Source organism: Paenibacillus sp. N22P23 (assembly GCF_059383735.1).
In genome coordinates, this window is the sequence record NZ_JBXENT010000001.1 from 1,555,361 (window position 1) to 1,786,046 (window position 230,686).

A 230,686-nucleotide genomic window follows, 5' to 3' on the forward strand; every position below is an offset into this window, starting at 1 on the left:
TCCTTGCCAGACGCCTTTGTAGTTAAAATCCTGTTGACTGAATGAAGCTTGAACGACGAAATACGTCTCGCTGTCAAAAGCCGTAATTTCTTTATGCCGATCGTACAGCAGCGCCAATACAGGTGTCTGTACGCGCCCGACCGACAGCAATGTTTTATGGCGAATGGTAAATGCACGCGAAGCATTCATACCTACCAGCCAATCCGCTTCGCTTCGTGCTTTAGCAGCGCGCGTCAGATCATCATAGTCCTGATCGCTGCGCAACCCATCAAACCCGCGACGAATCGTTTCCGGCGTCAAATCGGAAATCCACAGACGATCCGTCGGCTGCGGCATTTTCAAATATTGCCGGATTAGATGGAAGATAAGCTGACCTTCACGCCCGGCATCGCATGCGTTAACGAGCCGGTCACAGCGCTTCGACAGCTCGCCAATTGTAGCAAGCTGATCCTTCGTCCGCGCATTAGGCCACAGCTTAAAGCGATCCGGAATAATCGGTAAATCCGCTTCATTCCATCTCTTATACTTGGGGTCGTACTGATCCGGTTCTGCGAGACTGACCAAATGACCAATCGCCCACGTAATGATGTAGTTCTCGCCTTCCAGATAAGAGCGTTTGTTCTGCGCCTTCGGTTCTACGACAGCGGCAATTGTCCGGCCCATATCGGGTTTCTCTGCGATAATCAATGTTTTCAAGCAATCGCCTCTTTACCGTTCGTTAACCGACATTATCTGACGTTTCATCGCATCCAAAATCGCTCGAACGCCTTTCGACCAATTGACGTCTTCGGCATATTTCGTATTGATCCAAGTGAGTGCGTCGACATCGTCAGGTCTTCCTTGACTTTTATGTACAATCGTATTGCTTGCAATCTTTGCAGACTCGCTGATTGTTGTATTAAACTCTTTCCAGCTGTGAAACACGTTAAACGGATTGTTCGCGATCTTCTTCGCATCTTTGCCCGACTTCGGGACAAAAGCCTGTTCTTGTCCGGTTATCGCAAACAGCAATAGCGGATGGATATCATGTTCCTTGGCCGCATTTACGATCGTGCTTAGATAAGGTTCCTCTGCAAGCAGAGACGATTTCTTCGCCAAATACAGAACAAGCCGTTCTTTGTTTACTTCTACATATCTCAGCTCACTGGGCAGCTCATTCTTATACTTCTGCACGCTAACAGTCGGGGGCTGAGGGACTGGCGGTCTCACAACCATAGGTTGTCCAGTCTTAGGGAGCTCTACAGGAGCAGTTGGTGGTTGAAGGGTCCACCAGCCATAGAACAACGTAGACGCGCTTAACGCCACACTAAGGAACAGGTAGCTGCTTGACTTGGTTCTACTGCCTCTGCCTCCATAACGGCGGCTGGGAAGCGTGATAATCTCAGCCAATCGATCAGAAGCGCGGTAATAGCCTGCCACCGTGCCGACAACAGCATCCCAAGCCTCAACTTGCAGATGGGGAGAGTTCGCAATATGAACGCCTTCTTCAATAATGCCCTTGAACACTTCTGTTTCGATCGTCACGCCGAGCCGCTGCTCTACCCATTCGTGCAAGGCATGGAAAAGCTGAGGATCACGATAATCGAGCCTCAGGCATGCTTCAAAAATATGTTTCTCATGAACGGGGACCTGCTTCCCGACCGCGATGCTCCGCATCAACTCGGTCGTAATGCCTAATTTATGTTCCTTCGGAAACGCCGGTAATTGTCTCAGGACAATACGCTGCATCGCATCAGCTACGATTTCGGCACGGCGTTCGCTTGGCAAGTCACCGTACTTATGCTGGACATAATGTCTGATTTTATGAATATCAGTCGGCGTAAGTACAGCTGCGGCTGTGGTGCGCAATCGAATCTCCTCCCACCAAGAAACGATACCCTACAGCTCATTTTACCACAACTTACCTTAGCTGATAGAGAGATTTGCAATCTGCGCTTGGATTTCTGCAGATTCAATGAACGCTTGAATTTGTTCCTTCTCATCAGAGGTGAATTGAAATTCGCAATCGCAGCCCTCGTCAAGCGGTACTATCTGAGCAATTGCGCCGCTAAGCGTACAAATTACTAATGCCGTTAAATCAATTAACCCTTCAGGTACAGGCGTTGATTTGTCCACGACCATGCGCAGCTCGATATCGACCCATTGGTCGTCACGTCGTTCGATACGTGGAATAAACGTCATAAATCGCAGCTGTGTAATCTGTTCGGAACCATATTGAATCATCTCTGTGCCACTCCTTCGTTAAACGAAATAAAAGCGCCCGTAGGCGCTTTGCATTCCGAATCGCTTCATTAAGGAAGCATCGTTGTTCCCATCAAATAACGGTCCACTTCACGCGCAGCCTCGCGGCCTTCGTTGATTGCCCAAACAACCAAACTTTGTCCACGGCGCATGTCGCCTGCAGCGAATACTTTGTTGACGCTCGTTTTGTAATTGCCGTATTCGGCTTTTACATTGGAACGACGGTCTTGCGCAAGTCCAAGCTTTTCAATCAATGTGTTCTCCGGACCTTCGAAGCCGACCGCGATCATAACAAGATCAGCTGGCCAAACTTTCTCCGTTCCTGGAATTTCAGTATAGATCCTGCGGCCTGTTTCATCAACAGTACGCTCGATTTGTACCGTGTGCAATTCTTTCAAGTTGCCGTTCTCGTCCCCAACGAATTTCTTCGTCAGTACAGAGAATGCTCGAGGATCTTCACCGTACAGCGCGCGAGCTTCCTCTTGTGCATAGTCAAGTGTATACACGTTAGGGAATTGCGGCCATGGGTTCTTCTCTTGATCACGTACAAGTGGTGCTTTACCAACCGTACCGAACTGCGTCACCGATTTACAACCGTGACGTAGCGCTGTTGCTACACAGTCAGTGCCTGTGTCGCCGCCGCCAATTACGATGACGTTCTTATCTTTAGCCGAAATATAATTACCGTCTTCCAAGTTGGAATCCAGGTAGCTCTTAATCGTGCCGTTCAAATAATCCATTGCCAAATGAACGCCATTCAAATCGCGGCCTTCAATGTCAACTTCACGAGCTTTCGTAGCACCGCCGCAAAGGACGACTGCATCGAATTCGTTCATCAGCTGATCAACGGGTACGTTTGTGCCAACTTCAGCATTCGTAACGAAGTTTACGCCTTCAGCTTCCATCAGATCAACACGACGCTGAACGACTTTCTTGTCGAGTTTCATTGTCGGAATACCGTAAGTGAGCAAGCCGCCGATGCGATCTGCACGCTCATAAACGGTTACAGTGTGGCCCGCTTTGTTAAGCTGTGCCGCACATGCCATACCGGCAGGGCCAGAGCCTACGACTGCAATCTTCTTGCCTGTACGCATAAGCGGTGGCTGTGGAACGACCCAACCTTCTTCGAAGCCTCTGTCAATAATGGATTGTTCAATCGTCTTAATGGTAACCGCATCGCCGATCAGGCCAACCGTACATGAGCCTTCACATGGAGCTGGGCAAACACGGCCGGTGAACTCCGGGAAATTGTTCGTTTTGTGCAAACGATCCAGCGCCTCGCGCCAAAGACCACGATAGATGAGGTTATTCCATTCCGGAATAAGGTTGTTCACCGGGCAGCCCGATGCGCCTCCCGGAAGCTCGATACCTGTATGGCAATAAGGCGTACCGCAATCCATGCAGCGCGCGCCTTGCGTTCTCAGCTGATCTTCACTAAAATGCTTATGAAATTCATCCCAGTCCTTAATCCGTTCCAGCGGATCGCGGTCAGCAGGCAGCTCGCGTTTGTAGTCCATAAATCCAGTAGGTGTAGACATGATCGCTTTTCCTCCATCCATTTTCCCATTACCGAATGTTCGTTATCTCTCTAAAACTATATCGGGAATCGACATTGAATTCAATATCAAACTTTACCATATAAAACCTGATAACTATTTACAATATCTTAGCAACTTGGCCTAACGCAATAAATGGATTTTCCGTACAATCATTTGCACTTTATCACATAATGTTAGGCATTTGCCAAACCAACTCGAGAATGCTCTATCTTGCATTCCTGACATATGTAACGATTGTAAAATCATATGCATTTTTCTCATCCTTCGAGAAATGCTCCCGAACCTGCACAGTCCACTCATTCATAGCGAAAGTCGGAAAATAGGCGTCCCCTGCCACATCGGCCTCGACTTCCGTTAACCACAGCTTGTCTGCATAGGGCATAAACAGTGCATAGATCTCAGCGCCGCCCATAATCACCAGCTCTTCGCCTTCATTATGGCCGAACTTGGTCAACACTTCTTCGACGGAATGAGCGATCTCACAGCCATCCGGCATGTAGTCCATGCTGCGAGTTAAAATGACATTACGGCGATTCTTAAGCGGACCACTCAGAGACTCGAAGGTTTTACGCCCCATCACGACCGTTTTGCCTGCTGTCGAACGGCGGAAATGGGCCATCTCAGCCGGTAGACTCCAAGGCATATCATTATCGATCCCGATAACACGGTTGCGCGCCATTGCGGCAATCATTGCAATTGTCATACCTGGCACCCTCCCTTATATCGCAACTTCAGCTTTAATCGTAGGATGATGCTGGTAATCGACAATCTCGAAATCATCATACACATAATCGAAAATCGATTCCGGCTTCCGCTTTATGATAAGCGTCGGCAGCGGCAGCGGCTCTCGAGTCAATTGAAGCTTTACCTGCTCAATATGATTGCTGTAAATATGAACATCCGCACCGGAGTAAATAAACTCCCCAACCCCAAGATCGCATTGCTGCGCTATCATGTGCGTGAGCAGCGCGTATTGGGCAATATTAAACGGCAGTCCTAAGAATGTATCAGATGAACGCATCGTGAGCATACAAGAGAGTTTCCCGTTTGCCACATAGAATTGAAATACAAAATGGCAAGGCGGAAGTTTCATATTGTCGATTTCCGCTACATTCCATGCACTGACAATATGGCGCCTTGAATCCGGATTATGCTTGATCGATTGTATAACAGCCGCAATTTGATCGATTTGGCGTCCATCAGGTGTCTCCCACGCACGCCACTGCGATCCGTAGACCGGACCCAGATCACCGTTCTCATCCGCCCATTCATTCCAAATCCGAACACCATTCTCCTGCAGATAACGAACGTTCGTATCTCCTTTGAGGAACCAGAGCAGCTCATGAATAATGGATTTCACATGCATCCGTTTCGTCGTTACCAATGGAAAGCCTTGGTTTAAGTCGAAGCGAAGCTGACGACCGAACACGGATCTTGTTCCTGTTCCTGTACGATCTTCTTTAACAACCCCGTTATCCAAGACATCCTGAAGCAAGTCCAAATAAGCCTTCAATGTCCGATTACCCCCTTTCCATCTTTCTACAAATTTCGCTACCTTTTATTTTAACATTTAAAGGCTCTTCTGTCTGTCCTGTTTTCGCTGCATGCGAAGTTCATAACGATCCGGTGCGGACAGATGAAGCGCGTGTTCTTCTTCATTCTGCGGAATTATGCCTGGAACAGGGGTCGGCTTGCCATGCTCGTCAAGCGCAACAAAGGTAAAAAAAGCGGTGACAGCTGTTTTGCGTTCTCCGGTATAGACATGCTCCGTTTGTACCTTCACGTAGATTTCCATCGAGCTCTTACGAGTCCATGTGACAAAAGCTTCTACGTCGATCATGTCGCCGACTTTGATCGGTGCGACAAAATCCAAACTATCGGTCGAAGCGGTTACGACTGGTCCGCGCGCATGACGCATGCTTGTGATTGCCGCAATCTTATCCATGTACTCCATTACTTTTCCGCCGAACATCGTTCCGTGGTAATTCGTATCGGACGGGAAGATCAGCTGCATCATCGTTGATCTCGATTCGTCCGTGGTCTTCTTCGACACTTCGCTCGTCATGCAGGCAGCCTCCTTGGCTAAATGCTAAAGAAGCAAGAGGCCCAGCTGCAGAACAACTGCGGCGTGACCTCTTGCCTTCCTGTAAGCCTTGGTTATATAAAGAAGTTCAACTTATTTGGCAATTGCGTGAATCGGATGTCCAAGTGCCACTTCAACAGCATCCAGAACGATTTCGCCAAGCGTAGGATGTGCATGGATCGTCAGGGCAATATCTTCAAGCGTTGCGCCCATTTCGATTGCAAGTCCAAGCTCTGCGATCATGTTGGAAGCTTCAATACCGGCGATTTGGGCGCCAAGTACGAGGCCGTTATCCGCATCTGCGATCACTTTGACAAAACCTTCGTTTACGCCAAGGGACAACGCGCGTCCGTTGATGTTGAACGGGAATTTGCCGACCTTCACGTTGTGGCCTTTTTCCTTAGCTTCCTTCTCGCTGTAGCCTACGCTAGAGCATTCTGGATCGGAGAATACCACAAGCGGAATGCACTTGTAATCGATTTTGCTTGGCTGTCCGGCAATTGCTTCAGCAGCAACGCGGCCCTCATACATCGCTTTATGCGCAAGCGCAGGTCCTGCGATGATATCGCCAATTGCGAAGATGTGCGGGATGCTTGTACGGCATTGCTCATCGACTTCAATCAGACCGCGATCGGTCATCTTCACATCGATCATATCAAGGCCAAGCTCGCCATCTGTATTTGGACGGCGTCCAACCGTTACAAGCAGGTAATCTGCTGTAACTTGCTTGTCTTCGCCACCAACTGTGTAGGTTACCGTTACATCGTTGTCTGTTTGCGCTGCGCTCTTCGCTTGAGCACCTGTTACGATATCTGCCTTAGCGCCTTTAAGCTTCTTCGCCACGAGCGAAGACATGTCGCTGTCAAAGCCAGGAAGAATCGTGTCAGAACCTTCAATTACCGTAACTTTAGTTCCGAAACGAGCGTACATTTGACCAAGCTCAATACCGATGTAGCCGCCGCCGATTACAACTAGGCTCTTCGGAATTTCCGGCAAGGACAATGCTTCTGTCGAAGAAACGATACGACCGCCGTAAGGGAATGCTTTCAGCTCGATTGGACGGGAGCCTGTAGCGATAATACAGTTCTTGAAACGGTAGCGCGGAGCTTCTTGTTCATTGAATACACGTGCTTCTGTATCACTGATGAACATCACTTCGCCGCTGAAGAATTGAATTTTGTTTGCTTTCAACAGCTGCCCTACGCCGCCAGTCAATTTCTTAACTACGCCGTTCTTGAACTCTTGTACTTTGCTCCACTCCACTTTCACATCGGATGCAGTGATACCGAAGGAAGAAGCGTGAGAAATGGATTCATATTGATGGGACGCCGAGATCAGCGCCTTGGACGGGATACAGCCAACATTCAAGCATACGCCGCCTACATATTGTTTATCTACAACTAGCACACTTTGGCCAAGCTGTGCAGCGCGAATTGCCGCTACATAGCCGCCTGGGCCTGCTCCAATGACGAGCAAATCAATATCGAGTGATGCATCTCCTACTACCATGGTTTTAAACCTCCATTACAAGTAATTGCGGATCAGCCAGCAGCTGTTTGATGTAGTTCATGAAGTTTTGCGCTGTTGCGCCATCAATGAGACGGTGGTCAAAACTTAGGGAAAGCGCCATAACCGATGCTGCAACGATTTCGCCGTTCTTCACAACAGGCTTCTCGGAGATACGGCCTGTACCAAGAATAGCAACCTCAGGGAAGTTTATAACCGGTGTAAAGAACATACCGCCTGCGGAACCAATGTTTGTGATGCTGATTGTGCTGCCTCTGAGCTCGGACGCAGTAAGCTTACCGTCACGGCCGCGAGTAGCCAGATCCTTGATTGCATCAGCAACCATCCACACGTTCTTACGGTCAGCATCCTGAATAACCGGAACGATCAGACCGTTATCTGTATCGGTAGCGATACCGATGTTGTAGTATTTCTTGTACACGATCTCTTGTTTCTCTTCGTCTAGCGTCGCGTTCATAATCGGGAACTGACGGCAAGCCGCAACAAGAGCTTTCACGATGAATGGCAGGTAAGTCAGCTTAACGCCTTTCTTCTCTGCGATCGGCTTCGCTTTCGTGCGAAGCTCAACAAGTGCAGTTACATCCACTTCATCCATCAGGGTAACGTGAGGTGCCGTGTAAACCGATTTAACCATAGCGTTCGCAATTACTTTGCGGATGCCTTTGAATGGAACGCGCTCTTCAGCACGGTCGCCTACGATAACTGCCGCTTGTGCAGCCGGTTTCGAATCTGTCGATGCCGGTGCTGCTGCCGCTTCTTGAGCTGCAGGAGCTGCTGCTGCAGCCGTGCCGCCGCCTGCAGCAATTGCAGTTACGTCTTCACGCGTGATGCGGCCGTTCTTGCCAGTGCCAGCTACGCCGGACAGTTCAACGCCTTGCTCGCGAGCGAATTTACGCACGCTAGGCGTTGCCAGAACCAAACCGCCAGCTGCTTTAACGGGAGCTGGAGCTGCCGCCGGTGCAGCAGGTGCAGCTGCTGGCGCAGGAGCCGCTGCAGTTGTTGGAGCCGGCGCTGCCGCAGGAGCCGCTGCCGCTGGTGCATTGTGACTGTCGCCAGCCGGTGCTGCTTGCTCAGGCACATCGCCTTCTGCATCGATGATTGCGACAAGATCGCCAACATGGCAAACCTGTCCGTCCTTTACGAGCACTTCAAGCACTTTACCATTTACAGGACAAGGAACTTCTACGATTGCCTTGTCATTCTGTACTTCCATGATGATATCTTCATCCGTTACCGCTGCGCCTGGCGTAATATGCATTTTGACGATTTCGCCTTCATGCAAGCCTTCGCCCAGCTCCGGGAAACGATACTCGAATTTTGCCACGTCCCGTGACCTCCTTCTCGGTCTTCACAACCTGCTCTATGGTGGGTTTATATATTAGAAGTTCAGCACTTGGTTTACTGCTTTCACGATACGAGCAGGGCTTGGCAGCCAAGCGTCTTCCACTTGTGCAAACGGGTATACCGTATCTGGACCAGCTACGCGAAGTACCGGTGCTTCCAGATGAAGGATGGCGTTCTCATTGATTTGAGCGATGATTTCCGCAGCTGCACCTGAAGTTTTTTGTGCTTCCTGTACAACGATTGCGCGGTTTGTTTTCTTGATCGAAGCAACGATCGTTTCGATATCAAGCGGTAGCAGTGTACGCAGATCGATAACCTCTGCTTTCACGCCGCTCTTCTCAAGCTCTTCAGCAGCTTTAACAGCTGTGTGAACCATTAGTCCGTAAGCAATGATTGTCACATCGGAACCTTCACGAACGACGTTCGCTTTACCGATTTCGACTGTGTATGCCTCTTCAGGCACGTCTTGACGGAATGCATGGTACAGGTTCAAATGCTCCATGAAGAATACAGGGTCGTTGTCGCGAATTGCCGCAACCAGCAAACCTTTTGCATCGTATGGGTTCGAAGGCACGATTACTTTGATACCAGGCGTTTGGATCGCCAAGCCTTCAAGGGAATCCGTGTGAAGCTCAGCTGCCTTAACGCCGCCGCCGAATGGCGTACGGAATACGATTGGCGAGTTGTAGCGTCCGCCGGAACGGTAACGCATACGTGCTGCTTGGATAAACATTTGATCCATTGCTTCATAGATAAAACCGACAAATTGAATTTCCGCAACCGGACGGAAGCCTTGAAGCCCCATCCCTACTGCCATACCGGCAATTGCAGACTCAGCAAGGGGTGTATCGAATACGCGATCTTCGCCGAATTCGCCTTGCAGTCCTTCTGTCGCACGGAAAACGCCGCCAACTTTACCAACGTCTTCACCGAAAATATATACATTCGGGTCATTCTTAAGTTCCACACGCATTGCGTCGCGGATCGCTTCTTTCATATTCATTTGAGCCATTGTCGCGAGTTCCTCCTTAGCTAACTTCGATAGTCATCCCATTTATTGGAAATCGGCTTTTTGCGCTTCCAGGTGAGCAGGTGTGTGCTCGAACATGGAATCAATCAGTCCGTTCACAGTCATTTTCTCTGTTGCTTCTGCTTTCTTGATGTGCTCGTTTACCGTTGCTTTCGCTTCCTCTTTCACGCGGGCTGTATCTTCGTCTGACCACAGACCCTTCTTCTCAAGGAATTTAGCGAAACGAGTGATTGGATCTTTCAGGCTCCATTCGCCTTCTTCATCCTTCGTACGGTATTTCGTTGTATCATCCGCCATGGAATGCGGACGGAAACGGTATGTCAGCATCTCGATCAACGTAGCGCCTTCGCCGTTACGGCCGCGCTCTGCAGCGTCGGAAACCGCTTTGATAACAGCAAGAACATCCATTCCGTCAACTTGTACGCCGCGGATACCGGCAGCAACTGCTTTGTGTGCAACCGACAACGCTGCTGTTTGCTTCGCGTATGGTGTAGTGATCGCATAACCGTTGTTTTGAACAACGTAAATGACCGGGAGCTTGAACGCGCCGGCAAAGTTCATGCCTTCGTAGAAATCGCCCTCTGAAGAACCGCCGTCACCTGTGTAAGTGATCGCTACGCGCTTCTCGCCTTTTTTCTTAAATGCCATAGCAACGCCTGTAGCATGTAGAATTTGAGCGCCGATAATGATTTGCGGCATAAGAACGTGAACGTCCGCAGGGATTTGACCACCATGCTGATGACCACGGGAATAAAGGAATGCTTGATACAGCGGCAATCCGTGCCATACGATTTGCGGCATGTCGCGGTAGCCAGGGCAGATGAAATCATCTTTGTTTAGTGCATATTCGCTTCCGATCATGGAAGCTTCTTGACCCGATACTGGTGCGTAGAAACCAAGACGACCTTGTCTTCCCAAGTTTACGGCACGCTCATCCCATGTGCGCGTGAAAACCATACGATACATAATTTCTTTCAATTGCTCATCCGACAAATTCGGCATAAGCGCTTCGTTAACAATTTCCCCTTCAGGAGACAAAACGGAAAGTGGAGTTACTGGCTCCGTCTGAACTTCATAAGGCAGCTTGCTCATATTGTTCACCTCAGTTGAATATTTGAAAAAACGAGTATCCCTGTTATAGAATGATTATAAACCTGTTTAACCGAAATGGTCAAAGCATAATGCACAATAAACCGTTGTATTTTGCAACATTTGATCTATTAGCCTGCTAAATTGTATATGTAACAGAACTATCGAACTAGTAGTACAGTATAGTACAACAGGGCATAATCCTAGCAAAAGCTGCAATGTTTCCTCCCTTTTGTTTACCCACATCACGGACAAACCATGCACGGACAAAGGAGTTTTTATTCATGACTGATCCTCGTTATTTGAAAAGAACGATTGTAAAGGATGTCATTACCAGTCGATTGCTGCCGGAAGGCTCTCGCGATCTCAGGGTATATTTACCACCGGGTTACAATGAATTGCTCAGCTACCCGGTCGTCTATTGCCAAGACGGCGAACAATTTTTCAATTTCGGCCGTATTGCAACCATTGCCAACCAGCTCATATTGGACGAAGGGATTGAGCCTTTCATCATTGTTGGTGTAGATGTGGATGTTAAGCTGCGCACTGCCGAATACGCACCGGGCGGCGAACGTCACCATGGATACGTCACCTTCTTCGGTGATGAACTGATTCCATATATCGAGTCCAAATATGCAGCCAGACGAGACTCTGATGCCCGGATCCTTGCCGGCGATTCATTAGGCGGATCCGTCAGCTTTCACATTGCGCTCACCTACCCCGAATTGTTCCATCAAGTTATTTCCTTGTCAGGAGCGTTTTATGCCGCATCACGCGAGATTGCCGAGCAGGCATCCGATCTCAGCCGGCTTGAACTGTTTATGATTGTGGGATTGCAAGAAACGGCGTTCAAATCCGATAGCGGTGTATTTGATTTTGTAGCCATTAATCGTGAGATGAAAGCCATCCTTGAATCAAAAGGCGCTAGGGCACATTACAGCGAGCATGACGGCGATCATGTATGGGGCTTCTGGCAGCAGCACATCCCGGATGCGCTGAGAACGTTCCTTCACCCGGAGGCATAAGCGCCATATATGGAAAAGACCGCATCCCCATTAATTTAAAGTGGGAATACGGTCTTTCTTTATTTTACAATTGATGCTCGTGACGAATTCGCTCTAGCAGATTCTCGCAGCCTTTCGATACAAGCCCATAGACCTCATCGAAATTGCCTGTGTAATACGGGTCTGGGACATCATCGCTCGACTCATCGGGCAGCAAATCCATGAACTTGAACACTTTGGCATGAAGATCAGAACGGCTTCCGAAGAGCGCATGCACATCCCGCTCATTGGCACTGTCCATGCAGATGATATAGTCGAAGGTCTGATAGTCGTTGATAAGCACTTGTCTAGCTCGCATTCCCTCGTACGAAATTCCGTAACGCTCCAGCAGTCCGCGCGTACCTTCATGCGGCGGCTTGCCAAGATGCCAATCTCCCGTTCCGGCGGAATCGACTTTAATCCGGTCCTCCAGCTCACGTGCCTTCAATTGATGTCTCAGCACCGCTTCAGCCATCGGCGACCGGCAAATATTTCCCAGACAAACAAATAATACGCTAATCATGATCCTTCTCCTTTTTCTTGCTCAATCTTGGCAGCTTCAGCGCGCTCTTTATCCGAGTGTACCGACTGCGCGAGCGCGTATTTCAATGATCGCCTCGGCAGCCGCCAATTGTAGTGAACCGATAACATTCTGAAAATAATAACGATGACGAATAAAACAAGCAATTCCACAGGGGATTCGAAAAAACCCAAGCCAATCGCGGCACCTGCGGCAAGCGCCCAAACCGCATAGATCTCATCACGCAGCACCAGCGGCTTACGGCCTGCCAGCACATCGCGAATCATCCCTCCGCCGATACCTGTCAGCATGGCTGCAACCATAGCTGCGCTAAGCGGGTACTTGCCCGTTGCGTACAGTGCCCCTTGAATCGCAAAAGCCGACAGCCCGATCGCATCGAAGAATGCTTCGCTCTTCTTCCATCTATTGATCCACTTGACCGGCATAACAAATGCGATTGTCATTGCGATTACAGCTGTCTTCAGCAGCATTCCCTGCGTCCATATCGTCGTAATCGGAACGTTAATCAATAGGTTTCTGATGACGCCGCCGCCAAATGCAGTAACCAATCCAAGCACATACACGCCTAAAATATCATACTCTTCTTCCATGGCCACAATTGCGCCGCTGACTGCAAATGCAATTGTGCCGATAATGCTGAATACGGTAAAAATGTCCATGTCCATCTGTAGATTCATTGCTTGCTGCCTCCGCGTGTCTCCGCTCAATATGATCCTTACTCATTTTAGCCGCGGCTCGTCGAATCTTCAAGCGTTACATTTTCCACTTCACCGACAATTCGGCTGGTCAACGATTCTTATGGGAAGTATACTGTCCTAAAACGCTTCTGGTTCGCGAACGGACAAGAACGATCGCAAAGGCAGGCCTACATATGATTCCTAATCGAATAGTTATTTTTACAGGCGGACGGCTTGGTCAGTGGGCGCTTGATCTCTTAACCCCTGACGATCTGCTTATCGGAGCAGATGCCGGTGCATTATTCCTCATTGAGCACGGCCTTCGGCCGCATATTGCGCTCGGTGATTTCGATTCCGTCACACCGGCTCAACTCGAATATATCCGCGAGAACAGCGGAGAGACGCATGATTACGATCCGATCGACAAGGATTATACCGATACGGAGCTCGCTTGGCGTCTTGCGTTATCTAAGCGGCCACAGCAAATCGTCATGTTAGGTGCACTCGGAACAAGGTTCGACCACTCGCTGGCGAATGTTCACTTGCTCCGAATGGCGCAGCAGCAAGGGATTCCTGCATCGATAGTAGATGAACACAACTGTATTCAGCTTACCGCAGATCAGACAAAGCTATTAACCAGCAGCTTCACTTTCGTATCTTTACTGCCGTTATCTGAACGTGTAACAGGCATTACCTTAACCGGCTTTCAATATCCGCTGCGTGAGGCAACGCTCGAAATCGGTCAATCACTCGGGATTAGCAACAAGCTTCAAAGTGAGGAGGGTCACATTTCCATCAAACAAGGAATGCTGCTCATCATACAAAGCCGGGACTAAAGGTGACTAATGGAATGCCACCCTTGTCGCGTCTTCTCGCGACAATCAAGCCTTTGGCTCATCCGGCGGCGTGACAATAGTTAACCCCGGGACAAATTTGCGCCCCATAAGCTTTCGCGTTTTACGGTTCTCCTTCGAATCGAACACGATATCCATGTCATAGCCTTCTTCCAGTTCCGGGTACAGCTGTGTACTCGGAATGTAGAGGGACAGGCGCTTGCGGTTGAAAGTCATCTTACTTTTCTGAACCTGAACAACCACATCACCTCGTTCATTCGCTGGTTGAAATACGATTCCAGTCCGTTTAAGAGGATAAATCCAGACACAATCCCCGATTTCGAACGGTTTCTTGCCTCCCGCCGAATGTGCAGCTTCCTCATTACGCTTTACTTGAACCTTTGCCTCTTCTTTATTACTTGCCCGCTTCAGTTCATCATCCCATCGCAAGGCTGATTTGGAATCAAACTCCGCAGCATTCAACTTCTGGCCCTGATGCTCTGAGCTTAAGGTTTTGGCTGCCACAACTCGTTCCTCTGCCCGTTTAATCACGCTCTCAGGCAACCCAAATCTCCGCGCTATCGCAAAAGCATAGCTGTCCCCTGCCTCCCCGATTTCAAGCTTGTAGATCGGCTGCAGCGTATCCGCATCGAAAGCCATGCGGGCGTTCGTACAGCCTTTCATGACAGAGGCGAATCGTTTAATCTCGTTAAAATGCGTCGTTGCGGCCACAAGCGAACCACGTTTAAGAAGCTCCTCCAGCACGGCAATCGACAAGGCAATACCTTCACCGGGATCAGTGCCGGCTGCCAGCTCATCAAGCAAAATAAGCGAGCGAGCATTCGCTCTGCGAAGCATGTCGCTCAGGCATTCCATATGCGCAGAGAACGTGCTTAACGACTGCTCGATACTTTGACCATCGCCGACATCTGCCATAATGGTTTGGAATAACCCCAGTTCCGTCCCCGCCTCCGCAGGGATAAGCAACCCAGATTGCACCATTAGCGCGAATAAACCAATTGTTTTGAGTGCAACCGTTTTGCCGCCTGTATTAGGCCCTGTAATGATAAGCTGACGCCAATCGCCTCCTATTTCAATCGTAAGCGGCACTGCTTTTCCGCCTAACAGCGGATGTTTGGCGCCAATCAGTTTCACATACGGCTTATCGACAATCGCAGCTTTAATGCCGTTAAACGTCCGCGATAGCTTCGCTCTGGCAAATATAAAATCAAAGGATGCCATCGCCTCCACGTTCCATCTCAGTTGGTCACTCTGTTCTTCCGCTAAATCAGAGAGCTGCGAGAGGATCAGTGTACGTTCTCGCTCCTCTTCACTCTTCCAAATTTGCCATTCCGCTTGCAGATCTGCTACGTCCACCGGTTCAACGAACAACGTTTGACCGCTTGCCGACTCATCCCACACTGTACCCGGCACCTGTCTGCGCAGGTCTCTCTTCACAGGGAAAACGTAATGGCCGTTGCGCTTGCTTACCAATTGATCCTGAAGCGCGTTCTTATATTTACCCAACAGTTGGCCCAGCTTACGCTCAATTCGCTCTTCGGCTGCTGCTAGATGCCTGCGGATGTCACCTAGAGCCGGAGACGCTTGATCGGTTAGCGTGCCATGTCGGATACAGCGCTGAAGTTCCTTCACAAGTTCCGGACAATCGTACATCGAATCGGCATAGCTGCTGATCGTCGGAGCAGTCATTCGTTTACTGTCCATATATCTTTTCATTTGTCCGATTGAAGTGAGCCACACTGCCAAATTACCAAGCTCCTGCTCGCTATAGATTTTCCCTTTGCCTAGCAGTGCCATGAAGACCTCCATCCCCTCCATCGCAGAGATCGGAACGCTTGCACCGGTTGCCAGCAGTGCCGCAGCTTCTTCGGTTTCACCAAGCCACGCTTTCACGCGACCTGGCTCTGCACTCGGTTCATGACGCTCGGCGAGGGCTCTTCCTGCATCAGAAACCGTGTATGTGAGCAGCATCGCTTTGATTTTATCGAATTCCAATTTCGTCATAGACGCATTATTCATTTGTGGTTAACCATCCTTTTTGGGTGTTTGTATTTAAATGCAAAAAAACAGGGACAGAACGCATACGCATCCCATCCCTGTACATGGACTTCTCGGTAAATTCCCTTATCGATTCGACGAAGAACCCTGCTTCCGGCAAACAGAATGCGGATTTCCCGTAGAACGAAAAAAGGCGTGCTCGAAAGAGCACGCGAATTTACCGTCCAGTAGGCGGAAATTGTCATGTTCTTAACTCATTGGTCGCACGACATAAGTGAGATATAACAATATAAACCTACTCCAATCGGAGAAAGCCCACTTGAATATCGAAAAATGCCGTGCACCCGGCAGCGCTTCTGGCGCCGGGTATTATCCAATTTAGAAGTTAAGAACCATAACCCGCATTAAAATTTCCCCTTACTGCTTAAAGTTACCTTAATAATAGCGCCAGCACTCGCGACAAGTCAAGCGGCAATCGCCTAGACAGTCACGGCAAGTCCAGCATGCGCAAATGCGACATTTGAAGGCAGCCCATAGTCTCGCCGCAAATCGATATCGTGCGACATATGCGTAAACATCGTCTTAGCCGGCTTTAGCCCTTCGAGCAAGACCAGTGCTTCTGTTACATCATAGACGGAACGCGTCTCGAATGGGTACGGCTCCTGATAGAAGCTCGTCCCCAGTATGAGCAAATCCAGCTCTGCCAGCGGTTCAAGCTCTTCACCCTCAAGCGCAATGGAATCCGAGCAATAAGCAAATGCCTTGCCGCGCTCAGCATGCGTGAACCGAAATGCGTACGCATACCCGTTCTTGCCATGGTTTACTTTCCACGTCTGCACTTCCCAACCGCCGAATTGAAGCGGTCCTGTGATCGGATGAAATTCAATATGCGAAGTCAGCCATGGAAACCGGGTCAGAATATCGCGAATCACATCAGGCATCGCATAGGCTTTTCCTTTGCACTTCAGCCATCTGCATAGATCTGCCCACTCCGGCAGTCCCGCGATATGATCGAAATGAGCATGCGTAATTAATACCGTATCGATACGCTTGAGACCTGCCGCTTCCATCTGACTGCGCCAATCCGGACCGCAATCAATCAGCATCGTCCCAAACTCTTCATCGGCTAGATGAACGAGTGAACGCAATCTGCGGTTCACACCGCCTGATCTCGCCTCCTCACACACATTACACGAACAATAGACGCGAGGTACGCCCATTGCATCACCTGTTCCCCAGAAGGTGATTGTCGTCGCCAAGATTGATTCCCCCATTCCTACCTGCGATGTTGACGCACATCCCCTCTACAGAGGTTTTAGCGCAAGTTTGGATTGACCTTTCAATCCTTCGACCATGGCATACCATTCATCCGGCTTATTAGGCAGAGCTGAATAATATTCCGTCAAGAACGCCACCACGAGCGATGCATCTAGTTCAGTCCGGTTCTCGTCTTGAGGCAAGAAACATAGATCAAGCCCGCCAACTGCAGCTCCATCCTCTTCCCAAGATGGATGAACGTATGGGAAGTCAATCCTCATATAGCCGATATGCGACAGCACTTCACGGCGCACAAACGGATTCATTGGATATACGCCGCCGAATTCATATTCTGCTACCGTCGGGTTGTAAATTTCCGCAAACATCCCGATTGGTTCGGTTCCGCTTTGCTGTGCCAACCGTTCCAAATCGCGAGAGCGGTTGCGCATCAGAAACCGACCTACGCCAAGCCCTGGACGACCGACAATTGTAAAATCCGTCATCGCGACTTGCATACCGGCATAATACCGATACTCCGTCGTGCCCACTACCTCACCTTCGTGAACTGCGACATAGACGTGAATGCTGGGATCTTCAAGCGGTCCAGCCCATTTCTCATAAGCGAGTACCTCTTCCTTCGGGAAAATGGTTTTCATCAAGTCATGCATATTCTTGAATAATGGGTTATCGATCGATTGAATGCGTATGTAGTCCATTGTGAATTACTTCCTCTCTAGTCATTTATGAATGGATTCTTCCACTCCATGAGTGCAGCGTATCCGCAGGATTCTTCATCCTCCAGATAGTGCTGTGCAACGCCGACAGGCAGTCGACCGCAGCGCATTAGAAACGAGATCACGGGATCGTTGTACAGCCCCTTAGTGATACCTGTTAAGTAGTCCGCTGCCGAGACTGTATCTGCATACCGATGATAGCCTGGCATTCTACCACCGCCAAGCAGCCTGTTGAGCCGAAGATGAACGACGACCTCATACATGCTTTGCATGAGCCATTTGCCGATGCCGGCTTTACGCATTTCAGGGATGACGCATAGATCCACGATATAAAGCGTAGTGCCATCCGGGTCGTGATTGCGTATGTAGCCGCTGTCCGTGACAGCCTCCCAGGTATGATCGCCTTCTAATTGCTTCTCGTTTACAAGAAGCCCAGTCATAGAGCCGATTAATCTGCCATCCATTTCCGCACATAACGCGCCTTCCGGAAACCGGGTAATATGCTCACGGAGCTGCGTCTCATTCCACCATAGTTCGGAAGGAAACGGTGGCGGGAAGCTTTCCCGCTGAATGGCGATCATCCCCTCAATATCAGAGAAATTGTAGTTGCGAATCACTATTTCGATCGGCTTGCCCAACAGGTAGACAATTAATTGTTTACGCATCGCTCACCCTCCCCTCCGACTAACGACTTACCTTCAATTAAGACCAATCGCAATATAAATCCGTTCGGCGATCGCGCCAAGTCGTGACCGAACCGGCAGCGCGCACGTCATGAAGCAGCTGTACATTGAGATCGGCGACAACAAGCATGTCATCGTTAATGACGCCTTCAGTCATAATGCCGGCTGGAGGAAAGGGGATATCGTTTGGTGAGATAACAGCAGCTTGTCCGAAATTAGCACGCATAAAATCAACCTTGCGCAGCGATCCAACCGTACCTGTCGTCACGATATAAACTTGGTTCTCGACTGCCCTTGCATGGCAGCAGTAACGAACCCGGTAGAAACCATGCCGATCATCGGTGCAGGAAGGACAAAAAATGATGTCTGCCCCTTTCGCCCGGGCCATCCGTACCACTTCCGGAAACTCGATATCGTAACAAGTCAGCATTGCAATTGTGCCGTACTCTGTATCAAATACGCGCAAGGATTCGCCATGCGACATATTCCAATCCTCGCGTTCAGTCGGCGTCATATGAAGCTTAGCCTGCTGCTCCACACGGCCGTTCGGGTAGAACAAATGCGCCGCATTGTTCAGCTTGCCGCCTCCGGCATCAATGACATGTGTTCCGCCAACAATATGAACTTGATATTCAGCTGCGAGCGACTTAAACAAGTCAATGTAGCGATCCGTAAATTCAGGCAGTCTTTCAATCGACAGCGGACGTCCCTCATCGTCCCCGATAGAGAGCAGCTGCGTCGTGAAAAACTCCGGAAACAGAATAAATTGAACCCCATATTCAGATGCATTACGAACATAATGCCGAACTTGATCGGCAAACTGTTCGAAGCGCTCGATATCTGCCAGTTTGTACTGGACAGCACAGACACGCAAACTCCCCATAGTTCTCCCCGCCTTTATAAGCTTTAAAAATATTATTTGCGCAGTGGCAGCGCAATCGAGATGGTCGTTCCTTGTTCAGGTTTGCTGAATACATCGATTTGACCTTCATGCAAATCGACAATCCGCTTTGCAATGGATAACCCAAGTCCGGCACCACCGGTGGAACGGCTTCTGGCACTGTCTACGCGGTAGAAGCGTTCAAACAAATGAGGAATTTCGTCCTCGGGAATACCCATTCCTTTGTCCGAGACCGAAATCCGAATGACGCCTTTATGCGCGCCAAGCGTAACATCGATCGGTTCCTTACTGTATTTGATCGCATTGTCAATGAGAATGACAAGCAGCTGCCTGATCTTGTCCTTATCACCGATCATGCGAACATCCTGTTTTCCTGTATGTACGCGAATCATTCGTTGGAACGTGATATGGAGCATATCCGCCGTTTCATCCGCCAGCTGAACGAGATTAAAGTTTTCTAAATTCAGCCAATCTTCTTGCTCAGCTTGCGCAAGCTGCAGCATCGATTTGGTCAAATTCTGCAATCGCTGCGATTCCTTGCTGATCGCTTCAATCGCTTCATCACGAATGTTGACATCATCGCGTCCCCATCTCTTCAACATGCCTGCATAGCTGGAAATAACCGTTACCGGCGTCCTCAGCTCATGTGACGCGTCGGCAACGAACTGCTTCTGCCGCTCGAATGTGCGATCCAGTCGGCCGATCATTTGATTAAAGGCACGTGCAAGCTGCAGCAGCTCAGCAGATTGATCGCGCTGAGCGAGCTCGATCTGTCGCAGCTTGCCGCTGCGGTCGATTTCCCTCATCGTCTGTACCATGTGCTGAATCGGAGACGTCAGTCTCGAAGTAAACCAATAGGTGCCGAAGATCGCGAACAAGATCGCGCCGATACTGGTAATGGTCAGTGCAATAACCAGAACTTGCAAGTAGCTGTCCAGCAGGGTCAGTTTGCGGTAAAGCTCCAACGTACCGATCACTTGTCCGTCATGGAAGAGCGGTACCTTCATATACAGCACACGTCGACCTTCAAGAAAGAACATCCCCGTATCATGCTGACTGGAAAATTCCGACTTCAACGCCAGCAGCTCGGAGTCCGAGCCTTGTGAATTCACAATTCTGCCGCCCCGATCGACGATACGAATGAGCTCACTGATGTTATAGAAATCCCGCAGCAGCTCACCATTGGCCAGCTGCGTGGGATCAACGATTCGCGGATCTTCGAGCAGTATATTTACTTTGTTCGTCAGGAGTTGATCCTCGCTGCGAATCGTGATTTTAATCACAAATAAATAAACAAAAATGTTAAACAGGATCAATATAAAAATGAGCCAAAAAATCGTGAAAAACGTAAATCGTCTGCGCAGCGTCATGCATCCGGCTCCTTGAGCATATAGCCGACACCGCGAACCGTGTGGATGAGCTTATGCCGGTACCCTTTATCGATTTTCTGGCGCAGATAACGGATGTACACATCGACCAAATTCGTCTCTCCGATAAAATCGTAACCCCATACTTCAGATAGGATATCTTCACGTGACTTCTCTTCATTCCGATGCTCAGCCAAATAAACAAGCAGTTCGAATTCACGCGGGGTGAGCTCAATTGCCAAATCTTTGCGGAACACTTTGCGCGTACGCAGCTCGATCGAGAGATCGGCTGCTTTCAGCACATCCGGACTCTCCGTTTCCTTCGGTTGCTGCTGAAAGATCCGCAGTAAATTGCGAACGCGGGCCAGCAGCTCTTCCATCGCGAAAGGTTTTGTAATATAGTCATTGGCGCCATGCTCGAAACCGCTTACCTTGTCCGGGATCGTGTCACGCGCCGTTAATAGAATAATCGGGATTTGATTGCCGGATTGCCGCAGTCTGCGCAGCACTTCAATTCCGTTAAGCTCAGGCAGCATCACGTCAAGAAGGAGCATATCCCATTCGCCGTTGTTGACTTGTTCAAGTCCGCTTCTGCCGTCTGCGGCACGACCGACCAAATAACCTTCATGCTCTAGCTCTAGCTGAAGGACCCGTGCAATGCCGTCCTCATCTTCGATGACAAGAATGCGTTCGTTCATTCTCGCTGTACACCCACTTTGTTATAGACTTATACAGGACAAGCCCGTTCCCACTATCATAAAGAAGCAAAAGCGCCATTGCAAGCAGCAAAGCCGCCAATCCTAAGCTTGGCGGCTTTGTTATCTATCGGTTTAGATCATCGCGTGCTGCATCGACCATTGCTCTACATCCCATACCTTCGTTACCCAATCCTCATAGAAATCAGGTTCGTGGGAAACCAGAATAATGGTTCCTTTGTAGGACGCCAGCGCACGTTTGAGTTCTGCTTTCGCATGGATATCCAGATGGTTGGTCGGTTCATCAAACGCGACCCAGTTGCTCTCACGCATGAGCAGCTTACACAGACGAACCTTCGCCTGTTCGCCGCCGCTGAGCTGGTTCAGCGCACGCGTGATATGCTCATTCTTCAAGCCGCAGCGTGCCAAGGCCGCGCGTACTTCATGCTGATTCATGCTGGAAAATTCGTTCCACACATCATCTAGCGGCGTTAAATTCGGTGCTTTCACCTCTTGCTCGAAATAAGCAGGGAATAGATAGTCACCGCGGTAAATCGTGCCGTCAAGCGCATCGATTTTGCCTAGAATCGTCTTCAGCAAGGTCGATTTACCTACGCCGTTACTACCGACAATCGCAATCTTATCTCCCCGCTCCACAAGCATATTCATTGGCGGAATCAGCGGTTTGCCGTATCCGATCGTAAGCCCTGATGCCTCGAAGACGGTCTTGCCGCTTGTGCGCGCTTCTTTGAAAACAAAAGTCGGCCTTGCCGCTTCCTCCGGCTTCTCGATCCGCTCAATCCGGTCCAGCTGCTTCTCGCGGCTCTTAGCCCGGCCGCTTGTCGAAGCACGCGCTTTATTCTTCTGAATAAATTCTTCCTGCTTCTTGATGTATTCCTTCTGCTTCTCGTAGGCATCGATATGCTGCGCTTTATTCATGTCCGCCATCGTTAAGAACTTCTCGTAGTTAGCGGCATAACGCGTGAGCTTCGTGAACTCCAAGTGATAAATAACATTCACGACTTCGTTCATAAAGCCCGTGTCATGCGAAATAAGAATAAAGGCGTATGGATAGTTCTTCAAATAGTGCGTCAGCCATGTAATATGCTCTTCATCCAAATAGTTCGTCGGCTCATCGAGCAGCAGCACCATCGGCTTCTCCAGCAGCAGTTTAGCCAATAGCACCTTTGTACGCTGTCCACCGCTTAGCGATGCGACATCACGATCAAGTCCAATGACACTAAGACCAAGTCCGTTCGCCATCTCATCGACCTTCACATCAAGCAAATAGAAGTCCCCGATTTCGAGCTCCTCCTGAATTTCGCCCATACGAACGAGCAGCACTTCAAGCTGGTCGGAATCGGCATCCCCCATTTGGCCGGCAATATCATTGAGCTCCCGCTCCAGTTCCAGCAGAGGAAGAAACGCGTCTTTCAGCACATCACGTATAGTCTTGCCGGGAACAAGCTTCGTATGCTGATCCAGATATCCGTATCTGACACGGGATGTCCACTCGACCTTCCCGCTGTCCTTTAACAATTTGCCTGTTAGAATATTCATCATCGTCGACTTGCCCGTCCCGTTCGCGCCAACAAGCCCTACACGTTCGCCGGCGAGCAGCCGGAAGGATACATTTTTGAATAAAGTGCGGTCGCCGAAGCTATGGGATAATTCCTCTATCGTCAATAAACTCATGTTCAAGCTCGCTTTCCAATGATAATTAAGCGCCTTAATTGCTACGCTCGCAACTCATTGTATCACAGGATGTGATGGAATGTGCCGGGATGCTGCAACTATTTCTTGCAAAATAGGCTGAAAGGCGCGTTCCAGAAGGCTTAGCCAATTTTTGTGGGACGTCGCCCACTTGCCTGACCAGAGCAATTCAACCAGTTGATCCGCCGGGAGCAACGGAACGGAACATACCGGATTCTCCGGAATTGCGGCCATCCATTCACTCCGATTACGAAATGATAAATCTTTATTAGCAACCCAGTAAGTCTTGCGACCGGCCTGCGTACGTTCGAAGCAAATGCGCGCTGCCGATTGCAATCGCTGCGGCGTCCATTTGAAAGGGGAAGGATCTACAACGAAGATCAACTCATCGCATTGAGTCATTTCAAGCGTTAGTTCGGGGAAGGTTGGCCATCTGCTGGAGAGATCAGTAAGTACCAATGACGAGTCTGCTGATTCCGACATAAGCCGATATTTTAGCGTGGGTTCAACATTCTCAGATGCGCGATCAGGCTCCAAAGCATGCCAATTAATATGTCGGGATGGCGAATGAAAGGTTCGATATTTGCCTCGCCATACTTGCTGTGATGTCGACCGAAGCCGCAGTTGCAATTCCGGTGTGTATAATAAAGCATGCCATTCTGGCTCTAGCTCCGGATGTTCAATCGCTGTACATGAAACTCCTTGCTGCTCGAGTAAATGTGCTAGTGAAATGGTTATGAAGGTTGCTCCTGCGCCGGGTGACAACGATGCCACCAGGATTGTTCGACTACGGTTTTTCAGGTGATGAACAGTTTGATTCATCATGTGGTGCGATGCGGGCTCATTGCCCAAACAAGCTTCAAGGGCGTGCTTAGCCTCCATCATCGAGCTGTATCTGCACATTGGGTTCGGATCGAGCATGCGGTTTAACACTTCGGATATGTTGGTGGGCAAATAGCTCGGTAAAGATTTGGGCCGGGCGGTTCCCTCCTTCGTAAGGTAGCGATTGCCTCCGTTCAGCAAATAGTATAGTAATGCACCTAATCCAAACACATCCGTGCGCGCGTCACTTTGATACGCACCTTCTTGTTCCGGTGCTGAGAATCCCGGCGTTCCAAGCATAACCGTATCCTGTACTTTACCCGGCTTATATTCTCTTGCAATCCCAAAATCAATCAAACGCACAAACCCGCCGCGATCCATCATCACATTCGTCGGCTTCAAGTCTCGATGAATAATCGGCGGGTGTTGGCTGTGCAAATAGTGCAGCGCTTCGCACAGTTGACTTCCAATTGCAACGATGTCCGCGAGTCGAATCTCTCCACCGCTAGAGGTCATATAAGCTTGAAGGGTGATTCCGTCGATGTAATCCATGACTACAACTTCACAACCCAGTTCTTCGACATGCGGGAAATAATCCACAATTAGAGGCAAATGAGGATGGTTCAAGCGCATCAGAAGCGCCGCCTCTTCTGCGCCGTTCCTTTCTTCGTGCTTATGAAGCGAAGCAACCTTAAGCGCGCGGAGCTTCCCATGTAGACGTAGATCTTCTGCGGCATAGACCTCCCCCATACCGCCTCTGCCAATTAATCCGACAATGCGGTATCGACCTCCAATTATTGCGCCATCCTTAAGCAAAACCTGATTCTCATTGACCATGCTCAATCCAGCAGCCTCCCCCAGACGCAAAAAAAGCATCTCGAATGCGCAGACATTGTCTGCTCCATTCGGGATGCTTTCCCGTATCCAGAAATCTTTAAATTAATTGTTGATTCGGAAATCCGGCAAATCCGAATCGATGAATCGATACTCGTACCTTCTACCGTTTCACTAAGTATAACGTAATTTCGTCGCGATTGTGAAACAATTGCTTCGCTTTCTTCAATACAAATGCTGTCTCCAGCTTCGAGATCACGTCGCGAATCGTCTGCAACGGTTTCTTATGCATCAGCTTAATCGTAATGATTGCTGTAGCACCATCTGTCAGCGCATCCGTTTTCTCTAGCACAAGCTTAGCCATCTGCATCGGACTCCAGCTCATGTCGCATACGAGTAAGTCGAACGTATTCGGTGGGAAATTGACATCCGACGCATTCTTCTTCATTTTCGTAAGACGCGGATAAGCGGACAAAGTTGGATGCAGCTCTGCAGGGTCAATCGCCGTCACACGCAGTCCGCGCTCCAGCAGCAGATGTGTCCATCCGCCAGGCGCAGCGCCGATATCGAGCGCTTCGCGGAAAGTTTCGAAATAAACTTTGAACGCCCGTTCCGCTTCAAGCAGCTTGAATTTTGCCCGTGAAATTTGACCTTCCTCACGTTGAAAACGTACGGCACCGCCAGGCCAATCCGACAGCTGCTCGGCAGGAGTACCCCAGCCGACATACAACTCCTCGGAAGCTGCGAAGATGGAGAAGATTTGCTCTGGCGATTGCATCGTCGTTTCGCCGCCGAGTTCCATGATCACAGCATCTAACACCGCCTTTGTATCAGCAGCGGAATAAATGAATGGCGTGCCATCCATTCGTCTGAGATGGATGGCAGTCGTCCCTTCTTCACAGCGAATTCTTGCACTGCGCATCAGCTCCGAGAGCGCCTGCAAATCATCGGCATTGCCATGAATCGGCAATGCACGGTCAATTGGCTGAATATGTCTTAAGAAGATCGGTTCATTTGTCTGAATCAGATCCAGCATTTCTTCTTTGCTTAACGGAACCTCCATCTTGAATACTTCGCCTGCGATAAGCTGCGTAAATTTAATGCCATTAATTTGCCTACGAAGCTCTTCCATAGCAAGCGACGCAAAACCATGATTAGCTGTTCCAATCCAATGACTCACTACTGTCTGCCTCCTGATAATGCTCGAATCCATGGCCGGTCATCGGCCCATTCTACGGCCACCGGCCAGTCGTACGCACGGCTTAGCCACTCGGGACTAAGCACTTCCTTCTTCGGACCCGCAGCTACGATGCGTCCGTCCTGTACTAACGCCACATGAGTAAATAGCGGTATGATTTCTTCCATATGATGCGTAACATACACAACGGTAATGTCACGCTCACTAAGTCTGTTTAGATCGATCAGTAATTTCTCACGCTCGTATAAATCAAGGCCTGCGCAAGGCTCGTCCATAATAAGCAGCTTCGGATTGGACATTAATGCTCGTGCGAGAAGTACTTTTTTCCGTTCGCCTTGAGAGAGACTAGCTAACGTTTGATTTGCCGTATACAGCAAACCAACCTCATCCAAGTGACGCAGTGCCTTCTGACGCACATTTTCATCGATGGTCTGATAGAAACGCAGAAACGCATATTCGCCTGTCGCTACGACTTCCCAAACCGGGTCACGCAGCGTAAGTTTCTCCATAACCGATTGGCTGATATAACCGACAAGCTTACGTACTTCACGCACATCGCATTCCCCAAAGCGATTGCCGAGCACATCAACGGTTCCTGAGGAGGGGAACTGATAGCCGGTCATCATTTCCAGCAACGTTGTTTTTCCGCAGCCGTTACGGCCAAGAATAACCCAGTGCTCCCCTTTGTTTATTTGAAGATTAACGCCATCAAGTATTTGTCTCTCTTCGCGGCGAAACGTGATGTCTTTCAAAGAAATCATGGTTTTCCCTCCCAGAAGTTCACGTCAAGATGATCTGCACTACCTGTTCTCGGCAGGCATTGGACCATTATGAATTTGAATGTCAAGCGGTGCATGCCGGGTTAATAAATGAACCATTTGCATTCTGCCTGCAAGGCTGGACGTGTGAAAATAGCAGGTTCGCGGATAGCGCCCGCTTGTTACGATATATTCTGCAACGGCCAGCCCATTCGGCTGCCCCCAGCCCAGTTCGAAGTCGAGCGAGAGAATACCCACTTCCTCATGCTGCAGCAGAAGGATACATTCAGCAGCCGTCTTTGCAAGAACGAAGCCCTGCGGGCAGGGCCGGTAATCGTCTAAATATACGTTAATCATGCTTCGCTCTCCCCTCCTAACCGCTGGATCAACTCCATCTGTCCCCTGTGCGTACCATCTTCCCCAGATGGGGTCTCCAGTACGAATGGAACTTGCTTCAGCAGCGGGTGACGCAGCAGCCAGGTCAATCCACGTTCCCCAATATAACCTTCTCCGATCCTCGCATGACGATCTCTCTTCTCGCCGCTTGGATATACGGAATCGTTGAGGTGAATCGCGGTCAGCTGCGAAAGCACACCAAGCTCTTGTGCTTTGTCCATCCATTCAGCTTGGGGACTGCCATCCCATACCCCGCTTGCAAACAGATGACAGGTATCCAAGCAAAAGCCGATTTTGTGGGGATCCACGCATAGATTGCGAATCTGTGCCAGCTCTTCCATCGTCGTCCCCATGAAGGTATGATCACCGGCTTGATTCTCTATGAGCAGCTTAGCCCTGCCGTTCCACTGCGAAGTAACCGCGCTTAATGTCCCTACAGCATTACGGTAACCCTCAAGCGGGTCTGGCCCTTTATAGACGCCGAAATGCACCACAACACCCAGCGAACCACAGGCTTCGGCAATTTCGAGATCATTCAACAGCGAATCTACGGTTCGCGCGCGATGGTCCGCATCTTCTGATGCCACATTAGTCGGATACGGAGAATGGGCAATGGAAACGATGCCTCGTTCCTCACAGAATGTTGCACACCGTTTCGCTTCACTGTAGTCAATGACTTTCACAGAAAGACTTCTCGGATTTTTCGGGAAATATTGATAAGCGACAGCACCGTATGCTGCCGCTCGCCTTGCCGCTTCCCTGTAACCGCCTTTGGTGGAAACATGAAATCCGGTCTTCATCGGGTCTACCTATCCTTCTGGCAGGCAGGACAATAGAACATCTTGCGCGAGTTGATCTCTTCCTGCACGATGGTACCACCGCAGTTTAAGCAAGGTTCTCCGCCGCGATCGTAGACGAGGCATTGGTTATTGTAACCGCCGGTAACCGTATCCTCATTCGTGAGCGGCATCTCCATATAACCACCTTGCGCTAATGCCGATTGCAGCACTTTGTGCATAGCATTGTAGATGCGTTCCCACGATTCAGGCTCAATTGCTGCTAGCTTTGCATCCGGGCGAATTCTCGCTTCGAAGGCAATTTCATCAGCATAGCAGTTGCCAATGCCTGCGATAACGCGCTGCTCGACAAGCGCAGTCTTCAGTGATCCACGGCGGCCTTTGAACCGTTCCTTGAACTTCTCCAGCGTCAACCATTTGTCGAATGGCTCAGGCCCTAGATCTGCTAAGCGTGCAATCGTTTCCTTTACGGTCAACAGATGGATGTAACCTAAGCGAAGTCCGATAAAGCACAGTTCCCCTTGAGGAAAACCAATCGCAACTTGAACGGTGCGATCCGTCTTCTGCGCGACATCGAGGTCGCGTGCTTCATAACGAATCATACCGCCCAGCATGAGATGCAGCAGCAGTCGTTTTCCATTATCCAGATGCAGAATCAACATTTTTCCGCGACGCTCTACAAACCAGACGGTTCTCCCGATCAACTCCTGTTCAAAGGTTTCCACCGGAACGTTGATCGATTTCTGACGCGTAACCTGCACTTTCATAATCGGCTGTCCGGAGATCCGCTCCGTCAGCATGTTGCGATAATGTTCCATTTCCGGCCATTCCGGCATCGCACTTCTTCCTTCCTATCGGCTCTGCTGCCCGCTTGCCAGCTGATTGCCTATAAACTGCTCCAGGGTATGTAAGTTATCAATAATGACCGTTGCCTCACAGCCGGCTGCCGCAAGTAATTCCTTATAATTGTCGCCTGTTGCGAGCCCGGTTAAAACAAGGATTGACGGACAATTTACGGATTGCGCTGCTGCTATATCCGTAGCTGGATTATCTCCGATCATCCATGTCTCAGATGCATGCAGCCCCAGCCGTTTCAGAGCAAAATCCATTAAGATCGCCGATGGTTTCCCAATAACAATCGGTTCGACACCGGATGCTGCCCGCAGCATCGCACCAATCGATCCGGCTCCCGGAACCAAGCCATGTTCGGCAGGCACAAGCAAATCCGGATTCGTCAAAATATAGCTTGCACCGCTGCGGATATATGTGACCGCTTTGGCCACTTTATCGTAGGTAAGCTGCTTATCAATTCCCTGCACGACGATATCAGGCTCTTCTTCTACCAGCTGCAAACCGGCATCCTGTAAGGCTGTTCGCAGCCCATGCTCTCCAATGACATGTACTCGCGCTCCTGGTTGCCGCTCAGCAATATAGGCCGCAGCACCTTGTGCCGAAGTACATACCTCAGATGGATTCGTCTGGATTCCCATCGCACTTAGTCGTTCAGCGAAAGCCTCAGGCGTAGCGGAAGAATTGTTCGTTACGAATAAGAACTGAATATTTAGTCGACGCAGCGCCGCAATGAGCGTATCTGCTCCCGGAATCATAATGCCGCCATGGTACATCGTTCCGTCCAAATCAATGAGCAGACCGCGAAGCGAATTGACGCTCATGGATGTCCACTCCTTCTACTTAGCTTCAGCTAATTTATTTAACTTCCTGCGCAAACGGTCTATCCGCTTACGGAGCTCATCTAACTCTGAGCGCCGATTACCTTTAAGCCGCAGACCGGCAAGGCGACGCTGAGCGATGGCGAATGCTGTTTCGGCCAGAACAAGTGCTTCATCCAACTGCTTCGTCTTGTGCTCATAATACATCGCTAGCTCTATATGCCCTTCATAATCCGGCCAAGCAGCATGTGTTGCTTCATCTACAGCCTTCTGCCACAATACCACAGCACGCTGCCAATTTCCACATTTCTTGTCTCGTTCCGCCAGTAAACACAAGCCTCTGATCGTTGGACGAGGATGTTCGGCTGCAGCAGCATAGAGCGGCTCAGCAAGTTCCGGTTTCCCCATTTTCTCCAGCCATAGCCCCGTGCGCAGCAGTTCCTCCGCTTCCTCCGGCATCGGAACCGTTCCCGTTCCTATTCTTCCGCCAAGCAAGTAGCCAAACCGGATTGCCAGTGCAGCCAAGGAAAGCATATCGCACTCATTGTGCAGAAATACACCGAGCAGCGGTTCTGGATTGCTGTCAGCTAAATATTGAAAATAGATAGCCGGTGCTTGTGAACCCGGCACATCATCAAGTCGTGTAATGCCAAGACGTTCTTCTTCCACATGACTTAACCGGCATGATACCAGCGTATTTCGCCATACAGACCGAGACGGGTACAATAAATCGATATGGATCGGCTCCCACTGAAACGTTCGGAAGCCGTTAAGAATAAACCGATTGTATAACACAGGCCAGTCGAATGTCCGACCGTTGTATGTGACTAAGTGTGTAAAGCTGGGAAGAAGATTGCATAAATAGCCGATCATCGCCCGTTCCTCAGCCGGATGACGAATGAGCATTTGCTCGACAATGAACACATCATCCTGCAAATAAGCTAGCCCTACCATGAAAGGGACATTACCCGCTCCGACTCCGAGTCCGGTTGTTTCTAAATCAAGAAATAACAAATTCGTGTACCCAAGGTCAATGGATTCCGGTTTGCGAAATGCATCGAGGCTGATTTGGGCTTCCGAGAGCTCGTTTAACTGATGAATCCCATGCATATGTGTTAATGGATAGCGGCTTTCCCGTACTAGAAATGCGCCTTCCGTCGACTGCACAAGGCGCACGCCGAGCTCATCCCACGCTGGAGAAAGCACGTCATCTAGGGTCGCATCTGCTGAGACTGCAGCGACTGACGCATCAGGAGACTGTTCACCACCATGTATGACAGCTGACTTTTCACACCCGGCAATACCCGCCGTCTCAGCATGGTTAACCATACCAGCAAGTCGTTCTTCCTGAGCGACTTGCGCATTCTTAAGTCGCAGCAGCCGATCCCTTAACCCGCTCATAACCCCTCCATAATGAAAAGCGATTTTTTCTTTGCATTTATCCCTGCTATTTCAGTGCCAATGCAGGATGGGCAGCCAGCTTCACAAGGGCATTTCTGAATGAGATTTTTCGCTGCTGCTTTGATATCATCGAATCTTTTATATACGTCTTCCGCCAATCCGATACCACCGGGGTAATGATCATATATAAATATCGTAGGCAGCTGCGAATGTTCAGCCCTAATCTGTGAAACCACATGAATGTCGCTTCGATCGCACATGACATGTACAGGTACAATATGTCTAATTACATTCGATATTCCCATAAGCAGCTGTTCAAGTGTTTTGGTTTCTATCGTTGGGTCAACCTCGTTTATCTCTACCCAGGTCGCGCTCGTATGCAGCTCTTCTTCCGGCAGCTTTATTGGCCCGTATCCGATATTCTCGAAGCTCGATAAACGGATTTTTTTGTACATGGTCGCCATCACATTTACGGCCGCATCGCCATAATGAATGGAAGTCGTTTGCCTTTTTTTCGATAAATCTATGGATAAGACCTTTAGCTTAACCGCTAGGTTGGCGTCCGTGTAATACTCTACATCGACTTCCCGTACATACGCTTTCTTATGCTCCCAATCCAACTTTTCTACTTGGAACTGTACCCCTTCGTGCAAATAGATAGCTTCATCATGCAATAGGGTCATCGCGCTGAATCTGTCCATCTCGCCAATGATTTTAACATTTCCTCTCTCGGATTGGTCGATAATGACGACATTTTCTTGTGCTGCAGATCGCAGGCTCACTTCGTGGGCAGGGAATGATTGATTCGCCCAGTAGAATGCCCCTCCGGATTGGGTAAGCACCCTTTCTTCCACTAGATATTCCAGGATGTCTGTGATCTCTAACGGTCCGAATTCTTCCCCCAATTTGAGTGGAAGCTCATACGCAGCACATCGCAAATGGTCGATCAGAATCAATAAATTCTCAGGGTTTATGCGTGCCGATTCCGGGGAACGTTCAAAGAAATAGTCAGGATTCTGCACTATATATTGGTCGATCGGTGTATTACTGGCTACCATCACTACCAAAGCTTCGCCATGACGTCTGCCGGCTCGGCCTGCTTGCTGCCAAGTGCTGGCGACGCTGCCGGGATATCCTGACATGATGCAGACTTGCAGCTGCCCAATGTCTACGCCAAGCTCCAGCGCATTCGTACTTACTACGCCTACGATTTCACCGTTCCTTAATCCTCGTTCGATCTCTCGACGCTGATTGGGTAAGTATCCGCCTCGATAGCCCCGAATGGATTTGCTTCCTAGTTCATTTTTCACTAGTTCCTGCAAGTGACTTAGAATAAGCTCTACTCTTACCCGGCTGCGGGCAAAAACGATGGTTTGCACTTTATTGGCTAGAAATTGTTTGGCCAATTGATTGACTTCAACCGTTGCACTTTTTCTTAGATTCAACGCCTTATTGACGATGGGAGGATTATAAAAAACAAAGTGTTTTCTCCCTCTCGGAGCGCCGTTGTCGTCAACCAAACGCATTGGTTTTCCTGTAAGCTGTTCGGCCAGCTCCCTCGGGTTCGCGATCGTTGCTGAGGTACAGATAAAAATCGGATTGCTGCCGTAAAACTTACAGATTCGCTGCAGCCTTCGAATTACATTGGCTACATGACTGCCGAAGACGCCTCTGTATGTATGCAGTTCGTCAATGACGATATATTTAAGATTGCTAAATAAGCTAATCCATTTCGTATGATGAGGAAGAATAGCAGAGTGAAGCATATCCGGGTTAGTAATTACAATATGACCGACATTCTTAACAATTTGCCGAATTTCCGGAGAAGTGTCACCGTCATACGTAAAACTTTTGATGTCGATTCCCATTTCGGCAATAATTTCGTTCAGTTCGCTCTTCTGATCCTGCGCCAGCGCCTTCGTAGGGAACAAATACAGCGCGCGGCTGGCGTCGTCTTCGGCGATAGCCTGTAGAACGGGGAGGTTATAGCAGAGCGTTTTCCCCGATGCAGTTGGGGTTACAGCGACCATGTTCTCACCTTTACGTATGGTTTCGTAGGCAGTGTACTGATGGCTGTATAACTCTTCAATTCCTCGTTTACCTAAAGCTGCTTTAATTCTTGCGTCTACACTTTCGGGCATCGGTCTTGTTCTAGCTTCTATTGGTTCAACTTCGTGCCAGTTGATGACATTTTCATTCACTCTTAATTCTTGTACGAGCTCGGAAAGATTTTTCTTTCGAATCATGATTGATAACCCCCGTGATAGAACGACTGTTCCCCTCATTATAACCGCTCGGGTTAAAATAAAAAAAGCCCTATTTTTTACAAGCGGCAAAAGCCGCCCTGTCGCAGCTTGCGATTGGACGGCTTCTGGGCTTACTCCACTTGTCACCATAGGATGCTATTATGTTGAACGCTTCACTTGGAATTCTGCATAATCGAACGCTGCATCTGTATGAGGGAAAATCGTCCGTGCATCAGCCACCAGTTCCGCTACGGCTTCATCGTCGAAACGGGAGCTGAAATGCGTGACTACCAGCCGTTTGACCCCAGCTGCAGATGCAATCTCAGCGGCTTGGCGAATCGTGGAATGGCCGTAAGCAGCTGCTTTCTCCTCCATTCCACCTGCGAAGGTTGCTTCATGCACGAGCAGATCGGCATCCTTTGCCAGTAGAATGGCATTGTTGCATGGCGTAGTATCACCGAGAATGGTGACCACACGTCCGGGCAACTGCGGACCGACTACATCGGAGGAGGAGATGGTACGGCCATCCTCAAGTGTTATCGATTCGCCACGTTTGAGCTTGCCATACAAGGGACCTGGCCGAACGCCAAGCTCTGCAAGGAGCGACAGATTAAGCTGGCCCTGCTGCGGGCGCTCGGTAATGCGGTAACCGAAGCATGGGAGCCGATGATCAAGCTCTGCGGCCTCCACGATGAATCGATCATCTGCAGCAACCTCACCGGCTGTAACCTCAATAACTTCAAGCTCATAGCCAAGATGAACCCCGCTATGTAGGAAAATGACGTTCAGATATTCTTTCAATCCGGCCGGGCCGTAGATCTGAAGCGGACCTGCCCCCTCAAAATACGTCCGACTGCTCAGCAAACCCGGCAATCCGTAGAGATGATCGCCATGCAAATGTGTAATAAAAATACGTTCCAATTTATTTAACTTCAATCCACCGTGAAGCAGCCTATGCTGTGTGCCTTCGCCGGTGTCGAACAGCCAGAACCCGCAATACGGTTCAGGAAGACACAGGGCAATGGAAGTGACATTGCGTGTTTTCGTTGGCCTTCCTGCGCTTGTACCGAGAAACGTGAGCTGCATGCATGCTCCCTCCAATCTCCATCCTAAAGCTGTCTATAACAATACCCTCCAAAGCTGCGGCTGAACACCGCAAATTCGGAGGGTACCTATTCTATCTGTTACGCTTTCTCTACGTTGAAATACTGCGCTTCCGGATGGGCAAATACCATTGCGGATACGGATGCTTCCGGCTCCATCATGAAACCTTCTGTCAATTGCACGCCGATGTCTTCGGGTTTCATCAGCTCAAACAATGGCTGTTGATCTTCCAGATTCGGACAAGCCGGGTAACCAAACGATACACGAATACCTTGATAACGAGCACCATGGCGCTGTTTCATCGTCATGTCCGGGTGATCCGGGAAGCCCCAAGTATCGCGCATCAAATGATGGACGCGTTCGGCCATTGCTTCCGCAACCTCAAGTGCAACGGATTGCAGCGCATGTGAGCGCAAGTAGTCGCCATTGTCTTTCAGCTCGGTTGCTTTCTCTCTTACGCCTTCGCCTGCTGTTACAACGAGGAATCCAACGTAATCCATTACGCCGCTTTCCACGGATTTCAAGAAGTCCGCTAAGCAGAGGTAAGGTTCAACTTGCTGACGCGGGAACGTAAATCGTTTGATCTCGACACCAGGCTTGCTCGGGTCATAGATAATAATATCGTTACCCGACGATTGCGCCGGGAAGAATCGATACATTCCATTTGCCTTCAATAACCCTTTCGCGGCATCGGCAATCAGTCCGTCAACCGTTTCTTTCAAATTAACGGCTTTCTCATTGCCTTCGGCAAGGAGTGAATCCACATTGCCCTTCAAGCCGAGATGATGGCCAAGCAGCATTTGCATATTAATGTAAGGCGCGACATGCGGAATTGGCACATTACGAAGAACGTGACGGTCCGTGTCCGGCGGGATGTATACAGGCGCATCCTTGGATACATTCGATTTCACTGCACGAGTCAGCTCAGGAAGCGGCTTCTTCTCCGTTTCTTCCAAGTAACCGGAAGCTTTGAGAGCAGCCATCTCCTCCTCGTAGACGAGGCGATGTTGTTTGTCCATCAGCTTGTTGGCGATGTCCAGACCATCCATCGCATCCTTCGCATACAGCACCAAGCCGTCATATTCAGGTCCGATCCGATGTTTCGTAAATTTACGAGTCAGCGCCGCGCCTCCAACCAGAATCGGAGCGTCAATGCCTGCACTGCGCAAATCCTGCGCCGTCAATATCATCTGCTGCGCCGATTTTACGAGAAGACCCGAGAGACCAATGGCATCAACCGGTTCCTTACGGTAGGCTTCAATAATTTGTTCAGGCGGCACTTTAATGCCTAGGTTAATAATTTTGTAGCCATTGTTGGATAAGATGATTTCGACCAGATTTTTACCGATATCATGGACATCGCCTTTAACGGTTGCCAGTATGATTTTACCTTTAACAGCCGTTTCATTCTTCTCCATGAACGGTTCCAGATACGTAACGGAAGCTTTCATCACTTCGGCGCTTTGCAGCACCTCTGCCACGATCAGCTCATTCCCGTTGAATAACCGACCGACTTCCTCCATCCCTCTCATCAGCGCGCCGTTGATGATTTCAAGCGGCGAGTATTTCTTCAGCGCTTCATCAAGATCCGGGTAAAGTCCTTCCTTCGTACCTTCAACCACATAAGAAGCAAGGCGCTCTTCAAGCGTCAACGTTGAGATCTTCTCTTTCTTCACAACCTTCTTCTCACGGAAAGCTGCTACGAACGCTGCCAATGTCTCATCGTTCGTATTATAGATCAATTCCTCAGCAAGGCGGCGCTCTTCTTCCGGAATGGATGCATACCGCTCCAGTTTCTCCGTATTCACGATTGCATAATCAAGACCTGCCTTCGTCGTGTGATACAGATAGACCGAGTTAAGCACTTCGCGACCCGCATCCGGCAAACCGAATGAGATATTACTTAGGCCGAGAATCGTCTTCGCCTTCGGATATTTTGCTTTAATCATCTTAATGCCTTCAATGGTCTCTACTGCAGAACCAATATACTGCGGGTCACCGGAGCCAACCGGGAACATGTTCGGGTCAAAAATAATATCTTCCGGATTCATGCCATATTTCTCGGTAAGCAGCTCATACGAACGTGTTGCCACTTCCATCTTTGCTTCGCGAGATACGGCTTGTCCACGCTCGTCGATAAGAATACAAACAACAGCTGCCCCATAACGATGAATGAGCGGCAATATCTTCTCGAACTTTGATTCTCCATCTTCCAGGTTAATGGAGTTGATGATTGCTTTCCCTTGGGAATACTTCAGGCCCAGCTCAATAATATGATCGTATGTGGAATCGAGCATGAGCGGTACTTTAATCTTCTTCACGACTTCAGGCAAAAATTGATGAACGGCATGTGCCTCATCAATGTCTGTATCCTGCAGGTTAATATCAATAATGTGGGCGCCGCCCTTTACTTGAGCACGGGCAATTTCGGACGCTTCATCATATTTCTCTTCTTTAATGAGTCGTTTGAATTTCCGTGATCCGGAAATGTTCGTACGCTCACCGATCATAATCGGGCGGTTATCTTCTTCAATAAACACCGTTTCAATACCGGAAACAGCCGGCGGATGCTCACCTTGCTTCGTACGCGGCGCGTAATTCGCCAGTGTCTCGGCCATGGCGCGGATATGATCCGGCGTTGTGCCGCAGCAGCCGCCAGCGATATTAATCCAGCCCTGCTCGGCAAAAGCAGCGATTTTCTTCGCAAGCGATTCCGGCGACTCGTGATACTTCCCATTCTCATCCGGCAAACCGGCATTCGGGTAGCAACTGACTGCCGCATGCGAAATCGCAGAGAGGGAACGGATATGGTCACGCATGAACTCCGGACCTGTTGCGCAGTTAAGCCCGATTGAGATGGGGTTCATGTGCTCAAGCGAGATATAGAAGGATTCAATATTCTGTCCGGCTAGTGTCGTGCCCATCGGCTCGATCGTACCGGAAATCATCAGTGGAAGCGTCCTGCCTGCTTCTTCAAAGGCTTTATGAATACCGATCGTGCCGGCTTTCACGTTCAGTGTATCTTGTGAAGTTTCCAGCAGCATGGCATCAACGCCGCCTTCGATAAGCGCGATGGCTTGCTCGTAATAGCTCTCCACCAACTCATCAAACGTTACTCCGCCTGTTACTGACAGTGTCTTCGTAGTAGGTCCAAGTGCTCCGGCTACGTAACGCGGCTTGTCCGGTGTGGAGTATTTATCCGCAGCAGCACGGGCAAGGGATGCCGCAGCAAGATTGATCTCTCTTGTTTTCTCCGGGATGTCATATTCAGCAAGGACGACGCTTGTCGCGCCGAACGTATTGGTTTCGAGAATGTCTGCACCTGCAGCCAAGTAAGCTTCATGGATACCTTGTATAACATCGGGACGTGTCAGAACGAGCATTTCATTACAGCCGTCCAGTTCTTCGCCGCCAAAATCCTCCGGCCCCAGATCCGCCTGTTGAATCATCGTTCCCATTGCCCCATCGAGGATGAGAATTCGTTTCGCGAGCATGTCCTGCATTGTCGGTTTCGTCAAAAGATGCACTTCCCTTCCGATAATCCAACTCACTGCCTAATTGAAGCCTAGGCGTGGTCAATTCAGCAAAAATCATTTCCCTATACTCTACCAGAATTCACCGCGCGTGCAAAGAACCTTTTCAGGTCAATCGTTTTGTTCTATAATTATTCTGATCGGAATTACGATTTTGGTGAAAAGAGGGATTATTCGATGGCAGAAATTCGAATTCGCAGCACGGATGAGCGCATCTCCGGCGAAGAGAACGTCCGTGCTTTTCTAGAGAAGCAAGAAGTACTATATGAGCACTGGGATGCAAGCAAGCTTCCAACTGAACTTCATAACAAATTTGTATTGAATGATGAAGAGAAGCAAACGATCCTTAGCACATACGACGATGAAATCCGTGACCTTGCAGCACGTCGCGGATACAAAATTTGGGATGTTATCTCACTCTCTGACGCGACCCCGAACATCGAAGAATTGCTGAAGAAGTTTGAGCAGATCCACATCCACACCGAAGATGAAATCCGCGGCATCGTGTCCGGACGCGGTATCTTCATTATTAAAGGTGACGAAGAAACCGGTTATTTCGATGTTGAGCTAGAAGCTGGCGACGTCATCTCTGTACCGGAGAACAAAGCGCATTTCTTCACACTGATGGACAACCGCGAAATTATTGCTGTTCGCCTCTTTATTGAGAAAGACGGCTGGGTTGCTCACAATATCGAAGATCCTGCTTTCGCATAATGCCCTGATTCGAAATAAGAAGACCCGTCCTCGGACGGGTCTTCTTATTTGTACTTCTTCTATTAGCGCTGCTCTCATCTCAGATTAGAGAAGCAAAGGCAGCAACTCTTCCAAATGCTTGATTTCATGCGAAGGAATAATTTCGTCTGAACGCGTCATGCCGTGGCGATTAATCCACACGGACGTCATGCCAATCGTATTAGCTCCCAGAATATCCGTAGTCAGCTTGTCCCCCACCATGATGCCATGCTCCGGCTCAACGCCAAGACGCTCTAAAGCATGATGGAAGATGGCCGCAGCCGGCTTGCCTTGGCCAAATTCACCGGAAATAATAATATGATCAAAATAAGGCACGATCGCCGGAACGCCTGCCAGCTTCTCGCGCTGCAGATCAGGTGATCCGTTCGTCAGCAGCAGAAGCTTGTACTTTCCTTTCAGCTGGTCCAAGATTGCAAACGTCTCTTCATATACATAGGGACGACTGCGACGTTCAGCAGGGAATTGCTCTGCTAGCTGAGCTCCCAGCTCTGCATTGTCCACGCCTAATGCCTTTAGGCCCAGTGTCCAAGCTTCGCGGCGATAGGCCGGAGCGAGCTGCTGGAGCTTGCGGAACTCTTCTTGTTCCCCCTCCAGAAAGTTCGCCCATAGCCCCTCAAACGGATTGATTCCGATCATTTTGGTGAATGGGAACGTTTCATAGGATTCATAGAGCGCGCGAGCTTCACGGCGAACGGCTTCTTCCAAGCTTTTCGCATCTACTCCGGTTTGTGCTGCAGCAGTTTGGCAGGTCGCATCAAATGCTTCCTGTACACTTCGGTCATCCCATAATAGTGTATCGTCGAGATCAAATAAGACTGCTTGTTTAGCCATAATTGTGTCTGCACTCCACTTCCGAATTATTTTTCAGTAAATGCAATACCATGCTGCGCGGAAAACGTCCGCAAACGCTCCGACATCTGATCCGTCGGGAAACGGTTGATTACACGCGAGAACACCCAGTTTCCGCCTTTATGCTGCTCAACGACTATGTAGCCCTTCTGCGAGGTAATGGCCTTTATGTTGCTCACATAAATCGAGCGATCACCGGTGAAGCGACGGGAACGAATAAAGTCACCGCCGACCGAAAGATACGGGCGGCGCAGCGTGAAGAGCAAAGCTAAGATGACATAACACGCTACTGTCAGCCAGAACATGTTACCTGTCTGCTTATACGTATCAGCAGTAACCGTTACGATCACATAGAAAAGGATGAACAGCAGCAGAAATGCTGGCATCAAGTAGCTTCTTCCTTTATAGGTGTCGAGCTTCTCTGCACTTGATTTGGCCGCCATAAGCGGCGCCTTTCCATGCTTCTTACGTTGTTTGTTAATTTCTGCTTGGTTCTTCTGTACTTTACGTTCCCACGATCTTGACAAGGGTGTTCCTCCTTCATAATCTTAAACACGCTGTAAATCTGCTTGCTCTAAGTTAGATCGGTCTAGCGAATTTCGCAATAAAACGGTTCGGATATTCGCTAGGCAATGCGCTTACTTCGTCCAGCTTGTTCCATACTGAATCCGGCATCGTCCAACCGATAGCACCCATATTTTCTTCAAACTGTTCCAATGTGCTAGCGCCAAAGATTGGAGACGTTATCCCTTTACGTTGAAGCAGCCATGACAGCGCGACTTGAGCAGGTGTTCGATCCAGTTCTTTCGCTGCGCTTAGGACTGCTTCAAGCACTGCGAAATTATCCTCGCTAGCACGATTTGCCCACGAGCTCTCACCTTGCTTGGAAGTTAATCTTCCACTTACAGGCTCATCTTGTGTGTACCTGCCTGTCAGAAATCCGCCGCCTAGTGGTGCCCAAGGAATAATACCTACATTCTCTTCCAAGCACAAAGACAACATCTCGCGGTCCATCTCACGACTAACCAGGCTGTATTGCGGTTGAATCGAGATAAAACGAACATAACGATTCCAATCGCTCGTAGACAAAGACTTCATGAGCTGCCATGCGAAGAAATTGGAACAGCCGATATAACGAACTTTCCCTGATGTAACCAGATCATCGAGCGCGCGAAGCGTCTCTTCGATCGGTGTAGCGTGATCCCATACATGAACTTGGTAGAGGTCGATATAGTCGGTATCCAGTCTCTTCAAGCTTGCTTCAACAGCATCCATAATATGCTTTCTGGAAACACCAACGCCGTTTGGATGGTTTGCGGTCGCAAATCTCACTTTCGTTGCGAGTACAACTTCGGAGCGTCTATCTTTTATCGCCTTACCTACAATCTCTTCAGAACGCCCGGAAACATATACGTTCGCAGTATCGAGGAAATTGCCGCCTTTCTCGAAGAAACGATTCATCATCTCTATCGAATCCGTCTCGCTCGTCGTGTTACCGAACGTCATTGTACCTAAACAAAGCTCCGATACGGCTAAACCGCTTCGGCCAAGTAAACGATATTGCATGCTACATGTCCTCCTTCGAATAGACTGCTGCTAATGCTTGATCGTATCGTCCCCGTCCTCTTCATCCTCCACATATTTAATGGTATCGAGTTGATTACGGAAGTTTTTCTTGAAATTCTCAAGATATAGACGGCGAAGCTCGTCGCGTTCGACCAGTTCCTCCGGGGATAACCCTACTGTTTTGTTCTTTCTGGATAATTCATTAATACGGGCGATGATCTTCTCCATATCCATTATGCTCCTTTCCTGAATCGGCCAACATGTCATTCTTTACTTTGACATTTTTAATTGCCCATTGTCAAGGCGAAATGGACCTCTCCAGCGCTTGATTCCACTAGTCTTGACCGCGCTCCATCACGTCAAGTTCACCCTATTTATACGTTATACCACGAAAATGAAAAAAGCCTGAGCAACGGGGGCTCAGACTTGTGAATGCAGATGCTTATAGAACGTTCTTGTAAGTATGTATTCCTATTATAGAAGTAGATGCGGTATATCATCTAGTTATTCGGCAGGAATAATTAAGGATTGTCCGGCTTGCAGCGAGCTAGAGGTCAAGTTGTTCCGTTGTTTCAAGTCGAAAACAACATGACGAATATCTTCACCTTCCTTGCGAATACTGCTAGCGATATTCCAAAGTGTGTCACCGGAGCCAACAATGACGATCTGCTCCGAAGCAGTAGGTGCTGTCGGATGCTCACTGTTAGCTTGGCTTGTCATCAGTGACAATCCTGTGAAAAGCAGTACGAAAAACAATGTAGCAACGGCTAGCCTCATTAGTAAACGTTCTGTTCTTCTCTCTTGCCAAGTACGCTTCACAGCGCGTGTATTGCGAGTTTCACCTTTATAAGTAGAAGAGTAAGTGGACATTGTTGTCATCATTCACCAGCACCCCAAACGTTTGTTCTGTTTTTGTTAAATTTAGAATAACACGAACGCTTGTTTGCAGTCAAGCGCAATTGGAACATTTGTTCGTGAAAATATGCGAACTTGTGTTTCTCGAACTTATGTTTGTACGAACTCCGGTTCTGTGCTATAATTTGACACAAATGAAACTTTGGAGTGATTCCGGTGTCGAAACTTTCAAACCGCCAGCAGGCGATACTAGAATTCATTAAGACGGAAGTACGCGAGAAAGGCTATCCGCCTTCCGTTCGTGAGATTGGCGAAGCGGTCGGACTCGCTTCCAGCTCAACTGTTCACGGCCATCTTGATCGCCTGGAGAAGAAAGGCCTTATTCGCCGCGATCCAACCAAACCTCGCGCGATTGAGATTTTGGACGGCGAAGACAACGAGATTCCATTCCCTCTCTCCATTGCAAAGGTCCCTGTAGTAGGTAAGGTAACTGCCGGTGTACCGATTACGGCAACAGAGAATATCGAAGATTACTTCCCCCTTCCAGCTGACAAGGTTGGTGACCACAACGTATTTATCCTTAGCGTTGTTGGAGAGAGTATGATCGAAGCAGGCATTCATAACGGCGATTACGTCATTGTCCGCCAACAGCAAACCGCTTCGAACGGCGATATCGTCGTAGCGATGACTGAAGAAGACGAAGCTACTGTGAAAACCTTCTATAAAGAGAAGGACCATATCCGTCTTCAACCGGAGAACTCGACGATGGAACCTATTCGTCTGCGTAATGTATCCATACTCGGTAAAGTCATTGGACTTTTCCGCGACATCCACTAAATGAACGAAACAAAGGGGCATTTCTTATCGCTGCAGCAGCGATAAGAAATGCCCCTTTTCGGTCCTCCCCTCGTAGATGTACCTCCGCAATGTCAGCTAACCTACAATTTCACGGAATAACAAATGACGATAAGTGAATTTACTGCTCTTGTACTTGAAACTTAAGGCTATGCCGGAGAAATCAATCTGAATCGATTTAAGCGCATATGCCGTTACTTTTTGTCGAATCAAATAGGATAGCCGTGTTCGATTGTTGTTGTTCACAGCCGCAGCTACCGCAGCTGCGTAAGTTGAAGAACATAGAAGTGCTTTATAGAAGGGCAGAACTGCTCTTGCAATCGCTCTATGAATCGGAGTGGAGAACGTGAATTGCGTTGTCCCCGGTGGAATCGTCGTTCCAATGGAATATTGAAGGATAGGCTCCGGAAACTCGAAATCGAAGAAATAGCCAATCGCATTCGTCGAGAAGCCGTTTAACTTTGCAGAAGGCACTACCGACTTAAACAGAGCGGATAAGGTATCCAAATCCGCGCCTCGAATAGCCTTGGACCATTTCAGTGCATAGGTATAATTCAGTGCGATCTTCCTTAAGAATGGCACCATTGTTGCTGCTACATGTGATAATATCGCCCCGGTAAGCCGAAACTGTTTTTCCGCTTTTGTCGCCGCCCTCTCCTTCACACTCGCTGCCTCCTTCATGTATTACTGTTGTGGCATACTATGCGGATTGAGAGGTACAAGTGCGGAAACACTTCCATCCTCAGACACAAAAAAACCCTCAACGCCAGAGGCGTCAAGGGTTTCCGGTTCTAGTAGAGCGTCAGGTACTGATCGCGTTCCCACTCGTGGATTTGCGTACGGTACATGTCCCACTCGATTTCTTTAAGCTCATAGAAGTGTGCAAGCGCATGGTCGCCAAGCGCTTCACAAATCACTTCGCTGCGAAGCAGCTCCGTCAATGCTTCTTTCAGGTCATCCGGCAAGCTCGGGATGCCTTCTTCAATACGCTCTTCATCCGTCATCACGTAGATGTTACGGTCAGTTGGAGCCGGCAGCGGAGTCTTGTTGCGGATACCGTCAAGACCTGCTTTAAGCATAACTGCAAGCGCTAGGTATGGATTAGCCGCAGGGTCTGGGCTGCGCACTTCAATCCGTGTGCTGAGACCGCGTGAAGCCGGAATCCGAATCATCGGACTGCGGTTGCTCGCAGACCATGCTACATAACAAGGCGCCTCATAGCCTGGTACCAGACGCTTGTACGAATTTACAGTTGGGTTCGTAATCGCTGCGAAGGCACGTGCATGGTTCAGCATGCCAGCCATGTAATAACGAGCGATTTGGCTAAGGCCCAGCTTGTCGCTCTCATCGTAGAACGCGTTTACGTTACCGCGGAACAACGATTGGTGACAGTGCATACCGGAACCATTCACACCGAAGAGCGGCTTCGGCATAAACGAAGCATGCAGTCCGTGCTGGCGAGCAATGGTTTTGACTACCAGCTTAAACGTTTGAATTTGATCGGCTGCTTTAATTGCATCCGCATATTTAAAGTCGATTTCGTGCTGACCTGGAGCCACCTCATGGTGAGAAGCTTCGATTTCAAAGCCCATTTCTTCCAGTGTCAATACGATTTCACGGCGGCAGTTCTCACCAAGATCCATCGGCGCAAGGTCGAAATATCCGCCTTGGTCGTTAAGCTCTGTAGTCGGATTGCCTTTCTCATCTGTTTTGAATAGGAAAAATTCCGGTTCAGGTCCAACGTTCATCGCAGTAAAGCCAAGCTCTTCCGCTTCCTTCAGAACGCGCTTCAGAATGCCGCGCGGATCTCCGGCAAATGGTGTACCATCTGGCATATATACATCACAGATCAGACGGGCAATACGATCCTCTGCAACCCATGGGAATACAACCCATGTATCAAGGTCGGGGTAAAGGTACATGTCGGACTCTTCAATCCGAACATACCCTTCGATGGACGAGCCGTCGAACATCATCTTGTTATCGAGTGCCTTTTCAAGCTGACTTACCGGAATTTCGACGTTCTTGATTGTTCCCAGCAAATCGGTGAACTGAAGACGAATAAACCGGACATTCTGTTCTTTGCAAATACGTCTGATGTCATCTTTGTTGTAGCTCACAGAATCATCTCCTTAAAGGCATGTTGGTTTACATTACTTTTTGTTATAGAAACGGGACAGCTGGCCTTGGATCATAGATGCTTTGCCAGGTCTCTTCTCTAGCAACTGCTGTTTAAGCAATCGATGCAATTGTGCATCGGAGAGCTCGCGACGCTTCACTTCCGACAGCTCGCTGACGACTGTCGCGTCTTCGGATTCCTTGGATACAGGGTTCATCACTTGCTTAATGCCCGCAATGTTAACGCCCTTCTCGATTAACGATTTAATCTCTAGCAGCCTCTCCACATCGTTGAACGAGAACAGCCGCTGGTTCCCTGCCGTACGAGCGGGCACTATCAGTTCATGCTGCTCGTAGTAACGGATTTGCCTCGCGGTCAAGTCGGTCAACTTCATGACGATGCCGATCGGAAAAAGCGCCATATTTCTGCGTATTTCGTCACCCATGTCGCATCAACCTTCCAGTTTCTGATATATGCTACCATTGTACCGCTGAGGCAAAAACGTGTCAAGTCGTGTGAGGTTTAATTACAACCAATTCGCGCTCAGCAAGTACCGTTAAAGCATTCAGAACACCGTATTTGACGTGCGCGTAAGTAAGTCCGCCTTGCATATAAGCAATGTAAGGTTCCCGGATCGGAGCATCAGCTGACAGCTCCAAACTGCCCCCCTGTATAAAGGTCCCTGCAGCCATAATAACCGGGTGTTCATACCCAGGCATATCCCATGGTTCCGGCACAACATGGGCATCGACCGCCGAAGCTTTCTGAACGCCCTGCACGAAGGCAATCAGCTGCTCAGCTCTCTCGAAGCGAATCGCTTGGATCAAGTCCGTGCGCGGTGCATCGAAACGCGGATTGCTTTCGAAGCCTAACAATTCAAACATGGCTGCGCCGAAGACACTGCCTTTGAGCGCTTGTCCCACCAAATGAGGTGCCAAGAACAAGCCTTGATACATGGCGCGCAGCGTTCCGAGCGTTGCTCCAACCTCCCCGCCAATTCCCGGTGCAGTAAGTCTGTACGACGTCAGTTCTACCGCCTTCTTCGTGCCAGCCACATATCCGCCAGTCGGAGCAATGCCGCCGCCCGGATTCTTGATTAACGAACCTGCCATCAGATCAACGCCGACTTCAGTCGGTTCAAGTTCTTCGGTAAATTCGCCGTAACAGTTGTCCACGAAGACGTATACATCAGGCTTCAGGGCTTTCACTCGCTTGACCATCTCTCCGATTTCAGCAACCGTGTACGATGCACGCCAATCATATCCGCGCGAGCGTTGAATACCAATGACTTTGGTTCGCTCTGTCATGCGTGATGCTACTGTTTCCCAATCGATAGAACCATCGGCCAAAGGAGCAACCTCACCATAGCTAATGCCAAAATCCTGCAAGGAACCTTTCCCATCTCCAGGTTTACCGATGACTTTATGCAGCGTATCATAAGGTTTCCCCGTTATGTATAACAGCTCGTCCCCTGGGCGAAGGAGCCCAAATAAGGCGCAGCTGATCGTATGAGTACCTGATACGAAATGCGGTCTGACAAGCGCCGCCTCTGCACCCATAACGTCTGCATACACCAGATCCAGCACTTCGCGTCCACGGTCGTTATACCCATACCCGGTCGATCCGTTAAAATGATAATCGCTGACGCGATGCTTCTGGAAAGCATCAATAACCTTCCACTGATTACGCTCACTGATACCATCGATAGAACGAAAAACAGGGGCGGCCTGCATTTCTGCAGCCTCCGCCCACTTTGTCAACTCCAACCAATTTTCACTCTCTTGCTGTTTCACTTTCTTCTGTCTCTCCTCATGTAACTCATCTTAATCGTATCGTTATACTTGCTCCGCATAAGCTGCAAGACGGTGTCCATGCACTTCGAAATCTTGCTTGTTCAGTTCTACAGTCAGCTTAATGATATCCCCATCGACAGCTTGCTCAATGACGTCGCCAGTGCGATAAGCCAGGGCAATCAGATCGCCCCGATCGGCCGGCAGCTTGAACACGCGTGTATCTCCGCTAAGCTTATCTTGAACCGTCTGCAGCAATCGCTCTAGGTCATCTTTATTGAACGCGCTCATGACTAGCGTATCTTGACCGCCTGCATTTGCACGTATGAACTGATGATCGTCACCTGTGCACATATCGATCTTGTTATAGACCATAATCTGCGGTTTGCCATCAGCGCCAAGCTCACGCATGATGCTATTCACGACGTTGATCTGCTCTTCGCGCATTTCTGATGCACTGTCAATGACGTGAAGTACCAGATCCGCTTCGCATACCTCTTCCAGTGTTGCCCGGAATGCTGCAACCAAGTCATGCGGGAGATTCTGAATGAATCCTACCGTATCTGTCAACACCACTTCTTTGCCGCTCGGAAGCTCCAAGTTTCTTGAGGTAGGGTCAAGCGTAGCAAACAATTGGTTCTCTACATACACGTCAGCTTGCGTCAATTCACGCAATAACGTTGATTTGCCCGCATTTGTATAACCGACTAAAGCGACTTGCTGCACGCCGGATTTCCGTCTGCGCTCGCGGTGAAGCGTACGATGTTTCACGACCTCGTCCAGCACGTTCTTCAGATCAGAGATCCGATCGCGAATATGACGACGATCCGTTTCAAGCTTGGATTCACCGGGTCCTCTTGTCCCGATGCCTCCGCCAAGACGCGACAGATTCTTGCCGTGGCCGGAGAGGCGCGGAAGTAAGTAGCTAAGCTGAGCGAGCTCAACTTGAATAATGCCCTCGCGCGTCTTAGCACGTTGTGCGAAGATATCGAGGATGAGCTGCGTCCGATCGATAATTTTCAAATCCAGCGCTTCCTCGAGATTGCGAACCTGTGCGCCGGATAGCTCCTGATCGAAGATAGCTGTAGTTGCACCAAGCTCCTCCGACATCGCCCTCAGTTCCTCGACTTTGCCTTTACCGATAAACCACTTTGTATCGACCTTCTCTTTGTTCTGCGTCATTGATGCGAGCACTTCCACGCCCGCTGTTTCGGCCAAGCTTACAAGCTCCTGCAGAGAAAGCTCGGGATCACTTGAGCCCCGTTTAATATTCGGTGTCACCAAACTGACGAGTATCGCTCGGTCCTGTAAATCCGTATCGGTAACATAGGTTGATTGCCGCATTGGTTAATTGCCACTCCTTCATACTTGCCTGTTACTTTTCCCACTTCAAATCTTCCGGCCGAACAGCCATCAGCTCTTGTTTTCCCGGAGATCCCGTAGGATATTGATTCAATAAACGCACCGCTTGGTGCCGAAATGCCTTCTCGATAACATTGCGCACGTAGCGCGCGTTGCTGAACGCAAACATCGTCATCGTCTTCTCCAGCATCAAATGCTGCCGCAGCTTAAATACAGACTGTGGCATGAGCGTGTAATCCCGATCCTTAGCCATTAGTTCGGCAATCTGAATCAACTGATCAATCGAGTAATCCGGGAAATCAATCTGGATCGGGAACCGAGACGGAAGTCCGGGATTAGTAAGCAGGAAATGCTCGATCTCCAGCGGATAACCGGCTAATATCAAGACGAACTGATTCCGATGATCTTCCATCGCTTTAACCAAAGTATCAATTGCTTCTTTGCCGAAATCCTTCTCCCCGCCGCGAGCCAAGCTGTACGCTTCGTCCACAAATAACACGCCGCCGAGCGCCTTGCGCACCAAATCACGTGTTTTCTGCGCCGTGTGCCCGATATATTCACCGACGAGATCCGCTCGCTCCACTTCGATCATATGCCCCTTGGAGAGCACACCCATCTTGTTGAACAGCTTGGCAACGATTCTTGCAATCGAAGTTTTACCAGTACCCGGATTCCCCGTGAAGATCATATGGTACACATGCGAACCGCCTGTCAGTCCGGCATCCGAACGCATCCGGCTGATTTGCAGCAGCGCATAGATTTCATAAATAAGCAGCTTTACATTATCAAGACCCACCATCGTATCGAGCTCACGCCCGATTTCTAGAAAGGGATCATTGGGAGGCAGCGGTCTGGCAACTGCTATCGGCTCGCTCTCCAGCGCCTGCGCTGAGCTGCTTGTGGATGCAAAAGGCTCACTGCTTCGCAGCACCACATTGATCTGCCGCGAAGGTCTGCCGCTACCGTTCCCTCCTGTTGATACAACTCGTTCGTCCATCTGCTTCATCACCTATCCTTCGCAGAATCATCGGCATCAGCTGCACGTATAATCCATTGTATTCTAGTGATTTCAGCCATATTAACAGTTTTCAAAGGCAGCCGGGCGCAGCTGTTAATTAGAACGAATTCGGCAACTGGACCCCCATTCGGAGCAGCAGCTCATCCATCTTCCACTTCGTAAAAGCCAACACTTCACGAGATTGATTGAACGAAATAGACAAGACTTGCGACTTCAAGCCAATAGCGGCAGTGTCTGCCGGGTAGTCCAAATAGGAAGCAATATCGGCAGCTCGCGGAGCATGAAAATCATTCGTCACAAGCAGCAGACTTTTCCACCCCCGCTTCATTGCCAAAGGCCTGCTAAACAGCAAATTCTCGTAAGTGCTTCGGGAATCTTCCTCCAGCACGAGTCGTTCAGCCGGAACTCCTTTGCTCACCAAGTAATTGCGCATGCCTTCTGCCTCTGAAAGCGTCGACCCATTATGATCATGTCCGCCGGACAAAATAAAATACTTGAAGTTACCCTGCTTGTACAATTGGAGACCCAAATCGAGGCGCTCGCGCAGTCCAGGGCTCGGCTGATCAGACCAGAGTGCTGCACCTAGAATGATTGCTGCATCCGCTTTGGGTACAGGCTTAGGCATATCGTAGCTGTTGATAACCCACAGCAGATAAGCACACCAGAAAGCGCCTAAGGCCATGACCCAAGCGCAGATCCGCAAAAGGAGGATGAATTTGTTCGAACGTTTGCGGGCACTGCGCTTATGGGGCCGTTTAGAGATGACCGTTTGCTTCATGATTCACTTAACTCACCGTTCTGAGCAAGCGCCTTCCGATGCTTCAGGCTTAGTGTGAAATAACGGAATCGTCCGTTACGTATCGTGGATAGGAGTCGCCCTGCCGTCTTTCGTGCGAGCGCGGCATCTTTGTTCGTCACCGTTCCTTGACTCACGGCTTCCTCCAGTTCATCCTCATCCAGAAGGAACACTTCACCGCTTGGCAACACGACAACATCCAAATACAAATCATCGAACCAAGGCACCTGCTGATCCGTCAGTCCTTGTGTCTTGCAAATATCGATATACCATTGAACGACCCGGTTCTTATCATCGAACATCGTCGTTACGACAAAGTGTTCTCCGCGAGGGAAATGCTGCATCCACAAATATCCGCGGTCAGCCAAGCATAATTTCCGCCCATTGTATTCTTTCCAAAGCGGTTCGCGCAATTCGTGAATGCGGTAGAACGTCACAAGTCCTCTAAACTCGTCTGCGTCCATCGCGAGGCACGTATAGCTTCTTCGCAGGATGCGGCGCCAATTGGCTCGGTCAGAAAATTTTCGTTTCATACGGAACGACCTTTCCGTTAGGATCGCGCCCTTAGATTGCGGCGCAGAACGCGTACAACTGCACATCCAGTTCATGTCAAATTGTCATGCAGCAGGGTAGAATTACCTCATTAAAAAAAGCTTACCACATCTTACCGTCTATCTCCAGCGACCCCTGAAAATAAACCAAGCCCTCCTTGTCCGAGAACAAAAAAAGGAGAGCAGCGCCAGGCTGCTCTCCTTGTGGGACTTCCTTATTTCTCCGAAATGCTGACCGATTCGATCGTTACGTCTTCAGTCGGCTTGCTGTCCGTCGCTTCGCCATTACCAGGTCCAACCGGCGTATCCGCAATTGCAGTTACTATGTCCATACCCTTCGTAACTTTTCCGAAGATCGTATAATTCGGCTGCGAGTTTAGGAAATCAGCCCCAGCACCGGTGCAGATGAAGAACTGGCTGCCACCGCTTTCAGGCTGGCCTGTATTAGCCATAGCAAGAATCCCTGACTCGAACTTATGTCCGTTATTAAACTCATCCGGGATCGTATAGCCGGGACCGCCTGTTCCGTTGCCAAGCGGATCTCCGCCTTGAATCATGAAATCCTTAATGATCCGATGAAATTTAACTCCGTCGTAAAACTTCTCTTTCGAGAGAAAAACAAAGCTGTTAACGGTCTGCGGCGCATCTTTCGCAAACAGTTCGACAGTGAACTCACCTTTGTTCGTCTTGAACGTTGCGTTATACGTTTTCTCCTTGTCGATTGCCATCGCAGGCATTTCCGGCCAGGACTTCGGCGATTCTTCCTCGTTAGCAGCACCGCCGGTTGTGTTGTTGTCTACTGCTTCTGTAGGCGTACCTTGGTTCTCTTGAACCGAATTATTAGTTTTAGCTCCACATCCAGCCGTTACGATTAACATGGCTGATAGGATGAATACGAGTGCAGTCCGGTTCATCATGTTCTGAAAATCCTCCAAGCATTGTGTAATGGTAGTCAGCGATTTACTTTGCTGCTTCGTTCAGTTATGGCGTTGCAGGCGGAGGTGAATTGGTCGCCCCGTTTCCATTCGAGTTTCCTGTCCCTGGTTCAGGCTGGCCATCCGCCGGAACGGAACCGTCGTCTCCCGGCGTATTGCCGGAGTCACCTGTGCCGTTCCCAGGGTTATTCCCGTTTCCATTGCCGGGATCGGTTGGCTGTTCGCCGCCGTTACCAGGCGTTTCACCACCGTTATCAGGCGTTTCTCCGCCATTTCCCGGCGTTTCTCCGCCATTGTTCCCATCATCCGGCGGGGTTGTGCCATCGCCTGGCTGCTCCGTTCCGTCGCCGGGAGGCGTTTCATTGCCATCTCCCGGCGGAAGTTCTCCACCAGGCTCTTCCGTTGGCGGCGGCGTGATTTCCGCTTCCGGAATCTCTACGGTCAATTGATCGGAAGGTGCCCCTTCCATATCTTTAACAGCATCATAGGCCGTCACATAATAGGTGTAGCTCATCCCTGGCACAACACTCATGTCATCAACACCTGTTGCATCTAAGGAATCAAGCAGCTTTGTAAAGGCCTTCTCACTTGCTTCCTTCCGATAAACACGGTACTGAACGCCTTCCCCTTCTATCGGCGACCACGACAGCTTCACAATAGCCGCTGCCTCATCATAGATGGCGTTGAAGTTCGTGATGCCAACCGGCGGTTTCTCTTCCTGAACATCGGATGGTTTAGCGAAACTGCCTTTTTTCACACCTTTAATGGCATCTCGCATGACTTTTCCGAACATAGCGGCGGATTGCGCGCTGCTCTTCTTAATCATATGATCCTTATCGGTTATATCATAGCCCATCCAAACAACCGCTGTCCATTCAGCCGTATAACCGGCAAACCAGGCATCACGATTATAACCGGTCCTCAAACCCGGGATACCATGCTGCGTTGTACCGGTTTTGCCTGCTACCGGACGGTCGATTCTAGCTGCCGTTCCGGTACCGCCTTTCTCGGTTACAGCTTGCATCATGTCGGTCATATAGTATGCCGTTTCCGGACTCATCAGCTGTTCAGATTGAGGGGAGTCATATTGGTAAAGAACTTCCTCATTCTTATCGGTAATTTTAAGTAAAGCATGCGGATCTACCGATTTGCCCTCATTGGCGAAGGCGCTGTATGCACGCGCCATTTCAAACGGAGTAACACCATTGGTTAACCCGCCGAGGCCGATCGCAAGGTTACGGTCTTTGGAGCTGTCCAGCTCAAAGCCCATTTTATCCGCGAATTTCAGAGCGGTCTTCACCCCCATTTCGTTCAGCAGCCAAACTGCAGAGGCATTGCGAGACTCTTTGAGGGACTGCCGCATAGAAACAGGACCGATATACTTCACTTTGTTTGAATCCGTTGGACAGTACGAGCCGTAGCAGGTCTTCACATCCTGCAAAATCGACCATGGTTTCCAGTCTCCGCTTTCAACGGCAGGGCCATATACCGCAATTGGCTTAAAGGCTGAGCCTGGCTGGCGGCGTTCAACAACCCGGTTCGTCCCTTTGTTCACATAATCGCGACCGCCGACCATCCCTTGAATCTCACCGTTTCGGTGATCGACAATGATCATAGCACCCTGAACCTGCTTATCGTCGACACTCTTCTCGAAGTTGTCGTCATCCTCAAACTCACGTGCCATGACCGATTGGGCTTGCGTATTCAGCGTCGTATAAATTTTATAGCCGCCGATCCGCAGCTCTTCCTCGGTCAAACCACTCTTCGCCACCGCTTCATCGACCACATAATCAATGAAGGTGAGGTTGGCATCATCCGTAGTTTGAGTATGATTTTCCGGACGCTTATATTCCACTGCCTTCGCTTCTTCCATTTCGGCCTGCGTGATATAGCCCTGGTCAAACATTAATTGCAGGACTACCGCACGCCTCTCTTGCGAATTAATCGGATTATTAATCGGGTTATAATTGCCCGGTGCTTTCGGAATTGCGGCTAATGTCGCCATTTGCCAGAGCTTCAGATCTTTAAGATCCGTTGCAAAATAAAAGTCAGCCGCTTCTTTAATCCCATAAGCACCTTTACCGAAGTAAATCCGGTTCAAGTACATCGTGATGATCTCGTCTTTCGTCTTCTTATGCTCCAGTGCAATAGCTATTGAGGCTTCCGTCGCTTTACGGAAGAACGTTTTGTCCTGATTCAGGAACAAATTCTTCGCCAGCTGCTGTGTAATCGTGCTGCCGCCCTCAACCGCACTGCGTGCTACGATATCCTTAACTACAGCACGACCGATCGAATATAAGTCAATCCCGGAATGCTGTTCGAAGCGGCGATCTTCTGTCGCAACGACAGCTTCGCGCATAAGTAATGGAATATCAGCAAATTCCACCGTTTCACGGTTTCCGCCAGCCTGAGACAGCTTGGTAATTTCTTTTCCCTTCGAATCATAAATCGTCGAAGACTCCGGCAATATGAATTTATCCTGATTCTCTGCAAGAATGCGTTCGCCGTTCAAAATAATCAACAAATAACCGATAATGCCGCATACTATGGCCACCGCTCCGGTAAAAAATAACCAGACAGCCCATTTACGTTTCTTGTTGATCTTCTTGCCTTTCTTCTCTACCTTCTTGTTCTTCGTGCTGCGTGGTCCATCAGCCATAAGCTCCGGTCCCCTCCAGTTCTGTCACTCCTAAATTGTGCACTCTCTCTATTTATACCCTATATGAGTAAACGGCAACAGGAGGATTGAAACATCTTCATTCGGTATACTCCTGCCCATCAAAAAAAGAACAACCCCGCACGTCGCAAGGGTTGCTCTGTCGTGCCGCTATCCAATTAAACGTTACATGTTCTGAAAAGGTTTCAAAACATGCGCTCCGGTAGTTACGCTTCGTTGTCTTGAACCTGCATGAGCGAGACATTGCGCTGCGGGGTAAAGGTCGAGATCGCATGCTTGTACACCATTTGTTGACGGCCTTCGCTGTCAATGACGATCGTGAAGTTGTCGAATGCTTTGATGACACCGCGGATTTGAAAGCCGTTCGTCAAATAAACGGTTACCGGCACGCTGTCTTTGCGGAGTTGATTCAGAAATGTATCCTGAATGTTGATTGATTTGTTCATTGCGCGTTACCCCCATCGTCAAAAGGTTGGTTTAAAGTATATTCAATATCGATCTTAAACTTTCCTGCTATTATACCATAAATTGCTTGCAAATTCTTGTGAAAATTTTCATCCGTGTCAATCCAATGAATATCGCTCATATGACGGAACCAGGACAACTGTCTTTTGGCAAACCGTCTTGTATCGCGTTTCAGCAGTTCCACAGCCTCTTCAAGCGTGAGATGACCTTCTAAATAAAGGACAATTTCCTTGTAGCCCAGACCGTGCATCGAAACTGCATTGGCCGGAACACCGTCTGCCAGCAGTCTCTTCACCTCATCGACCAGTCCTTCATCCATCATCGCATCTACCCGCTCGTTGATCCGTTCGTACAGCTTTGCGCGGTCCATCGTGAGCCCAATAATACAGATTTCGAAAGGCGATGTCTTTTTCTGTCCTTCCAACTGCTGCGACACGGTCTTACCTGTCAAATGATGTACTTCTAAGGCGCGAATGACACGTCGTTGGTCGTTTGGATGCAGCCGTTCAGCCGCCTCCGGGTCTACGGCACGCAGGCGTTCATGGAGCGCTTCCGCTCCATGAGCAAGAGCAAAAAGGCGCTGCTCTTCCCGATAGGCATCATCAGAGCCGACCTCGGCAAAATCATAGCCATATGCGACTGATTCCACATAAAGGCCCGTACCACCCACGATAAAAGGCAGCTTGCCCCTGCTCTCAATCTCGGGAATAAGCACTGCACAGCGCTCTTGAAATTCCGCAACTGAAAAAGAATGCGTCGGCTCACAAATATCGATCAGGTGATGCGGTATACCTTCCCGCTCCTGGAGTTTGATTTTGGCGGTACCGATGTCCATGCCTTTATACACTTGAATGGAGTCGCCGGAAATGATCTCGGCGTTGCAGGCTTTGGCGAGCTCCAGGCTTAGTCTTGTTTTACCGACTGCTGTCGGGCCGATCAGCACAAGCAGCTTCGGCTTATTGCTCTCTGAATGGGTTGTCGCTGAGCTCATGTTGGCAGAATCACTCCGTAAGCTATTTTGTTAATATGCCGTCGCTCGAAACCCAGCCGCTGAAACTCGTCGCTGCCTTGATGCTCCTTGAGGACAACCATTTTGCGGGCTACACGGGTGGCCTGACGAACCGATTCTTCATGAAGCGCATCGTTGTTGGCGAGTCCACGCAAAGGCTGCAGAGCAGAAGAATCATGCATCGGCTTGCGGAACATCGGATCAAAGTATACGATATCTACGCTCTTATCCGGCAATGCGGTCAAATAGTCGATGTGGTTCGTAAATTGCATCTCTATACGGCGCAATGCTGCGTTCACGTCCTCATGCTCGGTCTCGTATGTCTTCAGCCCTTCACGAACTACGGTGTACAGCATCTGTTCACTTTCAAGCGCAGTTACGTGGCCTGCCTCACCAACAGCATAAGAAAACACCAGTGCGTCTGAGCCTAGACCTGCCGTACAATCGACAACATGATCACCGGGTTGACAGCCTGTGAGCGAGATAAGCGGATCGGCTTCGCCTTTGCGCATCCGTTTCACACGAACATAAGCCATGCTGGGATGAAAATACAGCGGCTCCTCCGATTCCTCATAATAGCGTAGTCCTCGGTCGTCTGCAACAAGCAGGCAATTGTCGTTGTACTTCGTTCTGAGCAGGCTGAGCGAGTCTTGTTTGCGTGGGACGTATCGCCCTCGCAGCTCGTCTGCCAGACCGGCGGCATAGGCTGCCTGCTCCGGTGTAGGCTTATGCGGCGTTGTTACGATCATGACATCACCCGCTTAAACATCTTCTCCAACTGATAGGTAGTCATATGGACGACAATCGGTCTGCCATGTGGACAAGTGTAAGGCTGGATGCATGCCGCAAGTCTTCGCAGCAGACCTTCGCCTTCCTCACGCGTCAACCTATCATTAGCTTTGATGGATGCTTTGCAGGAGCACATGATGGCAGATTTCTCTCTCATCTTGCCGATATCGACGGCTCCGCGTTCGCTGATGAGCCATTCGGCCATCTCTTCGATGACATTATGCTCCTCGCCTTCAGGGAGCCACTCCGGATAAGAACGGACTAGGAACGTATGCGATCCGAACGGTTCGAGCTCGACACCGGCCTCCTGCATGTAATGCAGCTTGCCCTTCAAGGCAGCGGCTTCCGCTTGCGTAAATTCCATAGTCAGCGGCACGAGCAGCTGCTGACTAGCCTGCTCCGGCCTGCTGAATTTCTCGAAGAAATACTCATAATTGATGCGTTCATGCGCGGCATGCTGGTCAATTAGGAACAGCCCTTCTTCGTTCTGAGCGATGATGTACGTGCCGTGCAGCTGGCCGATCCAGTACAGCTCAGGGAACGAAGGCGTTGCAGGATCACGTGAAAGCATAGACTCGGCTGCGTAGCTCGATGAAACAGCACGAGCGCTTGAGAAGTCACTTGCTGTACTCGCGGGACTATTCGCAGCGGAGGTAGACTCAAGTTCATTATCGGCGGTATAAGCTGGCGCAGTGTTTTGCTCCGCTTGGCTTCCTGCGCTGTTCGGTGTGAAGTTCAGCCCTGATTCCCTTGCAATTGCCCCCTCCATTCGTGCGCTTGGAGGTGCATACAGTCGCTCGGTCGCATCCTTAGGAATGGCAGCTCGATTGACTCCTGCTTGCCAATCCGGGGTATAGCTGCGACTCTCTTGACTACGAGAGCCAGCGTTATTACCGCTGCCAATCGACTGCCCCTTTTCCGTCACGTTCGAAGTCTGATAAGGCTGCCTTCCTTGTGGCTGCAGCGGCGCTGCAACCGAGGAATCGCTCGGATTGCTGCTCGTAATGGCTTCTTCCGCAATTTGAAGAGCTGCAGCGATTTCTGCTGCGGATACCGACTGCCCACTTGCGGGAGCGGCTTGCTGCGTCATACTCGGAAACGTCTCATCCGGTTGGTGGAAGGAGATACGATCCTGAATAAACAGCGGCTTTGCGCGTTCAGCAGGCGCAGACGGGCCAGGAATATGCCGCTGTTTACCAAGCGCGCGTTTTACGGCTTCCTCAATAAACTCCCTCAATTCGGCTTCTTTGCTGAATCGCACCTCCATTTTGGAAGGATGAACGTTTACATCCAGCAAGCTCGGATGCATGCCAAGCTCCAGCACGACCATCGGGAAGCGATTAATCGGAAGCAGCGTGTGATAAGCCTGCATAATCGCTTGGTTGATCACAAAGCTCTTGATATATCTGCCGTTTACGACAATCGTAATTCCGTTACGGTTCGATCTCGTCTGCTCAGGTTTCGAAATATAACCTTGCAGCTCATAATCCGGATGTTCACCGGAAACCGGCAGCATCGCTTTTGCCGTCGCCGTACCATAGATCGCCGCGAAAGCTTGCAAACGATCACCGCTCCCAAGCGTGCGAAGCAGCAACCCTCCGTTATGCTTTAATGTAAAAGCGATTCCGGGATGTGCGAGGGCAAGGCGATTCACGTAATCCGCAATATGACCGATCTCCGTTTGGATCGTCTTCATATACTTAAGCCTGGCAGGTGTATTATAAAACAGCTCACGCACACTAATATCCGTTCCTTGCGGCGCATTCGCTTCTTCATTGGCCGTAATTGTACCGCCTTCGATAACAAGCCTGCGGCCAAGTCCGGATTTCTCCGGTGATGACACGCATTCTACTCGGGCTACTGCGGCAATACTCGGAAGTGCTTCGCCGCGGAATCCGAGACTTGCGATACGAAACAAATCTTTGCTGGACGAAATTTTACTCGTGGCATGTCTGTAGAACGCCGTTTCAATATCATCGCCCTCAATACCGGTACCGTTGTCTGTCACACGCACAAGGGTTAGACCGCCCTCTTCGATTACGATATCGATCGCGCTGCTGCCTGCGTCAACCGCATTCTCTACGAGTTCCTTCACAACGGACGATGGCCGCTCCACCACTTCGCCTGCTGCGATTTGGTTGGCTAATTGCTCGTCCAAAATACGGATTTTGCTCATCTCGACCATTCACCTCCTGAGCTATCATTGCTCGTCGTTTAGCTTGAGCTTCATATCATTCAGCCATTGCATCGCTTGCATCGGCGTTAAATTAAATAGATCCAGCTTCCGAAGCTGCTCGGCCAGCTGCTCCGCGCGAGTATTGACTTTACGCGACTTGCCGCTGCTCTGGGCAGGCTCTTCAAATATGGAAAGTTGAACTACGGCTGCAGTTGCCGCTATTGGTGGTGCCGTTGAGAGTTCTGGAACATAAACAGGTTCAACTATTCGTGGCTCCACTGCTACAAACGGTGCTGCCTCCTCAGTCGGCGCTGCGTAAGCTGCGGCTGCCTCAGCGACATATGGAAGCTTAACCGCGGCGGCAGCCGCGATACTTTCTTGATCCGTATGCAGCTCAAGAAGCGAATACGCACGCTCGATGATGCTGCCGGGCAACCCGGCAAGCTGCGCGCAATAAATCCCATAACTGCTTCCTGCCGCTCCGGGAACTAACTTACGCAGGAACGTAACATTGTCGCCGGTTTCCTGAACGGCCATGCAAGCATTCGCCAAACGTGGAAGCGTCTCTCCCAGATGAGCCAACTCATGAAAATGCGTCGAGACGAGTGCTTTACAGCCCACTTCATGATGGACAAACTCGATGACCGCTTGCGCGATCGCCATTCCTTCGCCCGTCGATGTACCTCGTCCTAATTCATCGATAATGACTAAACTTTGAGCTGTCGCTTTCTCCGTCATGATCTGGATGTCCTTCATCTCCACCATGAACGTACTTTGTCCGCCGATCAGATCATCTGCTGCGCCAATGCGTGTGAAGATTCGGTCAATAAGCGGGACTTCCGCGAATTTCGCCGGTACGAAGCAGCCGATTTGAGCCATAATGCTGACAAGGGCAACCTGTCGCATATAAGTACTTTTTCCCGCCATATTCGGTCCGGTAATGAGCAGCATCGAGGCTTTATCTGCACCATGTGCAAGCGAAGTATCATTAGCTATGAATGCTGCGTCCATGACCGCTTCGACAACGGGATGACGACCTTCCTGTACGACAAAATCGTACCCTTCGGTCACTTTCGGCTTCACATAGCGCTGCTCGCCGCTTACGGTCGCAAGGGATTGGAACACATCCAGGGCAGCCAGCACTTCGGCAAGCTTCTGAAGACGGTGCAGATGGGCGCTCAGATGATCACGAAGCTCAACAAATTTGGCATACTCCAGGTCTATCATTTTATCTTCAGCTTCCAGGATCAGTGTTTCTTTCTCCTTCAGCTCCGGTGTTACATAGCGTTCTGCATTCGTTAGCGTCTGTTTACGTTCATAACGACCTTCCGGAAGGCTGCCAATGTTCGCTTTGGACACTTCCAAGTAATAGCCGAACACTTTGTTGTAACCGATCTTAAGGGACTTGATTCCCGTCGCCTCGCGCTCTCTTCGCTCCAGCTCAGCTAGCCACTTCTTGCCGTTCACACTCGCCTCTCGCAGCTCGTCCAGATAACTGTCGTAACCAGCCCGGATCAAGCCGCCTTCACGTACGGAAACAGGAGGCTCCTCCACAATGACGGTTTCGATCATCTCAGCCAGATCGGCGCAGTGATCAACATCCTTCACGAGCTTACGTAAAGTCTCGGAGTCCGACTCCGCACAAAGTGCTGCAATGGCAGGCACATGCTGAAGTGACGATTTCAATGCATTCAAATCACGACCGTTGGCGCTTCCGTACGCTACCCGCCCAACTAGCCGCTCCAGGTCATAGATTTCATTCAGTTCACGGCGCAGCTCATCACGCAAAATAAAATTGCCATACAGCCTGTCCACCGCTTCAAGCCGTTCATCAATCGTCGTCTTCGACAGGAGCGGTTTATCGATCCACCTTCTCAGCAGCCTTGCACCCATCGAAGTGCGTGTACGATCCAGCAGCCATAGTAATGAGCCCTTCTTGTTGCGGTCTCGTACCGTTTCGACCAGCTCCAGGTTACGTCTCGTAAACGGATCAAGAATCATATATTGGTTCGGTTCATAGACCGAAATACGTCTAACATGCCCAAGCGAGCGCTTCTGCGTCTCATCCAGGTATCCGGTTAGCAAGCTTACTGCACGATGTCTGGCTGGAGCCAGCGCATCAAGTGTCAATTGGCTGAACTGTTGTGCGAGCCGCTCCGGATCCATTGGCGTTCTCTCCGTGAAGAGGACCGGACGGTTCCAAACCGCTGCCGCTGATCGAAGCTGCTCCATCGCGCCGGCATCACCGACAATCTCAGAAGGATGATACACATTCACCTCATCCGTCAACGCTTCTTGCGCAGCGGAGAATGAGGTTACATACAGCTCGCCGGTCGTTAAATCGCATGCAGCAACGCCAAACGCGCCGCCATGCTCCGCAATCGCTACGATGAAGTTGTTCGCTTTATCCGCAAGCGACTTCGATTCCATCACGGTACCTGGCGTTACGACGCGGATAATCTCACGGCGCACGACACCTTTGGCAGCCGATGGGTCTTCCACCTGCTCGCAGATCGCAACTTTGAAGCCTTTCTCAATTAAGCGAGCTATGTATCCCTCAGCGGCATGATAGGGTACGCCGCACATCGGAATTTTCTTCTCGCCCCCGCCCTCACGGCCGGTTAGTGTAATCTCCAATTCCCTAGACGCGTTAATGGCATCGTCAAAAAACATTTCATAAAAATCGCCCAGACGGAAAAACAGAATCGCGTCCTTCGCGCCTTCCTTGATGCCCAAATATTGCTGAATCATCGGGGTATATGCAGTCATGCGGCCCCTCCTATATGAATTTACGTGTATTTGCGTGCTCTAAACAAACAGACCTCTATTATAGCAGAAAAGCGCTCCGATTGGAGCGCCACAGTCTGAACAACATATGCAAGTTACTTTGACGCACCAGTTGCTCCCAGAGCTACACATCCGTCGCCGGTGTTCGTTTCGCGGGATTGTGTTGCTCGCTCTAACGAACCTACAGGGTCTTATTTATGCGAAAAAAGCGGATAATTATTTCTAACGAACCGTGGAGACGCTATTGAGGGTAAAATGAGCGGAAATAGGCTTCCTGATACCTAATAAGACCTGTCAGGTTCGTTAGATCTTCAAACCGCCTCATATCGTCCAAATAAGACCTCTCATGTTCGTTACAATCCGTGCCTCACGCTACTCAAGTGCCGGCACCGAGCGGTTCGCCTGATTTCCAAGCCGTCTGTCCTCTCCGCTTCCGAGCGGAATCCGCCACTTCGTGCGCAGATCCACTCCTGTGTCCCATGTCTTCCCCTCACGAATCGCAACGAGCAGCGGTTCGATCCATTGCTCCAATTCACGATAAGCACTCGTTGAGGCCATCGATGAAGCCAACTGATCCAGACAGCCGCGAAGTCCGTCGCTATCACCTGCGTAATAGGCGGCAACATACCTTTCTTCTTCCGCTGGACAGTAGGTGAGTGTGTTTGATTCACGCGCGCATAGGAGTGCCAGTGCAAAAGCAGCCTTCGCAGCAAGCGGCGACACAAGCCAGCTCGGAAGCGTCCGATACTCGAAGCCGCCATGCGGTTGAAGCCGGAAATCACCAAGAAAGCCGTATTTCGGGCGGCGCGACTGCTCTGGAGGGGACTCGATCAAGGCAAGCGGAAATGCTACATAGCTATCCAGCAAGCGCAACAGTTTCCCCGTCAATGGAACACCGCTCAAATGGATGTGGCCGCCCAGCGCAAATCCTGCAGCCGGCATCCCTCCAGCCGCCCAGCGCAATGGCGGCTCGCTTGGGATACGTTGCGAGGCTTGCTGCAGCAGCTTGCGGATGTTCCGCGCAAGTTCATCCGGCGCAGCGGCAGGCGCCGGACGCAGCTCGGCGATTGGATATCTAATCTGCCCTCGCACCACAACGGCATCACAGCCTGCGCCATGCCCGCCTTCAAGATACCGCGCAGCGGACACCACCTTGCCCCCGCTATCCAGCAGCAGAAATTCAGGATCTGCTCCAACTAGAATGGACGTACTCGTGCTTCCTTCACGGCTGCTTTCACTAAGCTCCCCCTGAAGCCGCAGCACCGCTTCCAGCCACCTATCATGGCGATAGTCAGCTAACGATGGAAGCGTGATACGAGATACATAACATCGTCCTTGCTCTCCCTCGGCAAGCTCGACAATCCCGTTATCTAATCCGCAAGCATAGAGCGCACGAACTGCTAAACGTACGAATGGCTTGTAACGCGCGTCCTCCGGTTGAATCTCCTTGTTCTCATCACCTAGCAGCACATCGGCTTGGCCGCTTATTCGCTTTCGTTTCCGTTCTACGGCAATCGGAAGAAGCTGAAACAACGAGACCTCATAACTCGCGATTCGGCGCTCTCCTCGGTCTTCTCGCCACAGTGCAGCACCTGCCCGAACGAGCCTCCTGTGGACCTCTTCCTCTGCCCAGACCGAATAAGCCGCAGCACCGGCATTGATGACAAGCGGCTGCTTGGCCATGTCGAGCCACCGCGCGGTCAAGCCTATCCCGTTACGACCTACAAGGATGGCATCTTCGGCATCAGGGCCGCCATCCCAACCTGCCCTTTCCATGTTACCGCCGAAAGGGACGAATTCCGCTCCACTGCTCAACCACACCATGCCAGCCATCGCCGCCAACTCCGATCGCTCTCTTTTGCAGCAAACACGCGTATTCCGATATTTATCGAAAAAAAAGAGGGCTCTCGCCCTCGAATCTTTCCCCGCTCTCGCATACGATACACTAACTTAACTGTAACCCGTGAAAATTACAGTTCGTCGTCGAGCAGCTCCGGATCCAAATCTTCAAAGTCACCATCATCACCGTAATCGTAATCTTTGCCGTCATCTGAACCACCCGGCAAAGTAGCTACCCACACCTTCGTTTCAGCAACCAGAACGACCGCAAATTCGCGCTCCACGCGAATAACGACGCTGTTCCCGCTGGACGAAATGTTCGCTTCAATGCAATTAGGCTCTTGCGTTGACTCCGCAGATACTTCCTCGGTCGAAGCCCGGTGCTTCGGATCGAGATAGGAGAGCGGCACATGCTCGACGTAGGATAATGTTTCTTTCGCTACGTCAGTCTGCGAGTTTTTGTTGTAAGAATACCAGATGTTGACATCGTAAGTACCGATAACTTCGATCCCGTCTCCGGAACGGACCGCCTCATATTGGTGATTAATAATCCAAGCGCCCAAGATGCTAGTTGGGTGATGAGGCGGCGTAACGTTATGAGTTACTGTGGAAAACTTACGACCTTTGCCGCAGACAGCTTTGGTAATAATTTCTCTAGCCTTAAGCTGTTTATCTGCATAAGCCATCGATCTAACCTCCTCCATACAATCATTCAATTAAAGTGTATGCAGGACATTCGTCTAGGGTGACTATTTCTTTTTGACATGTACAAATTTTATAGGCTAATTCATATTATTAGCAGAATTCCATTAAACGTTTGCTTCGCGCGCGGCAGCCTTCAGGCTGTTTTTCTGTTTTTTGAGCCTTTTTGCGATGGAGAGATAGCGCCGGAGCTCATGCACCACATGCAACAGTGCCGCACGCATTTCAAACTCATCACGGGTTACGGGAAGCGGCATCGAAGGGAAGCGGGATTCCAGCTTCAATCGCATCTCATCGACTTTTCCCTCGTACACCTCAGACTTCACATCGTCTGCCAAATGCTCGAACAGCTCTGCGACAAGCTCGCCCTGCGGCAATGATTCATAGACCAGCGCCAATTGCGTTAACATCAAACTGATGGAGTCCAGCTGCTGCTGACGCATGTCAAAATAATTCGGCCAATAGCGGCTGTACACACTGCCTTGCCCCCATACCCGATTCTCGCGGGCGATCTCCGAACGCCGGATTCCTTCCTCAATCGCCTGCCCCGCTTCGAGCAGCTCTTCTCCATTCCATACGAGGGACGGCGAGCGCAGCGTCGCTGCCATCGTTTGAAAGATCCGTCCGAACTTCTCTTCCGTCACATGCCGAAGTTCAACTAGCTTATGCTCTTCCTTCGGCATATAGATCAAATTAATGACGGTTGCCCAGCCTAAACCGGTTAGCAGCAGCATAATTTCGTTGCCGATCAAGGCCGTCGTAACTTCTTCCTTCGCATAGATGTGAAAGACGATGACGGCACTCGTCACGATCCCGTCTTTCAGATGAAATCGAGACAATATAGGGAAAGCAAGCAATACGAAGATCGAGATCGTCCAGAGGTGGAACCCGAGCAGCATAAATAATAATGAAGCAAAGAACAAACCGAGCACAGAGGCCATAAATCGGTCGAAGGCGCTTCTTAAGCCTTTCATTCGGGTGACTTCTACGCCGAGAATGGCGAGCAAGCCCGCAGACAAAGGCGGGTCCAGACCGAGATAATGTGCCGTATAAAGCGCGGCAAGCGCCGCTATAGCCGTTTTGATAACGCGGATTCCCATAGTTGCTCCTTAGCCCGATAGCCTATAACTGACAGTCTACGCCTCACGCAACTCCTAGCATGAATGTCGACGAGAGAGCCCCAGCTTTATTTTGACACTATCGTACCGCTCCCGTAAGATGCGAGTCAACTATACGACTTGAACACAACTACGGCATTATGTCCGCCAAAACCAAACGAATTACTTACACCAATTTTCAGGTCAGCCTTCCTTGCCATATTCGGTACATAATCCAAATCGCAATCTGGATCTTGATTCTCCTGATTGATCGTCGCCGGGATCATGCCTTCCTGAAGACTCTTCATTAAAGCAATCGCTTGTGCGCCGCCTGCCGCCCCGAGCATATGACCTGTCATTGATTTTATCGCTGAAATCGGAATGTGATGAGCTTTCTCTCCAAACACCCGCTTAATCGCAATCGTCTCCGATAAATCGCCAATCTGCGTGCTTGTTGCATGTGCGAATATAACATCCACTTGTGCAGGATCGACAGCTGCCTCGCGAAGCGCTGCCTTCATGGCCAGATAAGGTCCATACCCTTCCGGATGTGTCGCTACCATATGATACGCATCAGAGCTCGCTCCATAACCGACAACCTCTGCATGAATCCGTGCCTTGCGCCGCTTAGCATGTGATTCCGATTCCAAGATGACAATGCCCGCACCTTCTGCCATCACAAAGCCGTCACGCCCCTGATCGAACGGCCTGCTGGCTTTGTGCGGATCATCGTTGCGCGTCGACAGTGAAGTCGCGTTGCCAAAGCTGGCTAATGAAATTTCCGTAATAGCCGCTTCTGCGCCGCCTGCAATCACAATATCTGCAGCACCGCTTCTGATTAGCCTGAATGCTTCACCGATCGCTGTATTGCCAATTGAACAAGCCGTTACCGGAGAGAGTGTTGGACCATGAGTACCATATCGAATACTAATCATGGCTGCAGCCATGTTTGAAATCATCATCGGCACCAACGTAGGGCTCACGCGCTCTGGTCCGCGTTCTTGCAGGATAGCATCCTGTTGAAGAAGGGTTTCGATCCCGCCGATTCCCGAACCTACATAGACGCCAATTCGTTCTGCATCAACCTCTTCTTTCTGCAGGCCGGCATCCGCCCAGGCCTGGTCTGCGGCTGCTAGAGCAAACTGACAGAATCGATCCATTCTTCTAGCTTCCTTACGGCCAAACAGTTCCTCTGCATCAAAATCTACCACCGAACCTGCAATCTTCGCTTTATGGCGCGTAACATCGAACCGATCGATCGGCCTTATGCCTGATTTCCCTTGTATCAACGCCTGCCAATAGGTATCAACATCAGACCCCAGCGGCGAAATAATTCCCATCCCGGTTACAACGACTCGTTCCATCGTATACGTACCTCCTAAGTATCATCTCACTTGTGATGCTATGTTGTCATATTCGTTATCCTATTACAAGTTGTCGTTTATCCTAGTATAATTAACACCATACTAGAACCATCATCTGATGACGGAGTGATGACATTGAACAATCGATCAAGACTGGAGGCTCTATCCTCGTTCCTCAAATCGAAGCGCACGTCGCTTTCTCCGGAAACGGTCGGCTTACCAACCGGTGGACGCAGAAGGACGCCTGGCCTTCGAAGAGAAGAAGTCGCACAGCTCGCAGGCGTTAGTCATACCTGGTACACCTGGCTTGAGCAAGGAAGAGACATTAAAGCGTCCATGTCCGTACTTGAAGCAATATCGACGGCACTGCGCCTAACTTCCGATGAGCGAAAATATTTATATGCCTTAGCACTCGAAAGCGGAGCAGGTCCAAGCAGCGTACTGGAAGATACAGCGAAAATCAGCCCATCGCTGCGCCGTATCCTGCAAGAGCTCCGCAGCTGCCCTACCATCATCTCGGATCGACATTGTCAGATTGTCGGGTGGAACGAGGCGGCATCCCATGTCTTTATGGATTTCGAGCAGCTTCCTCCCTCGGAGCGAAATATGATTGCGCTCTTGTTTGAACGACAGGAATTTAGAAGGCTGGCCGGGAATTGGGAGCATTTCGTCAGCGGTTTCCTTGCTATTTTTCGCGCTTATTACGGACAGTACGTAGATGATGAATGGTATGAGCATTTCCTCAGCCGCATGAAGCAGACACAATCGGACTTTGCCGCACTATGGGAGAAAAGCCAAGTAAGTGCCGCTCCCGAGGTGCTTATCGAATTCCGTCATGCGAAGGCAGGCAAGATGCACTTTCAGCTTACATCCCTGCAGGTGCATGGCGAAACTGACCTGCGCTGCAGCATCTACACCCCGGCACCGGACTCCATGACCGAGAGGAAATTGGAGCAGCTGATGGCCAAGGATTCTGCCGAGTAGCACCCGCTCCATTATAGAAAAAGACCGCTGCCAGCGATTTCTCGCAAGCAGCGGCCTTTCTTCTAAGCCGGTTGTTACAGCTTATAGATCGCAGCGTATTTCTTCTCCAAATAGCGAACCAAGTAATCCGGATCAAGCGGTTTACCCGTAATGTCGTTGATCAACTCGGACGGCGTTCTCAGCTTACCGTACTGATATACTTTATCTGTCAGCCAGTCTTTAATCGGATGCAGATTGCCTTTCTCGACATTTTCCCAGAAGTTCGGCATTTCGCGCTCAAGTGTTTCTGTGATTTGGGCAGCATACATGTTGCCAAGGGAATAGGATGGGAAGTAACCGAATGCTCCGCCGGACCAGTGCACATCCTGAAGAACTCCTTCTGCATCCGTTGGCGGTTCAATGCCTAGGTATTCTTTATATTTCTCATTCCATAACTTTGGAAGCTCCGACGCTTTCACACCTTCATTAAAGATCAGCTTCTCCATCTCATAACGAATGATAATATGCAAGTTGTAGGTCAGCTCATCTGCTTCAATCCGAATGAGAGACGGCTGCACGACATTCGTTGCGCGATAGAAATCTTCCATCGGCACTTCAAGCTGATTCGGGAAATGCTCCTGCAAATCACCGTAGTAACGGCTCCAGAAGTTTAAGCTGCGGCCGATCACATTTTCCCAGAAGCGGGATTGCGATTCGTGGATACCCATCGACGTGCCTGTGCAGAGCGTAGTACCAATCAGGTCTTGGCGAATATTTTGTTCATATAAAGCATGCCCGCCTTCATGAATCGTACCAAACAACGCACTTGTGACATCATCGTTCAGATAACGCGTCGTAATCCGTACATCGCCTGGATTAAGCCCCGTTGCGAAAGGATGCGCACTTTCGTCAAGTCGTCCGCCGCTAAAGTCAAAGCCCATTTGATCCAAAATAAATTTGCTGAATTTCTTCTGCGCGTCCTTCGCGTACGTCTGCTTCAAGAAACCCGTTTCCGGCTGATGCGGCGATGCGGCAATAGCAGCAGACAACGGTACCAGCTTCTCACGGAGACCTCCGAACACGCGGTCAAGCTCTTCCGTGGTCATTCCCGGCTCATACATATCCAGAAGCGTATCGTAGCGCGTACCTTTAACGCCCCATAGGTCGATGAATTGATTCGTGTATGTAATGATCTTATCCAGGTAGGGCTCGAACGACGCGTAGTCGTTGTTCGCTTTGGCTTCTTCCCAGAAGGTTTCCGCTTGTGAGGTAAGCACCACATAATCCTGATACATCTTAGGCGGAATCTTCACGCTGCGATCATATTCCTTACGTGTTTCAGTCACAAGACGCTTATGAACCTCATTCAAACCCTCATAAGCACTTGGCTCTTCCAGTGCTGTCAGCCACTCGCCAAGCTCTGGAGCGGTAGCAAGCTTGAACATTTGACCGGACAAATTGCCGATCGATTGCGAACGGACATCCATTCCTTTGCGCGGCGCGCCGGTACGTAAATCCCAGGAGAGAAGACCGAGCGACTCCTCATAACTTTTAATAAGACCAATCCGTTCTACGAACAATTCCAATACTTCTGTGCTATTTGTCATCAAACTGTCATCACCTTTCCATAACGTTTACCCGCTACTACTTGATCATACTTTTTGCAAACCGTATAATCAACCTAATCATGGCTTTGCGCGACCTCATATGAAAGGAGTTTTGACATGCAATTTACTTTCACATCCTCTGCAATCGAGCAATTGTCTCCTTACATGCAAGGCGGCAGCAAACAGCTCAAATTGCTGTACGACACGGAAGGCTGCGGCTGCGTTGTCAGCGGCGTACCGACCTTGCAACTGCTGGATCAAGCCCATTCCGATGATAAATTAGGCGACGGTACTCCATACTCCGTATGGTACGAACCTCGTTATGAGGTATTCTTCGAGCCTAATCTCAAAATTGATTATAATGAAGCGCGCCATTCGTTCAGTTTAAAGAGCGACAGCCAGATCTATACCGCCAACTTGCGGTTCATGAAAGTTTAAGACGATTGATAAATAGAGATTTCTTACTTTGGGTTGGAGGGAAACCGAATGAACAGAATCAATGACATTCTAGCGTTTAATGAACAGTTTGTGGCTAATGGAGATTATGAGAAGTATTTGACGGATCGCTTCCCTGACAAGCGGATGGTCATCGTCACTTGCATGGACACTCGGCTTACGGAGCTTCTGCCGAAGGCTCTTAATTTGCGTAATGGCGATGCGAAGATTATTAAGAACGCCGGCGCCATTGTGACGCAGCCATTCGGCAACATTATGAGGAGTATTCTCATTGCCGTATATGAACTGGGAGCTGATGAGGTCGTTGTCATCGGGCATCACGAATGCGGGATGACAGGGCTCAATCCTGAAGTGGTTATCTCGCATATGCATGACAGCGGTGTATCCGACGAAACCATCCGTACGCTTCGCAACTCGGGTATGCACCTGGAGCGCTGGCTGACCGGCTTTGATAACGTTCAGGAGAGCGTAGAGCGCAGTGTTGGCATCATTAAGAATCATCCGCTGCTGCCAGCTCAAACGCCTGTGCACGGCTTGATCATTCATCCGGAGACAGGTAAGCTGGATCTGGTTGTCAACGGCTACGAACCTGCAGAATAGTTTGGAATTACGACTTAAAAAAGCTTAGCGACCAAGTCTGCCGCATTACGCGCAGTATTGGATCGCTAAGCTTTTTCTATATGCAGTCTACCGTTTCTTCTCCTTTGCTGATGCAGCACGTGCGGCTATGACATCGCTTCTGTCGCGAAGCGTATGGCGGTTAATCAGCGCTTCGTCCATCCGGCTCGCCGCTCCCCACACGTACCCTTCCCGCTCCGCCGTTATCACACTTCGTGCGTGCAATTCTGGATCAACAATCGGCAGATTCAAATCTGTGAACGGCATCGCGCCTTCGATGGCCTCGACTCTCGCTGCAATCATCTCAATTACCTGCTCACCGTTAAGACCAATATCGTGCAAATGCTGCGCGTTAAGTCGCGACTGTGCTTGAAGCAGCATCTTGAGCGCCCCTCGATCATTATGCCGTCTATGATGATAGGAGCCGACTGCAATCTGAATGAGCCCTACCCAGGTCGAACCTAGCGGGTCGCCGGGATGCTCCTTCCAATATTCCTCAAGCAATTCATGGCATTCAAAATAATCCCGTGTCGCATGAAACTCGTAAAGAAACGACTCATAGGCCGCCGGATATTGCTTCGATTGCATCCATATCCCCCATTTCCGTAAAATCATTCGCAAAAAGAGAATGAAAACTGAAACCTTTGATTATATTAGACGTAATTGTACTGATTGGCAATATCAGCTGTTCTTGCAGCAAATCAGGAGGAGACTTACAAATGAAAAAGGGAATATTATTGCTGATGGCTTTCGCGCTTTTTTTCGCATTCAGCGCAGGGGCGGTTGATGCTAAACCTAGAGGCAAAATTTCTTCACCGAAGAAGAGCTACACGTCAACCCCATCCAAACCTGCTGACAATGTAAACAAAAGCACAAGCGGGACAAGCGGAACACCGAAGTCAGGGGCGGCTACAACAGGCAAACGCGGTTTCTTCAGCGGCGGCAGCTTTATGAAAGGGCTTATGATTGGTGGACTAGCTGGTCTATTGTTCGGCGGCATGTTCGGCAATCTCGGATTCCTCGGCGACATGTTCGGATTAATTATTAACGTGATTGCGATCTATATTATCATTGTTGCGATAAGGGGTATATTCCATTACTTCAAGAATCGCCGCAAGCCGTCGCATCCCGATCAGCGGAGACCTTACTAAGTTATGAGAATCTATACGGATGAGATCATAAACGCTATTTGCCTCCATATGGCAGAACGTAGAGGCGTCTCTCCGACGGATGTAGAAGCACAGCTGTCATGGGATGAGGAATACGGATACACTGCGGAGGTTTGGGTTCAAGGACGCAGTCAATACCTGGTGGAAGCGAATTTGCTGGAAGCCATAGAACAATATTTGTTAAAGCAATATCAGCTCCGAAAATTCCGTTCGCAGATTACACTGGATGCGGATGAAGAGTTCTGGGCCGATATTGAGGACTAAGTGAAACGGTGGAATCAACAAAAAGACGTACCAATTGGTTCGTCTTTTTGTATGTTTTCTTTGGTTGACCTATATCTAATCGATAAAATCCACGTACTCCAGCAGTCGCTTCAGCATAACCGCCGCTTCCGCACGAGTAGCCTTGTTGCCTGGAACAAAGTTCCCATTGCTCATACCATTGATGATGCCTGCTTTAACCGCTTGAGCTACAGGCTGCTTCGCCCAGCTGTTAATAGCTGCCTTATCTTTAAACACATCGAGAAGTTGATCATCGCCACTAGGCTGTTTGCCCGTATACGCAAGGGCGCGTGCAATGATAACTGCCATTTCTTCACGGTTAATGGAAGCGTTAGGTTTAAAGCTGCCATCTTCATAGCCTTTGACGAGACCGGCACTCACCGCTGCTCCAACTGCTCCAGCAAACCAGTCTTTACTGCTGACGTCGCTTAAACCCGCTGCTGCCTTGTTTTCCGACATGCCTAGCGCTCGAACGATCATGGCAGCAAATTCTGCACGCGTAATCGCCTGTTCCGGTCCAAATTGATCGCCGCTGCTTCCTTTGACAATCAACTTGGAAGCCATAAGCTCAATATCCGCCCGTGCCCAATGCTTGCTCACGTCGCTAAACGTTTTGCTGAGCTGTGCAATCGCGTAGATACTGTTTCCGTTACGCTGAATAGTAACAATCGTATGACCAGCTGCCGTCTTGAATGTTGCAGGCACGAAGGTGAATTCACCAGTCTCCGAATTGTACAACACCGCAGTAGTTGTCTTTGGATCAAGCTGCTGCGTAGTAACAATGGTCCGAGAAATATAGGTGCTGCCAAATTGCTTAATCTCCTCGCTCTTCCCGTTTGCTTGTACAGATACGGAATATTCAACTGGTGCTCCAACCAGCGTTACGCCGGTTAAAGCTGCCGAGTCCTTCACTTGCTGCGCTGCAGCGCCGCTTGCTTGTGCGATCGAGATGACAAGCTTCGCATCAGCACCATATTCGTTCGCTAATTTTGCTAAATCAAGAACATTTAGTGGCAGACTGTAGCTTGCACCGCCAATATCAATCGATACCGTCAGATCTGCTTTAAGCTTCCATGCATCAGCCAGCTCATTGATAAGCAGCTCCGCATTGACCGTCTGTACAGCCGTTTCCGTCTTAATACGAACGGTATGATCATCTTGATCTTTCATCAAATCAATCGCTTTGGTAAACGTACCGGCAGGAACGGTAAGCTTCCCATTGTTCAGTACGCCTTGTACCGTAACGCCATCGTCTGTTTTTACAGGCTCTGGGCCAGAGTTCGGCGGAGCTGGAGGTACTACCGGTGGATTATTTCCCGCCGTACCTGTTGTGAAATTCCAAATTTCGGACATACTTTGGCCGGTAAATGCATCTTCCGCTACCGCATACCACTGGTATTTCTTATTCGCTTCCAGGTTGCTCCAAGTTGCCGCGGCCTGCTCACCGCTTGCTACTTCATCCACCTTGCCAATGAGCTGGTCTGTATACACATTGACGTCCATGTAATCCGTAGCCACCCGCTTCACTTGCGGCGTCAAATCTAAATCCAGTGTGAATTCTTCGTCTTTATTCGGAAATTCAACCGGATCATAAAAGTTGTAATCGTCGAGGTATGGCGAGTACGTTTTCACGTACATTTTGTCATTCGCCATGTCGAATTGCAGCAGCTTGATGTAGCCTTGGCCGCCTTCAGGTCCGCCTTGATAATCCGATAGCATTTGGTAAACCTTACGATCCTTCACGCCGTCACCATCATCATCAAGCTCATCGACAAGCAGTTCCGAGTTATGATAATGGCCTGACAATACGGCAAATACATTCTTATTCTTGGTCACAACTTCTTCGAAGATTTTATCTGCAATCGGGGCACGGTTGCCCGACACGAGCAGGAATTCATGGAAGTTCAGAATCGCCTTACGGTTCGGATATTTGGCCAGCACTTCATTCATCCAATCGATATCCGAATCGCGGACGCCCCAGCCCATGTATACCATTATGAAATCATTGCCGTTCGAGGAAATGAGATCGTAATGGCCGCGGTTGTTATCAAGCGATCCGCCATAAGTCGGCTGGTCCTTGAAGCGATCTTCACCGAAATACTTCCAGTAATAATCGTACGCACCGAGCTGATGATCAACGTCATGGTTCCCGGCTAGAACACCATACGGAACATTGGCATTCTCCAGCACTTTCATGTCCGCATCGGCTCTTTCCCATTGAATTTCTTTATCTGCCTCATCTACGATATCCCCGGTATGGATCACGTATTTGATCTTCTGCGTTTCTTTGTTATCTGCGATCCAGTTCACAATATCCTCATAAATATGCGGATAGCTCTCGGAGTAATATTGCGTATCTGACATCCACGCGAAGGAGAAGTCAAATTTCTCCTGCGATACCGGCAGTTCATCCTGTACCATGACCTGAAGCGAATGTTTGTCGGCATAATCACCAGCATTTACCCATGCTCCAAGTGCAAAATCTTCAGCCCCCGCAATTTTGGAATCTACGCTCTTCCATTGCTTCTCCGACGGGCTCCATACATACATACTAACTTTACGGCCTTCAAGGGAATTGCCTTTCCAGCTCAATTCAATCTTATCCGTATCCTTTACTGAAGCATCCAATTGGACTTGGAACCGCTGATAAGGGAATTGTTCCGTTGAATCATCGATCAAGTATTGCTTGTCAATCGCGCTAATCTTATCGTAATCCTCTGTTGTCATTGCGCTTTCGCCGGCAGGAACCATTTCTTTCGGAGGCTCAACATCTGCCGCGTTGCGGAAACCTTGGAAATCCACCAGACTAGCTGCGTCATACTTGAAGCCTTTGAAGAACGACACGTTCATTTTGTCATTCATTGGATCTGCTACCTTAACGGTTAGTACAGGATTGCGGTCTATATCCGTTGAACCGGAAGCAGGCGTTACCAGTTCAGGCTTCGTCGGATTCTCGTCCGGTACTAAGAAGGTTACTTCTTTCTGCGCCATGTTACCGACTTTATCCGTAGCATGGATAAGGACAACATGATTGCCTGCAGTCAAGTCCTTCGACGAAGTCCCATAAGGAAGGCTGATCGGTGTTTCATCCAGCCATACCTCTACTTTTTCGAGCCCCGACAGCGCATCTTCCACAGATGCATCAATGGTAAACGGTCCACGGTACAATTTCCCTTCCTCCAAGGAGGTAGAAATCGATGGTGCGGTATTGTCGATTTGGACCTTTACAGTCTTCTCGCCTAATTGCGAATGGCTAACGGTAATAGCATGCTCACCGTCAGGCAGCTTTGTCGTGTCCAAAGCATAAGCCTTTGAAGCCAGGAGCTTCTCCGGAATGTCAAAGTTGAAGTCCATCACTGGGAATTTGCCTGCACTGTCCCCCATAGGGATAACGGTATCACGGTTTTTGTAACGTTCGTCAAAAATTTCGGTGCCGTCTGCAAACACAAGTCTTACATTCCGAACCGTAAAGTCGTCCTTATTCTCTTCTCCACGATCATCAAACGGAGAAGCTTTGGTACCCGCGCGGATCGAAATAATATTGCTGCCTGCCTTAAGGCGTTCCGCTGCAATAGGCACCGTTAATGTCGTATAGCTATTGATTGGATCTTGGAAAATGTAAAGTGCTTCTTTGCCGATCGCAACGCCGTTTTTGAAGTAATAGTTCACACCGTTTGCTTCAAAAGCGAAATAGGCTTCTTGTTCAACGGCTGTGTAGGTGTCTTCGATTTTCTCGGTTTGATCGACAGATAAGTGCAATTCAGAAGCAGGGGCACTCTCGGAGGTACCTTTAAGCACCTTCGTGCCAGCCAGTATTTCTCCGTCCTTCACATTCAGGCGCAAGCTTGAATGATCGGAATTCCCTGTTACCTGCACGCGATACTTTTCCGATGTTACCTCGTTCTTGCCGTCCGAAATCACATAATAATATTCGATATCATTTCGGCCAATCAACTCCGGTGAGTAGATCGTATAGTGATAGAGCGTATCCGCGAAGCTTTCTTCCAAATACCGCTTCGTATAGACATTATCGAGGTTGCTCTTATAGTAGAGCGCTACTGATTTCACCTTGTTCTCATCATGTGCTTCCGCAGTAATTTGCAGGTTTTTCGCTTTATCAATCTCGGCAATCCCTGTCAAATCTTTAAAAGTCGGTTCGATTGCATCTGCCGGCAGTTTAACGGCGATAACCGGAACTTGAACGGCAGCGACCTTCCCTGGTGTAGCAGCCTCTTTGCCAGCGCTGTATTTAATCATTTGCGTGCTTCCGGCAGGCGAATATTTGTAGAAAATCCCTTTATTCGCAACGGTTTCTTCATCCGTGTCATAATACACAGCAGAGATTTCCGTCTTCGTATTGGAGGCTATGACAATTCCGCGTTTTCCGCCGTTAGCCATACCGTCACTGTACATTTTGACGATATCGGTACCTTCAACGAGGTTTGTGCCGTAGAGTTTATTAAAATCGGCAACGGTTGTCTGTTTGTTCTGACTGTTAATGACCCAGAACACCATCGTTTTTTTCGAAGGAATTAGCAGTTCCTCTGAATCTGTCGGCCAGATTACATCGGCATCCGGTCCGGAATCGGTGTAACGATATTGAATTTTGTAATTTTTGAAATTGATCGTTTGATCGGTATTGTTATAAATCTCAACAAATTCATACCCGTCACCAGTCCCTACGTTCGTGGAGTCTGGAACAATCTCTGTCACCATAAGCGGCGGCAATTTATTGAAATCAACATCGCCAAGCCCGATCGAGACCGAATATGTACTCGACTTCACGGTATCCACGCCATCTGACGCCTGAATGTAGTATTGAAGATCCGTATCGGTAAATGCACTCTTCGGAATCGTCGCTGAGAACTGACTATTATCTCCTGATGTCATGGCTACCGACTGGAAGTCGCCAGCAGCACCAACTTTATAGTAAAGCGCTGCTGATAGTGTTTGATTATCCGGGTCTGCGATGGTTGCTTGAACCATTAAATCGTTATCGACACTTCCTGAAGTCGGTGGTACATGCTCAATAACAGGCAGTTGATTAACAGCAGGCGCAGGTTGTGCAGGAAGCAGTTCCACTTCTACAGAACCTGGCGTTGCTGCATTCACGGCTGCAGATTTCAGACTCATCCGATTTGTTCCATCGGTTGGATATTGATAGAAAATGCCTTTATCCACATCAGTCTGGGCATCAGTCTCATAGAAGGCTTCGGCAATTTCCTTACCTGCCTTGGAAGCAACGATGATTTTGCGCATGCCGCCGTTTGACATACCGCCGCCGCCATCGATCTTGAATAAGTTCGTGTTTTCTACAAGTGAAGTCTTGTAGTTGGCATTAAAATCAGCAGTGGTAAGGTCGGTGTTGACGCCGTTCATAATCCAGAACACGGAGGAGCTAAGCGGTGGAATAACCGCCGAATCCGGCAAAGGCCAAACCGCGTCAGCAGTAGAAGAATTCGTATAGCGGTAAATAAGCTGGTAATCCTTGAGCGAGATCGGGCGAGTCGTATTGTTATACAGCTCAACAAACTCATAGGCATCCGAATTCACTCCGTCTACATTGGTTGTATCCGGGACAAGCTCAGTGATCAACAGCACCGGTACTTTGCTGAAATCGAAGTTTTGCTGCTCGATGGCTACCGTATTTACAACAGTTTTAATGTTGTGAATGGGATCGGAAGCTTCGATATAGTACTGCAGTTCCGCACTCGTTAGTGCTGCTTTTGGAATAACGGCTGTAAAAGCAGTCCCCGAAGTATTCACCATAGGAACAGAAGCATACACTGCATCCGATTTGTTCTTATAAAAGAGAACTGCGGTTGGTGTATCATCCGCATCGGTGATTTGGGCCGTTATCGTAAGATCTTCACTACTTGTCCCCTGTGTAACCGGGGTATGGTCAATATTCGGAGCCACATTGACAGGAATATCCGGGAATTGATAGTGAACAGATGGGATTTGCTCGGCCGCCAGTGTACCTGGTGTTGGAGCAGATTTGATGGCAAATTTATCGGTTTGTGTACCACTCACTGGCAGCTTAAAGTGGTCGCCGAGACCGGCAGCAATATCTGTTGCAGCCGTATACCCTGATTTCGAAATTTCAATGCCTTGATTGTTTTTGATGACAACCGTGCGGTCGTTGGTGTTGTGGAAGCCTGTGAAGCCAGCAACTTCAACAATTTGATTATCGGCAAGGTTCACACCATATTTCGTGTTAAAGTCTGCCAAAGTTTTACCGGTGGAATTGTACCAGAATACCATGACTTGCTCGGGAGCGAGCGATTTCTCGCCAAACGTAAACGTTGCATCCGGTGTACTAGTCGGATAACGGTACAAGAAGGTATAGTCGTTAAGACGCAGCGTTTTGTTGGAGTTATTGTACACTTCGAAAAACTCATAATGGTCGTCGCCAGCCACATCCGGGTGAATCTCAGATACGAACAGCTCAGGCACCGTGTTTTCATCAGCTGCTGCAACGATACCTGCCGCGGAGATTAGGCTCATTATCATACTTGCTAGTAGAAGGCTTGCGATCCATCTCTTGTATCTTTTGTACCTCGTGCTAATCATTATTTGAGCACTTCCTTCCGGTTGAATTTGAATGTAAATGTGATGCTGCCATCAAATTGTTAGAAGACGTTCGATCAGCCAGTACAGGCCCATTACTCCTACAATGGAGGAGGCTCCGTATAGCCAGATTGGACCTTGAGTCAGCTTATAACGTCGACCTAGCCACAGAAGCGGCACAACGATAGCCAGTACTGCAAGCTGTCCGATTTCGACCCCAAGATTGAAGGAGAACAGCGGAAGTGCGACATTGCCTGACAAGGTGCCATGGAGAATTTCAGCAAAGCCAAATCCATGAACCATCCCAAATATAACGGTAACAGCCATACGCTTATTGTCGCTGCTATTCTTCCGGAACATATTTTCAAAAGCAACAAAAACGATACTTAAGGCTATAAGAGGCTCGACAATTAGTGGCGACAGCGACGCCAGATCAAGCGCATATAAAACAAGCGTAATGCTGTGTCCGACCGTAAACGCGGAAATTAGCTTTAGCATGGTCCATCCATTCGTTCCAGCGGCAAGGATAAGTCCAACCAAGAACAGTAAGTGGTCAGCGCCAGACCAGATATGCTCCATCCCCATCTTCGTATACTCGCTTAGCTGCGAAGTCCAAGGCGATGATGGTGTAATCAGGCTCGACTGATCGTCATTATCATTGGTTGCTTGTCCTTCTTTGCCGGTGTCTGTGCCATGATAGCCTTCCATTTGAAGAATAGTGTTGGAGCTGTTGATGACTTGTACGATGGACTGCTGCCCCATTCGGATCGTTGCAAAGCTTCTATGGTCTGGATTGGTACCGTCATAGAAGTTATATTGAACCATGAACCGATCAACTGGCTCTGCATAGTCATAGGTAATGTCGATCTCGACCATGGGCATTTTTGCTTTCTCTGTTTGTTTGACCGCTGTTATTGCTCCGATCCCGATTTTACTGTTACCGGACACAATCAGTCGGTCATTAATTAATGCGGTGAGTGTATCCTTTCCGTCAGTCAGCTCGCCTTCTGTAACTTTGCCGTCCCCATTCTGATCTATAGTCGGCAGAGCTTCAATCAGCTCTCGTTCCAATAAGAATAGGTTATACGCCAAGCTTTGATCCTTAATGGTAATATCTGAGAATCCCGTAGAACTGAAATGGGCTTGTGCCGTACCCCCAAACAAGGTGAAAAACATCCATAGGCTTGCCAATACAACGCCTGCGCGTACTCGTATTCTCACATGACTCTCCTTTCTATCTAACTCGAAGATCGTAATAGACAACTTCATTAATATAGAGTTCGATTGTCATAGAGGCGTTATTAAATGATTAAGAAATTGTTGAGATCGTACAGCACACGTCAAAGAACCCCCTTCAGATGTGGAGGGAGCTCTATGAATCGGCATTTTCCGCCTCTTCTAGTTTGTAAATATCGGTAAATGTCATTTTTTGCGCAACCTCCCACCTATTTCTACGTCTAAAAGAGTAGATTCAGAGAGGAGTGTTATAGAAGCAGATGGTTATTCGTAACAAATGGACGTTTATTCTCGCTGCTATTTTGGTCATTCAGGCTTTATTTGCGACGATATCGGCGACCAATAGCGACGCTGCCAGTCCCTCAGCAGACAATACGTCCAAATTTCGTGTCTACCACAATGATGCTGCCATGAAGGAATTTGCTGCAGAGAGCAGTGCTGTTGCTTATGCAAAACAATTCACGTACACGCATGTGGAAAAAATCGCGAACCGAGAATGGGTTTGGGATAATCTTCCGAGGTATAAAGTGTATGAGAACGGTGTTACTTCAATCGGTCGGGAGTTCCGCACACTGGCTGAAGCACAGCGTTTTGCAAGCAAAGTTCGTTTCGCGCAAATCCGCGATTTAGAGAAGCCCGGATTCATACAGAGCAATTATCCGAACTTTCAAATGTATCAAGGTGATAAAACGCTGGCAAACTGGTCATTCGTGAACCTTGCTGATGCGAAGAAAGCTGCTAAATCTTACGGCAACATCCATATTATTGAGCTGGCAACCAATCAGTGGGTATGGGATAATCTGACCGTCGCTCAGAAGGCCGCTCATCGCAAAGCACCGCTCACATACAGCATTGTGACAGACAGTTTTGTTCCTGAGAGCACGCCAACTTATAGCTTCTTGTTGGATGCGATACGTGCTTCATCCAAAATATCCGGGAGCAGTGTTGTAAATACAATAACGGGACAAATCGTACATACAAATATTCCAACCTTCACAGTCGTCCAATCCGGCCCGGTTCTGGCCTCTTACTATAACATTCAAAGTGCGATCCAGTATGCCAAATCCCTTTCCGGTGCATCTGTATTGAAGAATGGATTAACCTGGTGGACTAACGTTCCTTATTTAGCCGTTTATCAAGGTGACCAGAAGCTGCGTTCGTTCCACACCCGTAAAGGCGCAGTGGATTTTGCCAATTCCTATGCCGGCTCTACTGTAATGACAACAGATATGCGGGCGATCTGGAACAACAAGAAGAAGCTTCAATTGGTGGCATGGAACGGTACGTCCCGGACATCAACCGTATTGGATCAGATCAGTCAAACACAAGGGCTCGATGTGGATTCTCCTTCATGGTTTGAGCTGGCTGGTGCAGACGGCACTTTCACAGACACCTCGGATCCTGCCCTTGTTCAATCGTTGAAGGCATCCGGCATCAAGTTGACGCCGCTCGTAAGCAATCAATTCGATGCTGCGCTGACTAGCGCATTTCTGCGGAATGCGACAGCGATGAATACATTCATCACGACCCTTGTCGGCAAACTGGCTGCGCTTGAAGTCGATGGTGTGAATATCGATTTTGAAGGCATGGCTGGAAAAGATCGCGATTTATACACTGAATTCGTTCGTTCGCTTACAAGCGCGGCGCACAAAGCCGGCTTAACCGTTTCCGTCGATCTGCCAAGAGGCGACGTAAGCTGGGATGCCAAAACCGCCTATGATCAACGAGCATTGGCCGAAATCGTCGATATGATTATGATTATGGCGTATGACCAACACTGGAAGGGCAGTGACGAAGCTGGATCAGTTGCTGAATTGACTTGGGTTGAGGATGGCGTAAAGCAATTCCTAGCTTATGGCGTTCCGCGCAGCAAGCTGATGCTGGGCATTCCGTTCTACGTACGGGAATGGCGTATTGATGCAGCAGGCAACCTGGTAGACAACAAAGCGATCTATATGAGCGAGTTGCCTCGAATCATTACAGAACAAGGCGCTACTCGCACGTTTGATGCCGTCGCCGGACAATGGAAATACAAATATGTGGGCCAAGACGGGTACACGCATGTATTCTGGGCAGAAACAGCCGACACCGTTAAAGCACGTGTCAACCTTGCTAAGAAATATGATTTAGCCGGCGTTGCCGCATGGCGTCTCGGTTACGAGCAAGCAGATCTATGGACGATGCTGCTCCAACAGAAGTAGCATCTGCGGCCAAGTAGTACTACAGGTTCTCGATATGGTATGATATTGACGTTGATTGTTCGGCAATTCACTTCATAACCGTTAGGAGACTGCTGTGTGTCCAAATTAAAAGAAATTCAATCCCTCGATGAGTGGAATGCGGCATTTGAAGCATCAAGCACACGTCCATTGGTCGTGTTCAAACACAGTACGACATGTCCGGTAAGCGCGAATGCGTACACAGAGTTCTCGAATTACTTGAAGAACAATGAGGCCAATTCAACTGACACCGACTTTGTATTGGTCAAGGTCATTGAATCACGCCCGGTATCGAACCAAATCGCGGAAGATACTGCGGTCAAGCATGAATCCCCGCAAGTTATCCTAATTAAGGATAAGGCGAAGTATTGGACTGCTTCACACTGGTCCATTACGGAAGCACATATGACTGCGGTAATGAATTAAAAGGTGAAGGCCCCTGAGGCAAGCGGATAGACGCTTGTTCTCAGGGGCTTTTTTTTTGTATTGAAAAACCCATATATTAGAAGTTCCAAAGACAACTGTCCAAGCGGGCAGATTACGGATTGCATTAACTAGTTAGAAATATGGATCGGAGGGTTATACCTATGGCATGCGAGAACACTGTAACGGCTTTAACCTGTTGTTCGGATAATGATTATGTGCAAGACAAAGTATGTACGCCGTGGAATGGTACCGTTGTTGCAACAGATGTTTTGCTTGTTCTCTACGCGAACAATCTTAATCAAAATCTAGTGGGTACCGGCTATATTCAATATGAGCTCGGACCGGCTGACATCGTATTAGATGTACTTAACAGCGCTGGCGCACCCATGATTACCCCCATTACCCTTACACCCGGAATGAGTTTCGCTTTTACTTACCGCCGCTTCAGCACGATACGATTAACACTGCCTGGAGCAACAGCAGGTACTTATCAAGGAGAATTTTGTATTACTACCCGCTATCCCGTATAAAGAATGAAATAGGAGGAGGGACATGCAAATGTGCAATTCGTCACTTAGTTGTTGCTCAGAGAAAGTCATGGTGCAAGATAAAGTATGTACGAACTGGCAGTTAACGGCTGCTGGTACTCAAACCCTCTATGCAGACAATCTAACTCAGATTATTACCGGCACAGGTTATGTCAAAATTGAATCCAGTACCGGTTCGATCACGATCAACTTTCTCCGAAATGCGGCGACGATCCAAACGATCATTATTCCAGCCGGAAGCAGTTCTTCGTTTACAGTAGGCCGCTTTGATACGATTACACTAACGGCAACAGCTGCAGCACAAGGTGAATTTTGTATCACCGTTCGGTATAACCTTTAACAGGCATAAGGCGGCTCCCCAATTAATTGGAGAACCGCCTTTTTCATTGTCAGCTTGAGAGGGTTAGTGTTGTAGAGATTGAGTATTTCCCCTCTATATAAGTCGACTCGATGCCTTGTGTTGGAATACGAATCGCTCTTATCGCTTGCCCGATATAATTGACAGTGCTGCCTGGCGGCACCACCATGCGCTTCGTGTCTCTCCCTTCGATATCAACCTCCAATGCTTGCGTGCTGCTTTCGTTTGAGAAAATGCTTATTTGTGTCACCGACAGATAGGAGGCCGCATTCAGTTCCCATAATTGAAATTCGGGCTGTTCACCTTGAAGTAATAGGTTTCCACAACATTCTTTCTCAAGGCTGAAAGTCGTTTTCATCTTCGGTGGATCAATAGGATATACATAGGGCGGCGGCTGCGGAAGAATGACATTATTCGTTTGAGGGGGACATAGCGGCTTTGGATGCGCTCGCCATTTTCTTTTATGCCTGTGATTGCATGTTCTAGGTGGTTTGCCGTTTTTTCGGGATTGGCAAGAGGGCTGCTTCTTCCGACATAATGTCCTATTCAGCATACTCCCCCTCTTTTCAGTAAACGAAATAAAAAAGCTTTCTACTAGTAAATGCCTCTTCTCCGATCATTGCCATTGCTAAACAGGATTTAATTTCCACTTCTGTTAAGTCAGTTCATGCATCGACCAAACAACGCCGCGTGTGGCCCCGCTTCCAATATTAATTGATATTGTCAATCCATCAGAATTGTAAAATAACCCCACGACATCGCCGGCTTGAAGCGCGACATCACCTGCCAGTGTGATCTCCCCATTTCCGAGTACAGCTCTTAAAGTTAACAGCAGGACGATGTTTACATTAAGCACAGGTAGAAGTCCGCTGACTAAATTGGTCGCCGTTGGCGAAGTACGCTGCACTGCAAAAAAAGGATTGATGCCACTGCCAAGGCTAACGGAAACTGCGGCAGTTGTTAAATAGTTGATGGTTGATTTGATTGCGTATCTACCTGTTACAGGTACCGTAAAATTACCCGTCACGGGGTTAAAAGCCGCATTTCCGTAGTAAGGACTCGCGACTGACCAGTTCGTGAGTTGGGCACTGGCGCTAATTGATAGCGTAGCTAAGAACGCAGAGAAACCGGTCGCAGCAAAATTCGGCCCTGTAGGACCAGTCGCTCCCGTCGCCCCCGTCGGCCCATTTGCTCCCGTCTCCCCCGTCGGCCCAGTCGCTCCCGTTGCTCCCGTCGCACCCGTTGCTCCCGTTGCTCCAGTCGCCCCAGTCGCACCCGTCGCACCCGTTGCTCCCGTTGCTCCCGTCGCTCCCGTCGCTCCCGTTGCTCCCGTCACACCCGTCGCCCCCGTCGCCCCAGTCGCTCCCGTCGCACCCGTTGCTCCCGTTGCTCCCGTCGCCCCAGTTGCTCCCGTTGCTCCCGTCGCCCCCGTTGCTCCCGTCGCCCCCGTTGCTCCCGTCGCTCCCATCGCCCCCGTCGCTCCCGTCTCTCCCGTCGGCCCCGTCGCTCCTGTCACTCCCGTTGCTCCCGTCGCTCCCGTCGCCCCCGTCGCCCCCGTTGCTCCCGTTGCTCCCGTCGCCCCCGTCGGCCCCGTCGCCCCCGTTGCTCCCGTCGCTCCCGTCGGCCCCGTCGCCCCCGTCGCACCCGCAGGTCCAACGGGACAACAATGCGTTCCTTTCGAGAGCCCATCGCAGCTCAAAACATATTTGCCTGTACATGAGCAATGTCGGCGGAGCGAGCTTTCCAGGAAAACATCGCCTGATTTAGAGTTACCATTTGGCATGACTTGTGCCCCTCCGTTCCATTTACCCAAACAGTCTACTACTTCTACAATTCTCAACTTCACTATTAGTAGTAGATGGTCGTCACCGCTCATCGCTTGTACTCAAGCCTGTATTTCTTTAAAATTGGCGATTAACACGCAAAAAAACTTGCCACGATCGTGACAAGTTTCTAAAGTCTGTCTATACCTTTCATCCAATCTCCGTTCCTTTGCTGACTAATACAGTTCGATTGCGTCCTTCATGTTTGGCCTGATACAATGCTGCATCCGTCATTGCGTAAAGTGCTTTGACGCTGCGTGCATGCTCGGGGAATGAGCCGATTCCCGCCGAAATCGTGATGTAGCGCCCAGCGACAACTGGTATTTTCTTAAGCGAAGCGTGCAAGCTCTCGATGACGTCATGCGCTTCCAACTGACTCGTTTCCGGCAGCAATATAATGAACTCTTCCCCGCCGTAGCGCCCGCATATATCATCTGATCTGGCCACTTGTTTCATAACATCTGCCAGTTTCTTCAATGCCTTATCACCTGTCTGATGACCGTATTTATCATTAAATTTTTTAAAAAAATCAATATCAATAAGAACCACAGCAAACGATCTGTTGATCTCAACCCAATGATCAAGCGTCTCATCGATATGACGCCGGTTAGCTAGTCCAGTCAATTTATCGCTTAATGTCTCTTTCTTCAAATCACTCACTTCTCTGTCAAAGGAGCTTCTATAGAAATCGATCATGTCTTTAATCTGTTCGATCTCCATATAATGCGATGATTGTGTCACTGGCGGAATGTTCGTATCTCGGTCCACCACTGACTTGGAGTAAATCGCAAGCTCCCGAAGAGGCCGCATCATCTGGTTGATCGCAAATATGCTTAACAGCAATAGAATAAACATAATAGGTGTCGTAAACATAAACATCCTCTTCATGGCTTCGAACGTCGGCGCGACAAGTGAAGCAGTCGGGGTTTGGATAGCCACCCCCCAGCCACTGGAGGGCATTGACGCATAACCAATCAGCAAGTCTTCCCCATCCACGCCGGATAGCCGCTCATTTCCGCTCTCGCCTGACTTAAAATGCTGAATGATTTCAGATTGCCAGGCATTTTCACCCGACCGATTCTGATCGGAGCTATAGAGAAGATTGCCGTCTTTATCCGATACCCATGAGGTGGTCTGCTCTTCAAAATCACGATTGCCAACGATTTGCGTAAACAAATTACTCTCGTCCAAATAAATAGAGCCCAGCACATAACCTGCGTACGCTCCGTCAGCACTTTGAATCGGCTCTGTCATCGCAATAATGCGCCTCCCGGTCAAAGAGGTAAACGGCTCCGTTATGAGCTGTTCTTTTACGTTAAAAGACAAGTCCAGCAGAGTGGAGTGCTTCCCGATCACGCCTAACTCCGGATAACTCGCTACATAAGCACCCGCAGAATCGGCATATACAAGTGAATTAAAATACAGCGTTTTTGCCGATTGAGCAAATAAATTGTCGATGAACGCTGGATTATGACTATATTGCGAAATATCACTGGATTTGCTTTTTAGAAACCGCTGCATCTCCTGGAATGAAACCTCTGTTGATTCCGCGATTCTTCTGGATAATTGCTCATTAAACGCCAATGTTTTCTGTACCAGCAGCCGGTGCGTTGAGAAATAAAACCCAATGAGCGCCGTAAGATAGATTGCTATGATAAATAGCGAAAGGAACGAGATCATCCTCTGCCTCAATGAAATAGCGTTCATGCCATCACCCCTTGAGAAAAGTCACTAGGCGTTAGTGTATTCGAAACAACTTAATACGCTCTGCAACAAGCTTAGCGCTTTTGTTGAGTGAGTCGCTCAAGTTCGATACTTCTTCCATTGCAGCAGCCTGCTGCTCTGTTTCTGCCCCGATCGCCTCAGAAGCATTGAAGGTGGTGCGCGAAATGGCTGCAATATGTGAAATGAGTGCTGACAATTGCTCACGCTTAAGCCCTACTTGCTCGAAATGCTCGAAGGCCCGATTTATATTTTGATTCATTTCCACCATCGACTGAGCCATCGCATGAAATGCTCCCTTCGTTTGTACCGCCGCCCCCGACTGTCCCGCAGCGACTTGCAAGGAAGCTTCCGAAAGTTCTTTCAATGCCCCTGCATCGTGACTTAACCTGTTGATCTGTTTACCAATTTGTCGGCTTGAGTTCAGTGCCTCTGCCGCAAGCTGCAGGAACTGCGCATTCGTTTCCAGTTTGGGCCCTTGGATCTGTTCTTGTAAGACAAGCTCCGTCGTAATGGAAGCTTGTTTCGCGAATTGCTCCGCTAATCGTTCAATTTCCACCGTATTTACGAGTAAGTTATCGCCATACTCCCTGATCGCTTTCCATGCAGTTTCATAGTCACCAGCCGTATGCTCGAAAGCTCCCAGCAGGTTCATACTTGTTTCATTCGTGATCATCGCGGATTCAATAACAGGTCGGCAGCGCTCTATCTCCTTCGTAAACAGCCGAACTGTCTCGGACAATTCTGCATATACCTGAACACCGGTTTCCGTATCTTGACGCTGCTCATCGGCGCCTTCCGCCACTTCAATAATGGTTTTCGCGACCTCCGTGATGGAATAGGCTGTTTCGCGGGTAGTTTCGGCGAGCACAGTAGAAGCGCTGAAAACTCTTGAGAACGCTTCTGATATATCGCGTAAGCTCTCTCGAATCTTATCCATCATCTCGTTATAGCTGCTTGTCAAACGCCCGATTTCGTCCTTGGAGCGGTAAGCGGACCGGCGTGTCAGGTCTCCTTTAGCAGCCGATTCCATGAGCTTCATTAGCGCCATGATTGGGTTGATAAATTTGTTAGATGCGAACCAAATGACCAAACTGGCTGCACTTGCAAGCAATAAGGAAAGACCTAGCACCTTCTTTTGAAGATCGTATACAAATGCATAGGCATCCGATTCTTTTTGTACCGTAATGACGGCCCATTGTTTGGATGAACCCGGCAGTTTCACAGGTTTAAACGCAACAAGCAAGCGGTTTTGCCCATTGTCCAGGTAACTTCCAGTACCCGTTTCCCCTTTAAAGGCACGAGCAGCAATACTGCTTAAATCCGAACCAAAATCGATAGGTACCTCTTCCGTGATTTCGTACCCATTCTCATCCTTCAGAAGCTGACCGTGAATGTCTTTCTTCCAGACCGATTTCGTTAACGTCTTGAAGTTGTACATTTCTTTCACATATTGCTTATTCGGATGGGCGATAACTGTCCCTTCCCCATCGAGAATGATGCTGTAGCTGCCTTTACCGGTAGAATCCCGATCCACCAGCGCCTGCAGCTCATTCATCCTAATATCCGCACCGATGAATCCTTGCATGTTCCCGGCAGTGTCCACAATCGGAACGAAAAGCGACGTGCTTGCGGAATTGCTAAAGATGGAATAATACGACTTGCTGACAAAGCTGGCTTGAAGAGCTTCCATTTCCTTAAACCACCAACGCTCTTTGCGATTGCCGAGAATGCCCTCTGATCTCGCAGTTTGCATGCCGTCCATTCGTAGAATGTAGAGCAATTCAAACTGAGGATTCCGCTGCGCTGATCGCTCTAGCAGTCGCTGCTGCATAGCAGTGTTGAAATTTATGACCTCTGGTTGATCCGCAATTTCACTGACAACGCGATATGAGGTTTCGATAAATGATGTGACATTAGAGGAAAGGGCAGATGCAAAGGCTTTATTCTTTTCCTCGATCGTATCCTTATACTTATCTTGAACAACAACGTCATAAAACAAGTTCGTAATCGCCAAAGGAACAAGCACCAACATTAACGTGATCATGATGAACTTACTCTTGAGTGATTTCATGTGGCCTTTTCCTCTCTCAATTCATTCTACATATTTCGACATATTCTCTTAAAATAATACTATTTTCTACAAAATTAGTATACATTTTTTGGTTGAAATGCAAATAATCAAAGAAGCTTGCCACAGTAGTGACAAGCTTCCTTCCCATCTCTTATGCAAACACCATATTTTTGCCGTAGAAAATTTCGTCCATTTCCCACTTTACGCTCTTCTCAATATCAAGCTGCTCTTCCTTACTAAGTGTGTCCTTGGTGTACCCGAACAAGTAGTTGTTCAGATCAAATTCCCGCAGCTTGCATTTGGTATGAAAAATATTTTCCTGGTACACATTCACGTCAATCATCTGGTACAAATCTTGAATCTCTTCCGGAATGTAACTTTGAATCGAGCTGATCTCGTGGTCTATAAACAGCTTGTAGCCGTTTATGTCGCGCGTAAACCCCCTCACCCTATAATCGATAATCATAATATCGGTATCGAAGGAACGAATGAGATAGTTCAGCGCTTTAAGCGGTGAAATCTCGCCGCATGTAGAAACGTCAATATCAGCCCGGAACGTACTGATTCCTTCATCCGGATGGTATTCAGGGTACGTGTGCACAGTGATGTGACTTGTGTTCAAATGCATGGCAACCGCATTGGGAAGCGGACCTGGCGATTCCTCATACGATTCATGTGTCGCTTGCTCAAGCGGACCTTCCGATACGAGCATCGTCACGCTTGCCCCTTGCGGCTCATAATCCTGCTTGGCTATATTCAACACATGAGCGCCGATAATTTCGGCAACGGTCTTCAAGATGGATGTCAGCCGATCCGCATTGTATTGCTGGTCTATGTAAGTGATATACGATTCACGTTCTTCTTTCGTTTTGGTAAAACAAATATCATACATATTGAAGCTTAACGATTTGGTCAAATTGTTAAAGCCGTGCAGCGTAATGCGCTGCTCCGATGTTAATTTCAAAATGGGCTCCCCCTAAATGTAACGCCTCCGGCGCGAAAATATACAGCTGCACTTAGCATGGGAAGCCTGGGCAAGTTCTATCCCAGACTCGGAAACATTTTCATTTCCTGCAAGCCTAGAGGATCATATTCACCTCCAAAATGAAACCTATAGTGATTATCAATTCGGACATAACCAAGGATGCACACCGCCCGATCCCTTCGGAAAACACTGGAGTAATTCTGATTATCCCGATTCCCCTCAGCTACAAGTATTTCTCCCTCATCACAGTCCAAAACAACTCCGATATGATCATGCGAGTTATCGGACAACAGCTTTTCATAAATAACGATGTCTCCGCGCTGAGGTGTGAAGCCATTTAGTCCGTCGGGATAGAAGAACCCATTCTCAGGCAGCTGCGCCCATTCCAACCAAGCACCTACACCAGCGAACCGACACTCACCATTCGGGTAACGAATCGGAAGCAGAATTCCGGCTAACCTGCAGCAATGATACACGAAAGCAGCACACCAGCTGCCTTTCAGCACGGTGTAGATATCCGCGTCCGGCCAGTACCGGCAGATCACTCGGTAGTTTTGATCACCTGCAGTTCCGGTAATATTTTGGGAGGCAAGCTGTTCCGCAATGTCAGCAAGCAGGGCTCTTTTATTCATCTCGCTGCTATTCATTTCTACACTGTTACCATTCGCAGTAATAATCCGTTCACCAGGGATGGTCAGTTCGTTTAGTACATTTTGCAACCTCTGTGAATCATGCTGGGAAGCAGCTGGCCCTCTCTGTTGAAAATATCGCTGGAGCACAACCGCATCCTTCACGATTTCATCAAAAGGTCCATGGATCTTATCCCGCTCACCATAATAGAAAATCGCATGAATAATCGAATGCATCTCTTCCTTACTAAATAAACCAGTATCTCTCATTAACGGTCTTACAGCTTCAGCACTATTCGGTCCGCGAAAGTCTGAAATGCCAGTCTTGTAGTAATAATAATCGTGAAGAAGGCCTGCAATGGAGGCGATCTCCTGGTTATATCCTCTCTTTAACGCAAGTAGTGAAGCGAATGTGGATACTCCATATAAATAAGTGCATGCTTCTTCCTTTAACGCTGCGCTATCGACTGACTTCATCATGTCGTGAAGTATGATTCGGATACTTTCAACCCGTGATTGCAAGGATTCCAAGGTGAGACACTCCTTTTGATTACCAGATATCACTTCAGCGTACATGCATCGTACCCATGCCTCGGAACAGAATATTCGGTCGCCAATTTGGGGCAGCATCTGCAACACGCATTTGCGGAAAATGGTTCAACATCGCAGTCAGCGCAATTTCTCCTTCTAATCGAGCAAGCGGTGCACCCAAGCAGAAATGGGCTCCCGAAGCAAACGCCAAGTGTCGATTCGGTGTACGCCCGATATCGAATTGATTCGGATTCGCGAAGAGAGCTGGATCGCGGTTTGCCGCTCCAAGCATCACTTGTACGACCTGTCCTTGTCGAATCGTCTGTCCTCCGAGTTCATAATCTACAGATGCTAGACGTGATGTCATCTGCACAGGACTTTCATAACGCAGGCCTTCTTCAACAGTAGAAGGGATTAAATTGGCGTGATTGCGTAAACGCGCATATTGTTCCGGATGGTTCAACAGCGCAAGCATCGTGTTTCCAATCAGATTCACCGTCGTTTCGTGTCCGGCTACAAGCAGCAATACACAAGTAGCAATAAGCTCCTGCTCGGTTAGCGCATCGGCTTGTTCTTTAGCGGCAAGTAAATCACTAATCATATCTTCACGCGGTGAAACCTTCCGTTCAGTAATCAAGCTGCGGAAATAATCCGTTATTTCGACGGCTGCTCTAACCGCTTGCTTCTCAAAATCAGGTGATTGATCACCGCCGCCTTCGAGAATTCTCGCAAAGGTATGCGACCATTCCTTGAACAACTCGCGGTCTTCCGGCGGTACGCCAAGCATTTCAGCGATCACAATTACCGGCAACGGGAAAGCAAACGATTGAATAAGATCAGGCCGATCTTCTTCCGCCATTTGCTCTGCAAGATGCTCCGCAATGGAGCGGATATTCAACTTCAATTTCGCCATAGACCGTGGTGTGAAGGAGTGACTGACAAGCCCTCTTAATCTCGTATGTGTTGGCGCGTCGCGAAGCAGCATCCAGTTATCCAATAAGGCACTAACAGGTTCCCATGGCGAGTTCTGCGACTGCTGTTGCTGCTCTGTTTGCTGATGCTGCGGCATCGCGTTCCGATTCTCGCGGACAAACAGCGGATCCTTCAAGACACGGTTGACGTCATCATAACGGGAAACAACCCAGAAGTTGTTCGCTTCCACATAATGAACAGGTTCATGTTCAAGTAAGTAATTGTAGAACGGATAAGGATCGTCATGCGCCTTAACGTTATAAGCTCCAAACCATGAACCAATTTCCGAAATCTCGAATGCCGATCGCGATTGATTTTGCAACAGCTTCACGCTCCTTCTCACTACTCGTTATGTGGATTTCAGTTACTACATCTGCTCCATCAAATCCGCGATCTGATTCGCATTTGAATCCGGCGATTTTCTTAATCCTTGGATCACTTTCGCTCTTCTTTCGTTTGAATGATTTTGACTTAATTTCCATTTCCCTTCAAAACGTGCAATTTTTATTTTAAATCCGACAATCATGTTCATGAGCTGTTCATTTAAGGAGGAGTGCATGTTCGTTTTCCATGGCTTTTCCATGGATGCTTCATAGTAGCTGATCGTTCTGTTTAGAATCTGAACCAATTCATCTTGCGAGGTAACAGGAATAAACTCGCCATACACATGAACAGCCGTATAATTCCAGGTTGGAACGGTGTGCTCTTCTTGATACCAGGTCGGAGAGATATACGTATGTGGGCCTTGAAAAACGACTAAAACTTGGCCATCAACGTAGGTCCAGTGTGGATTCGTTTTGGCCATATGCCCGAGCAAATAATGTTGACCGCATTCATCTTCCTCGATTAGAAAGGGCAAATGCGTTGCATAAGGTTCACCGTCCGTTTGCGAAAACAAGGTCCCGAAGCTATGCGCTTCAATGAATGACGCCATCTCTGGAATGTCCTTCACCTGAAAATGTTTAGGTATATACATCGCTGCACCTCCCTACGCAAATACTAATTTTTTACATGCATGTAGTACGTGAGCGGGTCGTTAAAAGTTGCAGACAAAACAAAAGCGGATAGCCCGGTAGCTATCCGCCTTCACCAACATGTTATCTCTTGCGAACCGGGATCCAAATTTCGCTTCGGAAGGTTGGCGAGGTCATATCCTTACTCTCGTTCCACAATAGCTCCGGGCCTTGCGTTTGCTCATAACTAGATGATGGGAACCATTCCGAGTAGATACGACCCCACACATTTTGCAGCGTATCCGGGAACGGTCCGACTGCTTCGAACACAGCCCACGTACATGCAGCCACTTCAAGCTTCTCCAGTTCTTCCGGACATTCACGAGTCGTAGCTACGCCGATATAGTGATCAAGCTCCCCTTTCTCCTCCATTCGCTCTTCCGAGAAGTTCGTCGACGCGCTTAGCATCCCATGTGGTGAGATATTGGAGAGACTCTTCAACTTCTGAATTTTCTCTTCGTTTAAACGCTGCCACATCGCGGCAATTTCCGGGTTAACGCCGTTGAAAATAATCGGGACTCTACTCATAAGCCCTACGATGCGGAAAGCTTCTTTCTCTTCCATACGGAAGTTCATTTCATTTCCCCCTCTAACCGTTAATTGAAACGTCATTCTTGGAAACGCCTTTAACATTTGTCCTTTACTCCGCGCTTCTGTCGGGGTTAGGCCATGTAAGCTCTGGAACGCTCTGGTAAACGCATCCGGCGAGTTGTATCCATATTTAATGGCAACATCGATAATTTTCACTTCATCGCTGCCTTGCAGCTCGAACGCCGCCAGGGTGAGACGTCTGCGCCGAATGTACTCGGACAGCGACACGCCGGCAAGGAATGAAAACATCCGTTTAAAATGAAACTCGGAGCACATCGCCAATCTCGCGACTTCTTTGAAGTCAACCTCCTGCGTCAGATGGTCTTCAATGTAGCTGACGGCACCATTCATATCCGCTAGTAAATTCATGTGAACCTCCTTCCCACATCTATAAAATATCAAAATTGCATTGAAGCCACCCGACTATTCGTGCACGATTGAGCAGGGTGTATCTCATCTATGTACAGGGGCTGCAACAAATGCGCCGTGATTATCAAGCACGGGGATGATCAAACTTGAATCAAGCTCCGATGCCAGCTTAACATCTTTCTCATACCCGATCTCGATTAGCTCTTGGCCTGAACTGCAAGCCGCAACCATTGCTGCCAGCTCGCCTCGGCATGCATCAAATACAGCGGACGCACTCTTTGCTTCGGGTGATAATTCGAAAGGATCGAGTTGACTCAGAATGGCGCCTGCTGCCAGCATATCCTCGAAACTAGGTCGAAGACTACCGTCACTCCATCGCTCTCCGGAAGCGATAACCGTTACTACACCTCCTCGCTCCCGTATATATTGCGCAACTGCACTCGCATTTCGCAGGCAGGCGGCAATGACCTCACATTGGCTGTCTTTTGCGATAAAAGAGCATGTGGCGCCATTAGGTGAAGGCAGCACAATGCGGCTATTTACTTCAAGGCGTGCTAATTGGGCAGGTGATAACGATATCAGTTCTCCGCGTTTCCCCGCAAGCAATGCGTTCTTCTCACTTGCATAATCTGCAGCCGAAGCATCCTTAAATCGATACGGGAAGACAATACCCTTGCGGCTTACAACGATATCTACACAAGTCGTAAAGGAAAGGACATCAATAATGACGACAAGGTCCGAGACAGGTGCTAAAGCACGCACCCCTTCATATCCCCATTCGAATCTCGCGGTGTAGTTGGTCTGCTGATAAACTGCGGAAATTGTCATGTTAATCACCTCATGGACAAAGTATAATCTCCTAAACTTTACCACAATACCCGTAGATACATTGTGAAAAAAGCTGAAATCAGCCATAATCAATGCTATATCCGTTCTTGGTAATAGGAGCTGAATCAACATGACAACTTATGATGACGATTTGAAGAAACGATTGCGGAGAATGGAAGGCCAAATTCGCGGCGTCTTAACTATGATCGAAGAAGGCAAGCATTGCAAGGACGTAGTCGCCCAAATCTCGGCGGTCCGAAGCGCAGCAGACAAAGCCATTGCTTATGTGGTCGCTAAGAACCTGGAGCAGTGTATCCGGGAAGAACATGAAATCGGCGGCGACACGAGCAAGCTTGTGGAAGAAGCCGTCTCACTGCTTATTAAGAGCAGATAATGTGCTGCCTTCCCCTGCGTATCGGACGCGATATATCTCCTGCTTCGCCTCGCCAGCCCGCTGCTGCAATCCACCGAGGTCTGAATGCCATCGTAATTGCGGATTTCCCCCATGAATAAGATACCCGTCTGCTCCATACACAATAAAAAAACCGCCGGATCCACGATATTCGCGGACCAAGCGGCTTCTTCCTACGATCTCTTCTTGCGCGTCATGACATCGAATATTACGGCAGCTGCCAGTACGGCACCGCGGATCATATATTGATATGAAATACCGACGCCGAGCAAATTCATACCGCTAGATAGGGAAGCCATGACAATCGCTCCTATGATGGAGCCCGTCACCTTACCAACTCCGCCAGCTGCCGATACACCGCCGACATAGGCTGCTGCAATCGCGTCAAGCTCGAACAGTGTTCCTGCCGTTGTCGTAGCCGATTGCAAGCGTGCCGTGAACAAGATTCCGGATAGCGCCGACAGCATCCCCATCGAGCCGAATACGATATAGGTAATCTTCTTGACGCTGATCCCGCTCAAATGAGCAGCTTCCGGGTTGCTGCCTACCGCATAGATATGGCGGCCGAGCACGGTTTTGGACGTTAAAACCTGATAGATAACGACGACGAGCAGCATGATGATAACCGTCCAAGAGAAGCCGTTATAGCCTGCGATAATCCATGTGATATACCCGATAATAGCAGATACGAATACAAGCTTCACCATGAAGATGTTCATGGAAGTCACTTCGAAATTGTATTTCAGTTTGTTTCTGCGTTTGGACACTTCCATCACAATATAAAGCAGGATGATACATAACCCGAAGATTAAGGATAGCAGGTTTAATCCGTTAATCTTCACGATCGAAGGGATAAATCCGTTCCCGATTGCGTTAAAATGCTCATCCTTAATAATAATTGTCCCGGTATCCTCTGTAACCCGAAGCAGCGCTCCCCTGAAAATCAGCATGCCCGCGAGCGAAGCTACAAATGATGGAATCCCGATTTGGGCCACCAGGAATCCGTTAAACAACCCCACCACAATCCCTAAGACGAGGATGATCGGAATGGTCAGATAGAACGGTACCCCTAGCTCTGTTAGGAAAATCGCAGCAATCGCACCCAGAAATCCAGCCGCGAATCCAACAGATAAATCAATGTGCCGAATCACGATGACAAGCGTCATCCCAACGGCCAGCACGGCGATATAGCCGGTTGCATCGAGTAGATTGCTGATGTTACGCGATGACATGAATAGGCCATCCGTCATGATGGAGAATGTCAGCATGATGACGAACAAGGCGATATACATGCCATATTCGCGAATATTAACTTTAATTAACGACTTTGCTTCGTTATAGAAATTCACAAGTCTTCCCCCTATTGCGTTGCAAAATGCATGATTTTTTCCTGATCGGCTTCTTCAATGGACAGCTCACCTGTCATGCGGCCCTCTGCCATGATATAGACGCGATCGCTCATTCCCAATATCTCGCCGAGCTCGGAAGAAATCATAATAATGCTCATTCCCTCGCTGATCAGCTTGTTCATGATTGTATAAATTTCAAATTTGGCACCGACATCGATCCCGCGAGTAGGTTCGTCCAGAATCAGCAATTTCGGGCCGACAAACAACCATTTACCCAGCGATACCTTCTGTTGATTGCCGCCGCTTAAGTTGCCGACAATCTGCTCTACAGATGGAGCTTTGATATTTAACGACTTTTTGTAGCTATTCGAGATGCTCACTTCTTCATTGCTGTTAATGAACCCGCGTGAAGAAATTTCATGTAGGTTCGAAGCGGTAATGTTGCTCTTAATGTCTTGAATCAGGAAGAGCCCATCACCTTTACGGTCTTCCGTCACATAAGCAATGCCAGCAGAGATGGCATCCTGCGGATGCTTGAATACGCTTCGTTTGCCGTCTAAGCTCAGCTCGCCCTGCAATTTATACGACTTCGGGTTGCCGAAAATGCTTTGTGCCAATTCCGTTCGTCCGGAGCCCATCAAGCCGGCAATGCCGACGATTTCTCCTTTTTTAACGTGCAAATGAACGTTCTTCACCACGCTTCGACCTAGCTTCGGATCATAGGCAGACCAGTCTCGCAGCTCCAATATCGGCTCTCCGAATTGTTTATCAGCCCGCTTCGGATAAATATCGTCGATCTCACGACCAACCATGTTCTTTATGATGACGCTTTCGGTAATTTCACCTTTGGATGCATCGAGCGTACAGATCGTTTTCCCATCGCGAAGCACGGTAGCTTTATCCGCAATTGCGATGACTTCTTTGAGCTTGTGTGAAATCATGATACATGTGATGCCTTGATTCTTCAGTTCACGAAGCAGCTGCAGAAGATTCTCGCTGTCATCCTCATTCAGTGCAGCCGTAGGCTCATCCAGAATGAGCAGCTTTACTTCCTTGCTTAAAGCTTTGGCGATCTCGACAAGCTGCTGCTTTCCGACGCCCAGATCTTTGATCAATGCCTCAGGGTTTACGTTCAACTTCACCTTCTGCAGCATTTCTTTGGCTTTGACAATCGTTTGATTCCAATCCACGAAAGCCCCATGCTTCACTTCATTGCCTGCAAAAATATTCTCATATACCGTCAAATCCGGAAAAAGCGCCAGCTCCTGATAGATGATGGCTATGCCTGCTTTCACGCTATCGCTGATCTTCGAGAAACTTTGAACGCTGCCGTTATAGACGATATCGCCTTGATAGGTACCATACGGGTAAACACCGCTTAACACCTTCATGAGCGTCGACTTGCCTGCACCGTTCTCTCCGATTAAGCAATGGATCTCGCCCTTCTTAACCTTAAAGCTAACATTCGAAAGCGCTTTAACGCCTGTAAACTCCTTGGAAATTCCGTTCATCTCTAATATGAATTCACTCATGTCTGTCGCTCCTTACCCAAACAAGGCTTACAAGCAAGGAATAGTGATAGACGGTGCTATCACTATTCCGCGTTACTTACTCGTTATCTGCTTCGTTTACAGCCCTTCGAAATCAGAAGATTTGTAGTACTCGGAATCGATCAGCTTTTCTTCTACGTTAGCTTTGTCGACTACGATAACGTCAGTTTGTTTTGCTGGTACATCGATCTTGCCATTGTTGTACGAGCCAGTTGTTTCAGGTGTGTTGCCATCCAAAATGGATATTGCCATCCCCATTGCGTCTTTAACCAAATTACGAACATCTTTGAAGACCGTCATGGATTGTTTGCCGTCAATAACGTATTGAACAGAAGCTTGCTCCGCATCTTGACCGGTTACAACAAAGCTTGTAACCGCTTTATCAGATCCGAATACGTCAGCGATCGAACGTGCAGTACCGTCATTTGGCGCCAAGATGGCTACATCGCCTTTCATGTCTGCAGCAGCTGCAGTCAAATGCGTTTGTGCTTTGTTCTTCGCTTCGTTGGCATCCCAGTTCGTTGTTACTTGACCAATGATTTTGCTCAGTTGATCGCGGGACAGCTCCGCCGTATCTTTCAAGCCTTCAGCTTCGCTTGAGTTCGCGATTTTGAATGTACCGTCAGCAATCTTAGGCTGCAGCACTGTCCAAGCGCCTTGGAAGAACAAGAAAGCGTTGTTGTCGGATGCCGCACCTGCGTACAAGTAAAGCGGTTCTCCATTGCCTTTGGCATGGTCAACCAAGTATTGTGCTTGTGCTTTACCAACCGCTACACTATCGAATGTAACGTAGTAGTCGACTGCATCTGTCTTGGTAATCAAACGGTCATAGGAGATGACTTTAACGCCTGCATCTTTAGCAGCTTCTACGGCAGCAGCTGCAGCATCGCCGTCTTGCGGACAAATAATAAGGACCTGGATTCCTTTATTGATCAGTGTCTCCACGTTCTCTTTCTCTTTCGCTGAAGAACCTTGGCTGAACAAAATTTCCGTTGAATAATCCGTGCCGTCAAGTGCTGCTTTAAAACGCGTTTCATCTTGTACCCAACGCGGCTCATCCTTCGTCGGCAATACGATACCTACACTTACCTTCTTGCTGTCTCCACAAGCAGTGACGATTGCTGCGAACAGCATAATGACCAGCACTAGTGCGATTGATTTGAAACCTTTTTTCATGATTTGTTTTCCCCTCTCAATATACTAAAGCGTTTACAAAACCAACTATAGCACCGGTTAAACATCATGAAAGCGCTAACTTATAGCACTTTTTTCATACCATCTGCACTATTTTGGCTTTCTCTGTTTTTGGGTATAAAAAAGCGGTAGACCAGCTCCTTCGCTGATCTACCGCTTCTTCTCAATTCTCTGTCCGATAAATATCTTCTCGCCGATGGAAGCCATCTGCAATAATCGTTGCATCCATGTTCAATTGATCGACTGCTATGGGTTCAAGCAATATGGCTGGCACATCGATTTTCTTGTTAAATACGGTCTTAGCCGTACTCACCTTCTCGCCTTTCGCCATACGTACAGCCAAGTCGGCCGCAGCCTCTGCGAGCTTCGGAATCGGCTTATATACGGTCATCGTTTGCGTTCCTTCCACGATGCGCTGCGCGGCTGCAAGCTCGGCATCCATTCCAGAGACAGGGATTACGCTTGCCATGTGCTGAGCGTCCAGCGCCGCGATGACTCCGCCTGCCGTTCCGTCATTTGCCGCAATTACGGCGTCGATCGCATTATGGTTGGCTTTCAGCGCTTCTTCCATGTTTGCTCTGGCATTCGCAGGTATCCATTCCTTCGTGAATTGATCGTAGACGATACGAATGTCCCCACGATCCACGAATGGCTTTAATACCTTCATCTGCCCTTTCTTGAACATATGAGCATTGTTATCCGTATCTGCGCCTTCGATCAGCACATAGTTGCCTTTGGGCACCTTAGCCACGATCGCTCTTGCTTGAAGCTCGCCAGCCTTCTCATTATCGAAGGAAATATAGAGATCGACATCGGAATTTAAGATCAAGCGATCATAGGAGATCACTTTAATGCCCGCTTGATGAGCTTTAGCGACAATGGCAGCTCCGGCCTCGGCGTTATGGGGCACCACAACAAGAACATCAACGCCGCTTGAAATCATATTCTCTGCTTGGTCAATTTGTTTGGCGTCATCGCCATTAGCCGCTTGAACATCTACTTCAGCTCCGAGCTGTTCTACGGCAGCTTTAAACAAATCCCGATCCTTCTTCCAGCGTTCTTCCTCTAACGTATCGAGGGACAAACCAATGACTACCTGATGATCATTACCCGCTTTTACTGCTGATTGCTTATTTCCTGCTGCTGGTTTCGGAGATTGTCCGGTCTCCGCTAGGACACCGGCTCCGCCTCCGCCAAGTGAGCAAGCAGACAGCAGTAATGTAACGCCTACTAAGCTCATCAGCAGCTTCCTTTGTATTCGATGTTGTCGTTGTCGATGCCTCACGGTTAACCTCCTTGTCCCCATTTAGCTACAGTGGCTTGGTGTTCGATGGACGCAGCAGCATTTTCCGATAATCCGTCGGTGAATGGCCCACGATCTTCTTGAAGACGCGGCTGAAATAATTGGGATCATTATACCCAATCTCAAACGTAATTTCCTTCAAGCTCATATCCGACTCCAGCATCAACTGCTTAGCAGCCTCCATGCGGCACTCCGTCAAATAATCGATATAATTCATGCCAAAATGTTCCTTGAACAGCTTGCTCACATAGAACGGGTTCCTGTCCACGACAGCAGCCAACCGTTCCAAGGACAAGTCCTCATGCGCATGATCCTTGATATAATGTTTCAGCTTCAGAAGCAGTCCCGACTCTAGTTCTCCGCTGCTCAGCGCCGTTGCTTCCGCTATGCTATTCATAAGCACTCGCGTTTCTGCGCGAAGCTGCACATAGGTCGTCGTTTGACCTTGGTAATAAAGCATTTGGATGTCCACGCCCATTTCCTGCAGCATCCGTCTGACGATGATCAAGACTTCAAACACACGCTGCTGTGCCATCGCAACGCGTTCTCCGGCTCCTTCATAGATATCAATAATCTGCCTGACCAGATCAGCCGCCGCCTCAACATGTCCCCGCCGAACATCTTCAAGCACATTCTTCTCGAGCTCCATCGTCAGCCTGCTAATGGACTTGCTCTCATGCCGAGGCAAATCCTCATACAAGCAGAATCGTGCAGGCAAAGACAAATCTACCGATGCCAGCATCGACTCATGATACGATTTGCGCAATTCCTTCAAGTCGCTATATAAACCGCCGATTCCGGCAAAAGGCTCATACCCGCTATGGCGCAAGGCTGCCTGCACGAGTTTCCTGCCCATGATTACAGCGTAGCTGCGGAAGGACTGCTCGCCTTCCATGAAGAGAATGATTGGAATTTGATTGCCGGTAATCTTGCCGATCCAGCAATGGACATTCCAATCGGCTAGCTGCTTCACGATTACAGCGTGAAGTCCTTCCAGCTCCTCATGCCGGCCTTGCTCGTGTCTGCCTTCATGTGATGACTCCGAGAGCAGCAAATTGATGACGAAGCCGCCTTTTGTAGCAGGCAGCCCTAATAAATCAATCATCTCGCTCAGACGCACAGAGGGAGCATCATCAAATAGCAGCTGAGAAACAATATCCGCTTCAACGATAGGAAGCATCCTGCGCAGTCGCTCCGAATCCATCCGCCGATGCTCGGATTCCATCCGGTTAGCCAATATATCTTGTATGACTTTCCCGATCGTTTCTTGAATGACCGATGTTTTGCTCGGCTTTAGCAAATAGTCGCTCACCCCCATTTGCAGCGCCGATCTGGCGAACTCAAACGTATCAAACGCCGTAACGACGATGAATTTAACGGTATCGCTAAACGTCTTAATTCGTTCGATGGCTTGAAGCCCGTTAATGCCGGGCATCTTGATATCCATCGTAATCAGGTCCGGCTTGAGCAGCTCCGCGAATTCAATCGCTTCTCGTCCATTGGAAGCCTGTCCGACAATTTCGACCTCCGTGAAACTCGTTTCAATGATCCGCTGGAGCGCCATACGTTCGATTGGTTCATCATCAACAATCAATATCCGTATCATAGTTTGGGCCTCCTCGGAAGCGTTAACGTAATGCATGTTCCTTCTCCGATCTTCGAATCGATTTGAATAATATCTTCAACCCCGTAGAACAGCTGCAGCCTATGCAGCACGTTCCGAATCCCAATACCGGTGGAATGCCCCTTATAGATGGAATTATCCGTATCGGCCAGCAGCCGTTCAATTTGTTCGCTGTCCATCCCTTGCCCCGTATCGGACACTTCGACCGTGACATACTCTTCATGACTCTTCACGCGAAGGGTTAATGTTCCTCCGTCTTCAGAAGGCTCAATCGCATAAATAAACACATTCTCCGCAAGCGGCTGAAGAATAAGAATCGGAACGTCGATATCAAGCCCCGCTTCATCGATCTCCCGCACGACCGTCATCCGATCACCGAATCTCGCTTTCTGAATCGTCAAATATTCTTCCAGCACCTCAACCTCGTCTCCGAGCGTCACTCTGCTGTCCATTCGACGTAAATTGTAGCGAAGCATCCCGGCAACCGAGCTGATCAACTCACTTGTTTTGTCTGCCCCGGCCAAATAGGCCTCCTTCGAGAGCATGTTAAGCGTATTGAACAGAAAATGCGGATTGATCTGACTCTGCAAGCTCTTCAGCTCGCTTTCTTTCAACATCAGCTTATGTTTGTGAAGATCATATTCCAACTGCGCCTTGCTTTGAATTTCATCGAATAGATTGCCAATATTCAGACGCATGGTGTCCATAGTTTTGGCAAGAAACGACATGTCATCATTGTTATTGATTTCGATCGGCTTGTGGAAATTCCCCCGCGAGAGCTCTCTTGCCGACTGCGTCAGCTTGAGAATCGGCTGAGTAACACTGTTCACGAAGCGGAAGGAGAAGATGAGGAGCATTAGCGATACGAGCGCGAGCGTCCAGAAGCCCATTTTGAGCAGATCATCACTGCGTTTAATAATTTTGCGGTAGAAGGCATCATAGGTCTTCTGTTCCCCGCTGATTAACGTTAGTGTCGCTTCTGAGATATATTTGGAAATATTCGAAGCCTCGTCGAATTTCTTCGCGACCTCATCCTCATTGTTGTCCTTCTGAAACCGAACGACCAGCCCCATTGCTTCCGTTTGGCTCTCCAGCATATGTTGAAAGTTATCGAGCAGCATGGCATTGTTCGCATTGCGCAGCCAATTGAGCTCCGACTTGGTGTGCAGCAGTGTATTATTATCGTCGAAAAATTGCTCGAGGCTCTCTTGGGAGAGCGACATCCTGTAGGTATTGAGCGAAGTCAACGCCTGCTGGCTTTGCTCGGAGGCTTGGTTCATCAATAAATACCGCTGCAAAATCTCATTGTATTTCTCTACCGTCCGCTGATTAAACAAGCTCATCGACAGCCAGATGACGGCCATGATGATCCATATGAGAATGGACAGCAGCATCATTTTATTGCGAATTGTATTCATTTCGCCCCACCTCCGTCATCGGAAGCGGCCACAACACTGATTGGCGTAAAATATCGCTTGCTCAGCGGAAGCTTCTCGCTGTTCAACCAGCGTTTCATCAAATCAACGCTCATCTGCCCCATTTCCTCATAATGCTGCGACAGCCCGGATTCGATTCGTCCTTCTTCGATCAATTTGACCGTTTGCGGGGAATTGTCGAACATGAATACGTCATATTCATGCCTGCGCGTGCGAGAATCACCGGCTTGTACAATGCTTTTACCGGAGTCGGTCGGAAGCCCAATAAAGGCATTCACCTTCGGATAATGATTCAGAATATCATTGGTTTGCGCGTTAGCCTGCACATGCTCGTTATCCTTAGATGCATAAACCAAGTGGATGCCCTTGTATTGTGCCAGCACCTCGCGCAAACCCTTCTGCCGCAGCTTGTCCGTGTCCGAGCTTTCCATATTCGTAATCACACCGACGATCCCCTGCTTGTTCAGTGCTTCGGCTATATGGTTGCCCATTACGATGCCTTCTTGGTAATGATCCGAACCGACGTAGGTTTTCCGCAAGCTTCCCGGCGCATCAGAATTGATCATGACAACCGGAATACCGCGAAATGTCGCCTTATTGACGATCTGCACGAAATCAGGCCGATCCACGCCTTCAATAATGATGCCATCCACTTTGGAAGCGATTGCAATATCGACCTGCTTAATGAGCTCCTCGACATTCGAGCGGTATACCCCCCAGAAATCGATCAACATGCCATGTCTGGCAGCTGCTGTGCGAGCGCCTTTCTGAATTTCGTTCATTACATAGCTGCCCTGCTCTTGCGCTATGATGACAATATGAGGGGCAGACTGATTGTCGGCACTTTCCATATTGCCGGACATGCCGAGATCGTTGCGGTAGACCATCAAATATAAAGTTATCGTCAACGCAACGAGGCAGGTACCGACAAATAGGGTAAAGAAAATAGGCTTTTTCATATTTTCTCCTAAGCAAATAGCGATTTTCACGTAATTCTAACATGATTCATCTATTCTGCCCAGTTTCACTCCAAACTGCAGCAAGAGATGTCATCAATTGACCGCATTCACTCATGTTTTCTAATCGAACTGTACATGATACAATATGGCAATGAAGACCATAATCTTCATCCAAACCACTGAAGGAGTGAATGGAATGTCTGTTGATGCATACCTGAATTTTCAAGGAAATACACGTGAAGTCATTGAATTCTACGCGGAAGTATTCAATACGGAGATCACAAATTTAACGACATTTGGCGAAATCCCTCCGAATCCGGAATATCCGCTGCCTCCAGGCATGGAGAATGGCATTATGCATGCTCGCATGACTGTACTCGGAAGTAACCTCATGTTCTCGGATACATTCCCAGGTATGCCTTTTACAATGGGCAACAATATTAGTCTAGCAATCGTTTCAGATGATGCTGACGAACTTAGACGCATTTATTCGAAACTAAGCGAAGGCGGATCGAACAGCATGCCGCTTCAAGAAACGTTCTGGACGAAGCTGTATGGCATCACTACAGATAAATTCGGCATCACATGGCAGTTTAACCAAGGACTATAACTTCGATAATGAAACGGGACAAGCCTCTTGAAGGCTGTCCCGTTTTTTCTGTTTGAATTAATGGTTTCGTCTACCTGATACTCACATAATCAACTCTCCCGATAGATTCATATAGTGTACGAATAGGATGGGAGGATGAATGATGGGTAGTAATTGTAAATGCACAAAAATCATTAACATCACCTACAATTACAACATTTCGATCCACAACGATCGTCGTCGATTCAAATGGATCCAGAAAGCGCAAAGCGGCGGTCAAATTAATAAAGATGTAGGATTCAATGCCAACCAAGGCGGTCAGAACGCTGTCAATCGCAGCAAGAACATTCAAAAAGGTCCGCGTCCGGATAACGGAACGAGCAGTGTTTTGCTTAGTAACAAAGTGAGATAAGTCATTTTGAAAAGCGTCCATCCGGGCGTTTTTTCTTGTTTATAAGGACAAATAATTATTACTTTGACACGTAGAGTAATCTGTGTTAAATTTACTCCATCAGATAGAACTATGTCAGATAGAGCACTATGTGACAGAGTAACCGATGGTGATATTTATTTTGTACAGGAGGACCATACATGATTCGAAGTGATATCATTCGCGGACATCTCGATGCGATTATTTTGCGGTTGATCTATGAAGAAGACCGCTATGGCTATGAGATTTCCAAAGAAATCAGTTTGCGAACCGGGGATCGATTTCAAATCAAGGAAGCCACACTGTATGCGGTCTTTCAAAGGCTGGAACGCAAAGAGCTGATTGAATCGTACGTGGGCGACATTTCGCATGGAAGCAAGCGGCGTTATTACAAGATTACGAAGCTGGGCAAGGCTTATTTGAAGGAAACGGTTGAAGAATGGATTGAAATCAAAGAGATCGTCAATATTTTCATGGAGGGATTGTAGGATGAAGAAGATCAGCGCACATGTAGAGGAATGGTTTTTTGATATTCCGGACAGCGAACAGAAGCAATCGATGCAAGAGGAAATCACGCAAAATCTAGAGGAAAAGGTTTATGACCTGATCCGCCGCGGCAAATCCGAGGAAGATGCAATCAATAAAGCGATCGTGGAGTTCGGCGATATCTCCGATATTAAACTGGAATTCGGCGCAAGCAGCAAAGATCCGGTTTCAGCTCGTAAGCAATTCGGCCTTCATCTAGGCTTCTCACTATGGGGCAGCGGATTAATCATTGCACTCATGCTGTTCATCAACCTGTACTACTCGCCGGACACGATATGGTTTGTATATCCTACATTCGCCGTCGCTTGGTGGCCGCTTGTGATGTTCTACAAGTGGCTCGGCTGGAAGTAAGGAGGTGGAACAATGACAAGTCCCCGCGTCGCTTTTGCCGTGACGGGCAGTCTGATGAGCGTGCTGTTCTTCATTCTCGTCAACCATCTGACTTCACCCGATTATCTCTGGTTCATTCACCCTGCTTTCGCCATCATTCAATGGCCGATTGCGATGTACTTCGCCGCTGCCGGCAGGATCAAAGCCTATTCGGCTGTAACCAGCTTGCTGATCATCGCGTACCTGATAGTCGAGAATATTACGCAAAGCCCTGAACATCTATGGTTCTTATACCCGGCTTTCGCCATTATCTGGTGGCCCATCATCATGTATGCCGGCCGCTTCGCCGGTACACTGCGCATGGCGCTAATCGGCAGCTTCTGCATCATCGTATCTTATGGTGCGCTTAATTTGCTGCTTTCGCCGCAGTTCCCATGGATCATCTTCCCTACTTACGCAGCACTTTGGTGGCCGATGTCCATTTACTTCAGCCGCACCCGTAAATGGTTTGCGTTTGCATTATGCGCTTCTCTCCTAACAAGCAGCATGTTCATCGTTCTGAACGCGGCATCCTCGCCAGGTCATATCTGGGCTATTTACCCCATATTTGCAGTGATTTGGTGGCCGCTAAGCATGCATTACTACGCCAGACACCCACAGATTTGATCGCTTTAGGCGCAGGATGCTACAATGGGATCAAAACGTAAAATGGAGAATTGCAAATGCCCTCATACATCATGAAAAATAATCAAGCTAACGCACGTATTCTAGCCTCCCAAGCTGTAGCATCCGACGCTCCTGCCGTTATGGAGCTGCTTGTCGGCGCAGCCACCTGGTTGAAGAGTAAAGGCTCTAAACAGTGGAGCGCCCTGCTGAACGGTGACGATCACCATAACGTAATCGGACATATCGACAAAGGCGAGCTGTTCCTCTTCAAGGATGGCGACGTATTAGCCGGTATTGTCCTGCTGATGCAAGTTCCCGGAGATTGGGATCACGGCTTATGGGGCAAGGATGGTCACGAATCGATCGTTTATTTGCACCGCTTAGCGATCAACCGCGAATATGCGGGACAAGGTCTCGGAGCCGATATTGTGCGATGGGCCGAGGAAGGCGTCTCCTTTCCAGGAAAGGATCGCATCCGACTGGACTGTATCGCAAACAATGAGAAGCTGATCGCCTTCTACAGCGGGCTCGGCTATACATACAAAGGCACCTCGCCTAGCGGGTTCTGCTTGTATGAGAAATTTTACAGCTAATTGCTTTGTTTACAAAAAGCTGCCTCAAAAGTGTTCACGACTTTTGAGGCAGCTTTTGTTTTGCTCGGGAACAGGTGAATCGATACAAAGTTGCAGGATAAGCATCATATCCCCCCATCCAGTGGGTAAGCATCGTCAAAAGCTGAACAAACTAAAACATTTCCAAGCGATATTAAAACCAAACGATTACCGAAAAAAGACTAACACCTTACGCAGGACTAGTTTTTCTCGCTAACGAATCATAGAAAGCTTATTTGCTCCAAAAAACTCGATTTGAAATTCTAACGAATCCTACAGGCCTTATTGGCTCCAAAACCCGTGCATTTCTGCTTTATTCTGCTAAATAAGGCCTCTGTGGTTCGTTAGAATTTTAGCGGTGCTCAATTCGCCAAAATAAGGCCTCCACAATTCGTTAGAGCGGCGAGGGTTTGGAAGATGCTGCAGAAGTTTGACTGGGATAGCTTGGCGATGGGCTGCTGCTAAGTGACCGGAATAGCTTGACGGGGGTGACTGAGGACTGGGATAGCTTGGCGATGGGCTGCTGCTAAGTGATTGGGATCGTTTGAGGGGGGTGACTGGGGACTGGGATAGTTTGGCGAGGGGCTGATGCAAAGTGACTGGGAGGGCTTGGCGCGGAGTTGCTGCAACTTGACTGGTCGGGAGACTGCTTGCTTTGCAGTAGCCCCCTTTCGCTCCGTTTCCCTCAATAGCAACCACAAGGTACGGTAGACGTGAAATGGATTTTTTTAACAAGGGCTTCCGGGGGCTTCCGGGTTCGATAGAAAGAAAGAACATCAAAAAGGTGGCAAAGGGTTTAACCCTTTCGCCACCTTGTTTGATTCATGGTGCTCTCTTCATGAATAAGAGCTATCACTCGGATCATAAGGTCCGCAAACTGGGCTGCTAGAATGCCCAGTTGCCGCCGCGGAACAACGGTTCCGGCGTGCCGTCTTGCAGAATGCCGTCGATATCCAGATCCTCGGTACCGATCATAAAATCAACATGCGTTAAGCTGTGATTCAAGCCGCGCTCTGCAAGCTCCTCTTTGCTCATGGACAAGCCGCCTTCCACGCAGAACGGGAACGCGAAACCGATCGCCAAGTGGCAGGCTGCATTCTCATCAAACAAAGTGTTATAGAACGTCAGGTTCGTATCCGAAATCGGCGAACGGTAAGGAACTAACGCAAGTTCGCCCAGATAGTGCGAGCCTTCATCCGTTTCAACCAACCCTTTAAGCGCATCGTATCCCACTTCGGCTTGAAACGCCGTAATGCGTCCCTCCGTGAAAGTGATCGAGAAGTTGTCAATCAGATTGCCGTTATAACTAAGCGGCTTGCTGCTGACTACCGTTCCGTTCACGCTTGTACGCAGCGGCGAAGTAAATACTTCCTCCGTCGGCATGTTCGGGATAAAGGTTGTGCCCTGTCCGTTACGTGTACCTGCGCTGACCCAAATATGACCTTCCGGAAGCCCAATCGTAACATCGGTTCCAGCCGAACCGCGATAACGCAGCTCTTTGTATCTGCGCTCGTTAAGCCGGCCAGCCTTGGAGCGCAGATTGTCGGCATGCTCGCGCCAAGATTGAACCGGATCTGCCGCATCCACCCGTGTTGCCGCGAAGATCGCTTCCCACAGGGCATCGACGCGCTCAGTTGCAGGAAGGGATGGGAACACTTTCTCCGCCCATTCCGGCGTAGGAACCGCGACAATCGACCACGCAACCTCATTGCTAAGCGTAAACTTGCGGAAAGGCTGCAGTGCAGCTTGCTGGGACTTGGTCGCAAGACCGATCCGGGAAGCATCGACTCCGTTAAGCAAATCCGGATTTTCGGCCACTACCCAGAGGAAAGCTGCTCCCTCTTCCGCTAGTGCAACACGTCCCTTAGCATGCCACTCCGGATAATAAGACAGCCCTTCTTCCGGCGATTTCTCAAGGCGCGTACGAGTTATTAACTCGTCCATCCAGTCGACATGTACATAGCTTGCTCCTATTTCATAGGCATGTTTCGCCACTTCTCTGACAAACTCAGCTGCTGCGATTTGCGAAATAATACAGAGCTTCTGACCGGGCTGAACGTTGACGCCGACCTCTACGGCAAGTGCCGCGTATTGCTCCAGACGATGTTGGAATGATTTCATTTTATCGACTCCTTTATGTATGGGCAGCCAATACCCTAATACCGATACCAATTATACCAGCGCGAGATTAACAGATGCAAAAAACACCAGAACGGCCCCACTTCGGGCAGCCGTTCTAGTGTCTTATCTGATTACGTCATTTGAAATTGTGCATGATGAAGTCTGCTGTAATGTCCCCCGGCTTCAAGCAGCTCTTCGTGTCTACCCTGCTCCGAGACGCCATCCTCCGTGACGACGACGATACGGTCGGCATTCTTAATTGTTGCCAGACGATGCGCAATAACGAGTGTCGTACGCCCTTGCGACAGCTCAGCAAGCGACTGCTGGATCGCCGATTCTGTCTCCGTATCCAGCGCGGACGTTGCCTCGTCCAGAATAAGAATTGGCGGGTTCTTGAGGAACATCCGCGCAATCGCAACACGCTGCTTCTGACCGCCGGAGAGCTTCACGCCACGTTCTCCCACGATTGTGTCCAGCCCATCCGGCAGGGAGAGGATAAAGGACTCCAGCTGTGCCTGTTTCGCAGCTTTCATCAACTCTTCGTCTGTCCCGTCCATCTTCCCGTACTTAATATTTTCTCGAATCGTTCCTGAGAACAAGAATACGTCTTGCTGAACGATACCGATTCCTTTACGCAGCGAATGCAGCTTCATATCACGGACGTCTAGTCCATCGATCGTGATGCCGCCAGCGTCAACGTCGTAGAACCTCGGCAGCAAGCTGCAAAGCGTCGTCTTTCCTGCCCCGGAAGGACCGACGAACGCGACCGTCTCGCCTTCTTGGATAGTCAAGTTGATATGCTCGAGCACTTTGGATTCATTTTCGTAGCCAAAGCTGACATCTTTGAACTCGATATTGCCGCGCAGGTTCTCTACAACTATGGCATTCGGACGATCTGCAACCTCTGGTTCGGTTTCAAGCAGCTCGACATACCTTCTGAATCCTGCAAAGCCTTTCGGATAGCTCTCGATAACCTGATTGATCTTCTCGATCGGACCAATAAACACATTCGCAAGCAGTAAGAATCCGACAAACTCACCGATGGTCAGCTCTTGCTGAATGACAAACCAAGTCCCGCAAACCATAACGAACAGCGTAACGAAACGCTTCAGCACATAGCTAATCGAGGTGTTGGCAGCCATAATCTTATAAGAAAGCAGCTTGGTCAGACGGAAACGACGATTGTTGACTTCGAATTGCTCCTTCTCGAATGTTTCGTTCGCGAAAGATTGAACGACGCGCATTCCACCGACGTTATCTTCCACACGTGCATTAAAGTCCGCTATGTCGCTGAAGAGCTGATGGAACGCTCTGGTCATTTTCTTGCTGAAGAAGATCGCGAGCCATATCATGAGCGGCACAAGGACAAATGTCAGAAGCGCCAGCTTCCAGTTGATGAACATCATAAGCGTGAATGCGCCAACTAATGTCATCACGGCGATAAACAAATCTTCCGGCCCGTGATGCGCCATCTCGCCGATTTCCATCAAGTCATTGGTGAGCCGTGACATTAAGTGACCCGTCTTATTGTTGTCGAAGAATCGGAATGAGAGCTTCTGAATATGATCGAACAGCTTGCGGCGCATATCAGTTTCGATATTGATTCCCAGCATATGCCCCCAGTAAGTTACGATATAATTGAGCATGGCATTTAAGGCATAAATCGCTAACAACGCGATACATGCCCATGTGATAAGCCCCCAGTCCTTGCCTGGAAGCAGCTTATCCACGAATTGATTGACTGCTACGGGAAACCCAAGCTCCAGAAACCCGGCGAAGATGGCGCAGAAGAAATCAAGATAGAACAGCCTCTTATAAGGCTGATAGTAAGACATAAATCGTTTAAGCATAACGAACGGACTCCTCCTTCTCTGTTCCTGTTAGAAATAAAGTTGTTATCTTGATCTTGTGAGCAAGAATAGAAAATACGGAGCTCCGATAATCGCAACTACAATCCCCGTTGGCACATCGTACATACGAGCAAGCGAATCTGCGATGATGAGCAGTAGACCTCCGGTAATCGCCGAAGCCGGCAGTAGATAGGTATGCTGCGGACCAACAAGTCTGCGGGCCAAATGAGGCCCGATCAATCCAACAAAAGCGATTCCTCCCCCAACCGCTACGCAGGAAGCGGCTAGAGCGACAGCTGCCCCGTACAGATACAATCGTTCTCGATTAAGTGCTGTACCAAGTCCTGAAGCCGTCTGATCTCCTAAATTCAACACATCCAGTACACGTGCCTTGTAATAGACAAATGGCAGCAGCACGACGATCCAAGGCAATAGTGCCAAGACGAAACGCCAGTCCATGCCCAGCATGCTGCCCGCCAGCCAAACCTGTACGAACTTGAATTGATCCGGATTGAGCTTCAGCGTCAGTACGAGCATGACTGCTGAAATCCCTGCCGCTACTGCGATTCCGACAAGCAGAAGTCGAATGGTCGAAATGCCGTGATGACGTCTGTACGAGAGACTATAGATGAGCGCTGCCGTTGCTCCTGCCCCAACCATAGCAAGCAGAGGAAGCAGAAATATGGCATGGTTTATCGGTCTTACGGATATATACAGAATGACGATTAGTCCCGCTCCGGCGTTAATGCCGAGGATGCCGGGATCGGCCAGCGCATTTCGCGTAACCCCTTGCAAGATACAGCCAGATACCGCGAAACCAGCGCCGATCAGCAGCGACATTACAATCCGAGGCAGACGGAATTGATACAAAATCAGTTCCTGATTAGCCGTCCCCGAGCCCAGCAGCGTATGTACCATATCACTAGGCGAGAGCCTAAGCGTGCCTGTACTCATACTGATCATGAATACGATAATAATAAGGCCGCCCATCAGTCCCATAATCGTGAAAGCCCTCATCTTCCGTGCCTTCTCTGCAGGAGTAACTGTATAGGAATTCATTACAGTTCCCTCCTTTCATTCATCGCCAAGTAAAGGAAGAAAGGTACACCGATAATCGCAATAAGTGCGCCAAGCGGGGTTTCGGAGTAGGGGTTAAACATTCGGGCTCCGATGTCTGCAACGATAAGCAAGAGTGCTCCAAGTACGGCAGAGCATGGAATGATCCAACGGTAATCAACGCCTACCAAATACCTTGCGATATGCGGAATAATGAGGCCAACGAATCCAACCGCTCCAACTACGCTGACAGAAGCACCGGCTAAGATAAGCACAAGGATCGTTCCAATCAGCTTAATCAGCCCTGTACGTTGTCCGAGGCCAATTGCAATATCTTCACCGAGGCTTAACAGCGTAATGGAACGCGAAATCATGATCGCAACGACAATGCTGCCGAGCACCCAAGGCGAAATAATACGAATTTGCTCCCATTCCACAGCTGACATACCGCCTGCGAGCCAGAAGGCCAGCTCTCTGCCTACCTGATAATGAATGGCAATCGCATCGCTGATTGCGAGCAGCAGTGCAGTAACGGCAGCACCTGCAAGGACAAGACGCACCGGAGTAAGGCCCCCTTTGACAAACGCCCCTGTCCCGAACACCAGTCCAGCTGCTGCGGCAGCGCCGATAAACGAGAAGAACATGAGATTCACGAATGACATCCCTGGAAAGAACGCAAAACATACAGCCAGCAGGACGCCTGCGCCTGCATTAATGCCCAGCAAACCCGAATCCGCGAGTGGATTGCGCGTCATCCCCTGCATGATTGCCCCAGCTGCGGCAAATGCGGCTCCCGTGAGGGCACCAGCAAGCACGCGTGGAATCCGAAGCTGTCTTATGATTTGGTGCGAAGTCAAATCCGAATTAAAGTGAAAGAGCGCATCCCATACGGTCGATAACGACGTGTCTGCGGCACCAACACAAATCGAAATAGCGGCAGTTATTACTAGTGCTATTGTACCGCAAATGAGAATGAGCAGGGCAGCGAGCGGCCGGGAATGAATGGCCAATTGCTGTGTTTGTGAGGAAGATTGAACGTTCACTTCAAAGAAACCACCTTTTCACTGATGACGAACTTACAGCCCGATTGCAATCATTGAGAATTATTTTCATTTCCATAATAAAGAGTTCAAAGCCTCTTGTCCATTTATTTGCCGAATGTTTCCCAAGAATGTGCAAGATTAATGCTACAAAGTCAGCGTTACATGAACAGATCTCAGGTAGAGGTGATTCTCATGGATCAGCGAATGGATCGCGGGATTGACCGTCTGGTATATAAGTTGCTTCGCAAACAAAGTCAAGATGGCAGCTGGCGCCTTGGTTTTATAGATAGCGGAACGACCTCTGACGCAGCAGCAGTCATGCTTCTGACCAGCAGCGGCATTCAGAAGCCCGCGTTAGTCAATTCCTTATGTGAGCGAATCATAGCCAATCAAGGTGCGGACGGCGCTTGGCGTGTATATCCCGATGAGGAAGACGGCAATCTCGCCGCAACGGCAGAATGTTATTTTGCCTTACAATTCGCCGGCCTATCACCTTCTGAGCCTCGTATGAAAAAAGCGAGAGAGAGCATCGCCACACTCGGAGGACTCTCCCGCATCGACAGCCTATTGACCAAGTTCCTGCTCGCTGCTGTCGGACAGTATGAATGGCCGCGCTGGTTCCCTGTCCCGCTCTCGCTCCTGCTGCTCCCTCCAACCGCACCGCTTCACTTCTATCAATTCTCCGGGTATGCCCGTGTTCACATGGCCCCGATGATGCTGCTCGGGTCTACGAAGCCTGCGTTCTCTTTGCCTCACGTCGAACCGCTTCGCTTCCATCGTGAAGAATTGTCGCTGGAACAACTTCTCTCGCAACAGAACAGCTGGGGGCTTCATTTTAACAATCGAATCCCCTCCATCTCCGATCTTTCGCCGCTAACCGCACTGCACAAACAAGGCACAGCTCGCGCGCAGCAATACATGCTCGATCGCATTGAACCGGACGGTACGCTGTACTGCTATGCCAGTGCGACAATTCTTATGATTCATGCGCTGCGTGCACTTGGTTACACCATCAATCATCCCATTATTATGAACGCCGTCGCAGGCCTCGAATCCCTTCTGCTGCGCGACAGTGGGCATTACACGATGCAGAATACAACTTCAACTGTATGGGATACCGCATTAACCAGCCACGCTCTTCAAGAAGCAGGCGTAAGCGCGAATCACCCGAGCATTCGATCTGCCGGGAATTATTTATTAAAGCATCAGCATACCAAGTTTGGGGATTGGAAACTGAATGTGGAGCATCCGCTGCCCGGCGGGTGGGGCTTCTCCGACTCGAATACGATAAATCCGGATATCGATGATACGACAGCTGCGATGCGTGCCATTGATGGACTCACACACGAAATATCCTTTAAGCAAGCTCGTGAACACGGTCTGCAATGGCTGGTGTCCATGCAAAATTCAGATGGAGGCTGGGCTGCATTCGAGCGTAATGTGAACAGCAGAATCATCAGCTGGGTACCGCTCGACGGCGCCGAGGATGCCGCTACAGATCCATCCACGCCGGATTTGACCGGCAGAACCCTTGAATATTTGGGCAAGCACACCGGGCTGACAACCAATTACAGCTCTTTCATGCGCCGGGCTGCGGATTGGCTCTATCGTGCGCAGAAGGATGACGGCTCATGGTACGGCCGCTGGGGCATCTGTTATATCTATGGCACTTGGGCTGCTCTGACCGGTTTGATTGCCGCCGGGGAGTCACCGAACCACCCTCAGATACGTAAGGCCAAAGAGTGGCTTCTTCGCATCCAACTCCCCGATGGCGGCTTTGGCGAATCCTGCCGCAGTGACCATGTGAAGCGCTACGTTCCGCTCTCTTATTCGACGCTCTCCCAAACGGCTTGGGCGCTCGATGCACTTATCGCTGTTACTGAACATCCCTCGCCTGCCATGGAACGAGCATGCGATTTCTTAATCCTCACATTGGATTCAGATAACCCCTTGCCGAAGAAGTATCCAACCGGAGCAGCATTGCCAGGCTATCTCTATACTCGTTATGACAGCTACCCTCTCGTATGGCCGCTCCTCGCACTGGCGAAATACCGCAACAAGTTCGGAATGGCATGACTTGCACGAGAAAAAAGGGACGATTCCATACGCAAGCGCGCACCGGAAAGTCCCTAAACAGTAACCAGTATAAGACCCTTATAAGTTCAATTAACAATTAACGCTGCATACGCCAGTACATATCATTCAAACGAAGCTCATTGCGGAAAGCGAGCGGGTTTGTCGAGTTGTCGATAATGACACATTCAATGCCTGTCATCTCTGCCCAGTCCACCAGCTGTTCAGCCGTAACCTCATACGAGAAGACCGTATGATGCGCACCGCCTGCACGAATCCACGCTTCTGCGGAATCTTTAAGGGAAGGCTGCGGCTTCCATAACACACGAGCAACCGGAAGATTGGGCATATCATGCGGCGTTTCTACAGCGTCCACAATGTTCACGATAAGGCGGAAACGATTGCCTACATCAATAATCGATGCGTTCACAGCCTGGCCTCTGCGACCGTTGAAGGTCATGCGGGCCGGGTCAGCTTTGCCGCCGATGCCTAGCGGGTGAACCTCAAGTCGAGGCTTGCCGTCCGCGATCGTCGGGCAAATTTCAAGCATATGCGCACCAAGAATGAGTTCATTTCCCGGCTCCAGATGGTACGTATAATCTTCCATAAAGGATGTCCCTTTATTGCCGGCAATCGTCTTCATCACGCGAGTCAGCGCGGCTGTCTTCCAGTCGCCTTCACCGCCAAAGCCGTAACCTGCCTCCATCAGTCGCTGCACGGCAAGCCCAGGAAGCTGTTTCATGCCATGCAAATCTTCGAAAGTTGTCGTAAACGCGGTGAAGCCGCCTTCTTGCAGAAATGCTTTCATGCCAAGCTCAATGCGAGCCTGCTCGCGGATCGATTCCCACTTCTCGGCATTGGAACGGGTTTCCGGTGTGATCTCGTAAGACGCCTCGTATTCATCAGTCAGTGCGTTTAACTGCTCTTCCGTCACTTCTGCGATATAAGCGGCCAAATCTCCGATCCCATAGCCGTTAATCGACCAGCCGAACTTGATTTGCGCTTCTACCTTATCCCCTTCCGTTACCGCAACTTGGCGCATATTGTCGCCGAAGCGTGCAACTTTGAGAGAACGACCTTCTGTGAAAGCAACCGATGTGCGCATCCAGCCGGCGATCCGACCACGCACCTCAGCATCCTCCCAGTACCCCACAACGACCTTACGTGCAATCCCCATACGAGCACCGATGAATCCGTATTCGCGGTCACCGTGAGCCGATTGATTTAAGTTCATGAAATCCATATCGATGGAATCCCACGGAATATCGCAGTTAAATTGTGTGTGCAAGTGAAGCAGCGGTTTGCGCAGTTCAGATAGACCGGCAATCCACATTTTGGCAGGCGAGAACGTATGCATCCAAGTGATCAGTCCAGCACAATGCTCATCCGCATTAGCCGCTGCACATAAACTATAGATTTCTTCCGGAGTTGTCAGTACCGGTTTGAACACAACTTCATAAGTAATCGCTTCATCGCGATCCAAGCCCTCAGCAATAATACGAGAATGATCTGCAACCTCAAGCAGCGTTTCCGGTCCATATAGATGCTGGCTGCCGGTAACGAACCAGAATTGATAACGTTTAACATGGATCACGTTAAATACTCCTCCTCATAATCCTGAATGAAATCCAACTTGTACGAACATGATAGCAGAATCAAACACCATTACGATCCTCAAATAGCCATTCACGCCAAAATCAAGCTTAAGATTAGAGTATGTACAGCTAAAAACTTGTACGTACAACTTCTTCCAACCTCATTGTACGCTCCTGCAGTTTTGTTTTCAATACTTAATTATTAACGATTCTATACTTAACACTTGACACTGATACACTTTGTATCATAAATTACTATTAGTGGGGCCGAAGTGTAGCTTTTTCACTAGTACTAGATGGCGAGAATGACGTAAGGAGCTAGAAACTATGACGATGGGAGATCGCTTGAGAGAACTTCGACTTCGAAAGCACATTTCGCAAGAAGAAGTCGCGAGGCAAATTGGCATTACCCGTTCAGCTTACAGTCATTACGAAATCAACAACCGCCAGCCGGTTTATGAGACGTTAAAGAAACTCGCTATTTTATTTAACGTGTCACTTGACTACATCATTGGCGGGGAGGCTGCAAGACCGGAAACGCCTGTAACTCCTGAAGCGATCGAAATTATCCGTATTCTAAACGGCATGGATCAGGAACGCCGAAAGCAATCCATCGATCGGATGATGGCGGTTATCAGGCAAGCTGACTAACGCTTCGTAGGGTTGCAGGCAGCGCGAACCATATCATTGTCCCTTTATCCAAGGTACTGACAGCACCGATTGTGCCGCCATGCGCTTCAACAATTTCTTTGGCAATCGCGAGCCCCAATCCGCTGCCACCCTCGGCCGAGTTTCTGGAAATCTCTTTCTTGTAGAATCGGTCGAAAATAAAGGGCAAATGCTCTTCCTCAATTCCGCTGCCTGTATCGCTAACCGTAACGATAGTCCGATTTGCTGTCTCATCGAAGAAAAAAGAAAGCGCTATCTCGCCCCCCTTCTCCGTATGCTTGATCGCATTGTAAATGACATTCGCAATGACTTGATCCATTCGTGGCAGATCCAGGCGCAGCATGATGCGGTTCTGTTGCTCCATTTCATGGGCATGTCCCTCCTGCTCGGAGTGCGCACTGTGAAAATCGCATCTGAACCGCATGCCGCTGCTGATGACATCGATTTCGTAGAGATCATGCAGCTGTTGAATCCAATGACTGAGCGGAACGTCCGCGAAGTCGAACCTCGTCTGTCCAGCCTCCAGCTTCGTCAGCTCGAACAAATCGTGAATGAGCCGATTCAGTCCGCCGACCTTCCCCAGCATCATGCGCAGGTAACGCTGCTGCTGCTCCTCCGTTTTGACAACTCCATCTTGAAACGCTTCCAAATACCCTTGCAGCAGCGTAATCGGCGTCCGCAGATCATGCGAAATATTCGTCATGAGATGTCTTCTTGACGATTCCGAACGATGCAGGTCCCGATTCGTCTGCTCCAGCGATTCATTCGCTTCGCTTAGCTCCGTCGTCCGCTCTTCAATTCGCTCCTCCAAATGCGCATTCAGCTCTCTCAGCTCACTTGATACATGCTCAACCTGATACATTGCGCTTGAGAACCTTTTGGAAATAATAAAAGACTGCATGAGCATAAAGAAGAACAATCCCAGCGGTATGAGCTGTGCATATAGAAGCCATTCATTGTAGAACAGCATGTCATTAAGCACCGTAACCACAAACACCGCCACCCCTGTCAGTACGAAAGCAGACCCGATCCGTTTGCGAACCCTCGCCGTAATCAGCACGATTAATGTATAAATGCTCACAGCAACTACAAAGATTTGAAACAGCGAGATCTGCTGCGTATACACGATCGCAGGACTGAACAGCACGAATCCGACTAATGAGGTCCCGATCCCGATTACGAAAGGAATCACTCGTTTTGACGCATCCATCGGAAATAACCGATACACGTACAAGTAACCCGCAACCGCGCTTAGCGAAAAGGCGATATATTCGATTTTCATCCCAACTTCCCACGAGAGAGGAAGCAGCTGCAAAATATAATTTTCGCCGGTTACGCCCGCTCTGGCTGCAATAAATAAGCACAATAAGCCAAAGTGAATCGTAAACCGCTCCTGTCTGCGGAAAGCGTACAGACCGATGTGATAGATACCGATAATGAATAAGCTTCCCAGGATGAGCATCTCTTGGACAGAAGCTTTCATCTGATTCGCGACGAGCGTATCGCTGTTGCCCATCTTAAACGGAACCCAGATGCCTCCTTTGCGATGCTGGAAGTTGGACACTTGCACGACAAAATCCAGCTGCATCTTCCCTTCCACATTAAACGAAACGATCCGCGGGAATTGCTGCGCTTTCGAAGAGCTTCTACTGGTCCCGACTATGCCTTGCTCGGCAAGCAGTTGGCCGTTGACCCAGAACTTATAGCTGCTGAAAATATTCGGTACGCGCACGGCGAGCACGCGATCCGTCGGTTTGATAAGTACGGTTAATTTATAGGTAGCAAAACCTTGTCCATTCTTGATGCCGCTGTTTCCCGGATAACTGTTCCAAGAACGCGGTACTGTAACATGTAAGCCGTTATACCTCATGGCTAATTCCGGGGTCAGAAGCTGTCCGCTGAAGAACGTCCACTCTCCTGCAAGCGGGAGCTCGCCATCACGTTCAAACGACCATTCCCTAAGATCAAGAACTCCTTTCTTCGCGGCAGGATTCTCCCCGCTGCTCTGGGCACTGCAGCCGGTAAGGAGGAGGATGGGAAACAATATGAGGATAATAGAAAGGATTAATCGGCGATTCATAGCGGCCTCCTGAAAAATCGTTGATTGCTCACTCCTCCCTCGATTCGCTATAATAGCCTAGGAAGAGGGGGAAGATGGAGATGAATGGTAGCAAAATTCTTGTCGTTGACGATGAAGCCGACATTACCGAGCTGATTACTTTATATATGGAACGAGAAGGTTTTGAAGTACATACGACAGACAACGGTGAAGATGCCGTCCTGCTCGCAGCCGGGCTGAAGCCGGATATGATCCTGCTGGACATCTCACTCAAGAATCTGGATGGTTTCGAAGTGTGCAAGCACATCCGAACGATTTCCAACGTTCCCATTTTGCTCATAAGCTGTAAGAGCGATGATACTGACATTATACATGGACTTACTGTGGGCGGCGATGATTATATGACCAAGCCGTTCAGTCCAAGCCAGCTTGTCGCTCGCGTTAAAGCACATCTGCGCCGCCAATCTGTTATCGGTCAGTATTCGATCGATCGAGCTGTCGGCGAAGTGCTAGAATATGATGGTTTACGAATTGATTTGCCTGCACGGACCGTTCATCTGGGCAGCAAGGAAGTCTTCCTATCGGCGAAAGAGTTCGAGCTTCTCGTTCGCTTAGCCAAAACACCGAACCGCGCTTTTGCACTGGATGATCTGTATACGATCGTTTGGGGACATGATAGTATGGGCGATACTCGCACACTGATGGTTCATGTCAGCAATTTGCGCAAGAAAATCGAGCCCGACCCTGCAAACCCGATCTACATCGTCACCGTTCGGGGAGTAGGCTACAAATTCAACGCCAAGGAAGGTAACACACATGTACAACGCTGATTTATGGAAAGATTACGAACTTCTCGATACCGGCAACGGAGAAAAGCTTGAGCGCTGGGGCAGCTACGTGCTGCGCAGACCTGACCCTCAAGTGATTTGGCCGATTGCGAATGAAAGTGGTTTGTGGAAAACAGCAGACGGCCACTATCACAGAAGCTCCTCCGGCGGCGGAGAATGGGAATTCCGCACGAAAATGCCGGAACGCTGGTCCATCTCCTATGGTGAGCTGAAATTTCATATTAAACCGACCAGCTTCAAACATACCGGACTGTTTCCTGAGCAGGCTGTCAACTGGACCTGGATGATGGACAAGATCCGCAAAGCCGGTCGTCCGATCCGCGTGCTGAACTTGTTCGCTTATACAGGGGGGGCTACCGTTGCTGCCGCTGCAGCCGGCGCAGAAGTGTGCCATGTCGATGCTGCCAAAGGTATGGTGCAATGGGCGAAAGAAAATGCTGAGCTTTCCGGTCTGGCAACCGCTCCAGTTCGCTACATAACGGATGATGTATTCAAATTTGTACAGCGCGAGCAGCGCCGCGGCAGCAAGTACGATGCCATCATCATGGATCCGCCTTCCTACGGACGCGGACCGAACGGCGAAACATGGAAGCTGGAGCAAAATCTCTATCCGTTTCTTGAGTTCTGCACGACGATTCTTACCGAGAACCCTCTGTTCTTGCTAGTGAATTCGTACACGACAGGACTGTCGCCGACAGTTCTTCACAATATGCTGCATATGACGGTTGGCCGCAAACATACCGGCTCCATCCATTGCGGCGAGATCGGCATCCCTATTTCCGCATCCGGGCTTACACTGCCTTGCGGCATCTTGGGACGTTGGGAGGGTAAGTAAGATGGGTAACGACCCGAATGCAGCCCCGGCCCCGCTTCTGCCTGTGCTGTATGAGGACAACCATCTGCTTGCCGTCATTAAGCCTGCGGGAATGCTTTCGCAGGCCGATGAAACGGGCGAAATGGATATGGTCACACTGCTGAAGGATGACCTCAAGGCGCGCTATCAGAAACCAGGCAACGTATATGTCGGACTCGTGCATCGTTTGGATCGACCTGTTGGCGGCGCCATGCTGTTTGCGAAGACGTCCAAAGCGGCTTCCCGCCTGTCAGAATCTGTTCGCAGCCGCTCATTCGATAAGCTGTATGTAGCCGTCGTTCATGGTTCCCCTGCGGCAGCTGCCGGTAGATTGCGCCATTTCCTGCGTAAAGATGCCGGCAGAAACATCGTTACCGTTCATCAGAAGCAGGTTCCGGATGCGAAAGAAGCCATTCTCGATTATGCGGTCGTCGCCAAACAAGGCGGGCTCTCTCTCATCGCCGTGAAACTGCTGACTGGCCGCTCGCATCAGATCAGAGCTCAAATGGCCGAAATCGGCTGCCCGCTCGTCTATGACCGCAAATATGGAGCTCCTACCGTTCAAGGCGAACAGGATATTGCACTTTGGTCGACATCGATCGGTGTGGCGCATCCCGTTACGAAGGAATGGCTTACCGTTCACGCACTGCCGCCGAAGACCGAGCCGTGGAGCCGTTTTCGCGATGACGATTTCATCCGGGCACGTTCGATCATGCCGCTGGAAGGACTGTAGGGCTTATGACTAGACGCAAATTATGGCTGCTCAGCCTACTCGTCCTTTCCCTGCTCCTTCTAGCCGGCTGCGGGAGCGGTCCGTCCCTGGAGCCGGAACCTAACAACCAGCCGGAGACCGTGCAAGAGCCAGCTCCGGAAGTGGATCCAGCAGCACCGGAGTCCGATCCGGCGCCAACGCCAGAGAACGCTGGTGACACTGCTAATCAATCGCCGGTTGATGAGGGCGACTTATCTCAACCTGACGATCAAGACGCTGAGAACACGCCTCCAGCCCCTGAGAAGTCAGTTGATGCGCTTTGGGTAGCAGTTGGCGACATTATGATGCATATGCCGCAGCTCCCTGGTGCCTATAACGAGAAAACCAAGAAGTACAACTTCGAGCATTTCTTCAAGCCAATGAAAGCCATTCTTGAGCAAGGCGATTGGACGCTCGCCAATCTGGAGACGCCGATTGCCGGCAAGTCGCTCGGTTATTCCGGTTATCCGCGCTTCAATGCGCCGACTGAACTTGGCGAAGCGCTCAAATATGCCGGCTTCACGACGATTACGACAGCTAACAATCACGCTCTTGATCGCGGTGCCAAAGGCATCGCGCTGACGCTCAAGAAGCTGGATGAGCTTGGCTTCGAAACGAAAGGCACGGCGCGCTCGCGGGCTGAAGCTGACCGGATCGTCATTGCCAAGCGCAAAGGCATTGCAATGGGGCTGCTCGCCTACACGTACGGTACCAACGGTATCCCGCTGCCGAAAGATCAGCCTTATGCCGTCTCCTTGATCGATGAAACTAAGATCATCAATGACATCAAGAAGCTGCGCGAGGCCGGCTCTGATTTCATTACGGTTGTGCTGCATTTCGGCATCGAATATCAGACGCAGCCCAATGACGTGCAGAAGAAACTCGCGCGCAAGCTGATCGCAGCAGGCGCCGACATTATTGCCGGCTCACACCCGCATGTCATACAGCCCTACGAGATGGTTGAAGCTGCTGAACCGGATGGTTCCGTCAGAAAAGGACTTATCATTTATTCGATGGGTAATTTCATTTCCAATCAACGCGGTGATTCGAAGGACTACGGTGTCGTCTACAAAGTGAACATTCATAAAGACGGACCTACAGGTAAAACTTCGATTCAGAATGTGGAGGCGCTCCCTACCTGGGTGCACCGGGTAACCAGCAAAGGCGTGACCAACTATAGTGTTGTTCCGCTGCAGCAGGTTATTGCCTCCAAATCGTTAAAGGATCTCTCTGGAACGGATTATACGTCGATCAAACAGATGTACAACCAGCTTATGAAACGACTGAAATCGATGTCAGGCAAGCCGTTCAAGGTAACGGGCTGATTGGATAAACGCACAAAAGTGGCTGAACCGGGATTCATTTATACGGGTCAGCCATTTTTCTTTTTTGCGTAGACTGAATCCTACACCGGACATCATTAATAACTTGAGAAGGGTCGAAAATGTTGCACGTTGTGCCGGCATGTTGATTATTCAACATTTGCTCAGTAGTGGGTGAACCAGTATGGGAATACCATGTCCGGACAGCCTTTGAACCGTATTTTCGCGCTAACGAACTGTAAGGGCCTTATTGCTCGAAAATAGCTACTTATCAGATCTAATGAACCGTGAGGGCGTTATTTCGGGAAAATGGAGCAGAAAAGGGCATCTCGACACGAAATAGCTCCCGTAGGGGTCGTTAGAATTTCAAATCCAGTCATTTGGCTAAAATAAGGGCTCTAGAGTTCGTTAGAGTGGAAGCTCTTCTGCAGCCCCTCCCCCACTCCTCCAGCAAAAAACAAAAGGCCTGTGCGCAGCAGTTCCACGTCGGAACATGCTGATGCACAGGCCTTTTCTATTGCAGCGGCCCTCTCAGACCTTGCTTGTATGTGAGCTTATGTACAACCTACGAATTGGCTACTTTGCCAAGCAGATAGACTAACAGCTGTTGATTATGGGAAGATATGCGATCAAGCGCTTCGCTGATGTAAGCATCGCGAACGGCAAGTCCGCGAGCAGCTTCGATCTGCCCCTTATCGGTCACGGTCACCCATACAATACGGCGGTCACTCTCATCCCGGTTTCGCACGACAAGACCGCCGCGCTCCATTCGATCAAGCAGCGTTGTTATAGCAGCGGGTGTCGTCTCCAAATAACCGAGCAAATCCGAGGGTTTCATCGGTTGATGCAGCAGCAGCAGCTCTAACACGCTCAGTTGTCCTTCCGTTAATCCGGGAGCCAGTTCTTCCTCCAGATGCGACTTCCATTCCTTCGTCATCTTCATCCACAACCGGGCAAATTCCGCAGAAACGATGACCATCACCCGCCTTCTGTCCGATTTTATCTTATACCTTATTATACCATGCCGAAATGTCGAATATAAGGTTAATGCAGTTAATATTTTGTCTGACTAATCGCTACAAAAGAGAACCATTTGACACAATTAGACATACATTGGTGGTATAGGCTGTTGTACCGACTCGAAATAAGGAATGGAGCGTGATCCGTAATATGGAGGAGCGCAAGCTCGAACTTGTACGTAAACTATCGCAAATCGGCATACAAAAAGACCCGCAATGGGTTGACCGGCTAGATGAACCAGCCCCATTGTGGGTCGTGCTAGAACTTATTGTTGAAATGATGGAGCGTCGCGATTCTCCCCATCAGCCATTTGACTGAGCTTACAAATCGGCGCGCACGAAGAACGACGTCAATACATCCTTCTTATCGACCGCTGTTACCGCGCGGCCAGTCGATTTCCGATCATCAATCGGCGCTTTCTCCGTCGAAACGATTTGATTCGTGCCGGCTGCCGTTAGCAGCACCAGATCCCGCGCTTCCTTGCAGTGGAGGCCTCCAATGAGACCAATGCCATTCGAGCGGACCCGACTGCCTTCCTTAAACTCGAAGGTGGCGACGCCTTTGCCGCCCCGACCTTGGATCGGATAATCAAGCAGCAAGGAACGTTTGCCGTATCCAAGCTCCGTCAGGACAAGCACTTCGCCTTCATCACCCGACACCCACTCTGCTGCGACGATTTCATCGCCTTCGCGAACGGTAATGCCTCGGACACCTCCAGCAACGCGGCCCATCGGATTCACTTCGCTCTCAGGGAAACGGATACTCATCCCGTTCTTCGTAATGAGCAGCAGCTCTTTACTGTTGTCGCTAAGCGATACACGCAATACATCATCACCATCAGACAGCTTCACAGCCGCCATAGCAGTGGAACGCGTTGATTTATATTCTTTGAGCTCCGTCCGTTTCACTTGTCCTCGTTTGGTTACGAAGACTACCGAACGATCAGGCGCTTCAAAATCCTTCACAGGAATGACACCAATGATACTGTCGTCCTTCGGCATCGGAATGACGTTCACGACGGCCGTACCGGTATCCTTCCATTTGAACTCCGGAATTTGATGGACAGGCAGTTGATAATACTGTCCTTTGCGCGTGAAGAGCAGCAGTTGATCAATCGTATTCACATCAAGCAGCGTACGAATAACGTCGCCTTCCTTGACGCCGGCACTTCCAAGCTCGCCGCCGGAACGGGTGAACGATAGCTTAGAGGTCCGCTTGATATAACCGTCCTGGCTAAGGGTAACAAGTACATCTTCAGCAGCGACGATAACCTCAAGGTTAACCTTCAGTTCCTCCACTTCGCCTTGAATGCCGGAACGGCGGTCGATACCGTACTTCTCGCGAATTTCCAGCAGCTCTTCCTTGATAACAGAACGCAGTTTCTTCTCGCTGTCTAGAATCGAACGCAAATACGTAATCCGTTTCTGAATATCCTTCAATTCCTTCTCAATCGAAGTAATCTCCAAATTCGTCAAACGGTATAATTGGAGCGTCAGAATCGCATCCGCTTGGCGCTCTGTAAACGTAAACTTCGCTACGAGGTTCTGCTGAGCATCCTGCCGATTCTTCGACGCCTTAATGGTTGCGATGATTTCATCCAGCAAATTAAGCGCCTTCGCCAAACCTTCCAGTACGTGAGCGCGATCTTCCGCTTTCTCCAGCTCGTACTTGGAACGTTCCGTTACAACTTCTTTCTGATGCGCAATGTACGCGGTCAGCATGTCCTTCAGACTGAGCTGCTTCGGCGTTTTGTTTACAATCGCAACCATATTGAAATTGTACGCGACCTGAAGATCGGTTTTCTTAAGCAAATACGCCAGAATGCCTTGCGCATCCGCGTCCTTCTTCAGCTCGATGACAATCCGAAGACCGTTACGGCCGCTTTCATCGCGAACCTCAGCGATGCCTTCGACCTTCTTCTCGATCCGAATGTTCTCCATTGCAGTAACAAGGCGGGATTTGACGACCTGATACGGAATTTCCGTAATGACGATCTGTTGGCGTCCGCCCTTCATGTCTTCAATGATCGATTTGGATCGGTGATAGATGCGGCCCTTGCCGCTTTGGTAAGCGTCTCGGATACCATCCTCACCCATGATGAGTCCGCCTGTCGGGAAATCGGGACCTTTCACAATGTCCATCAGCTGTGCCAGCTCAATGTCCGGGTTCTCCATCATCGCATTACAAGCGTCGATCACTTCACGCAAGTTATGCGGCGGAATTTCCGTCGCGAAACCGGAGGAAATTCCGCTTACACCATTTACGAGCAGGTTAGGATACCGCGAAGGCAGCACAACCGGCTCTTTCGTCGTATTATCGAAATTGTCTTTGAATAAGACCGTTCGTTTCTCAATATCACGAAGCAGTTCCATCGCAATTGGCGATAAACGCGCTTCGGTATAACGCATCGCTGCTGCCGGGTCATCATCGATCGAACCCCAGTTTCCATGGCCGTCGATGAGCATATGTCCCATTTTCCATGGCTGCGCCATACGAACCATACCTTCATAGATGGAGGAATCGCCGTGCGGATGATAATTACCCATTACATCGCCGACCGTCTTGGCCGATTTGCGATACCCTTTATCGGGCGTGTTGCCTGCATCATACATCGCGTACAAAATACGCCGCTGCACCGGTTTCAATCCGTCTCGTACATCGGGAATGGCGCGGTCCTGAATGATGTATTTGGAATAGCGTCCGAAGCGGTCGCCCACGACCTCCTCAAGAAACGCCGGCAAAAACTGTTCCAGGATACTCATGCCGAAACTCTCCTCAACTGTTATTCAACATATTCGGTAAAATCAACATTCTCAACGATCCAGCGTTTACGCGGATCTACTTTGTCGCCCATGAGCGTGGAAACGCGGCGCTCCGCTTTGGCTGCATCTTCAATTTGAACTTGAAGCAGCGTACGCGTCTCCGAATTCATCGTCGTTTCCCATAATTGATCGGGATTCATCTCGCCGAGTCCTTTATAACGCTGCAGCTCAAAGTTCTTGCCGAACTCCTTCAAATAATTCTGGAGCTGCTCATCCGACCAAGCATACCGAACGGTTTCAAGCTTGCCGGATTTCCTTGTAATCTTATAAAGAGGCGGCTGCGCAATGAAGACGCGGCCCAAATCAATCAATGGCTTCATGTAGCGGTAGAAGAACGTTAGAAGCAGCACTTGAATGTGCGCGCCGTCCGTATCCGCATCCGTCATAATGATGATTTTGCTATAATTACACGATTCCGCGTCGAACTCAGGTCCAATGCCTGCGCCGATCGCCGCGATAACCGCCTTGTATTCGTCGTTTTTAAGAATATCGAGCAGCTTAGCCTTCTCCGGATTCATCGGTTTCCCCTTAAGCGGAAGAATCGCTTGAAACTTGGAGTCGCGGCCTTGCTTCGCGGAACCGCCTGCGGAGTCACCTTCTACGATAAACAGCTCCGTACGGGTAACATCTTTCGACTGTGCCGGCGTCAGCTTGCCGCCAAGGTTGGAGCTTTCGCTCTTCTTCTTGCCGCTGCGGATTTCGTCACGCGCTTTACGTGCAGCTTCGCGGGCTCTTGATGCTTGAACCGCCTTCTTCAGCAGCATTTGCGCAACCTGCGGATTTTCCTCCAGGAAAACCTGCATCTTGTCAGAGACGATCGCATCTACGGCACTTCTGGCCGAAGAACTGCCGAGCTGATCCTTCGTTTGACCAACGAATTCAACCTCGGACATCTTGATGTTGATAACCGCCATCATGCCTTCGCGAAGGTCGTTGCCGTCGAGATTCTTGTCTTTCTCCTTGATCATTGCGTTCTTGCGTGCATAATCGTTCATAACACGCGTATATGCGGTTCTGAATCCGGTCTCATGCGTACCGCCGCCGCGTGTTGGGATGGAGTTTACGAACGAGGCCAAGGTTTCCGTGTAGCCGTCGTTGTACTGCAAAGCCACCTCAACTTCGATTTCATCACGTTCGCCTGCAAAATGAACGACATCATGCAGCACGGTTTTATCTTCATTCAGAAACTGAACAAACTGCCGCGCGCCGCCTTCATAGTGAAACTGGTCTTGTTTGCCGCTGCGATCGTCCTTTACCGTTACCTTTAACCCGGAGTTCAGGAACGCAATCTCCTGCAGCCGCTCAGAGAGCGTATCATAATTGATTGAAATATTACCGTGGAAAACGCGTGTATCCGGCTTAAAGGTTACTTTCGTACCTGTACGATTCGTATTGCCCATAACGATAAGTCCCGTTACCGGTTCGCCGACATGCTCTTTGCCAGCGTCGTCGACCCAATACTCGAAGCGCTGCTTATGTATTTTACCATCACGGTAAATTTCAACTTCCAGCCACTCCGACAACGCATTCGTTACCGATGCGCCAACGCCGTGCAAACCGCCGGATTTCTTATATCCGCCGCCGCCGAACTTACCGCCTGCATGCAAAATCGTAAAGACAACTTGAGGCGTGGGAATACCGGTCTTATGCATGCCGGTAGGTATGCCGCGTCCATTGTCCTTCACTGTAATCGATCCGTCATTATGGATCGTTACGTCAATGGCAGAGCAGAACTTTGCCAGATGCTCGTCAACCGCATTGTCGACGATCTCCCAGACAAGGTGATGCAAGCCCGAAGTGCTCGTGCTGCCGATGTACATCCCGGGCCGTTTCCGAACAGCGGTCAGCCCTTCAAGCACCTGGATGTCGTCTGCACCATAGCTGTCGGTACCCAAATTCGCTTCGCCCGCAAGATTTAACTGCTCAGTCATAGGGTCCTCCTAATAAAATTTATTGCGCTTCCTTGCATTCTTTTCCATTTAAGCCGATTCGCTCACTTCAAGCTATTCTAATTCATGATGTCCTGTTTCGTAAAGACACCGAATGAAACGATAAGTCCGATTGCCGCCCAAATCGCGAGGATAATCAAGGAAAATGAAAGTGTCATGCCTTGAATTGGCGGCGGGGAGCCTGCTAAATAATCCGTTAGCTGCAAATTGACCGCGAATACATATTTGGCACTTTCCCATGATGATGACATACTCGACAAAATCGTACCAGCGATGACAGCCGCCATCATCGTGACGATACTCGCCGCCGTGCTTCGAACAAGAACAGATACCATGAGCGCCAGAATGGCAACGGTCATGGATGAGACCCAAATCAGTCCGCCTTCCATGAGCACATACAACCACTGTGGTACGGCATGTACATAGGAGCTCTCCATTGTAGAGCCTTCGATGACAAATCCTGTAAACACAGGTATTTGCCAGCCGGAATACCCAAATACCGCGCCTGATATAAGATAACAGAGAATGGCGCTGACCACAACGGTTAATGAAACATAGAACGTCAAAGCAACGAGCTTGCTCAGTAAAATTTTCCATCGTCTTACAGGTCTTGTGAGAAGCATCTTAATTGTTCCTGTCGATCGCTCGCCTGACACCAGGTCAGAGGCAATCGCAAGCACCAGCAGCGGATAAAACAGCGTAACGGCATTCGACATAAAGCTGCGAGTAAAAGTTACGCCGTTTGGTGAGTTAGGATTTACATCGTGATCCAAATAATACTGAAGCTGTTGAACGGCAATTCGGCGGTTACGCTTCCACTCCTCCGGAATACGGTCACTTGAGAGCATATTTTGATACTCATTGATCTGCTGAACGAGCTGATTGCGCCAATCGGCGAAGTTTTTACGATTGGTTTCCGCTATTTTCATCTGGGCATACGTAAAGATCGGAATGAGTACGAGCAGCACAAGTACGACAACATAGAACCGTTTCTTCTTCCATATTTTCAGCGTCTCATTCTGAATGAGCGGCAGCAGCCTATCCAATGCTCTCACCTTCCGTCATTTGCAAAAATAGTTCTTCCAGCGTTGGCGCGATCTTCTGTACCGAAACGACGCCAATACCGGCATGAACGGCTTTCTCAACGATGGCAGAGATGCGCTCCGCCCCCATTGAAGTAATAATGCCTTCCTTCAAGCTTGCCAATATGCTTTCATCGATCCGATGCTCACCATCACTTATGATTCGGATGCCATCCTCCGCCTCAAGCAGCCTTCTTCCCGCTTCCGTATCGTCGAACTGCCAAACGACATAACTGCCGGTCTGATTCACAAGCTCGTCAACCGTACCGACTGCAAGCACTTCGCCGTGACTGATGATCGCAACGCGGTCGCACATCAACTGAATTTCGCTCAGCAGATGACTAGAAATAAACAAGCTCATTCCTTGATCAGCCAGCATGCGAACGAACTCGCGAAGCTCTTTAATTCCTTTGGGATCCAGGCCGTTCGTCGGTTCATCCAGAATCAGCAGTTTCGGCCTGCCGAGCAGCGCTTGTGCGATCCCAAGACGCTGGCGCATGCCAAGCGAATAGGTTTTCACTTTGTCATGGATGCGCTGCTGCATGCCGACGATACGGACAACCTCAGCAATTCGATCTTGACCAATTCCGCGCTGCATCCGGGCAAAATGCTCTAAATTCTCCCAGCCTGTCATGTATCCGTATACTTCCGGGTTCTCGACAATACAGCCGATGTGGCTGAGCGCCTTCTCCGGGTCACGCTGTACATCGCTTCCGCAAATAAGGATCTCACCGGAAGTTTGTTTGATCAGCCCCACAAGCATACGGATCGTTGTGGTCTTCCCAGATCCGTTTGGACCGAGAAAGCCGAAGATTTCGCCGCTTTTCACTTCAAAGGAGACGTTTTTGATAATCATTTTGCCGCTAATCCGCTTCTTCACATCTTTAACGGAAAGAACGACTTCTGCTTCTGAAATAGTTTGTAGATTCATCACATAGGGCTCCTATTCCAGCGACTGCACGATACGTGCCGCAATTTGTGCGTAGCCTTCATGGTTCGGGTGAAAATGATCGTTCGACAGATAGCTGCCGATCGAACGCTCAAACATATCGAATGACGGCACCAAGGTCATATTCGGATATTGATGCAGAATCGAATAGGCTTCCTCATTCCACTTCTGAACCTGCAAGCTGCCGTCTCTAAGGTCCGTAATATTGTAAAAAGGGTTATAAAGGCCCGTGTATACCACCTGCGCGTTAGGATTAATTTCATGCAGCAGCTTAATGACTTTCGACAGTCGGTCGATGCCTTTCGGGAGCTCTTTCTTCACCGTATCCAAGCTTATATCTCCCGTTACTTCGCCCGCAGATTGACCGTTTGCTATTTGAAACAAATCATTGCCTCCGATGGTAAAGACAATCAGATTAGCCTGCTGCAACGAGTAGCGATAGCCTTTGTCCGTGCTGAGCAAATGTACAAGTTGATCAGCGCGCAAACCGTTCACAGCCAAATTGTTGTTCAATTTGACCGGAATCAGCGGAAATTTGGCCTTAAGCAGCGTTACGACTTGCTTGACATAACCTTCGCCTGTCGCGTCTCCTGTACCCTTCGTCAGGGAGTCGCCAATCGCGGTAACATTAATTGCCTTGCTGTTTCCAAGGCTTGTAGACTCCGGCAGCTCTGGATTCGCCTGCTCTCCTGAGTAGGCTTCAGCTTGCGGAAACAGCATGTCCTTCACCGCATACCCAAACCCGCCAATCATCAGCAAAGTCGAAACCAGCGCTGTAATTCCAATCGTTCTCCATAATACGCCAGAAGATGCGCTTCTCATGCTGCCGACACTCCTTTCTTCTATATCGGATCGAATGCCCATTTTATCCCAAACCTTTACAATTCTATAATGTTAAAGTAATGCTTTCGGCTGTAATTTGCAAATTTCACCAATTGCTGCACATACAAAAAAAGCCGGTATGCGCCGCCAGCAGCTCCCGAAAGGAACTTGCTGACGTTGTTTGAGCATACTCGGCGAGTTTGTCGCACGATTTATTCGTAGTGGATGGTTAAGGACTGTGCTGCTTGTTTGGCCAGCTCACGTGCTTTATTGCAATCATCAGCGGAGCTGAGAGCGACTGCCATACGACGGCCCGGTTTCGTTACCGGTTTGCCGAACACACGCACTTGCGTATTCGGTACGGCAAGCGCTTGCTCCAAGCCACCGATTTGGAATTGATCCGAATCGCGATCTGCTTTGAGCGTATACGATGCACCTGGCGTCAGTAGACGGATTGTTGGGATCGGGAAGCCAAGAATCGCTCTTGCGTGAAGCGCAAATTCGGAGAGATCCTGCGTAACCATCGTAACCATGCCGGTGTCGTGCGGACGAGGCGAAACTTCACTGAACAGCACGCCATCCTTCGTCAGGAACAGTTCGACGCCGTAAATGCCGTAACCGCCAAGCTCCTCGGTTACTGCACGTGCAATTGCTTCTGCTTCTTCAATTTGCTGTGCCGACATTTCATGCGGCTGCCAGGACTCGATGTAATCGCCGTCCTTCTGTACATGTCCGATCGGCGCGCAGAACGATGTACCCGACGCTGAACGAACCGTTAAGAGCGTAATCTCCGATTCAAAATGGATAAAGCCTTCGACGATAACACGCGTCTTCTTCGCACGTCCGCCTTCCATTGCATAGTTCCAGCAAGCTTCAGCATCCCCTTCGGTTTTACAGACGCTTTGGCCTTTGCCGGAAGAGCTCATGATCGGTTTAATGACGCATGGTGTACCCAGTTCTGCAACTGCAGCTTTAAGCTCGTCCAGCGTGTCTGCGAAGCGGTAAGGTGCTGTAGGCAGGTTAAGTGTTTCTGCAGCCAGACGACGAATGCCCTCACGGTCCATCGTAAGCAGCGCAGCGCGTGCAGTAGGGATAACGCGGTAGCCTTCTTTCTCCAGCTCTACGAGCGCGGAAGTTGCAATCGCTTCGATCTCTGGAACGAGTAAGTCAGGCTTTTCCTTCTCAATCAGCGCGCGAAGAGCAGTCGGATCGAGCATATCAATTACATAGGAACGATGAGCAACCTGCATGGCCGGAGCGTTCTCATAACGATCAACAGCAATCGTTTCAACGCCAAGGCGCTGAGCTTCCATAATAACCTCTTTGCCAAGCTCGCCTGAACCGAGCAGCATAATTTTACGTGCCGTAGATGAAAGCGGTGATCCATACATATAGAAAAAGAACCTCCTGGAAGAAATGTTTTCTTCCATTGTGGAGGTTCTTTAGCGAAAAATCAAGAATTATGCCGATAAAAAACGATACTGTGCTTCAATGAGACCATTATACGTGCCTTTATGGCGAATTAATTCTTCATGGCTGCCCTGTTCCACAATTTGACCATGATCCAAGACCACGATGCGGTCCGCGTTACGAATCGTAGATAAGCGATGCGCTACGATGAACGACGTGCGGCCTTTCAACAATTTCTTGAGTGCTTCTTGAATTTTGAGCTCGGTTTCGGTATCGATACTTGCCGTCGCTTCATCCAGAATCAGGACTCGCGGATCTGCGAGCAATGCTCTGGCAAAGGACAGCAGCTGGCGTTGTCCCATCGACAGACTGTTACCGCGCTCTTGAACTTCCGTGTCATAGCCGTCCGGCAAACTCATAATGAAATCATGCGCATCAACGGCTGTGGCCGCTTTCACGATTTCGTCGTCCGTTGCATTCAAACGTCCGAAACGGATATTCTCCCGGATCGTACCGGAGAAAATAAAGGTATCTTGCAGCACAACCCCAACCTGCGAACGCAAGCTCTCAATGCTGACGTCGCGGATATCGATGCCATCGACTCGCACAGCGCCTTGCACCGGATCATAGAAACGGCAAAGTAAATTCATAATTGTGCTTTTGCCTGAACCGGTATGTCCGACCAGTGCGATCGTCTGTCCTGCCGTAACTTCGAGCGAAATGCCGCGCAGTGCGGGACGGCCTTTCTCGTATTCGAAGACGATGGAATCAAACGATACATCGCCGCGGATACGAGGCAGATCAGCCGCGTTCTCCTCTTCGCCTACAGTCGGCTTCTCATCGATAAATTCAAAGATCCGCTCAGAGGAAGCCATTGCGATGAGCAGTTGTGCGTACATTTGGCCGAGTCTGTTGATCGGCTCCCAGAAGTTGCCGACGTAGTTGGCAAAACCTACGAGTACCCCTACCGTAATCGCGCCGACTTGTATCAGATGCGAGCCGTACCAGAACAGAATGAGCGTACCGATCGCCGAGGTGACTTCGATAATCGGCCCGAACGCTTGGTTAAGCGCAGAAGCTCTATTCCATGCTTTAATATTGGTGTTGTTGATGTTCGTGAAGAAGCTGAAATTGGATTTCTCCTGCGTATAAGCTTGTGTCACGCGCATCCCTTGAATACTTTCGTTCAAATGCGCATTGATTCGCGACTGCTTCATCCGCACGTCCTGCCAAGCGAAACGAATCCGTTTGCGCAATGCTGTTGATACGACGAACATAAGCGGTACCGTAATCATGATTGCGAGGCCAAGCTTGAAGTTCCATGCCAGCAAAATAACGACGATCCCGACGAGCTGCACGCAATCCATCAACAAGTTAACTACGCCGTTCGTAAACAAATCCTGAAGGGCATTGACGTCATTCGTAACGCGGACCAGAACCGAGCCTGCCGGACGTTTATCGAAGAAACGGAATGAAAGTTTCTGAATGTGTTTAAAGAGATCCTGACGCAAATCATAAATGACCTGCTGGCCGATGACATTCGTATATTTGATCCGGTACGTGTTAGCCGCCCATTGAATAATATAGAGAGTCAGCATGATTCCCGCAAACAGGTAAAGCTTGCTCAGACTCGGATCTCCGCCATCCTTCGGCTGAATCGCCTCATCGATCGCCATGATGATGATGGCCGGAATAGCCAGACGCGTGAGCGTACCGAGCACCATCATGACGATAATGACAGGCAATAATTGTTTCCGATAAGGTTTCATATAGGAGAACAATCGGGTAATTTGAGACCAGTTGAACGGTTTCTCGATCGCATCGTCATCCTTGTAGATGAAACGCTCATGACTGCCTCGCGGCTGCCCTTTCTGCTGCTGCTGATCACTCACTGTGCGACCCTTCTTTCTACTGCGATTTCGGCTGTGGCGGTACTGGGACGATCCGCGTATTGGATGTTGTACGTATCCTGATACGGACCGGCTTCTGCTACTAGTTGCTCATGCTGACCGCGCTGGACGACATGACCTTTGTCGAATACGAGAATTTCATCGGCATGACGAAGCGATGAAATCCGGTGTGCGATAATGAATGTGGTGCGGCCTGCCATAAGTTCACTAAAGCCGGCTTGAATTTCATGCTCGGTCTCCATGTCTACAGCGCTTGTTGCGTCATCTAGAATAAGAATCCGTGGATTCTTAATCAGAGCGCGTGCAATGGCAATACGCTGCTTCTGACCGCCTGATAGGCCCATACCGCGCTCACCGACGATCGTGTCGTAGCCTTCAGGAAGCTCCATGATGAAATCATGTGCTTTTGCCAGCTTCGCCGCCTCGATGATTTGCTCCATCGTGACATCTTTGATCGCATAAGCGATGTTATCTCGAATCGAGCAAGAGAAGAGGAACGTCTCTTGGAAAACGGTTGCGATTTGGGAGCGAAGGCTCTCAATGGAGATGTTGCGAATATCCTCGCCGTCAAGCGTGATCTTACCCGTCTTGATGTTATAAGCACGCATCAGCAACTGAATCACTGTCGACTTACCGGAACCGGTACCGCCGAGCATCCCAATAACCATCCCCGGTCTCGCATCAATGCTCACATTCGTCAGCGCTGGTGCTTTATCCGCATAATTAAATGTCACGTTATGAAATTGAACATGACCTTCAATTTTGCTTTCTTCCAGGAATTTCGGGGATTCGACATCTTTCACATGTACATACTCATTGAGCAGCTCCAGCAGACGTTCACCGGAAGCTTTGGACTGCGTGTAGTTGTTGATCAGGAAGCCCATCGCCCACATCGGGTTGATGATGTACCAAAGCATACTGAAGAAGGCAACCATCTCACCTAACGTAATCGATCCGCGAATAACGAGTGTACCGCCTGCAACAAGGAGAATAACCGCACACACGCTTGCAAGCAGCTCCATGACCGGGAAGAAACGGCCCCACAAGCCGGAAGCGGCAATTTGGTTTTGTTTGTAGGCCGCACTTCGTGTGGAGAACTTATCCATTTCGAACGATTCGCGTGCGAATGATTTGACGGTGCGTACGCCTGTAATATTCTCTTGGACCGCAGTCGTCAAATGACTCATCGCTTGGCGCATTTCTCTGAAAGCCGGGTGAATTACCTTTTCGAATCGCAGTGCCACAATGACCAGAACCGGCATTGTCACCAGTGTGATCAGCGTAAGCTGCCAGTGAATGGAGAACATCATGGCTGCTCCGAAGATAATCATGAGAAACATGTTGAAAATTTGGGCGAAACCGAAAGCGATGAAATTTCGAACCGCTTCCAAATCCGCAGTCAGACGGGACATTAAATCGCCTGTTTTTGCCGTGTCGTAATACTGAAACGACAGCGATTGCAATTTCGTGTAGCACGCATTACGAAGTCTGAACGCGACCCGGTTTCCGAGGCGACCGCCGAAGAACCCGTGTAGAAACTGAAGACAACCCTTTAAGGTAACGACCCCTACGACAGCGAGCGATAATGCCGGCACCCACTCAAATGTTTTGGGAACGATGACTTTGTCGATCAGTACTCGAAGTAAATTTGGATAAACCAATCCGAGCGCGGTAGCGCAGATCAAAAAGGCGATCGAAGCAAACAAACTCTTGCGTTCGACCCAGTAAAACGGTTTAAGTTGCCTGAAGACGTCCAATGGGTAACCCACTCCCTGTTGCAATTTTATGAACCTTTTTATGAATATGAATGAATATTAACAGCATGAGTCCGGTACGGCAAACAGAGTGCAGGGGCATATAGTTGACAATATTCGCTTCCTCTTCCATCTCGGGTAAAGTTTAGGGGGTATTCTCCGATATCGTCGTAAATCATCGCCAACATGCGCATATTGCTCCGTTTTTGCACATTTGCCCCTGTTTTTGCATGATTTCATTTTCACAAAATAAAGAAGCTTATCCGCCTCATTCTGAGCGCTGGATAAGCTTCTTTACGTGTTCATTATGGATTTATATGGCAACTAATGCAGCATGAACACTGCGCAGTTCCTCAACGTCGGCATTGTCAGACAAGGAAGCAAGCTTCCCTTCGCTGAACGCATCCAAATCCTGACGGAGCGTTTCTGCACAATGTGCCATCGCTTGATTCCACAGCCCCGTGTAACGGATGCTCCACGCATCCTCAGCAGCCTGCAGCCAGCGCTGCATCGGTGCAGTCAGCTCCGTTTCGAGCGTGCTGCGCAGCGCGGCTTTCCCATCGCCTTCGAAGAAATGGCGCGGTGACTTGAACTTGCTCCAGAGCAGCTTCGCATCTACTTCTTTCGCTTGCCAAGGCGGCTGCTCATCAGGGCTTTCCGGCTGTACCGGTTTGAAATCAGATGCCTCGAAGCCTTGAAGCTGAGCGCCGGCTTCTGCGGCAACTTCCGTAAACTTCTTCACGGCCAGCTTGCCCAGCATATTGTCCAGACGCAGAGAAGTGGCTTCCAGCTCCTGTGCAAGCTCAATCTGCAGCAAACGCTGAAGCTCCAGCCACGACGTCCACATCGCTTTGCGCAGATCGCGTCCATCGTCTTGCAGCGACGAAGGATTGAACGCAAAGTTATAATGATCGCCGAAACGGAGCTGCACACGCTGCAGCACATAGAAGAGCAGTTCTTTCAGTTCTTGCTGCAGCTTCGCGTTCGGCTGCGGCTCTTTCAGTTCATCTACAAGGCTGCGAGCACGCGCTGCATGAGCGATAATATCCGTCTTTGCCTGTTCACGGCTGAGCGCATCACCGGAAGCAGCGTCGAGCCAGTTCGCGATCGTGCTGCGTGCACGCGCTAGCTCCTGTTCTGCTGCAGCAACTGCCAAAGCACCTAGATCGCCGCTCGTGAAGCTTAAGAAAGAGGCTTCAAACGCGCCGATGCCGGACTGCTCAATCAGTGCCTTATTGTTCGTACGTTTCCCGTCCAGCGCCTGAAGGCTGGAAACCGGGAACATGCGCGGGAAACGGATGCCGTGCTGCTGCAGGTTCCGTTCCACGTGCGCTAATACGCCGTCTCGTTCTTCTTCGTCTGCTGCCAGATCGGCCGCGTTCACGATGAAGAACATTTTATCAAGCTCGAATTGATCCTTCACCCGGCCAAGCTGAAGCAGAAACTGACGATCGGCCTGCGAGAAGGCATGATTATAATAAGTCACAAACAGAATCGCGTCCGCGTTCTTAATATAATTGAAAGCTACGCCGGTATGTCTTGCATTGACCGAGTCCGCTCCCGGCGTGTCAACAAGGACAATGCCCTGCGAAGTCAACGGATTGCTATGATGCAGCTCGATTTCGCTGACAAAACAAGACCGCGACTCTTCCGCGACATACAGCTGGAATTCTTCGCCGCTCACGGCCAAACGCTGGCCTAAATGAGCTTCGTGGGCTGCCCAGCCTTTGACTGCAGCTTTCAAGAAGCTGTAATGCGGGCGTCCGCCGGCATGCACCGCATCCGGTGTTAATTTATAAATGGTTTGTAGCAGCGCATCGTCACTTAGCGATTGTGCGTCTTCACCGAGCAAATTAAGCGAGTAGCGCAAATCGCCCATCATCGCTTCGCGTGATTTCATCAGCACCGTAGCCGTTCCGTGCGGATGCTCCGCGGACGGCGGCACGATGCGATTGACCGCAGCCGTCGTCGGATTCGGCGATACGGGAAGCACTGCCTCGCCTAGCAAGGCGTTGGCGAGCGAGGATTTGCCCGCGCTGAACGCACCGAACAGCGCGATCGTGAACCGGCTGCTGCGAAGGCGCTCCGCCTTCTCGCGCATGCCGTGCACGGCCTGGGCGAGCGACGCATGCGGCGCCAGGAGAGCGGCCGCTTTGCTCAGCCGCTCCGCTGCTTGGCGCTGCGGCGCGAGCGCGTTCTGGGAAGCGCCGGTTTGTTCCGGCGGCGCTTCCTGGGCTTCGCCGCCGGCGACGGCGGCCGCAGCGGGCACCGCTGCTGCGGCTGGCGTCGCCGCGGCGCCTGTGCCGGCGCTAGGCGCAGCCGGGGCCGGCGGCTCGGCGCCGGAGGCGCTGTGCGCCTCGCTGCCGAGCGCGAGCGGCTTCGGCAGCGCCGGGCGCGGCGGCGCCGGCGGCAGCAGCGCCGCCAGCCGCGCGAGATGCGCGGCCGCGCGCTGCTGCAGCGCGGCCAGCTGCGCGAGCGCGGCGGCTTGCAGCGCGAGCGCGCTAAGCCGTTCGCGCAGCGGCGCAGCGGCAGCTTCGCCGGCCGCTGCTGCGCGGTCGCCGAGCGCGTCGATGAGAGGCATCGCGCTCTTGCGGAACAACCCCTTCACAGCCGCTGCAAGCTCGCGGCTGTAAGTCATTGTATACTCGTTCCCCATAACAGCCCCTGGGTTAACGAGGGAGATCAACAGGTCCTGCGTTAATAACCCGCTGAACGTGTCCTTCAGCTGACGCTCCAGCGATTCATCCCGCCAATTGAGCCGATCTGCAGTCCGGCGCAGCAAGTCGATGACATGCCATTCGATGCCAGCCTGCACAAGGTCAGCCAAATCGTTGAAGAAGGCTTGAAGCCGCCGTTCTTGTTCAGCTGCGGTTTTGGCTCCGGCAAATAGCAGCCCTGCCTTAAATCCGGTCTTGCGGCTTTCCAGAAAAGAATGCGCCAGATCCCGCGTTGCCGCCGGCGTAATATTCGCATTATCGAGAATGCTTTGCACGTCAAGACGAGTCTTCACCCGCAGGCTCTCCGCCTCAGCTGCATGAACACGCAGCTGCTCCTCAAGACCGGCGATTTCCTCGCGAACTCGCTCTGCCTCGCCTTCGCCGCCTGCTTCTTCAAGCAGCCGCTCACGTTCCGGCTCTGCTTGATCATCCATCACTTTCCCGTGCATCCGAACGACGTAACGAGCAGAAGCGTCAACACTGCAAAGTGCAAGCGGCCCGCGGATCTCAGCTAGCGATTCGAACAATCCTTCGAGTGCGCTCCATTCCGAATGCGGATGGTTCGGCTCACGCAACGACAAATAGACGATACCGCTCGGTTCCAAATGCCAGTTCCCGAACGCTTCGTCAACACTTTGTTTATAGGCTTCAAATGTCAGTTCGCTCTCGCGATGCTTATCGATTTGATTCACGATCAGATATAAAGGCTTGCCCCACTCCTTGAGTTGTTTGGCAAACGTGAAATTGATTTCGGATTGGACGTGATTGTAATCCATCACATAAAAAACGACGTCCGCCAAATGAAGCGCCGATTCGGTCGCCATCCGGTGCGCGTCGTCTGTGGAATCAATCCCCGGCGTGTCAAGCAGCACGGTATGGGTGCCAAGCCGAGGGATCGGATAGGACAAAGAAATAGCCAATACAGTTTCGCCGTCTTTGCAATAATCATTCACTGCATCTACCGGCACCTCAAGCGTTTGCTCCTGGCCGTTCACCAGCTTAATAATGGTGGCTTTCGCTTCCCCGTTCACAATACTGACGACATTCGCACTCGTCGGAATCGGACTTGACGGCAGCAGTTGCGTGCCGCAAAGCCGATTGACGAGAGTAGATTTCCCCGCTGAGAAATGTCCGCAGAAGGCTACGGTCAACTTACCGTTCCCCAGCTTATCTCGCAGCTCAAGCAGCCGCGCTGCGTCTTGCGCATCCCCGGCGGCTGCCATGATCGGCGATATTTCTGCAAGCGAGGTGTCCAGCGAATGAGCAGCTTTTTCAATCGTTTGGCTCATTTCTCTCTCTCTCCCTGTTTCCTACTCATTCAGACGAACTTGAACGTACGAGATGTTATACCAGTTGTACGGCAGGTACACAAATCTCAAACACTTCACCATGCTGAAGGATCGTAATGTTGCGTTCTTTCTCCTTCATTACGACACACTCAGGCTTAAGTCTCATACGTTCAATATATTGATCCGGTACGTCGCCTGCTCCGCTAACTATCACGCCTTCAACAGTAATTTCTTCATTTTCTTGCGGTGGGGATGCCATAATTTGCTCATAAATATCAGAGAATAAAGCGAAATCTTTCGTGTATACGGAAATGCATTTCATGTGGAATCATCCTTATCCATTATGTTTTGGGTCAAACGTCTTATTACTTAGCTTTTCGGTTTAAAGCAGGTTTCATACGCTGTTTGCCTTCTTTGCAAGAATCTAGCATCGGACAAACCGGACAATTCGGATTCTGAGCCTTGCAGTGGTATCGACCGAAGAAGATCAAACGATGATGCGTCTCTGTCCATAATGCTCTGGGAACAAGCTTCATCAATTTCTTCTCGACTTCAAGCACGCTATCATCAGCCTTGGCAAAACCAAGCCGCTTGGATACACGCTCCACATGCGTATCCACTGCAATTGCCGGCACCCCAAATGCGTTGGATACCACAACATTTGCTGTTTTTCGGCCTACGCCAGGCAATTTCGTCAGTTCCTCATGCTGCTGCGGTATTTCTCCGCCGTAGTCATCTAAGAGCATACGGCATAACTTCTGAATAAACAGCGCCTTGTTGCGAAATAGTCCAATCCGCCTGATATCGTGCTCAAGCTCATCCAGTGGAACAGCCAAATAATCAGCCGGTGTCTGATATTTTTGGAACAAATCCGCCGTTACTTTGTTGACAGTTTCATCTGTGCACTGCGCAGACAACAGAACTGCGATCGTTAGCTCGAACGGATTGCGGTGATGGAGCTCGCAGTGTGCGTCAGGGAACATCTCTCCGACCACACCTAAAAAATGATCCATTTTCTCTTTCGCCTTCAACCGATCTCACTCCTATTTGAACCATCGAATCAAAGTGTAGCGAATATTGTCGCATTAATCAACCGCAAATGACCCTTTCGGGACTGAATTTGTGCAGGATTTCACAGAATTGCAAAATAAAAATGTCCCGGCCGATTCACCGGGACATCAGTCATTCATGTTGCGCTTATACCTTCGCGATTTCGACCAATACATTCTGGTAGAAATAAAGCAGTATCGCATCGCCATCTTTCAGTTGAGCGATCGTAATTTGCTGGTCGCCTTGTGTAACTTTCGTAGCTGACGTTACGGTATACGTGTTGAGTTCTGTAAGTGTAGCTCGCTTTACGGAAAGCTCGCCAATAGCTGCGTTAAACTTCCAGAACTTCTTGCTAATCCCGCTGTTTACGGTGACTACGACACGATCTTTAGCATCCTTCTTTACTTCAACACGGTCACCGATTTGCAGTACTGCAGCTGAGCTGCCTGTTAGTCCGTTCTTCATAACGGTATAAGAATCGCCTAACGTTACGCTAGTAGCAACTCCACTGTTATCAACGATCACCATGGAGCTTGTGTTTACAGCAGTCAGCTTGCCATATGTGACTTTTACAAGCTTAAACGAAACTGGGCTCAAGCCGACATATTGAACATTACCGGTTTGACCTGACTTCAGATCGGCCAGTGTGATCTTATCGCCTCGTTCATTGAAAATCTCCATCGCAGATGCATTCAAATCAAGGATGGAACCATCCGTTGTTTTCACCTTCAAACGTTTGCCTGCTATATCAGCTGCAGATACACTCGTTTGCAAGGATGTATGAACTTGAAGCGTGATCACTTTATCTTGATTCGAATTTAGCAGACCGGTTACGGTATCGCCTACTTTAACATCTGCTATTGTAGAGGATGTTTTGCCGGCAATTTCAATGGCATTCGGCAGCTCGAGCGGCAGCGTTACGACAGCTCCGTTGCTCTGCGTGATCGACACCTGACTCGAATTAATACCTGTCACTGTTCCGCTGTATTTGTATACGAATTGAATGAGGACAGCTTTATTATCGGTAACTCCGATGGTCAGCTTCCTGTTCTTAGTCAACAGCGAGCCAGCAGTACTCACAGCAACAGTCGAACCGTTCAAATCGATTCTTGTTTTGTCCGTCAAATAAACAGACATCGGATTACCGTCTTTGTCTTTAAAATCGAGTATCCTCGTGTCACTTTCATAATTACGAACCGTTGCACCAATCATCAGTGTCACATTACGATTCACAACTTTGATGGCAACAACTTGATCATTCGAATTCAAAGAGATATCTAGGATATCCCCTTTGACAAGGTCAGAAATGGTTGTGCCAGTCAGTCCATCGATTGTTACATCCACTAGCGTGGATACAAACTTAGCTTCTAGTGCGCTTTGTGCAGTTCCGGCATTTTTCACATATTGGATCGTTTTACCGTCACTGCTTGCAGAATAGAATTCGCCGCGAATTAGCTTGGCCGAGGTTTGTGTAATCGTGACTTTGGTCACGAGCGAATTTTTCACTTCGTACGAAATGGCATCGCCAACACGAAGCTGAGACAATCCGCCGTCCAAAATCTGTCCTTGCCATATCACATCCACTTGCGGAGAGACGTTAAACTTGTACTCGTTAGCGGATACACTATCTTTCACCGTTATAGCTGACGAAGTAAGATCAACCGCGCTGATTGTACCTTGTCCATTACTATTGATAGGTGCCGATTGAACTTTAATAGAGATCGCTTGTGGTTTCGTTCTGTATGTATCGCGTGTGATCTCCACTTCACTGTCTTTCGTAAGTGCACTCGGTTTAATGACCGTTCCTGCTCCATCTGTCACAACAGTTGCACTGTTAAACGTGATGGCAACCGGCTCATCAGCAATCCATACCCACATCTTATTATCGTTGACTAAGACGCGGTCTACAGTCCCTTTAAGCTTCTCCACTTGTGCAGCAGCATCAAGCTGCTCGACATAAAGTGCTTTATTCCCGCTCGATATGACGAGGAGTTTCGTATTCGGTTCAAGGTCCGCCACCTTCGAAGGTTTCTCGGAATCGAAGCGATACACGTATGTATCCGGCGTCATCTCAATCGCAGATTCTTTATCATTCTGATACAGATGAACAGAAGTTGCATCAATGCCAGTCATGACAGCGGTTTGTTGACCCGTGTAATTAACCGGGAATTGCGTTTCTGCTCTGCTGAAGATCGTAGCAATTGAAGCTCGCGTAATGTACCCTTTTGGATCGAAACGATCTACTGTAATCCCTTTAATTAGTTGAAGGGATACTGCAGCGTTCACATAACCCTTATAGTCTTCACCAACTTTACTGCCATCAGAGAAGCTAATCGCATCATTTGCGAGCGCCTCGGCTTCCTTCTGCTTGCCAATCGCTTTTACAATCAGCTTCGTGATCCATTCACGCGTTGCTTTCTGCGTTCCCCATGCGGACCCCGGATTCGCTTCGGCCAGCTCGAACTCTTCTTTCTGATCGAGTAAGCCCTCTTGAAAAGCAAGAATGATATAAGGTTTAAAATAAGTGCTGACCTCGAATGTGTCCGGGAAGACAATAGCATCATCTACCTTAACTTCTTGCTCTTTACCGATAAAACGGATGGCAAGCGCGATCGCTTCCTGCTGCGACACATTATCCGAAGGCTTGAACGCTCCATTCGTTCCTTTAACGATCCCTTGAGTGGCAAGTTTAGCAATATGCTTCTCTGCCCAGTGTCCGACAGGCACATCGCTGAATCGTGTAGACAAGGCTGAATCAGCAAACGCTAACGAACCGCCGACTGCAGAAAACCCTGTAAGTACTGAGAAAACCAACATCGATGAAACCACTTTAACCCATTTCTTCTGCTGCGGCATATTCTGTGAGCTCCTCCTTATGGTTTAGTAATGGGATGATCAATTTCCTCATGGCCCATTAAACTATCGACTGCTTCACCATCTACCAGTAGATCGATGGAAGTAACGTCCGTCAGTTGAAAATACGTCTGTTTCAATGCTCGTATAGCAAGCATTTCTCCGGGTGCACCTAGTCTAGCTTCATCAGGCAAATGCAAATCAAGGGTGACGGCTGATCCGTCTTGCTTTGCACTCAGCAGCTCTGCATGCTTCCATAACGAAGACTCGCCATTTAATCCATCTTTCTGAAGCGCAGTAAACATCGCTTTCAATTTCTCTTGCGGATCGCCGAATTCAATATCTGATTTCTGCTCGTGGAGCTCCATCATATCGTCGTCCGTATAGAAAACAGAAATCTGCTCTTTCGTTAGTGCAGGTTCTTCCGGCTGGGCTGGCTCCGTCTGAACATTATTGGCTTCCTGATCATTCGAAGCATTGTTAGTTCCTTCTGCTGGTTGTTCTTGAACGGCTCCGCCTTGCGTCAGCGGTTCAACTCGATTGCCGCAAGCGCTAAGTGGTACGATAAGGGCGGCAGCAACGATTACCGATAATAATGAAGTTGTAATATGACGTTTCATCGGCATTCTCCTAGCTTAGTTTTAAATATTCTTTAATACCCGCCACGATTTCCGCAGCGATCTTGTTCTGTTTCGCATCATTGAAAAGTACGGAAGTATCTCCACTGTTAGAGAGGTAACCCGCTTCAAGCAATACGGCCGGCATTGTGGTCTTCTTGATAACTCTGAAATCAGCTTGTCTTACACCACGATCCTTGAAGCCTGTCCCAGCGACCAAATGCTTGTGCAATACTTTTGCGAATGCAATACTGTCTCCGCGGGAGTAATACGTCTCTGAGCCCGTAACCGTTGCACTTTCCGTCTTGTTCGCATGGAAAGAGACAAAGAGATCCGCTTTTAGATTGTTTGCAAAAGCTGCGCGATCATCAAGCTCCACGAACGTATCGTTGGAACGTGTAAGATACGGCTTAATTTTCGTTTCCTGATCCAGAAGAGCTTTGACCTTTAATGTAATTGCAAGATTGTATTCTTTCTCCTGACGTCCGTTTACACTAAGTGCACCAGGATCTTTCGCGCCATGACCTGCATCGAGCACTACTTTATAAACCTTATCCCCCGGCAATACCGGCGGAGTAACAGGCGGTGGACCGGTTTGCTCCAAGACATCGATACGAATGGCTTGATCTTCTTTGACCGTCTGAACATTCGTCGGAGCTAGAAGATCTAGAACCACCCTAATGGTATCCGGCTTGTCCGAGTAATAGGAGTAGCGCACCTTCTGAAGCGTAGGATGAGAATCGATCAATATTTCGCCAAGTTTCGTGGAGCTGTTCAACTGCGTGAAAGCAGGCGTGAACGCTGAATTAAAGTTCATATAAGGCAGGTCGATGACAACACGCTCTGGATTATGCAGCACTTCTGTTTTGACGTCTTTGAAATCGCCTTCATAGGATAGGTAAATACTGCCTAAACCATTATACTCGATTGATTTGAGACTTGCAGAAATATCTGTAGGCGGATCTACGCCAGGCTCTTCACCGGTTCCGTCTCCTGGGTCCGTTCCCGGATCTGGAGTCTCGGTCGGTGGTGTGACAACTGGCGGTGTTACCGGCGGCGGTGTCACAACGGTTTGCTGATAGAGATGGACGGAACGAGATAGCTTGTCCCAATATACACTTAAACCGAATTGCTCACTGATAAAACGTAGCGGCACCATCGTAGAGCCATCTGTATTGAGAGCTGGCGCGTCTAAAGAGACTTCTCGGTCGTTCACAATGGCATTCTTACCGCCAATTGTTAGTACCATGTTCGTTTCGCCATTGGAGATTGTTACAATCGGCTTCTCCCATGCCACATCAAAACCAAGCCCTTCAGTCACCGTTCGGATTGGAACGAGTGTCGAATCGCCAACAATACGGGGCTCAGCGGCACTTTGAAGCTGTTTTCCATTCAGATAAAGCTTTGGTGCTTCCGCTGCTCCCACCAGACTGGGGAACAAAGAGATTATGAGCGACAACAGCAACACAGCGGACACTAACTTCCTCATCTTTCACCTCTAAAACTTTTTTTTCGCCTGTCAGCCTATCTAAATTCGACGAAGACTGTAGACAATGATTAGACGCAGTTTGTCAGAAAAAGTTGCGTATTCAGGAAATTTGTAACTATTGAGCGTTACTTACGTTTGCAGTACGAAAAATGTGTGTGAAAGAGCGGTTTTTTGAGGAAAAGCGGAGTTGAGAGCGGATATGCCGCTATCGGAGGAGATAATGGGATAGTTTGAGGACTGAGAGCGGAATACCCGCTATCAGCAAGAGAATTGTGTGCGAAAGAGTGGCATTTTGAGGAAAAGCGGAATTGAGAGCGGATATGCCTCTTTCGACGGAGAAAATGGGTTAGTTTGGGGACTGAGAGCGGTATATCCGCTCTCAGTTTATTTCGTTTTTCAAGAGCGAGGTGAGCAAAAGTCTTCTCACACTCACCTTTTTCACTTACATCGAAATCGTGGCTCTAATTATCTGAGAGTACGATTTCCGCACTCTCGACTTGATTTATCGGCGAATTCACCATTGAGAGTGCGGTTTTACAACTCTCAGCCACACGATGTCAGCGAATTCGCAGCTTAATTGAGCTGAGAGTTCAATTTCCGAACTCTCAGTCTAATTTATCGACGTTTTCGCCTCTGAGAGTGCGGTTTTACAACTCTCAGCCACACGATGTCAGCGAATTCGCACCTTAATTGAGCTGAGAGTTCAATTTCCGAACTCACGGCCTAATTTATCGGCGATTTCACCATTGAGAGTGCGGTTTTACAACTCTCAGCACACAATGTCAGCGAATGCGCACCTTAATTGAGCTGAGAGTTCAATTTCCGAACTCTCGGTCTAATTTATCGACGTTTTCGCCTCTGAGAGTGCGGTTTTACAACTCTCAGCCACACGATGTCAGCGAATTCGCACCTTAATTGAGCTGAGAGTTCAATTTCCGAACTCTCGGTCTAATTTATCGCCGCTTTCGCCTCTGAGAGTGCGGTTTTACAACTCTCAGCCATACGATGACATGGAAATCGCTGCTTAATCAGGCTGAGAGTTCAATTTCCGTACTCTCGATCTAATTTATCGACGTTTTCACCGCTGAGAGTACGGTTTTGCGACTCTCAGCCAAACGATGTCAGCAAATTCGCAACTTTATCAAGCCGAGTGCACGACTCCCCTGACTCTCAGCCTCGCCACGGCTGCGAAATCGAGCCAGAAACAAAAAAAGCAGCCCCAATCATCACCCGATGATTGGGGCTGCCCTGTTCGATTTAGAATACGACGCGGTTAGCCTCGTATGCAGAGATTTTCTCTTCGTGCTGAAGCGTCAGGCCGATATCATCCAAGCCTTGAAGCAGGAATTGACGGCGGTGCTCATCAAGATCGAAGTCGATGTGCAGTCCAGCATCGTCTGTCAGCGTCTTATTTTCCAAGTTTACGTTCAGCTTGTAGCCTTCTGTCTTCGCCGTGCGTTGGAACAAGTCTTCTACTTGCTCTTCGCTCAAACGAATCGGAAGAATACCGTTCTTGAAGCAGTTGTTATAGAAGATATCAGCGAAAGAAGGTGCGATAACTACTTTGAAGCCATAATCGAGAATCGCCCAAGGCGCATGCTCACGGGAAGATCCGCAGCCGAAGTTTGCACGTGAAATCAGGACTTCAGAACCTTGGTAACGAGGTTGGTTAAGGCTAAATGAGTCAATCACGTTGCCTTGCTCGTCCCAGCGCCATTCGAAGAATAGGAATTGGCCGAAACCGCTGCGCTCAATGCGCTTCAAGAATTGTTTAGGAATAATTGCATCTGTATCTACGTTTACACGATCTACCGGGGCAACAAGACCCGTTAGCTGTTTAAATTCTTCCATGATCGTTAACTCCTCTCGTCTCTCTTGCTACTGCAATCGATATCCCCATATTTTGGGCGATTCAATTGCAGTGTTACTAGTTCAATACTTCGGATTTGATTTTCCAGTCGCGAACGTCTGTGAATTTACCCATGATCGCAGCAGCTGCGGCCATTGCCGGGGAAACCAAGTGCGTACGTCCGCCGCGGCCTTGACGGCCTTCGAAGTTACGGTTGGATGTCGATGCGCAGCGTTGACCCGGTTGAAGTACGTCAGGGTTCATTGCAAGACACATGGAGCAGCCAGCGTCACGCCATTCGAAGCCGGCTTCTGTAAAGATCGCGTCGAGGCCTTCTTTCTCAGCTTGGATCTTAACACGGCCCGAACCTGGAACGACAATCGCAGTAACGCGGTCGCTTACTTTATAGCCCTTGGCAATTTCAGCAGCGGCGCGCAAATCTTCAATCCGACCATTAGTGCAAGAACCGATAAAGACGTAGTCGATGTCGATCTCACTCATTGGCGTACCTGGTGTAAGTCCCATATATTCAAGTGCTTTCTCAGCTGCTTTACGCTCGTTCTCAGTCGGAAGCTCAGCAGGTACCGGTACGTTCTTCGTAATGTCTGTACCCATGCCAGGGCTTGTACCCCAGGTTACTTGCGGGATCAAGGAATCGACGTCGAATTCAAGAACGGTATCGAACGCAGCGCCTTCGTCTGTCGCAAGTTCTTGCCAAACAGCTACTGCACGATCAAATGCTTCGCCTTGCGGTGCGTATTCGCGGCCGCGGAGGTAGTTGAATGTTGTTTCGTCAGGAGCGATCAAGCCAGCGCGCGCGCCTGCTTCGATGGACATGTTACAAACGGTCATACGCTCTTCCATCGACAAGGTGCTGATTGCCTCACCAGTGAACTCCATAACATAACCAGTACCGAAATCAGTACCATATTTCGCGATAACGCCAAGAATCATGTCTTTTGCAGTTACGCCTGGCTTACGGCTGCCCGTGAAACGAATTTCCATCGTTTTCGCTTTGGATTGCTGCAAGCACTGCGTTGCAAGTACATGCTCAACTTCGGAAGTACCGATACCGAAAGCAAGTGCTCCGAAAGCGCCGTGCGTGGAAGTGTGGCTGTCGCCGCAAACGATCGTTTTACCCGGGTGCGTAAGGCCAAGCTCAGGTCCCATAACGTGAACGACACCTTGGTCAATACTGTCGAGGTCGAACAACGTTACGCCGAAGTCTTTACAGTTTTGCGTCAGCGTGTCAATTTGCTGCTTCGAAATCGGATCTGTAATATTGAAGCGATCTTTCGTTGGTACGTTGTGGTCCATCGTTGCGAAAGTAAGCTCCGGACGGCGTACTTTACGACCAGTCATACGAAGGCCTTCAAATGCTTGCGGTGAAGTTACTTCATGGACAAGCTGCAAATCGATGTAGATAACGCTCGGCTTACCTGCATCAGCATGAATGACGTGATTATCCCAAATTTTCTCAAACATCGTTCTTTTCGTCATTATATTCACCTCATAAGTTCATTTGCTCGTAGCAATAATTCAATGAAGCCATCATAACATTTCTTTCTTCATTGATCTAAGATATAATATCTATAAAAGCAATAGGTATGGCCTATGAAGATAATACACGTCAAAACTTGGTTTGTGGAGTGGTTAATCATGGAATTTCGCCAACTGCAATACGTGATCCAAATTGCCAAAGAAAAGAATTTCTCACGCGCGGCGGAGAAACTGCATATCGCACAGCCTTCGCTCAGCCAGCAGCTGTCCAAGCTGGAGAAAGAGATCGGCGTTCTCTTATTTCGCCGGACAACAAACTCTGTAGAGCTGACTCATGCCGGAGCTGTATTTGTAGATAAAGCGCAGAACATTTTGGACAATATCGAACAATTGAAACAAGAGCTCGACGACCTTGCTCATATGCGCAAAGGAAAACTCGTTGTTGGCAGTCTATCCATTACGGGTTCTCATGTACTGCCCACAGTACTGCCAATCTTTAATAAAAGGTATCCTGAGATTGAAGTCGTACTTGTCGAAGATACGCCATCCAAGCTTGAGCAATTGACTGCAAGCGGTCAAACCGATCTCAGCTTACTTGCACTGCCGCTGTTTGAACCTTCACTGGAGTGGGTTCCAATTATTGAAGAGGAAATCGTAATCGCAGTTCCTCCTGATCATCACCTCGCTCAATTAAATGAACCTATTCGGATTGAGCGCCTGAGTAATGAACCTTTTATCGTTCTGAAGAAAGGTCAAGGCTTTCGGCAAAATGTCATGGAGATCTGTGAACAAGCCGGTTTCGCACCGCGAATCGTATTTGAGAGCACTAATATCGAAACCGTCCAATCCCTCGTGGCTGCCGGTATGGGGATTACATTCGTACCCAAGATGCTTATAAGGGATAAAGTCGATGAACGAACGCCTGTTTACCTACCGATCTCCGCACCAGCGCCTATTCGCACACTTGTCATAGCAAGCCGCAAAGGCCGCTATCTGTCGAGAGCGGCCGAGGCTTTTATAGAAACGATGAAGTCGACATTAATATAGTGAAGGCCGGCGGTCTTCGAAGACCGGGATTTTTGCGCGAACAGCGTCTACGAGGTCCAGATCGATTTCCGCCCTCATAATGACTTCCTCTTCGCCCGCTTCCGCTATAATTTCGCCCCATGGATCAATAACTAAGGAATGACCAAAGAACGTACTCGTTCCGCTTGTTCCGCAACGGTTGCACGCGATAACAAACATTTGATTCTCGATTGCTCTAGCCGTTAACAGCGTCCGCCAATGATGCAACCTTGGGTTTGGCCACTGGGCTGGAACGAACAATACTTTGGCACCGCCGAGTGCCAGCTTCCGTGCCAGCTCCGGGAATCGAATGTCGTAGCAAATCATCATTCCTGCATCCGATCCTGCCACTTCGAGCGTTCCCAGCTTCTCCCCTGCTTGCAGATGCTTCTCTTCATCCATGAGACGGAACAAATGAATTTTGGAGTAGTCCGATACAACTTCACCGTTCTCATTGAATGCATAGATCGTATTATAAACGCCGTCTTCACGTTTCTCCGCAATTGAGCCCCCAATAATTTGGACCTGGTGCTCACGGGCAAAAGCCGACAGCAGCGCCTTTGTGCGCTCTCCGTCCTTATCCGCGATCTGCTCAATCTGTTCAAGCGCGTAACCGGTATTCCACATCTCCGGGAACATGATCAAATCAGGCTTATCCGCCCCTTGAACAGCTTCATTCAGCCTTTCCTTCAGCCTTGCAAAGTTCGCCTCCGGATATCCAGCATCAACGTGCATTTGCACGATCGCAAGCTTTAATTTCCTCTCACTCATTCGATTGCCTCCTGAATTGCTCAGTTTTACCTAATCATATCGTCTCATGCTTCGCTGTCAAGATGGGCACTGTAAAGAGGAAACCATCCTGTACCGATTGAAGGAGACTGCGTAAATGAGAAGATGGAGTACAAAAATTGTATCAGCCTTGGCACTGCTTTTGTTTCTGGTTCTTCCTGCTGTGGTCAGTGCCGGAGCACTGGATGACGGCAGTTCGATGCAGCGGCCCGTGCAGGCTTTCGATGTCGTTGCGGGCAAGGTCGTTAAGAGCGTGCCGAACAACGCCGAATTTCAAGGCTACGCGAAGTCTTGGCTGAATTCCGTTACCGGATTGTCGCCAAGGCTGCAGGCCGAAGACAAATGCGGCTATGTGTTCCGCATTCCGCTTGATCAACCAACTGCTGTGAAAGCAGGAGCACTGCAGGTCATGACACAGGACGTTTTCCTGTTCTATTGTCCGAAGAAACCTCAGCTGCTGCTTATTTTTGATGAGAACCGTAAGCCTTATTTGCTGCAATTCAAAGCGAATATCAAGCCTTTCCTTAAAGCGATGGATTTGTAACAAGCTGGCTTCGTACTGAGTAGCTTCACTCCACCCCGCCTTTTTAGGAACCGGGCGCTCGACACTCATTCCAACATTATGCTACATTTAGGCTTAGATTAACGGTGGAGTGATAACAATGGATGGAATAAAAACAGTTCAGATCAGTCCGGCAGACCGGATGACCGGTTTGCCGGCACAATTCTTTGCGGGACTTGTCCGTAAAGCAAATGCACAAGCAGCCAAAGGGCGCGATGTCATCAATTTGGGGCAGGGCAACCCGGATCAGCCTACACCGCCTCATATTGTAGCTGCACTCCAAGAGGCAGCTCCGAACCCGATGTATCATCGTTATCCGCCTTTCAGCGGATACCCGTTCCTTAAACAAGCGGTGGCGCAGCGTTATAAGGAAGATTATGGCGTTGACCTCGATCCGGAGAAAGAAGTCGCCATCTTGTTCGGCGGCAAAACAGGTCTTATCGAAATTAGCCAATGTTTGCTGAATCCCGGTGATATCTGCCTCGTACCTGATCCCGGTTATCCGGATTACTGGTCCGGGGTTGCACTTGCGGGCGGTAAGATGGAATATATGCCGCTTACGGCAGATCATGCTTTTCTCCCGGATTATAATGCGGTATCTCCTGAGATTGCGGATAAAGCGAAGCTGATGTTCATCAACTATCCAAACAATCCGACAGGAGCCACAGCAGGCCCTGAATTTTATAAGCAAACTGTAGAATTCGCGGCAAAACATGGCATCGTTGTTGCGAGTGACTTTGCATACGGTGCGATCGGCTTTGATGGAAAACAGCCTGTAAGCTTCTTGCAGACACCCGGAGCAAAGGAAGTCGGCGTAGAATTCTATACCCTATCGAAGACCTATAATATGGCAGGCTGGCGTGTTGGCTTTGCCCTTGGTAATCCCGAAATTATCTCATTGATCAATCTCATTCAAGATCATTATTATTGCAGTTTGTTCGGCGGCATTCAAGCTGCTGCTGCAGCTGCACTTACGGGTCCACAGCAATGTGTAACCGATCTTGCTGCTGCCTATGAAAGCAGAAGAAATGCCTTGTTCGGCGCGATGGACGAGATTGGCTGGCAAGCATCAAAGCCAAGCGGTTCCTTCTTCTGCTGGCTGCCTGTGCCTAAAGGCTATACCTCCTCTTCGTTTTCTGATCTCGTATTGGAGAAGGCGGATGTCGTGCTCGCACCGGGAGTCGGTTTCGGTACGCATGGTGAGAATTACGTCCGACTTGGACTTCTTGCCCCTGAAGAACGACTGCAAGAAGCGATTCATCGCATCGGTAAACTAGGTCTGTTCGAATAATCAAAAAATAATTTTCACTTCGCCCATAAAGCCCGTCTTTATGGGCTTTTCTTTGCTTTACAGTACCAGGCAGAACATGGTATGATTCTCATTAATTAAAAACCATTAACGTCTTGATGGGGCCAAGTATGCACTCCGCAATGCGACCAGAGAGTAAATTCGTTCGCTGTGAGAATTTACCGTTATTGCTGCAGAAACCTTCCCCGGAACGGCCGGCGATGAGTCGGACAGCGACCTGCTGTTATCAGGTCTAAGAAAGCGGAGCGGCATGCCAAACATAGCCGTTAATAAAGGTGGTACCGCGGAAGTGTAACTTTCGTCCTTTGTATTATACAAGGATGAGAGTTTTTTTTATTTTCCAGGAAAGGTTTGGGAGACAAATGACAGATACCATTGTAGTCAAAATCGGCAGCAGCTCCTTAACCTCCGATGAAGGCGGCATTAATCGGGAACGAATCGCCTTCTTTGCGCACGAGCTCGCCGCCCTCCATGAAGCAGGCTACCAAGTACTGCTTGTCACCTCCGGTGCCATAGCCGCCGGATTCAAGAAAATCGGCTACAACACCCGTCCGAAGCTCGTTCATGAGAAACAAGCGGCCGCGGCCGTCGGTCAAGCTCTGCTGATGCAAGCGTATCAAGAAGCTTTCGCATCTTATGGTGAGCGTGGCGGCGTCGGCGTCGCTCAAATTCTGCTCACCCGGGCCGATTTCTCCAATCGCAAACGAATTCAGAATGCACTGATGACCATTGAAGAGCTGCTCCATCGGCGCATGCTCCCCATCGTGAATGAGAATGACACCGTAGCTACGGATGAGTTGAAGTTCAGCGAGAACGATACGTTATCCGCGCTTGTCGGCAATCTTGTGAAAGCAAAGCGGCTCGTTATTTTGACCGATATGGATGGCCTGTATACGGAAGATCCTCGCAAAAATCCGAACGCCGTTCGCTTCGACCGTGTCGAGCAAATTTCCGATGACATTCTGCGTGTTGCAGGCGGAGCCGGATCTTCAGTAGGAACCGGCGGTATGCGCTCGAAGATTGAAGCTGCACGAATCGCGATGCGCGGCGGTGTACCGGTATTTATCGGCCGTGTGGTCGAGCCCGGCGATTTGAAGCTTGCCGTTGACGGTATCGGCAAAGGAACGTATTTCGATACGAGCCAGCATAACTTGACGACGAAGAAACAGTGGCTTGGCTTCCATTCCATGCCGCAAGGCCGTATCTTCGTCGATCATGGAGCAGAAAGAGCATTGCTCGAAGGCGGCAAAAGCTTGCTGCCTGCCGGCATTCGAACGATCGAAGGCGATTTTCATCCCGGCGATGTCGTCGAAGTGTTTAATGAACAGCAGCAATCGCTTGGCCGTGGCGTCGTCAACTATGCCGCTTGGCAGGTGCAAGCCGTTGCGGGCTTAAGTACGGAAGAAGTACGCCGACGTGTTGAAGTAACTCGAATAGAAGTCATTCACCGTGATGAGTGGGTCACACTAAGAGCTTAAACGACAGGACTTATGAGGGAGAGAGACCATATGAGCGAAGTGCGGGAGAAAGCGGCCCTTGCCAAACAGGCAGCGGGTATTATGAACCGATTGACGACGAATCAGAAGAATGAAGCCCTTCTCGAAATGGCAAATGCATTGATCCGCCATCAAGATTCAATTATTGAGGCGAACCGGATCGACATCGAACGTGGACGTACTAATGGAACGAGCGAATCTCTGCTGGACCGACTGACGCTGACATCGGCACGTGTAGAGGATATTGCCGAAGGACTTCGCCAAGTTGTGCAGCTGAACGATCCAGTAGGTCTTACTTTGGAATCATTTGAGCGTCCTAACGGACTTCGCGTCGACAAAATCTCTGTACCACTAGGCGTAATCGGTATGATCTATGAAGCTCGTCCCAATGTAACGGTGGATGCAGCCGGACTTTGCCTCAAGACAGGCAACTCGGTCGTCCTTCGCGGTGGATCTGCTGCGCTGGAATCCAACCGCCGTATCGTAGAAGTGCTGCGCGATGCTCTTGCCTCCACTTCAATGCCTGCTGAAGCGCTCCAATTGATTGAAGACCCATCGCGCTCTTCCGTTGACGAGATGCTGAAACTGAATGGCTTGCTCGACGTCGTGATCCCTCGCGGCGGCGCATCATTAATTCGAAATGTTGTTGAAAATGCGACCGTACCTGTCATTGAAACAGGCGCCGGTGTTTGTCATACTTACTTGGACGACAGCGCGAAGCCTGCAATGGCATCGGATATCGCATTCAACGCCAAGGTGCAGCGCCCTTCCGTCTGCAACTCGATGGAGACGCTGCTTGTCCACGAAGCTTTCGCCGAACGTCATCTTCGTGAATTAGCCGACCGATTCCTTGCGGCCAATGTCGAGCTCCGCGGCTGTGAACGAACACGTGCCATCGTTCCTGAGGCTGTCGCTGCAACCGAATCGGATTATGCAACGGAATATAATGATTACATTATGAATATTCATATCGTTTCCGGAATAGATGAAGCCATGCAGCATATTAGCAAATATGGCACGATGCATTCGGAGTGCATCGTTACGGAGAATCAAGAACACGCTGATCAATTCTTGCAGCAGATCGACGCAGCAGCGGTGTATCATAATGCTTCTACTCGTTTCACAGATGGCTTTGAATTCGGCTACGGCGCCGAAATCGGCATCAGCACGCAGAAGCTGCACGCCAGAGGACCAATGGGTCTGCCTGCACTGACATCAACCAAATTCCGCATTTACGGCAGCGGACAAATCCGCGGATAGAACAGGAGGATTCACGATCATGACGATACTATCATCTTCTAGTGTTTCAACTGCAATCGGCTCGCTTAAAATGTGTTTCTACGGTGCTGGCTCCATTGCGGAAGCTATGGTTCGCGGACTTCTTGACCGCGGCCTGACCGAACCGGGTCAAATCAGCATGATGAACCGGCAAAACGCTGCTCGAATGGAAGAACTCACGACTAGATACGGCGTGAATACCTCTTCTCTTGATGCGGATAAAGCCACCATGCTGCAGGAAGCGGATATTGTGTTTCTAATGATGAAGCCGAAAGATGCCGCTGAAGCAATCAGCCAAGTGCGTGAGCTTCTGCATCCCGGTCAACTGATCATTTCCGTTATTGCCGGCATGACCATACGCACCTTGGAAACACTCCTAGGCAAGCCGATGCCGATTGTTCGTACAATGCCTAATACGTCAAGCACGATCGGTCTTGGTGCAACCGGAATCAGCTTCTCCGCTTCCGTCACAGGCAATCAGCGCGATCTTGCCGAAACGATGTTTCAAGCGGTAGGCTTAACGGCGGTTGTGGAAGAACAACTGCTTGAGGTTGTTACAGGGTTATCTGGCAGCGGACCTGCCTATGTCTATTACCTGATGGAAGCTATGATTGCAGCAGGCAGCCAACTTGGTCTTACTGAGGAGGCCGCTCGCGATCTGACCGTTCAAACCGTACTAGGAGCCGCACATATGGTGAAAGCTACTGGGGAGAACCCTGCTGATCTGCGCCGCAAAGTTACATCTCCTAATGGCACAACTCAAGCTGCAATTGAGAAATTAGATGCAAACCACTTCTCGCAAGCCGTTATTAGTGCGATTACACGTGCTGCTGAACGCGCTGCTGAAATGGGAGCAGAGATTGAAAGGAAAGCGACATCATGAGTGAGCAAGCTGTATGTATAGCAACCTATCGTTGTTACGATGACAAATCAGATTTTCATAAGAAAGCACAAGGAATTGCTGTAGGCTTAACAGTCGGCAGCTGGACAGACCTGCCGGAAGCGCGTAAAGCTGAAATGGAGAAACATCTGGGCCGCGTTATTTCCGTGGACGTTTATGAAGGCTCCGCTCCAGGAGAGCGTTATGCCGATCTTCGCATCGCCTATCCGGATGTGAACTTCAGCCGTGACCTCCCTGCACTTCTTGTTACGGTATTCGGCAAGCTGTCCATGGATGGCCGAATCAAACTGCTCGATCTGGATTTCTCAAGCAGCTTTGTTTCTGTTTTTCCCGGACCGAAATTCGGTATCGAAGGTGTACGCAATCTACTAGGCGCTCATGAGCGTCCTTTACTAATGAGTATCTTCAAATCCGTAATCGGACATGATTTGCCTAACCTGCGTGAGCAGTTCTATCAGCAAGCGCTGGGCGGCGTAGATCTGATCAAGGACGATGAGATCCTGTTCGAGAACCCGCTAACGCCGCTTGAGAAACGGGTTGAAGCTTGTATGGAAGCTGCGCGTCAAGCAGAACTCGTAACGGGGCAGAAGCTGCTGTATGCCGTGAACTTGACTGGCCCGACTTCCAAGCTCGCCTCACAAGCGAAACGCGCGATCCATGCTGGCGCTAATGCACTCTTGTTCAACGTGCTCGCGTATGGATACGACGTCCTGCATGAGCTAAGCAGCGATCCGGAAATATCGGTACCGATTGCAGCTCACCCTGCAATGGCAGGCGCTTTGTACCCTTCCGCACACTACGGCATTGCCGCACCTTTGCTGCTTGGTAAGCTGATGAGACTTGCCGGCGCGGATCTCGTTCTCTTCCCCTCGCCATACGGCTCTGTCGTGATGCCGCGTGAAGAGAACTTAGCGGTGCAAGCAGCCTTAATCGACCCTGCGCTGCCGGTAGCACCAAGCTTCCCGGTTCCTTCGGCGGGCATTCATCCCGGACTTGTCCCGCTCATTCTGCGCGACTTCGGCACCGATGTCGTCGTCAATGCAGGCGGAGGCATCCACGGACATCCGATGGGAACAGCAGCTGGCGGACAAGCGTTCCGTATTGCGATTGAAGCCGCAAGAGCAGGCATTTCTCTGCCTGAAGCAGCAGCGAAGCCAGGTAACGAACCGCTTCAAGCTGCGATTGACAGCTGGGGGTACAAAGAATAATGACCATGAACAACCTTGCATCTAGAACACCAAAACGCGTTATCTTTTGTGACTTTGACGGCACGATTACAGAGAACGATAATATTGTCGCAATCATTCGGCACTTCAATCCACCTGGCTGGGAAGCAATCGTGAACGACATTGTCGGTCAACGCAAGACGATTCGTCAAGGCGTTGGCGAGTTGTTTCAACTGCTGCCATCCTCGATGAAACGGGAAGTCGTAGACTACGCGATTTCCAATGCTACCATACGCGCCGGTTTTGCTGATTTGCTGCAATACTGCAAAGATAATCAAATTGAATTCTTCGTCACGAGCGGCGGCATCGACTTCTTCGTCTACCCGCTGCTTGCGCAGTTTAACATCCCGGAGAATCATATTTACTGCAACGGCAGTGATTTCTCAGGCGATCAGATCGAGATCACATGGCCTCACCCCTGTGAAGGCGAATGTAAGACCGACTGCGGCATGTGCAAAACAACCATTATTCGCCGCTTCCCTAAAGGTCAGTACGAGCGCATTCTAATCGGCGACAGTGTGACGGATTTTGAAGGAGCGAAGCTTGCTGATGTGGTATTCGCACGCTCTCATTTAACGCAGAAATGCAAAGAGCTCGGACTTTCCTATCACGAGTTTAAGACGTTCCACGACGTCATCGATGTATTGAAATTGCAGGAGGCGACCACCTAACGATGTCATTTGCTCAGATTGCATTAGAAGACAAGCAGCGTGTGCTTGCAGAACTAACCGAGGTCAAGAGTCTATTCGCTTCCCGCGGCTGGTTTCCGGGAACGAGCGGCAATCTTTCCATTCGAGTAGGCGAATTCTCGCCCGAGGATTTCAATTTCGCCATTACGGCAAGCGGCAAAGATAAGTCGTTATCGACACCGGAGGATTTTCTGTTCGTCGATCAATCCGGCAAGCCGAGCGAGCCTACTCGTCTAAAGCCTTCGGCTGAAACGTTGATCCATTGCGAGATCTACCGCCAAACGGGCTGCGGCGCAATTTTTCACATCCATTCCGTCTATAACAGCATCGTCTCCGAGCTATTCTGGGAGCGTAAATCGATCCCGGTTGACGGCGTAGAGCTCATTAAAGCGTTCAATATTTGGGAAGATGATGCCCATATTGACATCCCGATCGTGTCTAACTTCACGCATATTCCAAGCATCGTGCCAGAGGTTACAGAGCGACTTGATCCTCGTATTCCGGGCATTATGCTGCGCAAGCACGGCATTTACGCTTGGGGGGCAAATGCCTTTGAAGCAAAACGTCATCTGGAAGCATTCGAGTTTCTGTTTGAATATGTGTACCGCTGGGAACTGCTGCACCGTAAAGGTTAATCTTCACAGCGCGATGAAAAAGGCGATAGAGGCAAGCTGCTTGCAGCTTATCTTTATCGCCTTTTATCTTGTGCCGAGCTCGGTTTTAGCTGCTGTGCAGCCAGAACGGCTAACTCAATTTTATTAATTGCAAGACAGTGCTCTTCGGAAATGACAAACACCTCTGGCATCGGCAGCTGTTCAAAGTACCCATCCACATCGCTTGGATCCTGAAACCAATCTGTACGACTGCCTATCTCAACAGGTACATCCTGCCAAGCTGCAGTCAGCTCCGGGCTTGCCAATTTCTTCGCTCCCCGCTTCAACTTACAGCCATCCAGCTTCTCTACGTAACTTCTCGTCGATTGTGATCGCAATTGCTTCGTAAATAAATGCGGGGCATAATCGGCTCTTGAGCCTGTATGATGCACAGCCCGGACAAACGCCAGAACACCTTGATGCACTTCTGGTACGCCATAAAGGATGGCATACAAACGCTTCCCGAATTCAATTCTCTCCTTCAAGCTGCGGAAATTCTCAAGCACCAGCCCCGCAAGCTTCATAGCCCCTTCGTTCGGAGCGCCATAGGGCATAAATACAGCATTCGTTTGAAGTGGCGTCTGCATGAGGAATGCGGTTTTTCGAAGGACATGCTCGTTGAAGTAAGTACTGCAAACAAGAGGCTCCTCAATTACATGCTGTTCATTCACAATAAGTGCGGTTGTTAGAAGGGCTGCATCCTTCCGGCGCCAGAATTGCGACCAAACCGGACGCATGAAACTAGACACGCCAAAGGCGGGCAATAACGAGAAGAGCTCTCGCCCTTCCTTCCGCGAAGCCTCATAGAGTAACAGCTGGGGATAGGCATCTTGAAAAATCATAGCATTCGCGCGTTCCAGCAAGAGAAACGTCTGTTTGCGATAGGCACGATCAAGCAGTCTCGGCAGCAGCTCCCCCTGCAGATCCGTCATATTCCAACCGCCATTGCGGGAAACCAGATGGGCCAGCAATGCCCAGTGCAGCTCAGGACTGCGAAAATAGACCGCGCGATACGCCTCCGTGCGAGTCACGTTATTCTGATTGGCGATCTCTGTTTCATGACGAATTCGATGGATTAATGCACGCTCCTGCTCGTTATACAACTCGGATAACGACTCTTTAGGTGACTCCGTTGTTGAATGTTCGCCGAGCGTTTTCCAGCTTGCTCGCAACTCTCGGACGTACTCCGGCTTCAGCTCCAGCGGAATCGCATGCTGAACCAGCTTTGAAGAAGCCCGTTTTGCCCGCCGCTTCGCCGCTACATAAGCAGCGATTCGTGCAGGCAGCCTGCGCAGTACAAGAATGATGCGCTTCATTACCGATGGGTTGGTGCTGCCTTGATGCTCCATGCACTTCGCCACTCCTTTCATTTTGGGGCGACATCCGTTTATTCATGTCCACGGGTATACCATTTAGTATGGGCTTCTCTACAATCAATTAGCCGCTCGTAGTATACTGAAGAGAATAGGACGAATTTGTGCAGGAGGTCTGCAAACGATGTGTGGACGTTATACCATTACAGTTTCTTTGGAAGAGCTTATGTTACGTTATTGGATTTCTTCCACGAATGTGCCTTATCATCAGCCCAAATATAATGTAGCGCCAGGTCAAATGGTGTTCGCTATCGTTGCCGATGGCTCGCAGAACCGTCTTGGCGAGCTCAAATGGGGCCTTGTCCCTTCCTGGGCAGACAGTCCGAAGGTTGGTAACAAAATGCTTAACGCGCGCTCTGAAACGGTATGGGAGAAACCTGCCTTCAAGCAGCTCATCCGCCGTAAACGCTGCATTATTCCGGCCGATGGTTTCTACGAATGGCGGCAAGACGAGAAGGACAAACAGCCCATGCGCATTGTGAAGCGCGACCGAGAGCTCTTCAGCATGGCGGGATTATATGATACTTGGGTTTCACCTGACGGCATAAAACTAAGCACTTGTACGATTCTGACAACTGCGCCTAATGAGCTTATGGCTCCGATTCATAACCGGATGCCGGTCATCCTCCATGAAGAGCATGAGGCGTTGTGGCTGGATCGTTCGATACAAGATCAACAGCAGCTTGATGCATTGCTCAGCCCGTTCCCGTCTGAGCTGCTTGAAGCGTATCCCGTTGGCAAAACGGTCGGCAGTGTGGCAAACGACGATGCTTCTTGTATCACGCCTATTTGAACGCACCGGATGAGCATAAAAAAAACCGCTGATCCTAGGATCAGCGGAACATTGCCCATAATTTGATAAGGTGGAGCGTATTAGACGGATCGATTTTCTGGCCGAGAATGAACGCAATCAATTGCTCTTCTTGCTGATCTGTAAGCGATTCTTGTAAAATGCCGGCTGACGTCTTGACTAGCTTCTTTACTTTCGTGCGATCCTGTAAATCATATTTGGTCACACCATTTAACAGCATCTTCATACGATCCTTCACGACCGGATTCTTCATCTTCAATTTCACACGCTCGACCAGCTCGGGCCGAATACCATATTTCGTGTAGCTCATCTTATGGCTAGCACCTCCGTCCGGCTTCTTGAAGCCATTCGTTGTACTATATGCGAAGACAGCCAACTTAAAAACTAGTCCAAGAGTTCCCCCTGAAAAAGTTGCTCTTTCTTCAATAAGTCACGCAGTCTGGCATAGGCAGCGGCTGACCAGAAATCCGGCTTTGCCGTCATTTCAGCCGCATCGTCCCTGGCTTCCTCGAGCACCCCAAAGTCGGCTGCCATGTCGGCCAGCTTAAAGTCCGGGACGCCGCTTTGCTTCGTGCCGAAGAAATCCCCGGGACCCCTCAGCTCTAAATCCCTCCGCGAAACCTCAAAGCCATCATCGGTCTCCGTCATGATTTTCATCCGTTCACGACCGATTTCCGACTTCGGATCGGCGATCAAGACACAATAAGACTGATGTCCGCCACGTCCTACACGGCCGCGCAGCTGATGCAGCTGCGACAATCCAAACCGCTCGGCATCCATAATGACCATCAGTGTAGCGTTCGGGACGTCGACTCCGACCTCTACCACAGTCGTTGCGACAAGTACATGCACTTCATTCTCGCTGAATGCGCGCATCACTTCATCTTTATCGGAGGTAGTGAGCCGGCCGTGCAGCAGTCCAATCCGTAAATCAGGAAAGGCTTGCTGGATTTGAATATGTAAGTCGATCGCATTCTGCACATCCAGCTTCTCCGATTCCTCGATGAGCGGACATATAAAATAACACTGACGCCCTGCCTCTACCTCACGTCGAATAAAACCCAGCACCCGGTCCAGCATATTATGCTTGACCCAATTTGTCTGAATCGGCTTCCGACCCTGCGGCCGTTCACGCAAAGTAGAAACATCCAGATCTCCGAATGCCGTAATGGCAAGCGTTCTGGGAATCGGTGTCGCTGTCATCGTAAGCACATCCGGATTCATCCCTTTGCGGCGCAATACGCTCCGCTGGTTGACGCCAAATCGGTGCTGCTCATCCGTTACAACTAAGCCAAGACTGCGGAAATTAACGCCTTCCTGGATAATCGCCTGTGTACCTACGATGACATCAATAAGGCCCATCTGAAGTCCTGCCAGCACATCGCGGCGCTTCTTCTCCGTCAAGCTGCCGGTTAGCAGTGCTACTTGAAGCCCTACGCCGCCTAACATCTTCTGTAATGATCGGTAGTGCTGTTCCGCCAGTATTTCCGTCGGCACCATCAGCGCTCCTTGATGACCTGCCTTGTAGGCGGCAAATAGGGCAATCGCTGCAACGACCGTCTTCCCAGATCCAACATCACCCTGCAGCAATCGATTCATACAGGAGGGATGCCGCATATCAATCAATATTTCGTTAACGACCTTCTTCTGAGAATCCGTCAGCTCAAAAGGCAGCGTACGCACGAACACCCGGATCGATTCCGCATCAACCACATGTGCGACGCCATCCATCCGTTTACGATTGATCGTTCGATACGCTTGCAGCTTTAACTGGAATAAGAACAGCTCCTCATAGACAAGTCGGCGGCGAGCCGCTTGTCCTTGCGCAATGTCCTCGGGCTGATGAATTTGTTTGACCGCATCTCTGCGCAGCATGAGCCCATGCTTGTCCATCAATTCCACAGGCAGAATCTCTTCCACCATCGTGCCATATTGGAGCAGCGCTTGTGCCATGATTTTGCGTATCCAAGGCTGTGTCACACTTCCGCCAACGGAATAGACGGACTGCAGCGTCCCTGAGCGCGATGCCCCTTTATCAGGGAACTCTGATTCCGATACCGTAATTTGCAGCCGCTGCTGCTCCCATTTGCCCGTCAGAACGATATCCCGGCCGGGTACCAACTGATCCTGTAGAAAATGTCTATTAAACCAAACGGCCGTCACTAATAGACCGTCGATTACGATCTTACAAGTTAAGCGAGTCTTAGCGCGTCCGAGCCGCTGCAAGAGAGGATTGCCCATAATCTTGCCTTCAACCGTCGCTTTCTCCCCATCCTTCGTTTCCCCTAAGCTCCGAATGCGATAATCTTCATATCGAAACGGAAAATAATCCAGCAAATCTGCGATCGTATGAACGCCAAAGGCGTGAAGCTCCAATTCCTTCTGAGCACTCACGCCTTTCATTTGCCGGACCGTTATCTGATCCAGCTTCATCCCCATTACCTCACACCCGCGTAATAAATAATGCAGCGGCACCTGGACCCGCATGTGTTCCGATAACGGAACCGATCTCAGTCTGCCGGATGCTGCGTATGTTAAGCTGTCCCTGCGCCATAGCTGCAAGCTCAAGCGCCAGCTCGTTCTTATGTGTCCACCCGACCGTCATTTCTATCGGGTCATTGCCGAAATCATTCTTGAACAAATCAATGATGCGCTGCATCGCTTTCTTGGTGCCGCGAACTTTATCAACGGCCATTACTTCACCTTCGCTGTCGATCGTCAGAATAGGCTTAATGTTGAGAATCGAACCAAACAGAGCAGCTGCCTTGCCGATTCGACCGCCTTTCTGTAAATACTCGAGCGTATCCAGCAGGAAGTACATCTTCCGATCTTTAATCATGCTCTCTACTTTGGTAACAATGGCTTCTTTGGTTTCACCCGCCGCTGCCATTTCTGCCGCTTTCACGGCCAGCATTCCGCTGCCATAGGAAGCCGATTTGGAGTCGATCACGGTAATATCGCCTTGCACTTCAAGCAAGGTTGAGCCAAGAACCGCGGATTGATAGGTGCCGCTTAGTGCAGAGGACAGATGAATAGAGATAATAGATACGTCCTTGCCTGTACCGAGCACACGCTCATACGCTTCCATAAACTCAACTGGAGAGGGCTGTGAAGTTGTCGGCAGCATTTCCGCTTTCGCCAATCGTTCATAGAACTGGTTGTTCGTAATGGTGACCCCATCGAGATATGTGTCCTCGCCGAAGAGTACCTTTAGAGGCACCATTTCGATAGTATGCTGCTCACGAACACGTTTTGGAATATCTGCCGTACTATCCGTAATAATCTTGATTGTCCCCATACCAGCACCCCCTATTCCACTGCAAAAAGATAAGGATAAAGCGGTTGTCCGCCTTCATGTACCTCGAGTTCCGCATGTGCAAAGGTTTCCGTTGCCCAGCGTACGAATTCATCGGTAACGGCCGCGTCTGCTTGCTCCCCTGTGAGAATCGTCACTAGTTCTCCGCCGTCTTCCAGCATTCTTGCGAGCAGCTCTCGGCAAGTTTCCTGCAAGCTTGAAGATGCTGTCACGATGGATTTCTCCATGATACCAATATAATCGCCTTCATGAATCGTAATGCCGTCAATCGAAGTGTTCCTAACTGCATTCGTCACTTGACCCGAACGTACCTGCTTCGCAGCCTCGCTCATCGCTTCCGTGTTCTCTTCAGCAGTCCCGTCTTCCTTAAAGGCCAGAACAGCCGCAAGGCCCTGCGGGATATTCTTCGTTTGTATAACGGTTACGTTTCTTTCACATAGCTCTGCAGCTTGCTGCGCAGCCAAGATGATGTTGCCGTTGTTCGGCAGTAAATAAATATGTTCAGCCGACAGTGATTCGATCGCATTGACGAAATCCTCCGTCGAAGGGTTCATGGATTGACCGCCAGACAACACGACATCCACATTGTTATCCATGAAGATCGAGGCAATCCCTTCGCCCATAGCCACTGCAATGATTCCGAATGCTGCCCACTCATGAGCAGATTCCGCCGTAATGGACGCTGCAGGAGTGCCTGTAAGCACCTCCGAAACCGCAAGCCCAAGCGCTGCTTCCTCCACGATCGCCGTTTCCTTCAGAGGATCGTCAGTGATCGCTGGAGCAGGTGGCGTGCTGCTGTTTAGATGGGCCTCTTCTTCCTGAAGAAGATCACGATGCTGCTCACGCATGTTAAGAATATGAATTTCAGTTAGCTCACCATAAGGCAGTGCATAATTCAGCACATCTCCCGGCTTGCGCGTATGAACATGAACTTTAATGATTTCATCGTCAGCAATGACAAGAATCGAATCCCCGTCTCTGCTGAGCATGCCTTTGAACAAGGCTTCGTCGAAGCGCAGCGCATTACGGCCTGCAAGCTTCCGATTAATGAAAAATTCCATATCGTATAAGAATTCAATATTCTCTGTTGCCAAACGGGATTGCGCACTGGATGGCACTAGGTTAGGACGTGCAACCGATGGTGTCGTCACGGCCTTCATCGCTGGGAACAGCTCTGGTGACGCTGCCTCCGAACCGATATGGCTGTCATCGGCAGTTCCGATGTTCTCGGATAATGCACGTAGAAAACCTTCATAAATACAAACAAGTCCCTGACCGCCGGAATCCACTACACCTACTTGCTTAAGTACCGGAAGCAGATCAGGTGTACGTGCCAACGATTCATTCGATTTGGTAACAACCTCGCGCATCATTTCTGTCATATCTGTTGTGCGCTTAGCGATCGACACCGCATGTTTAGCGGTATCCTTCGCAACGGTTAGGATCGTCCCTTCTACAGGCTTAACAACGGCCTTGTAAGCCATGTCTACACCATTTTGAAGTGCGGCAGCAAACTGCACCGGATCGATTTGATCCAAGTTGACGATACTCTTTGCGAACCCCCGAAATAATTGTGACAAAATAACGCCGGAATTCCCGCGCGCTCCCATAAGCAATCCTTTAGAAAGCGCTTCCGCAACTTTGCCTATTGCTGGGGAGGATTTGCTCTGCAGCTCGCGTTTTCCTGACGTCATCGTTAAATTCATATTCGTCCCGGTATCACCGTCCGGAACCGGGAACACATTCAGCGCGTTTATGCGCTCAACATTTCTTTGCAAACTTTCCGCTCCGCTCAGTACCATACTTGTAAAGTCTGAGCCGTTAATAAAGCGTTTAATCAAACGTATTACCCCTTCCTACCGAGATACCCGTACGCCTTGGACAAAAATATTGATGACGTCTACCTTGACGCCGATGACCTCATTCATCACATATTTCACTTTCGACTGAATATTATGTGCGACCTCGGAAATTTTTGTGCCGTAGCTAACGATGATGTACAAATCAATGTGTAAGTAGTCGTTCTCTCGGTGGACTTCAACACCGCGCGATAAATTATCTCGACCAAGCAGCTCGGCAATTCCGTCTTTCAGCTGCTTTCTTGAAGCCATCCCTACCAGTCCATAACAATCCAGTGCCGCTGAGCCGGCAAGAACGGAGATAACATGGTCGGTTATGAATACATTGCCTAAATCCGAATTAATCTGCAGGGGCATGGAAAACCACTCCTTCACCGTTATTATTATGGACTAAATAACATTGTACTATAAATAATGACGATTTTGAAGTCCAACGCCCATTTTACGACCATTTTCTGCATGATAAGCGCTTTATATACCTTTGATAAGGAAACTTCAAATGCTTGATGAATGTGATTTGTTATGTTATTATATTGGAGTCTGTTTATTTGCAGTGATTCTTCAAGGGAGGTGTATTCCATGTCTCGCAAATGTGCCATTACGGGCAAAGGCCCAGGGGTAGGTAATCATGTTTCGCACGCTAACAACAAAACTCGCCGCACTTGGGGCGTTAACGTTCAAAAAGTTAGAATTCTTGTTGACGGTAAACCAAAACGTGTTTATGTCAGCACTCGTGCTCTGAAAGCCGGCAAAGTGACTCGTGTATAACGGCATTTAAGCCATGGACAAAAAGCACCTGATTCAATCAGGTGCTTTTTTGCATGTCTAGGCACAGGGGGGACCCATTGCTGTTGCTCTGTGCTCAGGATGCTGCATGTCGAACCGTTCCTTATGCGACATCACACTGCGAACAGCAGCCGCTAATTCTTTTGGAACGTATTCAGAATCGCCTTCACGAAGCCACCCAAAAACTTCGGCAGCTTGATCGTGTAAAATTTCATGCTCCACCCCTCCTAAGAGTTTTGCGTCAGCAAAACCGTTCATAAGCATAAGCTCTAGTTTTGCATGTGCGTGTGCGTGAGCAAAACGTTCTTCGTATGCTGAATAAACATCCGTAACGGTCCTCTCAGCCTTTTCTTACACAAAAAAGGCTACAAGAACGTTCGTTCATGTAACCATACTATGCGATCTATGATTGTCCTATTCCAAACCCGAAGTCATCGGCCAAGGCTAGGTGGTAGTCATCGGATGCGCCCTTGCATAAAGGACAACGGCAATCACAATGGTAAAGAAAAGAAAAAACAATAGCGACATCACACCAAATACTATCCTTGATCGTAGGGATGTGAACCGCTTAAAATAGAAGATTGCAATAACCAGTGCAAGAATGGAGAACAGAAAATTGACGCCAGTCTTTACGTTTGGAAATATCGCCAGCATCAAACCGCAGCCTAAACTAAACAGTGTGCATAGTAAGCCTTTCTTCAACCGCTCGCCCATCTTATGTCCTCCTAACGCAGAGCTGAGATAGCTGCTGCGCGATCCTGTTCAGTGAAAACGGCATTCCCGGCTACGAACACATCGGCGCCCGCTTCTCTGACAAGCTTCGCCGTCGCCCCATTGATACCGCCATCGACCTGGATTAACATGTCACCAAGACCCCGCGATTCAAGCAGGGCACGCAGCTGACGAATCTTCTGCAGCGATTGATGGATGAATTGTTGGCCTCCGAAGCCCGGATTCACGGTCATAAGCAGAACCATATCCAAATCGCCCAGCACATTCTCCAGCACATGGATCGGCGTAGCCGGGTTCAGCGCAACACCGACAGGCAGTCCGGCTTCTTTGATTTGGTGGATAACGCGATGTAGGTGAACGCATGCTTCCGCATGTACCGTAATACGGTCAGCACCTGCAGCCACGTAAGACGCGATATGCAGCTCCGGGCGCTCAATCATCAAGTGAACGTCAAAGACAAGCTTGGTGGATGGCCGAACGGCTGAGATAACAAGCGGTCCGAACGTAAGTGTTGGGACGAAATGACCGTCCATCACGTCAATATGAATCCAATCCGCTCCGGCACGATCCACGTCTTTGATCTCGTCTGCAAGTGTCGCAAAATTAGCCGACAATATCGATGGTGCTATGATAGACATTTCAGTACCTCCGCTTTTTCTCTTTCATTTCCTCCATGAACAGCACGTAATTGCTATGACGGCTTGGCGCGATTTCACCGCGCTCCAGCGCATCCAGCACCGCACATTCCGGTTCATGAATATGTGTGCAGCCACGGAATTTGCATCCCGAAGACAGCTCACGCATTTCCCTGAAACAAGTGCCTAATTCTTCAATGCCAAGCTCGGCAAAATCCAACTGACTAAAGCCAGGCGTATCTGCAACATAACCGCCGCCAATATCGATAAGCTCCACATGACGAGTAGTATGCTTACCGCGGCCAAGTCGATTGCTGATTGCGTTTGTCTCGAGTGTGAGGCCCGGTACGAGCGCGTTGAGCAGTGAGGACTTCCCTACGCCCGATTGACCGGCGAACACGGCCAGATGGCCTTGCAGGCGCTCTGACAATGCCGGGGTTCCTTCACCTTGCCTTGAGCTCGTCACAAGTACCTCATAACCGATCGGCTGATAAATACGCAGCACATCGCTCATTGCAGTTCTTGCTTCTTCTGAATCCTTGCCATCATCTGCGAGATCCTGTTTGCTGAGGCAAAGTACCGCTTGGATTCCAGCATGCTCGATATGAACAAGAAACTTATCAAGAAGCTGCAAGTTCAGTGCTGGCTCCGTTACCGAGAAAACCAGTACAGCAAGATCAATATTCACAACAGGCGGGCGAATTAACTCCGAGCTTCGCGGCAGGATTCGATTTACGGCTCCTTCGCCGTTCTCTGTCTCTTCATATTCGACGATATCACCGACGAGCGGTGATTCGCCGCGATTCTTGAAGATCCCGCGGGCTCTGCACGTGATCGGCACAACATCGGAGGAAGCATCAAGCGGCCTTACATAGTAATAGCCGCTCAACGCTTTGACGATCCGTCCTGTTAAATCAGTCTTGTTATTGGTCTGTCTCGTTTGTGGTCGCATTGCCATCAGTCGGATTCTCCTCGGTTTGCGCTGGCTGATCTGCCGGCGGCGTTTCAGTGCCTGGGACCGTTTCCGGTGTTCCAGTGTCACCTGATTTTACATCTTCATACGTTTTGGAGAAGGTATCGGTAAATTGATTGTCTCGATAAATGGTAACCATTGCTTCCGTGTTTGGATCCAGGACGACTTTAACCGGGAAGGTCTGTGTATCTTTAATTTTCCGTTTGCCCCACTCGATATTCTCACCGCGGGCATCGGTATACGTAATGCGAATATCGCTCGATTTGCCAGCTACTGCCGGTGATATAACGATATTGAACGTATATTCGATTGCTTCCTCCGGCAATCCGGAGCTCACAGTGATCGTAATCGCCGCTCCTTCGGACACCTGAGCTTCAGGGTCGAACGGATATTGCGCGATAACGGTTCCTTTTTCTTTATAGCTTGGTTCGCGAACGATGTCAGCTTCATTAATTGTAAGACCTTTGGACTTCAGAAGCGCAATGGCTTCTTTCTCCGTCTTATCAATCAGCTTCGGCATCGGGAATGTTTCTTTCCCTTGGCTGACCGTTAAACTGAATTTCACCGTTTTCGGATCAAATTCAGCACCTTCCTCAGGCGTCTGTTCCAATACAGTACCTGGCGTCTCATCGCTGAAGGTTTCTTCCTTGGAAATATTATCTTGTGCCACGCCCAGAGCAACCAATGCTGCTACCGTATCCTCATAGGACTTACCGGCGTAGTTGCCGGCTGCCGCAAGCTTAGGACCTTTACTGACATACAGCTTAATGAAAGAGCCTACCTTCACCCGTTGATTCGGCTTGGATTGCTCATAGACAACGTCCTTCTGAACCCCTTCTTTATCCGTATAAATCGAGGGTTCTTCCACTTTAAGGCCCGCCTGTTCCAGCGTGGTGCGGGCTTCCGTTTCTGTCATATTGACCACATACGGCACATCCACCTCTTCGATATCAAACCAGCTCAGAACGGTCATTGCTCCCCAATAAACAAGTGCAATAATAATCAACGTGGAAGCAACGGTCACGACAGGCTTGACCCATCTGCGTTTGCGCGGCTCCTCTTCAAGACCGTTCGAATTCCAGCGATCCTGATCCGGCTGATCTGCTGATATTTTCACTTTCTCGGCCGTACTGCTCGGATCGGATTTCGCAGTCGAAATCGTGTCCGTCATTTTATCGGCAATGCTGCCGCGAATCGCAGGCATGACGCGTGTCTCGTCAAAATCAGCATTGGCGAATGTGGCCTTCGGCTCTTTCAAACGCTCCGGCTGCAAGCAAGTTTCCAGATCGCTGAGCATTTCTTTGGCCGAAGCATAACGTTCAGCCGGATTCTTCCGCATCGCTCGCAAAATCACATTTTCTACACTTTGCGGTATGTACGGGTTAAGCGTTCTTGGCTCGGCGAACGTTTCTTGCAAATGTTTCAACGCTACGCTGATCGGACTCTCACCTAAGAAAGGCAGCTTCCCCGTCACCATTTGGTACAGCACGATGCCAAGCGAATACAAGTCGGATTTCTCGCCGGTTACGACGCCTTTGGCATGTTCGGGTGAGAAATAATGAACGGACCCCACCACCGAACCGGTTTGAGTAATCGTAGATGATGTCACCGCGCGCGCAATGCCGAAATCGGTCACTTTCACGCGGCCGTTCTTGCCGATGAGTATATTATGCGGTTTGATGTCACGATGAATGATTTGATTATAATGCGCGTGTTCAAGGGCGTCGCAAATTTGGATCGCTATACGAACAGCTTCCTCGGTTTGCAACGGTGCACGCTCTTTAATAATTTCGTTTAAGTTGTTGCCTTCAACATATTCCATGACGATGTAATGGGTATCGTCCTCTTGTCCAACATCATAAATACTAACGACGTTGGAATGGGATAGAGAAGCTGCCGATTGTGCCTCGCGTCTGAAGCGGCGAATGAATTCCTCATCATGTACGAATTGCTGACGCAGCACTTTAACCGCAACATGACGATTGAGCAAGATATCTTGGGCTTTATAAACAAGCGCCATGCCGCCTCCGCCGATGCGTGTAATAATTTCATATCTTCCGCCTAATTCATGTCCTATCATGTCGATCACCCCTCGAGCTCTGTGTCTTCGGCATGATGCAGCAGCACTACTGTAATATTGTCGTCTCCGCCGGCATCAAGTGCCAGCTGTATGAGTCGATCTGCTTTTTGATCCAATGTGAGATCATCCTGCCCTAAAGTCTCCATGATTGCTGCAGTACTAGCCATTGTCGTTAGACCATCGCTGCATAACATAAGCAAATCACCGGCACGCCACGATGTGCAGATGATATCCACTTCAACTTCTTCATCCGTGCCGAGTGCACGTGTAATCACATTTCTTCTCGGGTGCACCGCCGCTTCTTCAAGCGTGATCTGACCCGATTTAACCAGTTCTTGAACAAGCGTATGATCCTCAGTCAGCTGAGTCATGACGCCTTCTCTCCATTTATAAACCCGGCTATCGCCGATATGACCGATGACTCCGTTATCATCTTGTATAAGTGCGGCAACTATGGTCGTTCCCATATTATGAAATTGTTCGTTGTTGGACGCCATGTCAAAAATCACTTCGTTCGCTTGCAGAATAGCCTGGCTCATAAGCAGCTTCCGCTCTTCCAAAGACAGCGCAGCAGTAACATCCTGAAGCGCCTCCCGGAAAGTATCTACCGCTAATTGGCTGGCCACTTCACCTGCTTTGTGACCGCCCATGCCATCGGCTACTATTGCCACGGTCAGGCCGAACTCATAAGAGTCCGACCAAGCCGTGTCTTCATTGATAGATCGAATACGCCCAACATCGCTCCGATAAGCGATTTTCACAACTCATCACCCCGCCGTAGACTCCATATGTTTAGCACGTAGTTGTCCGCAAGCTGCTGCAATGTCATGACCTTGTTCTCTGCGGATGGTGGCATTGATATTGTTCTTCTCTAGAATGCGGTGGAACTCGAAAATCTGCTCACGCGGAGTTCGTACATAATCGCGCTCCGGTACGTGATTGACCGGAATCAAATTCACGTGGCACAGCATTCCTTTCAGTACGTCAGCCAGCTCTTGAGCATGTTCGCTTTGATCGTTTACACTGCCGATCAAGGCGTACTCGAACGTGATCCGGCGTCCTGTCTTGGCAATGTAGTAGCGGCAAGCTTCCATAACTTCTTCGAACGGGAAGCGGCGGTTAACCGGCATCAGTTTCGAGCGGAGCTTGTCGTTAGGCGCATGAATCGAAATCGCCAAATTGATTTGCGTGTTTTCTTCGGCGAATTTGTACATGCTCGGCACGATGCCGCTTGTAGAAACCGTAATATGACGCTGGCCGATATTCAGCCCTTTCTCATGGATCATGTTTCGAAGGAACGTCATTGTCGCATCATAGTTCTCGAAAGGTTCGCCTGAACCCATAATAACGATGCTGGAGACACGTTCTTTCGTCGCGTCAAGCATCTGCTGAGCCACGACAACTTGCGCCACGATTTCACCGGCTGTTAGATTACGTTTCAAGCCGCCTAGCGTCGAAGCACAGAATGTGCAGCCGATCCGGCAGCCTACTTGCGTCGTCACACAGATGCTGTTTCCGTAGTTGTGACGCATAATAACCGTTTCGATGGCATGATTGTCATGCAGACCGAAGAGGAACTTCACCGTGCCGTCCTTCGATTCGAATTTCGTAATCTCAGTCAACGTTACGAACGCAAATTGCTCCTCAAGTTTCTGGCGAAGCCCCTTCGAGAGATTGCTCATCTCTTCAAAGCTATTCACGCGCTTAACATAAATCCACTCAAACACTTGAGTCCCACGGAAAGCGGACTCGCCATTCTCTTTCATCCAATCTTGCAATTGATCTAACGTATAGTCGTAGATGAACGGTTTCATCGATTTTACACCTGTTTCTTTTATCAAAATATGTTCTAAGCCCTCTTGATAAGAGTGCCCCTGATTATTTTACCACAAACGCCCATAACAGGCCACTTGATGCTGTCATGGGCGTTTGCAAGGTTTGGAATTGCTTAGTTAACTCGCTTCAAACGGGCAATAAAGAACCCGTCGCTGCCAAACTGCTGCGGCAGCAGCTGAACCATGCCGCCAAAGTTCTCATCTATTACTTGACCTTCTTTAAGCGGCTGCAGAATATGGGATGGCCAGTCTGCATCGAGTTCGAAAGCAGGCTGATTCGCCAGAAACTTCTCGATTTGCCCTTCATTCTCTTCACGTTCAATCGTACACGTACTGTATACGAGCGTACCACCCGGCTTGACCAGCTTGGCTGCCACTTGAAGCAAATCAGTCTGCAACTTAGCTATTGCGTGAACATCGGCTTCGCTCTTCGTCCATTTGATTTCGGGTTTGCGTCTGATGACACCGAAACCGGAGCATGGCGCATCGAGCAGTACCAGATCGAAGCTCTGCGGCTCGAAGCGTGAAGCAAGCTCCAGCGCATCACCGGTTACCGCTTCAATCGCGTTTAGACCAAGGCGCGCAGCCTGTTCTTCAATAAGCTGCTTCTTGTGCGGGTGAACGTCGTTCGCGTACACGTGGCCGCGATCCTCCATCAGCTCGGCCATATGCGTCGTTTTGCCGCCGGGAGCTGCGCAGCAATCCAGCACTTTCATGCCCGGCGTTGGCGCGCACACTTCGGCAACCAGCATCGAACTCTCGTCTTGGAGCGTCCATAGCCCGGATTGATAACCTTCCGACTGAGCAAGGTTGCCGCCTCCATTAACGATGACTGCCGCATCTGCAAGCTTCGATGCAACTGCGTCATACCCATTGTCCGTAAGAAGGCTAATGGCTTTCTCACGAGATAAGCGCAGCGGATTCACGCGCAAGCTGCTGTGCGGAGGCTCATTGCCGGATGCACAAATTTGCTCAGCTGCTGCCTCGCCGTAGCTATCGATCCAGCGCTTAACCAGCCAATCCGGATACGAATGCGTAATGCCGATCCGTTTAACCGGGTTGGCATTCTCAATAGGCTCTTTCAGCTCGGACAAGCTGCGCTCTAAATTACGGAGAACGCCATTAACCATACCCGAAATACCACTATGGCCGCGTCGTTTGGCAATGGAGACAGCTTCGTTCACCGCAGCATGAGGCGGAATCCGATCAAGCAGCAGCAATTGGTACGCACTCATCCGAAGCAGTACGAGTACCCAAGGCGTCAGCTTGTTAAAGCCTTTTGTAACGAGAATGTTCAGCCTGTCATCAAGCAGCCTTTGATGCTGGATTGTTCCATATACCAGTTCTGTTGCCAGACCGGCGTCCTGGCGTGAAAGCTGAGCGTCTTGAAGCGCACGATTCAGCTGCAAGTTACTGTACGCTCCGGCTTCTGCCACCTTCACAAGCGTATCGAGTGCAACCTCGCGCGCTGTTTTACGTCTTTGCTGCTGCTGCTGTTTCACGCCACCCGGAGCTCCGTTTGGTTTCTTGCCGCTCCGACCTTGTCCTGTCGCGACGCCACCTGTCCCTTTACCGCGATCGTTGGGCCCGCCGCTCATTCTTCACCACCGCCGAACAATGTGCCTGTTTCGAGTCTGGCACCTTTCAGCCATTCCACGGCATCCATTGCTTTCTTCCCGGCAGGTTGAATATTCGTCAAAAGCAGTGCGTCCTCGCCTGTTTTCACAAGGATGCCTTCATCGGACAGGTCAATAACTGTACCAGGCACTACTCCTGTACTGCTGTGCTTTACAACACGGCAGCCCCATACTTTGAACGGCTCACCATTCCATAACGTAAAACCGCCTGCCATTGGGGAAAGTCCGCGAACTTGATTATTAATTTGACCTGCTTTACGGCTCCAGTCGATCCGCTCATCCTCGCGTGACAGGTTTGGTGCGTATGTAGCTTCATCATGATTTTGCACAATCCGATTTGCGGTTCCAGCTTCAATTGCAGGCAATGTTTCTGCAAGCAGCTTCGCACCGGCGTCAGTCAGCTTCGCAAACAACGTACCTGAATTATCATCTTCCGCAATCGGCACCTCAACTACGCTGATCATGTCGCCGGTATCCAGTCCTTCGGCCATGTACATAATGGTCACACCCGTTACGCTCTCGCCATTGATAATGGAGCGCTGTATCGGAGCGCCGCCGCGATAACGCGGAAGCAAGGAGCCGTGAACATTAATGCAGCCAAGACGCGGAACTTCCAGTACCGCTTTCGGCAAAATTTGACCATATGCTGCCGTAACGATGAGGTCCGGATGCAGCTCCGCAATACGCTGAACGGTATCGGATCCGCGCAGACGTTCCGGCTGTGCAACAGGCAGGCCGCGAAGAAGAGCCGCTTCCTTAACCGGAGGCGGCGTCAACGTTTTTTTGCGACCTTTCGGGCGATCAGGCTGTGTGACAACCAGCTCTACGGTATGTCCTGCGGCAAGAATAGCTTCTAAAGATGGAACGGCAAAATCAGGCGTTCCCATAAATACGATTCGCATCTATTCACTCTCATTCCGGGGAGGACGGCTTGCCGTATCGTAAATCGAAACCGCAATATCCGTAAACAATACGCCATTCAAATGGTCGACTTCATGCTGAAAAGCGCGTGCCAAAAAATCAGCCGCTTCCATCTCAAACGTTACGCCGTTACGGTCCTGCCCTCTTAGTTTAATACGTTGTGCACGGTTAACATCACCGCTGATTTTAGCAATACTGAGGCAACCCTCTGGTCCAAGCTGTTCGCCCTCAGACGCGATGATCTCCGGGTTTACCATTTCAATCAAGCCATTATCATCGCCAACATCGACGACAATGACACGTTTGGAAATGCCTACCTGCGGTGCAGCCAGACCTACTCCGTCCGCGTCGTACATCGTCTCCGCCATATCGCGAAGCAATTTATGCAAATTAGCATTAAATTTGGTTACCACTGCTGCGCGCTCGCGCAATACCGGATCTGGATCTTGAACAATCAGTCGAATAGCCATCAATTGACCTCCTAGAATAAAAATGTAAACTTATAAACTTATAATATCACTTGCGGATCTACGTCAACGCTGATCTGCACAGGCGGTTGACCCTGCGGTCCCGAAATCATGCTGATCGCCTGTTTCAACAAGTCGATGGCCCCAACGTTTCCACGATATTTTATCATACATTGAAAACGATAGCGATCTTTCATACGCGGAATGGGAGACGCAACAGGCCCTAAAATATCGATAAAACGACTGCCATCACTGTCGATCCAGCCTTTCAAACCGGATTCATAAGCCAGCTGTCGAAGTGTGGATGCCAGCTTATCGCCTGCCGTAATAAGCAGAGTCAACTGCTCATCGGATAAGGTCACAACAATGAGCCTGCAAAATGGCGGATAGGACATGAAACGACGATGCTTCAGCTCCTCTTGCACAAATGAGGCATAATCATGATGCTGTGCCGAAACGATCGCGTAATGCTCCGGATTGTAGGTTTGCACGATAACTTCACCAAGCAGCTCATGCCGCCCGGCCCGACCCGCAACCTGCGTAAGCAGTTGGAACGTCTTCTCCGCTGCCCGGAAATCAGGCAAATGCAGCGATGTATCCGCAGCAATGACGCCTACTAACGTAACGTATGGAAAATCAAGCCCTTTCGCTACCATTTGAGTACCGAGCAGCACGTCTGCCTTGCGTTCGCCGAACATCGTAAGCCACTTCTCATGCGAGCCTTTCTCGGTTGTCGTATCGACGTCCATCCGAATGACGCGAATGCCCGGAAACAGCTTAGCCAGTTCTTCTTCAACCCGCTGGGTACCTGTTCCGAAGAAACGGATATGCTCGCTTTCGCAAGTCGGGCATTTCTCAGGTGCCTGCTCGGCATGACCGCAATAGTGACAGCGCATGACACGCGATTTCTGATGAAAGGTCAGTGAGATATCGCAGTGCGGACATTGCGCCGTGTATCCGCATGAGCGGCACATGACAAATGTCGAATAGCCGCGCCGGTTCAGCAGCAGTACCGACTGCTCGCCTTTCTCCAAGCGATCAAGCAGCGCCTCGTGAAGCTGCCGGCTGAACATGGAGCGATTGCCTGCTTTGAGCTCATCACGCATATCGATCAGATGAACCTTGGGCATCGGACGATTGCCGACCCGGTGCGGCATAGGCAGGAGCGCAGCTCCTCCTGACGATTTAGTGTCTGTATCTGAAGAAGTAGAAGAAGTCGATGAAAGAATTCTTGTTGCAGCAGCGAAGCTTTCCAAAGATGGTGTAGCTGAACCCAAGACGACCGCAGCGCCGTGCTGTCTGGCTCGTGTCACCGCAACATCTCGCGCATGATACTTCGGACTCTCCTCTTGCTTGTAGGAAGACTCATGTTCTTCATCGATGATAATTAAGCCTACACGTTGGAATGGTGCAAAAACAGCCGATCTCGCCCCGACTGCAACCTGGGCTCGACCTTCCCGGATTTTCCGCCATTCATCGTAACGTTCACCGTTAGATAGGCGGCTATGTAAGACAGCAACTGAATCGCCGAAACGTCCTTTAAATCGCTCTACCATCTGTGGCGTGAGAGCTATCTCCGGTACGAGCACGATCGCCTGTCGTTCGTATTGTAAACAACGCTCGATCGTTTGCAAGTAAACTTCCGTTTTCCCGCTGCCCGTTACACCATGTAGGAGAAAAACGCGAGAGGACTCCGAATCCAGTGCTTCCGCGATTTCTTCATAAACAGCCTGCTGGCCTTCCGTTAACGGAAGCGGTTCTGTTCGCTTGAAATGACGTCCTGCGTAAGGATCACGCTGCTGCTCTACCTCGCGGAGAGTAATAAAGCCTTTATCTGCAACTGCGCGAATTGTGCTGGACGTCGTCGACAATGTCTCCATAAGCGCCGTCATCGTTATCGGCTCACGAGTTTCGAGCATATAGCGAAGCACCTCTTGCTGCTTAGCAGCGCGTGCGGAGTAATTCATTAGCGCTTCTTGGGCCAATGCTTCATTATCGGGCGGATATACCGTCAACACTTTGCGAACGGACAACCGATCCTTAATCGAAACTTGCTCCGTCAAAATTCCAAACTTGACAGCCTGCTTGATTGCGGCTGCATCATCCGGAAACCGTTCCTGCAAAGCTGCCATTCGTACCGGACCGCCGCTTGCACGAATAAATGTCAGCCAAGGTGCTTCAGCATCACCGTCCTGCAGCCAAGAATTCTCCTGTTCTTCCTCTGAAATCGTCACGACGGAATCCGCTTTTCCTTTGAGTGCCGCAGGAATCATCACTTGAAGCGCTGTTGTAAGCGCGCAGAAATACTTTTCACTAATCCACTGCGCCAGCTCGACTAAGTCAGGAGATAAAGGCGGTATATGATCCAAGAGCTCCGCTATCGGCTTCAGCTTGTTTACGTCCACATCCGCATAATCAGCGAGTCCAATGACGAAGCCCTGTAATACACGGCCCCCGAATGGAACGCCAACTCGGCTGCCGACCTCTACCCACCCCAGCAGTCCGGCTGGAATTGTATAGTCAAAAGGCCGATCCGTCGCGCGGCTCGGCACATCTACGATGACTTTGGCAATCATTCAGCGGCCCCCTTGGCCGCTGCTGCCTTCGCTTTCATCCGCTCTGTGATGATGCTCATTAAGCGATCTGCCACTTCACGTTTGCGAAGCATAGGCATCGCTTCCACAAGTCCTTCCTCGCCGAACAGCTGCACAATATTCGTATCGCCATTAAAGCCTGCGCCCTCTTGGGAGACATCGTTAGCTACGATGAGATCGCAATTCTTGCGAACCAGTTTGTCCATCGCATAGTGCGCCACTTGATCGGTTTCGGCAGCGAAGCCAACCAGGTATTGATGTTTCTTCTTCTCGCCTAGTGTCTTCAGGATGTCCGTCGTCCGTTCCAGCTCGATGATAAGCTTCTCTTCTTTTTTCTTGATTTTGTGATTCGCCATTACAACCGGCCGATAATCGGCTACTGCCGCTGCTTTAATCACCAGATCTGCCGTTTCATATCGCTCCAGAACGGCCTGCAGCATGTGCTCCGCCGATTCGACCTGGACGATGTTCACGCCTTGCACAGGCTCTGCGCTTGTTCGAGCAGCGATTAAGGTGACATTCGCACCACGATTCGCTGCTGCTTCCGCAAGGGCAAAGCCCATTTTGCCGGAAGAATCATTGGTTAGGAAGCGTACCGGATCCAGTCGTTCCACGGTCCCGCCCGCTGTAACGATTACATGTTTACCAGCTAAATCTTGGCTCTGTGCAAACCATTGCTTCACAGCCTGTACGATATCTTCCGGCTCCGCCAGACGCCCTTTGCCGACATACCCGCATGCGAGCAATCCGGTTCCCGGCTCCACGAAGCGTGCTCCGCGTTCCGCGAGCAGCTCCATGTTATGCGCTACCGCAGGATGATCATACATATGGACGTTCATAGCAGGAGCGAGAAGAATCGGCGCGGTCACTGCCAGAAGCGTCGTAGTCAGCATGTCATCACCGATGCCATGCGCCATTTTCGCTAATAGGTTGGCTGTAGCCGGAGCGATCACAACCAAATCCGCACTGTCTGCCACGTTGATATGCGCAACGACCGAAGGATCGAATTCGTCAAACGTATCGGTGTAAACGGTATGGCGCGACAATGTTTGCAGCGTAAGCGGCGTTATAAATTTCGTTGCCGACTCCGTCATGATGACACGCACATTCGCACCTGCTTGCACCAATCTGCTGCACACGGTCGCTGCTTTATAAGCCGCGATTCCGCCGGAAATGCCAAGTACTATGGTTTTCCCTTTCAGCATCTGTGATCACTCCTCTTACGCTGTAGCATCATGAATCTCATGGATTTCCTAAAAAAATAACAACCGCAAGGGTTGTTATCGTTGTGCTTCATAAATTTCTTAGTCCTTCTTGTTCAGTGTGCTCTCTACTACAAGAATATCTTGGTAGATTTCTTCGAGGGCAATACCGACGTACTTATGGGACCTTGGTGAACGAATTTCTGTTTTGCTTCCGTCACGAAGCATTCTTGCACGACGTGATGCTGCGACAACCAAGGAATACTTGCTGTCGACTTTCTTCATCATTTCATCAATAGATGGATATAACAACGTTCCTTCACCTCACTCATGCTAGGCTTTCTCGGAAGCTTCTTTCACTTCCTCAAGCTCTGCGATAAATCGGTCACGACGGCAATGCTCTGCTACGATGATACTCTGTATGCGATGACACGCAGCGTCAATCTGATCATTCACGACTGCATAATCGTAATAAGAAATAAGATTCATTTCTTCCACTGCTACGGACATGCGATGGTCGATAATATCGGCATTCTCCGTTCCGCGTCCGGTAATGCGCTGTTTCAGCACATCGAGAGAAGGCGGCACCAAGAAAATAAAGACACCTTGTGGAAACTTCTCTTTCACTTTCAACGCGCCTTGCACTTCAATTTCAAGAATGATATCTTTGCCCGAAGCAAGTGTACGCTCAACGAAATCACGCGGCGTGCCGTAGTAATTACCGACATATTCCGCATACTCCAGAAGCGCATCCTTCGCGATCATATCTTGGAATTGTTCTTTGGATTTAAAAAAATAATTAATGCCGTCGATCTCACCTTGACGAGGTGAGCGTGTGGTTGCCGAAACGGAATAAATGAGGTCACCCTGCTTATGCCGAAGTTCGGAACAAACCGTTCCCTTGCCTACGCCCGATGGGCCGGATAATACAATTAACAATCCTCTGTTCATAATACTCCCCGTCACTATTCGTCGTGATCGTCATCCTTAGTCGACAGCCGATGAGCAACCGTCTCCGGTTGTACAGCCGAAAGAATAACGTGATCGCTGTCCGTAATAATAACAGCGCGTGTGCGTCGTCCATATGTAGCATCAATAAGCATATGACGGTCGCGTGCTTCTTGGATAATCCGCTTAATCGGTGCCGATTCTGGGCTTACAATCGAGATGATACGATTGGCGGAAACGATATTTCCGAAACCGATATTAATGAGCTTAATGGCCATGTTCTGTTCCCCTCCGGTATCTCCCGTGCATGATCATGCAATTAAACACGATGTATAGATAAGCGCAAGAATGATGGAGTCGAATCTTCTGCCGGAACCTTCGAGCTGATGACAGAATATTGCATTATTCTTGACGAAAAATGTCCGGAGCATACGTTCGGCCATACGATTGCTTACAAGATTTGAAGCGATAGTCAGGTCCCCTATTCTATCGCATCCGAAGCGGCATGGCAAGTGCATCCAATGACTATTCTAATTCATTTTTGCAAGACGAACAAGTGTTATCCCGCATACGGTATGAAATAAACAGAAAAAACGGGCTTAACCCGTTTTTTCACTCGTTTTTTTCCAGACATAATCTGTAAGTTGCACCGTCATTTCGTAGAACATAAACGGTGTGATCAGATAAATGCCCTTGAAGTACTCCAACGCTGTATCCAGTAATTCTTCGGCAATGCGTACGCCTTCCGCGCGTCCTACTTCGCCTTCCAAGCCGGCCATTCGTCTGCGAACGTCATCCGACAGCTGAATACCGGGTACCTCGTTATGCAAATATTCGGCGTTACGACCGCTTGCGAGCGGCATGATGCCAATGAAGATCGGAACAGACAAATGCATCGTCGCTTCCGCGATGCGTACGATCAATTCTTTATCATAAACCGGCTGCGTCATAATGTAATCTGCACCGGAATCTATTTTCTTCTCTAGACGTGCAATCGCCTTGTCCAAATATTTGACATTCGGGTTAAAGGCAGCACCTGTTATGAAATTCGCTTTCTGCTTGAGCGGTTTGCCCGAGAAGGCGATACCTTCATTAAGCTGCTTGATCATACGGATCATTTCGAATGAGGTCAGATCGTAAACGGAACTGGAATCCGGCAAATCTCCGAAACGAGCCGGGTCACCGGTCACGGCAAGAACATGATCGATGCCTAGCGCATCAAGACCCATCATATGTGACTGTGTGCCAATCAAGTTGCGATCACGGCAAGCAATGTGCACGAGCGGGCGAATGCCGACCTGATGCTGAACGAGCGATGCTAGCGCAATGTTGCTCATACGTGTGACTGCAAGTGAATTATCCGCCATTGTCACGGCATCTGCTTTAATCTCCTTGAGTGCTTTAGCGCCATCCATAAATTTCTGAATGTTTAAATCCCGCGGCGGATCAAGCTCAACGATTACCGTGTGGCGTTCTTTGACCAAATCTACAATGGTTGGTTCCGCTTGATTGTTGCTGCTATCTGCTCTCTCTGATTGCTGCTTAGGTTGCAAGACGATAAGTTCCTGCTGAACAGGCAGAAGCAGAGCATCCTGCTGTGCCGTTTGCGGCGAGTACCCTTCCAGCGACTTTGCGATGGCCGCGATATGCTCTGGTGTTGTTCCGCAGCAGCCGCCAATAATCCGAGCACCTCGATCAGCGAATTTCCGGGCCGATTGTGCAAAATACTCCGGCGTCGCCGAGAACATATATTTGCCGTCCACATAATCCGGGATTCCCGCATTCGGAAAAACAGAGAGCGGCAATACAATGTCGCCGACGATCGAATCGATCGCACGCATAATGCCATTCGGGCCGCTCCTGCAGTTGAAGCCTACAACGTCTGCACCTTCTTGTTTCAGGTTGTTGAACGCGACTGCAAGGGGATGACCGTCTTGCGTTACCGCTTCCTTCTCAACCGCAAACTGGCAAATGACCGGAACGTCCGAGAGCTTGCGAGCGATTCGCAGCGCCAGCAATGCTTCTTCCAGATCATAGAACGTCTCCAGCAAAATGCCGTCGACCCCAGCGTTGAGAAGCGCATTCATCTGCTGATGAAACAGCTGCTCCAGCTGCGTTGTTGCGATGTTCTTGCGTTTGCCTGCACGGATCGAACCTACTGCTCCGACTACATAAGCATCGCTGCCCACTGCGCCTCTTGCAATTTGAACACCAGCGCGATTGATTGCCTCAACTTCGTTATCTAGTCCATAATTCGAAAGGCTTGCCAGGTTCGCCGAGAATGTATTTGTCTCGATGATCCGTGCTCCCGCTTCATAATAACGTCGGTGCACATCTGCGATGACCTCTGGACGCAATACATTAAATTCTTCGTATGAAACGCCGACAGGGAACCCCATCCCATATAGGTAGGTTCCCATCGCGCCGTCCCCGGTCAAGATCCGCGCCTCAAGCGCTTCCCGTAAATCCGGTTTCATGTTCAAAACTCCTTCATTTAAATCCTTAGACTGTACCGCGGAATACTTCTGCTGCAGGTCCTGTCATATAGACATGATTGTTCTCTTCGTTCCATTCAATCAACAGGTCTCCGCCTTTCAGCGATACCGTTGCTGTGCGGTCGGTGTACCCATTCAAGACGGACGCGACCACTGTTGCGCAAGCCCCAGTTCCACATGCCAGAGTCGGTCCTGCGCCGCGCTCCCATACACGCATATCCGTGAAGTCTTTCGAGCGAACCGTTACGAATTCTACATTGATTTTGCGCGGGAACATTGGATGTACTTCAAGTTTCGGTCCCCATGCCGCAAGATCAAAGTTCACTGCATCGTCCACATAAATGACACAGTGCGGATTGCCCATCGATACGGCTGTGAATTTGAACTCGCGTCCATCCACTTCGATCGATTGGTTGATAACCGGATTGGCATCGATCGTTGTTGGCACTTTCAAGCCTTCGAGGATCGGTTGACCCATGTTGACTCGCACCAGCACCGCTTTGCCATTCTCGACTGTCAATTGCACTTCTTGCACACCTGCACCCAGTGTTTCAATTGTCAGCGTTTCTTTATCTGTTAAGCCGTTATCGAATACATATTTCGCTACGCAGCGGATTGCATTGCCGCATTGCTCTGCTTCAGAGCCGTCGGAGTTCATGATACGCATCCGGAAATCGGCATTCTCTGAAGGTAAGATGTAGACTAGTCCGTCGGCGCCAATGCCGAAAAAGCGATTGCAAAGCTGTAAGGCGAGCTCAGCTGCGTTATCCGGTAATTTTGTTTCTCCTTCGACAACAATAAAGTCATTGCCTAGTCCATGCATCTTCGTAAAATTCATCTACTCGCACTCCCTTTTGTCCGATCGAAATCAATGATAGATAGGATTAAAATCAAATAACATTTGTCTGTTCCATTATAATTTATTTAGTGTACCTTAATCTTTGCATTATTGCATCACTTTGTTGTACTAACCGGACATCCCCCTAAATCCCCCTTGGAAAGGGGGACCCCGAGGACTCCCGCCCTCTGGACACCCGGAATGGATAACGTCTGTGCAGCAGAGAAGCGCTCCCGGGTTTCATCCGTGCTCGTCCTCGCTTTCGTCCCATTCGGGACACGCCTTTACTTATGGTGCTTGTGATTTACCTGGTGTCCCTCCGGGACCATCGTAACGTGGTCCGCCTTAGAGGCGCAATAGATCCGGTGCGTGCTAGGATCGCTTTCGTCCCGTTCGGGACACGCTTTACTGTTGGAGCGCGGAAGGGCCGAGGGGATGGATTGCCAGTGGGCTGCTTCGCATCCCAGGCAATCTTGGGGCCGCCTGTTTCCTGGCGGAGAAGTTGGTTTGGATGGATTGCCGGTTGGCCTCTACGCGGCCTGGCAATCTTGGGGCCGCCTGTTCCTTGGCGGAGAAGTTGGTTTGGATGGATTGCCGGTCGGCCTCTACGCGGCCTGGCAATCTAGATCCCGCCCGCTTACTGGCGGGTTGCCCGCGGCAAAATAAAGAAGGAGTCGCTATTTTAGCGACTCCTTCATCAACTCCAACCACCACAGCCATTGAGCTCCAAGAATGCAAACTAATCAAACCTCTTCCACCACACACCGGTCCATTCTTCGACCAGCGGGCTGTTGCTTGCTTGCACTTGTGCGCTGAGCCATTCTCCAAAGAAGAAGTCGGTGATGGCGACGGCGTCGGCGACGGTTTCGAATTGATAATCGGTACGGATGGCTTCGTGTTCGAAGCCGTATTCTTGTTCGAGAGCTGCGTAATAGTCCGTTAAGAAATCCGGCGGGTTCGGGACTGATGATCCCGTGCCGAAGTTTTCGAAGATGATTATTGTACCGCCGGGCTTCAATACTCTTCGGATTTCATCCATGATCACGGATAGGTTCGTTCTCCAGCCTTCAACGTTGCTGCTGGTGGCATAACAGATGGTCCAGCCAGCCGTTACAAGGTCGACACTATTATCCGCTAGAGGTAATTGATCATGACGAGCGACTTCGGTTTTCCAATTCGATCGTCCAAGGGCAGACAACTTATGCGATGCGAACTCCAACATAGCGCCTGAGGCGTCGGTTGCGGTAATGGATGCGACAATCGGGGCGAGCATCGTTGTTAATCTGCCTGTCCCGGCACCGATATCGAGTGCGGCGGCTTCCGTTAAATGGGGTACGATTCGCTTGATGGTTTGCAGCAAATGATGATTTACATCCTCGAACGAGACAAGCTGGTCATAGCGCTCTACTTCTCTCTGATAAATTTGATCATGGTCTGGCATTCGTTTCCCTCCTCTATTTGCTTTCCACGCTAGCTTAAGGGCTGACGCAGGGTGAAGGTCAACTCAATGTTTTCGGACCCCATAGACCACGTGAATCCATGGATTTACAGCTTGTGACACTGTGATATAGTCACGGTTTCTGAACCATTCAAGAAGTACCTGCCGATCTGTTGGATGCTTCGTTGTATCGGGTCTCATTTCATGCGCACCATCATTCATAAGGCCTGCTATACAAATCCTGCCGCCAGGCGCGAGCACCCGATCCATTTGATCCAGCGCCAGCAGCTGCTGCTGACTATTTAGATGATGAAGGGCAAAGGCCGAAACCACGAATGCAAATTGCTTGTCCATAAACGGAAGTGCAAGTGCATTCCCAAGTTTAGCGGTCATCTCCGGAAACTTTGCCCTGCACTTCGCCAGCATTTCTTTGGATTGATCCAATGCCGACATTGCTGCTCCAAGCGCCAGCAGTTTGCCTGCTAGATTGCCTGTCCCCGTTCCGATATCGAGCCCCTGTTCGCCTGTCTTCGGCGATACCCACTGAGCAATGAAATCAAGCGCCGTTTCATATTCCGCTTGGGACAATACATTACCTGTCGACAACATAGCTTCGGAGCGATCGTATACGGCTGCCAGTCGATCGAAGTCCCACGTGTCCAGCCAAGAAGATTGGCTGTGTTGGATCCCCTTCAACTCACCTGTTAATTGAAACAAATCGTCCACGTCCAGCTTTTGCTTCATCTCGCACCTTGCAATCAGCTCATCGAGCATGCCAATCGCATATTTCCACTCCACCCACTTTGCTGTAAGTGCCATTCTCTGCAATTCGAGATAGTGGTGAACCGTCACGGAATCACCTTGATCCAGCTTCGTTACCAGCTCCTTAATCTGTTCAATACTAAGCCCCAGCTCACGCAGAGACGAGATCGTTTGCAATCGCCAAGCTTCGCTTTCTGTATAATAGCGGTATCCGTTCTCTTGACCGCGCTCCGGCTTCAGAAGCCCTTTCGATTCATACAGTCGTATGGCGCGCGGCGTTATATTAAGCTGTTTAGCTAAGTCGTTGATCTTCATGTTCCGCCTCCTGCTCCAAGTATAAACCATAACCCAAGGTCAAGGTTAAGCACAAAAAAGAACCGACGGAACATCCGCCGGCTCTCACGCTATTATCTGGTTACTGATTTCGGCCCGCTAAGCGGCCAATTTGATTTTTTCTTCTTCTCGGTTGTGCCGAGTACGCTGCCGATTCCCATCATGAAAGTAGGAATACCTGCTGCCACTAGGACGAGGCACCAATCGCGTAAGCCGAGTGGAACGGTCTTGAAGATCGGCTGCAGTGCTTCAATATAAAGCACGCCGAGCATGAGCAGTACGGACGACAGCACCGCAAACAGCAAGTATTTATTTTGCAAAATATTCCGGTGAAAGATCGAGCGGGAGCTGCGGCAGTCAAATACATGAATGAGTTGTGCCATAACGAGTGTGGCAAAAGCTACTGTTTGTGCATGGATGAGATTATTCGGATCGTTAGGCGCTGTTCGGAGAGTCACCCAGAAGGCTGCCAGCGTACAAACGCCAATCAATATACCTCGACTAATAATTTTCCAGCCCAGTCTGCGTGCAAATATGCTTTCCTTAGCCGAACGCGGTTTCTGCTGCATGAGATCCTTCTCGGCTTGATCGACGCCAAGGGCCATCGCCGGCAATCCGTCTGTAACCAGATTGACCCAGAGAATTTGAATCGGCACGAGCGGAAGCGGCAGACCAGCCATCATGGCCAAGAACATCGTCAAAATCTCGCCTACGTTGGAAGCCAGCAAATAGCGGATGAATTTGCGGATATTCTCGTAGATGCTGCGACCTTCTTCGATCGCTGCCACGATGCTGCTGAAATTATCATCGCTTAGAACAAGCGACGACGCTTCCTTCGAAACATCGGTTCCGGTGATGCCCATCGCAATTCCGATATCCGCCGCTTTAATGGCAGGCGCATCATTGACGCCATCACCTGTCATGGCAACGACATGGCCCTTGCGCTGCAGCGCTTTTACAATACGCAGCTTATGCTCCGGTGACACCCTTGCATAGACATAAATGTTGTCGATTAGACGATCCAGCTGCTCTTCGTTCATCCCGTTCAATTGCTGGCCGCTGATCGCCAGACCGCCTCTTGGCATAATGCCTAGCTGACCGGCAATCGCTTCTGCCGTAAGCTGATGATCGCCCGTGATCATCACGGTCTTGATACCGGCACGGCGGCAGTTTGCAATCGATTCACGAACTTCGCGGCGCGGCGGATCGATCATACCCGAGAGACCGACAAAGATCAGCTGGTTCTCTACATCTGCTTCATCTTCTGCCGCATCATGCGATCGCAAATCCCGGTATGCGAAGCCTAAGACCCGCAGCGCGGATTGCGCCATGTCTTCGCCGGCATTGTTTACTTTTTGCTTCAAGGTTGCTGTAAACGGAACGACTTTGCCGTCCCATAGAATATAAGAGCATTGCTCCATTAGAACGTCTGGCGCCCCTTTGGTGCAGACAAGGCGGCCGCCTTGGTGGCTGACGAGCACGGACATCCGTTTCCGCTCAGAATCAAACGGAAATTCTTTTACCCGCTGATACAGTCCTTCAAGCGACTTGGACGATACCCCGAGCTTCGCTGCAAGGACGGTCAACGCCCCTTCTGTCGGGTCGCCTTTAAGCACCCATTCGTCCTGGACGATTGTTGTTTTGGACTTCTTGCGTTTCGCCTCCTGCTCATCATCGATACGAGTAACAGTAGCGTTGTTGCACAAGGCCGCAATTTGCAACAGTCTGCGCAGCGACTGATGCTGCTTCAGATCGACTGCTTTACCGCCTTCGAAGCAGGAACCCGTCGGCTCATAGCCATCTCCCGTTACATCCATCCCCTGACCGCCGATCCAAAGCTTCGTAACGGTCATTTTGTTCTGTGTGAGCGTTCCTGTCTTGTCCGAACAAATGACGGACGCGCAGCCGAGTGTTTCAACGGAAGGCAGCTTTCGCACAATGGCGCGGCGTTTGATCATTCGCTGAACACCGAGTGCGAGTGCAATGGTCACGATTGCCGGCAGTCCTTCCGGAATGGCAGCGACAGCCAAACTGACCCCAGCAAGGAACATCTCATATGCAGGTTGTCCGTGTAAGATACCTGCAACGACCACCATGACAGTTAACGCGAGTGCAACTACGATGAGGATTTTACCAAGCTGCTCAAGACGATGCTGAAGCGGAGTTTCCATGGTCTCGGTCTGCTGAATTAGATTTGCGATTTTGCCCATTTCAGTGCTCATGCCGGTTCGTACTACAATCCCTTTTGCCGTGCCGCGGGTAATCATCGTTCCCATAAATCCTATGTTGCGCATGTCTCCGAGTGGAAGCTCTTCTGCTTTAATCGCAATGCAGTGCTTGTTGACCGGAACAGATTCTCCTGTCAGGGCAGACTCCTCCGCATAACAGCTGTTCGCCTCGATAAAGCGAATGTCAGCAGGAATACGATCTCCGCTTTCAAGCTCGATAAGGTCTCCCGGTACCAATTCGCTTGCAGGCACGACAACAGACTCGCCTCCACGCAGCGTCTTCGCCAGCGGTGCGGATAACGCCTTTAGTGCGCGAAGGGACTTCTCTGCTCGGAATTCCTGCACAAACCCAAGTATCGCATTGATGACAATGATGGCCACGATCGTAATGGCATCCAAATATTCGCCGAGCAAACCGGAAATCAATGTTGCCCCCATGAGCACAAGCACCATAAAATCTTTGAACTGACCGAGGAACAGCATAATCGGAGGAACCTTCTTCCCCTCCGTCAGCTCATTTCGACCGACTTCACGCAAACGTTCTGCTGCTACACTTGGTGCAAGACCGGTATCCAAAGAAGCTTGAAGCGCCTCAGCAAGCTCGCTTGTTTCCAGTTGGTGCCACTTACCTTGTTCCATGCCCCGCCCTCCCTCCTGTTACTTGCCGCCTGACGGACAGCCTATATGGCCTAAATGTATTCGGACAAACTGCAAAATATCCCAGCTTGGGACTTAAGTTTTTGTCGCGAATATGGCATGATAGTGAAATGAAACAGAAACAAAGGGGATAAAGAGCATCATGGCATTAGATGGAATCGTTACTCGCGCCGTCACGCATGACCTGCAAACCTTAATCGGTGCGCGCATTTATAAAATACATCAGCCCACTTCACATGACCTTGTCCTGCAAATTCGAGGGAATGGTGCGCAGGGCAAACTGCTGCTATCGGCAAACCCTACCTATCCGCGTGTCCACTGGACCGAGCAGTCGTTCATCAATCCGATGGAAGCGCCGATGTTCTGTATGCTGCTTCGCAAATATTGCGAAGGCGGCGTTATCGAAGCGGTCCGTCAGGTCGGAAACGAGCGAATTATCCATCTCGATATCCGTCAGCGGGACGAGCTTGGCGACATGTTCTACAAACGGATCGTAATCGAGCTGATGGGTCGTCACAGCAATATCATTCTGCTGGATGTCGCGTCAGAGACGATTCACGACGGTATCCATCATGTCACGCCTGCTATCAGCAGCTTCCGTGTCATAATGCCTGGCACTACTTATGTAGCGCCTCCCGAGCAAGGGAAGGATGATCCGCTCTTCATTACAGATGCCGAACGCTTCACCCAAGCGCTCGTTGCCGCGGCAGATACACTGCTTCACCCGCCGGTTCCGGACGAGGACAGCATCCACTTCGGTACAGCGCCCAAACCGATTCCTCCCAGCTCGCTTACACCGGACAAACTGCTGGTCGCTGCATTTAGCGGGATAAGCCCGCTGCTTGCGAAAGAGCTTGTCTATCGTGCGTCGAACAACAGCGCGGATCGTGTCAATGATCCAAGTGAAGATGTGAATCTTACGGCGCAGCAGCTCTGGCCGTCATTCCGCGATATGATGCAGCAATTCGCTGAGCATCGTTATGAGTCTCAGCTCGTCACGTTGTCAGGCAATGGCAAAGCTTCCTTCTCCGTCACCGCGCTTTCTCACCTAGCTGGTGAAGTGACGAGATTTCCAAGCATAAGCGCCTGCCTGGAAGCCTACTATGGCGATAAAGCACTGCGAGATACGGTAAAGCAGCGCGTTTCGGATCTCATCCGATTCCTTCAGAATGAGCGCAACAAGAATGAGAAGAAGCTGGAGAAGCTGGAGGAAACGTTGAAAGAAGCAGGTGAAGCGGATCAGCTCCGCATTCTTGGCGAGCTGCTGACGACGAATTTGCATACCTTAAAGCGTGGAGACAGTTTCGTAGAAACGATCAACTATTACGATGAAGAGCAGCCCGTGATCCGCATTCAGCTTGATCCACAGCTCTCGCCCTCTCAGAATGCACAGCGGTATTTCAAGAAATATACAAAGTCTCGAAACAGTCTCACGATTGTTGCCGAACAGATGCAGCGCACACACGAGGAAATTCAATATTTGGCTTCGCTGCTTCAGCAGCTCGAAAGTGCTTCGTTGTCAGATATCGACGAAATTCGCGACGAACTTGCCGAGCAAGGCTATATGCGCGCTCGCGAGAAACGCGGCGCGAAGAAGAAGAAACCGAAGCAGCCTGCTCTGCTATGCTATACATCATCCGAAGGTGTAGCCATCTATGTGGGTAAGAACAACACACAGAATGACTTCTTGACCAACAAGACCGCCGCCCCGAATGATACTTGGCTGCATACCAAGGATATTCCCGGTTCGCATGTTGTCATTCGAGGGACTGGCTTCAATAATCAAACACTTGAAGAAGCCGCCATGCTTGCCGCTCACTTCAGCCAAGCTAAATCTTCAAGCTCAGTACCTGTAGATTACACGCTGATTCGCCATGTGAAGAAGCCAAGCGGAGCCAAACCAGGCTACGTGATCTACGATCATCAGAAAACGTTGTTCATCACTCCTGATGAACAACGCTTGAAAGACCTGCCTTCTCAAATCAAGGCTTAGGATGGCCGAGCCAATACAAAAAGGGGTTATCTCACCTGCCGCAATTTCGCCGGCATGGCTCAGATAACCCCTTTTCTTTATTCCCTGCCAATTCCGCTCGTCATGACAACTTCACGGATATATTGGCTGCAAAAGCATGATTTGCAGTCGTACAATTCGCCACGCTCGAACTTCTCTCCGAGCTCAAGCAGCGCAGGTTTGATGACTTGTGAAAGGAGCTGTTCCATGGAATGAAGGGCTTTAACCTGCTTATACACCTGCTCTGCGCCTCGCAAATCCACTTGCTCCAAATAATGCATGAGAACATCGACGGGTCCTTCTCGAAAAACCGCAGTATTCCCTCGGGCGGATTCGGTTTTCTCCTCCGTGCTGCTGCTCAGAAGCCTTTTCCACTCCGCAACCGCCATACCAATTGGTTTGCTTTCATCGACCCGGGACTTCAACCAACGAATGATTTCAATATCCTGCGCTGTATAACCGCGATAGCCATTAGGCATTCTCAGCGGACTCACCGCATCATATCGCTTCTCCCACTTCCTGATGAGCTGTGTAGACAGCCCTGTCAGCAAGGAGACTTCTTTGATTGTGTAAAGCCCGTCAATCATGGCATCTACCTCCGAGAAGGATTTAGTTGTGCCAGTACGTCCATCGGGGCAGTCTTGCTTCCCATTTCGCCATGAAATACAACGCCATGGCGTTCACCGTGAAAATCGGAACCTCCGGTAACGATCAGATTATACTGCGATGCCAGCTTAAGATATCGCTCTTCATCTTCGGCTGAGTGATCCGGATGATAGACCTCGATCCCTTTTACCCCACGCTTGATGATGGACTCCACAAGCACGTCATTACCGTAAATACCGGGATGTGCGATAACACTTGTTCCACCTGCTTCATGAATCCACGCCAACGCTTCAAAAGGATGCAGCCTCGGCGGGTTGGCATAGGCTGCGCCATCTTCCCCGAGATACCGGTCGAAAGCTTCCTGCATGGAGCTGACATAAGCTTTAGCTACAAGAACGGCTGCTATATGAGGACGCCCGATTGAACCGTTGTCCTTTCCCTGCGCACGTGCCGCTTCCATTACTTCATCCATTGATAGGGTAAGACCGAGTTCACATAACTTAGCGATAATCATAACATTTCGCTGATCTCGGGTATCACCTAAGGCTGCTAATTTCATTTTCCATTCAGTCGTATCCCAGTTAATGTAATATCCCAGTATATGTATGTCGCGATCTTCTGCTACAGTACTGATTTCTACACCTGGCACAACCGTGATCCCGAGCCGTTCTCCCGCCTCCAGCGCCTCCGCCAGCCCTTCTACGGTGTCATGGTCGGTGATGGCGATCGCGCCAAGTCCACGGGTTTTGGCCATCTCAACATTGTCCGCCGGCCGCTGCAAGCCGTCGGAAGCCGTTGTATGCGTGTGCAAATCTGCTCGAAGGTTTGTTATAGCCATTGACGTAAATCTCTTTCTCTCAAGAAACTGAGGAAGGTTACAGCAGATATCGGCAGCAGCGCCGACTTCAAGAAGATCGAATAGAATTGCCGTTTAAACCGGACATCCCGAATCGGAATCGTCTTGATTAAACCAAGGGCAACCTCATGCTTGATCGAAGAGCTCGATACGAAGGAAATTCCGAGTCCGGCTTCTACAGCGGACTTTACAGCACCCGTACTGCCAAGCTCCATGACGATCTTCATCTCAGTTAGATTCATGTTCTTCACTCTGAGCTGCTCTTCCATGACTAGGCGAGTACCCGAGCCTTGCTCGCGGAGGACGAACGGGTAGCTCATCACTTCCTCTAATTCGACGATCTTCGCATCTGCGAGGGGGTGCGACTTGCCCACGATGAGCTGCAGTTCATCACTCATCACCGCTTCCATATGCATGTCCGGATGATTGACAGGCGCTTCAATCAAACCAAAATTCAGCTGGTGATTGACGATTTCTTCCATGATCTGCGCCGTGTTCATCACTTTCATGCTAATGGAGATGTGCGGGTATTCCTGTCCGAACGGCCCAAGCAGACGCGGCAAAATATATTCGCCAATCGTTAGACTTGCTCCGAGCTGAAGTCTGCCTTTGAGCTGCGTCGTAAATTTGGACATTTGGATGTCCGTATCGCGGATCAAATCAATGCTGCGCTGTGCGTATGGCATAAGTGCACGTCCGGCTTCCGTCAATTCAATTCGCTTCGTGGAACGTTGAAGCAGCTTGGTGCCGAAGTAGTCTTCCAGCGACTGAACCTGCATGGTTACGGCAGGTTGTGTCATATGCAGTGCCTGTGCTGCAGCGGAGAAGCTTCCACGCTCTGCAACCGTATAGAAAATATGGAGTTGATGAAAATTGAGCGCCATGAAGGGCATCCCTTCCTTTCTGTTACCAATCATTATACATCAAACTGCGGCGAAAACTCGCTCTCGAAATTAAAAAGCATGAGTGCGAACACTCATGCTTTTTCTATAATTGAGAAATATTATTTCCGTTTCCTACTATTTTTAATTAATGTCATTCTTCTGGAATGTCTAAGCCAAGAGTAATATGATTTCAGATCGCGTAGTTCAATAGTCTCAGACATTCGGCCAAGAAACGTGACTACAATCATCTTGTGCAGCGGATTCCCCGTCAAATCGGTTTCTTTCTCCAGCACCGCAAATTCGGCAACAAAAACGAGATCGTCATCAATGAGGTACACATCTTGCTCATTTCGGTAATAAGGCTCTATTCTTCCTTGTTTCAGGCATTGCCACATATAGTCCGCAATATCTTCAAAGCCGGTCTTCTCGCTTTCAACGCGATCTGACCAACGGCTCTTGGCATGGTTCGTGATGACGATATCAGCTACTTTCTTGTCACCAAGTACGACGTGGAACGATTCATACGTGTTCCATCTATCCGTCATCTTGTCTTTCATCGCGATCCACCCCTCCTCCCCGGCAGTAGGCCTTATGATCTATATGTACTTACCATTTAATTGTAGCATGCCTGTCTAATTTTTCAATATTAAAATAAAGTCTCCCCAAAAATGTAATTATATGGTTTATCAAAAATAGGAAAAAGCCCCAACTGCGGTAAAAGTCGGGGCTTACATCTTACAAACTATAGAATCGTGTCTTATCCGGCACGCCTTGCGTATATTCGGTCTTTATTTCATTGCGGTATGAACGTTCGATTCGCTTCACGAACGGCAAGCGCCCCATGTTGCGAACGACCTCGTCAGCGCGGTCTGCGTTCATGTACATCACGACATAGTGCATCTTACGGGACATGTAATGCACTGTGCCATATTTCTCCAGCGAACGGGCAGCCTTGAGATCACTGACCCATACAATATATCCGACGCGTTCCGAAAACATGCAAGCTCCCCCGTTTCTCTCTCCCTTTGCTTATCCGCAGCCCCCGCTGCTGCAGCTGCATGAACCGCCGCTGCCACAGCTTCCGCCACCCTTCGGAAGCGGATCATTGCTCGGAACCTTTATCGTTTCCGATACCGAGCTTGCAATCTGCTTCGCAATGTCGTGCAGCAAATCATCAACCTGCTGCTCTGCAGCCTTGAATCGGCTGACGCATTCAATCTCATTCAATTGCTGTTGAATCGCAACCACTTTATCTTTGGCAGCATTGAAATCCGGATGAAAACGTCCGAACCGCTCGCAATCGACAAACTGTTCTTTCGCTTTGTCAAATTGCTTAACAAGCAGGTGAACCTGCTCATCTTGATCTACTACTGTCTTCCAATATGCATATTCGGCAACTTCAGCCGATTGGTTTACCATATCGCCAATTTCATAGGCGTTTAATAACAGCTGTCCCATATCAAGCGAGGAATGATCATTCATTTCAAGCTCTATAGGGTCTGATAATGGCATTGTTTGCATGATATCCGCCCCTTTATGAACAATTGGCTAGTGCTTAATTGTTATCATACCATACCAATCACCGAAAAAGGTAGAGGAAGGCCGATAGTTATGCGCTAAAAACTGTCAATCTCCATCGGCAAAACAAGCATCATTTCCTGCCACATCTCTGGCATCAGTCTTGCGGGAGCATAACTCTCCTCAAGGACAAAATGCCCCGTGACACTCCAGCGACCGTCCTCATCCACGATACGTTCGGGAACAAAGGGCTTTACTACGCCTTCACAGCTTAGTTTAACCGGAGTTCGCCAGCTTAAAGCCAGTTCCATCAGTTCCCTTCGCGTGGAGGTGTGATACGCTCTGAACTGTTTCAACCACATCGAGGGCACCTCTTCAATGCCAATAAACATGGCTTTTAAAGGTTGTCTTTCGGTTAACAGCTCATAGACCTGAACGATGTTTCCATTTTGAATTAATGGCAGTGGCTCTATGTATTCTGCTTGGCATTGGACTTCGATCGGATTGGATTGACCGTTCGGGAAATGTCCTTCTGTTGGGTCAAATGCTTGTACGATAACAGCACGGACGGTTTCAGGCAGCAATTCCCCTGAAACGGTCTCTAAGAAATCCATTACCCCTTTGCTCGTCGTATGAAGCAGAGTATCTTGTTTGAAGCTGCGGGAATCCAGTCGATACACAGCCATATGGTCGGTACGTTTTCTTGCGACTAATCGTTCCATTTGCCAGATCGCATGGTATGAGCAATCACTTGGTACATATACATCGCCATCCGGCGTAATTTGCACTTGTCCCTCATAGGAATCAGCATTCTGATGATTTGTGTTCTCTTCCTGCGAGTCATCAGGAGCTATTAACCATCGGAGTACTTTGCCGCCTTGCTCCTCAGTCGCTATTTCCATCCACCCTAATGCACACAACAAACTGCACCAAGCTGAAATAGCTGACGAATGCGGCTTTGAGATGGAATCTTGTCGGAGTATATGCTGCGCATCCAGATCCGCAATCCGAAACCATCGATAGGGAGGCAGCATGCACAGCGAGGCTATACCTGCTGCAGCCGATGTACTTCTCTCCATGAAAATACCGATGATCTGTGCAAGCAAATCCGTTTCCCGCTTTACCGGGTCCCCTTTAAGCCAACGGTTCCACGTCTCTTCTTGAATGGCGTAGGTGTTTTGCAGCTCACTCAGCCAATTACTTTTCCTTGCAATGTCGAGGAAAAAAGCGAGCTGCAATGGATAAGGTTCTCCTAATGCGACAAGTGATAATTCTGCAACTGCGTTTAGATGGCCGCTTTGTACGGAGAGCTGCTCCGTGCATTTTAAGATCGTGCGCTTCGTCAATACGCCTTTAACCGTTCGTTTCATACCGGTGTTTACCAGCTCGGCCATCACATGCAAGCATTGGAGACTTAGAGGGGGCGTGTAGCTGCTCTCCTCCATCGAGTTGATATGCCAGGGTTCAACCTCCATCGGGACATGTATGATCTCTGCCCTCCACTTATGCTGAATGCTGATCATCGCTTTGTACCAGATGAGATATACATCATTTGGGAGCAAATACTGCTTCTCTCCCCAGCCTTTGCGCACGGCAAAGATGATTCCGGCTTCCATGAGCTGAAGCAGTCCGCAGCGCAATTCGGCTCCTGCCACCCCGGGACGAGCTGCAAGCAGCAGCTGCTCCTCACTGAAAGGCAGCGGCCCGAACGAACAGATGACAACCTCTAATGCAATTGCAGTCTGTTTCGATATAACTGACCATGCTAACTCGGCGGCGGTCCGACTCTTCAAGACCGCCGGCCATGCTTCAGCCGTACTCTTACGCCATACGGGGCTAACCCTCATCGCCTCGATTTGCGTTTCAGTAAGCCGTTCCACTATTTCTTGTAGATTCACAGGGCGGCCTCCCGAAGGCCATCATCAACCGGCTGAACTGTATTTTCTTGCAGATTCAGTTCCATATCTGACCATTCTTTAAGTGTGTAACGGTAGCCTTGTTCGAGCAAGAAGAGCTGTCTCCTGCTTGCATATCCTGTTTCCTTGGTGCCCTGGGAGACTATCGTATAGAACCACGCTTGGTTATCCCCGCGCTTCGGACGTAGTATTCGGCCGATCCGCTGCGCTTCTTCTTGACGTGAGCCGTAGCTTCCCGATACTTGGATCGCTACTGCGGCATCAGGCAGATCAACGGCGAAGTTCGCAACTTTCGAGACGACAAGGACCCGAATTTGGCCTGACTTAAACGCTTCATACAGTGCAGCTCGATCCTCATGCGGCAGCTCCCCGGTTAAGACAGGCGCTCCGAGCTCTTCGGCCAGAAGGTGCAGCTGTGTTAAGTATTGACCGATGACAAGCGCCTGCTTCCCTTTATGGAACTGAAGCAGCTGGCGGACAACCTCGATTTTGGCCATGTTTTCGCCTGCAATTCGTACTTTCTCCTTCTCGGTTGCGGCGACATAGCGTTCAACATCCTCGTGTGCCAGCGGCAGACGAATTTCCGTGCAAGATAACGTTGCGATCCACTGACGCGACTCCAGCGTCTTCCAAGGAAGGTCAAAGCGCTTGGGACCGATTAATGAGAAAACATCTTCCTCATGACCATCCTCACGAACGAGCGTCGCCGTTAAGCCTAGACGCCGCGTTGCTTGTAAGTCAGCTGTCATGCGGAAAACCGGTGCAGGGAGCAAATGTACCTCATCGTAAATAATCAGCCCCCAGTTTCGCTCCCCGAACAGTCTCATATTGCTGTATTCATCGCCCTTTTTCCGGCGGTTAGTCAGTATTTGATAGGTGGCAATCGTAACCGGACGAACTTCTTTGGCTGATGCCGCATACGTTCCGATTTCCTGATCGGTTAAGGTCGTTTTATCAAGGAGCTCCGCTTTCCATTGGTTAACAGAGGTCACGTTCGACGTCAAAATTAACGTGTCACAGCGTAATCGCGCTAGTGCTGCGATGCCGATGATCGTCTTGCCAGCGCCGCACGGCAGTACAAGCACTCCGCTTCCACCGTCTGCTTGACCTTCTCGGTAGAAGAGATTAACGGCTCGCTCTTGATAATCGCGCAATTGAAATGATTTGCCGCTCACGGCTTTCTCCAGTATCTCCACGTCGAGCGCCTCACCATGCCGATAACCGGCCAAATCAATAACCGGATACCCCATTCGAATGAGCTCCTGCTTAAGCAGTCCCCTAGCTTCAAGTCGGACTTCTCGCTTCTCTTCTCTGCTTGCAGGCAATAGAAATGCATGAATGGTCTTGTTTGCACTGAGCTGCTTCAGCAATTCTTCTTCACCCAGCAGCAGCAATTCCCCTTCACTGGTTTGCTGAAGCATTAACTTGCCATATCGGTCTGCCTGCTTCCGAATCCCGCTTGTCACTTGAAGCGGAATTTCGTAGCAGCTATGTTCCGTGAGCACTTGTAACATGTCATGAGACGTCATCCCTGTGGATGCTGCATTCCAGAGTGACATCGGTGTAATTCTGTACGTATGTAGATGTCCGGGCCGTTTCACTAAATCGGCAAAACGGATCAGCTGCTCCCTCGCTGCTTCCGCATCCTGATGCCGTTCATCAAGAAGCACGGTAAAGTCAGCCTGGACGCATAAGGGGCGAAGCTCGCGTTTATACATTCCATCATCTCCTTGACTCGCGCATTTTGCATGCATGTCGCCTAATGTTTCTTTCCTCAGTATTTAAAGTTTCCGGCTGGATTATGCATACAAAAAAGCGATTCGGCAGTTTAGCGCCAAATCGCTTCTAATGTCATTAATGGATGATCGTTTGCTGCTCGTTATGCATCTCCTGCGAAATGCTGCTTAGCGCATCTCCCGCTTCATTGACGAAAATCTCTCGTACCGCCAAATCTCCGATCGCAACAATTCCGACCAAATTACCGTCTTCTACTACGGGCAGACGACGAATTTGATGGGAAGCCATCAGGTTAGCCGCTTTATCCACGGTCGTATTCGCATCAATCGTCACCATATCCTCGGTGATGACCTCCGATACAGCTGTGGAACCGGAATGTTTCTCAGCGTAACCACGTACAACCAAGTCGCGGTCTGTCACAACGCCGATCAATTTCTTTCCGTCCACAATGGGGACAAAGCCGATATTATGATCCTTCATCAGAACAGCAAGCTCATAAACATTATCAAGCAGCGTCGCTGTCACACAGTCCGTAGACATTAAATCCTTTACTAGTCGCGTCACGATTGCAGTTCCCTCCTTGATGAATCGCACGAACACGTTCGCCGTATGCATGGACTTCAACACTAGGGTTGCCGTTTGTCGACTTTTTATGAATGAGGAATGAGTCGTTCCTGCTCTTCTGCCGCATAATCTTCCGCCATGGCAATCATGAGCTTCGCCGCCTTCAGCATGGCCCGCTCATCCAGATCGAACTTCGGATGGTGATGCGGATAGGTAGCTCCACACGTTTCATTGCCGGCACCTACAAACATGAAGCAGCCTGGAATTTCGCGCAAATAATACGTAAAGTCCTCGCCTGCCATAATCAGTGCCGATTCTTGTACGCCATCTATGCCAAACACCTCAGGTGCCACTTTGAAAAATCTTGCCGCTTCCCCAGCATCATTCACAACAGGTGGATACCCATCCCGATACTCAAGCTCTGCCGCAGCGCCATACATGGACGCAGTCTGCGTCACGATCGTTCTCAGCCTGTCCTGAATCAATGCTCGAACCTCATCGGTGAACGTACGCACTGTCCCCGTCATCCGGCAGCGCTCCGCAATGACATTGGCCGTCGAACCTGCGTGGATTGAACCAATCGATATAACGGCAGGATCAAGCGGATTCACATTCCGGCTTACGATAGACTGAATCGCTTGTACAATCGCCGAAGCGACAACTACAGCATCAACGGTTTCATGCGGCAAACCACCATGTCCGCCTTTGCCTGTAATATCAATATAAATCTCATCCGGTGCAGCCATGAACGGCCCCGGCTTCGTTGCTGCGAAACCATAAGGAAGCGGTGTCCATAGATGAACACCATAGATCGCCTCGACGCCTTCAAGCGCCCCGCCTGCGATCATCCCCATTGCACCGCCCGGCGATACCTCTTCGGCAGGCTGGAAGAGCAATCTTCTCTCGCCGGCAAAATTCGCTTTATTGTCATTATAGAAACGGGCAATCGCAAGCATCGTTGCCGTATGCGCGTCATGACCGCATGCATGCATGATACCTGGTACTTTAGAAATATACGCCGTCTGTTTCTCATCTTGGATGGGAAGTGCATCAATATCGGTTCGAAGTGCAATAACCGGCCCAGGCTTATCGCCATATATGGAAGCGACCAAACCATATCCTCCGCCGACTCTTGTCTTTACTTCACAGCCGATTTCGGCAAGCTGCTGCTCAATCCAGCGTGATGTTTCCTTCTCTTGAAACGATAATTCCGGATGCTGATGCAAATATCTGCGCCACTGTACCATATCTGGATAGACAGTTTGCAGCTGTGCCTCCATCTTGCTCGTTATACTCACGCTTACAAACCCCCTCGCTCACAATTGACTTATCCCCTATTGTACCAGAATGAGAGAGTGAACTGAAATTAGTTTTTTGGCGATTTCAGGCAACATTTTTCGTAAATATGTCACTTTTTGCGCCTTGGTGCTACGGCAGTTAGGCTTGCACTGGCCCATGAAAAATACTATCATGGATAAGAAGAAAACCTGTTCTGAAGCTTGAAGGAGGATCACCCTATGATTATTGAGAATACAGGCCTGAACGGCATGACTAGCGAACTCGCGCACCTTGACGAGTCGGCGGAGAAGCTTGGCTTTGTTCGCTGGCAATGGGAATATTACCGCGCTACGTACGACCTGAAGCTGGAAGACCGCACAAACCGTGAAGAATACTTCCTGCGCTTCAATGTCCGCGCAATTGAAGGTAAGCTGGAGTCCTCTCACGCTGTGCTGCAAGTGGAATCCGTTTATATCGGACGAGCTACGTTTCCGCATGGTCTAGACTATGAATCGCCTGTACCTCAGCCGATTCTGAATGCGGCAACACAGCGTCTGCAAGAATTGAAGAAACTGCTTGCTTAATTGGCTATGAAGCCACAGACGACGAAAACAAAGATACTCGGCCTGCGCGGCAGGCCGGATTTCTTGCTTCTGGTGCTCACGCTGCTGTTGGTCGGATTTGGTCTTGTCATGGTATTCAGTGCAAGCTCCAACACGGCTGTTATTTCGAAAGCTTCGAATTTCGACGCATTGTACTATACCAAGCGACAGCTGATGTGGGCCGTCTTAGGTACGATTTCGATGTTCGTAGTCATGAACATCCCCTATACCGTGTTCAAAAAAGGCTTCATCCTCTACTTCATCCCCGTCATGATTACGCTCATTCTGGTCCCTTTCATAGGCAAAGAATTAAACGGTGCTCAAAGCTGGCTCTACATTGGGCCGATCGGCATTCAGCCAACCGAATTCGTCAAGCTGGGTCTCATCCTTTATTTAGGCTCACTGATTGCCAAGAAAGGCGAGAAGTTTAGAGATTTCAAAAAAGGGCTTGTCCCGGTCTTCACCATCATCGGAATCATTTGCTTGATCATTATGATGCAGCCCGATCTGGGTGCTTGTATCGTCATCGGTGCTTGCTCCATAATCATCATTGTTGCCGGCGGCGCCAATTTGAAGCAATTGTTTCTGGCAGGCATCATTATCTGTTCCGTTGTCGCATCATGGGCCAGTATTTCCATTATGAAAGATCATGATGACTGGCAGTACCGGATTAATCGTTTCACGGCATTTATGGATCCGCTTTCGGATGAACAGAACAGTACCTTTCACTTATCGCGCTCTCTGCAAGCGCTTGGGCATGGCGGCATTACCGGCGCAGGCTTCGGGCATAGCGTACAGAAGCTCAAATATTTGCCTTATCCATACAGTGACTTTATATTCTCCATCATCGCCGAGGAATTCGGCTTTATCGGAAGCCTGCTCTTCCTGCTCTTCTATTTATTTTTCCTCTGGCGAGGGTTACTCGTTGCTGTTCGATGTCCGGATAGCTATGGCACCATCGTCGGGGTCGGCATCGTCGGATTGTTCGCCGTTCAGACCCTCGTCAACATCGGTGGTGTGACTGGCGCGATCCCGATAACTGGTGTAACGTTACCCTTTGTCAGCCACGGCGGATCTTCGCTCATTGTTTCTTTACTTAGCATGGGCATACTGCTCAGCATCTCACGTGAATACAACAAGCCTGAGAAGCCGCAGCAGCAGCGCAGCAGATAACTCAAAAAGGCATGCCCCGCAGGGGGCATGCCTTTCTTGTTCCTAACTCTTATTTCAGCCGTGCAAGTTCCTCGACTTCTTCTTCCTTGAAAGCAACACCTTCAACCTTGATGTTCACTTCTACGACGTGAAGTCCTGTCATGTTCGCAACCGTTTCGCGGACATTCTCTTGCAGTTGACGGCAAACCTCTTGAATCGGAATGCCATATTTCACGATAATTCTTAAATCGATCGCGGCTTCAAGCTGGCCCACTTCGACCGATACGCCTTTTTGCGCGTTCTTCCCGCTTAGGCGTTTCGCCAGCCCTTCGGAAATGCCTCCTGACATAGCAGCAATGCCCGGAGTCTCAAGTGCAGCCAGTCCCGCGATGGTGGCGACTACGTCGTCTGAAATACGTATGATGCCGGTTTGAAGTTCTTCTGTCATGCCACTCACTCCTCGTTCACCTTATGTTTCCATTGTAATGGAACGGCACATCCGAAGCAAGGCTATTCACGTTGTCCAATCCTAAGTTTACACAACAGACATTTTCAGCTATAGTGTTAACAGATTTCCAAATTTCCACATGCAGAACGAGGTGCCGGGACATTGAATCAGAAATTGTTTTTCACATTGCTCATCGGGTTATTTGTACTAAGCGGGGTTAGTCATTATGCACATTTCGGCACGACCATTGAGTTTATCATTTCAGCAGCCGCGATTCTTTTTGTAGCCGGCTTTCTGGGGAAAGCAACCGAGAGTGTCGCTCACTATGCCGGTCAGCGGCTTGGCGGCTTCCTGAATGCTACGTTCGGAAATGCGGCGGAATTGATCATTGCCATATTCCTTGTCCGTGAAGGACTATTCGATATGGTAAAAGCCAGCATCACTGGTTCTATTATCGGTAACCTTCTACTCGTACTTGGTGCAAGCGTTCTGCTAGGCGGCTTGAAATTTAAAGAGCAGAAATTTAACGTGCAGCTAGCCAGCCACAACTCTTCACTCATGATATTGGCTGTAATCGCGCTGGCCATTCCTGCGATTTTCATTACAAATCAACATTTCTCAGCGGAGAGCACTAAATTCCTCAGCATTACGATAGCGATTATCCTAATTGTCGCTTATGTGCTATGGCTCATTTTCTCCATGGTAACGCATAAGGATATTCTCGAGGATGTCGAAGAGACGACACCTGATCACGGCGAAGAAGCTGCTTGGTCGAAAAACACGTCCGTCTTGTTCCTCATCCTTGCGACCGTTATGACGGCTTTCGTCAGCGAATGGCTCGTTAGCACCTTACATACGTTTACAGCTGATTTCGGCTTCTCTGAAGTGTTTGTCGGTGCCTTCCTCATTGCAATCGTCGGTAACGCGGCAGAACACAGTGCAGCGGTCATGCTTGCGATGAAGAACAAAATCGGAGCCGCAGTAGAAATTGCAGTTGGCAGCAGCTTGCAAATCGCCTTGTTTGTTGCCCCGGTTCTGATCCTGGTCAGTACACTGTTCGGACCTACGATGGATATCGTGTTCACTCCGATTGAGCTTACAGCCATTGCCGTATCCGTCTTTATTGCCAAGTCCATCTCCAAGGACGGCAAGACGAACTGGTATGAAGGCGCATTGCTATTGATCGTTTACATCATTCTGGGGATTTCGTTCTACCTGGTCTAGCTTACAATAAAGACGTTCCGTCATTTGACGGAACGTCTTTATTTTGCCTAAAAAAAGAGCAGCTGCGATAAATCGCCGCTACCCGTTTAACGCCTCATACAGCTGCGCTAAGTTTCTTTCTAATTTGTTAATGATTTCTTTGCCGACAGATTCACCGACAAGTCCTGCACGAATCGCAAAATCGATTTCTCTGGAAAAGCCGTATATTTGAGTGTCCAATACTTCTTCATAAAGCGGACATTTTCTCGTCGCCAAATTTTCCATTTGCACTTCGATCAACTTTTCGATTTTAGTGGCATCCTCGTGAAGGAGATTCAGCGCTTTTTGATGCAGATGAATAAGAACATCGGATGAAGACATCGTACTCCTCCTTAATGCGTAATACTAATCCATTTATCTATTCTTTATATTAGTCGAAATCAACGGAATGTACAAGGTCAAAACAACAAGCGCCCCACCGATATATCGGCGAGGCGCTTTATGTGGTTAGGATGAACTGCTATTCAACTACGTTTACTTTAAGATTATGTTTCTCGAACACTGCTGCCAGTGCCGCTTTCGCTTCATCAGCGTCAGCACCATGGACGTGGAGCTCGTAGGAATGTCCGCCGACCAATGTCGTGAATAGACCGAGGATGCTCTTAACGTCAATGTATTTATTCTCGGCTTGGAGTACAATGGACGATTGGAATTTATTAGCCGTTTGGGAAATATCTACGATTGCCGCGTTATTGGACATGGGAATCCCTCCATAATTTAGTTACTTTCGCTAACTTCATTCATCATAACCCGATTCTTCTATTCGTTCAAGGAAATTTTACTTTAAGTTTTCCGGATTCAGGCCTTCGAGTTCAGGAATGACAAACCGTCCATCCTTACGGATCAAACGTTCATCGAAATAAACTTCCCCGCCGCCATATTCCGGTCTTTGAATGAGAACAAGATCCCAGTGAACAGCGGAACGATTGCCGTTATCGGTTTCTTCGTATGCTTGTCCCGGAGTAAAGTGCAGGCTGCCTGCAATTTTCTCATCGAACAAAATATCTTTCATCGGATGCAAAATATAGGGGTTAAAGCCCAAGCTGAATTCGCCGATGTAACGTGCGCCTTCATCCATGTCCAAAATCTCGTTCAGCTTCTCGGTATTGTTACTTGTAGCTTCTACGATTTTGCCGTCTTTGAACGTAAACTTAATATTCTCGAATGTTACGCCGGAATATACTGAAGGCGAGTTGTACGAGATCGTACCTTGAACGGAATCACGAATCGGACAGCTGAATACTTCGCCATCCGGGATGTTCTTCTGACCGGAACACTTCTCGGCACCGATCCCTTTAATCGAGAAAGTCAAATCCGTTCCAGGGGAAACGATTCGAACTTTGTCTGTTTTGCTCATCAGATCCGCAAGCGGGTCCATCGCCTTGTCCATCTTCGCATAATCAAGGTTACACACGTTAAAGTAGAATTCCTCAAACGCCTCTGTGCTCATGTTCGCAAGCTGCGCCATGGAATCGTTCGGATAACGCAGAACAACCCACTTTGTACGCTTCACGCGCTCTTCGGAGTGGATCGGATGACGGTAATATTTTTCGTACAGGTTCATTTTGTCACTTGGCACGTCGGCAAGGGAGTTGATGTTCTCGCCTGCGCGGATCGCAATATAGCCATCCATTGCCTCCATCCGTTTCAAGTCGAATGATGCCCATAGTTTAATTTGCTCTTCCGTTGCATTCATCAGCATCGAACGCAATACGGAACGGTCGCTCGTCTCAACGAATGGACGTCCGCCTTTCTTAGCCACTTCTTCGATGATGCATTTCGCAAGCTCTCGCTCCGATCCAATCATATCGATAAGGACATTTTCTCCAGGTTGTACATTGATGGAGTATCCGACTAAATTAGCTGCAAGCTTCTGCATACGAGGATCACGCATTATTCAATTACCTCCAGTTTATAAATTCATACCTATCCTACCATTTTTCAAGCGCCGATGCACGAACGCTACAATTGGCCGCCTCCTTGACGTGTAAAGACCATCTTCGTTACGCGCGACTCCTTCCGATCCTGCCCTTCTGCTTTGTACTGCAGCGTCGTCTTCTCCTCCAATTGAAGCGGAAGCAGCTTCTTGCGATCGATGACTAGCCGGCAGCTGGATTGCACGCGAAGCGTGGACAGCATCGCCTCGAGCTGCGCTTTAGATCGGCTGAGTTCTTCCTTCCACTCTTTCTCAAGCGAGCTTTCGGAGCCTGCTGCTCGTTTGCTTTGCATACTACCGGTGGAAGCAGCAGGCACTTTCTTCTCAAGCGCGCTAAATTCATTTCGTAGTGTCTGGACCCAAGTCGCCTTCGCTTTCGCTTCGTTCGATGTAATGCGTAAAACCGCTGTTCGATTTCCGGACTCGGAGGGCACTAATTCTGTTTTTTGTGCGTTATTTTCCACCTGTCTGAGATACTCAAGCGGATGAATCGAGCCGCCTAGCGCATCCGGATTATTTGCCTTCACCTTCACATTGTTATGATTCTCAACTGTCCCTTGAAACGTCATCGCCTTAATCGGCGTTAAGCCGGTAAGACCGATACCCGTATTCCCTGTAAAAGCATACTGATCAACACCTGACAAGCCTGACACGGATAGAGATAGCAGCTCTCCCGGCGATTTATTGTCTGCTGCGGAATTGCAGCCGATAACCATTAGCACTAGTAAACAACATGTCGTCCATTTCATTACTTTCATTCGATTCGCCTCCAGCCCCTACAATTCTGCTTATCTTACTTAGCGTCTGTTGCTTCACTTGTCTTTATGTAACGAAACAACAAAAAAACGGCAGCCATTACGCTGCCGTCGCCATCTTTCGATCGTGAAACTGCTCTATCCAATCATAATGCGATTTCGTCCATGCTTCTTAGCCTCGTAAAGCGCCATATCCGCCCGATAAAATAACGATTCGACGCTGATCTTCTCTTCCTCGAAGGTCCACTCCGATAATCCACAGGAAACGGTTACTTTCGGATCCGTATGCTGCTCCACCATACTGCGGATACGTTCTGCAATTCGGTAAGCTTGCATCGATCTTATTTGAGGCAAATAAACAGCAAGCTCCTCACCGCCCCACCTTGCAGCGATATCACTGTCGCGAATACAAGAACGAATCACCTCACTCACGATAACGAGAATACTGTCACCAATGAGATGTCCGTAAGTATCATTCACTTTCTTGAAGTGATCGATATCGACCAATACGAGAGAGCCGCAAGGGTCTTTCCGCTGGCGATATTGAATCTGCTCATTCAAATAATTTCGGGCATACAGTCCGGTTAAGTTATCCGTAATGACCATGCGCCTAACTTCGGCATGCAGAGATGCATTCGATATCGCAAGTCCGATGTGAGTGGTGAGCACCTGAAGCAGCTTGTAGTTCTCGTAGGAGAAATAGTTGGCGCTCTTGTCGGAGATCATGATGACACCGAATAGATCTGAACCAGACATGACCGGCGCAGCAATAAGCGATCTAGAGCCGGTTTCGTCCATTAACTTGGAATCCACAACTCGCGTAGCCCAGTAGTCGGAAATGATCAGCGGCTCTTTCGTGCTTTGAATGATACCGCAAAAACCATAATCTGTGGAACACTTCTCACCTACTACAGAAGGCACATTGCTCGCTGCAATTTGAAAGCTTTGGTTTTCATTCGTCAATTGAATCAGGTGGCAATAATCTGCCTTGAAAATATGCAGCAGCTCCGTCATCGCGAAATCGAATACTTCATTGAGCCGCAGCGATTGATTGAGACGTTTTGCTAATTCATTAATGAGCTGCAATTCGCTGATCAGCAAATTGGATTGCTCAAACAGCTTTGCATTCTCAAATGCAGATCCTGCTGTATCTGCAAGCATGACAAGCGCCCGAATCTCGGCATCTTCCCAATGTGCAGTTTCCATGACTAAGCTAAGAACACCGTAAACGGCTTGTTTACCACTCATCGGGATCGCTACATTCGTGCTGTTCTCTTCCGTATTGACGATGGGTTGCCCGGATAGAAAGGATCGCGCATGAATATCTTCTGAACTATGCCTCAGCATAAGCGGTTTGACCCGCGGATCATTATTTACATGGTCTTGCGACAAATATAGGTTTACATCTGCAAGTGGGTACAGCTCAGCCATATCCTGAAGCAAAACTTGAAGCACCATCGAAACGTCATTCTGATCATGCAGCCTCTTCGCCACATTAAACATCGTATCTTGATGCCTGGCTTCTTTCTCGCTGAGTTTCTGCCTGTTATGCAAATCCCGGACGACCATGACATCAAACCGGTGATACACCATCTGACGGATCAAGAGCGCGGTCGTTTGCAGCAGGGATTGACGTTCATCACTCATGTCATGATTGACTAGTACTAATGTGGCAATCATTTGTGATTCAGAAGAACGATTAAGTAACGAAACCTCAATCCGATTCGACTTATTCTCTTCCAATAATGGACCATGCTGCGCAATAACTTGTCCGGCAGCACTAAATAATGCAAGCTCATATTCAAGTAACGGGGAGTTCATTGCCGCTGCTTCTTCCAACCATTGTTGGAAGCTTTCCTTTAATAGGAAAATGATAGCAGCATCGTCACTATCATGGATATCACCTTGAGGAAATGATGACATTGGCTGCTGCGTATTCATGAGAATGCCAGCCTTATTGCCTGTCTTATTCATCCAATCAGCATCGATGGATTTCACCGCAGCATCACCTCATTCCATATTGGAAGTCCATGTTGAAATTTGTTTCTACCATTCTACAACTATACTTGAAAAATTATTGAAATGCACTACTTTTGGCACTAGATGGATAGGCCTTTGGATTCAGTCGTTCTAAGTTGTGCGATTCATGAAATTCCCTGGCACGTTTCTAAGCCGATTCGCTTGACAATCGCCGCTCAACTTATATAATATTTATAGTTGAATACATGGGAACGGTTTTGTGTCACCCTCAAGAGACTGTCGCTAACAGGTCTGCGGCTGAACATACCTGTCAGGACTTCATTGTGTGTACAATGCAGCGTAGACAGCACTCGGCGAAACACCCATTTCAAACATCCCATTTGAAGAAGGAGTTTTACGACACATGTCAAGATATACAGGTCCTAAGTTTAAACTAAGCCGTCGCCTCGGCATTTCCCTAAGCGGTACAGGTAAAGAATTGAAACGCGCATTCCCACCAGGCCAACACGGTCCAGGTCAACGTAAGAAAATGAGCGGATACGGTATTCAATTGCAAGAAAAACAAAAACTTCGTCACATGTACGGTATGAACGAGAAACAATTCCGTAACCTATTTGACAAAGCTTCGAAACAAAAAGGTATTGCCGGTGAAAACTTCATGGCCCTTCTTGAGAGCCGTCTGGACAACCTGGTTTACCGTCTTGGTTTCGCGAACTCCCGTGCAGGAGCTCGTCAGCTTGTATCCCACGGTCACGTAACTGTAAACGGTAAGAAAGTCGATATCGCTTCTTACACAGTATCGCTCGGCGATGTAATCGGTTTGCGCGAGCGCAGCCGTACAATGAAATCGATCAAAGAAGCTTTGGCAGGACGTAACTTCCTACCGAACTACCTTGAGTACAACGATGGCGCTGTTGAAGGTAAATTCCTTCGTCTTCCAGAACGCGCTGAACTTCCACAAGAGATCGACGAGAAACAAATCGTCGAGTTCTACAGCCGTTAATAAATCGAGCGGTCCGAATATTCGGACCGCTCTTTTTTTTTATATCTATTCCGTTATTCGCTCGGATTGGACAATTTAGCCGCTGCTTCTTGAACAAGCACCTCAGGTGTAGGCTGTGATTTATTCGTTAACCCTCGCACAAAGGCATTCAAATCAATTCCCGAGACACTCTTGAGCATTTCCGGTGCTGTTGCCATCAAAGAAGTAACATAATTACTTAACCGTGCCGCACCTTCTCCATGTCCGGTATCCACGATCGTCAGTTTGTCGATGGCACGAATCGGATCGGCCACTTTTCCAGCCAGTTCAGGCAGCATTTTCACAATGATATCAAGTACGGCTGCTTCACCGAAGAGCTCGAACGCTCTAGCCAGCTTCTCTTTCGCTTCCGCTTCTGCCAAACCACGGAGCCGGATAACATCCGCCTCAGCAGTACCTTTGGCACGCTCTGCATCTGCAATAGCCATACCTTCCAGACGCTTCTGCTCCGCATTTGCTCGAGCCTCAGCTTCGATCTTATACTGCGCAGCATCTGCTTCACGCATCCGCTTCGATTTGTCCGCTTCAGCCGCCTGTTCTACAGCGTAACGATCAGCATCTGCTTTCTTCTTCACTTCTGCATCATACTGTTTCTCGCGGCGCAGGATTTCTTTACCTTCTAGATCAATTTCACGTTCTTTACGAACGATCTCGACCTGCATTTGTTCCTCAACCACTTGCTGTTTGGCTTTCGCTTCTTGAATCGCGTAAGCTTGGTCAGCCTCCGCTTTAGCGGAATCCTGCTCTTTCTTGAAGGACGCTACTTTAAGCTCCTTCGCTTTGGACGCCTCCGCGATGTTCGTATCCCGCAGCAGCTCGGCCTTCTGTCCTTCTTCTTCCGCTCTTGCCTTCTGAATCCGCGAATCCCGGACGGCTTCTGCTTCTGCAATATCTGCATCTCGCTTCACAGCTGCGATACGCGGCTTACCTAGCGCGTCCAAATAGCCATGCTTATCGCGAACATCCTTGATTGTGAACGAAACGATTTGCAGCCCCATTTTCTTCAAATCAAGTGCTGCAATCCCTTGCACCTCTTGCGCGAATTTATCACGGTTCCGGTACACTTCTTCCACTGTCATTGATCCGAGAATGGCACGAAGATGACCTTCCAACACTTCCTGCGCCTCACTCTTCAGCGCTTCTGTCGGCTTGCCAAGAAACTGCTCTGCTGCAGTTGCAACGTCCTCTACAGCACCGCCGATCTTAATAATTGCAACGCCATCACAGATGACCGGAACACCTTGCTCGGTATAGACTTCAGGCGTCGATACATCCAGCTTATGCGAGAGCAGTGAGAGGAAATCTGCTTTTTGGAAGACAGGCAGAATGAATGCCCCGCCGCCGCGAACGATTTTGATCCGACGACCGCTCTCGTCGATGGATGCATTACGACCTCCAAGGAAAGTACCGGTTACGATCATCGCTTTATCCGGCCCAACCGTCTTATAACGTGCCCAAAAGGCAAGACCAAGTACGATGAGTACACCAACTACGACAGCTGGAATGACTAAGTAATCTGGCATCAAGATTAAATCCCCTCCCGGTTGTAAATTACAGCTCTAGTAATGAAACCATTAAAGCATGACCTTCAACGTTAATAACTACGACGCGTGAACCATTCGGGATCATAACGCCGTCCATGCTGGAGGCAATATGACTGGTCAGGCCAGCGCCGACTCTAATCATCACTTCCCCGTACCCCTTCTCCGGTATCGGAATGGACACTTCCCCGATCGCCCCTTCAAGCTCCTTCATTGAATAGCCGGTCGAGTTCTCGGTATTCCGCATTGGGCGTACATAGAAGTAATACACACCGAGCGCAGCGGCTATCGCACACAGAACCGATAAGACCAAGACGATTGTCGTGCCTAGTCCAGTATGTCTATCGAGCAGCAGTCCAGCGCCTCCGAATACAGTGATGCCTCCTACGATTGCCATCGGCTGCAAGATCGGGTGACCATCCAATGACAGAAAATCAAGCATGCCGTCAAGTGATGCACTAAGCCAATCGCCAAGAACGACACTTACGATCGCAAACAATATGCCGCCAACTAGGCAGCCCATGAATAGTCCTTCCAAAGCACTCCCCCCTTCATTTATAAATTAATCCATATTCTAGTAGAACATCCGGTATTTATTACGCATTATCTTCCCATAAGTTTCGATGGTCAAAGACAGCACAGCTTGAGCTCTGTAGAAAGATAGAAAAAGCTCACCCACGAATCGCTTCGTAAGTGAGCCTATTTTGATGTTTGCTAGTGCAGAACGATTTTAACAATTTTCCGCTTGCCAACTTGCACGACATCACCGTTCTCCGGCGTTAATACCGCTGACCAATCATCAACTTTGACCTCGTTAATACGCACAGCGCCTTGCAGAACGCTCCTCTTCGCTTCACTGCTGGATGTTTGCAGTCCAAGAGTCGTGAGCAGCTTAAGGATGCTGATTGAACCTTCCTCAAGGGCACTGCTTGAAAGCTTCGCTTCTTCAATAACAGTAGGTAGAGCACGTTTCTGGAATACGGTTATAAAATGCTGCTCCGCCGCCTCAGCGGCGTCTTCGCCATGATACATACGGACAAACGTACGTCCAAGCCTCATCTTTGCATCACGAGGATGTACGCTTCCGTCCCCGAGCCCATTTCGCAGTGCCTGCAGCTCTTCATTGCTCAAATCTGTTGCCAACTCGTAGAATTTGATCATCAACTCATCCGGAATCGACATCGATTTCCCGTAGATTTGGTTCGGCTCTTCATCTATCCCAATGTAGTTGCCAAGGCTCTTGCTCATCTTATTGACGCCGTCCAAACCTTCCAGGAGCGGCGTCATAATGGCTGCCTGAGCGCTCTTGCCGTATTCCTTCTGAAGGGTGCGGCCCATAAGCAGATTAAATTTCTGATCTGTTCCGCCAAGCTCGACATCGCTTTCCAGAGCGACAGAGTCATATCCCTGCATCAAGGGGTAGAAAAATTCGTGGATGCTGATTGGCAGACCGGAATGATAGCGTTTGGTAAAGTCATCCCTCTCGAGCATGCGAGCAACCGTCACTTTCGCCGACAGGGTCACCACATCCGCAAAATGCAGCGGGCTAAGCCATTCGGAATTGTAGTAAACGGTCGTTTTCGCGGGATCAAGTAGTTTGAATATTTGCTTCTTGTACGTCTCGGCGTTGCGCTTAACATCTTCTTCACTCAGTTGTTTGCGTGTTTCGGATTTCCCCGTCGGATCACCAATGCGTCCGGTAAAATCACCGATAATCAGTTGCACGGAATGTCCCAGCTGTTGAAATTGTTTTAGCTTATGAAGCACGACTGTGTGTCCGATATGAATATCCGGCGCAGAAGGATCTAGGCCGAGCTTCACCTTCAGCGGCGTGCCCGTAGCGACTGCGTTTACTACCTTCGCTTTCAACTCATCCTCCGGCACAATTTCAACGACACCGCGACGGATGACGTTCATTTGTCTTTCTACTTCTTGTTGTTGTTCAGGCGTTAATTGTTCCCATTTCAACATTTCGATCCACTCCCGTCCGCAAAATAAAAAAATCCCTCTGTCCTCAAGGGACGAGAAGGATTTGCTCGCGGTACCACCCTCGTTAGAGTCGCCGGCGATGCGTCAGTTGGACTGACGCTGCTGCCTGACTGGCGGCTCTCACTTCATTTCATAACGGATTCTATCCGGAAACGGACTACTGGTTGGTCTCTCTACAAGAAAGCTTAAAGAAGACCTTCGTTCGTCCGATCAGCTCGAGGCGGTAATTCAAACTGCAGCGCGTACCGGTTTGCACCAACCACCGGCTCTCTGGAATCGTCAATCCGCAGTTCTACTGATGCCTGTCAACACGTTTCAATATGAACTTTTCTTGTACAAGGTTATATCATACGGGATCAGCAAAAGTCAACGGGAATCCGTTTTGTCCGCATATTGACTACAAATTGTCCATAGTCTACCCCTTGGGAAGCCTTAAGTTTAGACAAAAACGCGTACTCCCCTGCAAACCGTATGGCGATTTATGCTATAATAGCACTGTTAATCGGAGGAGGCTAATCATTTTATGAATCAAGACCGTCAACAGAAAACAAAAGGATACAGCAAATGGCGGACTTTTGGAATCGTGACGCTCGTAACCTTCAAATGGCTATTCATTTTCGGATTATTGATCGGATTGTTTGCCGGAGCTACCGTCGCTGGTTACGTCGCATCCTTCGTCAAGGATGAACCCGTACGCCCTCGCACTGATATTGAAACCAAAATGAATGAGAATGCCATAACCGGTTTTGTCTATTTCAACGATGGACAAACACCAGTCGGACAATTGCGTACACAAGAGGACCGTCGGCTTATAAAGCGAGCTGATATCCCCCCACAAGTCGTGAACGCCGTACTCGCTACGGAGGACAACAATTTCTACAAACATATCGGCGTTGATTTCAATGGTCTTGCACGCGCCGTAAAGCAGAAAATACTTAACGAAGAAACACAAACAGGCGGCAGTACGCTCACGCAGCAGCTAGCCCGCCGAGTGTTTCTCACCTTGGACAAGACGGATAGTCGGAAAGTAAAGGAGATTTTCCTCTCCATGCGGCTTGAGCGGTTTATGACCAAGGACGAAATTCTGACAGCTTACCTCAACAAGGTACAGTTCGGCACAGGAAACAGCGGCTATAATCTATATGGTATTAAAGCAGCAGCTAAAGGAATCTTCAACATTACGGACCTGAATCAGTTGAACATCGCACAATCTGCTTATTTGGCAGGATTGCCGCAGCGCCCGTCTGCCTATACGGCATTCACAAGCAAAGGCAAATTCAACGAATCCGGTTTCGCGCTTTCGATCGATCGACAACACATCGTGCTTAAGCGGATGCTTGAAACAGCCCGCATCAGCGCGGATCAATATGATGAAGCGCTAGCTTTCGATATTAAGGGCTCGCTGGCAAAGCCTACGGAGAAAGCGTACTCCACCTTCCCATACTTGATGCTCGAGGCAGAACGCCAAGGTGCAGAGATTTTGCTGATGCAGCAGGATCCCAACCTGACGATTGCCGATGTCCGCAAGAAGGAAAATGCTCCACTTATCGAAGAAGCGCGGGAGCGCCTGCTGCGCGGCGGTTATCACATCTACACGACAATCGACAAGCGCGTGTACAATGCGATGCATAAAGTAGGCACCAACCCGGAGAACTTCGATCCAGACAGCGAAGAGAAGGGGATGGAGCAGACGGCAGCCGTCATGCTCGATCATAAGACCGGTGCCATTCTGGGCATGTTGGAAGGCCGCGACTTCTACACCGAGCAGATGAATCATGCTACTCAAATGACAAGACAGCCTGGTTCTACGATGAAACCTATCGCTGCTTACTTGCCCGCCATTGAGAAAGGCTTAATTCAACCGGCAAGCGTGTTAGACGATGCGCCGATGGTGCTTAAAGACGGACAGAAGGGCTTCCACATTCCGATGAACTTTAATAAGAAGTTCTATGGACTCGTTACGGCACGTGAAGCGTTAAACCGCTCCTTGAACTTGCCGGCGCTTAAGCTGTTCAACCAAGTGGTGACGATTCCGGAAGCGTGGAAATTCGCAAGAAAGCTCGGCATTACTTCACTTAAACCAGAAGATGAATATGCGCAAACCGGTGTAATCGGCGGTCTGAGCATTGGTGTTTCTGTTGAAGAGCTTACGAATGCTTATGGTGCAATTGCGAATGACGGCGTATTTAACGATGCGTATATGATCAGCAAAATTACCGATGCCGATGGCGAGATTATCTATAAGCATGAAGCGAAGCCGCTTCGGGTTTTCTCCCAGCAAACCGCATTCCTTATGACAGATATGCTGAAAACGGTCATTTCGGATCCGAACGGTTCCGGCCATGCCGTTGCATCTAAGTTCAAAAATTACGGAAAAATCCCAGTCGTAGGTAAAACAGGATCCACACAAAGCTATGGCGATGTATGGTTTGAGGGTTTCACCCCTGATGTTACCCTTGGCGTGTGGGTCGGTTATGAGAAACAAGCTTACTCTTTATCGAAAGACGGAAGAAATCATGCGAAAAACATCTGGTCGCTTATTATGAATGAAGTGACGGATGAACGGCCTGAGTTATTCCCTACCAAGCAGTTCAGCATGCCATCGGGGATTGTCAAATCAACCGTTTCGAGCGTTAGCGGCAAGCTCCCTACCGAGCTTACCCGAAGCAACGGCAAGCTTGTGACCGATTGGTTCAACAGCAAGTTCCTGCCGAAGGATTCTGATGATGCGCTAGTCAAAATGGCCGTTATCTCGTTCAACGGAGTCAATTACATCCCGCAGCCTACAACACCTGCAGATATGATTAAGGAACTCACAGTCGTCAAACGCGAGAAACCGCTTGATGAGCTCATGCAGGAAATCGAGGCTGCACAAGCCAAATTGCCGGAAGACAGCCGCAGGCCGATGGACATGTACCTGCCGCCGGATGCTGGACAGGACGCCCCATCGATCGTCGATCCACGAGTTGAAGATGGTAAGGCTCCTTCTGCCCCACCTAAGGTACAGCTCGAAACCGTGAGCAAGTCAAATGCATATCGCGTCGTCTTTACGCCAGCACCTGAGAAGGATATTGTCGGCTACCGGTTGTACCGAGCTATCAATGACGGGCCTTTCACTTACACAGGCAGTCCGGTTATGACAGGTCAGGAAAGTCGTTTCGTCAATTATATCAACGGCTCGGCGACGTACAGCTATTACGTTACTTCCGTTGACGTCGCGGGCAGAGAATCTGCACCAAGTATCATTGTATCGTCTGGAAGCAGCAGCAATCCTCTTCCACCTACCCCTGATTTCACAGATCAAGGTGACGTTCAAGGTACAGGCGATGATACCGGCGGAATATTGCTTCCTGATCCGGGGACTACAAATACCGGAGATAGCGGCTTAGCCGCTCCGTCGGTCCCGATGAGTGTGAAGCTAGAAAGCACGGATATCGGAATAAAGCTCACTTGGTCTGATAACGCAACATCGGAGCAAGTGCTGCAGTACAATGTCTATTACAGCACATCCGAGAATGGCAGATATCGTAAAATCGGCTCGACGAATGAGGCCAGATTCGAATACGTCTCACCTATGTCCGCAGGCTATTTCCAAGTCAGCGCGGTCAATGAGACAGGCGAATCCAGCGCCTCCTCACCAGTCGGAATCAAATAATCGAAGAAAGCCGCCAAGCGCATCATTCCGATGCACTTGGCGGCTTTTGTTTACGCTCGAAGAAGCTTAGTCTTCAATTGTCGAAAGGTCACCTGTCGGGAGGTTAAGCTCCCATGCCTTCAATACGCGGCGCATGATCTTCCCGCTGCGCGTCTTCGGCAGTTTATCTTTGAACTCGATTTCGCGAGGCGCTGCATGAGCGGACAAGCCTTCTTTAACAAACTTGGCGATATCCGCCTTCAGTTCATCAGATGCTGTGTAACCTTCACGAAGAGCAACGAATGCTTTAATGATTTCGCCGCGCATCGGGTCCGGTTTACCAATAACACCGGCTTCGGCAACTGCCGGATGCTCAACGAGCTTGCTCTCAACCTCGAATGGCCCTACACGCTCACCTGCAGTATTGATCACATCATCAATACGGCCTTGGAACCAGAAGTAGCCATCTTCGTCTTGATAAGCGGAGTCACCGGAAATGTACCAGCCCTCAATACGGAAATACTCTTCATATTTCGCTGGGTTATTCCAAACTTTACGCATCATGGACGGCCAAGGTGTACGAATGGCCAAGTTACCCATGCGGTATGGCGGAAGCTCGTTCCCGCTGTCATCGATGATTGCAGCTTGAACGCCCGGAATCGGTTTCCCCATGGAACCTGGCTTAATATCCATGCTTGGATAGTTACAGATCAGTTGTGCGCCGGTTTCCGTCATCCACCACGTATCGTGAATACGTTGGTTGTAAACTTTAAGTCCCCAACGAACAACTTCCGGGTTAAGCGGCTCGCCGACACTCAGAACATGACGCAGGCTGGATAGGTCAAATTTCTGAACCACATCGTCCCCTGCCCCCATCAGCATGCGGAATGCCGTTGGAGCACTGTACCATACGGTGACGCCGTATTTCTGGATTGTCGAATACCAGTCCTGCGGGCTGAAACGTCCACCGCGAATGACATTGGCTGCACCGTTAAGCCATGGTGCGAAGATTCCGTATGAGGTTCCTGTAACCCAGCCCGGATCGGCTGTGCACCAATATACATCATCGGGCTTCAAATCCAGTACAACTTGTCCCGTAAAGTAGTGCTGAATCATCGCATTATGAACATGGAAAATACCTTTAGGTTTGCCTGTGGAGCCCGATGTATAGTGAAGCAGAAGGCCATCTTCACGATCAAGCCATTCAATCTCAGCTTCATCTGCTGCCTTCGCCATCTCTTCTTTAAAGTCAACGATGCCGTCCTCTGCCTCAGCGCCTTCACCATATACGATGATATGCTTCAAATCCGGCAATTCGCTGCGCGGAATTCGTGAGAGCAATGCAGGTGTCGTTACAATTGCAGTTGCACCGCTGTCAAGCAAGCGGTCTCTGACGGCCGTTTCCATAAACGCTTCGAATAGCGGCCCGACAACCGCACCGACTTTAAGGGAGCCAAGTAAACTGAAATAAAGCTCAGGTGTACGCGGCATGAAAATGAATACCCGCTCGCCTTTGCCAATTCCAAGTCCGCGAAGCACATTTGCAAATCGGTTCGATTGACTGGACAACTCTTGGAACGTATACGATTCGTCTCTATTGTTATCGCTATAGTAGAGTGCGATTTTGTCGCCTCGTCCCGCTGCTACGTGACGATCGATCGCTTCATAGGCCATATTGACCTTGCCCGTTTCAGACCATGAAAACTGTTGTTCGAGCTGTTCAAAACTAAAGTTACCATATGTTTCATCGTAGCTTGTCATGTTGGAGCCGGATGCCGTAGCCGGAATCCGTTCTTGATGCATGTTAGTCATTCTTTCATCATCCTCCTGCCCATTGTGCAACATTTTCTAGCGAGGTCGGCCTCCGTAACGGCTTCCTCTAACGAATACGCTTACATATTATATCACGCTGGGCTTCGTTCAACCATGCTTTTCAACCCGTCTTTTTTTTGCTATAAGTAGAATAGAACGCGAAAGGAGCCAACATCATTGGAACATCGCAAAAGGATGCAAGCGGAACGATTGCCTTATCATGATCGAGAAATCATCCTTGAAGGACCATTGCCCGCAGATGCACTGAAACGGCTTACGCTTCATCCGCAATTGGATGCATTTCGCAGACCGGTAGAACAAATGAAAGCACTTATAGAAATTGCTGAACTGCCGGAGGGTCGGATTATAGCCGCTCGCGATGGCGAAATTATAGTCGGGTATGTCACCTTCCACTATCCGGATGAGTTGGAACGGTGGTCCGAAGGCGGAATGATTGATTTAATCGAGCTTGGAGCGGTGGAAGTGTCCGATGATTATCGTTCGCTTGGACTTGGCAAACGGATGATTCGGCTTGCATTCTCGCAAGAACAGCTGGAGAACGTCATCGTGTATACGACAGAATATTATTGGCACTGGGATCTGGAAGGCACGAAGCTGAGTGTCTGGGAATACCGTGCCATGATGGAGAAGCTGATGAAATCGGTCGAAATGGAGTGGGTAGCGACCGATGACCCGGAAATATGCGCTCATCCCGCGAATTGTTTAATGGTCAGAATCGGTAAGGAAGTACCTATCAGCTCCATCGAGCAATTCGACCGTGTCCGTTTCAGGCAGCGGTTTATGTATTAGTGATGCTGCAGCAAGCGGCGGAAAGGAAGATCGGACGCATCATGGCGGATAAATCCGTATACATACATCATCCCGAGGCAGGACGGTATAAATTCAATAAAGACCACCCCTTCGACCCCATTCGCTTAACGCTTACGCATGATTTATTGGAATCAGTCGACGCGATTGAAGCCTCACATCGCATAGCTTCTGAGACAGCATCAGACGAGCTTCTCGCGCTTGTTCACCGGGCAGACTATATTGACGCCGTACGTGAGCTAAGCTGCGATACACCGGCTCCTGAAGCCGTTAAACGAGCAGCTCAGTACGGATTGGATTCGGAAGACACGCCTTACTTCCCTGGGATGCATGAAGCTGCTGCTGCAATCGTAGGCGGTTCTGTCCTTGCCGCTGATCTTGTGATGCGAGGAGAAGCTGATCATGCCTATCATATGGCTGGCGGGTTGCATCATGCATTTCCTGAGCGGGGGTCAGGCTTCTGCGTCTATAACGATGCAGCAATTGCGATCGCACATATTCGCAAGCAGTACGGCGCACGTGTCTTATATATCGATACGGACGTCCATCATGGCGACGGTGTACAGTGGACGTTCTATGCCGATCCCGATGTCTGCACCTATTCCATTCATGAGACCGGCAAGTTTCTATTTCCCGGAACCGGCTTTGTTCACGAACGTGGCATCGATGCAGGTTACGGAACGAGCATTAACGTTCCTGTAGATCCTTATACGGAAGATGAGTCTTGGCTTGCTTGCTTCAGTGAAACCGTTGCCAAAGTTGCTGAGGTGTTCAAACCGGATGTGATTGTCAGCCAGCATGGCTGCGATGCACACGCCTATGACCCCCTCTCGCATATCCACTGCAGCATGCGCATTTACCAAGCCATGCCTGCCATTATCCATCAATTGGCGCATACTTATGCGGCTGGCCGATGGATTGCGATCGGCGGCGGCGGCTACGACCTCTGGCGCGTCGTTCCACGAGCATGGGCGCTTGTCTGGCTGGAGATGTCAGATCACCCGCTAGCCGCCGTCCTGCGCGATTCTGAAGCGAATGAGCCGCTTCCAGCAGAATGGCTGGACAAATGGTCTAAGCTAAGCAGCGATCCATTGCCAACACATTGGCTGGACCATTTGAAGGATTGGCAGCCCATGCCTCGCAGACAAGAGATCGAAGCGCGCAATAAGGCAACCGCCGAGATCGCGCTTTCGCAGTTATAACAAAAAAGGCAGTTCCACTTGACCTCCCACACGCGAGCGCGGGAAATCATGCGGAACTGCCTTTTTATATCGCACCAATTACATGTGCTGAATCATTTCGTCAATAATGCGGTGTGAATTAACCGAAGCTTGAACCGTAAATTCGGCAAAGTTCACATGTGCAGAACCATCAGCTTTGTCGGACATGGAACGAATGACGACAAACGGAATGTTATTCATCACGCATACCTGCGCAAGTGAAGCACCTTCCATCTCTGTACATGCGCCGCCAAGCTCTTCGTGCAGCTTCAACACTTCAGCACGATCAGCGACAAACTGATCGCCGGAAAGCACTTTACCTTTCACACTGCGCCCTGGGAAAAGGGACTCGCATGCCTGGTTCGCAAGTTCGACGAGGTCAGCTGCGGCTTGAAACTCCCACACATCCTGAAACGGAATTTGACCGCGTGCGAATCCGAGCGGCGTACAATCCATATCATGCTGCAGACATGACGTCGAAACGACAATGTCTCCCACATTCAATGAAGGCTCAACAGCACCAGCAACACCTGTGAATAATACGCAATCAACACCTGCGTCAATAAGCAGCTGTGTACAAACGGCAGCATTCACTTTACCTACACCGGATTTGCAGAACACGACATGTCGGCCGTGCAGCATACCCTCTACATATTCAATCCCTGCTTTCACAAACGAGCCCGTCTTCTCGACGTGCTTATGCAGCAGTTCAATCTCTTCAACCATAGCACCCATGATGCCTATCTTGTTATACGAAGCTGTCATTATTTACTCCCTACCGACTGACGGTTCACAATTTCATGCGGAAGCACCACTCTAGGGTTCTCAACGGCTTCCTTCTTCATCAGCTTCGTCAGCAAGCGCATCGAAACAGCACCAATGTCATACATCGGCTGAGCGACTGCAGTAAGCTGCGGTCTAACCATGGATGCCATACGGCTGTTATCCACGCTAATGACTGAGATTTGATCCGGAACTTTGAGTCCGGCATCTTGGATGCAATGAATAGCACCGATTGCCATTTCATCCGTAGCGGAGAATACAGCTGTCGGAATGGTTTCCAGCTCCAAGAAATATTTCATCGCGTCAACACCGGATTCGTAGCGATAGTTACCGATTCGTACAAGAGTTTCATCGTAAGGCAAACCTGCTGTTTCCAGCGCACGTTTGTAGCCTTGGAAACGGGCATAGCCGTTCGATGGATCCTGTAATGTACCGCAAATCATCGCAATGCGGGTATGTCCACTCCGAATGAGCGTTTGAACCGCATCAAATGCAGCGCCTTCGTGATCGATATCAACCGAAGGAATCGTACCGTTCTCGTCCGTAGTTGCACAAAGCACGATCGGCACATTAGCTGTTTTGAACGCCTGCAAATGCTCGTCCGTTACAGCGCCGCCCATGAACAGCAAACCATCCACCTGCTTCTCAAGCAAGGTGTTGATGACGCGAATCTCTTTATCTTTCTTCTTATCGGCATTACACAAAATAATATTGTAGTGATACATATTAGCAATATCTTCGATGCCCCGTGCTACTTCGGCAAAGATTGCATTCGAAATATCCGGAATAACTACGCCTACGGTCGTTGTTTTCTTACTTGCCAGGCCGCGCGCTACAGCATTTGGACGATAGCCAAGACGTTCGATGGCTTCAAATACTTTCTTCCGTGTCTGAGGCTTGACGTTTGGATTGTTATTAACAACCCGCGACACTGTCGCCATGGAAACGCCTGCTTCTCTTGCTACATCATAAATGGTTACCGTCACAGTCCTTCTCTCCATTAGTTCAAATTTTTATCTCGCGCCGCATTACTTTACCGTAATGATACGACAAAATATTACTTTTCGCAATGAGTACCGAGATGCTCGTCTAATGTTGAGTAGGTAATGCGCCAGTGAGATGCATGCCAGGACACCTTGCCGTCGATCACTAATATAAGCTGAGGCGACTCATGTTTGAGGCTGAGTTTCTCTGAAATGACGTTTGAAAGCGGACGATTGTCCGGCACTAGAACCATCACAGGCCGAAGTGAAAGCGTTCTCGCATCTTCCAGCCAGTTTGATAATTCGTCATAAGCACCGCTGCTGATGGAGCAGCTAGTACTATGTTTAAACACTAGCAAAGGCTGTTGGAAAGAACCGTTGTACGCTTCTTCCCACTGCGCTTCGGTTGTTATCGGAGGGGGCAGGTTCATTCCCTCACTCCCTTCAGGTTCGGCTTCCGTACTGCAGCATGCTTCGGCTTAATTGAGCCAGCCGCTTATGTATTTCAGCAGTCCAAGCTTCGTCGCCTGCAGCTTGCGCCACAGCAAACAAATCCAGAAGCATATCGATCCTCTCTTCTGTCATGCGCCGCATGATAGCGGGGTCGGTCAGCTTACGATCGTGATAAGCCTCTACCAACAAATTTGCCCATTCATTCCATTCGTTAAACAAGAAGGTCTGTTTTACTGGATGAGCACCTAGTTTTCCGATCAATCCGGTCAAATCCGGCTTCACTTCCGGAAACACTTCGCTGCGATTGCACGACTTGCATGAGTAGATTGGAACATTATCGATTTCAACCTTATTCGAATAAATAACGGTACGCAGCTTCATTGGCATGTCGTCGCCGCAAGAACAGCGCTTTTGCAAAGTGGTCCACTCCTTCTCTTAAACAGCAGCAACACCTTGAAGTGTTCAATAGGTGCTGCTCGACGTTAAAGATATTCGACCATATGCGAAAAAAGTCCTGCTTCTAAGCGAGTTGTAATTTTTGCATCATTCGGATAAGACAACCAGTCTGCGCCACAGCTTACTGACAACCGGAAGTGCAACGACGACTACGGCAAGAGCTGCCCCGATTCCGTCATGTTGAAGATCCGCGATGTCAGGTGTCCGTCCGGAGACGAATGACTGATGATACTCGTCTGTAACGCCATACAGCATGCATAGGAGCACAATCACTACTTTGAAGGTCCACCGCTCTGCTCTTCGGGCAAATCCGAAATCAAATGCTAAAGCAAGCACAAAATATGCCATAAAATGTCCCCAGTCGAAGCTGGTCATCTGCGGAAACAGCTCTTGGAACCAAGGGAGAAACGTACTCAACTGATCGTTCGTTCTTGAGGAAAGCAGGAAAATGGTTGCCATGATGATTACTGCCGGGATGAAACGAAGCCATCCCTTCGTCGTTTGCTTCATACTATCACCTTCGTTACAATGGATAAGAGCTTGATGAATCTATTAAACGTAACACACTACGCTACTGCTAAAGGAGGAAGACAGGTGTCTTTACAAGGAAAAACGATTATTTGCCTGCTCGACGATGAGTTTGAGGATTTGGAGCTATGGTACCCCGTTTACCGTGTCCGTGAGGAAGGTGCTACCGTCCTGTTCGCAGGTCCTGAGAAAGGCCGCACTCATATTGGAAAATACGGCGTTCCTGCCACGGCTGACCTCTCCTTCGACGAAGTTGACGGAAGCACAATCGATGGTTTGCTTGTGCCCGGAGGCTGGGCACCGGACAAGCTCCGCCGCTACCCGAAGGTACTGCAGCTTGTGAAAGAAATGGATGCTGCGCAGAAGCCGATCGGCCAGATCTGCCACGCCGGCTGGGTGCTTATCTCCGCGAAGATTCTGCAAGGCCGCAAAGTGACATCCACGCCTGGCATTCGCGATGACATGGAGAATGCCGGCGCGACATGGATTGATGAGCCGGTTGTTGTAGACGGCCACATCGTATCATCGCGTCGTCCGCCGGATCTGCCGCCTTACGCGAAAGCATTCGTTGACGCGCTTCGCGGCAACTAAGGCAAGCACGCTTTGAACCATCAGTCCGTCGCCGTCCAGTCATGGAAGACGCGGAAGAAGGGCGGCAACCCATGGGTTGCCGCCCTTCTCTACGTTCGAGATTAAACCAGCTTCGTCACGGTTGACCGTTCACGAGCAGCTGCGATAGGCGCATCCTGAGTAACGGCCAGCAGCTCGTGAATTTGAGCGCTCGTTCTGCAGCGGAGCAGTTCATCGAACAATTCACGGCATTCCTGTTGTTTCAAGGTGAGCAGTCGCTCTTTAACAGGCAGTATCGCATGTGCGGACATGCTCAGCTCGTCGACGTCAAGCGCGATCCAGATCGGCAGCGCATGCAGGTCGCCGGCCATTTCGCCGCAGACACCTACGTGGATGCCGCTTCGCTTGGCCGCTTCGATCGTTAGCTTCAGCATTCGCAGCACTGCCGGGTGAAAAGGCTCGTAGAGATGTGAAATTTGTTCATTCATCCGATCGACTGCCAGCGTAAACTGCACCAAATCGTTAGTGCCGATGCTGAAGAAGTCGACTTCTTCTGCGAGAATATCTGCGATGAGCACGGCAGCGGGAAGTTCGATCATAATACCGACTTCGATATTTTCATTAAAGCCGATCCCTTCCGCTTGTAATTCCGTCTTGCACTCTTCCAGTAAGTCATTTGCTGCTCTCACCTCTTCAACCGATGAGATAAGCGGATACATGATCTTCACGTTTCCATAATGACTTGCCCGCAGGATCGCTCTTAATTGGGTTTTGAACAGATCCTTCTTGTCGAGACAGATCCGAATGGCCCGGTAGCCCAGAAACGGATTACTCTCTTCAGGCAGTTCGAAATAATCAAGCTGCTTGTCGCCGCCGATATCCAGCGTACGAATAATTAGCGGCTTATGATCCAGCTTCTCGGCTACCGAGCGATATACGTCGTACTGCTCTTCTTCCCTCGGAAGTCGGTTGCGGTCCATATAGAGAAACTCCGTCCGAAACAGCCCTACGCCATTCGTTCCACTGCTTAATGCGACATCCAGCTCCTTCAAAGAGCTGATATTGGCACTGAGCTCGAATTCCTTCCCGTCCTGTGTGACCGGCTTTACGCTGACAATCCGTTTGAGCTGCTGCTTCTTCTCTCGTTGACGAAGCTGCATGCCTGTATAATGATCGACAAGCGATTCCTCGGGATGCATATGAACAACGCCGAGGTCTCCATCGATAATGAGCAAATCGCCTGTTTGGATCGTCTCTTCAAGCTTGGATTCAATGCCCACTACAAGCGGAACACCAAGCGCCCTTGCCATAATAGAGGAATGCGAGGTCGTGCTTCCTGCCAGCGTTGCAATGCCAAGCACGTGATTAGGGTTCAAATGGGCCAGCTGCGACGGTGAGAGTTCTCTGGCGATGAGCAGGAAAGGCTGCGTATCGGAAGGAAGTGTAATTTCCGGTGCGCCAAGCAGATGCTTGAGCAGTCGGTTCCCTACGTCCTTGATATCCAGCGCGCGTTCTTTCATATACTCGTCATCCAATAGATCGAACATCGTTACAAAATGGTCAATGGCCTCTTTCACTGCCACTTCCGCTGCTTTATATTGACGCTGAATGATGCCTTGGATCTCGTTCATAAAGACCGGATCATCCAATATCGCCAGATGGGCATCGAATATGCTCGTTTCCTCAGGTCCGACAACCTCGCGAAGCTCATCCTTCAAATGCTCGATTTCGACCTTCGAGGTGCGAATGCCCTCATATAATCGATCAAACTCGCGCGCCAGATCGGCGACATCGATTTTCTGCTCCGGCAAATCCCATTCCCAGTTCGGCAGTACAAACGCTTTGCCGATTGCAATGCCGGATGATGCTCCTATTCCTTGAATCACGCTGTTTCCCCTCCACCGCTTCTCTCTTTTAGCACAACTGACATGACGGAAGCCTGACCCTTTTTAACCCCTTTAAACGGAGCAAAGCTCCAAGAACTGACCAAATCGGAGTTCGTAATCACCATCGGTGTTGCGAGCGACTTGCTCTCTTTGCGTATTTTCTGCATATCAAAGGTAATGAGCAATTGACCCGGTTTCACTTGATCTCCTTCTTGGACGACAGCATGGAAGCCATGTCCTTTCATCTGGGAGGTATCGATGCCAATGTGCAGCAGCACCTCAAGCCCTTCCGGTGTGCGAATGCCAATGGCATGCATGGAAGGATACACATGAATGACTTTCCCTTGAACCGGAGAGACGAGTTCCCCTTTATCCGGCATGAACGCAACGCCGTCACCAACAAGCTTCCCAGCAAAAATCGGGTCCGGCACATCGGAGAGCGGCAGCATACGTCCCTGAACGGGGGAACAAAACAGAACCCTAGATATATCCCTTCGTATCGCTTTGTCCATTTCCTCCCGTATCAGTTCGGAATAGGTACCGAATACGATCTGGACATTGCCTCCGCCAAGTCGGATGACACCTGCTGCACCTAAATGTTTGAGTGCATTGATGTCGATCAGCTTATCGCTGGATACCTTCAACCGAAGACGGGTGATGCAAGCTTCCATTTGAACGATATTTTCTTTTCCGCCGATGGCTTGCAGGATGAGCGGTGCACGATAAGGGATATCCCCTGCCCACTCGTCAAGCTGTGATCCTTCTTCCCGCCCAGGGGTTGGAATTTGAAAGCGCTGAATCGCCCATCGAAATAAGAAATAGTAGAGTAAGCCGAACAAAATTCCGATTGGGATGAGCAGCCAGCCCCTGGTTGCTAGATGCTCATTAATGAGGAAGTCGATCGCTCCTGCTGAGAATGAGAAGCCATGCCTGATGCCAAGCTCGTATGTAAACCACATCATCGCACCTGAGAGAAGCGCATGGACGACGAATAGATAGGGTGCTACAAACAAAAACGCAAACTCAATCGGCTCAGTCACACCGGTTAGAAATGAAGCAAGCGCCGCAGTGGTAAACGTTTTGCGGATTTTCGGTTTCAAATCCTCACGCGCTTCATGAATAATAGCAAATGCGATGGCTGGCAAAGCAAACATCATCGTCGGATATAAACCGGCCATAAATCCCCCAGCCGTAGGATCACCGGCGAAGAAACGGGGCAAATCCCCGAAAACAACGGTACCCTCAGGGGTGCTGTAGCCCCCGACTTGAAACCAGAAGACGTGGCTGACCAAATGATGCAGCCCGAACACAACCAGAATGCGAAGCACGAAGCCAAACAGGAACACGCCGAAGCCGCCGCCGGAATCAATAATTTCGCCAATCTCGATTAAAGCGCTATGAATATAAGGTGCGAGCTGCACCATGACGATGGCCCATATGGTTGAGAACACACTCACAATGAGCGGAATAAACCGCGGCCCGCCAAAGAACTGTATGTATTCCGGAAATTTAATGGACTTGAATCGTTCATTAAATATACTGGTCACAATCCCGATTATTACACCTGTAAACACGGTTGGTTCCAGCTCATAATGACTCGCATTAATGATACTTGTATAAATAAACATGCCTGCAATGGCCGCCAAACCTGCCGCGCCTGCATTGCTCGTCATCCCCATTGCGATGCCAAATGCAAATAAATAGGGCAGAAACGTAAACAGCGTATCCCCTGCGGTTTGCAGATGAGTATGGATGCTGGGAAGTCCCATTGCCTCCCATGGCAAAGCGCTCAAACTTAGGAATATGGC

At 49.5% G+C, this 230,686-nt stretch carries 200 protein-coding genes and 1 other annotated feature (2 of these 201 cut by a window edge); of the genes, 46 read left to right on the forward strand and 154 right to left on the reverse strand.

Going from position 1 to position 230,686, the window contains the following annotated elements:
- The 11 genes from AC506A_RS07405 to pdhA form a co-directional block, all read right to left on the reverse strand.
- On the reverse strand, window positions 1-696 hold the start of the coding sequence (locus tag AC506A_RS07405) for a DNA topoisomerase 3 (protein ID WP_495460318.1). 1,722 nt of this gene lie to the left of the window's left edge; the window shows 696 of its 2,418 coding nt (coding positions 1-696); its start codon is at window positions 694-696; the stop codon falls past the left edge of the window.
- A 12-nt stretch (window positions 697-708) separates the two neighbouring features.
- The gene (locus AC506A_RS07410) at window positions 709-1,848 is read right to left on the reverse strand and encodes a hypothetical protein (protein ID WP_495460319.1); all 1,140 of its coding nucleotides are present in this window, start codon (window positions 1,846-1,848) and stop codon (window positions 709-711) included.
- Between the two features lie 57 nt (window positions 1,849-1,905).
- On the reverse strand, window positions 1,906-2,223 hold the full coding sequence (locus tag AC506A_RS07415) for a hypothetical protein (protein WP_495460320.1): 318 nt from the start codon (window positions 2,221-2,223) through the stop codon (window positions 1,906-1,908).
- 68 nt (window positions 2,224-2,291) lie between these two features.
- Window positions 2,292-3,779, reverse strand: coding sequence for a glutamate synthase subunit beta (locus AC506A_RS07420; protein ID WP_495460321.1), 1,488 nt, complete (start codon window positions 3,777-3,779; stop codon window positions 2,292-2,294).
- Window positions 3,780-4,005: 226 nt separating this feature from the next.
- Window positions 4,006-4,503, reverse strand: coding sequence for a dihydrofolate reductase (locus tag AC506A_RS07425; RefSeq protein ID WP_495460322.1), 498 nt, complete (start codon window positions 4,501-4,503; stop codon window positions 4,006-4,008).
- A gap of 15 nt (window positions 4,504-4,518) precedes the next feature.
- Window positions 4,519-5,313, reverse strand: a complete 795-nt coding sequence (thyA, locus tag AC506A_RS07430) for a thymidylate synthase (RefSeq protein WP_495460323.1) — start codon at window positions 5,311-5,313, stop codon at window positions 4,519-4,521.
- 57 nt (window positions 5,314-5,370) lie between these two features.
- Complete coding sequence (locus AC506A_RS07435) at window positions 5,371-5,865, reverse strand: acyl-CoA thioesterase (RefSeq protein ID WP_495460324.1); 495 nt, start codon at window positions 5,863-5,865, stop codon at window positions 5,371-5,373.
- 111 nt (window positions 5,866-5,976) lie between these two features.
- Window positions 5,977-7,392, reverse strand: coding sequence for a dihydrolipoyl dehydrogenase (lpdA, locus tag AC506A_RS07440; RefSeq protein ID WP_495460325.1), 1,416 nt, complete (start codon window positions 7,390-7,392; stop codon window positions 5,977-5,979).
- Between the two features lie 4 nt (window positions 7,393-7,396).
- Window positions 7,397-8,734, reverse strand: coding sequence for a dihydrolipoamide acetyltransferase family protein (locus tag AC506A_RS07445; protein ID WP_495460326.1), 1,338 nt, complete (start codon window positions 8,732-8,734; stop codon window positions 7,397-7,399).
- Between the two features lie 54 nt (window positions 8,735-8,788).
- Window positions 8,789-9,766 carry an alpha-ketoacid dehydrogenase subunit beta gene (locus AC506A_RS07450; protein ID WP_494817314.1) on the reverse strand — a complete coding sequence of 326 codons (978 nt, stop codon included), beginning with the start codon at window positions 9,764-9,766 and terminating at the stop codon, window positions 8,789-8,791.
- A 42-nt stretch (window positions 9,767-9,808) separates the two neighbouring features.
- Complete coding sequence (pdhA, locus tag AC506A_RS07455) at window positions 9,809-10,876, reverse strand: pyruvate dehydrogenase (acetyl-transferring) E1 component subunit alpha (protein ID WP_091215764.1); 1,068 nt, start codon at window positions 10,874-10,876, stop codon at window positions 9,809-9,811.
- Between the two features lie 281 nt (window positions 10,877-11,157).
- Between pdhA and AC506A_RS07460 the strand changes: the two genes are divergently transcribed.
- The gene (locus AC506A_RS07460) at window positions 11,158-11,898 is read left to right on the forward strand and encodes an alpha/beta hydrolase (RefSeq protein ID WP_495460327.1); all 741 of its coding nucleotides are present in this window, start codon (window positions 11,158-11,160) and stop codon (window positions 11,896-11,898) included.
- A 64-nt stretch (window positions 11,899-11,962) separates the two neighbouring features.
- Here the strand turns inward: AC506A_RS07460 and AC506A_RS07465 are convergent, their stop codons facing one another.
- Together AC506A_RS07465 and AC506A_RS07470 are read right to left on the reverse strand one after the other, a co-directional pair.
- A complete protein-coding gene (locus tag AC506A_RS07465) occupies window positions 11,963-12,439 on the reverse strand; it encodes a low molecular weight protein-tyrosine-phosphatase (RefSeq protein WP_495460328.1) in 477 nt (158 codons plus the stop codon).
- Window positions 12,436-13,116 carry a trimeric intracellular cation channel family protein gene (locus tag AC506A_RS07470; RefSeq protein WP_495460991.1) on the reverse strand — a complete coding sequence of 227 codons (681 nt, stop codon included), beginning with the start codon at window positions 13,114-13,116 and terminating at the stop codon, window positions 12,436-12,438. The genes AC506A_RS07465 and AC506A_RS07470 overlap by 4 nt, the downstream gene beginning before the upstream one ends.
- A gap of 212 nt (window positions 13,117-13,328) precedes the next feature.
- Here AC506A_RS07470 and AC506A_RS07475 point away from each other — a divergent pair, with 212 nt between their 5' ends.
- A complete protein-coding gene (locus AC506A_RS07475; protein ID WP_495460329.1) occupies window positions 13,329-13,970 on the forward strand; it encodes a thiamine diphosphokinase in 642 nt (213 codons plus the stop codon).
- Window positions 13,971-14,015: 45 nt separating this feature from the next.
- Here the strand turns inward: AC506A_RS07475 and AC506A_RS07480 are convergent, their stop codons facing one another.
- From AC506A_RS07480 to metH, 19 genes are all read right to left on the reverse strand, one after another.
- Entirely contained in the window at window positions 14,016-16,007 is a 1,992-nt protein-coding gene (locus AC506A_RS07480; protein ID WP_495460330.1) for an endonuclease MutS2, read from the reverse strand.
- Window positions 16,008-16,465: 458 nt separating this feature from the next.
- Window positions 16,466-17,245 carry an MBL fold metallo-hydrolase gene (locus AC506A_RS07485; protein WP_495460331.1) on the reverse strand — a complete coding sequence of 260 codons (780 nt, stop codon included), beginning with the start codon at window positions 17,243-17,245 and terminating at the stop codon, window positions 16,466-16,468.
- 45 nt (window positions 17,246-17,290) lie between these two features.
- Window positions 17,291-17,959 (reverse strand): GNAT family N-acetyltransferase, encoded by a 669-nt coding sequence (locus AC506A_RS07490; RefSeq protein WP_495460332.1) that lies wholly within the window; start codon window positions 17,957-17,959, stop codon window positions 17,291-17,293.
- 17 nt (window positions 17,960-17,976) lie between these two features.
- Window positions 17,977-18,642, reverse strand: a complete 666-nt coding sequence (locus tag AC506A_RS07495) for a GNAT family N-acetyltransferase (protein ID WP_495460333.1) — start codon at window positions 18,640-18,642, stop codon at window positions 17,977-17,979.
- Between the two features lie 37 nt (window positions 18,643-18,679).
- On the reverse strand, window positions 18,680-19,543 hold the full coding sequence (locus tag AC506A_RS07500) for a carbon-nitrogen hydrolase family protein (protein ID WP_495460334.1): 864 nt from the start codon (window positions 19,541-19,543) through the stop codon (window positions 18,680-18,682).
- A 32-nt stretch (window positions 19,544-19,575) separates the two neighbouring features.
- Window positions 19,576-20,931 (reverse strand): HAMP domain-containing sensor histidine kinase, encoded by a 1,356-nt coding sequence (locus AC506A_RS07505; protein ID WP_495460335.1) that lies wholly within the window; start codon window positions 20,929-20,931, stop codon window positions 19,576-19,578.
- Complete coding sequence (locus tag AC506A_RS07510; RefSeq protein WP_495460336.1) at window positions 20,928-21,626, reverse strand: response regulator transcription factor; 699 nt, start codon at window positions 21,624-21,626, stop codon at window positions 20,928-20,930. Before AC506A_RS07510 ends, AC506A_RS07505 begins: the two co-directional genes overlap by 4 nt.
- Before the next feature lie 132 nt (window positions 21,627-21,758).
- The gene (locus tag AC506A_RS07515) at window positions 21,759-23,318 is read right to left on the reverse strand and encodes an ABC-F family ATP-binding cassette domain-containing protein (protein WP_495460337.1); all 1,560 of its coding nucleotides are present in this window, start codon (window positions 23,316-23,318) and stop codon (window positions 21,759-21,761) included.
- Window positions 23,319-23,372: 54 nt separating this feature from the next.
- Window positions 23,373-24,995, reverse strand: coding sequence for a serine/threonine protein kinase (locus tag AC506A_RS07520; protein ID WP_495460992.1), 1,623 nt, complete (start codon window positions 24,993-24,995; stop codon window positions 23,373-23,375).
- A 160-nt stretch (window positions 24,996-25,155) separates the two neighbouring features.
- Entirely contained in the window at window positions 25,156-26,172 is a 1,017-nt protein-coding gene (locus tag AC506A_RS07525; protein ID WP_495460338.1) for an SAM-dependent methyltransferase, read from the reverse strand.
- Complete coding sequence (locus AC506A_RS07530) at window positions 26,172-26,951, reverse strand: ABC transporter ATP-binding protein (RefSeq protein ID WP_495460339.1); 780 nt, start codon at window positions 26,949-26,951, stop codon at window positions 26,172-26,174. The genes AC506A_RS07525 and AC506A_RS07530 overlap by 1 nt, the downstream gene beginning before the upstream one ends.
- Before the next feature lie 39 nt (window positions 26,952-26,990).
- Window positions 26,991-27,305, reverse strand: a complete 315-nt coding sequence (locus AC506A_RS07535) for a cyclic-phosphate processing receiver domain-containing protein (protein ID WP_495460340.1) — start codon at window positions 27,303-27,305, stop codon at window positions 26,991-26,993.
- On the reverse strand, window positions 27,302-28,144 hold the full coding sequence (locus AC506A_RS07540; RefSeq protein ID WP_495460341.1) for a deoxyribonuclease IV: 843 nt from the start codon (window positions 28,142-28,144) through the stop codon (window positions 27,302-27,304). The genes AC506A_RS07535 and AC506A_RS07540 overlap by 4 nt, the downstream gene beginning before the upstream one ends.
- 5 nt (window positions 28,145-28,149) lie before the next feature.
- Entirely contained in the window at window positions 28,150-28,977 is an 828-nt protein-coding gene (locus tag AC506A_RS07545; RefSeq protein ID WP_495460342.1) for an Fpg/Nei family DNA glycosylase, read from the reverse strand.
- 15 nt (window positions 28,978-28,992) lie between these two features.
- Window positions 28,993-29,814, reverse strand: coding sequence for a TIGR01457 family HAD-type hydrolase (locus AC506A_RS07550; protein ID WP_495460343.1), 822 nt, complete (start codon window positions 29,812-29,814; stop codon window positions 28,993-28,995).
- A 15-nt stretch (window positions 29,815-29,829) separates the two neighbouring features.
- Window positions 29,830-31,212 carry a ribonuclease H-like domain-containing protein gene (locus tag AC506A_RS07555; RefSeq protein WP_495460344.1) on the reverse strand — a complete coding sequence of 461 codons (1,383 nt, stop codon included), beginning with the start codon at window positions 31,210-31,212 and terminating at the stop codon, window positions 29,830-29,832.
- Entirely contained in the window at window positions 31,209-33,455 is a 2,247-nt protein-coding gene (locus AC506A_RS07560) for a DEAD/DEAH box helicase (protein WP_495460993.1), read from the reverse strand. Before AC506A_RS07560 ends, AC506A_RS07555 begins: the two co-directional genes overlap by 4 nt.
- Window positions 33,456-33,617: 162 nt before the next feature.
- Complete coding sequence (rnz, locus tag AC506A_RS07565; RefSeq protein WP_495460345.1) at window positions 33,618-34,544, reverse strand: ribonuclease Z; 927 nt, start codon at window positions 34,542-34,544, stop codon at window positions 33,618-33,620.
- Window positions 34,545-34,642: 98 nt separating this feature from the next.
- On the reverse strand, window positions 34,643-38,080 hold the full coding sequence (metH, locus tag AC506A_RS07570) for a methionine synthase (RefSeq protein WP_495460346.1): 3,438 nt from the start codon (window positions 38,078-38,080) through the stop codon (window positions 34,643-34,645).
- 192 nt (window positions 38,081-38,272) lie between these two features.
- Between metH and AC506A_RS07575 the strand changes: the two genes are divergently transcribed.
- Window positions 38,273-38,809, forward strand: a complete 537-nt coding sequence (locus tag AC506A_RS07575; RefSeq protein ID WP_091215710.1) for a 1,2-dihydroxy-3-keto-5-methylthiopentene dioxygenase — start codon at window positions 38,273-38,275, stop codon at window positions 38,807-38,809.
- Between the two features lie 84 nt (window positions 38,810-38,893).
- Here AC506A_RS07575 and AC506A_RS07580 read toward each other — a convergent pair whose 3' ends face one another.
- The 5 genes from AC506A_RS07580 to AC506A_RS07600 form a co-directional block, all read right to left on the reverse strand.
- Window positions 38,894-39,679: an HAD family hydrolase gene (locus AC506A_RS07580; RefSeq protein WP_495460347.1), complete on the reverse strand. Its 786-nt coding sequence runs from the start codon at window positions 39,677-39,679 to the stop codon at window positions 38,894-38,896.
- Window positions 39,680-39,705: 26 nt separating this feature from the next.
- Complete coding sequence (locus tag AC506A_RS07585; RefSeq protein ID WP_495460348.1) at window positions 39,706-40,224, reverse strand: hypothetical protein; 519 nt, start codon at window positions 40,222-40,224, stop codon at window positions 39,706-39,708.
- A gap of 52 nt (window positions 40,225-40,276) precedes the next feature.
- A complete protein-coding gene (locus AC506A_RS07590; protein ID WP_495460349.1) occupies window positions 40,277-41,263 on the reverse strand; it encodes an aldo/keto reductase in 987 nt (328 codons plus the stop codon).
- A gap of 30 nt (window positions 41,264-41,293) precedes the next feature.
- Window positions 41,294-41,497, reverse strand: coding sequence for a DUF896 domain-containing protein (locus AC506A_RS07595; RefSeq protein WP_495460350.1), 204 nt, complete (start codon window positions 41,495-41,497; stop codon window positions 41,294-41,296).
- Between the two features lie 270 nt (window positions 41,498-41,767).
- On the reverse strand, window positions 41,768-42,145 hold the full coding sequence (locus AC506A_RS07600; RefSeq protein WP_495460351.1) for a LysM peptidoglycan-binding domain-containing protein: 378 nt from the start codon (window positions 42,143-42,145) through the stop codon (window positions 41,768-41,770).
- 189 nt (window positions 42,146-42,334) lie between these two features.
- Here AC506A_RS07600 and lexA point away from each other — a divergent pair, with 189 nt between their 5' ends.
- The gene (gene lexA / locus AC506A_RS07605; protein ID WP_495460352.1) at window positions 42,335-42,955 is read left to right on the forward strand and encodes a transcriptional repressor LexA; all 621 of its coding nucleotides are present in this window, start codon (window positions 42,335-42,337) and stop codon (window positions 42,953-42,955) included.
- 96 nt (window positions 42,956-43,051) lie between these two features.
- Here lexA and AC506A_RS07610 read toward each other — a convergent pair whose 3' ends face one another.
- From AC506A_RS07610 to fabF, 19 genes are all read right to left on the reverse strand, one after another.
- Window positions 43,052-43,636 carry a hypothetical protein gene (locus AC506A_RS07610; protein WP_495460353.1) on the reverse strand — a complete coding sequence of 195 codons (585 nt, stop codon included), beginning with the start codon at window positions 43,634-43,636 and terminating at the stop codon, window positions 43,052-43,054.
- A gap of 128 nt (window positions 43,637-43,764) precedes the next feature.
- Window positions 43,765-45,093 (reverse strand): type I glutamate--ammonia ligase, encoded by a 1,329-nt coding sequence (gene glnA / locus AC506A_RS07615; RefSeq protein WP_495460354.1) that lies wholly within the window; start codon window positions 45,091-45,093, stop codon window positions 43,765-43,767.
- Between the two features lie 33 nt (window positions 45,094-45,126).
- Complete coding sequence (locus AC506A_RS07620) at window positions 45,127-45,537, reverse strand: MerR family transcriptional regulator (RefSeq protein ID WP_495460355.1); 411 nt, start codon at window positions 45,535-45,537, stop codon at window positions 45,127-45,129.
- Between the two features lie 61 nt (window positions 45,538-45,598).
- Complete coding sequence (locus AC506A_RS07625; RefSeq protein ID WP_495460356.1) at window positions 45,599-46,885, reverse strand: methionine gamma-lyase family protein; 1,287 nt, start codon at window positions 46,883-46,885, stop codon at window positions 45,599-45,601.
- 42 nt (window positions 46,886-46,927) lie between these two features.
- Window positions 46,928-48,226, reverse strand: coding sequence for a GTPase HflX (gene hflX, locus AC506A_RS07630; RefSeq protein WP_495460357.1), 1,299 nt, complete (start codon window positions 48,224-48,226; stop codon window positions 46,928-46,930).
- A gap of 31 nt (window positions 48,227-48,257) precedes the next feature.
- Complete coding sequence (locus AC506A_RS07635) at window positions 48,258-49,241, reverse strand: AAA family ATPase (RefSeq protein ID WP_495460358.1); 984 nt, start codon at window positions 49,239-49,241, stop codon at window positions 48,258-48,260.
- Window positions 49,242-49,359: 118 nt separating this feature from the next.
- Entirely contained in the window at window positions 49,360-50,040 is a 681-nt protein-coding gene (locus AC506A_RS07640) for a YdcF family protein (protein ID WP_495460359.1), read from the reverse strand.
- A complete protein-coding gene (locus tag AC506A_RS07645; RefSeq protein WP_495460360.1) occupies window positions 50,037-50,591 on the reverse strand; it encodes a ribonuclease FAU-1 family protein in 555 nt (184 codons plus the stop codon). Before AC506A_RS07645 ends, AC506A_RS07640 begins: the two co-directional genes overlap by 4 nt.
- 233 nt (window positions 50,592-50,824) lie before the next feature.
- Window positions 50,825-51,523 (reverse strand): peptidylprolyl isomerase, encoded by a 699-nt coding sequence (locus tag AC506A_RS07650; protein ID WP_495460994.1) that lies wholly within the window; start codon window positions 51,521-51,523, stop codon window positions 50,825-50,827.
- 67 nt (window positions 51,524-51,590) lie between these two features.
- Window positions 51,591-54,203, reverse strand: a complete 2,613-nt coding sequence (locus AC506A_RS07655; RefSeq protein WP_495460361.1) for a PBP1A family penicillin-binding protein — start codon at window positions 54,201-54,203, stop codon at window positions 51,591-51,593.
- Window positions 54,204-54,427: 224 nt separating this feature from the next.
- On the reverse strand, window positions 54,428-54,667 hold the full coding sequence (gene hfq / locus AC506A_RS07660) for an RNA chaperone Hfq (protein WP_090635997.1): 240 nt from the start codon (window positions 54,665-54,667) through the stop codon (window positions 54,428-54,430).
- Window positions 54,664-55,677 (reverse strand): tRNA (adenosine(37)-N6)-dimethylallyltransferase MiaA, encoded by a 1,014-nt coding sequence (gene miaA / locus AC506A_RS07665; RefSeq protein ID WP_495460362.1) that lies wholly within the window; start codon window positions 55,675-55,677, stop codon window positions 54,664-54,666. The genes hfq and miaA overlap by 4 nt, the downstream gene beginning before the upstream one ends.
- The gene (locus tag AC506A_RS07670; protein ID WP_495460363.1) at window positions 55,674-56,444 is read right to left on the reverse strand and encodes a class I SAM-dependent methyltransferase; all 771 of its coding nucleotides are present in this window, start codon (window positions 56,442-56,444) and stop codon (window positions 55,674-55,676) included. Before AC506A_RS07670 ends, miaA begins: the two co-directional genes overlap by 4 nt.
- On the reverse strand, window positions 56,441-58,660 hold the full coding sequence (mutL, locus tag AC506A_RS07675) for a DNA mismatch repair endonuclease MutL (protein WP_495460364.1): 2,220 nt from the start codon (window positions 58,658-58,660) through the stop codon (window positions 56,441-56,443). The genes AC506A_RS07670 and mutL overlap by 4 nt, the downstream gene beginning before the upstream one ends.
- Window positions 58,661-58,684: 24 nt before the next feature.
- A complete protein-coding gene (gene mutS, locus AC506A_RS07680) occupies window positions 58,685-61,429 on the reverse strand; it encodes a DNA mismatch repair protein MutS (RefSeq protein WP_495460365.1) in 2,745 nt (914 codons plus the stop codon).
- A 390-nt stretch (window positions 61,430-61,819) separates the two neighbouring features.
- On the reverse strand, window positions 61,820-63,280 hold the full coding sequence (locus tag AC506A_RS07685; protein ID WP_495460366.1) for a putative amidoligase domain-containing protein: 1,461 nt from the start codon (window positions 63,278-63,280) through the stop codon (window positions 61,820-61,822).
- A gap of 137 nt (window positions 63,281-63,417) precedes the next feature.
- Complete coding sequence (locus tag AC506A_RS07690; RefSeq protein WP_090978422.1) at window positions 63,418-63,972, reverse strand: outer spore coat protein CotE; 555 nt, start codon at window positions 63,970-63,972, stop codon at window positions 63,418-63,420.
- A 123-nt stretch (window positions 63,973-64,095) separates the two neighbouring features.
- A complete protein-coding gene (locus AC506A_RS07695) occupies window positions 64,096-65,088 on the reverse strand; it encodes an aromatic acid exporter family protein (RefSeq protein WP_495460367.1) in 993 nt (330 codons plus the stop codon).
- Between the two features lie 125 nt (window positions 65,089-65,213).
- A complete protein-coding gene (gene fabF, locus AC506A_RS07700; protein WP_495460368.1) occupies window positions 65,214-66,449 on the reverse strand; it encodes a beta-ketoacyl-ACP synthase II in 1,236 nt (411 codons plus the stop codon).
- A gap of 135 nt (window positions 66,450-66,584) precedes the next feature.
- On the opposite strand from fabF, the gene AC506A_RS07705 reads away from it, so the two are divergent.
- Complete coding sequence (locus tag AC506A_RS07705) at window positions 66,585-67,433, forward strand: helix-turn-helix transcriptional regulator (RefSeq protein WP_495460369.1); 849 nt, start codon at window positions 66,585-66,587, stop codon at window positions 67,431-67,433.
- A 74-nt stretch (window positions 67,434-67,507) separates the two neighbouring features.
- Here AC506A_RS07705 and AC506A_RS07710 read toward each other — a convergent pair whose 3' ends face one another.
- A complete protein-coding gene (locus AC506A_RS07710; protein WP_495460370.1) occupies window positions 67,508-69,019 on the reverse strand; it encodes a carboxypeptidase M32 in 1,512 nt (503 codons plus the stop codon).
- A 117-nt stretch (window positions 69,020-69,136) separates the two neighbouring features.
- Between AC506A_RS07710 and AC506A_RS07715 the strand changes: the two genes are divergently transcribed.
- The gene (locus AC506A_RS07715) at window positions 69,137-69,457 is read left to right on the forward strand and encodes an iron-sulfur cluster biosynthesis family protein (RefSeq protein WP_495460371.1); all 321 of its coding nucleotides are present in this window, start codon (window positions 69,137-69,139) and stop codon (window positions 69,455-69,457) included.
- Between the two features lie 48 nt (window positions 69,458-69,505).
- A complete protein-coding gene (locus AC506A_RS07720) occupies window positions 69,506-70,075 on the forward strand; it encodes a beta-class carbonic anhydrase (RefSeq protein WP_495460372.1) in 570 nt (189 codons plus the stop codon).
- Between the two features lie 87 nt (window positions 70,076-70,162).
- Here the strand turns inward: AC506A_RS07720 and AC506A_RS07725 are convergent, their stop codons facing one another.
- Entirely contained in the window at window positions 70,163-70,681 is a 519-nt protein-coding gene (locus AC506A_RS07725; protein WP_495460373.1) for a DUF309 domain-containing protein, read from the reverse strand.
- Window positions 70,682-70,812: 131 nt separating this feature from the next.
- Between AC506A_RS07725 and AC506A_RS07730 the strand changes: the two genes are divergently transcribed.
- Both AC506A_RS07730 and AC506A_RS07735 read left to right on the forward strand, forming a co-directional pair.
- A complete protein-coding gene (locus tag AC506A_RS07730; protein ID WP_495460374.1) occupies window positions 70,813-71,244 on the forward strand; it encodes a hypothetical protein in 432 nt (143 codons plus the stop codon).
- A 3-nt stretch (window positions 71,245-71,247) separates the two neighbouring features.
- Window positions 71,248-71,526, forward strand: coding sequence for a YxcD family protein (locus tag AC506A_RS07735; RefSeq protein ID WP_495460375.1), 279 nt, complete (start codon window positions 71,248-71,250; stop codon window positions 71,524-71,526).
- A 75-nt stretch (window positions 71,527-71,601) separates the two neighbouring features.
- Here AC506A_RS07735 and AC506A_RS07740 read toward each other — a convergent pair whose 3' ends face one another.
- Both AC506A_RS07740 and AC506A_RS07745 read right to left on the reverse strand, forming a co-directional pair.
- Complete coding sequence (locus AC506A_RS07740; protein ID WP_495460376.1) at window positions 71,602-78,051, reverse strand: S-layer homology domain-containing protein; 6,450 nt, start codon at window positions 78,049-78,051, stop codon at window positions 71,602-71,604.
- Window positions 78,052-78,168: 117 nt separating this feature from the next.
- A complete protein-coding gene (locus tag AC506A_RS07745) occupies window positions 78,169-79,335 on the reverse strand; it encodes a HupE/UreJ family protein (RefSeq protein ID WP_495460377.1) in 1,167 nt (388 codons plus the stop codon).
- Window positions 79,336-79,610: 275 nt separating this feature from the next.
- Between AC506A_RS07745 and AC506A_RS07750 the strand changes: the two genes are divergently transcribed.
- The 4 genes from AC506A_RS07750 to AC506A_RS07765 all read left to right on the forward strand — a co-directional run bounded on the left by AC506A_RS07750 (window position 79,611) and on the right by AC506A_RS07765 (window position 82,883).
- A complete protein-coding gene (locus tag AC506A_RS07750; protein WP_495460378.1) occupies window positions 79,611-81,551 on the forward strand; it encodes a glycosyl hydrolase family 18 protein in 1,941 nt (646 codons plus the stop codon).
- Between the two features lie 96 nt (window positions 81,552-81,647).
- Entirely contained in the window at window positions 81,648-81,995 is a 348-nt protein-coding gene (gene ytxJ, locus AC506A_RS07755; RefSeq protein ID WP_495460379.1) for a bacillithiol system redox-active protein YtxJ, read from the forward strand.
- A 161-nt stretch (window positions 81,996-82,156) separates the two neighbouring features.
- Complete coding sequence (locus AC506A_RS07760) at window positions 82,157-82,525, forward strand: DUF3992 domain-containing protein (protein WP_495460380.1); 369 nt, start codon at window positions 82,157-82,159, stop codon at window positions 82,523-82,525.
- Between the two features lie 22 nt (window positions 82,526-82,547).
- A complete protein-coding gene (locus tag AC506A_RS07765) occupies window positions 82,548-82,883 on the forward strand; it encodes a DUF3992 domain-containing protein (RefSeq protein ID WP_495460381.1) in 336 nt (111 codons plus the stop codon).
- A gap of 49 nt (window positions 82,884-82,932) precedes the next feature.
- Here the strand turns inward: AC506A_RS07765 and AC506A_RS07770 are convergent, their stop codons facing one another.
- The 10 genes from AC506A_RS07770 to AC506A_RS07815 form a co-directional block, all read right to left on the reverse strand.
- Window positions 82,933-83,259 carry an S-Ena type endospore appendage gene (locus AC506A_RS07770; protein WP_495460382.1) on the reverse strand — a complete coding sequence of 109 codons (327 nt, stop codon included), beginning with the start codon at window positions 83,257-83,259 and terminating at the stop codon, window positions 82,933-82,935.
- A gap of 297 nt (window positions 83,260-83,556) precedes the next feature.
- The gene (locus AC506A_RS07775) at window positions 83,557-84,684 is read right to left on the reverse strand and encodes a hypothetical protein (RefSeq protein WP_495460383.1); all 1,128 of its coding nucleotides are present in this window, start codon (window positions 84,682-84,684) and stop codon (window positions 83,557-83,559) included.
- A 190-nt stretch (window positions 84,685-84,874) separates the two neighbouring features.
- Window positions 84,875-86,431, reverse strand: coding sequence for a sensor domain-containing diguanylate cyclase (locus tag AC506A_RS07780; protein ID WP_495460384.1), 1,557 nt, complete (start codon window positions 86,429-86,431; stop codon window positions 84,875-84,877).
- Window positions 86,432-86,462: 31 nt separating this feature from the next.
- Window positions 86,463-88,520 carry a methyl-accepting chemotaxis protein gene (locus AC506A_RS07785; protein WP_495460385.1) on the reverse strand — a complete coding sequence of 686 codons (2,058 nt, stop codon included), beginning with the start codon at window positions 88,518-88,520 and terminating at the stop codon, window positions 86,463-86,465.
- Between the two features lie 151 nt (window positions 88,521-88,671).
- Entirely contained in the window at window positions 88,672-89,484 is an 813-nt protein-coding gene (speD, locus tag AC506A_RS07790) for an adenosylmethionine decarboxylase (protein ID WP_495460386.1), read from the reverse strand.
- A 77-nt stretch (window positions 89,485-89,561) separates the two neighbouring features.
- Window positions 89,562-90,665: a CHAP domain-containing protein gene (locus AC506A_RS07795; RefSeq protein ID WP_495460387.1), complete on the reverse strand. Its 1,104-nt coding sequence runs from the start codon at window positions 90,663-90,665 to the stop codon at window positions 89,562-89,564.
- A 34-nt stretch (window positions 90,666-90,699) separates the two neighbouring features.
- On the reverse strand, window positions 90,700-91,959 hold the full coding sequence (locus AC506A_RS07800; RefSeq protein ID WP_495460388.1) for a cytochrome P450: 1,260 nt from the start codon (window positions 91,957-91,959) through the stop codon (window positions 90,700-90,702).
- A gap of 45 nt (window positions 91,960-92,004) precedes the next feature.
- Complete coding sequence (locus AC506A_RS07805) at window positions 92,005-92,613, reverse strand: FMN-binding negative transcriptional regulator (protein WP_495460389.1); 609 nt, start codon at window positions 92,611-92,613, stop codon at window positions 92,005-92,007.
- Window positions 92,614-92,734: 121 nt separating this feature from the next.
- Window positions 92,735-93,610 (reverse strand): AraC family transcriptional regulator, encoded by an 876-nt coding sequence (locus AC506A_RS07810; protein WP_495460390.1) that lies wholly within the window; start codon window positions 93,608-93,610, stop codon window positions 92,735-92,737.
- 84 nt (window positions 93,611-93,694) lie between these two features.
- A complete protein-coding gene (locus tag AC506A_RS07815; RefSeq protein ID WP_495460391.1) occupies window positions 93,695-94,438 on the reverse strand; it encodes a 2-phosphosulfolactate phosphatase in 744 nt (247 codons plus the stop codon).
- 130 nt (window positions 94,439-94,568) lie between these two features.
- Between AC506A_RS07815 and AC506A_RS07820 the strand changes: the two genes are divergently transcribed.
- On the forward strand, window positions 94,569-94,832 hold the full coding sequence (locus tag AC506A_RS07820; RefSeq protein WP_495460392.1) for a metal-sensitive transcriptional regulator: 264 nt from the start codon (window positions 94,569-94,571) through the stop codon (window positions 94,830-94,832).
- 191 nt (window positions 94,833-95,023) lie between these two features.
- Here AC506A_RS07820 and AC506A_RS07825 read toward each other — a convergent pair whose 3' ends face one another.
- The 7 genes from AC506A_RS07825 to AC506A_RS07855 all read right to left on the reverse strand — a co-directional run bounded on the left by AC506A_RS07825 (window position 95,024) and on the right by AC506A_RS07855 (window position 104,265).
- Window positions 95,024-96,199: a sugar ABC transporter permease gene (locus AC506A_RS07825; RefSeq protein ID WP_495460393.1), complete on the reverse strand. Its 1,176-nt coding sequence runs from the start codon at window positions 96,197-96,199 to the stop codon at window positions 95,024-95,026.
- An 11-nt stretch (window positions 96,200-96,210) separates the two neighbouring features.
- The gene (locus tag AC506A_RS07830) at window positions 96,211-97,731 is read right to left on the reverse strand and encodes an ATP-binding cassette domain-containing protein (RefSeq protein WP_495460394.1); all 1,521 of its coding nucleotides are present in this window, start codon (window positions 97,729-97,731) and stop codon (window positions 96,211-96,213) included.
- Window positions 97,732-97,827: 96 nt separating this feature from the next.
- Window positions 97,828-98,925 carry a sugar ABC transporter substrate-binding protein gene (locus AC506A_RS07835; protein ID WP_495460395.1) on the reverse strand — a complete coding sequence of 366 codons (1,098 nt, stop codon included), beginning with the start codon at window positions 98,923-98,925 and terminating at the stop codon, window positions 97,828-97,830.
- A 181-nt stretch (window positions 98,926-99,106) separates the two neighbouring features.
- Complete coding sequence (gene xylF / locus AC506A_RS07840; RefSeq protein ID WP_495460396.1) at window positions 99,107-100,228, reverse strand: D-xylose ABC transporter substrate-binding protein; 1,122 nt, start codon at window positions 100,226-100,228, stop codon at window positions 99,107-99,109.
- Between the two features lie 25 nt (window positions 100,229-100,253).
- Window positions 100,254-101,852, reverse strand: coding sequence for a response regulator (locus AC506A_RS07845; RefSeq protein WP_495460397.1), 1,599 nt, complete (start codon window positions 101,850-101,852; stop codon window positions 100,254-100,256).
- Window positions 101,849-103,288 carry a sensor histidine kinase gene (locus AC506A_RS07850; protein ID WP_495460398.1) on the reverse strand — a complete coding sequence of 480 codons (1,440 nt, stop codon included), beginning with the start codon at window positions 103,286-103,288 and terminating at the stop codon, window positions 101,849-101,851. The genes AC506A_RS07845 and AC506A_RS07850 overlap by 4 nt, the downstream gene beginning before the upstream one ends.
- Window positions 103,285-104,265: a substrate-binding domain-containing protein gene (locus AC506A_RS07855; protein ID WP_495460399.1), complete on the reverse strand. Its 981-nt coding sequence runs from the start codon at window positions 104,263-104,265 to the stop codon at window positions 103,285-103,287. Before AC506A_RS07855 ends, AC506A_RS07850 begins: the two co-directional genes overlap by 4 nt.
- 196 nt (window positions 104,266-104,461) lie before the next feature.
- On the opposite strand from AC506A_RS07855, the gene AC506A_RS07860 reads away from it, so the two are divergent.
- The 6 genes from AC506A_RS07860 (at window position 104,462) to AC506A_RS07885 (ending at window position 107,419) form a co-directional block, all read left to right on the forward strand.
- On the forward strand, window positions 104,462-104,875 hold the full coding sequence (locus AC506A_RS07860; protein WP_495460400.1) for a VOC family protein: 414 nt from the start codon (window positions 104,462-104,464) through the stop codon (window positions 104,873-104,875).
- Window positions 104,876-105,014: 139 nt separating this feature from the next.
- A complete protein-coding gene (locus tag AC506A_RS07865; protein WP_495460401.1) occupies window positions 105,015-105,266 on the forward strand; it encodes a hypothetical protein in 252 nt (83 codons plus the stop codon).
- Between the two features lie 179 nt (window positions 105,267-105,445).
- The gene (locus AC506A_RS07870) at window positions 105,446-105,772 is read left to right on the forward strand and encodes a PadR family transcriptional regulator (protein ID WP_475780532.1); all 327 of its coding nucleotides are present in this window, start codon (window positions 105,446-105,448) and stop codon (window positions 105,770-105,772) included.
- Window position 105,773: 1 nt separating this feature from the next.
- Entirely contained in the window at window positions 105,774-106,181 is a 408-nt protein-coding gene (locus AC506A_RS07875) for a permease prefix domain 1-containing protein (RefSeq protein ID WP_495460402.1), read from the forward strand.
- Between the two features lie 12 nt (window positions 106,182-106,193).
- The gene (locus AC506A_RS07880) at window positions 106,194-106,826 is read left to right on the forward strand and encodes a hypothetical protein (protein ID WP_495460403.1); all 633 of its coding nucleotides are present in this window, start codon (window positions 106,194-106,196) and stop codon (window positions 106,824-106,826) included.
- Window positions 106,827-106,882: 56 nt separating this feature from the next.
- Window positions 106,883-107,419 (forward strand): GNAT family N-acetyltransferase, encoded by a 537-nt coding sequence (locus AC506A_RS07885; RefSeq protein WP_495460404.1) that lies wholly within the window; start codon window positions 106,883-106,885, stop codon window positions 107,417-107,419.
- Window positions 107,420-108,322: 903 nt separating this feature from the next.
- Here the strand turns inward: AC506A_RS07885 and AC506A_RS07890 are convergent.
- The 4 genes from AC506A_RS07890 to AC506A_RS07905 all read right to left on the reverse strand — a co-directional run bounded on the left by AC506A_RS07890 (window position 108,323) and on the right by AC506A_RS07905 (window position 113,507).
- Window positions 108,323-109,558, reverse strand: a complete 1,236-nt coding sequence (locus tag AC506A_RS07890) for an aminopeptidase (protein ID WP_495460405.1) — start codon at window positions 109,556-109,558, stop codon at window positions 108,323-108,325.
- A 131-nt stretch (window positions 109,559-109,689) separates the two neighbouring features.
- Window positions 109,690-111,408 carry an ABC transporter ATP-binding protein gene (locus AC506A_RS07895; protein WP_495460406.1) on the reverse strand — a complete coding sequence of 573 codons (1,719 nt, stop codon included), beginning with the start codon at window positions 111,406-111,408 and terminating at the stop codon, window positions 109,690-109,692.
- Window positions 111,409-111,453: 45 nt separating this feature from the next.
- Entirely contained in the window at window positions 111,454-112,467 is a 1,014-nt protein-coding gene (locus tag AC506A_RS07900) for a FecCD family ABC transporter permease (RefSeq protein ID WP_495460407.1), read from the reverse strand.
- Window positions 112,467-113,507 carry a FecCD family ABC transporter permease gene (locus tag AC506A_RS07905; RefSeq protein WP_495460408.1) on the reverse strand — a complete coding sequence of 347 codons (1,041 nt, stop codon included), beginning with the start codon at window positions 113,505-113,507 and terminating at the stop codon, window positions 112,467-112,469. Before AC506A_RS07905 ends, AC506A_RS07900 begins: the two co-directional genes overlap by 1 nt.
- A 192-nt stretch (window positions 113,508-113,699) precedes the next feature.
- On the opposite strand from AC506A_RS07905, the gene AC506A_RS07910 reads away from it, so the two are divergent.
- Window positions 113,700-115,583 carry a terpene cyclase/mutase family protein gene (locus AC506A_RS07910; RefSeq protein WP_495460409.1) on the forward strand — a complete coding sequence of 628 codons (1,884 nt, stop codon included), beginning with the start codon at window positions 113,700-113,702 and terminating at the stop codon, window positions 115,581-115,583.
- A gap of 97 nt (window positions 115,584-115,680) precedes the next feature.
- On the opposite strand, the gene araA is transcribed toward AC506A_RS07910, so the two are convergent.
- Window positions 115,681-117,174, reverse strand: a complete 1,494-nt coding sequence (araA, locus tag AC506A_RS07915; RefSeq protein ID WP_495460410.1) for an L-arabinose isomerase — start codon at window positions 117,172-117,174, stop codon at window positions 115,681-115,683.
- A 328-nt stretch (window positions 117,175-117,502) separates the two neighbouring features.
- Between araA and AC506A_RS07920 the strand changes: the two genes are divergently transcribed.
- Window positions 117,503-117,826 (forward strand): helix-turn-helix domain-containing protein, encoded by a 324-nt coding sequence (locus tag AC506A_RS07920; RefSeq protein WP_091215574.1) that lies wholly within the window; start codon window positions 117,503-117,505, stop codon window positions 117,824-117,826.
- Here the strand turns inward: AC506A_RS07920 and AC506A_RS07925 are convergent.
- Window positions 117,810-119,924, reverse strand: coding sequence for a sensor histidine kinase (locus tag AC506A_RS07925; protein WP_495460411.1), 2,115 nt, complete (start codon window positions 119,922-119,924; stop codon window positions 117,810-117,812). The two genes, AC506A_RS07920 and AC506A_RS07925, sit on opposite strands and share 17 nt — an antisense overlap.
- Window positions 119,925-120,004: 80 nt before the next feature.
- Between AC506A_RS07925 and AC506A_RS07930 the strand changes: the two genes are divergently transcribed.
- The 4 genes from AC506A_RS07930 to AC506A_RS07945 are packed head-to-tail and all read left to right on the forward strand — an operon-like array spanning window position 120,005 to window position 123,680.
- A complete protein-coding gene (locus tag AC506A_RS07930; RefSeq protein WP_495460412.1) occupies window positions 120,005-120,733 on the forward strand; it encodes a response regulator in 729 nt (242 codons plus the stop codon).
- Window positions 120,720-121,586: a class I SAM-dependent methyltransferase gene (locus AC506A_RS07935; protein WP_495460413.1), complete on the forward strand. Its 867-nt coding sequence runs from the start codon at window positions 120,720-120,722 to the stop codon at window positions 121,584-121,586. The genes AC506A_RS07930 and AC506A_RS07935 overlap by 14 nt, the downstream gene beginning before the upstream one ends.
- Window position 121,587: 1 nt before the next feature.
- On the forward strand, window positions 121,588-122,337 hold the full coding sequence (locus tag AC506A_RS07940) for an RluA family pseudouridine synthase (RefSeq protein WP_495460414.1): 750 nt from the start codon (window positions 121,588-121,590) through the stop codon (window positions 122,335-122,337).
- A gap of 5 nt (window positions 122,338-122,342) precedes the next feature.
- Window positions 122,343-123,680: a CapA family protein gene (locus tag AC506A_RS07945; protein WP_495460415.1), complete on the forward strand. Its 1,338-nt coding sequence runs from the start codon at window positions 122,343-122,345 to the stop codon at window positions 123,678-123,680.
- Between the two features lie 562 nt (window positions 123,681-124,242).
- Here AC506A_RS07945 and AC506A_RS07950 read toward each other — a convergent pair.
- The 17 genes from AC506A_RS07950 to leuC all read right to left on the reverse strand — a co-directional run bounded on the left by AC506A_RS07950 (window position 124,243) and on the right by leuC (window position 150,759).
- Window positions 124,243-124,650 carry a MarR family winged helix-turn-helix transcriptional regulator gene (locus tag AC506A_RS07950; protein WP_495460995.1) on the reverse strand — a complete coding sequence of 136 codons (408 nt, stop codon included), beginning with the start codon at window positions 124,648-124,650 and terminating at the stop codon, window positions 124,243-124,245.
- Window positions 124,651-125,017: 367 nt separating this feature from the next.
- Window positions 125,018-127,459 carry a DNA gyrase subunit A gene (gene gyrA, locus AC506A_RS07955; protein WP_495460416.1) on the reverse strand — a complete coding sequence of 814 codons (2,442 nt, stop codon included), beginning with the start codon at window positions 127,457-127,459 and terminating at the stop codon, window positions 125,018-125,020.
- A 20-nt stretch (window positions 127,460-127,479) separates the two neighbouring features.
- Window positions 127,480-129,450 carry a DNA topoisomerase IV subunit B gene (gene parE / locus AC506A_RS07960; protein ID WP_495460417.1) on the reverse strand — a complete coding sequence of 657 codons (1,971 nt, stop codon included), beginning with the start codon at window positions 129,448-129,450 and terminating at the stop codon, window positions 127,480-127,482.
- 77 nt (window positions 129,451-129,527) lie between these two features.
- Window positions 129,528-130,514 carry an ABC transporter permease gene (locus AC506A_RS07965; RefSeq protein ID WP_495460418.1) on the reverse strand — a complete coding sequence of 329 codons (987 nt, stop codon included), beginning with the start codon at window positions 130,512-130,514 and terminating at the stop codon, window positions 129,528-129,530.
- Window positions 130,507-131,481 (reverse strand): ABC transporter ATP-binding protein, encoded by a 975-nt coding sequence (locus tag AC506A_RS07970; RefSeq protein ID WP_495460419.1) that lies wholly within the window; start codon window positions 131,479-131,481, stop codon window positions 130,507-130,509. Before AC506A_RS07970 ends, AC506A_RS07965 begins: the two co-directional genes overlap by 8 nt.
- Window positions 131,482-131,493: 12 nt before the next feature.
- The gene (locus AC506A_RS07975; RefSeq protein ID WP_495460420.1) at window positions 131,494-132,321 is read right to left on the reverse strand and encodes a GDSL-type esterase/lipase family protein; all 828 of its coding nucleotides are present in this window, start codon (window positions 132,319-132,321) and stop codon (window positions 131,494-131,496) included.
- Window positions 132,322-132,533: 212 nt separating this feature from the next.
- A complete protein-coding gene (gene purT / locus AC506A_RS07980) occupies window positions 132,534-133,712 on the reverse strand; it encodes a formate-dependent phosphoribosylglycinamide formyltransferase (protein ID WP_495460421.1) in 1,179 nt (392 codons plus the stop codon).
- Window positions 133,713-133,781: 69 nt separating this feature from the next.
- A complete protein-coding gene (locus AC506A_RS07985) occupies window positions 133,782-135,623 on the reverse strand; it encodes an ABC transporter ATP-binding protein (protein ID WP_495460422.1) in 1,842 nt (613 codons plus the stop codon).
- Complete coding sequence (locus AC506A_RS07990; RefSeq protein ID WP_495460423.1) at window positions 135,620-137,398, reverse strand: ABC transporter ATP-binding protein; 1,779 nt, start codon at window positions 137,396-137,398, stop codon at window positions 135,620-135,622. The genes AC506A_RS07985 and AC506A_RS07990 overlap by 4 nt, the downstream gene beginning before the upstream one ends.
- 310 nt (window positions 137,399-137,708) lie before the next feature.
- Entirely contained in the window at window positions 137,709-141,401 is a 3,693-nt protein-coding gene (locus AC506A_RS07995; RefSeq protein WP_495460424.1) for a dynamin family protein, read from the reverse strand.
- A 55-nt stretch (window positions 141,402-141,456) separates the two neighbouring features.
- Window positions 141,457-141,723 carry an NAD/NADP transhydrogenase alpha subunit gene (locus tag AC506A_RS08000; RefSeq protein ID WP_495460425.1) on the reverse strand — a complete coding sequence of 89 codons (267 nt, stop codon included), beginning with the start codon at window positions 141,721-141,723 and terminating at the stop codon, window positions 141,457-141,459.
- Window positions 141,724-141,766: 43 nt separating this feature from the next.
- Window positions 141,767-142,414, reverse strand: coding sequence for an endonuclease III (gene nth / locus AC506A_RS08005; protein WP_495460996.1), 648 nt, complete (start codon window positions 142,412-142,414; stop codon window positions 141,767-141,769).
- 184 nt (window positions 142,415-142,598) lie between these two features.
- Window positions 142,599-145,307, reverse strand: a complete 2,709-nt coding sequence (locus AC506A_RS08010; RefSeq protein WP_495460426.1) for an S-layer homology domain-containing protein — start codon at window positions 145,305-145,307, stop codon at window positions 142,599-142,601.
- A gap of 17 nt (window positions 145,308-145,324) precedes the next feature.
- Window positions 145,325-145,924, reverse strand: a complete 600-nt coding sequence (locus AC506A_RS08015; RefSeq protein WP_495460427.1) for a GerMN domain-containing protein — start codon at window positions 145,922-145,924, stop codon at window positions 145,325-145,327.
- Window positions 145,925-145,934: 10 nt separating this feature from the next.
- A complete protein-coding gene (locus tag AC506A_RS08020; RefSeq protein WP_495460428.1) occupies window positions 145,935-147,410 on the reverse strand; it encodes an N-acetylmuramoyl-L-alanine amidase in 1,476 nt (491 codons plus the stop codon).
- 1,257 nt (window positions 147,411-148,667) lie between these two features.
- Window positions 148,668-149,261 carry a 3-isopropylmalate dehydratase small subunit gene (gene leuD, locus AC506A_RS08025; protein ID WP_495460429.1) on the reverse strand — a complete coding sequence of 198 codons (594 nt, stop codon included), beginning with the start codon at window positions 149,259-149,261 and terminating at the stop codon, window positions 148,668-148,670.
- Between the two features lie 76 nt (window positions 149,262-149,337).
- A complete protein-coding gene (leuC, locus tag AC506A_RS08030) occupies window positions 149,338-150,759 on the reverse strand; it encodes a 3-isopropylmalate dehydratase large subunit (protein ID WP_495460430.1) in 1,422 nt (473 codons plus the stop codon).
- Window positions 150,760-150,918: 159 nt separating this feature from the next.
- Between leuC and AC506A_RS08035 the strand changes: the two genes are divergently transcribed.
- Window positions 150,919-151,806, forward strand: a complete 888-nt coding sequence (locus AC506A_RS08035) for a LysR family transcriptional regulator (RefSeq protein WP_495460431.1) — start codon at window positions 150,919-150,921, stop codon at window positions 151,804-151,806.
- Here the strand turns inward: AC506A_RS08035 and AC506A_RS08040 are convergent.
- Complete coding sequence (locus tag AC506A_RS08040; RefSeq protein WP_495460432.1) at window positions 151,798-152,595, reverse strand: carbon-nitrogen family hydrolase; 798 nt, start codon at window positions 152,593-152,595, stop codon at window positions 151,798-151,800. The two genes, AC506A_RS08035 and AC506A_RS08040, sit on opposite strands and share 9 nt — an antisense overlap.
- A 115-nt stretch (window positions 152,596-152,710) precedes the next feature.
- Between AC506A_RS08040 and AC506A_RS08045 the strand changes: the two genes are divergently transcribed.
- From AC506A_RS08045 to mtnB, 8 genes are all read left to right on the forward strand, one after another.
- The gene (locus AC506A_RS08045) at window positions 152,711-153,157 is read left to right on the forward strand and encodes a hypothetical protein (protein WP_495460433.1); all 447 of its coding nucleotides are present in this window, start codon (window positions 152,711-152,713) and stop codon (window positions 153,155-153,157) included.
- 118 nt (window positions 153,158-153,275) lie between these two features.
- Complete coding sequence (locus AC506A_RS08050) at window positions 153,276-154,466, forward strand: pyridoxal phosphate-dependent aminotransferase (protein WP_495460434.1); 1,191 nt, start codon at window positions 153,276-153,278, stop codon at window positions 154,464-154,466.
- 380 nt (window positions 154,467-154,846) lie between these two features.
- Window positions 154,847-155,962 (forward strand): glutamate 5-kinase, encoded by a 1,116-nt coding sequence (gene proB / locus AC506A_RS08055; RefSeq protein ID WP_495460435.1) that lies wholly within the window; start codon window positions 154,847-154,849, stop codon window positions 155,960-155,962.
- Window positions 155,963-155,992: 30 nt separating this feature from the next.
- On the forward strand, window positions 155,993-157,240 hold the full coding sequence (locus tag AC506A_RS08060; protein ID WP_495460436.1) for a glutamate-5-semialdehyde dehydrogenase: 1,248 nt from the start codon (window positions 155,993-155,995) through the stop codon (window positions 157,238-157,240).
- A gap of 19 nt (window positions 157,241-157,259) precedes the next feature.
- Window positions 157,260-158,141: a pyrroline-5-carboxylate reductase gene (gene proC, locus AC506A_RS08065; RefSeq protein ID WP_495460437.1), complete on the forward strand. Its 882-nt coding sequence runs from the start codon at window positions 157,260-157,262 to the stop codon at window positions 158,139-158,141.
- Window positions 158,138-159,367: a 2,3-diketo-5-methylthiopentyl-1-phosphate enolase gene (locus AC506A_RS08070; protein ID WP_495460438.1), complete on the forward strand. Its 1,230-nt coding sequence runs from the start codon at window positions 158,138-158,140 to the stop codon at window positions 159,365-159,367. Before proC ends, AC506A_RS08070 begins: the two co-directional genes overlap by 4 nt.
- 5 nt (window positions 159,368-159,372) lie before the next feature.
- Entirely contained in the window at window positions 159,373-160,056 is a 684-nt protein-coding gene (locus AC506A_RS08075; RefSeq protein ID WP_495460997.1) for a 2-hydroxy-3-keto-5-methylthiopentenyl-1-phosphate phosphatase, read from the forward strand.
- Window positions 160,057-160,058: 2 nt separating this feature from the next.
- On the forward strand, window positions 160,059-160,709 hold the full coding sequence (gene mtnB, locus AC506A_RS08080) for a methylthioribulose 1-phosphate dehydratase (protein ID WP_495460439.1): 651 nt from the start codon (window positions 160,059-160,061) through the stop codon (window positions 160,707-160,709).
- A 53-nt stretch (window positions 160,710-160,762) separates the two neighbouring features.
- On the opposite strand, the gene AC506A_RS08085 is transcribed toward mtnB, so the two are convergent.
- On the reverse strand, window positions 160,763-162,076 hold the full coding sequence (locus AC506A_RS08085; protein ID WP_495460440.1) for a DUF2515 family protein: 1,314 nt from the start codon (window positions 162,074-162,076) through the stop codon (window positions 160,763-160,765).
- 148 nt (window positions 162,077-162,224) lie between these two features.
- On the opposite strand from AC506A_RS08085, the gene AC506A_RS08090 reads away from it, so the two are divergent.
- Window positions 162,225-162,893: an SOS response-associated peptidase gene (locus AC506A_RS08090; protein ID WP_495460441.1), complete on the forward strand. Its 669-nt coding sequence runs from the start codon at window positions 162,225-162,227 to the stop codon at window positions 162,891-162,893.
- A 40-nt stretch (window positions 162,894-162,933) separates the two neighbouring features.
- Here AC506A_RS08090 and AC506A_RS08095 read toward each other — a convergent pair whose 3' ends face one another.
- The 5 genes from AC506A_RS08095 to AC506A_RS08115 form a co-directional block, all read right to left on the reverse strand.
- Complete coding sequence (locus tag AC506A_RS08095) at window positions 162,934-163,221, reverse strand: stage VI sporulation protein F (protein ID WP_495460442.1); 288 nt, start codon at window positions 163,219-163,221, stop codon at window positions 162,934-162,936.
- 74 nt (window positions 163,222-163,295) lie between these two features.
- On the reverse strand, window positions 163,296-165,350 hold the full coding sequence (gene recG / locus AC506A_RS08100; protein WP_495460443.1) for an ATP-dependent DNA helicase RecG: 2,055 nt from the start codon (window positions 165,348-165,350) through the stop codon (window positions 163,296-163,298).
- Between the two features lie 4 nt (window positions 165,351-165,354).
- On the reverse strand, window positions 165,355-166,209 hold the full coding sequence (locus AC506A_RS08105; protein ID WP_495460444.1) for a DegV family protein: 855 nt from the start codon (window positions 166,207-166,209) through the stop codon (window positions 165,355-165,357).
- Between the two features lie 11 nt (window positions 166,210-166,220).
- On the reverse strand, window positions 166,221-168,029 hold the full coding sequence (locus AC506A_RS08110; protein ID WP_495460998.1) for a DAK2 domain-containing protein: 1,809 nt from the start codon (window positions 168,027-168,029) through the stop codon (window positions 166,221-166,223).
- A 54-nt stretch (window positions 168,030-168,083) separates the two neighbouring features.
- Window positions 168,084-168,443: an Asp23/Gls24 family envelope stress response protein gene (locus AC506A_RS08115; RefSeq protein WP_090978269.1), complete on the reverse strand. Its 360-nt coding sequence runs from the start codon at window positions 168,441-168,443 to the stop codon at window positions 168,084-168,086.
- A gap of 222 nt (window positions 168,444-168,665) precedes the next feature.
- Here AC506A_RS08115 and rpmB point away from each other — a divergent pair, with 222 nt between their 5' ends.
- Window positions 168,666-168,854 (forward strand): 50S ribosomal protein L28, encoded by a 189-nt coding sequence (rpmB, locus tag AC506A_RS08120; RefSeq protein WP_495460445.1) that lies wholly within the window; start codon window positions 168,666-168,668, stop codon window positions 168,852-168,854.
- 152 nt (window positions 168,855-169,006) lie between these two features.
- Here rpmB and spoVM read toward each other — a convergent pair whose 3' ends face one another.
- The 20 genes from spoVM to AC506A_RS08220 form a co-directional block, all read right to left on the reverse strand.
- A complete protein-coding gene (gene spoVM, locus AC506A_RS08125) occupies window positions 169,007-169,087 on the reverse strand; it encodes a stage V sporulation protein SpoVM (RefSeq protein WP_010345573.1) in 81 nt (26 codons plus the stop codon).
- Between the two features lie 229 nt (window positions 169,088-169,316).
- Window positions 169,317-169,586: a hypothetical protein gene (locus tag AC506A_RS08130; RefSeq protein WP_495460446.1), complete on the reverse strand. Its 270-nt coding sequence runs from the start codon at window positions 169,584-169,586 to the stop codon at window positions 169,317-169,319.
- An 11-nt stretch (window positions 169,587-169,597) separates the two neighbouring features.
- Window positions 169,598-170,242: a ribulose-phosphate 3-epimerase gene (gene rpe / locus AC506A_RS08135; RefSeq protein ID WP_495460447.1), complete on the reverse strand. Its 645-nt coding sequence runs from the start codon at window positions 170,240-170,242 to the stop codon at window positions 169,598-169,600.
- 1 nt (window position 170,243) lies between these two features.
- On the reverse strand, window positions 170,244-171,197 hold the full coding sequence (rsgA, locus tag AC506A_RS08140) for a ribosome small subunit-dependent GTPase A (RefSeq protein ID WP_495460448.1): 954 nt from the start codon (window positions 171,195-171,197) through the stop codon (window positions 170,244-170,246).
- Window positions 171,163-173,292, reverse strand: a complete 2,130-nt coding sequence (gene pknB, locus AC506A_RS08145; protein ID WP_495460449.1) for a Stk1 family PASTA domain-containing Ser/Thr kinase — start codon at window positions 173,290-173,292, stop codon at window positions 171,163-171,165. The genes rsgA and pknB overlap by 35 nt, the downstream gene beginning before the upstream one ends.
- A 5-nt stretch (window positions 173,293-173,297) precedes the next feature.
- The gene (locus tag AC506A_RS08150; protein ID WP_495460450.1) at window positions 173,298-174,053 is read right to left on the reverse strand and encodes a Stp1/IreP family PP2C-type Ser/Thr phosphatase; all 756 of its coding nucleotides are present in this window, start codon (window positions 174,051-174,053) and stop codon (window positions 173,298-173,300) included.
- A 6-nt stretch (window positions 174,054-174,059) separates the two neighbouring features.
- Window positions 174,060-175,106, reverse strand: a complete 1,047-nt coding sequence (gene rlmN / locus AC506A_RS08155; protein WP_495460451.1) for a dual-specificity RNA methyltransferase RlmN — start codon at window positions 175,104-175,106, stop codon at window positions 174,060-174,062.
- Between the two features lie 134 nt (window positions 175,107-175,240).
- Window positions 175,241-176,725: a 16S rRNA (cytosine(967)-C(5))-methyltransferase RsmB gene (gene rsmB / locus AC506A_RS08160; protein ID WP_495460452.1), complete on the reverse strand. Its 1,485-nt coding sequence runs from the start codon at window positions 176,723-176,725 to the stop codon at window positions 175,241-175,243.
- A complete protein-coding gene (gene fmt, locus AC506A_RS08165) occupies window positions 176,722-177,666 on the reverse strand; it encodes a methionyl-tRNA formyltransferase (protein ID WP_495460453.1) in 945 nt (314 codons plus the stop codon). Before fmt ends, rsmB begins: the two co-directional genes overlap by 4 nt.
- Entirely contained in the window at window positions 177,667-178,155 is a 489-nt protein-coding gene (gene def / locus AC506A_RS08170; RefSeq protein WP_495460454.1) for a peptide deformylase, read from the reverse strand.
- A gap of 38 nt (window positions 178,156-178,193) precedes the next feature.
- Complete coding sequence (gene priA, locus AC506A_RS08175; protein WP_495460455.1) at window positions 178,194-180,728, reverse strand: primosomal protein N'; 2,535 nt, start codon at window positions 180,726-180,728, stop codon at window positions 178,194-178,196.
- The gene (gene coaBC / locus AC506A_RS08180; protein ID WP_495460456.1) at window positions 180,725-181,951 is read right to left on the reverse strand and encodes a bifunctional phosphopantothenoylcysteine decarboxylase/phosphopantothenate--cysteine ligase CoaBC; all 1,227 of its coding nucleotides are present in this window, start codon (window positions 181,949-181,951) and stop codon (window positions 180,725-180,727) included. The genes priA and coaBC overlap by 4 nt, the downstream gene beginning before the upstream one ends.
- A 99-nt stretch (window positions 181,952-182,050) precedes the next feature.
- Window positions 182,051-182,260, reverse strand: a complete 210-nt coding sequence (gene rpoZ / locus AC506A_RS08185) for a DNA-directed RNA polymerase subunit omega (RefSeq protein WP_090978245.1) — start codon at window positions 182,258-182,260, stop codon at window positions 182,051-182,053.
- Between the two features lie 21 nt (window positions 182,261-182,281).
- Window positions 182,282-182,899: a guanylate kinase gene (gene gmk / locus AC506A_RS08190; protein WP_495460457.1), complete on the reverse strand. Its 618-nt coding sequence runs from the start codon at window positions 182,897-182,899 to the stop codon at window positions 182,282-182,284.
- Between the two features lie 14 nt (window positions 182,900-182,913).
- On the reverse strand, window positions 182,914-183,174 hold the full coding sequence (remA, locus tag AC506A_RS08195; RefSeq protein ID WP_020615370.1) for an extracellular matrix/biofilm regulator RemA: 261 nt from the start codon (window positions 183,172-183,174) through the stop codon (window positions 182,914-182,916).
- A gap of 321 nt (window positions 183,175-183,495) precedes the next feature.
- On the reverse strand, window positions 183,496-185,373 hold the full coding sequence (locus AC506A_RS08200) for a bifunctional homocysteine S-methyltransferase/methylenetetrahydrofolate reductase (protein ID WP_495460458.1): 1,878 nt from the start codon (window positions 185,371-185,373) through the stop codon (window positions 183,496-183,498).
- A gap of 25 nt (window positions 185,374-185,398) precedes the next feature.
- Window positions 185,399-186,229, reverse strand: a complete 831-nt coding sequence (gene dapF / locus AC506A_RS08205) for a diaminopimelate epimerase (RefSeq protein WP_495460459.1) — start codon at window positions 186,227-186,229, stop codon at window positions 185,399-185,401.
- Window positions 186,230-186,968: 739 nt separating this feature from the next.
- Window positions 186,969-187,670 carry a class I SAM-dependent methyltransferase gene (locus tag AC506A_RS08210; RefSeq protein WP_495460460.1) on the reverse strand — a complete coding sequence of 234 codons (702 nt, stop codon included), beginning with the start codon at window positions 187,668-187,670 and terminating at the stop codon, window positions 186,969-186,971.
- Between the two features lie 63 nt (window positions 187,671-187,733).
- Complete coding sequence (locus AC506A_RS08215) at window positions 187,734-188,744, reverse strand: MerR family transcriptional regulator (RefSeq protein ID WP_495460461.1); 1,011 nt, start codon at window positions 188,742-188,744, stop codon at window positions 187,734-187,736.
- 92 nt (window positions 188,745-188,836) lie between these two features.
- Window positions 188,837-191,629 carry a calcium-translocating P-type ATPase, SERCA-type gene (locus tag AC506A_RS08220; RefSeq protein WP_495460462.1) on the reverse strand — a complete coding sequence of 931 codons (2,793 nt, stop codon included), beginning with the start codon at window positions 191,627-191,629 and terminating at the stop codon, window positions 188,837-188,839.
- 160 nt (window positions 191,630-191,789) lie between these two features.
- On the opposite strand from AC506A_RS08220, the gene AC506A_RS08225 reads away from it, so the two are divergent.
- Window positions 191,790-193,640 carry an Rqc2 family fibronectin-binding protein gene (locus tag AC506A_RS08225; protein WP_495460463.1) on the forward strand — a complete coding sequence of 617 codons (1,851 nt, stop codon included), beginning with the start codon at window positions 191,790-191,792 and terminating at the stop codon, window positions 193,638-193,640.
- 77 nt (window positions 193,641-193,717) lie between these two features.
- Here the strand turns inward: AC506A_RS08225 and AC506A_RS08230 are convergent, their stop codons facing one another.
- The 10 genes from AC506A_RS08230 to AC506A_RS08275 form a co-directional block, all read right to left on the reverse strand.
- A complete protein-coding gene (locus AC506A_RS08230; RefSeq protein ID WP_495460464.1) occupies window positions 193,718-194,245 on the reverse strand; it encodes a MerR family transcriptional regulator in 528 nt (175 codons plus the stop codon).
- Window positions 194,246-194,250: 5 nt separating this feature from the next.
- Window positions 194,251-195,102: a PHP domain-containing protein gene (locus AC506A_RS08235; RefSeq protein ID WP_495460465.1), complete on the reverse strand. Its 852-nt coding sequence runs from the start codon at window positions 195,100-195,102 to the stop codon at window positions 194,251-194,253.
- Complete coding sequence (locus tag AC506A_RS08240; protein ID WP_495460466.1) at window positions 195,093-196,004, reverse strand: selenium metabolism-associated LysR family transcriptional regulator; 912 nt, start codon at window positions 196,002-196,004, stop codon at window positions 195,093-195,095. Before AC506A_RS08240 ends, AC506A_RS08235 begins: the two co-directional genes overlap by 10 nt.
- Before the next feature lie 119 nt (window positions 196,005-196,123).
- On the reverse strand, window positions 196,124-196,561 hold the full coding sequence (locus AC506A_RS08245) for a hypothetical protein (RefSeq protein WP_495460467.1): 438 nt from the start codon (window positions 196,559-196,561) through the stop codon (window positions 196,124-196,126).
- A 178-nt stretch (window positions 196,562-196,739) separates the two neighbouring features.
- A complete protein-coding gene (locus tag AC506A_RS08250; protein ID WP_090635781.1) occupies window positions 196,740-197,003 on the reverse strand; it encodes a YlbG family protein in 264 nt (87 codons plus the stop codon).
- Between the two features lie 30 nt (window positions 197,004-197,033).
- A complete protein-coding gene (locus AC506A_RS08255) occupies window positions 197,034-197,525 on the reverse strand; it encodes a YlbF/YmcA family competence regulator (RefSeq protein WP_495460468.1) in 492 nt (163 codons plus the stop codon).
- Between the two features lie 95 nt (window positions 197,526-197,620).
- Window positions 197,621-199,420, reverse strand: a complete 1,800-nt coding sequence (locus AC506A_RS08260) for a hypothetical protein (protein ID WP_495460469.1) — start codon at window positions 199,418-199,420, stop codon at window positions 197,621-197,623.
- Window positions 199,417-201,156 (reverse strand): DNA repair helicase XPB, encoded by a 1,740-nt coding sequence (locus tag AC506A_RS08265; RefSeq protein ID WP_495460470.1) that lies wholly within the window; start codon window positions 201,154-201,156, stop codon window positions 199,417-199,419. Before AC506A_RS08265 ends, AC506A_RS08260 begins: the two co-directional genes overlap by 4 nt.
- Window positions 201,157-201,292: 136 nt before the next feature.
- Window positions 201,293-201,739, reverse strand: coding sequence for a CBS domain-containing protein (locus tag AC506A_RS08270; RefSeq protein ID WP_495460471.1), 447 nt, complete (start codon window positions 201,737-201,739; stop codon window positions 201,293-201,295).
- A gap of 86 nt (window positions 201,740-201,825) precedes the next feature.
- Entirely contained in the window at window positions 201,826-203,037 is a 1,212-nt protein-coding gene (locus AC506A_RS08275) for an amidohydrolase (RefSeq protein WP_495460472.1), read from the reverse strand.
- A gap of 219 nt (window positions 203,038-203,256) precedes the next feature.
- On the opposite strand from AC506A_RS08275, the gene AC506A_RS08280 reads away from it, so the two are divergent.
- A complete protein-coding gene (locus AC506A_RS08280) occupies window positions 203,257-203,601 on the forward strand; it encodes a YugN family protein (RefSeq protein WP_090978214.1) in 345 nt (114 codons plus the stop codon).
- Window positions 203,602-203,607: 6 nt separating this feature from the next.
- Window positions 203,608-204,792 carry a putative lipid II flippase FtsW gene (ftsW, locus tag AC506A_RS08285; RefSeq protein ID WP_495460999.1) on the forward strand — a complete coding sequence of 395 codons (1,185 nt, stop codon included), beginning with the start codon at window positions 203,608-203,610 and terminating at the stop codon, window positions 204,790-204,792.
- Between the two features lie 49 nt (window positions 204,793-204,841).
- Here the strand turns inward: ftsW and AC506A_RS08290 are convergent, their stop codons facing one another.
- Window positions 204,842-205,219, reverse strand: coding sequence for an Asp23/Gls24 family envelope stress response protein (locus AC506A_RS08290; protein WP_090978210.1), 378 nt, complete (start codon window positions 205,217-205,219; stop codon window positions 204,842-204,844).
- 162 nt (window positions 205,220-205,381) lie between these two features.
- On the opposite strand from AC506A_RS08290, the gene cax reads away from it, so the two are divergent.
- A complete protein-coding gene (cax, locus tag AC506A_RS08295) occupies window positions 205,382-206,443 on the forward strand; it encodes a calcium/proton exchanger (protein WP_495460473.1) in 1,062 nt (353 codons plus the stop codon).
- A gap of 78 nt (window positions 206,444-206,521) precedes the next feature.
- On the opposite strand, the gene AC506A_RS08300 is transcribed toward cax, so the two are convergent.
- The 5 genes from AC506A_RS08300 to AC506A_RS08320 form a co-directional block, all read right to left on the reverse strand.
- Window positions 206,522-206,803: an Fpa/YlaN family protein gene (locus AC506A_RS08300; RefSeq protein ID WP_475780457.1), complete on the reverse strand. Its 282-nt coding sequence runs from the start codon at window positions 206,801-206,803 to the stop codon at window positions 206,522-206,524.
- Window positions 206,804-206,942: 139 nt separating this feature from the next.
- Window positions 206,943-207,182 (reverse strand): HPr family phosphocarrier protein, encoded by a 240-nt coding sequence (locus AC506A_RS08305; protein ID WP_090978203.1) that lies wholly within the window; start codon window positions 207,180-207,182, stop codon window positions 206,943-206,945.
- A gap of 78 nt (window positions 207,183-207,260) precedes the next feature.
- On the reverse strand, window positions 207,261-208,376 hold the full coding sequence (locus AC506A_RS08310; protein WP_495460474.1) for an aminopeptidase: 1,116 nt from the start codon (window positions 208,374-208,376) through the stop codon (window positions 207,261-207,263).
- Between the two features lie 68 nt (window positions 208,377-208,444).
- Window positions 208,445-209,176 carry a hypothetical protein gene (locus tag AC506A_RS08315; protein ID WP_495460475.1) on the reverse strand — a complete coding sequence of 244 codons (732 nt, stop codon included), beginning with the start codon at window positions 209,174-209,176 and terminating at the stop codon, window positions 208,445-208,447.
- Window positions 209,177-209,311: 135 nt separating this feature from the next.
- The gene (locus AC506A_RS08320) at window positions 209,312-211,171 is read right to left on the reverse strand and encodes a sensor domain-containing diguanylate cyclase (RefSeq protein WP_495460476.1); all 1,860 of its coding nucleotides are present in this window, start codon (window positions 211,169-211,171) and stop codon (window positions 209,312-209,314) included.
- 385 nt (window positions 211,172-211,556) lie between these two features.
- On the opposite strand from AC506A_RS08320, the gene rpsD reads away from it, so the two are divergent.
- Window positions 211,557-212,156: a 30S ribosomal protein S4 gene (gene rpsD, locus AC506A_RS08325; RefSeq protein WP_495460477.1), complete on the forward strand. Its 600-nt coding sequence runs from the start codon at window positions 211,557-211,559 to the stop codon at window positions 212,154-212,156.
- A 53-nt stretch (window positions 212,157-212,209) separates the two neighbouring features.
- Here the strand turns inward: rpsD and floT are convergent, their stop codons facing one another.
- From floT to tyrS, 3 genes are all read right to left on the reverse strand, one after another.
- Entirely contained in the window at window positions 212,210-213,718 is a 1,509-nt protein-coding gene (floT, locus tag AC506A_RS08330; RefSeq protein WP_495460478.1) for a flotillin lipid rafts scaffold protein FloT, read from the reverse strand.
- A gap of 28 nt (window positions 213,719-213,746) precedes the next feature.
- Window positions 213,747-214,274: an NfeD family membrane protein gene (locus AC506A_RS08335; RefSeq protein ID WP_495460479.1), complete on the reverse strand. Its 528-nt coding sequence runs from the start codon at window positions 214,272-214,274 to the stop codon at window positions 213,747-213,749.
- A gap of 176 nt (window positions 214,275-214,450) precedes the next feature.
- Window positions 214,451-215,704: a tyrosine--tRNA ligase gene (gene tyrS / locus AC506A_RS08340; RefSeq protein ID WP_495461000.1), complete on the reverse strand. Its 1,254-nt coding sequence runs from the start codon at window positions 215,702-215,704 to the stop codon at window positions 214,451-214,453.
- Window positions 215,705-215,750: 46 nt separating this feature from the next.
- Window positions 215,751-216,043: a binding site (T-box leader), on the reverse strand.
- A 205-nt stretch (window positions 216,044-216,248) separates the two neighbouring features.
- On the opposite strand from tyrS, the gene AC506A_RS08345 reads away from it, so the two are divergent.
- Window positions 216,249-219,380 (forward strand): transglycosylase domain-containing protein, encoded by a 3,132-nt coding sequence (locus AC506A_RS08345; RefSeq protein WP_495460480.1) that lies wholly within the window; start codon window positions 216,249-216,251, stop codon window positions 219,378-219,380.
- 66 nt (window positions 219,381-219,446) lie between these two features.
- Here AC506A_RS08345 and acsA read toward each other — a convergent pair whose 3' ends face one another.
- Complete coding sequence (acsA, locus tag AC506A_RS08350) at window positions 219,447-221,171, reverse strand: acetate--CoA ligase (RefSeq protein WP_495460481.1); 1,725 nt, start codon at window positions 221,169-221,171, stop codon at window positions 219,447-219,449.
- A 177-nt stretch (window positions 221,172-221,348) separates the two neighbouring features.
- Between acsA and AC506A_RS08355 the strand changes: the two genes are divergently transcribed.
- Window positions 221,349-221,981 (forward strand): GNAT family N-acetyltransferase, encoded by a 633-nt coding sequence (locus AC506A_RS08355; RefSeq protein ID WP_495460482.1) that lies wholly within the window; start codon window positions 221,349-221,351, stop codon window positions 221,979-221,981.
- A gap of 41 nt (window positions 221,982-222,022) precedes the next feature.
- Complete coding sequence (locus tag AC506A_RS08360; protein WP_495461001.1) at window positions 222,023-223,201, forward strand: acetoin utilization protein AcuC; 1,179 nt, start codon at window positions 222,023-222,025, stop codon at window positions 223,199-223,201.
- A 78-nt stretch (window positions 223,202-223,279) separates the two neighbouring features.
- On the opposite strand, the gene AC506A_RS08365 is transcribed toward AC506A_RS08360, so the two are convergent.
- From AC506A_RS08365 to AC506A_RS08385, 5 genes are all read right to left on the reverse strand, one after another.
- Window positions 223,280-223,984 carry a 5'-methylthioadenosine/adenosylhomocysteine nucleosidase gene (locus AC506A_RS08365; protein WP_495460483.1) on the reverse strand — a complete coding sequence of 235 codons (705 nt, stop codon included), beginning with the start codon at window positions 223,982-223,984 and terminating at the stop codon, window positions 223,280-223,282.
- Window positions 223,984-224,988 carry a catabolite control protein A gene (gene ccpA / locus AC506A_RS08370; RefSeq protein WP_495460484.1) on the reverse strand — a complete coding sequence of 335 codons (1,005 nt, stop codon included), beginning with the start codon at window positions 224,986-224,988 and terminating at the stop codon, window positions 223,984-223,986. The genes AC506A_RS08365 and ccpA overlap by 1 nt, the downstream gene beginning before the upstream one ends.
- Window positions 224,989-225,059: 71 nt before the next feature.
- Complete coding sequence (ytxJ, locus tag AC506A_RS08375; RefSeq protein WP_495460485.1) at window positions 225,060-225,416, reverse strand: bacillithiol system redox-active protein YtxJ; 357 nt, start codon at window positions 225,414-225,416, stop codon at window positions 225,060-225,062.
- 13 nt (window positions 225,417-225,429) lie between these two features.
- Window positions 225,430-225,855 carry a hypothetical protein gene (locus tag AC506A_RS08380; RefSeq protein ID WP_495460486.1) on the reverse strand — a complete coding sequence of 142 codons (426 nt, stop codon included), beginning with the start codon at window positions 225,853-225,855 and terminating at the stop codon, window positions 225,430-225,432.
- 126 nt (window positions 225,856-225,981) lie between these two features.
- On the reverse strand, window positions 225,982-226,404 hold the full coding sequence (locus AC506A_RS08385) for a VanZ family protein (protein ID WP_495460487.1): 423 nt from the start codon (window positions 226,402-226,404) through the stop codon (window positions 225,982-225,984).
- Between the two features lie 84 nt (window positions 226,405-226,488).
- Between AC506A_RS08385 and AC506A_RS08390 the strand changes: the two genes are divergently transcribed.
- Window positions 226,489-227,013 carry a type 1 glutamine amidotransferase domain-containing protein gene (locus AC506A_RS08390; RefSeq protein WP_495460488.1) on the forward strand — a complete coding sequence of 175 codons (525 nt, stop codon included), beginning with the start codon at window positions 226,489-226,491 and terminating at the stop codon, window positions 227,011-227,013.
- Between the two features lie 101 nt (window positions 227,014-227,114).
- On the opposite strand, the gene ptsP is transcribed toward AC506A_RS08390, so the two are convergent.
- Window positions 227,115-228,878 (reverse strand): phosphoenolpyruvate--protein phosphotransferase, encoded by a 1,764-nt coding sequence (gene ptsP / locus AC506A_RS08395; protein ID WP_495460489.1) that lies wholly within the window; start codon window positions 228,876-228,878, stop codon window positions 227,115-227,117.
- On the reverse strand, window positions 228,875-230,686 hold the 3' portion of the coding sequence (locus AC506A_RS08400; protein WP_495460490.1) for a glucose PTS transporter subunit IIA. It continues 72 nt past the right edge of the window; only the last 1,812 of its 1,884 coding nucleotides appear in the window; the start codon falls outside the window, past its right edge; its stop codon occupies window positions 228,875-228,877. Before AC506A_RS08400 ends, ptsP begins: the two co-directional genes overlap by 4 nt.

What these genes read in the sequence shown, in the direction of transcription:
- AC506A_RS07415 (WP_495460320.1), bottom strand. Translation starts at nt 2,223, where the DNA reads ATGATTCAATATGGTTCCGAACAGATTACACAGCTGCGATTTATGACG.
- AC506A_RS07420 (WP_495460321.1), bottom strand. Translation starts at nt 3,779, where the DNA reads ATGTCTACACCTACTGGATTTATGGACTACAAACGCGAGCTGCCTGCT.
- AC506A_RS07425 (WP_495460322.1), bottom strand. Translation starts at nt 4,503, where the DNA reads ATGACAATTGCAATGATTGCCGCAATGGCGCGCAACCGTGTTATCGGG.
- AC506A_RS07435 (WP_495460324.1), bottom strand. Translation starts at nt 5,865, where the DNA reads ATGACGAGCGAAGTGTCGAAGAAGACCACGGACGAATCGAGATCAACG.
- lpdA (WP_495460325.1), bottom strand. Translation starts at nt 7,392, where the DNA reads ATGGTAGTAGGAGATGCATCACTCGATATTGATTTGCTCGTCATTGGA.
- AC506A_RS07450 (WP_494817314.1), bottom strand. Translation starts at nt 9,766, where the DNA reads ATGGCTCAAATGAATATGAAAGAAGCGATCCGCGACGCAATGCGTGTG.
- pdhA (WP_091215764.1), bottom strand. Translation starts at nt 10,876, where the DNA reads ATGAGCAAGCTGCCTTATGAAGTTCAGACGGAGCCAGTAACTCCACTT.
- AC506A_RS07460 (WP_495460327.1), top strand. Translation starts at nt 11,158, where the DNA reads ATGACTGATCCTCGTTATTTGAAAAGAACGATTGTAAAGGATGTCATT.
- AC506A_RS07465 (WP_495460328.1), bottom strand. Translation starts at nt 12,439, where the DNA reads ATGATTAGCGTATTATTTGTTTGTCTGGGAAATATTTGCCGGTCGCCG.
- AC506A_RS07470 (WP_495460991.1), bottom strand. Translation starts at nt 13,116, where the DNA reads ATGGACATTTTTACCGTATTCAGCATTATCGGCACAATTGCATTTGCA.
- AC506A_RS07475 (WP_495460329.1), top strand. Translation starts at nt 13,329, where the DNA reads ATGATTCCTAATCGAATAGTTATTTTTACAGGCGGACGGCTTGGTCAG.
- AC506A_RS07480 (WP_495460330.1), bottom strand. Translation starts at nt 16,007, where the DNA reads ATGAATAATGCGTCTATGACGAAATTGGAATTCGATAAAATCAAAGCG.
- AC506A_RS07490 (WP_495460332.1), bottom strand. Translation starts at nt 17,959, where the DNA reads ATGGACTACATACGCATTCAATCGATCGATAACCCATTATTCAAGAAT.
- AC506A_RS07495 (WP_495460333.1), bottom strand. Translation starts at nt 18,642, where the DNA reads ATGCGTAAACAATTAATTGTCTACCTGTTGGGCAAGCCGATCGAAATA.
- AC506A_RS07500 (WP_495460334.1), bottom strand. Translation starts at nt 19,543, where the DNA reads ATGGGGAGTTTGCGTGTCTGTGCTGTCCAGTACAAACTGGCAGATATC.
- AC506A_RS07505 (WP_495460335.1), bottom strand. Translation starts at nt 20,931, where the DNA reads ATGACGCTGCGCAGACGATTTACGTTTTTCACGATTTTTTGGCTCATT.
- AC506A_RS07510 (WP_495460336.1), bottom strand. Translation starts at nt 21,626, where the DNA reads ATGAACGAACGCATTCTTGTCATCGAAGATGAGGACGGCATTGCACGG.
- AC506A_RS07515 (WP_495460337.1), bottom strand. Translation starts at nt 23,318, where the DNA reads ATGAGTTTATTGACGATAGAGGAATTATCCCATAGCTTCGGCGACCGC.
- AC506A_RS07520 (WP_495460992.1), bottom strand. Translation starts at nt 24,995, where the DNA reads ATGGTCAATGAGAATCAGGTTTTGCTTAAGGATGGCGCAATAATTGGA.
- AC506A_RS07530 (WP_495460339.1), bottom strand. Translation starts at nt 26,951, where the DNA reads ATGATTTCTTTGAAAGACATCACGTTTCGCCGCGAAGAGAGACAAATA.
- AC506A_RS07535 (WP_495460340.1), bottom strand. Translation starts at nt 27,305, where the DNA reads ATGATTAACGTATATTTAGACGATTACCGGCCCTGCCCGCAGGGCTTC.
- AC506A_RS07540 (WP_495460341.1), bottom strand. Translation starts at nt 28,144, where the DNA reads ATGAAGACCGGATTTCATGTTTCCACCAAAGGCGGTTACAGGGAAGCG.
- AC506A_RS07545 (WP_495460342.1), bottom strand. Translation starts at nt 28,977, where the DNA reads ATGCCGGAATGGCCGGAAATGGAACATTATCGCAACATGCTGACGGAG.
- AC506A_RS07550 (WP_495460343.1), bottom strand. Translation starts at nt 29,814, where the DNA reads ATGAGCGTCAATTCGCTTCGCGGTCTGCTCATTGATTTGGACGGAACG.
- AC506A_RS07555 (WP_495460344.1), bottom strand. Translation starts at nt 31,212, where the DNA reads ATGAGCGGGTTAAGGGATCGGCTGCTGCGACTTAAGAATGCGCAAGTC.
- rnz (WP_495460345.1), bottom strand. Translation starts at nt 34,544, where the DNA reads ATGCAGCTCACGTTTCTCGGTACAAGCGCAGGAAGGCCAACGAAAACA.
- AC506A_RS07575 (WP_091215710.1), top strand. Translation starts at nt 38,273, where the DNA reads ATGGCAGAAATTCGAATTCGCAGCACGGATGAGCGCATCTCCGGCGAA.
- AC506A_RS07580 (WP_495460347.1), bottom strand. Translation starts at nt 39,679, where the DNA reads ATGGCTAAACAAGCAGTCTTATTTGATCTCGACGATACACTATTATGG.
- AC506A_RS07590 (WP_495460349.1), bottom strand. Translation starts at nt 41,263, where the DNA reads ATGCAATATCGTTTACTTGGCCGAAGCGGTTTAGCCGTATCGGAGCTT.
- AC506A_RS07595 (WP_495460350.1), bottom strand. Translation starts at nt 41,497, where the DNA reads ATGGATATGGAGAAGATCATCGCCCGTATTAATGAATTATCCAGAAAG.
- AC506A_RS07600 (WP_495460351.1), bottom strand. Translation starts at nt 42,145, where the DNA reads ATGATGACAACAATGTCCACTTACTCTTCTACTTATAAAGGTGAAACT.
- AC506A_RS07620 (WP_495460355.1), bottom strand. Translation starts at nt 45,537, where the DNA reads ATGGGTGACGAAATACGCAGAAATATGGCGCTTTTTCCGATCGGCATC.
- hflX (WP_495460357.1), bottom strand. Translation starts at nt 48,226, where the DNA reads ATGCGGCAATCAACCTATGTTACCGATACGGATTTACAGGACCGAGCG.
- AC506A_RS07635 (WP_495460358.1), bottom strand. Translation starts at nt 49,241, where the DNA reads ATGGACGAACGAGTTGTATCAACAGGAGGGAACGGTAGCGGCAGACCT.
- AC506A_RS07640 (WP_495460359.1), bottom strand. Translation starts at nt 50,040, where the DNA reads ATGAAGCAAACGGTCATCTCTAAACGGCCCCATAAGCGCAGTGCCCGC.
- AC506A_RS07645 (WP_495460360.1), bottom strand. Translation starts at nt 50,591, where the DNA reads ATGAAACGAAAATTTTCTGACCGAGCCAATTGGCGCCGCATCCTGCGA.
- AC506A_RS07650 (WP_495460994.1), bottom strand. Translation starts at nt 51,523, where the DNA reads ATGAACCGGACTGCACTCGTATTCATCCTATCAGCCATGTTAATCGTA.
- AC506A_RS07655 (WP_495460361.1), bottom strand. Translation starts at nt 54,203, where the DNA reads ATGGCTGATGGACCACGCAGCACGAAGAACAAGAAGGTAGAGAAGAAA.
- hfq (WP_090635997.1), bottom strand. Translation starts at nt 54,667, where the DNA reads ATGAACAAATCAATCAACATTCAGGATACATTTCTGAATCAACTCCGC.
- miaA (WP_495460362.1), bottom strand. Translation starts at nt 55,677, where the DNA reads ATGAGCTCAGCGACAACCCATTCAGAGAGCAATAAGCCGAAGCTGCTT.
- AC506A_RS07670 (WP_495460363.1), bottom strand. Translation starts at nt 56,444, where the DNA reads ATGATCGTAACAACGCCGCATAAGCCTACACCGGAGCAGGCAGCCTAT.
- mutL (WP_495460364.1), bottom strand. Translation starts at nt 58,660, where the DNA reads ATGAGCAAAATCCGTATTTTGGACGAGCAATTAGCCAACCAAATCGCA.
- mutS (WP_495460365.1), bottom strand. Translation starts at nt 61,429, where the DNA reads ATGACTGCATATACCCCGATGATTCAGCAATATTTGGGCATCAAGGAA.
- AC506A_RS07685 (WP_495460366.1), bottom strand. Translation starts at nt 63,280, where the DNA reads ATGGCTGGCATGGTGTGGTTGAGCAGTGGAGCGGAATTCGTCCCTTTC.
- AC506A_RS07690 (WP_090978422.1), bottom strand. Translation starts at nt 63,972, where the DNA reads ATGGCTTATGCAGATAAACAGCTTAAGGCTAGAGAAATTATTACCAAA.
- AC506A_RS07695 (WP_495460367.1), bottom strand. Translation starts at nt 65,088, where the DNA reads ATGGGAATCCGCGTTATCAAAACGGCTATAGCGGCGCTTGCCGCGCTT.
- fabF (WP_495460368.1), bottom strand. Translation starts at nt 66,449, where the DNA reads ATGGAACGAGTCGTTGTAACCGGGATGGGAATTATTTCGCCGCTGGGG.
- AC506A_RS07710 (WP_495460370.1), bottom strand. Translation starts at nt 69,019, where the DNA reads ATGACAAATAGCACAGAAGTATTGGAATTGTTCGTAGAACGGATTGGT.
- AC506A_RS07715 (WP_495460371.1), top strand. Translation starts at nt 69,137, where the DNA reads ATGCAATTTACTTTCACATCCTCTGCAATCGAGCAATTGTCTCCTTAC.
- AC506A_RS07720 (WP_495460372.1), top strand. Translation starts at nt 69,506, where the DNA reads ATGAACAGAATCAATGACATTCTAGCGTTTAATGAACAGTTTGTGGCT.
- AC506A_RS07725 (WP_495460373.1), bottom strand. Translation starts at nt 70,681, where the DNA reads ATGCAATCGAAGCAATATCCGGCGGCCTATGAGTCGTTTCTTTACGAG.
- AC506A_RS07730 (WP_495460374.1), top strand. Translation starts at nt 70,813, where the DNA reads ATGAAAAAGGGAATATTATTGCTGATGGCTTTCGCGCTTTTTTTCGCA.
- AC506A_RS07735 (WP_495460375.1), top strand. Translation starts at nt 71,248, where the DNA reads ATGAGAATCTATACGGATGAGATCATAAACGCTATTTGCCTCCATATG.
- AC506A_RS07740 (WP_495460376.1), bottom strand. Translation starts at nt 78,051, where the DNA reads ATGAGCCTAATCTCCGCGGCAGGTATCGTTGCAGCAGCTGATGAAAAC.
- AC506A_RS07750 (WP_495460378.1), top strand. Translation starts at nt 79,611, where the DNA reads ATGGTTATTCGTAACAAATGGACGTTTATTCTCGCTGCTATTTTGGTC.
- AC506A_RS07760 (WP_495460380.1), top strand. Translation starts at nt 82,157, where the DNA reads ATGGCATGCGAGAACACTGTAACGGCTTTAACCTGTTGTTCGGATAAT.
- AC506A_RS07765 (WP_495460381.1), top strand. Translation starts at nt 82,548, where the DNA reads ATGCAAATGTGCAATTCGTCACTTAGTTGTTGCTCAGAGAAAGTCATG.
- AC506A_RS07770 (WP_495460382.1), bottom strand. Translation starts at nt 83,259, where the DNA reads ATGAAAACGACTTTCAGCCTTGAGAAAGAATGTTGTGGAAACCTATTA.
- AC506A_RS07775 (WP_495460383.1), bottom strand. Translation starts at nt 84,684, where the DNA reads ATGCCAAATGGTAACTCTAAATCAGGCGATGTTTTCCTGGAAAGCTCG.
- AC506A_RS07780 (WP_495460384.1), bottom strand. Translation starts at nt 86,431, where the DNA reads ATGAACGCTATTTCATTGAGGCAGAGGATGATCTCGTTCCTTTCGCTA.
- AC506A_RS07785 (WP_495460385.1), bottom strand. Translation starts at nt 88,520, where the DNA reads ATGAAATCACTCAAGAGTAAGTTCATCATGATCACGTTAATGTTGGTG.
- AC506A_RS07805 (WP_495460389.1), bottom strand. Translation starts at nt 92,613, where the DNA reads ATGTATATACCTAAACATTTTCAGGTGAAGGACATTCCAGAGATGGCG.
- AC506A_RS07810 (WP_495460390.1), bottom strand. Translation starts at nt 93,610, where the DNA reads ATGAATTTACTAGCGGATATGAATGGTGCCGTCAGCTACATTGAAGAC.
- AC506A_RS07815 (WP_495460391.1), bottom strand. Translation starts at nt 94,438, where the DNA reads ATGACAATTTCCGCAGTTTATCAGCAGACCAACTACACCGCGAGATTC.
- AC506A_RS07820 (WP_495460392.1), top strand. Translation starts at nt 94,569, where the DNA reads ATGACAACTTATGATGACGATTTGAAGAAACGATTGCGGAGAATGGAA.
- AC506A_RS07830 (WP_495460394.1), bottom strand. Translation starts at nt 97,731, where the DNA reads ATGAGTGAATTCATATTAGAGATGAACGGAATTTCCAAGGAGTTTACA.
- AC506A_RS07835 (WP_495460395.1), bottom strand. Translation starts at nt 98,925, where the DNA reads ATGAAAAAAGGTTTCAAATCAATCGCACTAGTGCTGGTCATTATGCTG.
- AC506A_RS07845 (WP_495460397.1), bottom strand. Translation starts at nt 101,852, where the DNA reads ATGATACGGATATTGATTGTTGATGATGAACCAATCGAACGTATGGCG.
- AC506A_RS07850 (WP_495460398.1), bottom strand. Translation starts at nt 103,288, where the DNA reads ATGAATACAATTCGCAATAAAATGATGCTGCTGTCCATTCTCATATGG.
- AC506A_RS07855 (WP_495460399.1), bottom strand. Translation starts at nt 104,265, where the DNA reads ATGAAAAAGCCTATTTTCTTTACCCTATTTGTCGGTACCTGCCTCGTT.
- AC506A_RS07860 (WP_495460400.1), top strand. Translation starts at nt 104,462, where the DNA reads ATGTCTGTTGATGCATACCTGAATTTTCAAGGAAATACACGTGAAGTC.
- AC506A_RS07865 (WP_495460401.1), top strand. Translation starts at nt 105,015, where the DNA reads ATGATGGGTAGTAATTGTAAATGCACAAAAATCATTAACATCACCTAC.
- AC506A_RS07870 (WP_475780532.1), top strand. Translation starts at nt 105,446, where the DNA reads ATGATTCGAAGTGATATCATTCGCGGACATCTCGATGCGATTATTTTG.
- AC506A_RS07875 (WP_495460402.1), top strand. Translation starts at nt 105,774, where the DNA reads ATGAAGAAGATCAGCGCACATGTAGAGGAATGGTTTTTTGATATTCCG.
- AC506A_RS07880 (WP_495460403.1), top strand. Translation starts at nt 106,194, where the DNA reads ATGACAAGTCCCCGCGTCGCTTTTGCCGTGACGGGCAGTCTGATGAGC.
- AC506A_RS07885 (WP_495460404.1), top strand. Translation starts at nt 106,883, where the DNA reads ATGCCCTCATACATCATGAAAAATAATCAAGCTAACGCACGTATTCTA.
- AC506A_RS07890 (WP_495460405.1), bottom strand. Translation starts at nt 109,558, where the DNA reads ATGAAATCATTCCAACATCGTCTGGAGCAATACGCGGCACTTGCCGTA.
- AC506A_RS07895 (WP_495460406.1), bottom strand. Translation starts at nt 111,408, where the DNA reads ATGCTTAAACGATTTATGTCTTACTATCAGCCTTATAAGAGGCTGTTC.
- AC506A_RS07900 (WP_495460407.1), bottom strand. Translation starts at nt 112,467, where the DNA reads ATGAATTCCTATACAGTTACTCCTGCAGAGAAGGCACGGAAGATGAGG.
- AC506A_RS07910 (WP_495460409.1), top strand. Translation starts at nt 113,700, where the DNA reads ATGGATCAGCGAATGGATCGCGGGATTGACCGTCTGGTATATAAGTTG.
- AC506A_RS07920 (WP_091215574.1), top strand. Translation starts at nt 117,503, where the DNA reads ATGACGATGGGAGATCGCTTGAGAGAACTTCGACTTCGAAAGCACATT.
- AC506A_RS07925 (WP_495460411.1), bottom strand. Translation starts at nt 119,924, where the DNA reads ATGAATCGCCGATTAATCCTTTCTATTATCCTCATATTGTTTCCCATC.
- AC506A_RS07930 (WP_495460412.1), top strand. Translation starts at nt 120,005, where the DNA reads ATGAATGGTAGCAAAATTCTTGTCGTTGACGATGAAGCCGACATTACC.
- AC506A_RS07935 (WP_495460413.1), top strand. Translation starts at nt 120,720, where the DNA reads ATGTACAACGCTGATTTATGGAAAGATTACGAACTTCTCGATACCGGC.
- AC506A_RS07940 (WP_495460414.1), top strand. Translation starts at nt 121,588, where the DNA reads ATGGGTAACGACCCGAATGCAGCCCCGGCCCCGCTTCTGCCTGTGCTG.
- AC506A_RS07945 (WP_495460415.1), top strand. Translation starts at nt 122,343, where the DNA reads ATGACTAGACGCAAATTATGGCTGCTCAGCCTACTCGTCCTTTCCCTG.
- gyrA (WP_495460416.1), bottom strand. Translation starts at nt 127,459, where the DNA reads ATGAGTATCCTGGAACAGTTTTTGCCGGCGTTTCTTGAGGAGGTCGTG.
- parE (WP_495460417.1), bottom strand. Translation starts at nt 129,450, where the DNA reads ATGACTGAGCAGTTAAATCTTGCGGGCGAAGCGAATTTGGGTACCGAC.
- AC506A_RS07970 (WP_495460419.1), bottom strand. Translation starts at nt 131,481, where the DNA reads ATGAATCTACAAACTATTTCAGAAGCAGAAGTCGTTCTTTCCGTTAAA.
- AC506A_RS07975 (WP_495460420.1), bottom strand. Translation starts at nt 132,321, where the DNA reads ATGAGAAGCGCATCTTCTGGCGTATTATGGAGAACGATTGGAATTACA.
- purT (WP_495460421.1), bottom strand. Translation starts at nt 133,712, where the DNA reads ATGTATGGATCACCGCTTTCATCTACGGCACGTAAAATTATGCTGCTC.
- AC506A_RS07995 (WP_495460424.1), bottom strand. Translation starts at nt 141,401, where the DNA reads ATGAGCCAAACGATTGAAAAAGCTGCTCATTCGCTGGACACCTCGCTT.
- AC506A_RS08000 (WP_495460425.1), bottom strand. Translation starts at nt 141,723, where the DNA reads ATGAAATGCATTTCCGTATACACGAAAGATTTCGCTTTATTCTCTGAT.
- nth (WP_495460996.1), bottom strand. Translation starts at nt 142,414, where the DNA reads ATGGATCATTTTTTAGGTGTGGTCGGAGAGATGTTCCCTGACGCACAC.
- AC506A_RS08010 (WP_495460426.1), bottom strand. Translation starts at nt 145,307, where the DNA reads ATGCCGCAGCAGAAGAAATGGGTTAAAGTGGTTTCATCGATGTTGGTT.
- AC506A_RS08015 (WP_495460427.1), bottom strand. Translation starts at nt 145,924, where the DNA reads ATGAAACGTCATATTACAACTTCATTATTATCGGTAATCGTTGCTGCC.
- AC506A_RS08020 (WP_495460428.1), bottom strand. Translation starts at nt 147,410, where the DNA reads ATGAGGAAGTTAGTGTCCGCTGTGTTGCTGTTGTCGCTCATAATCTCT.
- leuD (WP_495460429.1), bottom strand. Translation starts at nt 149,261, where the DNA reads ATGGAAGAATTTAAACAGCTAACGGGTCTTGTTGCCCCGGTAGATCGT.
- leuC (WP_495460430.1), bottom strand. Translation starts at nt 150,759, where the DNA reads ATGACGAAAAGAACGATGTTTGAGAAAATTTGGGATAATCACGTCATT.
- AC506A_RS08035 (WP_495460431.1), top strand. Translation starts at nt 150,919, where the DNA reads ATGGAATTTCGCCAACTGCAATACGTGATCCAAATTGCCAAAGAAAAG.
- AC506A_RS08040 (WP_495460432.1), bottom strand. Translation starts at nt 152,595, where the DNA reads ATGAGTGAGAGGAAATTAAAGCTTGCGATCGTGCAAATGCACGTTGAT.
- AC506A_RS08045 (WP_495460433.1), top strand. Translation starts at nt 152,711, where the DNA reads ATGAGAAGATGGAGTACAAAAATTGTATCAGCCTTGGCACTGCTTTTG.
- AC506A_RS08050 (WP_495460434.1), top strand. Translation starts at nt 153,276, where the DNA reads ATGGATGGAATAAAAACAGTTCAGATCAGTCCGGCAGACCGGATGACC.
- proB (WP_495460435.1), top strand. Translation starts at nt 154,847, where the DNA reads ATGACAGATACCATTGTAGTCAAAATCGGCAGCAGCTCCTTAACCTCC.
- AC506A_RS08060 (WP_495460436.1), top strand. Translation starts at nt 155,993, where the DNA reads ATGAGCGAAGTGCGGGAGAAAGCGGCCCTTGCCAAACAGGCAGCGGGT.
- proC (WP_495460437.1), top strand. Translation starts at nt 157,260, where the DNA reads ATGACGATACTATCATCTTCTAGTGTTTCAACTGCAATCGGCTCGCTT.
- AC506A_RS08070 (WP_495460438.1), top strand. Translation starts at nt 158,138, where the DNA reads ATGAGTGAGCAAGCTGTATGTATAGCAACCTATCGTTGTTACGATGAC.
- AC506A_RS08075 (WP_495460997.1), top strand. Translation starts at nt 159,373, where the DNA reads ATGAACAACCTTGCATCTAGAACACCAAAACGCGTTATCTTTTGTGAC.
- mtnB (WP_495460439.1), top strand. Translation starts at nt 160,059, where the DNA reads ATGTCATTTGCTCAGATTGCATTAGAAGACAAGCAGCGTGTGCTTGCA.
- AC506A_RS08085 (WP_495460440.1), bottom strand. Translation starts at nt 162,076, where the DNA reads ATGGAGCATCAAGGCAGCACCAACCCATCGGTAATGAAGCGCATCATT.
- AC506A_RS08090 (WP_495460441.1), top strand. Translation starts at nt 162,225, where the DNA reads ATGTGTGGACGTTATACCATTACAGTTTCTTTGGAAGAGCTTATGTTA.
- AC506A_RS08095 (WP_495460442.1), bottom strand. Translation starts at nt 163,221, where the DNA reads ATGAGCTACACGAAATATGGTATTCGGCCCGAGCTGGTCGAGCGTGTG.
- recG (WP_495460443.1), bottom strand. Translation starts at nt 165,350, where the DNA reads ATGGGGATGAAGCTGGATCAGATAACGGTCCGGCAAATGAAAGGCGTG.
- AC506A_RS08105 (WP_495460444.1), bottom strand. Translation starts at nt 166,209, where the DNA reads ATGGGGACAATCAAGATTATTACGGATAGTACGGCAGATATTCCAAAA.
- AC506A_RS08110 (WP_495460998.1), bottom strand. Translation starts at nt 168,029, where the DNA reads ATGGTACTGAGCGGAGCGGAAAGTTTGCAAAGAAATGTTGAGCGCATA.
- AC506A_RS08115 (WP_090978269.1), bottom strand. Translation starts at nt 168,443, where the DNA reads ATGCCCCTGCAGATTAATTCGGATTTAGGCAATGTATTCATAACCGAC.
- rpmB (WP_495460445.1), top strand. Translation starts at nt 168,666, where the DNA reads ATGTCTCGCAAATGTGCCATTACGGGCAAAGGCCCAGGGGTAGGTAAT.
- spoVM (WP_010345573.1), bottom strand. Translation starts at nt 169,087, where the DNA reads ATGAAATTTTACACGATCAAGCTGCCGAAGTTTTTGGGTGGCTTCGTG.
- AC506A_RS08130 (WP_495460446.1), bottom strand. Translation starts at nt 169,586, where the DNA reads ATGGGCGAGCGGTTGAAGAAAGGCTTACTATGCACACTGTTTAGTTTA.
- rpe (WP_495460447.1), bottom strand. Translation starts at nt 170,242, where the DNA reads ATGTCTATCATAGCACCATCGATATTGTCGGCTAATTTTGCGACACTT.
- rsgA (WP_495460448.1), bottom strand. Translation starts at nt 171,197, where the DNA reads ATGGCAATGCGACCACAAACGAGACAGACCAATAACAAGACTGATTTA.
- pknB (WP_495460449.1), bottom strand. Translation starts at nt 173,292, where the DNA reads ATGATAGGACATGAATTAGGCGGAAGATATGAAATTATTACACGCATC.
- rlmN (WP_495460451.1), bottom strand. Translation starts at nt 175,106, where the DNA reads ATGAAACCGTTCATCTACGACTATACGTTAGATCAATTGCAAGATTGG.
- rsmB (WP_495460452.1), bottom strand. Translation starts at nt 176,725, where the DNA reads ATGAGCGGCGGGCCCAACGATCGCGGTAAAGGGACAGGTGGCGTCGCG.
- fmt (WP_495460453.1), bottom strand. Translation starts at nt 177,666, where the DNA reads ATGCGAATCGTATTTATGGGAACGCCTGATTTTGCCGTTCCATCTTTA.
- def (WP_495460454.1), bottom strand. Translation starts at nt 178,155, where the DNA reads ATGGCTATTCGACTGATTGTTCAAGATCCAGATCCGGTATTGCGCGAG.
- priA (WP_495460455.1), bottom strand. Translation starts at nt 180,728, where the DNA reads ATGATTGCCAAAGTCATCGTAGATGTGCCGAGCCGCGCGACGGATCGG.
- coaBC (WP_495460456.1), bottom strand. Translation starts at nt 181,951, where the DNA reads ATGCTGAAAGGGAAAACCATAGTACTTGGCATTTCCGGCGGAATCGCG.
- gmk (WP_495460457.1), bottom strand. Translation starts at nt 182,899, where the DNA reads ATGAACAGAGGATTGTTAATTGTATTATCCGGCCCATCGGGCGTAGGC.
- remA (WP_020615370.1), bottom strand. Translation starts at nt 183,174, where the DNA reads ATGGCCATTAAGCTCATTAATATCGGTTTCGGAAATATCGTTTCCGCC.
- AC506A_RS08200 (WP_495460458.1), bottom strand. Translation starts at nt 185,373, where the DNA reads ATGAAACCGGATTTACGGGAAGCGCTTGAGGCGCGGATCTTGACCGGG.
- dapF (WP_495460459.1), bottom strand. Translation starts at nt 186,229, where the DNA reads ATGAATTTTACGAAGATGCATGGACTAGGCAATGACTTTATTGTTGTC.
- AC506A_RS08210 (WP_495460460.1), bottom strand. Translation starts at nt 187,670, where the DNA reads ATGCCAGACCATGATCAAATTTATCAGAGAGAAGTAGAGCGCTATGAC.
- AC506A_RS08215 (WP_495460461.1), bottom strand. Translation starts at nt 188,744, where the DNA reads ATGAAGATCAACGACTTAGCTAAACAGCTTAATATAACGCCGCGCGCC.
- AC506A_RS08220 (WP_495460462.1), bottom strand. Translation starts at nt 191,629, where the DNA reads ATGGAACAAGGTAAGTGGCACCAACTGGAAACAAGCGAGCTTGCTGAG.
- AC506A_RS08225 (WP_495460463.1), top strand. Translation starts at nt 191,790, where the DNA reads ATGGCATTAGATGGAATCGTTACTCGCGCCGTCACGCATGACCTGCAA.
- AC506A_RS08230 (WP_495460464.1), bottom strand. Translation starts at nt 194,245, where the DNA reads ATGATTGACGGGCTTTACACAATCAAAGAAGTCTCCTTGCTGACAGGG.
- AC506A_RS08235 (WP_495460465.1), bottom strand. Translation starts at nt 195,102, where the DNA reads ATGGCTATAACAAACCTTCGAGCAGATTTGCACACGCATACAACGGCT.
- AC506A_RS08240 (WP_495460466.1), bottom strand. Translation starts at nt 196,004, where the DNA reads ATGGCGCTCAATTTTCATCAACTCCATATTTTCTATACGGTTGCAGAG.
- AC506A_RS08245 (WP_495460467.1), bottom strand. Translation starts at nt 196,561, where the DNA reads ATGAAAGACAAGATGACGGATAGATGGAACACGTATGAATCGTTCCAC.
- AC506A_RS08250 (WP_090635781.1), bottom strand. Translation starts at nt 197,003, where the DNA reads ATGTTTTCGGAACGCGTCGGATATATTGTATGGGTCAGTGATCTCAAG.
- AC506A_RS08255 (WP_495460468.1), bottom strand. Translation starts at nt 197,525, where the DNA reads ATGCAAACAATGCCATTATCAGACCCTATAGAGCTTGAAATGAATGAT.
- AC506A_RS08265 (WP_495460470.1), bottom strand. Translation starts at nt 201,156, where the DNA reads ATGTATAAACGCGAGCTTCGCCCCTTATGCGTCCAGGCTGACTTTACC.
- AC506A_RS08280 (WP_090978214.1), top strand. Translation starts at nt 203,257, where the DNA reads ATGATTATTGAGAATACAGGCCTGAACGGCATGACTAGCGAACTCGCG.
- ftsW (WP_495460999.1), top strand. Translation starts at nt 203,608, where the DNA reads ATGAAGCCACAGACGACGAAAACAAAGATACTCGGCCTGCGCGGCAGG.
- AC506A_RS08290 (WP_090978210.1), bottom strand. Translation starts at nt 205,219, where the DNA reads ATGACAGAAGAACTTCAAACCGGCATCATACGTATTTCAGACGACGTA.
- AC506A_RS08300 (WP_475780457.1), bottom strand. Translation starts at nt 206,803, where the DNA reads ATGTCTTCATCCGATGTTCTTATTCATCTGCATCAAAAAGCGCTGAAT.
- AC506A_RS08305 (WP_090978203.1), bottom strand. Translation starts at nt 207,182, where the DNA reads ATGTCCAATAACGCGGCAATCGTAGATATTTCCCAAACGGCTAATAAA.
- AC506A_RS08310 (WP_495460474.1), bottom strand. Translation starts at nt 208,376, where the DNA reads ATGCGTGATCCTCGTATGCAGAAGCTTGCAGCTAATTTAGTCGGATAC.
- AC506A_RS08315 (WP_495460475.1), bottom strand. Translation starts at nt 209,176, where the DNA reads ATGAAAGTAATGAAATGGACGACATGTTGTTTACTAGTGCTAATGGTT.
- rpsD (WP_495460477.1), top strand. Translation starts at nt 211,557, where the DNA reads ATGTCAAGATATACAGGTCCTAAGTTTAAACTAAGCCGTCGCCTCGGC.
- floT (WP_495460478.1), bottom strand. Translation starts at nt 213,718, where the DNA reads ATGCCAGATTACTTAGTCATTCCAGCTGTCGTAGTTGGTGTACTCATC.
- AC506A_RS08345 (WP_495460480.1), top strand. Translation starts at nt 216,249, where the DNA reads ATGAATCAAGACCGTCAACAGAAAACAAAAGGATACAGCAAATGGCGG.
- acsA (WP_495460481.1), bottom strand. Translation starts at nt 221,171, where the DNA reads ATGACTAACATGCATCAAGAACGGATTCCGGCTACGGCATCCGGCTCC.
- AC506A_RS08360 (WP_495461001.1), top strand. Translation starts at nt 222,023, where the DNA reads ATGGCGGATAAATCCGTATACATACATCATCCCGAGGCAGGACGGTAT.
- AC506A_RS08365 (WP_495460483.1), bottom strand. Translation starts at nt 223,984, where the DNA reads ATGACAGCTTCGTATAACAAGATAGGCATCATGGGTGCTATGGTTGAA.
- ytxJ (WP_495460485.1), bottom strand. Translation starts at nt 225,416, where the DNA reads ATGAACCTGCCCCCTCCGATAACAACCGAAGCGCAGTGGGAAGAAGCG.
- AC506A_RS08385 (WP_495460487.1), bottom strand. Translation starts at nt 226,404, where the DNA reads ATGAAGCAAACGACGAAGGGATGGCTTCGTTTCATCCCGGCAGTAATC.